Raw genomic sequence first — 230,686 nt, 5'->3', positions numbered from 1 at the left:
GCTTATCGCGCTAATGAACCGCTGTCGGCTTAATGCGAATATCGAGATAAAGCCCGGTGAACGTACGCCCGAAGCGACGGCCAGCCTGCTGAAGGGGCTTGATGCCGCGCTTGACCGGCTTGACGCCGAGCGGCAGTACCTGATCTCCAGCTTCGATCCTTCGCTGGTTGGGGCTTTTAAGCAGCAGCGACCGCAGGCCGACGTCGCCTGCCTGTTTGAGAACGAAGCGCTGAACGACGGCTGGCGTGAAACGATGGCGCGCGTTGGCGCAACGGCTATCCATCCGCAGAACGAAGGGCTGACGCGGTGTCAGGTCGAGGCGTTCAAAGCGGCGGGCTTTCTGGTTAACGTGTGGACGGTCAACGATGCCCAAAGGGCGCGGGAGCTGTTTGAATGGGGCGTCGACGGTATTTTTACCGACTATGCGCAGGAATTTGTGGATTAGCCCAGTTCGTATCTTAAGCTGCTTTTTCGAAAGTCTTTAATCGTAACACTGTTCTTGCAGAGCTGGCTTGCATCATGTGCATCTAGCTCACGTTGGGAAACGCAGTGAACCTCTTGATGAAACCCGTTGTTTTTAACAAACATGACCAGGTTGAGGTTGGGCTGATAGCGGTCATGCGCTTCGTCATAGCCGAATAAATATTCTTCCCGTCGACAGAGAAAGCAGACCGTCTTGCCCGGTGCTATTTTTATTGCAGCTTCCGGGCGGGGGAAGTCTGTCCATACTGTGCCGTCGGGCTTAACGTCGATGATGCGAAATCCGTGAGGCGCAGATACGCTGGCTGCATCAGGATGAATACAGGTTTTGATCCCGCTTTCTCGCCTAATCCATCCGTTTTGATAAAAGAATTCGCCTTCAACGCTAAGTACCGCATGGATGTTCTCGTCTATCCAACGTTGTACCACCGCCTGATGCTCGGAAGAGTGGGAAACAGAAGGGATGCCGTTAATAAATGAGAGTGTTCGCTCCGGCGCATGAGGATGGATGTCCCGATCACGAATATTCCAAACGCTTTCTGTCCATCCGGCTTGCCCGGAAAGGTGATAGCGCTTGGCCGTGGAGTCTCCGGTATAAAACGCGGCGTAGGCGGGTAACGCGGCGCGCTGCGTTCCTTTTCCTTTAAACAGGGTTTCTCGAACGAAAAATTCTAAAAACAGAATAGGGCGGGGAAGAGTCAGCTTATCCATATAAAATGCGGGCGGGATACGTTTCCCGCCCGATTCTTTATTAACGCTTCAGCGCGTCGCTCAGCTCGTCGCGAACGTTGGCCAGCAGCGCTTTAACCACGCGCGGGTTACCCGCAACAATGTTGCCGGACGTGTAGAAATTGTGGCCGCCGACGAAGTCGGTGATGATACCGCCGGATTCGCGAACGATAAGCTCGCCGGCCGCGAAGTCCCACGGCTTGAGGCCGATTTCAAAGAAGCCGTCCACGCGGGCTGCGGCGACGTAGGCCAGGTCCAGCGCGGCGGAGCCGGTGCGGCGGAAGTCGGCGCATTCGGTAAACAGTTTGCTCACCATGTTGATATAGGCCGGCGCGTGCTGCTTGAGCTTGAACGGGAAGCCGGTGGCTAAAACGGTGCCGGAAAGGTCGCGCGCGTTGGAACCGCGCAGGCGATAGCCGTTGAGCTGGGCGCCCTGACCGCGGGTCGAGGTAAACAGTTCGTTGCGCATCGGATCGTAAATGACGGCGACTTCCGTGCGGCCTTTGATGCGCACGGCGATGGAAACGCTGAAGTGGGGTAAACGCTTAAGAAAGTTGGTGGTGCCATCCAGTGGGTCGATAATCCATTGCACGTCCTTGTCTTCGCCGACAATCTCGCCGCGCTCTTCGCTGATGATGGTGTGTTGAGGATAGGCTTTGCGAATAACCTCAACGATCAGGTGTTCTGCATCGCGGTCGACGTTAGTAACGAAGTCGTTGTTGCCCTTCAGGCTGGCTTCGACGGCGTCGGGCGTTTCGTAAAACTTGGCTATCAGGTTACCGGCCTTACGCGCAGCGCGTACGGCGATATTCAGCATTGGATGCATGGGTATCTTCCACTAGATGTTAAAGAACGAATATAAAAAGCGGCGCGTAGTGTATCACCACATGTAGCCGCCCTGCAATCGGCGGCGCGTTTTTTGAGCGGCGTTTTCTTTTCGGCTTTTCTATCATTCATTCTCCATTCTCACTATCGCCGTCGTTCTTAACCTACGCCAACAGAATGAAATAATGCGTGGTAACGTCAGGATAAGATAATGGCGAACGCTTTCCCGAGCATCATGTGTGATACAACGGGGAAGGAAGATGGTATATTTCCGTCCCTCAATGACATTATTTCGCAGGGAGCAATTCATATGGCAAACCGATCTTATCTTTATAGTCTTAGCAATCGACCTACATCTTATGCGGATCGCCCGGAAACTATTTCAGGCCTTTCCGAGTGGGGATACTGCGTGCCCCTTTCCTTCCGTATCTTAATGTCAGGCGATCCTATCCTGTGTCCTTCATTAGTCTCCGATGGTTTTGATGAGGAACCTGAAGATAAAAAGACGAAGCTATATGCTATTAGCAGCGATTTTGAGACAGGCTTCCTGCGATTGAAAAAATTTTTTACCATCCTAAATGCGGCAGTGGGGGACAAAGCGCCCTATCTGTCCGAAGAAATCGACGACGCTCTTGCCTTTCTTGAGGCGCATCGTGATAGCCATCTTTTACTCGAAACTATTGAGTTGGACATGATGACTGCCGCTGATGAAAGCGCGCTTAAGCAAAGCGTTAACGACGAACTATCTCGCTGTTTTTTTACGGGCATAGCGGTTGATGCGCTTTCAGATAATATTGATGAAGCGGTAGAGCAGCTACGCCATGCGGGTGAAGTTTCTGCCGGTTTAGAGCTGGTTCCTCTCAGCATGCTCAATCTGAATGCCGATTACGATCGCAGTGACGATGGATGCCCTGCCGGCGTAGGATATTGGAGTGAGCATCTATTTTTTGGGCTCTGGAACCGCGCTGAATTTGAAGCGGCGCTTTAGGGCTATAACGTGAGCAACTTTTTATGTCAGATCTGATTTGTAATCAAGACGCCAGCACGCCCGACTCGCTGGCGAACATTCGCATCGTGCTGGTGGAAACCTCCCATACCGGCAACATGGGATCGGCCGCCCGGGCGATGAAAACCATGGGGTTGACCAATCTCTATCTGGTAAACCCGTTGGTGCTTCCAGACTCCCAGGCCATTGCGCTCGCCGCCGGCGCTAGCGAAATTATCGGCAACGCGACCATCGTCGATTCGCTGGACGACGCGCTGGAGGGCTGCCGCTTGGTCGTTGGCACCAGCGCGCGTTCGCGTACGCTGCCGTGGCCGATGCTGAGCGCGCGCGAATGCGGCGTGAAGATGATGCAGGAATCCGCCGCTTCCCCGGTTGCGCTAGTATTTGGCCGCGAGCGGGTGGGGTTGACAAACGAAGAGCTGCAAAAGTGCCACTATCACGTCTCTGTACCGACCAATCCGGACTACAGCTCGCTGAATCTGGCGATGGCGGTACAGATCATGACTTACGAAATCCGCATGGCGTGGCTGGCCGCGCAGGAAGGCGGATTGCCCGAGCCGGTGTACGACGTTGCCTACCCGCCGGCAGACGATCTCGAGCGTTTCTATCAGCATTTGGAAAAGGTGCTGCTGGACATCGGCTTTATCCGCGCCGCGCATCCGGGGCAGGTGATGAACAAGCTGCGCCGTTTTGTTAACCGCGCTCGCCCCGAAAGTCAGGAATTGAACATCCTGCGGGGGATTTTAAGCGCTATTGAAACGCCCGATGCGAGAAATAGGCATAAATAATGCTCGTTATACCCCTTTCGAACTTGTTACAATAGGTATGACAATATCGACCAATCCCCTGTTTCCGCGGGTTTTGGATGAAACATCAGCGTTCATGCAACGAAGCTAATAGTTGACTAAAATAGTCAAGTAAATAGTTGACTGAAATAGTTGGGAATGCCAAACTATCTGCATATTCACACACAGATGGGCAATACCAATGAGACTGACATCTAAAGGTCGTTATGCCGTTACCGCCATGTTGGACGTGGCGCTGCATTCACAAGATGGACCTGTCCCTCTGGCCGATATCTCCGAGCGTCAGGGGATTTCTTTGTCGTATCTTGAGCAATTGTTCTCCCGCTTGCGCAAGAACGGGCTGGTGACCAGCGTACGCGGTCCCGGCGGCGGCTACCTTTTAGGTAAAGACGCGGGAGACATTGCCGTAGGTTCAGTGATTAGCGCGGTCGACGAGTCCGTTGACGCCACTCGCTGCCTTGGCCGAGGCGGGTGTCAGAGCGGCACGCGCTGCTTGACCCATACGCTGTGGCACGACTTAAGCGAACGCATCAGCAGCTTCCTTAATGAGATCACGCTGTCTGAGCTGGTCAAGAATCAAGAAATACTGGAAGTCGCCGATCGTCAAAACGGCGATAGCCAAAGTTCGGTCGTTCCCTCTCGTCGCGATTACGATGAGTCAAAAAAAATTAATCTGCGCGCATGACGGGCGGAAATAGATACATTATTTAATTTAGAAGTAGTGTACGGAGCAAAGAATGAAATTACCTATCTATCTTGACTATTCAGCAACGACACCGGCTGACCCGCGCGTAGCTGAAAAGATGATGCAGTATCTGACCCTGGACGGGATCTTCGGCAACCCGGCTTCCCGTTCGCACCGTTTCGGCTGGCAGGCCGAAGAGGCGGTGGACATTGCCCGTAACCAGATAGCCGAACTGGTCGGCGCCGATCCGCGTGAAATCGTGTTTACATCAGGCGCGACAGAGTCGGACAACCTGGCGATTAAAGGCGCTGCAAATTTCTACCAGAAGAAAGGTAAGCACATCATTACTTGCAAAACCGAGCACAAAGCGGTTTTAGACACCTGTCGTCAGCTGGAGCGTGAAGGTTATGAAGTGACCTATCTGTCTCCGCAGCCTAACGGCATTATCGACCTGGGCGAGCTGGAAGCGGCGATGCGTAAAGACACCATCGTAGTTTCCATCATGCACGTCAACAACGAAATCGGCGTCGTGCAGGACATCGCCACCATCGGCGAAATGTGCCGCAGCCGTGGAATTATCTTCCACGTCGACGCGACCCAGAGCGTGGGCAAACTGCCTATCGATCTGTCCCAGCTGAAAGTCGACCTGATGTCGTTCACCGGTCACAAAATTTACGGCCCGAAGGGCATTGGCGCGCTGTACGTTCGCCGTAAGCCTCGTGTACGCATCGAAGCGCAAATGCACGGCGGCGGCCACGAGCGCGGCATGCGTTCCGGCACGCTGGCGGTTCATCAAATCGTCGGTATGGGTGAAGCCTACCGCATTGCCAAAGAAGAAATGGCGACCGAAATTCCTCGCATTCGCGCGCTGCGCGATCGCCTGTGGAACGGCCTGAAGGACATTGAAGAAGTGCACTTAAACGGCTGCCTGGAACAGGGCGTCGCCAGCATTCTAAACGTCAGCTTTAACTATGTTGAAGGCGAATCTCTGATGATGGCGCTGAAAGATTTAGCCGTCTCTTCCGGTTCCGCCTGTACTTCCGCCAGCCTTGAGCCCTCTTACGTACTCAGAGCGCTGGGGCTAAATGATGAACTGGCCCACAGTTCAATTCGCTTCTCTCTGGGGCGTTTTACCACCGAAGAAGAGATCGACTACACCATCGATCTGGTGAAAAAGTCCATCGGCCGCCTGCGCGAGCTTTCCCCCCTGTGGGACATGTTCAAGCAGGGCGTAGACCTGAACACCATCGAGTGGTCTCATCATTAATAAATGCGGGTTGCAGGCTGTGAGAACCGCAGCCTGCGCCAGAAGAGCAGGAGTAACAACATGGCTTACAGTGAAAAAGTAATCGAACACTATGAGAACCCGCGTAACGTGGGCTCGTTTGACAACGAAGACCCGACGGTCGGCAGCGGCATGGTCGGCGCGCCGGCGTGCGGCGACGTGATGAAATTGCAGATTAAAGTCAACGATAGCGGTATTATAGAAGACGCGCGTTTTAAAACCTACGGCTGCGGCTCGGCGATTGCCTCAAGCTCTCTGGTGACGGAGTGGGTCAAGGGCAAATCTCTGGAGCAGGCAGAAGCCATCAAGAATACGGACATCGCGGAAGAGCTGGCGCTGCCGCCGGTAAAAATCCACTGTTCTATTCTGGCGGAAGACGCCATCAAGGCCGCGATTGCGGACTATAAAAACAAGCGCGGTGAAAAATAATATCGGCTCGCGGCATGAAGCGCCGCGGGCATAAGCGAGAACGATTAGAGGTTTGGTTATGGCGATTACCATGAGCGACAGCGCGGCACTGCGCGTTCAGACTTTTTTAACCAACAGGGGCAAGGGAATAGGCCTGCGCCTGGGCGTAAAAACGTCGGGGTGCTCCGGCATGGCGTACGTGCTCGAATTTGTTGACGAACTGCACGATGAAGACCGCGTGTTCGAAGATAAGGGCGTGAAGGTAATCGTCGATGAAAAGAGCCTGGTCTATCTGGACGGCACCGAACTCGACTTCGTCAAAGAGGGTTTAAACGAAGGGTTCAAGTTTAACAACCCTAACGTCAACAGCGAGTGCGGCTGCGGCGAAAGCTTCAACGTTTAACCGCTCTGGCGGCGTCCTTTATGACGCACTGATTTGTTAACCTCCACTGGCCGCGCGTTTCTGACTGAATCAGAGCGCGCGGCCTGATAAAGAGCATTAGAACACGTCATGGATTATTTCACTCTGTTTAACCTTCCCGTCCGTTTTGACGTGGATACCCAGGCTCTTTCCTCCCGCTATCAAGAACTCCAACGTCAGTACCATCCCGACCGTTTCGCCTCGGCGCCTGAAAACGAGCGCCTGGCTTCCGTTTCACATGCGGCCACCGTCAACGACGCTTATCAAACGTTGAAAGATCCGCTGCGTCGTGCAGAATACCTCCTGTTGCTTAACGGGATAGACGTAAAAAACGAACAGCAAACCATGCACGATACCGCGTTTTTGATGGAGCAGTTGGAGCTTCGCGAAGAGCTGGACGAGATTGAGCGCAGCAAAGACGCAGAGCCTGCCCTGTCAGCCTTTCGCAAGCGGGTTGAAGAAATGAGCCGCGTTCGAAGCGAACGCTTAAAGCAAGAGCTGGACGCGCAGAGCTGGCCCGCAGCGGCGGATACCGTGCGTAAACTGCGTTTTTTAGACAGGCTTTCACAACAGGTCGAGCAGTTGGAAGAAAAACTGTTTGATATCTGACGGACACTGAACATGGCTTTATTACAGATTAGCGAACCGGGCATGACTGCCGCCCCGCATCAGCGCCGTTTGGCTGCGGGCATCGACTTGGGGACGACCAATTCTCTGGTGGCGACGGTTCGCAGCGGGCAGGCGGAAACGCTGCCTGATTCAGAAGGGCGCCATTTGCTGCCCTCCGTCGTTCACTACCGGCAGGACGGCATTGACGTCGGCTGGGACGCGCGCGCGCAGGCGGCGGAAGACCCAACCAATACGCTAAGCTCGGTCAAGCGCATGATTGGCCGCTCTTTGGACGATATCCAACGGCGCTACCCCAATCTTCCCTACCGGATGGCACCGACGGAAAACGGCCTGCCGATGATGCTGACCGCCGCCGGAGCGATAAACCCCATTCAGGTATCGGCAGACGTGCTGACTTCGTTGGCCGCTCGCGCTCAGCAAACGCTGGACGGGGAGCTGGACGGCGTAGTGATCACCGTTCCCGCCTACTTCGATGACGCGCAGCGTCAGGGCACCAAAGATGCGGCCCGCCTGGCCGGGCTGCACGTACTGCGGCTGCTCAACGAGCCCACGGCGGCGGCGATTGCCTACGGTCTGGACTCCGGACAGGAAGGCGTGATCGCCGTTTACGATCTGGGCGGCGGCACCTTTGATATTTCCATTCTTCGCCTGAGCCGCGGCGTGTTTGAAGTGCTGGCGACCGGCGGCGATTCCGCGCTGGGCGGCGACGACTTTGACCATCTGCTTGCCGACTGGATTTGTAAGCAGAGCGGCATCAGCCCGCAGGGGAACCACCGGCTTCAACGCCAGCTGCTTGACGCGGCGACGGCGGCGAAAATCGCGCTAAGCCAAAGCGACGCGGCGACAATCAGCGTCGGCGGTTGGCAAGGTTCGGTGAGCCGAGCCCAGTTTGATGAACTGATTACGCCGCTGGTGAAAAAGACGCTGCTTTCCTGCCGTCGCGCCTTGAAAGACGCGGGCGTTGACGCCTCCGAGGTGTTGGAAGCGGTGATGGTCGGCGGCTCGACCCGCGTGCCGCTGGTGCGCGCGATGGTGGGCGAATTTTTTGGACGCACTCCGTTAACCAGTATCGATCCCGACCGGGTTGTCGCCATCGGCGCGGCAATCCAGGCCGACGTTCTGGTGGGCAATAAGCCCGACAGCGAACTGCTGCTTTTGGACGTCATCCCTCTCTCGCTGGGAATAGAGACCATGGGCGGGCTGGTGGAAAAAATTATTCCTCGCAACACCACGATTCCGGTAGCCCGAGCGCAGGAGTTCACCACCTTTAAAGACGGACAGACCGCGATGATGGTGCACGTGCTGCAGGGCGAGCGCGAGATGGTGAGCGACTGCCGCTCGCTGGCGCGCTTTACCCTGCGCGGCATTCCGCCGATGCCCGCGGGCGGCGCGCACATCCGCGTAACTTATCAGGTTGATGCGGACGGGCTTTTGAGCGTAACCGCAATGGAGAAATCCACCAACGTTCAGTCGTCCATTCAGGTTAAGCCCTCCTATGGGCTAACCGACGACGAAATCGCCAACATGATTAAAGACGCGATGGCCAATGCCCAAGAGGACAACGGCGCGCGCAGGCTGGCGGAACAAAAAGTCGAGGCTGCCCGCGTGCTTGAGAGCCTCTACGCGGCGTTAAACAGCGACGGCGACCTGCTGTCGCCTGCTGAAAGAGAAGAGATCGACGCCGCCGCATCGGCCCTGTCGGCGGTGGCCGAAGCGGATTCCCCTGTCGCCATCGAAGACGCTATTAAAACGCTGGATCGTGTGACTCAAGATTTCGCCGCGCGCCGCATGGATTCATCCATCCGCCGCGCGCTGGCGGGCCATTCTGTAGATGAGGTTTAAGCAATGCCTAAAATCGTTTTTCTGCCCCATCAGGATCTTTGCCCGGAAGGTAAAGTGGTTGAAGCGAAAGAAGGGGAAACCATTCTGGAAGCGGCGCTGCGCAACGGCATCGAGGTTGAGCATGCCTGCGAGATGTCCTGCGCCTGTACCACCTGCCACTGCATCGTGCGCGAAGGCTTTGATTCCCTTGACGAGAGCAGCGAGCTGGAAGATGACATGCTGGATAAGGCGTGGGGGCTAGAGCCCGAAAGCCGCCTCAGCTGCCAGGCGAAGGTGACGGATGAAGATCTGGTGGTCGAAATTCCGCGCTATACCATTAACCACGCCCGCGAACACTAAAGCGTAAGGAAAAGAGCATGAGCCTAAGCTGGAAAGATTCACGCGAAATCGGCGAAGCGCTGTACGATCTCTACCCCGACGTCGATCCGAAAACCGTTCGCTTTACCGACCTGCACCGCTGGGTTTGCGAATTGGAAGAGTTTGAGGACGATCCGAACGCTTCGAATGAAAAAATTCTGGAAGCCATTTTGCTGGTCTGGCTGGACGAAGCCGACTAGCTGAAATTTAATGAGGCCGCATGACGCGGCCTTTTTATTGTTTTAAAACTTGTGTCTTAAAGAACGTATTAGAAAACGGAGAAAATAATGACAACAACCTCTATGCCTGTCCGCCTGTCCTATGAGCCTGCCGACGCCGTCTGGGGAGAGAAGGCGCTGCTGAGCGCGAACGCCGACGGCATGACGATTCACCTGACCGGGGAAGGGCGTCTGGGCGCCATCGCTCGCGCGGGCCGCAAGCTGGATGCGCAAGGTATTCGCCAAGTCGCATTGATCGGCGACGGCTGGGATCTGGAGCGCTGCTGGAGCTTCTGGCAGGGGTTTCGCTCGCCGAAGGGGGAGCGCAGCGTCGTTTGGCCGACGCTTTCGGCCGATGAGCGTGAAGAGCTTGAAAGACGTTTAAAAATCGTTGACTGGGTGCGCGACACCATCAATATGCCGGCTGAGGAGCTGGGGCCGGAGCGCCTGGCTCAGCGCGCCATTGACCTGTTCTGCGGCCTTGCCGGCGACGCTATTAGCTATCAGATTATCAAGGGCGAAGCGCTGCGCGAGCAGGGCTATATGGGCATTCACACCGTCGGGCGCGGCTCCAAGCGCGAGCCGGTGCTGCTGTCTCTGGACTATAACCCTTCCGGCAACTCGGACGAACCGGTGATGGCCTGCCTGGTGGGCAAAGGCATCACCTTTGACTCCGGCGGCTATAGCCTGAAGCAAAGCGCCTTTATGGATTCCATGAAGTCCGACATGGGCGGCGCGGCGACGGTTACCGGCGCTCTGGCGCTGGCGATAGCGCGCGGCCTGAATAGCCGAGTGAAGCTGTTCCTTTGCTGCGCCGACAACATGGTCAGCGGCAATGCCTTCAAGCTGGGGGACATCATTCGCTATCGTAACGGGAAAAGCGTTGAGGTGATGAACACCGATGCGGAAGGGCGGTTGGTTCTGGCCGATGGCCTGATTGACGCCGAGGCGCAAAGCCCGCAGATGATTATCGACTGCGCGACGCTGACCGGCGCGGCTAAAACGGCGTTGGGCAACGACTATCACGCGCTGTTTAGCTTCGACGATGCGCTGGTAGGCGAACTGCTGGCCTGTGCGGAGGAGGAAAACGAACCCTTCTGGCGCCTGCCGCTGGCGGAGTTCCACAGAAGCCAACTGCCGTCTAATTTTGCCGAGTTGAACAACGTGGCGGGCGCCGCCTACACCGCCGGCGCCAGCACTGCGGCGGCGTTCCTGTCCCACTTTGTGAAGAACTACCAGCGCGGCTGGATCCATATCGACTGCTCGGCTACTTACCGTAAGAGCGCTGTCGAGCAGTGGTCCGCCGGGGCGACGGGGCTGGGGGTAAGAACGCTGGCTCAAATGCTGTTGAGCAAAGAAAGCTAGCCAACGGTGCGGCGCTTCTGTACTCCGGAGCGCCGCGTTACGTTCTTGCCCTCGCTATTTAACTATGCGCCGCCTTCTCTCTTATCCCGATCTCTACGCCACGCTTCGTCGGCTGCTGATTGCGACGCTGGTTGGCGTATTGGCCGCTTTGGCCGTAGCGCTGTTTCGCCACGCCATGCTGGCGTTGGAATGGCTGTTTGTTGACGGCAGCGGCAGCCTGGTTTTCGCTGCCAGCACTCTGGCGCCCTGGCGCCGTCTGATTACGCCCGCCTTGGGCGGCCTTGCTGCGGGCGCGTTGCTGTGGGGCTGGCAGCGGTATACGCGTCAGCGTCCGCATGCGCCTACCGACTATATGGAAGCGCTGGAAACCGGAGACGGGCAGTTCGACTACGGCGCCAGCATCGTTAAATCATTGGCTTCGCTGCTGGTGGTGAGCAGCGGCAGCGCAATCGGGCGCGAAGGCGCAATGATCCTGCTAGCGGCGCTGGCTGCCTCCTGTTTTGCTAAGCGATTTGCGCCCAAACAGGAATGGAAGCTCTGGGTCGCTTGCGGCGCCGCTGCCGGTATGGCCAGCGCCTATCATGCGGCGCTGGCTGGCAGCCTGTTTATCGCCGAAATTCTTTTTGGCACGCTGATGCTGGCCTCTCTGGGGCCGGTTGTCGTCGCTGCCGTCGTCGCTCTATTGACCACCGTCCTGCTCGACGGCGGCGTCTCGACGACGCTTTATCACGTTCAGCCTTTACAGAGCCTCTCAGCGCTCGACTACGCGCTTATTCTTGCGGTTGCTCTATTTGCCGGCCTTTGCGGCCCCGCGTTTATTTGGCTGATGGCGCGCAGCCATGAGCTGTTCCTGCGGCTTAAGCTGCCGCCGCCGCTGCAGCTGGCGCTGGGTGGGCTTATCGTCGGCGGGCTGTCGCTGTTAACGCCCGCCGTTTGGGGAAATGGCTATAGCGTCGTGCAGTCGTTTTTATCGTCGCCTCCGCTTACGCTGACGCTTCTGGGCATTTTTGCGTGTAAGCTGCTGGCGGTGTTGGTTAGCAGCGGCTCTGGCGCTCCGGGCGGCGTTTTTACGCCGACGCTGTTTATCGGCCTGGCGGTGGGAATGCTGTTCTCCAGCCTGTGCGGTCTTTGGCTGCCTGGGGATGGAGAAACGGCTATTTTGCTGGGGCTGGCCGGTATGGCGACGCTGCTTGCCGCGACGACGCACGCGCCGATAATGTCTACGCTTATGATCTGTGAAATAACGGGAGAATATGCTCTTTTGCCCGCGCTGTTGATTGCCTGTGCGATAGCGTCGGCGCTTTCTCAAACGTTACGTAAAGATTCCATTTATCATCAACAGCCTTCCGCGCGCCGCTAAAATTCCGCCTGCAAATTATACTATGCTCTATGTCGTGCCCCCTTATCGCGTGATAAGATATCGAGTATTTGGCTGTCTAATCCAACATTTCAGAGAGAATCGCTTATGCGTCAGGGACGTTCTGATTTTTTGTTGCTTAAAGGATTGCTGCTGGCATCATGCCTCAGCCTCTCATCGACGCCGCTTTACGCCGCGCCGTCCGCACCGGTTGCCGCTTCGGCGGAAACAAAAACCCCCGAGCAGCAGCTCGCCGAGCGCTACGCAGGAAAGGCGTTTACTATCCTTGATGCGTCCGAAGTCCAGCTGGACGGAGCCAGCGCTATGGTCGTGACGTTCTCAATTCCCGTTGCCGCGAATCAAAAGTTTGCCTCGATGCTGCATTTGGTTGACGAAACCAGCGGCAAGGTCGACGGCGCATGGGAGCTGTCCGATAATCGGATGGAGCTTCGACTTCGTCACCTGGAGCCTGCGCGCAAGCTGATTCTTACCGTTGATAAAGGCATCGCGGGCGTGAACGGCGCTTCTCTCGGTTCCGAGTTTCAAAAGAAGCTGACGACGCGGGACATTGAGCCCTCCATCGGCTTCGCCAGCCGCGGATCGCTGTTGCCGAGCAAGGTGATTACCGGCCTGCCGGTAATTGCGCTTAACGTCAATGCGGTCGACGTCAACTTTTTCCGTATCAAGCCTGAAATGCTCTCCAGCTTTCTGGCCGACTGGGGCGGCACCGGGGCGAAAGGCTACTGGGAGTCTCAGGATTTTCTGAAGAAGGCGACGCTGGCCTATACCGGCCGCTTCGATCTTAACCCACAGCGCAATACGCGAGAGCAAATTCTGCTGCCGCTGGGCAGCATCAAGGCGCTGCAGCAGCCCGGCGTATATATCGCCATGATGCAGGAAGCGGGCACCTACAACTACAGTAACCCCGTGACGCTGTTTACCCTAAGCGACATCGGCATTTCTTTGCACCGCTACCATCAGCGCTATGACGTCTTTACTCAGGCGCTGGAAGGCGGGGAAGGCATTTCCGGCGTGAAGGTTGAGCTGCTGGACGAAAAGGGCAATTCGCTGACGCAGGCGAAAACCGACTCTGACGGCCACGCTCAGCTCGTTCGGGCGGAAAAGGCAAAAATAATGTTGGCGACCAAGGACGGCCAGACCAGCATGATCGACCTGTCCAAGGCGGCGCTGGATCTGTCTGAATTCGATATCGCCGGGCCGGAAGGCTTTGCGACCCAGTTCTTTGCGTTCGGACCTCGCGACTTGTATCGCCCGGGCGAGACGCTTCTGGTTAACGGCTTGCTGCGTGACGCCGACGGCGCCGCACTGCCGGACAGGCCGGTAAAAGTGGACGTGCTGAAGCCCGATAACCAGGTGACGCGCAGCTTTGTCTGGCAGCCGAAAAAGAACGGTTTTTATCAGTTCCAGTATGACATTCCGCAGGGCGCGCCGACCGGCGAGTGGTCTTTGCGCATCAATCTGGGCGACTCGCTGCCCCGTTTCTATAAGTTTAAGGTTGAAGACTTCATGCCCGAGCGCATGGCGCTGGACCTGAAGTCAGTGGAAAGCGAGCCCGTATCGCCCAAGCAGGAAATCACCTTCGATGCCACCGGCCGCTATCTGTACGGCGCGCCGGCCTCCGGCAATAGCCTGCAGGGGCAGCTTTATTTACGCCCGATGCGGGACGCAGTGGCGAAGCTTCCCGGCTATGAGTTCGGTTCCGCGCTGGATACCAACCTCAGCCGTTCGCTGGACGAGTTCAACCTGAAGCTGGACGAAGAGGGCATGACCAGCGTTACGGTGCCGAGCAGCTGGGGTGAGAGCAAGTCGCCGATGAAGGTGATGGTTCAGGCCAGCCTGATGGAGTCAGGCGGTCGTCCCGTCACGCGCCGCGCCGAGCAGGCAATCTGGCCTGCGGATAAAATGCCGGGCGTTCGTCCGCTGTTCAGTCGTAAAGAGATGTACGACTACAAGACCAATAGCTATAAGCCGCAGTACATGGTTGATGAAGACAGCCTGGCCGGCTTCGACATTGCTTACGCCGACGTCAAGGGCAACAAGCTGTCGGCTAACGGTTTAAACGTTCGCCTTATTCGCGAGCGCCGCGACTACTACTGGGAGTGGTCTGCCAGCGACGGCTGGAGCTCTCGCTACGATCAGAAAGATCTGGTCATCAATCAGGAAACGATTTCCATCGGCGCCGGGCAGACGATGAAGGTCAATTATCCGGTCGAGTGGGGTTCTTACCGCATAGAAGTTGAAGATCCGCACAGCGGCGTAGTGACCAGCCTGCGCTTCTGGGCCGGCTATAGCTGGCAGGACAACACCGACGGCAGCGGCGCACTGCGCCCCGATCAGGTGAAGCTGAAGATTGACAAACCGGCCTATCGCCCCGGCGAGAAGGTGAATCTGCACGTTGAGGCGCCGGCGGCGGGTAAAGGCTATCTGATGCTGGAATCCAGCGATGGCCCGCTGTGGTGGAAAGAGATTTCCGTTCCGGTCGGCGGCGCAAACTTTGAGGTGCCGATTAACGACGAGTGGACGCGTCACGATCTGTACCTCAGCGCGCTGGTGGTTCGCCCCGGTGACAAGGCCGTTCAGGCAACGCCTAAGCGCGCAGTCGGCCTGCTGCACCTGCCGCTGATGGATGAAGGCCGCAAGATTTCACTGGCATTGAACTCGCCGGAGAAAATGCGCCCGAACCAGACGCTGACGGTGAAAGTGAAGGCGTCAATGAAGGACGGCGAGCTGCCAAAATCCATCAACGTGCTTCTGTCCGCCGTGGACAGCGGCGTGCTTAACATCACTGACTTTAAAACGCCGGATCCTTACGACGCTTTCTTTGGCCGCAAGCGCTACAGCGTCGATCAGATGGACATCTACGGCCAGCTGATTGAAGGCAAGGGCAAAACCGCCAAGCTGAGCTTCGGCGGCGACGGCGAGGACGACAAGCTGTCGCGCGGCGGCAAGAAGCCGGTGACGGTGGTGAAAATCGTTGCCCAGCAGGCGGTGCCTATTACGTTGGACGATAAGGGCGAAGGCGAAATTCAACTGCCGATCCCTGACTTCAACGGCGAGCTGCGCCTGATGGCGCAGGCCTGGAGCGATGAAGAGTTCGGCAGCGCCGAAAGCAAGGTTATCGTGGCGGCGCCGCTGATCGCGGAGCTTTCCATGCCGCGCTTTATCGCCGGTGGCGATCGCAGCATTCTGGCTTTGGACTTAAACAACCTGAGCGGCGGTGAGCAAAAGCTTAGCGTCACGATAGAAACCAAAGGTCTGGTGAAGCTGACGTCCGGTTCGAAGCAGGACGTTAAGCTGGCGAAGGGCGAGCGCAGAACGCTGAGCATTCCGGTTGAAGGGCTTCACGGCTTCGGCCAGGGCGATATCACCGTTCGTATTAACGGCCTGGTGCTGCCGAACGAACCGTCGACCGCGTTTGAACGCCACTGGACGCTGGCCGTTCGCCCGGCAGTGCCTGCGAAAACCAACGGCTATGCGCTGACGCTGCGCCCTGGCGAAAGCTGGGCGCTGCCGCCGGACGCTCTGCAAGGGCTGGCCACGCCGACGATTGAAGGGCAAATGACGCTGACGGCGACGCCGCCTCTGAACGTTGCTCAACATATCCGCGAACTGTTTGCCTATCCGTACGGCTGTCTGGAACAGACTACCAGCGGCCTGTACCCGTCGCTGTACTCGAATCAGGCGCAGCTGGCCGCCATGGGCATCAAGAGCGACACCGATGAGGTTCGCCGCCGCAACGTGGACGTCGGCATCGAGCGACTGCTGGGCATGCAGAAAGACAATGGCGGTTTCTCCCTGTGGGAGCGCGAAGGCTATGAAGAATACTGGCTGACGGCCTACGTCACTGACTTCCTGACCCGCGCTCGCGAACAGGGGTACTCGGTGCGCGATGAGGCGCTGAATAAGGCCAACCAGCGCCTGCTGCGCTACCTGCAGGATCGCAACCAGATGGAAATTCGCTACGGCAGCAGCACCGATGCGACCAACTCGGCGAAGTTCGCCGTGCAGGCCTACGCAGGCTTGGTGCTGGCTCGCCAGCAGCAGGCACCGCTGGGGGCGCTGCGCCAGCTGTTTGACCGCCGAGCCGAAGCCAGATCCGGCCTGCCGCTGGTGCAGCTTGGCGTTGCGCTGCAGCTGATGGGCGACATGCCGAAGGCGCAGCAGGCGATTAGCCAGGGCATCGCCATGGGCGGTTCTCCTCGCGGCAGCGTCTGGTTAGGCGACTACGGCAGTACGGTGCGCGACAACGCGCTGATCCTGGCGCTTCTGCAAGAGTACGGCCTGCAGCCGGAGCAGCAGGACAGTCTGCTGATGACGCTGTCCGACGAGCTGGTGGCCCAGCGCTACCTGTCAACGCAGGAGCGTAACGCCGTCTATCTGGCGGGTCGCGACCTGCAAAAGCGCCAAAGCGCCGAGTGGGAAGTCGAAATGACCGGGGCGAAGAAAGAAGCCTTTGAAGAGGACAAGCCGATAAGCCGCCTCTTTGACGCGGGGCAGCTTGGTCAGGGCATTAATCTGAGCAACACCGGCAACGTGACGGTTTATCCGCGCGTCGACGTCGTGGGCTATCCGCTCAAGCAGCCTGCGCCGGTAAGCAACAAGCTTTATATCGAGCGTCGCTTCCTGAATCTGGACGGGTCAGAGGTTTCTCTGAATAACGTTCAAAGCGGTCAACTGATGGTGGTGCATCTGAACCTGTGGTCCGACAGCCAGATTAACGACGCGCTGGTGGTGGATCTGCTGCCGGCCGGTTTCGAGCTGGAAAACCAGAATCTGGGCGACAGCAGCGCCAGCCTGACCGATAGCGCGGGCGAACTGATGTCGCTTCAGAGCAGAATGCAGAGCGCGGAAATCCAGTATCAGGAGTATCGCGACGACCGCTACGTGGCCGCGGTGAAGGTGAACGGTTCAAGAAAATACCCGGTCACCCTGCTGTATCTGGTTCGCGCCGTAACGCCGGGCAGCTACAGCGTGCCTGCGCCTCAGGTGGAGTCGATGTACAAGCCTGAGTGGCATGCAATTGGCTCGACGCCGGGGCGGCTGGAAGTAAAGTAACCGTTAAGGTATGTGGAGAAAGGGCGAGCGATCGCCCTTTTAACGTCCGCTGATGGATAGTTTTAATCGGCTTCAGTGAATATTCCGGCCGAAAATACGATGTGCTTATATGACCATCGTGCTCGGCCGGAAGGTCGCTTGTATTAGCTTAGGAGAGCGTCGGGCATAGCCTTCCTAGGGGCGCTTCGTTGGCTTACGCCAAGTCGACCCCAACGGAAGACTCTCCCTCCGGTCGACTCTGCTGGTGTTCAACATCAGCCATTAGACGTCTTCAGCGAGTTAGAGTTACTAGAGTTTACGGACAGGTTACTTTTGATCCGCTTTTTTTCCCACATGAAAACCCTGCGCTTTTGGCGCAGGCTGTTTGTCGCATTTACCCTATTTATCGCATTCAGCGCTGCGGCGCTGTGGTGCGCGGACAGGCTTTGGCCGCTGCCGGACCCTAACGTTCAGGCGGCGCGGGTCGTTGTGGCGGACGACGGTAGTCCGCTGTGGCGCTTTGCTGACTCGGAGGGCGTGTGGCGCTATTCCGTCTCGTTAGACCAAGTGTCCCCTTACTATCTTGAGGCGCTTTTGACCTACGAGGACCGCTGGTTTTATTCTCATCCCGGCGTTAATCCGCTGTCGATTTTGCGGGCGCTGTGGCAGAACGTCACCAGCCATCGGGTCGTTTCCGGTGGCAGTACGCTGTCTATGCAGGTGGCGAGGCTGATAGAGCCGCATGATAAAACTCTGACCGGCAAGCTCAGGCAGGTGTTTCGCACGCTGCAGCTGGAGTGGCATTACAGCAAAGAGCAAATACTCACCATCTATATCAACCGCGCGCCCTACGGCGGTACGCTTCAGGGCATCGGCGCGGCCAGCTGGGCCTATCTGGATAAGCCGCCTTCAGAGCTGACCCGTTCGGAGGCGGCGCTGCTGGCGGTGCTGCCTCAGGCGCCGAGTCGGCTTCGCCCGGACCGCTATCCCCAGCGGGCTCAGGAGGCGCGGGACAAGGTGCTCGATCGCCTGCAGGAGTATGGCGTGTGGAGCGAGCAGCAGGTGCGTGAAATCAAGCAGGAAAGCGTCTGGCTCGCCGAGCGTCAGGTGCCGCAGCTCGCGCCGCTGTTGGCCCGACGCCTGCTGGAGGAAAGCAAAGACGACGTTATTCATTCCACCATCGACGCTTCGCTGCAGCGGCGGCTTGAAGACATGGCAATGGGCTGGAAAAGCCAGCTGCCCGCCAATACCTCGATGGGAATTCTGGTGGTGGAAAACGCCACTATGTCAGTGAAGGCTTACCTCGGTTCGGTCGACCTGAATGACGACAGCCGCTTCGGTCACGTCGATATGATTAGCGCCTGGCGTTCGCCGGGCTCGACGCTCAAGCCCTTTGCTTACGCGATGGCGTTGGACGAGGGGCTGATTCATGCGGAATCGCTGCTGCAGGACGTGCCTCGCCAGTTCGGCGACTATCGCCCAGGGAACTTTGATACCGGCTTTAGCGGCCCGGTCAGCGCGTCAGACGCGCTGACGCGCTCGCTGAACCTGCCCGCCGTACAGATTTTGGAGGCCTACGGGCCCAAGCGCTTTACCGGCAACCTGCGCAACGTCGGCGTTGAGCTGCGTTTCCCGATGAACAGCGACCCTAACCTTTCGCTGATACTGGGCGGGACGGGCATGCGGATGGATCAGTTAGTCAGCGCTTACAGTGCCTTTGTGCGCGAAGGTAAAGTGGCGGCGCTGCGCTATCGGCCTGAGGATCCGCTGGTTGAACGGCGCCTTATCTCTCCGGGGGCGGCCTGGATTGTTCGCCGCATTCTGGCCGGGGAAGCTCGCCCGGTGGCGGACAGCCAGCTGTCTGATTCGCCGGGGCTTGCCTGGAAAACCGGCACCAGCTATGGCTATCGTGACGCATGGACAGTGGGGATGAATGGCGGATACCTGATCGGCGTTTGGGTTGGTCGACCGGACGGGACGCCGGTAGCCGGGCAGTTCGGCTACGCGACGGCGGTGCCTGTCCTTCATCAAATTAATCATTTGTTGATTAACCGGGCCGGGCCAGCCGCCCAGCGCTGGCCGAAAGATCCCAAACCGGTGACCGTCAGCCGCGCAACGATTTGCTGGCCTCAGGGGCAGAGCCTGGCGGCGAACGATCCCAACTGTCGGCAGCGCAGACAGGCCTGGATTTTGGACGGCACCATTCCGCCGACGCTCTCATCGCCAGGGCAGGACACCGGCATCGGCGGCTGGCTAAACTTTTGGGTCAACGGGCAGGGCAAGCGGGTTGCCGCCGACTGTAGCGGCGCGATTAGTCGGCGCATTGCCCTGTGGCCAATCGCGCTGGAAAGCTGGCTGCCCCCGTCCGAGCGGCGCGCCAACCGGCTGCCGGAAAGGGACGACGCGTGCCCGCCGATAGGATACGACGCAAGCCCTCCTCTGCTGATTTTGGGCGTGAAGCAGGATGCGGTGCTTAAACGGCTGCCGGGTACGCCTTCGCTGGATCTACGGTTAGATACTCAGGGCGGTCGAGGCAAGCGCTGGTGGTTTATCAACGGCGAAGCGGTGATGGAAACCGAGGAGGACAAGCCGATGGTGCAAACCCTGTCCGATCCCGGTAAATATCAGGTCAGTGTGCTGGACGAAGGCGGGCAGGTGAGCAGCGTCGGGTTTGTGTTGGAATAGCCCTAAGCCAATACGGAGACATATATGAACGTTACGTTGAACATTAGGGATAAAGCGCCCGAACTGGACGAACATTTAGACCAGCAAGAGATGGAGTGCTCTGACTTTTGGTTTTATATGGAGAGCCTTCTCCAGTTTGTTAACGGCGACATCACTATCGATTTTGGCGATGGGAAAATAATTGAGCTCGACTTGGGATACGACTTTTTTGTGTGCCATGACGAGATAATTGATTCCGTTGCGTCTGTTTCCCGCGGCGATAAGGGATACCGCCATATATGGTTTTGCGAACAGGGTTCTGACTTCTATCTTTACTATGAAACGGCTGGCGATTGCGTCCGGATTGAGTTCAAAAAAGGCCCTGAAGCGGGCTACCCAAACCGTCGGGTTGATGAGTTTAGCGCGCTGGTTGACAGAACGTCCTACGTTGAGGGCTGGCGGGACGTATTCAACGCCCTCAGCGCTCTGTTTGACGAGCGGGTAGGCGCTGAGGGGAAAGGGCTCATTCAGTTTAGCTAGCAATTTCCTTTTACCTTTTCATCCCGCCGGAGTGATTTCTCATTTGGATTGAAGTCTCTTTCGTTATGTAATTTAATATATATCGAAAAATAGCTAACACAACAGAGAGAAATCCTATGCCTACCTTAAAACAGTGGACGCTCGGCGCGCTTTTGGGCGCGTTTAGCCTGACGGCGTTTTCCGCCGAGCTACATCTTTACGCCGGGGCCGGGCTGCGCCAGCCGGTTGAGGCCGTTGTGAAACGGTTTGAAGAGCGAACCGGCAACCGCGTGACTATCGAGTATGGCGGTTCGGGGCAGATCCTTACCCGTTTTAACCTGACCAAGTCTGGTGACCTGTTTTTGTCCGGCTCCGCTGACTATGTAGAAAAGCTGCAGCAACAGGGTGATGTTTCAGCTTCCGCGCCGCTGGTGCTGCATACGCCGGTGATGGTGGTTCGCAAGGCGGTGACGGGAGATGTAAAAACGCTGGCCGATTTGGCTAACAGCAGTTTGAAGATCGGCATGGGCGACCCGAAGGCCATCGCGCTGGGCAAAAGCGGCGACAAGCTGCTGGCGGCCAGCGGCCACGAGCAGGCGCTGAAGGCTAAGATTGTCGTTCAGGCAACGACGATTAAGCAACTGCTGGTCTATCTGATGAACGGGGACGTTGACGCTGCCGTTATCGGGCGCTCCGATGCGGTTAAGAATCAGGATACTCTCCTGATGCTGCCTTCTCCGGAAGGGACGCCTGAAGAAGTGGCGACGATAGCGGTGCTAAAAACCAGCAAGCATCCACAGGAAGCCAAAGCGCTGATGGACTTCTTCGCTTCAGAGCAGGGCATTAAGCAGTTTACCGACCTTGGCTACCTGCCCGTTAAGGCGAACTGACCCTTCGTGGCCAGGCTAACGCTGCTGCCGCTGGCGGCACTGCTGTTTTTTATCATTGGCTCGCTGTGTGCGCTGCTTTTCCAGCTCGATCTTGAAACGCTGCCTGCTCTGCTGGCCGACGTTGAAATTCGCTTTGCGCTGGGGCTGTCTTTACTGACGTCGCTGATTTCTCTGGCGCTTGCCGCGCTAATTAGCCTGCCAGCGGCGTGGGCGATGGTGCGCCTGCGCATTCCCGGCAAGGGAGCGCTAAACCTGCTGCTGGATTTACCCATGGTGACACCGCCGCTGGTGGTCGGTATCGGCCTGCTGCTGCTGTTGGGCCGAGAGGGGCCTGTAGGGCAGCTTGCGCCGATGATTTCTCAAAGCCTGTTTTCTCCTTTGGGTATCGTTATCGCCCAAACCTACGTCGCTAGCGCGATTATCGTACGCAGCGCCAGCGCGGCGCTGGCGTCGATTGAGACGGCCTACGTTCAAACCGCCTATAACCTTGGCCTCACGCCGCTAAAGACGCTTCTTCTTGTGGAAGTGCCATTAATTTGGCGCTCTTTACTCAGCGGCTGTGTGCTGGCGCTTTCCCGCGCGCTTGGCGAGTTCGGCGCGACGCTGATGCTGGCCGGGGCGACCCGGATGAAAACCGAAACGCTGCCGATTGCCGTCTATCTCAACATCGCCAGCGGCGAGTTTGCGCCTGCCATCGGCTGCGCGCTGGTGCTGATCTTTTTCGCCTTTCTTCTTTTGTTGCTGCTGCACCTTTTACAAAAAGCGCCTCGGAGGGAAAGCGATGTTAAGTGTTAACGAACTGTCCTGCGGCGTGCTTGACTCAGTGAGCTTTACGGCTGTGCGCGGGGAATGTACGGCTATCAGCGGTCCTTCCGGCAGCGGCAAAACGACGCTGCTTAACGCCATTGCAGGCCACGTGGACTACCGAGGGAGTATTCTCATTGGTGGGGGCTGCGTGAATAGCGTTCCCGCCTGGCGTCGCCCCTGTCGCCACTTAAACCAGCGCCTGTATCTGTTTCCCTTTTTGAGCGTCGAAAACAATCTGAAAATGGCGCAGTACGCAGCCGGGCAGCCTTGCCGAAAAGAGAAGCGTAAAGAGGTGCTCGACTGGCTAGAGATTGGTCAGCTAGGCGGGCGATATCCTTCTCAGCTGTCCGGCGGCGAACAGCAGCGCGCCGCGTTGGCCCGTGCGCTGGTGACCGAGCCGGGCCTTTTGCTTTTGGACGAGCCGTTCTCCAGCCTGGACTGGTCGCTGCGCACTCGCCTGTGGGCGTGCCTGCAGGACATTCAGCGGCGCTTGTCCACAACGATTTTACTGGTAAGCCATGAGCCCAGAGAGGTTGAAGCGTTGGCGTCGCGGCGGTTTGCTCTTAAAGAGGGGCGTTTGAGCGTTTAAGTGTATGGGACACACTCTAGCGTTGCCCCATTTTTTCATAGAGAATTTGCAAGGCTTCTTCCGCGTCCATCATCCGGTCGGCATCTCCGCTTTCTTTCGCCAGCGCCAGCCGCTGTTTCATCAGGCTTTCGGCTTGGGCATTTTGCCCCTGCTCAAAGGCAAGAACGCCTAGCTGGAACAGGCTGTCGTCAATATCCCATTCTTCGTTGTGTGCCTTTGCGATAGCGAGGCGGCGCTCAAGCAGCGCCTGAGCGCGATCGTATTGTTTTAACATATAAAAGTTTTGCGCAAGGTTGGTTATCACCGACAGAAGCCTTTCGCTGCCCTGACCGTACAGCGTTTCTCCCTGCGTCAGGATATCTTCATTCTGCGCGCGGGCGTCGTCATAGCGCCCGGCTTCATGAAGGCAGTAGGCCATTTCGCTACGCAGGCCCAGCCGCTGCCCTTCGTCATATTTGCCCGCTAAGGGGAGCCGTCTTTCATAAAGCTCAACGGCCGTTTGCCAATTTCCCTCATTTTTGGCGCTCTCTGTAAGCCAATGAATGAGGATCTCTTTGTCTTCATCGGATAGAAATGGCGTTTGGTCGTCAATTTTCAGGGCTTCGAGACCGACAGACAGCGCCTCTTCGTCCCTATTGGCTTTGCTTTGGACGAAACTGCGTAAGAAGAGGAGTTTTCCTAGCGCGGCGGTATCGTGGGTTTGAATCGTTGGTTCGATGATTTCCAGACGTCCAAGCGTTTTACTAATGCTGAACATTTGGTTGGGGTCCATAACCAGTTCGTATATCTCTTTAAGCTCAGCAAGCGCTGTGCCGTTTGTCTCTTGTGCGCCGGTCGATCCCATAAACAGGGTGAGCGGTAAAGCGAATAGCTTTATGAGCCATTTGGCGTTCATTATCCTTCCTTGGCTGCTTTAATGATGAATGAAATAGTTATCGTTATCGTTCGGTATTTTAAGCGCAGCGTAAACGCATCGTCTATAGGTTTGGACGGGAAAGTAAAGAGGCGTAAAAAATGACTTTTTGCCAAGTGAATCGCATTTGCTTCATGAACTTTAAAAAAATGTTAAAGCCCAGATAGGCAAGTTAATGCACCCACCGTATAATCACTGGCGAAAAGACGTTGTTAAATCACAGTTAAACCCGTCCAGAGGTGAAAATGTCTACGGAACGTACCCTTTCAATTATTAAACCTAATGCGGTAGCCAAAAACGTTATTGGCGCTATTTATTCTCGCTTCGAAAATGCGGGCTTTACTATCGTTGCGGCCAAGATGCTGCATCTGACCAAGGAGCAGGCGGCGGGGTTTTACGCCGAGCACGAGGGGAAGCCGTTTTTTGACGGGCTGTTGGCGTTTATGACTTCCGGCCCCGTTATGGTACAGGTTTTGGAATCAGAAAATGCCGTACAGCGCCATCGCGACCTGATGGGGGCGACTAACCCGGCAAACGCGCTGGCGGGCACGCTACGCGCTGACTATGCAGACGGCCTGACGGCGAACGCGGTTCACGGTTCTGATTCTGTCGCGTCGGCGCAGCGTGAAATTGCCTACTTTTTTAGCGATAGCGAAATTTGTCCAAGATAGGACTAATAACACACTGTTTTTAAAAAAGGAAAGGTGAGTATCAATAACTTACCGCGTTAATTTGGCCTGTCAGTATGCAAAACCGGCGATTTTTAGCGCTGGTTTTGTTTTTTTGTTCCGACAGCGGCAAACCTGAACCAATGTGCGTGGCAACACAATAACAAAGAGAGTACAATGCCACGGCATAACCCTCTGCCCATAGGCTTTGAGCAGGGGATAGTTTTAGTCTTTTTGGAATATCTAGATTTTCTAGCGCCATAATGTGTAATAACGAGGCCCCTGCTTTTTATGAATGACGCCGTTTCCGTATCTTCTGACGATCTCGCTGTTTCTGAGCGCCCCGCAGAAAAAATCAACCTGTTGGATTTGAACCGTAAGGCCATGAGGGAGTTCTTTATCTCCCTGGGCGAAAAGCCGTTTCGCGCCGATCAGGTGATGAAGTGGATTTACCATTTTGGCCACGACGACTTTGAGCAAATGACGGACGTCAATAAGGCGCTGCGTAATAAGCTTAATGAAGTGGCGGAAATCCGCGCTCCGGAGGTTGTTACCGAGCAGCGCTCGGCGGACGGCACCATCAAGTGGGCGCTGGCGGTAGGCGATCAGCAGGTTGAAACCGTTTATATTCCTGAAGACGATCGCGCGACGCTGTGCGTGTCGTCCCAGGTTGGCTGTGCGTTGGAGTGCAAGTTCTGTTCAACGGCCCAGCAGGGGTTCAACCGCAACTTACGGGTATCGGAAATTATCGGGCAGGTGTGGCGCGCGGCCAAGATTATCGGGCCGTCCCGTATTGCCGGGCAAAGGCCTATTACGAACGTTGTTATGATGGGCATGGGGGAACCGCTGCTGAATCTGACCAACGTCGTGCCGGCGATGGAAATCATGCTCGACGACTTCGGCTTTGGGCTTTCCAAGCGCAGGGTTACGCTGTCTACGTCAGGCGTAGTGCCGGCGTTGGAAAAGCTGGGCGATATGATAGACGTAGCGCTGGCGATTTCTCTGCATGCGCCGAATGATGAGATCCGCGATGAGATCGTGCCGATCAATCGTAAGTATAATATTGAGACGTTCCTGGCGGCCGTTCGGCGCTATCTGGAGAAGTCCAACGCCAATCAGGGGCGGGTGACGGTGGAATACGTCATGTTGGATCATATTAACGACGATATGACGCACGCCCACCAGTTGGCTGAATGCCTGAAGGATACGCCCTGCAAGATTAACCTGATTCCGTGGAACCCGTTTCCCGGCGCACCCTATGGCCGCAGCTCGAACAGTCGCGTCGATCGCTTCTCTAAAGTGCTGATGGAGTATGGGTTTACGGTTATCGTGCGCAAAACGCGCGGCGACGATATTGACGCCGCCTGCGGTCAACTGGCCGGCGAAGTGATTGACCGGACCAAGCGTACGATGAAAAAAAGAATGCATGGGGAACCAATAGGCATTAAAACTGTCTAAAAATTAATTTGCTACAAAGAGATACGCACTACTGTCTGGGGGAGACGGCGAGCGTCAGAATAGGAAACCAATTCGATGCGAAACAGGCTGTTACCTTTACTACTTGCCGCCGGGCTGTTAACCGGATGCGCAGCAGGCAGTAACGATGATGCGGGCTTTGACGTTAAGCAGGCCGCGCAGATTCGTTTAAATTTAGGCTTAACCTATCTGACGTTGGGAAACGTTCAGAAGGCGCGTTTTAATCTGGAGCGAGCGCTGGAGTATGCGCCAGAGGACTATCGCATCCAGCTGGGAATGGCGCAGTATCTGCAGGAAACGGGTGAAAATACGTTGGCGCAGGCGCGTTACCAGCAGGCTTTACGGCTAGCGCCGCAGAGCAATGAGGTTTTAAATAATTACGGTGCGTTTCTTTGCCGCATAGGGCAGTATGATTCAGCGCTGGGTTATTTTGATAAGGCTTTGCAGACACAAAATTTAGGAGAAATTGCCAATAGCCTTGAAGGTTCAGGCTATTGCCTGCTTGATGCCGGAAGAACCGATGAAGCGTTTGAACATCTGGGACGGGCGTTAAAGCAGGATCCGAGCAAGGGCGAGCGCGTATTGACCGAATCCGCCCGCGACTTTCAGCAGGGGAAGCATAAAGAGGCCGTTGCGTTACTGGGTTTTTACCACCAGGCGTTGCCCGCTACCGCTGAAAGTTTATGGATGCAAATACAATTTGCCGCGTCAGAAAACCGTATGGCCGACGTTCAGCGTTACGGGAAAACTTTGGCGCGAGAGTTTCCACAGTCACGACAATACCAATTATTCTTAGCCCATGAATACTGATGTATCACAAGAAGTTACACCGCTCGCCGAAGTCGGTCGCCGACTCCGCGAAGCCAGGGAAGCGTTGAACCTCAGCCAACAGGTGGTTGCCGACGAGCTGCGTTTGAAAGTGACTACCGTCCGCGAACTTGAGGAGGGGCTCAATCCGCTTGGCTTGGCTCCGACCTTTATTCGCGGATACGTCCGTTCCTATGCGAAGCTGCTTCAACTGCCGGAAGAGGAAATCCTTGCTCTGTTGCCTAAAGGCGTTCAGGGTAAGAGCGACAGCCTCGCATCGAACCGCGTAAAAGGCTTTTCGCTCAGCAAGCCGCGCAAGAAGCTCGACCGCTGGTTGACCCTCTTTACCTGGCTTATTATTTTTGTCGTACTCGGCCTGACGGGCGCATGGTGGTGGGAGAACCACAAGGCGCAGCAGCAGGACGACGCCATAGAGGTCAGCGGACAGAATCAGATTGCCCTGCCGGGCAGCGGTTCTTCATCGCCTTCAGTACCTTCAGAAGGCGCTTCGATCTCTCTTTCTCCTTCTGGCAATGCCGCCAACGCGCCGGCGGCGGCTCAGCAGGCGCCCGTTCAGTCTACTCCTGCATCTACGCCTACGCCTGCGGCTCCGACGCTCGAACAGGCCGTTGCCGCTCAGGTTGCGGAAGCTGAAGCGGCTAAGAATCAGACTCAGGGACAGCTGGCTCCCCAAACGCCGCAGGACGGTAACGATATTTATCTGACCTTCAGCGCCGACTGCTGGCTTGAGGTGATTGACGATCGCGGCAAGAATCTCTACAGCGGCCTACAGCGTAAAGACGGCAAGCTGTCTTTGACCGGCCAACCGCCCTATCAACTGAAGCTTGGCGCACCGGCCGGCGTGTCGATAACCTACAAAGGCAAACCGGTTGATATGAGTCAGTACAAGAACGCGAATCGCACGACGCGCATGACGCTACCGGCCAACTAAGGCTGCGTCGGGCAAGGTTTTTGGGAGAGTAGAGTAAGATGCACAGTGAAACGCCGATAGTTCGTCGCAAGTCCAAACGTATTTATGTCGGAAATGTCCCCATCGGCGACGGCGCGCCGATTGCCGTTCAGTCCATGACCAACACCCGCACTACCGACGTCGAGGCGACGGTGAAGCAAATCGAAGCGCTGCAGCGCGTTGGCGTTGATATCGTCCGCGTTTCCGTACCGACGATGGACGCGGCGGAAGCCTTCAAGTTCATCAAGCAGCGCGTGTCGGTGCCGCTGGTGGCCGACATCCACTTTGACTACCGTATTGCGCTTCAGGTCGCCGAATACGGCGTTGACTGCCTGCGCATCAATCCGGGCAACATTGGCCGCGAAGATCGCATCCGAGCGGTAGTGGACTGCGCCCGCGACAAGAATATTCCTATTCGCATCGGCATTAACGCCGGTTCGTTGGAAAAAGATATTCAGGAAAAGTACGGCGAGCCAACGCCGCAGGCGCTGGTTGAATCGGCGATGCGCCACGTGGAGATTCTAGACAGGCTTAACTTTGACGCGTTCAAAGTCAGCGTTAAGGCGTCGGACGTGTTTCTGGCCGTGCAGTCCTATCGCCTGCTGGCTGGGCAAATTGAACAGCCGCTGCATTTAGGCATTACCGAAGCCGGCGGTGCGCGAAGCGGTTCGGTGAAGTCCGCTATCGGGCTTGGCATGCTGCTGGCCGAAGGCATCGGCGATACGCTGCGCGTTTCGCTGGCGGCGGATCCGGTGGAAGAAGTGAAGGTTGGCTTTGACATCCTGAAAGCGCTTCGCATTCGCTCTCGCGGCATTAACTTTATCGCCTGCCCGACCTGCTCTCGTCAGGAGTTTGACGTTATCAGCACGGTTAACGCGCTGGAACAGCGTCTGGAAGATATCCTGACGCCGATGGACGTCTCGATTATCGGCTGCGTGGTCAACGGCCCGGGCGAAGCGCTGGTGTCGGACCTCGGCGTGACCGGCGGCCACGGCAAAAGCGGCTACTACGAAAACGGCGAACGTCAGAAAGAGCGCCTCGACAACAACGATATGATCGACCAGCTAGAGGCCAAAATTCGCGCCAAGGCGGCGATGCTGGATCTGTCAAAGCGCATTGACGTTAGCGAGAAGTAGTCTGGGCGAGTTGAAAGGGCGGTACTGATTTCATCATTACCGCCTGTTTGCATTGATGTCAAAGGCCGAAAGCCCCTATAATCAACCCCATTTGATGAAAACAGACAGAGAATTGACGTGGCAAAGAATATTCAAGCCATCCGCGGGATGAACGATTACCTACCGCAGGAAACGGCGCTGTGGCAGCCGATTGAGCGCGTATTGAAGCGGGTGTTGGCAAGCTACGGCTACGGAGAGATCCGCCTGCCTATCGTTGAGCAAACGCCGCTGTTTAAGCGCGCCATCGGCGAAGTGACCGACGTGGTTGAAAAAGAGATGTATACCTTTGACGACCGCAACGGCGACTCCTTAACGCTGCGCCCCGAAGGTACTGCGGGCTGCGTGCGCGCCGGTATCGAACACGGCCTGGTTTACAATCAGGAGCAGCGCCTGTGGTATATGGGGCCGATGTTTCGCCACGAGCGCCCGCAAAAGGGCCGCTATCGTCAGTTTCATCAGCTTGGCGCGGAAGTTTTCGGCCTGCAGGGGCCGGACGTCGACGCTGAGCTCATCATGCTTAACGCCCGCTGGTGGCGCGAGCTGGGGATTTCCGAACACGTCACGCTGGAGCTGAACTCTATTGGCTCCTTAGAGGCGCGCGCCCGCTATAAAGAGGCGCTGACCGCCTATTTGGAACAGTTTAAAGAAAGGCTGGATGAAGACTGCCAGCGCCGCATGTACACTAACCCCATGCGCGTGCTCGACAGTAAGAATCCTGACGTCCAGGCGCTGTTGAACGATGCGCCCGAGCTTATCGACTATCTGGACGAAGAATCGAAGGAGCACTTTACCGGCCTGTGCGCCTTGTTGGACAACGCGGGCATCAGCTATCGCATTAACCCTCGTCTGGTGCGCGGCTTGGACTACTACAATCGGACGGTGTTCGAGTGGGTAACGACCAGCCTGGGTTCTCAGGGGACGGTATGCGGCGGCGGTCGCTACGACGGTCTGGTGGAGCAACTGGGTGGGCATGCGGCTCCCGGCGTTGGCTTTGCCATGGGCATGGAACGGCTGGTGCTGCTGGTTCAGGCCGTTAATCCTGACTTCGCTGCCGATCGCGGCGTAGACGTTTATGTGATTTCCTCCGGCGAGGGGGCGCAGGCTGCGGCGATGATGCTGGCCGAACGCCTTCGCGACGAGCAGCCTGAACTTCGCGTTATGGTGAATCACGGCGGCGGAAACTTTAAGAAGCAGTTTGCCCGTGCCGATAAGTGGGGCGCGCAAGTTGCGCTGGTTCTGGGCGAAAATGAAATCGCTGCGGGCGAGGTCGTGGTTAAAGACCTACGCAGCGGCGAACAGCAAACGCTGGCGCAGGCGAACGCTGCGGCGCATTTGGCTAAATTGATCGGTTAATTCAAGAGGGACACCGTGCAAGTCTACAATAGCGAAGAAGAACAAGTTGAAGCGGTGAAAGGCTTTTTCCGCGAGAACGGTAAAGCTATCGCGGTTGGCGTCATACTGGGCGTAGGCGGCCTGTTCGGCTGGCGCTATTGGCAATCGCATCAGCACGAAACCAACACGACGGCGTCAATGTCTTTCGATCAGGTTGTGGCCCATGCAGACAACGCCGCGAATGCAAGCGCCTTTATTCAGGCTAATGACAACAGCTATGGCGTTTTCGCCGCGTTGTCCCAGGCCCAGCAGTGGGTGGATAAAGGGGATTTCGCCAAGGCTAAAGAACAGCTTTTGTGGGCGCAGAGCCATACCAAGGACGATAACCTGCTGCCCGCGATAGCGTTACGCCTGGCGCGCGTTCAGGTTCAGGAAAAGCAGTTTGACGATGCGTTAAAAACGCTGGATTCAGTACAAAAGGGCAGCTGGTTTGCTCAGGCTCAGGCAATTCGCGGTGACGTTTTGGTCAATAAAGGCGACGTTAAGGGCGCGCGCGAAGCTTACAGTCAGGCGATAGAGGCCAATCCTTCGCCGATGCTGAAAGAAATGCTGAACATTAAGCTTAACAATCTGGCCGCCTAAAGGGGATGTGAATGAAGTTACGTAAACTTTTTTGCGTAGGATTACTTTCTGCCACCATGCTGAGCGGCTGTTCGCTGTTTGGCGGTGATGACGATGCGGTAAAGGTGTCACCGCTGCCTAAAGTAGACAACCAGTTTTCTCCCAAGAAAATGTGGAGCACGTCGGTAGGTGACGGCGTTGGTGAATACTACTCACATCTGCGTCCGGTCTGGAAAGACGGCCGTATCTACGCTGCGGCGCGCAACGGCATCGTTAAGGCCGTGGACGCCGATAGCGGCAGCCAGGTGTGGAAAACCGACGTCACGGAGAAAAACGGGTTCTTCTCTTCATCGACCTCTCCGATGCTGTCCGGCGGCGTAGCTGCGGCTGAAGGCAAGGTCTTTGTCGGCAGCGAGAAGGCAATGGTGTATGCGCTGAACGCTGAAGACGGTACGCTTGCGTGGAAAACGACCGTTGCCGGCGAGGCGATTTCTCGTCCGGTCGTCAGCGATGGCCTGGTGCTTATTCACACCACTAACGGCATGTTGCAAGGGCTTAGCACGACCGACGGGTCCATCAAGTGGACCGCTAACCTCGGGATGCCGCTGCTCTCTCTGCGTGGGGAATCTTCTCCCGCTACGGCTCACGGCGCGGCGATCGTCGGCGGCGATAACGGCCGCGTGAGCGCGGTGATGATGAACAGCGGCATGCTGATTTGGCAACAGCCTATCGCACAGCCGAGCGGTTCTACCGAAATCGACAGGCTGATCGACGTCGACAGTACGCCGGTAATTATGGGCAACGTCATATTCGCCCAGAGCTATAACGGCAGCTTTGTCGCGCTGGATCTGCGCTCCGGTCAGATTATCTGGAAGCGCGACGTCGGTTCGGTTAATGACTTCTTTATCGAAGGCGATAAGGTTTATCTGGTCGACCAAAGCGACCGCGTGATGGCGCTTTCCTTGAACGGCGGCACCATCTTGTGGACGCAGAACGACCTGCTGCACCGCGGCCTGACCGCGCCGGTCGTCTTTAACGGCTATGTAGTCGTAGCCGACGCAGAGGGTTATATGCACTGGATGGACAGCGCGTCCGGCCAGTTCGTGGCTCAGAATAAGGTCGATGGCGACGGCTTCCTGTCTTCACCGATCGTTGCAGGAGACCGACTGGTTATCCAGGCGCGCGGCGGCGACGTTTATTCGTTCACGCGCTAATCGGCAGTAGTGATTATGTAAACGGCTCCTGACATCAGGGGCCGTTTCGTCTTGTAAAAGCGGACGCGCTGCGCGCCCGCTTAATGCTATAGAAAGAGGCTTTTATCATGGTTCCAGTTATCGCGCTGGTCGGGCGTCCCAACGTGGGCAAGTCCACGTTATTTAACCGTTTAACGCGTACTCGTGATGCCCTGGTGGCTGATTTCCCCGGTCTGACCCGCGACCGTAAATACGGTAAGGCGGAAATCAACGGGCGCGAATTTATCGTTATCGATACCGGCGGCATCGACGGCGCAGAGCACGGCGTGGAAACCCATATGGCCGATCAGTCTCTTCTTGCCATCGAAGAGGCGGATATCGTTCTGTTTATGGTCGACGCCCGCGCCGGGCTGATGCCTGCGGATTCGGCTATCGCTCAGCACCTGCGCGCTCGGGAAAAGGCGACGTTTTTGGTCGCCAACAAAACCGACGGTCTGGACGCTGACAGCGTTATTGGCGATTTCTACGCGCTGGGGTTGGGCGACGTGTATCCGATCGCGGCTTCCCACGGTCGGGGCGTGACGTCGCTGATTGAGACCGTGCTGGGGCCGGTGGATGAAGAAGAGGAACCCGCCGCCGATGAAGACGACTGGGAAGACTTCGATACCGAAGATTCAGAGGAATCAGGCGAGGATGAAGAGGAAGAGTTCGACAGCGCCTATCTGGAAAATCTTCCTATCAAGCTTGCCATTGTCGGTCGCCCCAACGTCGGTAAGTCCACGCTAACCAATCGCATTCTGGGCGAGGATCGGGTCGTGGTGTACGACATGCCGGGCACCACGCGCGACAGCATCTATATTCCCATGACGCGCGACGAGCGCGAGTACGTGCTGATTGACACCGCGGGCGTGCGTAAGCGCGCCAGAGTGACAGAAACCGTTGAGAAATTCTCGGTCATTAAAACCCTGCAGGCCATTGAGGACGCCAACGTCGTGCTGCTGGTGATTGACGCCCGCGAGGGTATCTCCGATCAGGATCTGTCTCTGCTGGGCTTTATTATCAACAGCGGGCGTTCGCTGGTCATTGCGGTCAATAAGTGGGACGGACTGTCTCAGGAAGTCCGCGAGAAGGTGAAGGAAACGCTGGACGAGCGCCTGGGCTTTGTCGACTTTGCCCGCGTGCACTTTATCTCCGCGCTACACGGCAGCGGCGTAGGAAACCTGTTCGAATCCGTACAGGAAGCCTATCGCTGCGCAACCCGTCGGGTGAGTACGTCGCTGCTGACCCGCATCATGCAGATGGCGCAGGACGATCACCAGCCGCCTTTGGTCGGCGGCCGCAGAGTAAAGCTGAAATATGCCCACGCCGGTGGCTACAACCCGCCTATCGTAGTGATCCACGGTAATCAGGTGAAAGACCTGCCGGATTCGTACAAGCGCTATCTGATGAACTATTTCCGCCGCTCGCTGGAGGTGATGGGTACGCCTATTCGCATTCAGTTCAAAGAGGGGGATAACCCGTTTGCCGGCCGCCGCAACAAGCTGACGCCGACCCAGCAGCGCAAGCGCCGTCGTCTAATCCAGCATATTAAGAGCCGGAGTAAGTAGCGGGCACGGTTCTGATTGAAGGGCTAAAAAAGCAAGGGCGCCAAATTTGGCGCCCTTGCTGTTTATTGGACCAAAGCTTAGTTCGCTTCGGGCTTTTGCTCCGGCATTATTGGCGCATTGGCGCCGTCGTCCTGCGGCAGCTCAAAGTCGGTATCGGTTTGGATGAGCGATGCCGGCGCGTCTTCCGGCTCGTCCTCTGGGACGATTTCTGACGCCAACATTTCGTCCTTACGCAGAGAGTCAACCAGCTCGGACACTTCGTCGTCGGCAACGCCCAGCACCTTAAGGGCTTCGGCGCCGATGTGCAGGCTGCTTTCCAGCGTTTCGATAACCACCCAGTTGGCGCCGGCTTCCAGCAGCTTATCTTTGAGGTCCATGTCGAGCACCCGTGCGAGGATTTTCAGCATCGGGTAGAGCGATCTTAGGGTCGAAACGGCCTTCAGCGCGCTGGCGCTGTGGTCGATGGAGACGATCACCATCTGCGCCTGTTCTACACCGATAACGTTAAGCAGTTTGGGATCGGTGATGTCGCCAAAGTAGGCGGGAATGCCCGCTTTTTGCGCTTTTCTAACGATTTCCGGATTTTTTTCAATCACAATGTGCGGAATGGCGGAATCCTGCAGCATTTGCGCCAGAACGTAGCCGGTGTCGCCGTAACCGGCGACGACTACCTTCGCGCTGTGCGCCGCGTCGTCCGGCTTCAGGGCGGAGTTTTCTACGTCCGCGATGACCATCTTTTTAGTCAGGCGGCAGCCGAGCGCGTACAGGCTGGGCGTAAAGGCCATGCTGACGGAGATAACGCCGATGCCGATGATGAAGGTGGAGTCGTCGATGACGCCGAACGCCTTGGCAACGCCAAACAGCACGAAGCCGAACTCACCGCCCTGGCACAGAAGGAACGCAACCTTGGTAGCCGCCTCTTTCGAGGTGCCGAACGCCAAAGACAAAACGAACAGCAAAATGATTTTCAGCAGCAGGATGACCGCGACGTGGCTGATAAAGAAGAACGGCGCCTGCGCCAGCGTTGCAAAATCGATGGACATCCCTACCGAAATAAAGAACAGGCTCATCAGCAGGCTTTTGGCCGATTCAACGCTGGCGTGAATTTGGAATCCGTACTTCGACGTTGAGAGCATCATTCCCATGATAAACGCGCCGAGCGCCATCGACAGGCCGAAGTGGTCCATGATGTAGGCTGCCAAAACCACGGCGAACATGACGAACAGGGAAAAGCTTTCGCGATAGCCTTTCTTGGCCATGCGGTTGAGGATCCACGGCACGCCGTAGCGGCCAAAGGCGATAACCACCAGCAGCGCGCCGATAACCGACAGGGTCTGCATCCACATCGGCGAGTCGTCCGGCAGGACGGCAATTTTGTCCGACAGTAGTGGCACCAGCGCCAGCAGCGGTACGATGGCTAAGTCCTGCATCAGCAGGATGGCGAAGCCGAGGCGGCCGTGCTCGCTGGAAAACTCGTTATGGTCCTGCAAGATTTGAATAACGAAGGCGGTGGAAGAGAGCGCCAGCGTCAGGCCGATAATCACGGCGGCGTTTACGCCATAGCCGAACAGATAGAAATAGCCGCCGATGGCCGCGCCGCTGAGAAGAATTTGCAGCGTACCCAGCCCAAACACCATGCGGCGCATTGACCACAGGCGCCTTGGCTGCATTTCCAGACCGATGATAAACAGCAGCAGCACGATGCCGAATTCCGAAACGTGCAGGATCTTATCCACGTGCTCTTTAAGAATGAGCTGACCCGGCGTATGGGGACCGATGACGATCCCGGTGAGCAGCAGGCCAAGGATAGCGCCAAGACCAACCTTCTTTGATAGCGTAACGGCAATTGCAGCAACGAACAGAATAATAACTAAAAGCAGCATCGGGTCATTCATCGGCAGACCTTCCTGTAACCGGAGCTATTACTGGTTAGACCAGAGGAGAGCAGAGACTTCATGGCGTGATATTCCTTATCGCGTAATGAGTGAGTATCAGGCTGTTGCCGTTTTCTGAATTGACCGGAAGCTTAGGCTGCGTTCTTAACGAGGAACACAGTCTGGTGATTGCACCGCAAATCGGGCGGGACATCGTCTAAGCGTGGCGCATAGCGACGGACAAACTCCGTATATTATACTCAAAGCGGCAGGTCTCGTGCAGACCTTAAATGATTTTTTTGGCAGAAATATCGATGAATAATGCGAAATAGGAATAAGTCCCTCATAAGAGGTAAATAATTGTTCCCTGCACCTGTTGTTATATTTCTATTTAAAAATAGAATGAGAGAAGGCTGTCTTATATTTTCTCATTAACGTTACGCTCAAGCTGCACAAAGGATAAAACATAAAATGATGTCGTGGGAAACGTGGCAGTTCGCTTTTAGCGTAACGGTGCCCAACCTGCTGATGCTGCTGATGGGGATAGGGCTGCGCCGCTTTCGCCTGATTAATGATGAGTTTTGTGATTCCGCCAGTCGCCTGGTGTTTAACCTGGCGCTGCCCTGTATGCTGTTTTTCAGCATCGCCACTAACCACAGCGGCCTTACTCATCACCTGCTTTTAATGAGCTTTGCCGGCGTAGGCACCTTTATCAGCTGGCTGCTGCTTGAGCTAGCGGCACCGTTTCTGGTTCGCGAGAAGAAGGAGCGCGGGGTTTTCGTTCAGGGTGGCTTTCGCGGCAACGCCGCTATTCTGGGCGTGGCGTACTGCGCCATGGCGTTCGGCGATGAAGGCGTTGCAATTGCCTCATTTTATATCGTCATGACCGTCATTCTTTACAACGTCCTTTCGGTGGTGACGCTGACCCGCAGCCTGTCCGACTGCGAAGGAAGCGGGCTTGCCGTTTTCAGCATGGTAAAAAATATTGTTAAGAATCCGCTTATCGTCGGCATTCTGACCGGACTGCCGTTTTCTCTGTTCGACGTTCCGCTGCCGGATGTGCTTATCCGAACCGGCAGTTACGTCTCTTCCATCGCGCTGCCGCTGGCGCTGCTGTGCACCGGCGCGAGCCTGGACTTTCGCTCGATGCTGAGGACCTCTAATACCGCGATACTGGCGAGCATTGCCCGAGTGCTGGTCGTGCCGACGCTGCTGGTGCTTGGCGCTATGCTGTGCGGCTTTAAGGGGATGACGCTGGGGATTATTTTCCTGCTGTCGGCAACCCCCACCGCAGCGGCCAGCTATGTGATGACGCGGGCCATGGGCGGCAACGCGACGCTTGCCGCTAACATCATCGGGCTAACGACGGTAGGATCGTTTTTCACCACTGCGCTGGGCCTGCTGCTGCTTCGCGGAAGCGGAATGATATAAAACGAGAAGGGCGCTTCTTTGTAAAGCGCCCGTCATTTAGCGTTTTTATCAAAACTGGTAGCGCAGGCCGCCGTTCACCGTCCAACCGCGATACCCCTCGCTCAGCTCTCGCTGGCCAGCGGCGTCCGCATACAGCGACAGAGCGTTATTGACGTTAAACGTGACGCCGCCGCCAAGCTCTACGGAACTGCCATAGTCCGCCGTACTGAAGCTGTCCCCGCCCAGTTTGATATGGCCGCCGTCCAAAAAGCCGTGCAGTACGTTGGCCTTAACGTAGGGCGTTACCGTTTGGCCGTTGTTTAACACATGCGAGTAGAGCAGGCGCGCGCCCAGCCGGCCGATGAGCTGGTCCTGATCCCCGAGCGAGACGGAGAAGTTGTCTTTCTTATCGTGCGTATTGTCAAAGTGGGCGCGGATATAGCTCAGCTGCGCCTGCGGCTCTAGCGACCAGCCGGCGGCGGGCGTGAACGGATATCCGGTTTCCAGCGAAACAAACCACGTTGAGCCGTCCAGATTGGCCGTTTTGCCGCGTGCATTGGTCTTCACGTCGCCGTCAAATATTCCAGTACCCAGCACGGAGTCCACATACCAGCCTTGCTGAGACTGATAGGTGCCGTACAGCGCCACCGAATAGGAGTCGGAGCGTCCTTCCGGGGAGCTTTCCGCGTCGGCGGTATAGCGCAGATGACCAAAGGAGACGGCAACGCCTGCGCGCAGCGTTCCTGCGTCATCCCGGCGGGCGAACAGGTTGCCGCCGAGCTGGACGGCGGCGTAGTCCAGATCGCCGTCGTACTTATAGCCTGCGGCACCGTCGTCCGAATGGTAGTCGTAGCTGCCGCCGTAGCCGCGTATCCAGACTTCGCCGGTTCCGGTATCGCGGTTATACAGGCGGTCATCGCGGATTTCCCCAAGTCGACGGTGTAGGCTGTTGATGTCCAGATATCCCGCATACAGCACGGCGTTTGGCGCGCTCAGGTAGGCCGCGCCCTGCGGCACAAGCATTCTTACCGCAGGCGGACTGTCGGGGTTATCCGGATCTTCCGGTTCGGTTGCCGGAGCGTAATAGGCCGACTGCAGGCGGAAGTCCCAGTGGTCGGTCGTGCCGTCGACTATCTTTTGCGTGGGGTCCGCTTGGCCATGTTCTGAATCCGGGCCGTAGGCGTACAGGCGATACTGATACGGCTTTCCGTCCATCGCGACGTAGCCGCCCGCCAGCTGGAAAGACGCCGCCGTTGCCTGGCCGTTGACCTGTATCAGCGAGATCCCCTCACAGGAGCTGCCGGTGCCGCCGCCTGCCGTGGTTGGCTGCGGGTTACTGTTAGCGCTTGGCGACACGTACACTTTTGTAGTGCCGACAGCGTCGCCGTTGATGATGAGCCGGTCAGTAAACTGATTGCCCACCGCGCCGCCGCCGTTCATCAGGGTATTGAACACCAACGTGGCGTTACTGGCGGTGTAGTTGTTTTGTACGGTCAGCGTTTTGAAGTCCGTATTGCCTGCCGGCGCGGCAAAGGCTAGCGTACTGTCCGATATCGCCAGCGAAGATATCGTAGAGGCCATGCTTATGCCGCCGTTAACCACGTCGCTGGCGGGAGTCAGCGTCCAGACAGAGCCATTTTGCAGCGTTAAGTCCGTGGTTGAGCCGTTGCGCAGCAGCGCGCCGCCGTTCAGCTTAGTATCGTCAGCCAATATAGTGAGCTTGGACGGCGTTAACTGCGTTGCATGCTGGTCCACGTCGAACAGTGTGCCGTTGCCTGACGTTACCGTCGTGTCGGTAAGAGACAGATAGTTGTCGCTGCCGCGTACTGAAATGGCGACGCCCTGCGCGCTGGTATAGCTGCCGCCTTTAATCGTGATAGTATTCACCTGGCCATCGTAGCCCGTCATGTGCAGCAGTCGCCCATTCGGACCTGTGGTTGTTACCTGCATGTCAGTCAGCTTCACTTCGCCTCCCTGCCAGGCGATTACGCCATACGCAGAGTCGCCAGCCGTATTTACCGAGCCGCCGGTCAGGTCGATTAACGTGTAGCTCGAACCGCTTGCCACCAGCGACACAATGCCGTGGGCCTGAGCGCCGGTGGTGTTAACGTTTACGTTATTGCCCGTTATGCGGCTGGTCGTGGCGGTGTTGCCGCTGTTACTGCTGGAAGCATACACAGCCCAGCTGTTATCGCCTTGAGTATTTATATTCATATCCGTCAGCGTCGTCGTAGAGTTTGACTCGGCGTTGATGCCGTATCCGTAATCACCCGTTGCCGTAATGGTGGAGTCTTTGACGTTGAGCACTGAACAGCTGGCGTTTTTATTGGCCAGGTTGCAGCCTGCGTGTATGCCGGAGCCGCTATTTTCGATGTTTACGCCGTCAAGTATAGCGTTGCCGTTCCACAGGTGCAGCGCCCACGTGCTTGCGCCGGTCATTAGTTCGCCTCCGGTCATGGTGAAAACGGTAGTGCCGTCGCCGATACCGTTTACCTGCACGCCGTAGGTTCCCGAGATGGACGAGACGTTAACGTTGCTTAGGTTCATCCACCCGGTTGTACCGGTGCCGCTGGTGCCGACCAGTATGGCGGTGCCGCTATGAGTGCGGGTAATCGAGCCTCCCGTTAGCGTCATTTTCCCACCGGCGCCGGCCCGTACGGGGGCGCCGCCGGTTATGGCGCCGTCGTTGATCGTCAAGTTAGTGCCGTTAATGGTGCTATTGAGCCCGATGGCATACACGGCGCCCCCCGTCGTGAGGTTTGTGCTAAACGATTGATAGGTCGCTCCATCCGGCGCGGTGGCGGTGGTACCGTTGGTGACCAATAGCTGATTGGCTAAGGCTTTGGATGGTAAAACCATCAAAGCGCTCAGCGCGGCGGTCATTGACAGTGCAAATCGTATATTTGTGCCTAATAGTGATAGTTTATATGCGTTGCGTTTCACGGAGGCCTCCCAAAGACTTCTGGTTTTAAAGTGTTTTTAATTATTTGAATTGAATTATTCCCTCTTGAAATTAAGTTTTAGCTCTATTTACATTATTTACAAATTTTAATTATTTATAATATTTTTAAATGTTTTCAAAAACGTTTCTTTAATATTTAAATCTTATTTCAAAAAGCAATTAATTTGTTTTAATTCAATTGAGTGAATTATTTTTAAGGAGTGTTTTAATGAAAGTAATTGTCTTAATAATTTTGTTGTTATGAGGGGCGATTTGTAAAATGGTGAGTTGAAAAATAAACAAATATGTTGGCGGTGGACGCCAGTTTCCGGCATGATTTATGCGAAATAAAATAACGTTAACTGCAGCGCCCCGCAGGAAGTGCTTTTTTGCTCATGTCCTGAGAGGCTTTGCGTTAAATAGCTAAAGGACGTTCAATGACTTCGCTTTGCCCACGTTGCCGCAAGGCCATGCTCTGGCGGGAAGGGGACCGCTTTTACTGTGAAAGCTGCCGCAGGGTTTATCAGCAAATAGCGCGCTGCCCGGAATGTGAACATCCGCTGGAAAAGCTCGCGGCCTGCGGCGCGGTGGACTACTTTTGCCAGCACGGCTACGGGCTGATATCGAAAAAGAGGATTGTGCTGAAGTATGAAGAAGTGGCCTAAGGGGCTAACTTACGTACGGCAGTGACCGTGCTGTCCACCCAGCCATCGCTCAGGCGAGTGGCGATAGCGTCGCCTGGGCTTATCGACTCGATGTTTCGCAACGCTGCGCCGTTTGCGCCCTGCGTAACGCTATAGCCTCTGGCGAGCGTCGCCAGCGGGCTTACGCCCTCAAGCTGCGTATAGCCGACGCTAAAGCGCTGGCGCGCGGCGTTGAGCCTGCGCTCCATCGTTTCTCTTAGCTGAAACTGGAACTGCTGAATTTGCCGCTGGCCTCGGTGTACTTGCTCCATCGGCTGGGCCTGCTGTAGCCTAAGGCGCAGGCGCTCGGCCCTTCTACCTTCGCGCAGCAGCTTTTGCTGTAGGCCTTCTTCCAGCCTGCGCTGGAGCTTTATCAGCGCCGTTTGCTGGCGCAACAGGCGAAGCTGCGGGTGCTGCTGTTGGAGGCGGCTTTCCCGCTGCGCCAGCGCCTGACGCCGACGGGCAAGGAAGTAGTCCATCGCCATTTCGAGCCTCTGCCGCTGGGACAGCAGCTGGCGCACCAGCTCGGTTTGATTGCGGCTGACCAGCTCGGCGGCGGCGGAGGGCGTCGGCGCGCGCAGGTCGGCGACAAAGTCGGCGATAGTGACGTCGGTTTCGTGTCCGACGGCGCTGACGATGGGAATTCGGCTCTGATAAATCGCTCTGGCGACCGCCTCTTCGTTAAAGCACCACAGATCTTCCAACGAGCCGCCGCCGCGCCCGACGATCAGCACGTCGCACTCGTTTCTTTGGTTGGCGATCTCAATGGCGCGAACGATTTGCATCGTCGCCTCTGCGCCCTGAACCATGGTCGGATAAATCACCACCGGCAAGGAAGGATCGCGCCGCTGAAGAATGTGCAGCACGTCGTGCAGCGCCGCGCCGGTGGCGGAGGTCACTATCCCGACGCGGGTCGCGGGGGCGGGCAGCGGGCGTTTGCGGGCCGGATCGAACAGCCCTTCTTCGGACAGCTTCCCTTTGAGCAGATCGAACCGCTGCTGTAAGAGGCCGTCACCGGCGGGCTGCATGCTTTCGGCAATTAGCTGATAGTCGCCGCGCGGCTCATAAAGCGTGATGGTCGCTCGCACCAGCACCTGCTGGCCGTTTTGCGGCGCAAAGGTGACTCGGCGGTTGGCGGTGCGAAACATCGCGCAGCGCACCTGCGATCGGTCGTCTTTCAGGGTGAAGTACCAGTGGCCGGAAGAGGGCTGGGAGAAGTTGGAGATTTCCGCCGACAGCCAGATTTGCCCCATTTCCATTTCCAAAAGCTGGCGAACCGTTTGGTTTAAACGGCTGACGGTAAAAATAGAGGGGGTAAGAGGTATCGACATGTGACGGAGATCAAACTCTAAAACAGAGACTTAATTTACTGATACTACATGGCTGAGCCAATGAATCAAGCCCTGCGTGAAAAAAAGTGTGGAGGGAAATCGGTTTCCTCTGTATACTTCACCGGCAATATTTTATCAGTTTCCCCTTCAACCTACCCGGTGAGATATTGCACATGCTACGTATCGCGAAAGATGCCCTGACGTTTGACGACGTCCTGTTAGTTCCCGCCCATTCTACCGTTCTGCCCAACACTGCCGAGCTTTCTACCCAGCTGACGAAAACCATTCGTCTGAATATTCCTATGCTTTCCGCCGCGATGGACACCGTGACCGAAGCGAACCTGGCGATTGCGCTGGCGCAGGAAGGCGGCATTGGCTTTATCCATAAAAACATGTCCATCGAGCGCCAGGCGGAAGAAGTTCGCCGCGTGAAGCGCCACGAAAGCGGTATCGTCACCGACCCTGTCACCGTCGCGCCGGAAACCACCGTGCGTCGGATTAAAGAGATGGCGGTCGAGCACGGCTTTGCCGGTTTCCCGGTGGTGATTAAGAACAACGAGCTGGTCGGCATTATTACCGGCCGCGACGTGCGTTTCGTCACCGATCTTGACCAGCCGGTCAGCGCGCTGATGACGCCGAAAGAGCGTCTGGTCACCGTGAGCGAGAAAGAAGCCAAAGACCGCGATCTGGTATTCCAGAAGATGCACGAAAAGCGCGTAGAAAAGGCGCTGGTGGTGGATAAGAAGTTCCAGCTGCGCGGCATGATCACCGTGAAAGACTACCTGAAGGCCGAACAGAAGCCGAACGCCTGTAAAGACGAGCACGGCCGCCTGCGCGTAGGCGCTGCGGTCGGCGCCGGCGCCGGTAACGAGGAGCGCGTTGCCGCGCTGGTGGAAGCGGGCGTAGACGTGCTGCTTATCGACTCGTCTCACGGTCACTCTGAAGGCGTGCTGCAGCGCATTCGCGAAACCCGCGCCGCCTATCCCAAGCTGCAAATCATCGGCGGCAACGTCGCGACGGCAGCTGGCGCTAAAGCGCTGGTGGAAGCGGGCGTGAACGCGGTGAAAGTGGGCATCGGCCCCGGCTCTATCTGTACCACCCGCATCGTCACCGGCGTGGGCGTACCGCAAATCACGGCTATTGCCGACGCGGTTGAAGCCGTAGGCTCCATGGGCATTCCGGTTATCGCTGACGGCGGCATCCGCTTCTCCGGCGACATCGCCAAGGCTATTGCTGCCGGCGCGTCCTGCGTGATGGTGGGCTCCATGCTTGCCGGTACGGAAGAATCTCCGGGCGAAATCGAGCTGTATCAGGGCCGTTCGTTCAAGTCCTACCGCGGCATGGGCTCACTTGGCGCGATGTCTAAAGGCTCTTCCGACCGCTACTTCCAGACCGACAACGCGGCGGACAAGCTGGTGCCGGAAGGCATTGAAGGTCGCGTGGCCTATAAGGGCTACCTGAAGGCCATCGTGCATCAGCAAATGGGCGGCCTGCGCTCCTGTATGGGCCTGACCGGCTGCGGCACGATCGACGAGCTGCGCACCAAGGCCGAGTTTGTCCGCATCACCGGCGCGGGCATTCAGGAGAGTCACGTTCATGATGTGACAATTACTAAGGAATCGCCTAACTACCGCATGGGGTGATTAGGTTCGGCGGCCTTAGCGCTAAGGCCGCCGCGTTTAAGCGAGGGGCGAGTTAGGTCGATACGCCTCTCGTAATCTTTCTGGTAAGTCGGCTATAATGCCGGGTCTGATTGTTGGCAAAGTCTTTAAATATACATCAGTGATCGTTCCGGCCGAGAACACGCCGTGCCTATATGATCATTGTGTTCGGCCGGAAGGGCGCTTGTTTTTAGTCTTGGAGCGCGTCGGGCATAGCCTTCCTAGGGGCGCTTCGTTGGCTTACGCCAAGTCGACCCCAACGGAAGACTCTCCCTCCGTTTGGCTCCGAAGGTCGTCCGGAACTTACTTCAGGCGTTTGTCATTATTCTGACTCGGTTGTAGCACTGAGTAATTTTCTTTTTCTTGCTCGTTTATCGGGCGTGATTCTCTCGTTTTTGGAAAGCGTACATGTCAAAAAACATTCATAGTCACCGCATTCTGATTTTGGACTTTGGTTCTCAATACACTCAGCTGATTGCCCGTCGCGTTCGTGAGATCGGCGTGTACTGCGAGCTGTGGGCCTGGGACGTCAGCGAAGCGCAGATCCGCGAATTCAATCCGACCGGGATTATCCTTTCCGGCAGCCCTGAAAGCACCACCGAAGCGGGCAGCCCGCGCGCGCCGGAGTACGTTTTTAACGCCGGTATCCCGGTGCTCGGCATTTGCTACGGCATGCAGACCATGGCGGTCCAGCTGGGCGGCGAGGTGCAGGGCTCCAACGAGCGTGAGTTCGGCTACGCCAAAGTCGACGTGATTAACGAAAGCGCCTTTACCCACGACGTGAAGGACTCTATCTCCGCCGAAGGTAAAGCGCAGCTTGACGTTTGGATGAGCCACGGCGACAAGGTGACGGCAATCCCTGCGGGCTTTACCGCCGTTGCGCGCACCGACACCTGTCCGTTCGCCATTATGGCTAACGAAGAGAAGCGCTTCTACGGCCTGCAGTTCCACCCTGAGGTGACCCACACCAATCAGGGGCTGCGCCTGCTCAAGCGTTTCGTGTTGGACATCTGCGGCTGTGAAGCGCTGTGGACGCCGGCCTCTATTATTGAAGACGCCGTTGAGCGCATTCGCCAGCAGGTGGGCGACGACGAGGTTATCCTTGGCCTGTCCGGCGGCGTTGACTCCTCCGTTACCGCGATGCTTTTACACCGCGCTATCGGCAGCAAGCTGACCTGCGTTTTCGTCGACAACGGCCTGCTGCGCCTGAACGAAGCCGAGCAGGTGATGGACATGTTCGGCGACCGCTTTGGCCTTAACATCGTGCACGTGCCCGCCGAGCAGCGCTTCCTGAGCGCACTGGCCGGCATTGCCGATCCGGAAGCCAAGCGTAAGACCATTGGCCGCGTGTTCGTCGAAGTGTTCGACGAAGAGGCCTCAAAGCAGGTCAACGTTAAGTGGCTGGCGCAGGGCACCATCTACCCTGACGTGATTGAATCCGCCGCGTCCGCGACCGGCAAGGCCCACGTGATCAAGTCTCACCACAACGTCGGCGGCCTGCCGGAAGAGATGAAGATGGGGCTGGTTGAGCCGCTCAAAGAGCTGTTCAAAGATGAAGTGCGCAAAATCGGTCTGGAGCTGGGCCTGCCGTACGACATGCTCTACCGCCACCCGTTCCCAGGCCCCGGCCTCGGCGTTCGCGTGCTGGGCGAAGTGAAGAAAGAGTACTGCGACCTGCTGCGTCGTGCCGACGCCATCTTTATCGAAGAGCTGCATAAGGCGGACCTGTACAACAAGGTCAGCCAGGCGTTCACCGTCTTCCTGCCGGTGCGCTCCGTCGGCGTAATGGGCGACGGCCGCAAGTACGACTGGGTCGTCTCCCTGCGAGCGGTGGAAACCATCGACTTTATGACCGCCCATTGGGCGCATCTGCCGTATGACTTCCTGGGGCGCGTGTCGAATCGCATCATCAATGAAGTGAATGGGATCTCTAGGGTGGTTTACGATATTTCTGGGAAGCCGCCGGCGACGATTGAGTGGGAATAGGAATCTGATATTCTCCGATAGTTAGAGAGCATTTAAAAAGCCAGCTATGTCATTTGATTAGCTGGCTTTTTTATTCACGACACTATGTATTCTTTCAATAGGAATAGTATTTATACCCGTTTGCGATTATTTTATGTTCGGCATAAAACAGAATTTATAGGGAGATAATTCTGCATGATGAATTTGGACGAATTTACTCAGCGGCGCAGGCTTTCTGAATTCACTCTGCGGAATGAGAATAACGTTGTCTTTACCCGACTGGGGATTTCCATCTCGTTGCTGTTAAAGCAAACGCATATCCACGCTAAAAAAGTCAGGATTATTGAGTGTTACCGGCGATTTATGGCTGAGTTTAGCGATCGCTTATGCTTTCATCGGCATGAATTTGATAATATGAAAAAATTTAATGCCGAGAATATCGCCAAAATTGAAAATATTATTTTAGAGTCTGGCCCAGAAACAAGATGTGGGTGGTATGTCAGTGATGCAAAAAATAAAGATGTCGCCCCTACCTGCGTTATGCGATATCTGGGTACTTCATGGGATAGTGAAGAAGAATGCGACAATACTGGTTATTTAACACTGATTCTACCCTGGGATTATATTAATACGGATATTGGCCTGAAGAAATTTCATGAGTGGGTCGTATTTCTTTGCGAAAAACTCGAACCACAGAGCGGTGACTGCGGTTATTGTTTAACGATACCTAGGGACTATCATCAGTATATGTCAATGGAATATCAGTTAGCGCTGCGATACCCTTCACTTTCAGTAATTTCGACTATCCATTTACAGGACATTGCGAACAACAATAACCTGAAAACCATTAACTGGATAACTATCCTGGACCATTCATTGGTTAAGCGGTTGGGGGGGGCGGAATGGCTTGAGAAGCTGCTGCACGTTGAGAGTTCCGCCTCTGTCAGCCGCTTCAGTCATGGCCTTATTATTCAGGCAACAGAATATCCTGACCTCATGCCCGTATCGGAAGGGCTGAATAAATCTTATCAGGCCGTCAATAAGCTGCTTCGCCCCATACGGGTACCGCCTGAAAAGATTGATTCACTGCATTTGTTTGGTGCCAATCAATTTACTAACGCGACAAGCATTGTCTGGTATGCGCGTTTTGATGAGTGATTTTGGTTAAGTTGTCGCCTTGTACGCGGTGGAAGTTAATAGTATTTATCCTGCAAGTTGATACAACAACTGGCGGAATCATTGTCGGCTTTATATGCACTGTTGTTCTTATCGCAGCCATTGTGGCACTTGTAGCAATAGTATCAGCTATTGGTACCTTAGGTAGCGCTGCTGCTGCGGTAGCCGCCTTTTTCGCTATGTTAAGTATGACCATGCTACCGGCTACCACCTGAGATATAAAGGATCGTATCGTATGTGTGCAGATGTGGTTGATATGAAGTTCCAGAAATTCTTACTGGGGCTGGAGAAGCGAGTTCCGGAATTTACGTTTGTTGATCATGATAAGAAGCCAGTTATTAAGCTGGGCATTGCAATAACGCTTTTCTTCAAAAAAAGCGCTACGCTGGAGAAAAAACGCAGGATTATTGAATGTTATCGTCGCTTTCGTGAAGAGTTCGGTGAGTTCTTGTGTTTTCAGCGCCATGAATTTACTAATATGAAGCGCTATACTCCAGAAAATATTCAAAAAGTTGAAGAAGCCATTCTCTCTGTAGCTGAAGGGCAACTTTCTGGATGGGATATTAGCGATGCCAAAGGGCAGACATACGCCCCTGACTATTTGATTAACTATCTTGATTCATCCTGGGATGACAGTAATGGCTATCTTTCAGTCACATTTCCCTGGCATTTTATGAAATCGGAGGAGGGAATTACCCGTATCCATGAGTGGCTGATTTACCTGTGCAAACAACTGGAACCGGATAGTGGAGAGTGTGGTTACTGTTTAGCGTTGCCAAGGAGTTATCATGAATATGAACCGATGGAGTATCGATTAGCGAAGCGGTACCACTCGCTCCAGGTAAATTCAACGGTGCATATGCAGTCGAAAAACTATAATGATGCTATTCGTAGCATCAACTGGTTTACTGTTCTGGGTACCCCTTTTATTAAGCGGCTGGGGGGGGAGGAATGGGTAACCAAAATCCTGAGTCGATGTAAAGATATTGAAATCGAGAGATATGCTAACGGACTAATTATCCGTTTGGGGCATTATCCCGATCTGTCTTTGCTAGCTGACGATGTACCAGAAGCATATACTTTCCTGAATCAGTTTATTCGTCCTATCAGAGTGAAACCCTCCAAGGCTGATTCTTTTCATCACTATGGTCAGGGACAGTTCAATAAACAAAGTACAATTGAATGGTATTCCCGTTACGACAAAAAGCCTCTGGCTGTGACGCCGTTACAGGCAGGGACTCCGGCGTTAGTTAGTGGATTCTGGACCACCCGTTCCAGACCAGATATGGAAATGTTTATGGCTCAGGGGACCGTAGCCCCGGATGAGCTGGGGCAAACATCAGGAACAACTTTGTGGGAATTGGTTCGTGAAGCTGAATCTGTGTCGGATAGTTAGTAAGAGTATTCTACATATAAGAGTCGTTGTTCAGGGGAAGAAAGTGGTCTTTAAAGGGAATTCAACAACGGCGGGTGGATTTATTCTTGCCGATTCAGCGAGAGCGTTCAGAATTCTGTGTCACGTTAAAAATTCTACAGCGTCATCATTTTATTCAGCCGCCCATCAAAATAAATGGCTAACTGCGACAATGTCAAATTCCAGCTCTGGATGGGCATTGTCCATTTTTCCTGTGCGTTGATCAGTCCCAGATAAAGCAGCTTCAACAGGCTGTTTTCATTCGGGAAAGCACCTTTGGTTTTCGTCAGTTTCCTGAACTGCCGATGTACCGATTCTATCGCATTCGTGGTGCAAATGACCTTGCGGATATTTGCCGGATAGCGGAAGTACGCTGACACGTTTTCCCACTTGCGCCGCCATGACTGGAGCACCACTGGATATTACTGGAATGACACAGAATTTCTAACACTCCCATTTCTGGAGAGGATTTGGCATCCCAAATTGAGAACACAGAGCTCGGCCCTCGTAGTAATTATTTTTATTAATTTATTGTCCAATCTTCCAACCTCAAACCCGGGACTCGCTCAAATTCTCGAGTATTATTTGTAACCAGAACGAGCCCTAGGGAGCGGGCATGGGCTGCAATCATGCCATCATAAGGGCCAATAGGCGTTCCTAGTTTTGCTAGTTCTGCACGTACCTGACCGGTATGTACTGCGGCATTGGCATTGTAAGTTAATACTTCCAGACGGGCAGCAAAGCCTTCGACCTCCTGCAAATTTTTCTTTGGGTTAGCCGATTTCTCCGCGCCGTAGATAAGTTCCATGAGAGTGATGGTGCTTATGCACATTCTTCCATAGTGAAGGTTAAACGCCTCCCACACGGCCTGAGGTTTATTTTTTATCGTGTAAATGCAGATATTGGTATCCAGCATATATTTGAGCATCAGAAATCTTCCCTAATTTGATCATCTGGCTGTTCCCGAGTGGACATAAAGTCAGACGTTGCGCTTTCTCCATCAAACCAACTATCCCAGCCTTCTCCTGCTGGAGTGATGATTCGAGTACGACCGATCGCCACAATATCTACGTGTTTCACGTCTTCTGGTAGTGCAACGGCTTTTGGTAAGCGCACCGCTTGGCTGCGGTTGCTCTTGAATATTGTCGTTTTCTCCATGATTCCTCCTATGTAATGGTTAATTCGGGGATGACGGATTGAATTACTATCAGCATATTACATGGCAGGGATATGTCAATGGGATATACGCCATTCTGAAATGTATGCTCCAGAAGTTTACTTGTGGAATTGTTACATCACAGCCTTTTTGAAACTCAAACTGTTTAGGATATAAAGCGATTATTGCGGTGATAATCGCATTTGGCATGTAGTACATCTGAAATAACCACAGGCTAGCCTGACGAAAAGTCGCAATTTCCCCAAATATCAAATCGAAGGTGAAGACAAGCGCCTTGGCTTTCTAGTATACCTCCATAACCCACTGACAAAAGATTAAAAACAAAGCCTCGCTTGTTGATGGTCTAAATATGGTCTATATTAAAACCAAGGTGCATTCCATGAGATCAGAAGTAATGAAAGTAGAAACCATCAGCTACATCAAAAGAAACGCGGCGACGCTTGACCTGTCCGAGCCCATCTTGGTGACGCAAAACGGCGTGCCTGCCTACGTGATAGAGTCCTACGACCAGCAGCAGGAGCGGGAAAACGCCATTGCACTGCTGAAGCTGCTTACCCTTTCAGAGAAAGATAAGTCCGAAGGGCGCGTGCTTTCAAAAGCGCAGCTGTTAGACGGCATTGCGGATTGAAGCCTGAGTTGCTTAATCGCTAAGGGACCTAGATGAAAAACGACGTTATCTTTGAGTACACGCTCACGGCAAAGCACTGCATTGACCATATAGTGAATCACCTCCGCCGCATTGACGTTGAACCTCGCCCGGTTATTGCGGATATTCTGACCCAGTTTGAACATACCGTTGGGCAATTTCCGCTTGGATGCCAGATTTGCCCTGAACTGCTGAAGATTGGCTGCGCGAAGTACCGTGAATATAACCACGCCGAAGGTTATCGGGTTTTGTATTCCGTTGACGAGGTATTAGTGACCGCGCATGCGATCCTGTCGCATCGGCAGGATATACAGCAGTTGCTGTTTAAGCGTCTGATAGCGGCGTGATCCCGCTCGGCAATAGTTCAGTTCCCCGCAGCTTTATAAAAAATTGCGGGGATCTTCGTCGGACAATCAGTTACCGCCCACTTCCTGCCTCTCCTGCGTAGAAAACGCCACCCGTCCCAATTCCCCCAGCGCCGGCACCAACAGCCCGATCGACGTTATCCCATGCCCCAGCTGACAAAGGCTCTCTGGCGTGAACTCGTGCACGTCGCTTTGGGCGAAGCTCAGCATCGTATCGCCGATAAACGTCAGGCAGTGGCAAAGGCCCGCTTGCGCTTCCTGACAGCAGTGGGCCAAGTGCAGGCGCTCTTCCGGCGTCATGGTGGAAACGTCGACCTTTTCCAGCGCGTTCGCCAGGTCAGAATAGAGGATCTCGGCGTTGGGCAGTGCGTCGAAATACTTGTTCGTGTTACTATTATCGATAGCCATATCATTACCTTGTTTAATGTTGTGGTTAGACGCCTCGACAGTGTTACCGCACTTCGGGGCGTTGTTTTTTGTTCGGTGTGATAGTAATGTGTCATTACACATAGCTACATTAACTCAAGTGTAATTTAGGTGTCAATACACATGAATGAAAGAAGAGGTAATCCTCCGTTTCAGTTTCGCCTCGACCCCGAGCTGAGAGCCGCAATGGAGAAAGCGCAGCGTGAGGACGGCGATGAGTCGCTGGCTGCGTGGATCAAACGAATCCTCCGTAAAGAGCTGCGCGAACGCGGCATCGATCCAAAAGGCTAATCCAACCCCAACGGCCAACACCGCCATGAAAACAAAAATCCTGGTCAGCGCCTGTCTGCTGGGCCATGAAGTCCGCTATAACGGCAGCGCTAAAGCGCAACTGTTGCCCACGCTTGAGCGCTGGCGGCAAGAGGGGCGGCTGGTGGTCCACTGCCCGGAGCTGGCGGCGGGGCTGCCGACGCCGCGCCTACCTGCGGAAATCGTCGCCAGTCAGGGTAGGGCGGTGATGCAGGGCAGGGGAAGGATTGTCGAAAGCAGCGGCCATGACGTCACCGCGCACTACCAGCTAGCAGCCTGGCTGGCGCTAAAGGCTGCGACGGAAGGCGGATGCCGCGTGGCGCTGTTGACCGACGGCAGTCCGACCTGCGGTAGCCGGTTTATCTACGACGGCTCGTTTAGCGGGCAGCGTAAGCCGGGCGAAGGCGTCGCCGCCGCGCTGCTGCGCGAGCACGGTATTGAGGTGTTTTCAGAAGAACAGCTTGCCGAGCTTATTGCTCGTGTGGAAAAGATGGACGCCGATTAAATCGAGGTACCTTACAGGGAAGAGTAACAAGATGAAGATAATAGCCGTTTCCGGGCTTTTGCTGCTGGCGTTTTTGCTTCCTAACGTCGGCTATAGCCATATCTATCGCGGTTTGGAAGACGATCGCACCAACGACGTCAAGCATGGGCTGTATGAAATCAACGAAGAAGCGAAAAAATTTCTCGTTGAAGAGGAAGCCAGAACGCATATCAAAAGAAAAAGCCTGGGGCCAAACTTAAAAGTGGTTGTTGCTCCGTGCGCCGTTCCCCTCAAGTCAGGGTGGGCGCCGAAAAGCATGGGGCTTTCTGTAAAATATACGGTTTTGGTAAGCTGCGAGCGAAGCGAAAAGGGCCAATATGGGGATGGTAAAGGCTGGCGCGTCGGCGTTCCCACGGCGCTTCTGGATGAGTAGTTAATTTTGTAATAGGCACAGGCCTAATCGGCCCGAGGTCAGCCCTGCCGCTATCGTCAGTGATGTTTCATTCGTTATTATTTATTGTTAACTTATGCTGCGAATCCACCCATTGCCACACTACGGAGCAAACCCATGCAAAAATGGCTAAACGCCGCGCTGCTAGCGCTACTGTTTTCGACTCCGTTAGCTCAGGCGAATGCCGCATCGTCTGAAGAGGCGCTGACGGGCGAATGCTTGAAATACGGCCTGGAGGCGGTTAAAGACAACCCAGGGTTTCAGACCCGGCTGAAGGGGCTGACGCCAGAGCGCGATAGCATTATCGTAGAGAGGTATGACGCGAAGGTGGGCAGCCAGCATATCGCCACGCAGCTGACCGCGACGCTGGAAGATAAGCTCGGGGAGCCGCTTAACATGCTGTGCCTGTTAGAGAACGACGCTCCGCTTTATGTTTATTTTTATGAGTGAGCACTGACAGGCGTCTTTGTTTGCGTTGCTAATTAAAAACCGGACTTTTTGATTGAGAAGTCCGGTTTTTTAGGAAAATGGCCCTGATATTATTTATCTACTGCCTTCGATAGAACATGAGGTTGAGCTGGAACCAATGCCGAACAGCCGCTCAATCTCTGCTTCTCCCATCCGGTCAAAATCATCAGGTACGCTGATATTTCCCACCATAAAGCCTAAACGCTTTTCCTTATGGGCTTTTGGCGAATTGACTGTAGGAATTTCTATCTGTGGTTTATCCGCTTTGCCTTCGTGAATGTTGGGTATTTTCATGACGTCCTCGTAATCTTTGAGGTGAAACGCCCCTCCACCAGAACAGCGGCAGCGGCCTCCATCACCCGTAACGATAAAACCCTTTCCCACTCTTCTTGCCAAGCGCGCCGCCGCGGACCATCTTGCGCAGTAGCACGTGCGGCCGATACTTCGGATCGCCGGTTTCTGAGTAGAGCACTTCCATAATGGCGAGGCAGACGTCTAGCCCTATAAGGTCGCCCAGCGCCAGCGGGCCCATGGGGTGGTTAGCGCCAAGCTTCATGGCGGTATCGATGTCTTCCGCGCTGGCGGTGCCGTCAGCGTAGATGCCGATGGCCTCGTTCACCATCGGGATCAGCACCCGGTTAACGATAAAACCGGGGGCGTCCTTGGAGATAACCGCCACTTTGCCGACTTTTGTCACCAGTTCCTGCATTTTGGCTACCGTTTCGTCGGTAGTGCCTAGACCAACGACGATTTCCACCAGCGCCATCACCGGCGCGGGGTTGAAAAAGTGCAGGCCGATGACCTGGCGGTCCAGCCCGGCGCTGAGTTCGGTAATGGACAGCGAAGATGTGTTGGAGGCGAAGATTGCGTCGGGCCGGCAGGTTTTCATCAGGCTATTAAAGAGCTGGCGCTTGATCTCGATCTTCTCGACTACCGCCTCGATGATGAGGTCGCAGTCGGCGACGGCGTCCGTCAGGCCCGGGGTAATATTGGCCGCGATCGCCTTGGCCTTTTCTGGCTCCATCTTGCCTTTTTCCACCAGTCTGCCGAGCGCGGCGATAATGCCGTTTTTCCCTTTCTCTGCGAACTCCTGCTTGATATCGCAGAGAACCACCGAAAAGCCTTCTGCGGCGGCAAACACCTGAGCAATGCCTGCGCCCATTGCGCCTGCGCCGATAACGCCTACTTTCATATTTGGATCCTTTCTATTTTTCAACCGGTTGGAGAGCTTTTTATATTTATTTAAGGATTATATCGCCAAGCGGCGGAGAAGACCGTGTCGCGGAGCGCAGATTTGGAACATGCGTTGTATTTTATCCGCCGCACTCGCCCTTTAGCCATTGGCTGAACGTCTTAAAACGAGGGCGCTCGCGGTTTTCCTTCGGGCAGATCAGGTCGTAGCCAAACGGCGACGCAACGGCCTCGTCGCTGAGGCTAACCAGCCTTCCTGCGGCCAGCAGCGGCTCGATCAGCGTCAGCCGCCCCATCACCACGCCCAGCCCGCTTTCCGCCATCTGTACCGCAATGGAATGGTTGTTGACGCCGTAGTATCGCGCTTCAAAGGGGAGGTCGCGGCCCGTTTCCTTGCACCACAGGCGCCATTCGGCAAACCGGTCCTGCACGTCGGTGGACTCCTGTGCGTGGATAAAGGTGGCGTCGGCGAGTTTCTCTACGGAGTGTAACCGGTGCTGCTGCCGATAGGCGGGGGAGCAAACCGGCAGCAGCTTTTCTCCCATCAACCTTTCCTGATAAAGGTCGGGGTAGCGCGCCGCGCCGTAGTAGAGGGCCAAATCGACGCGCTCTTCGTTGAAATCCATCGCCCCGGCGCGCACTTTGAATTGGAGATTCAGCCCCGGCCAGGCGGCCTGAAAGCGGGGCAGGCGAGGCGTCAGCCACAGGTGCGCCAGCGTCGGCGCAATGCCGATGTGCAGCGTGCCGCGCAGGTCCTGTTCGCGGATATCTTCAATTTCGTCGACGATGGCGCGCAGCGAGTGGCTCAGCGTGGCAAGCAGCCGCTTTCCCTCTTCCGTCAGCGCTAGTCTTCGAGTCATGCGGATAAACAGCCTAAAGCCAATCTGCATTTCCAGCCGGTGGATGCGGTGGCTGATGGCCCCCTGCGTCAGGTTTAGCTCCTTTGCCGCCAGAGTAAAGCTCAGGTGCCGCGCCGTCACCTCAAAGGTTTGCAAAAGCGCCAGGACGCTCTGTTGTTCCAGCATGTTTTTCCCCTTCGTTATGCATTAATCAGGTTAATGCATAAGCCGATTTTTTTCGTTTGTTCGCGCATTTCATCGCCTTTTTAATAGTTATATATCAATTCATGAGGGGTGAACCATGTCGAAGCTTAAAATTGTCGTCATCGGCGGCGGCTCCAGCTATACGCCGGAGCTGATTGAAGGATTGCTTAAGCGCCACGGCGAGCTGCCGGTAGGGGCGCTGTGGCTGGTGGACATCGAAGAAGGGCGCGAGAAGCTGGAGATTATCATGGGCCTGGCACGGCGGATGATCGCCAAAGCGGGGCTGTCGATTGACGTGGTAGCCACGCTTGACCGACGGGCGGCGCTAGAGGGGGCGGACTTCGTCTGCTCCCAGTTCCGCGCAGGCTGCCTGGAAGCGCGCATCAGCGACGAGCGCATCTCGTTGAAGTACGGCCTGATTGGCCAGGAAACCAACGGCCTCGGCGGCTTTGCCAACGCCTGTCGAACCATCCCGATCGCGCTGGAGATTGCCCACGAGATGGAGCAACTCTGCCCGGACGCATGGCTGCTTAACTTCACCAACCCGTCGGGCATGGTGACGGAGGCGATTTTACGCCACAGCGGTGTCAAAACCGTTGGCCTGTGCAACGTGCCGGTCATTATGCAAAAGGGCGTGGCGCAGCTGCTGGAATGTGAAAACGAGAGCGACTTCATTATGCAGGTCGCCGGGCTAAACCACTTTATCTTTGCCCGTCAGATCCTGCACAGGGGCAAAGACCGCCTTAACGACGTTATCGCCCACATCAGCGCCGGGCGCGATCCGCTGGTGCCAAGAAACATCCCGCCGTTCAGCTGGCCGAAGCACCTGCTGCAAGGGTTGGGCATGATCCCCTGCGCCTACCTGCGCTACTACTACATGAAGGGGGATATTCTTAAGCAGGAACAGGCGGAAGCGGGCGGCGAGGGTACGCGCGGCGAAGTGGTGAAACAGCTGGAAAAAGAACTGTTCGACCTCTATCGCGACCCAAGCCTTGCGGTTAAGCCGAAGGCGCTGGAAGGGCGCGGTGGGCAATACTACTCCGAAGCGGCCTGTGAGCTGATGAACGCTATCTACAACGACAAGCGCACCATCATGCACGTCAACACGCGTAATAACGGCGCTATCAACGGCCTGCCGGACGACTGCGCGGTGGAAGTCAGCTCGCTGATTACCCGTTCCGGCCCGCTGCCGCTGAACGTCGCGCCATTCCCGGAGGACACGCTGCGGCTTCTCCAACTGATGAAGTCGTTTGAGCAGCTGACTATCGAGGCGGCCATTACCGGCGACCGGCACACCGCGTGGCGCGCGCTGGTGCTCAATCCGCTGATTACCAGCGGCGAGGCGCTTGAGCAGGCGCTGGACGAGGTGATTGAACACAATCGGCCGCTGATGCCGGCGTTTCATCGGCGTCGGGGATAGGCTACGGTCGCGTAAAACCCTGAGCTGAACGCCTTCGCTCAGGGTCTTTGCGCTACGGCGGCGTCAATCCTGTCGGCAATTTCCCTAATTTGATAAACCGGTATCCCGTTTTTTGCCAGCTCCACCATGGCGTTGAGATAGGGCACCATCGTGGCGAACATGATCTTATAGCCTTCGCAGAAGTAGGAAATTGGGTTGTCCGTTCCCCTGTTGATCCGATGCTTTGGGCAGCCGCCGTGACAGATGGGCCTATAGCTGCACTGCTGGCATTCCAAAGAGAGCTTCTTTTTCTGGGCGGAGAGCGTCACGCTGCTCATGGTCTTGAGGCTGTCGCGGTGTATATTCCCGGTTTTATAGCCGTCGTAAACGAAGTGATCGCACTCATAAATATCGCCGTTGGACTCGATCACCATGTTGTCTTTGCACGACTCCTGAAAGATACAGCTGGTGTGGCCGTTGCCGAGAAAGCGGCTGACGAAGGTTTCAAACTGGCGGACGAACACGTCGCCGACGTCGTTTTTTACCCACTGCTTGAATATCGCCGACATAAAGCGACCGTACGCCGCCGCCGGAACGGAAAAGGCGATAACGTCGTGCTTTTCTTCCAGTGAGCCGAAGCAGACGTTGGGCTTGGCCGTTTCAAGCAGCTCGATAAACTGCATGTGGCGGCTGCCGATGCTTTTTAGAAACTCGTAGACTTCAAGCGGATGCTGGACGTTGTGCGCGTTGACCACCGTCAGCGTATTGAACTCAACGCCGTGCTGCTTAAGCCGTTCGATGGCCGCCATCACCTTATCAAACGTGCCTTTTCCCGCTCGCGTGCGGCGATAGCGGTCATGCATTTCCTGCGGGCCGTCGATGGAGATGCCGACCAGAAACTGATTATCCTTCAGGAAGCGGCACCACTCGTCGTTAAGCAGCAGCCCGTTGGTCTGAAGCGCGTTGTGGATAGTTTTACCCTTTTTGAAGCGTTCCTGATAGCTCAGCGCTCGACGAAAAAAGTCGATGCCCGCCATGGTCGGCTCGCCGCCCTGCCAGGTGAAGTAGACGTCGTTACCCGGCGAGGCCTCAATATAGCGGCTGATAAAAGCGCTCAGCGTTTCGTCGTTCATCCAGCCTTCGTGCTTAAAGACCGTCTCTTTTTCCAGATAGAAGCAGTAGTCGCACTTTATGTTGCACTGGTAGCTGGTAGGTTTAATCGTGAAGTGCATAGCGTTCCTCAAAAAGGCAGGAGGAGTATTCCCCCTGCCGAACAGTCAACTACTTGGCGGCGCCGAGCGATGCCTTAATATGGTCAAACTTCGCCTGATTGACTTTACTCAGAGGCCTTTGGCTCCCGTCAATGAAGTCTTTAACGACGCCTTTCATCTCTTTGACGACGTCAGGCTTTTGGTCCGCCAGATTGTTGGCCTGCTGAAGATCCGTCAGCTTATACAGCCCCAGCTTATTGCCCTCGTAAGTGTAGACCAGCGAGTACTCGTTGCTGCGAACGGTATAGGAGAACTCGCTCAGGTCTTCGGTGTTGGGGTTGTGAGGATATTCGTCGGACTGCTTGCGTACGTACTTGTGATAGTTGTCCCAGAACGGGATGTTCTCTTCATCGAACCAGTGCGAGTAGGAGGTGACCCACGTCAGGTACTGGTGCGGATTACCCGCTTTTTTCTCCTTGGTCAGATAGGGCAGCAGGGATACGCCGTCGAGGTTTTTAGGCGCGTCGATTTTGGCTGCGTCCAGCACCGTGGGGTAGAAGTCCATGGCGGACACCAGCTTGTCGTAGTTGCCTTTTACCAGCTTGCCTTTCCACCACATAAACATCGGCGTGTGGGTTCCGCCCGGATAGGTTTGGCTCTTGTAGCCCTTTTGCGCGCCGTTAAGCGGCAGCGGGCCGTCAATGACCGCACCGTTGTCGGAGGTGAACAGAATGATGGTATTGTCGTACTGCCCGTTCTTTTTCAACTGCTCGAGCAGCTTCTTCACGCCCTGATCGACGGAATAAATAGCCGCGTAGAAGTTATCTGCGGTAGGGCTGCCGGTGTTGAACTGCTTTTGATATTGCTCCGGCGCAGGATTATCGTTCGGCAGGTGCGGCGCGTTGTAGGCGAGGTAGAGCATAAAGGGCTCATCGAGCGACTTGGCGCGGTTGACGACGCCGATGGCCTCATCGGTCAGTTGGTCGCTTATGTAGCCTTTGGCCGCTACTCGCTCGCGGTTGTGGAACAGCGACGGAGAGTTGTAGTAAGCCGTGCCCGCCGCGTGGAATCCCATAAAGTAGTCAAAGCCGCGGTTTTGCGGCTGCCACTCTTCGGCGGAGTAGGTGGTGAAGTTATCGTGATAGTCGCGGGTCTGCTTGGACTCCGGCACCGGCACGTTGCTGATTTTCGACAGGTGCCACTTACCGATGGCCGCCGTATAGTAGCCGTGGTTTTGGAACAGCTCCGGCAGGAATTTTTCCGTCAGAGGAATGCCGTCCTGCGCATCAGTGTTGGAGTAAACGCCAAACCGCGCCGGGGAACGCCCTGTCATGATTGCCGCTCGGGATGGGCCCGACACGCCGTGAGCCACGTAGCCGTTGGTAAAGCGTACGCCTTCGTCCATCAGTGAGAGCAGAGTAGGCGTTGACTTCTTGGCCGCTTCGATAGCCTTATCGATACCGATCTTGTAAGTATCAACGACCTTGCGGTTTTCCATTGATTTTGTATCGAACGAGCCCTGATCGAAGGGCAGTTGGCCATATCCCAGATCGTCCATCGTCAGAATGATAACGTTGGGCTTCCCTTTGGTGGAATATTCTGTCGGCGTGAAGTCGGAGAAGGCAACGTTGGTTTTAGTCGCTTTCAGATTGACGTCATCGGCGGCGTTAACCGATGCATTCATCATTGTGCCGGCTAATACCATTGATACCGCCGCACTGGCGACGCTGCGTTTAAATGTCATTGTCATAAAGTCTCCTCGTTTTAAAGAGCCTTTTATTTTTTGTTGAAAAAAAAGATTTTTCTGTGAAGAGTCTCAAAAATAAGTTCCAAAAGAAAATATTTACATTGGCAATTGATTTAATTTTAAATGATGGATTTTTTGGCGTCATTGGCAGGAAATTTGAATAAGGATTGACGGTTATTATTGGTTTTGCAGGTGATATATCCCCTTATTTTCTCTTGAGAATTAAATGTGGCGCCCTGCTTAATGCGGGCGGGCTCTCTTCGTCAGCCGATGCGCAAACGCGGCGGAAAAGAAAAACGCCCGATAAGGCCGAGAATAATCGCTCTGTATGACTAACTGCATGAAAATAATGAGATACCGCTAGCAGAACCGTCGAACTCAAGGGCGTATAGTTTTGCCCACGCGTTTTTTCACAAGGCAGGAAAGAGTAAATGTTTAAAAAGGGTTTATTCGCACTGGCTCTGGCCTTCAGCGCTTCGGCCTTTGCCGCCGAGCACTGGATTGACGTGCGCATTCCAGAGCAGTATCAAAGAGAGCATATTCAGGGCGCGGTCAACATCCCGCTGCAGGAGCTGACGGAGAAAATCGCCGCTCAGGTGCCGGATAAGAGCGACACCGTCCATCTCTACTGTAACTCCGGCCGCCAGTCCGGCCTGGCGAAAGAGGCTCTGCTGGACATGGGCTACACCCAGGTGTTTAACGACGGCGGTATTAGCCGGATAGATAAGCCTAAGGTTAAGGGCGAGTGATCGGCCCGGTTAGTTTTCTGACCGCAGCTGCCAAATCTGTTTAAGAGACTCGGCGCTATCAACGCTGTCGCAGCTGGCCGGGAAGGGCTTTTTCTCCCGCGCCAGCGCCGTTATTTTATCTTCCTGGCAGAGCTCGGCCTGCCCCTTGGCATAGCCTTCCAGATAGGCGATGCGGTTGATCTCCGCTTCCCCGTACCATTCCGACAGCGATGCGTTGTCCTTTACTCCGTTGCCTTCTGCGGCCTCTTTATAGCCGACGTCAAACCAGGTGGAGGAGCGCTCAGTCGTTTCTGCCGCGTCGGCGGGGACGCTTTCGCTGGCAGCCGCTCCGCAGCCGGTCAGAAGCCCGACCAACAGCAGCATGGTGATATTTTTCACGTTGTTATTCATTTCCGTTATGCAATGCCCAGTTGTTCTTTCAGCGGTTTCAGATAGCGGCGGCTGACGGGGATGCGTTTGCCCGAGCGGGTTACCGCCTCCGCGCTGCCGTTATCCAACAGCTGGATTTCGCCGATGTGGTCCAGATTTAACAGGTACTGCCGGTGGCAGCGGGTAAACGGCGTTTTTTCTTCTAAAATTTTCAGCGTAAGCTGAGTATATCCGCTTTGCTCTGTACCGATGACGCGAACGCCGCTCAGCTCGCTGCTTAGGTATTCGACGTCGTCCAGCCTCAGGAGAAAAATGCGGTTGTGGCCGTAGCAGGGAATGTGCTTCAGCGCGTTGTCCGCAATCAGGTGGACGTTTCTATTGACGGACCTAGCCCCTCTCAGACGTTCGATGGTCTTGAGCAGGCGCTGGCCGTCGACCGGCTTTAGCAGGTAGTCAAAGGCGTGCTGCTCAAACGCCTTTACCGCGTATTCGTCATAGGCGGTGGTGAATACGATGTGCGGCATGGTGGCCGGATCGAGCATGGCTGTCATTTCGAGCCCGCTTATTCTGGGCATCTGTATATCGAGAAAAACCACGTCAGGCTGCAGGCGATGAATGGCCGCAATGGCTTCCAGCGCGTTGCTGCATTCGCCGACGACGGTCAGGTTTTCAACATCGGCAAGCAGTTCGGCCAGCTCTTCCCGAGCCGGCTGCTCGTCGTCAACAATCATTGCTCTAAGCATGTTCCCTCCACAGATTTCGGTCAGTTTATCATGTAGGTAAATCTCCTTAAATGGAAAGATATATTTACGGTTATTTTTGTTTCTATTGCTGTTATTACTGGATATAAAAATAACAGTAAAATTATCTTTACAAATTTGGATTCTAAAGTTTACACTCAGCTCAGCGTCGTTAAAAACGACCCTCGACTCTTCATCTTAAGGCGTTTTAACCCATCAGGGGATGGGCCTAAGGAACAACTATGATCATGCAGAAAGACCAGCTTAATAACGTAAACATCAGCGCAGAACAGGTTTTGATTACGCCCGAAGAGCTGAAGCAGAAATATCCCCTGAGTCGGGAGGATGAGGCCTCTATTTCGGCCGCCCGTCAGACTATCGCCGACATTCTCCACGGGCGCGACCGTCGCCTGCTGGTAGTCTGCGGCCCCTGCTCGATTCACGATCCCCAGGCCGCTATCGAGTACGCCCACCTCCTGAAAAAGCTAGCGGACGAAACCAAAGATCGCCTGTTTATCGTGATGCGCGTTTACTTTGAAAAGCCGAGAACTACCGTTGGCTGGAAGGGGCTGATTAACGACCCTCACATGGACGGATCGTTCGACGTTGAGCACGGTCTGCACGTGGCGCGTAAGCTGCTGCTTGAGCTGGTGGCGATGGGGCTGCCGCTGGCGACCGAAGCGTTGGACCCGAACAGCCCGCAGTACCTTGGCGACCTGTTCAGCTGGTCGGCCATCGGCGCGCGCACTACCGAATCGCAAACCCACCGCGAAATGGCATCGGGCCTGTCGATGCCGGTCGGATTTAAAAACGGCACCGACGGCAGTCTGGCGACGGCGATCAATGCCATGAAGGCCGCTGCTATGCCGCACCGCTTTGTCGGCATCAACCAGGAAGGGCAGGTTTGCCTGTTGCAAACCCAAGGTAACGCCAACGGCCACGTCATTTTGCGCGGCGGCAAAACGCCGAACTACGATCCTCAGAGCGTGAAGGATTGCGAAGAGCAAATGAAGAAAGCGGGGCTTAATCCGGCTCTGATGATCGACTGTAGCCACGGCAACTCCAATAAGGATTTTCGCCGTCAGTCCGAGGTCGTCTTCTCCCTGTTGGAACAAATTAAGGCAGGCAATCGTTCCATCATCGGCATGATGTTGGAAAGCAACATTCACGAAGGCAACCAGTCTTCCGAACAGCCAAGAGCCGACATGCGCTACGGCGTTTCCGTAACGGACGCCTGCATCAACTGGGAAACCACCGAACGCCTGCTGCAAAAGGTGCACGCCGAACTGGGCGAAGCGGTGCTTGTGTGTCAGTGATTTTTATCTGATGATTATCGTTTATCAGGCTGATGATAAATTATTCAATCGGCTTTGGAGTATGTTCCGTCCGAAAACACGGCCTGCTTATATCACCATCGTGCTCGGCCGGAAGGGTGCTTGTATTAGGCTTGGGTGTGCGGCGGGCATAGCCTTCCTAGGGGCCGTTATGAAGCCCTTCGGGTTTCACCCTAAAGGGCCAGCGCAAGCGCTGTTCAAACCGGCTTTGCCGGTTTGTCGTTGGCTTACGCCAAGTCGACCCCAACGGAAGACTCTCCCGCCGATTGATGCCGCAAATTATCCAGAATTTACGTTTAGGGTTTGTTAGCAGCCGAATGCCGCCGAAAGGCGGCATGTTTGTATACTCGAGAAAATAAAGGGTATAAGCATTAATTTGGGGAGAGAACAACAACATGGTGGCGGAACTGACGGCGCTGCGCGAGCGCATTGACGAAGTGGACAAAGGGCTGCTGAAGCTGCTGGCTCAAAGGCTTGCGCTGGTAGCCGAAGTAGGGGAAGTGAAAAGTCAGCACGGGCTGCCGATTTACGCGCCCGATCGGGAAAGCAGCATGCTGGCTTCTCGCCGCAAAGAGGCGGAAGCTATGGGCGTGCCGCCGGATTTGATTGAAGACGTTCTGCGCCGCGTGATGCGTGAGTCCTACACGAGCGAAAACGATAAAGGATTTAAAACCCTGAAGCCGGACATGGGACCGATTGTTATCGTCGGCGGTCGCGGCAAGATGGGGCAGCTGTTTGGTCGACTGTTTACGCTTTCAGGCTATCAGGTTCGCGTTCTGGAGCAGGAAGACTGGCCGAACGCTGACGAGATACTGAAAGACGCCGGTATGGCGATCGTCAGCGTGCCTATTCATCTGACCGAACAGGTCATTCGCCGGCTGCCTAAGCTTTCCGACGACTGCATTCTGGTGGATTTCGCCTCTATTAAGCAAAAGCCGATGGAAACCATGCTGGAGGTTCACGCCGGGCCGGTGCTGGGCCTGCACCCAATGTTCGGGCCGGACGTCAGCAGCCTGGCCAAGCAGGTGATCGCCTACTGCGATGGGCGAATGCCCGAAGCCTACCAGTGGCTGTTGGAACAGCTTCAGGTCTGGGGATCGCGGCTGCATGCCATTACGCCTGCGGAGCACGACCGCAACATGGCCTTTATTCAGGCGCTGCGCCACTTCGCTACCTTTACCTACGGCCTTAACCTGTCGCATGAGAACGCCGAGCTGGAGCAGCTTTTGGCGCTGTCGTCACCCATTTATCGCCTGGAGCTGGCGATGATCGGCCGCCTGTTTGCGCAGGATCCGCAGCTGTATGCGGACATCATTATGTCGTCTGAAGAGAATCTGGCGCTGATTAAGCGCTACTACGCCTGCTTCGGCGAGGCGGTAGAGATTCTGGAGAGAGGGGACAAGGCGGCGTTTATCGACAACTTCAATCAGGTGAAGGACTGGTTCGGCGATCACGCGAATCGCTTCCTGAGCGAAAGCCGAATCCTACTGCGTCAGGCGAACGACAGTCGGCAGTAAGGGAATTAGAAAAATGGAGAGTAGCCACGCCGTTCGGCGTGGCTTCAAATAGCTCAGGCTACGTCCGGCATGTTCCTGCCGTAGTAGATTTCCTGCATTTCTTTACGCACCAGATTAGTAATGTGCTGGCGCTCGCTCTGGCTTAAGTCTTCCGGCTTGGCGTTGAACAGGTAGTGGTCGAGATCGAACTCTTTGAGCATCATCTTGGTGTGGAAGATGTTCTCCTGATAGACGTTAACGTCCACCATATGAAACTGAGAGGTGATGCTCTCGGCCATAAAGTTCTGAATAGAGTTGATCGGATGGTCGATGTAGTGCTTCACGCCGTTGACGTCGCGGGTAAAGCCGCGCACGCGGTAGTCCAGCGTTACGATGTCGGACTCAAGTTGGTGAATAAGATAGTTGAGCGCCTTAAGCGGAGAAATTACGCCGCAGGTAGACACCTCAATATCCGCTCGGAACGTGCATATCCCGCCCTGAGGGTGGCTTTCCGGGTAGGTATGAACGCAGATATGGCTTTTATCCAGGTGAGCGACCACCGCTTCGGGCAGCGGGCCGGGATTTTCTGACTGGTCGACCAGGCTTGGGTCGATCGGTTCCTCGCTGATGAGGATCGTCACGCTGGCGCCCTGAGGATCGTAGTCCTGACGGGCGATGTTGAGGATGTTTGCACCGATGATAGAACAGGTTTCCGTCAGGATTTCGGTCAGACGGTTGGCGTTGTACTGTTCATCGATGTAGGCAATATATTGCTCTCTGTCATAGTCCGTTTGGGTATAACAGATGTCATAGATACAAAAACTCAGGCTTTTGGTTAAGTTATTGAAGCCGTGTAGTTTTATTTTGTGCAATTTGGTTCACCGCCTTAGTTTGTCGATGTAGGAAACGAATGATTATTTATCGTTCAGCGCGTCGTGTAAATATTGCGGTAGCGCAAAGCTGCCCGCGTGTATCGCCGGGTTGTAATAGCGGCAGTGCAGGCCGGAGGCCTTAAAGCGCGCTTCCAGCGTCGCCAAGTCGTGCTGGCGGAGCATCGGATTCTGGCTCGCCCAGGCGAAGGTCATGATGCCGCCGTAGTAGGTTGGGATCGCGGCCTGATAAAAGCTGACGTCGTCGAAGTAGTGCGACAGCTTGCGGTGGCTGTTGACCGCTTCGTCCTGCTGAAGGAAGCAGACGCCGTTTTGCGCAACGAAAATGCCGTTTTCATTCAGGCAGCGCGCGCAGCCCTGATAGAAGTCCGACGTAAACAGGCTTTCTCCGGGGCCGATGGGATCGGTGCAGTCGGAGATAATTACGTCGAACTTCAGGTCCGTTTGGCTAACGAAGTTAACGCCGTCTTCGATAACCAGATTAAAGCGCGGATCGTCATAGGCGCCGCTGCTATGGTTGGGCAGGTACTGGCGGCAGAATTCCACCACGCCCGCGTCAATCTCCACCATCGTCACGTGCTCGACGCTCTGATGGCGGCACACTTCGCGCAGCATTCCGCCGTCGCCGCCGCCGATGATAAGAACCCGCTTAGCCTTACCGTGGGCAAAGATCGGCACGTGAGCCATCATTTCATGATAGATAAACTCGTCGCGCTCGGTGGTTTGAACGACGCCGTCGAGCGCCATCACGCGCCCCAGCACGTCGTTTTCAAAAATGATTAAATCCTGATGTTCGGTCTTATTGTGATAAAGGGTTTTATCAATGGAAAAAAACTGACCAAAGCCGCTATGCAGCGTTTCAAACCAGATCTCTTTTTGAGACATGCGCCTTAATCCTCAATGCCGGACAAAAAATTTAGCGCGATATCATAGCGAATTTGGGGCGGGGATGCACGGTAAACGCCGTATTTATGCACACCAGGCTGCAAATATAGGCACAACGAAACGGCAGGGGGCTTCAGCGAGCGATAAGGCCGAAAGAGTCTTTGGCAAGGCTGCGGCACTTAATCTTTTCATCAATGGGAATTCGTTTTAAATCTCGGTAGCTGGCGCTGCCGAGCTCTTCCATATTGAGCTGGTTGTAGTTGCTCAAGTCCCAGTGGTTTTGTTGAGCAAAATAGATAAGCGCGCGCTTGATTTCAGGAATAGGCAAATCACCGTAGCCGCACTCTTGCTTAAGGTATAAGAATACGGCGGTCAGGTCGGCGAGGTCTTCGGCCTCGGGCTCCGTTAAAGCCTGGCTCTCGAAAGAGAGCCCCGACAGGGACAGCAGTAAAAGGGGTAATCGAAAGAAGGATTTGCGCGTCATATCACTGATATTCGTTACGGATTCCTAACGACGTTATCACACCGCATGACGATGACAAATCTTTTTATTCTTTCGGCCTGCGCGGGAATAAAACGGAAAAGGGTAACGACACCGCTCTCAGGCGCGATAGCGGTAGTCGGAAGGGGTCTTGTCATACATTTTTTTAAACGCTCGGGTAAAGCTTTGCTGAGAGTCGAACTGATACTTATAGGCGATGTCCGCAATGGTTTTGCGGCTTTGCTTAAGCTCGGACGCCGCATTTTGCAGGCGCTTTTTGCGAATGTAGGTCGCCAGCGAATCGCCGGTGGTGTTCTTAAACAGCCGCTGTAGATGCCACTGAGAGTAACCGGCCTTCGTGGCGACGCGCTTGACGTTAAGCGGCTCCTCTAAATGGTTCTCTATCCAACTGACCAAGTCATGAATAATGGTTGTTTGCAGCATTGCGTTATTTCCTTCAGCTATGGTTCCGAGCTCGGGTTCTTCAGGCTCGTCTTTTGCATTTCTTGACTAAATGCGTCTTATTCATTTCATATTCGTACTGTACGGTACAGTATTTTATTGAGGGAAAAGCGTCAAATAAAACAGCACTAAAGGTCAAAAATGGGGGAACCCGCAGGAGAGCTGGAATGTGTGGACATGTAATCAAATTAATTTATAAATGTTAAAAAATTTTAGCATTAAAAGTTAATACAGCGTCAGTTTTTGGATCTAGGATTCATGCATGGTTTGAATTAAATTGATTTAGATTTTTTTATTATATTTATTTAATTCAAATTATTAGGTTTTTATCCATTAATATGTTGGATAATTTTGAATATCATATTCAGAAATTTTGAATTAAATATCTGGATGAAAATTACGAGGCAATTTTATGAAAAAGTCAGCTGCACTTATCGCTTTGCTATTCTCACTTGGCGCCGGTTCCGCTATGGCGGCGACTCAGGTTAGCAGCCAACAGGCACAGCAGTTACAAAGCATGGGCTCTATTTCCGGTTCGGTTCAGGTCGTTGACATGGACCAAGCGGTGAGCGCCATTGCGAAAAAGGCGGAAAGCATGAATGCAGGGCACTATCGCGTTATCGCGGTGGATTCACGGGATAACTCGAATAACTGGCGTATTTCTGCTGAGCTCTACCGCTAACCGGTTGTAGTGGCTGCCGAAGCGGGTATGAATAGTTTGGGACCGGACGGAATTTTATTTGCCTTCTGTCCGGCGTATGATGACGGAACGTAGAATTTGAAAGGGCGTTCATCATGAAATTAGTATCGGCTTCGGTGATGTTTCTGACGCTTATTATCAGCAGCTATGCAAGCGCCATTACGGAGATCCCCCGCCGCGACGTGGCTGAAAAAATGGGGCTGCAGAGCATGGGGGTGATTAGCCTTACGGTAGACGTTTCAACCCAGGATCAGGCCGTTGAGGCGATTGCTAAAAAGGCTGAAAAAGAAGGGGCTGACTACTATCGCGTCATTGGCGCACGCGACTATGACACTTCCCCTTACTGGCGGGTTTCCGCCGAGATTTACCGCGCAGGCGGAACGGATACCGCGCCGGCTAAAAAGTAGCGCACCCTATTTTCCCTCGATTGAACCAAACGGCGGCCTCGTCCTGTAGGCTGCCGTTTTTCTATTTTGATAAGCAAACGTTAACGTATTTTACATATGCCACATCCATCAAAAAGATGCCTTCTGATAACAATAAATAATTCATTGTTTTTAATTTATAAATTTACCGTGGTGGCCAAAAGGCCAGTTGCGTGAATACGTATCAAAATGTAATAAAAAATACATATATCTCTTTGGGAGAGGTCGGAGGAGTTTGTCGTTGGCTTTTTTGTTTGCAGGTTTTTTTGCCCTGCGAGTTGAAACATTTTCAGGTAAGGGGCGCTCTTGAGAGCGCGGTTAGGGGAATATTCGGAACTCTATGATGAAAATAAAAAATGACGTCCAGGATGGAAAACGCGCCGCTTTGACCGATGAACCACAAAGAATGACTCGGGTGCGGGCCCGTACGATGGACAAGTTGATGACGACGGCAATGAACGTGCTCGAGAACGGCAAAATACCCTCCATTACAGAGCTGGCATGCGAAGCCGGCGTATCCCGGGCAACGGCCTACCGCTATTTCCCAACTCAGAGTGCGCTGATATCCGCTATCGTCAGCGACGTTTTAGCCCCGATGAAAGCCTGGAAGCCAAAAGAGAAGTCCGTGGCCGAGCGTCTGGAATCTCTGCTGGCTTTCGCCTATCCCCAGTTGGAAAGGCACGAAGGCGCCCTGAGAGCCGCGCTGCGCATCTCTCTTGAGCAGTGGGCTGCCCAACGCTCAGGGGAAGGCGAGGCCGACATGGGGCCGCCGCTGATAAGAGGAAACCGTAAGCAGCTGGTGGAGTTAGTCGCTCAGCCGATGAAAGAAAAGATGCCCAAGGCCGAATGGGACAGAATGAAGTATGCCTTTTCCCTGATTTATGGTTCAGAAGTTTTTCTTGTCCTCAAGGATATCTGGGGGCTGGAGAGCAACCAGGTTCTCGACGTCATACAGTGGATGGGCAAGGCTATCGTGCGCCAGTCCGAAGAAGAGGCCGGGCTGACTCAGCATTAACCAACGTTGATGCCCAGCGTCTCGGCGCCGTATGGCGGCAGCCTGAATCGCAGTGGGTATAGCCGGTCGATGTCCCCTTTTTATCGTCCGGCTTTTTTCTACCTTTAACCGCTTACCTTTCTCCTCGTGGGTTATGTATAACCGATGCTAAGATGTGTTACACTCCTTGGCCTTCCGTTTAATAACGCTCAATTCTAAAGGATCGTTCGATCGGGCTCCCCGATCGTTTTTCGCTATGAAACATATTGTTGAAACCATGATTTCCGAGCAGGAAGTGAAGGCGCGCATTGCTGAACTGGCTGCTGAGATTAACGCACGCTATAGCGATAGCGGTAAAGAGCTGGTGCTGGTTGGGCTGCTTCGCGGTTCGTTTATCTTCATGGCCGACCTGTGTCGAATGATAACGGTTCCCCACGAAGTCGATTTTATGACCGCTTCCAGCTACGGCAACAGCATGGACAGCAACCGCGACGTAAAAATTCTTAAAGATTTGGATGAAGACATTCGCGGTAAAGACGTGCTGATCGTCGAGGACATCATCGATACGGGCTATACCCTGACCAAAGTACGCGAAATTCTGCTGCTGCGAGAGCCTAACTCGCTGGCGCTCTGTACGCTGCTGGACAAGCCGTCTCGCCGTGAAGTACCGGTACCGATCGACTATATTGGCTTTTCTATCGCCGATGAGTTTGTAGTGGGATACGGTATTGACTATGCGCAGCGCTATCGCCATCTGCCCTACGTCGGTAAGGTCGTTCTGCTGGACGAATAAAGTTAAAAAAATAACCCGGGCGGCGTCTGCCGCTCGGGTTTTTACCTGAAGGCGGTTACTTGTCCGCCTTGTCCGTAACGAGCAGGTTGGAAATAGCCTTGCGGTACAGCAGCTCGAGTGATTCGCGGCTTGAGGCGCTGATTTCCAAGTCGCGCAGTTTTCCGTCCTGTACGTCATAAACCCAGCCGTGGATCAGCACCTTTTGCCCGCGCTTCCAGGCCGACTGCACGATGGTTGAGTGGCCCAGGTTATAAACCTGTTCCACCACGTTGATTTCGCTGAGCAGGTTGGCGCGCTTTTCCGGCGGGAATTCGCCGATAAGCGAGCTGTGCTTATACCAAATGTCGCGGATGTGCAGCAGCCAGTTGTTAATCAGCCCCAGCTCCGGGTTGTCAATGGCGGCAGTAACGCCGCCGCACTCGTAGTGCCCGCAGATGATGATGTGCTCAATTTCCAGCACCTCAACCGCATACTGCACGACGGAAAGACAGTTTAAATCGGTGTGAATAACCAGGTTAGCGACGTTGCGGTGAACGAACAGCTCGCCAGGCTCAAGCCCGGTCAGGCGTTCAGCCGGTACGCGGCTATCGGAACAACCAATCCATAGAAAACGCGGCTTTTGCGCCAGCGCCAGACGTTCAAAAAATCCGGGATCGTCCTTGCTGATAGTAGCTGACCAAACCTCGTTGTTGTGCATCAGTCGTTCAATGTCTTTCATAAGTGCTATCGCTCATTGTGTTTAACGGCGTTAATATACTCGTCATACTTCAAGTTGTTGGCGCAGAAGCTGACCGTTCGGCAGAGAAGGGCCAAGGCAGCTTCATCAGGAAGACGACCGAGCGTTATTTTATACCTGATTGAATTGTTTCAAAAGTGTTAATTGATTTGTTATGCAGAGCTAGAGCGATTAAGCTGGTCGTATGTGTGGGGAATAACCCACGAATCTGCTCCGTTCCTCATTTTTCAAAATAAGGTAATCCTGTTGGCTATGACGTACGCGCTAGAATTATCTAAGTTAACCAAAGTGTATGCCGGCGGCGTTAAGGCGCTTAAAGGCATCGATTTGACCGTCGAAGCCGGCGATTTTTACGCGCTGCTGGGGCCCAACGGCGCGGGGAAATCGACCACTATCGGCATCATCAGTTCCCTTGTCAATAAAACCTCCGGGCAGGTAAAGGTGTTTGGCTACGATACCGATACCTCTTTGGTAAACGCCAAGCGGCAGCTGGGGCTGGTGCCTCAAGAGTTTAACTTTAACCCTTTTGAAACCGTGCTGCAGATAGTTGTCACTCAGGCCGGATACTACGGCGTGCCGCGCCAGGAGGCGATGGAGCGCGCCAAGATGTATCTTAAGCGCCTGGAGCTTTGGGAAAAGCGCAACGAGCGCGCGATGCGCCTTTCCGGCGGCATGAAGCGCCGGTTGATGATTGCCCGCGCGCTGATGCATCAGCCCAAGCTGCTTATCCTCGATGAGCCGACTGCGGGCGTCGATATCGAGCTGCGCCGCTCGATGTGGCTATTTTTGAAAGAGCTTAATCAGCAGGGCATTACTATTATCTTGACCACGCACTACCTGGAAGAGGCGGAGATGCTGTGCCGCAACATTGGCATCATTCGTCAGGGAGAGCTGGTGGAAAACACCTCCATGCGCGAGCTGCTGTCCAAACTGCAGTCGGAAACCTTTATTCTCGACCTGGCGCCCAAGAGCCCGATCCCGCAGTTGGAAGGGTACGTCAGCCGCCTGGTGGATACCGCCACGCTTGAAGTCGACGTGGAGAGGGAGCAGGGGCTTAACGGCGTCTTCGCCCAGCTTAGCGCGCAGGGCGTGCCGGTCTTGAGTATGAGAAACAAGGCGAACCGTTTGGAAGAGCTGTTTGTTCATCTGGTTAACGACTATAAGGAAGGCGAGCAATGATTCGTTTGTACTGGATTGCGCTAAAAAGCATCTGGATTAAGGAAGTCACCCGCTTCGCCCGGATTTGGATCCAGACGTTGGTGCCTCCTGTCATTACCATGACGCTCTACTTCATTATTTTCGGCAACCTTATCGGTGGGCGCATCGGCGAAATGCAGGGCTTTGGCTATATGCAGTTTATCGTGCCGGGCCTTATCATGATGTCGGTTATTACCAACTCCTACTCTAACGTGGCGTCTTCGTTCTTTGGCGCTAAGTATCAGCACAGCATTGAAGAGCTACTGGTAGCGCCGGTGCCTACCCACATTATTATCCTTGGCTTTGTCGGCGGCGGCGTTGCGCGAGGGATCTGCGTCGGCATTCTGGTTACGCTGGTGTCGCTGTTCTTCGTACCGCTGGAAATCCACTCCTGGTGGGTGATTGCCGCGACGTTGCTTTTGACGTCGGTACTGTTTTCACTCGGTGGATTGGTTAACGCGGTGTTTGCCGAAACGTTCGACGATATCAGCATCGTGCCGACGTTCGTGCTGACGCCGTTAACCTACTTGGGCGGCGTCTTCTATTCACTGACCCTGCTGCCGCCGGTGTGGCAGATGGTGTCCAAAGTGAACCCGATAGTCTATATGATTAGCGGCTTTCGCTACGGCTTTCTCGGTATTACCGACGTATCGCTTGCGATGACGTTTGGCGTACTGCTGGCCTTTACCGCCGGGTTTTATCTGCTGAGCTGGTGGCTGATTTCCCGTGGAAGAGGGCTGCGTAGCTGACGTTTATTTGTTTGTATTGTTTCGGCGGGTTATCATCCGCCGACCGTTTTTCCTTTCTTTGATTTAAACAGGGACGTTTTAGTGATGAAAAAGATATCTTTTATTTTCGGCGCATTTTTAATGCTGCTGCTGACCGGTTGCGACATGAACAAGCCGGAAATCACCGCCGAGCAGTTTCAAACCGCGATGGAAGCGGAAGGCTTTACGATGGATAACTCCAAGGATTCAAACGGCAAAGACGACGTTATCAAGCGCTATCTGATTGCGGAAAAGGACGGCGTGGCCGTTAATTTCTTGACGTTTTCCAACGAGGCGCAGGCTACTCGTGCCTATAGTCTGATGCAAAAAAAGTATGAGGAAGAGAAGTCGGCGTCGAACCTGACCTCTTCAAATAAAGTCAGCATGGGAAATTACAATAAATACTCCCTGAGATATAACGATAACTATGCGCTGATGTCTCAGATTGGCAGTACGCTTATTTATGTCGGCACGCAGGCGGACAAACGGGAATGGATTGCTTCCGTCGTCGAAAAGCTGGGCTACTAGCGTTTTTTGTAACCCGTTCCGTCTTGGATGAAAAGGATGTCATCAATGACAAAGACCGTTTTAATCACCTTCCTGCTGCTGGGCGCAGGGCTTTTCGCCTCTTACGCGGCGCTCTCTGAGCAGCCGCTGGAAGTTCCGTTCGCGGCGCAGGACGCGGTGATATCGGCGCCCGTGAAGCCTAAAACCAACCTGGCGCTGGCCCGCAGCGCCGAAACTCAGATTGGCAAAACCCTCTACTACGACCCCGCCTATGTCTCTTTGCCTTATCCTAACGGCGACGTACCGGAAGACCGCGGCGTGTGTTCTGACGTCGTTATTCGCGCTTTGCGCCTTCAGGGCGCAGATTTACAGCAATTAGTTCATAAGGATATGAAGGCGAATTTTTCGTCCTATCCCGCGCGCTGGGGGCTAAAAAAGCCCGATACAAATATCGATCACCGACGCGTTCCGAATCTTGAAACTTATTTTAATCGGCATAGAATGGGCGAGCCGATTACGTTTAATCCAAAAGATTACCAGCCCGGAGACATTGTTTCCTGGCGTTTAACTAATGGATTACCCCACATCGGTATTGTGACCGACAGCTATACCTCTGACGGACGGCCTTTAGTGGTTCACAATATAGGTTCCGGAGCTCGGGTTGAGGATATTCTCTTTTTATGGACGATAAACGGACACTACCGCTATTTTTCTGAGTAAATAATGACGTTATTTATTGGAAGGACGGCGCGGTCTTATTTCAGGATGTCTCATCTTTGCCTCTATCGTCCGGTTATCTTTATGATTCTAATAAAATCAATACGATAATTTTATGAACTTCAAACATGTTCTCCGTTTGCCGATTGCGCTGTTTCTGTTCGTCGTCGGCTCCATGCTGGTCTGCGCGCAGGATACGCCTTTGCCTGATGCGAAATCCCCTCCGATTCAGGTCAAGCTGATCCGCGACAGCGAGGTTATGGCGCCGGTTGCTGGCGAAGTGATTAAGGTCGGCACGCTGCGCGAAAACGTGGAGCTTATGGCCTATCCGCTTAACGATGACTACTATGAATTTACCTTCGGCAACGGCAACGGGCTTATTGATAAAGACGATCTGAAGCCGGTGCAAAAATCGAAAAAGGCGATGGGGCTTGAACTGGCGGATCTGCAAAAGCTTAATCAGAACCTGATAACTACTCGTACGACCTCGCTCTACAACCATCCTACTGCGAAGAGCCGCGTCTTCGGCGAGCTGAACGAGAACCTGCGTTATCCTATTTTGGGGCGGCTTAAAGGCGATGACGGGGTCCTGTGGTATGAAATCAACGTCGGTGACGACGTAAAGTACGTGCGTGCCGACGACTGCGAGCTGGACAACGGCATTCCCGTCCTGACCTATCACCACGTGCTTCGGGACGAAGAGAACAAGCTTTTCCGCAATACGTCCACCACTACGTCGGATACCGCGCTCGACGCCCAGATGGGCTACCTGAAAAGCGCTGGCTATAAAACCCTGTCTATGGCTCAGCTTGAAGGCTATTTGAACAACAGCGTTAACCTCCCGGCGAAGGCGGTCGTACTGACGTTTGACGACGGCCTGAAGTCGGTTTATCGCTACGCCTACCCAATACTGAAAAAGTACGACCAGCATGCGGTTGCGTTTATCATTTCTTCTCGCGTTAAGCACAATCCTCAGGCGTGGGACGCCAGTTCGCTGCAGTTTATGAGCATCAGCGAACTGAAGCAGATTCAGGACGTGTTCGAGATCCAGTCGCACACCCACTTTTTGCACCGCTATTCTGACGACCGGCGCCCGGTTCTGCTAAGCCGCACCGAGCACAATATTCAGCTGGACTTCGAACGCTCTGCCCGCGCGCTGCGGCAGTTTAATCCTAAGGTGCTTTACGTTTCCTATCCGTTTGGCGGCTATAACGACAAGGCGATTGAAGCGGCCAGGCTGGCGGGGTATCGTCTGGCGGTTACGACGGTGAGAGGAAAAGTGAAGCCGGGCGATAACCCGTTTACGCTCAAGCGGCTTTATATCTTACGCACTGACTCTATCGACACCATGGCCGAGCGCATTGCCAACAACCGTTCAGACGTCAAGCCGATGGAGGTAAAGCAGTAAGCTCAATAGCCTAGGGCGAAAACCAGAGAGAGACTCCCTCATTGCTCAGCTGTGCCAGACGTTGGTGCAGCGGCGTTCCATCGGGGAAGATGAGGTCGGGAGCGATGTCGGCCAGCGGGTAAAGCATAAAGGCCCGATTGTGCATATCGTAGTGGGGGACCGTCAGGCGAGGCGTATTGATGATGCGCTCGCCAAACAGCAGGATGTCGAGATCCAGCGTGCGGGGGCCCCAGCGCTCTTCTTTTCTGACCCGTCCCTGCTGGAGCTCAATCTTTTGAGTGGCATCCAGCAGCGCTTCAGGCTCCAGCGTGGTTTCCAGCTCGACCACCGCATTAAGGTAGTCGGGCTGATCTTTAGGCCCCAGCGGCGCAGTGCGGAAATAGCGCGAACAGCTGACCAGCCGCGTTTGTTCAATGCGTTTGATAGCCTCCAGCGCCGCTTCAACCTGCTTTAGCGGCTGCTCCAGATTGCTTCCCAGCGCGATAAATACCCGAGTCACGCCTTAGTCCTGAGCTTTAGGCGTCCGCTTGCGCGGACGGCGAGGGCGGCGGGGCCTGTCGGGTTCGTCGCCCAGAGAGTTAAGCATGGTTTTTTGCCGCTGGGTGTCCGCTTCCTGAAACTCTTCCCACCAGTGGCCAAGCTTCTCCAGTTCGCCTCGCTCAATTTCGCCGCGCAGCAGCAGCAAATCGAACGCCGCCCGGAATTTGGGGTGCTCCATCAGCTTATAGGCCTTTTTACCCTGGCGGCGCGGCAGGCGGATTTGTAGCTGCCAAATGTCGCGAACCAGCGAAGTGATGCGCTTAGGGATAGCCAGCGTACGGCACTGTTCGTCCAGCGTATCGTTCATTGCCAGCGCAAAGGCGTCGTAGTAGGTCAAGCCGCTTTCCTGAGCCAGCTTGTGGGCAAGCTCGACCAGCGGATACCACAGCATGGCGGCAAACAGGAAGGCCGGATTAACGCGCTTTCCGCTTTGCAGGCGGCGGTCGGTGTTCTGCAATACTTTCGCCAGCAGCTTTTCCATATTGCTGTCGCCGCCGGGCGTGAAGTTACGGGCGATAACCGGGAACAGCGGGCCGAACAGCCGGTGCTCGCGCATCAGCAGATAGGTATCGTACCCTTGGCCGGACTGTAAAAGCTTGAGCGCCTCCTCAAACAGCCGTGCGGGAGGAATGTCGTTCAGCAGCTCCGCCAGTCGTGGAATGGGCTCGGCGGTCGTCGGGTCTATTTTCATACCTAGCTTGGCGGCAAAACGCACCGCCCGCAGCATTCTGACCGGATCTTCGCGATAGCGAACTTCCGGTTCGCCGATAAGCCTGATGATGCCCTGCTGGAGGTCGCTTAAGCCGCCGGTAAAGTCGCGCAGCGTGAAGTCGCTGGCGCTGTAGTAAAGGCTATTGATAGTAAAGTCGCGGCGATAGGCATCTTCAGTAATTGAACCGTACACGTTGTCGCGCAGCAGCATGCCGCTGTTGGCCTGCTGAGAGGCATTTTTATCGTCGCTGTCGTCGTGGGTGCCGCGGAAGGTGGCGACTTCGATGATTTCCGGCCCGAACATGATGTGGGCAAGGCGGAAACGGCGACCAATCAGGCGGCAGTTGCGAAACAGCTTGCGCACCTGCTCCGGCGTGGCGCTGGTGGTGATATCGAAATCTTTCGGCTTTTTGTTTAACAGCAGATCGCGGACGCCGCCGCCGACCAGATAGGCTTCATAACCGGCCTTATTCAGCCGATAGAGCACTTTCAGCGCGTTGTCGCTGATGTCTTGGCGGGAAATGTTGTGCTGCGCGCGAGGAACGATAAGAACGTCGTCTTGGGCATTGTCGTCTTGCAGTTCGCCTGATCCAGGCTCTCGAGTGAATACCTTGCGGCAAAAATCAGCTACGCGGGTAAAAATAGGACACCTCGGTTGTTGTCTTTCTGTAAACCAATGAGCCCGAAAGCGCGCTTGCGCCATAACGGCCAAGCGGTCGGGCTCTGAAAATTCGTTAATTCCGCCCTTAGGCGGACGACATCATCCACTGTGGATGAAAAAATCGGCGGCCTATGATAGCTCACGCGAAGGCGTTTGAGAACGAAAACCGTATTAGGGCCGCTTTCCTCAATTACTGGTAGCGCCTGTACTGTGCGAAGGGCAGGGGATCGACGACGGCGTCCAGTGGCCGATCGCCCACGCCAGAAGTTCGTCGGTCGATGCATCGGCCCAGCCGTCGGGCAGCGTTTGCCCAAGAAACGTGAGCGCCTTGCCAAGCGTCGGCACGGGATTTCCTTCCGGCAGCGCCGGCGCGTGATTCTGCTTGGACAGCTTGTCGCCCGCCTCGTTGAGCGCCAGCGGCAGGTGCAGGTAGTCCGGTTCCCGCCAGCCAAGCTGGCGATAGAGCGCAATCTGCCTGACGGTGGGAAGGATGAGATCGGCGCCGCGTACGATTTCCGTCACGCCCTGAAAGTGGTCGTCCACCACGACGGCAAGGTTATAGGCGAACAGGCCGTCTTTGCGGTGAATGATAAAGTCTTCTTTGGCAAATTCAGGCGGCACGTTGATATCGCCGCAGAGTTGGTCGTGAAAGCCTAAAACGGGCTTAGCTAATCTAAGTCTGAGGGCAGCTCCGCCTGCGGGAAGGTTCAGGTCTCTGCAGTGGCCGTCGTAAACGCCGTCAAGCAGCTGGATTCGAGCGCGGGTGCAGTTGCAGTAGTAGCAGAGATTTTGTTGATAGAGGGAGTCAAGCACCTGCCGATAGGCGTCGGCGCGCTGAGACTGATAGAGAACGTCGCCGTCCCAGTGAAGCCCGTAGCGCGCAAGCGCGTTCAGTATTCTGGACGCGGCGCCGGCAACCTCACGCGGAGGATCGATATCCTCAATGCGGACCAGCCAGCGTCCGCGGCGGGCCTTGGCCTGCAAGAAGCTGCCCAGCGCGGCGATGAGTGAACCAAAGTGCAGGTCTCCGGAAGGAGAGGGGGCAAAGCGCCCCACATAACGAGTCGTCATGAAAATGGAGTATGCGTTAAGAAAGGCGAACCTTTCTCTTTAACGGTATATCAGCGAAGCCGGATGGCGGCGTTAGCCCGCCATCTGCTTTTCACGGATCTCAGCCAGCGTTTTACAGTCGATGCACAGATCGGCCGTAGGACGGGCTTCAAGACGGCGAATGCCGATTTCAACGCCGCATGACTCACAGTAGCCGAACTCGCCTTCAGCGATTTTTTGTAGCGTTTTGTCGATTTTCTTGATCAACTTACGCTCGCGATCGCGGTTACGCAGCTCCAGGCTGAATTCTTCTTCCTGCGTCGCACGGTCAGCAGGATCGGGGAAGTTTGCCGCTTCGTCTTGCATATGGCTAACGGTGCGGTCAACTTCATCCCTGAGCTGCCCACGCCACGCTTCAAGAATCAGCTTGAAGTGTGTAAGCTGGGCTTCGTTCATATATTCCTCTCCCGGCTTCTCTTGATAAGGCTCTAAGCCCGCAATAGCCAGGATACTTAAGGACGAGGTCTTACGCTTTTGCCCTTCTTGCATTTTGCTTCTCCTACAAAATACGCGTTGTCGATTTGACTCTAAGAAAAAATCAGGCCGCTATAAATAACAGATGAGGATGAAGTTAGCAATTTTTCCTCCTCTGAGTATGACAATGCTGTGAGGGAAAGCACTTTCCGCTGTAAACACTGTCGTTTCTTTAAGCAAAACTGTTTCACGCGTTATTTTTTATTCTAAAAATCACTCTTTAAAAGGTAGCGGCGCCTGCAGGATCATCCCCTTTGGGGAGATATCTGCTTTATAACAGACGACTTCGACACCGCATTCCTGAACTCGTTCAAAAAGCTTAGCGTAAGTCGGATCTACGTGCCTTGCGACGTCGACGCACTCAATGCCTGAATGCAGTACGGCAAACAGCAAAACGGCTCGATGACCCCGCCCGGCTTCGGCCTGCAGCTCTCTTAGGTGCTTCTGGCCGCGCGCGGTGACGGCGTCGGGAAAGTAGCCGCATCCGTTTTCCAGCAGCGTGACTGACTTCACTTCAATATAGCAGTCAGGCCTGTTTTCGTGCCCCAGCAGAAAGTCGATGCGGCTGTTCTCTTCCCCGTAGCGCACCTCGCTGCGAAGGGTCTCGTAGCCCTTTAGCGGTGCGATGTTGCCCTGTTGCAATGCCTCTTTCACCAGCTCATTGGCCCGTAACGTATTGATACAAATAAAGTGCCCAGCTTGAGTTTGAGTGAGCTCCCACGAGTGCGCATATTTCCGCTTTGGATTCTCGGACGTAGAGTACCAAACCGTGTCGCCGGGCTCCGCGCAGCCGGTCATTGCGCCGGTGTTGGCGCAGTGCAGCGTCAGGGTTTCGCCCTGTGGCGTGACGACGTCGGCTAAAAATCGCTTATAGCGCTTGATAAGCAAAGCGGATTTCAGCGGGGAGGAAAACAGCATGGCAGTCGTTGTCCTTCATAAGTAAAACGCTATGGGGGGAGGATTATTCACTATGTCGGGCGATAGGTAAAACACTAAACGCGTCATTTCGTCGTTTATGTCGGCAGGAATTGAAATCCCCGCGAAGCCTTATCGCTTCGCGGGGGCGCTCACTTCAAGAAGTGACGAACGTCGTCGGCAAAAAGATGAGTATCCAGAATGCCGGCCATATGCCCCTTTTGGCTCTCTATTTCTACTAAAGTGACCTCTTTTTGCATATCGCTTAGCGTCTGCGCCATCTGGCGGTTATAGACCGTTGGCTGAAGCTGATCCTGTCGGCAGGAGACCAGCAGGACCTTAGCCTGAATTTTCTCCAGCGCGTTTTTCAGCGAACCGTGCCCTCGCGCCGCGTCGTGAAGCATCGTTGCCCGGCAGGTGTAATACCAGTGGCTGGCGTCAATAACGGCGCAACTTGCCGCGACGGCGTTGCCCAGCGTGGTCTCGAATCCTAGCGGATGATCTATCGACGCATAGGGTGAACCGTCCGCGCTGTCGCGCGGGTAGGCCTGCTCATATAATTCGGCGCTAAAGGCGCTAGCGTTCATCATCTGCACCGCCAGGCGTTTACCCTCTTCTGGCTCCCGATCGTCTTCGTAGTCGCCGTTCTGCCATTTGGGATCCAGCGCAATGGCGCGCATGGCGTGCTGGCATACGTTAAACGAGGTCTGAACTGGGTTTTGAGGATTGGTGATGACACCGATTGCCCGCTCCAGCATGGTCGGATAGAGGATAGCCCACTCAATGGCGGCAAAGCCGCCGGCGGATGCGCCCGCTACGGCGTACAGTTTTTCAATACCCAACTGAGTGGTTAAGAATTCGTGCTGAATGCGCACCATGTCCTTGAAGGTGAATTGGGGAAAGCGGCTTCCCCAGCGCTTTCCCGTCGCCGGGTTGACAGATCTTGGGCCGGTCGTTATCACCTTTGGGTTTTTCCACTGTACGTTGCAGAGGTTGTCGATGGCGATAACGAAAAACCGACGGGTGTCGATAGCTTTTCCCGGCCCGATCAGGCCGTCCCAGTATCCTGGCGCTGCGTCCTGCGGCGAGTATTTTCCCGCAGCGTGGCTGGAGGCGCTGAAGTAGTGGGCGATAAGAATAACGTTGGACTTTTCGTCGTTCAGCGTTCCGTAGGTTTCATAGCCCAGCGTTATCGGAATGGACTGGCCGCACTCCAGCGTGAAGCTTGCTAACTGAAAGCTTTTCTTTTCTACCTGATTGAGTTCCATTACTTAGCCTCCTGACGCCGTTTTCTGCCGGTTTCAGGCAGAAGAAAAGAGCCGATAAAGAAAGACAAACTCAGCGCGACCGACAGGTATAGTCCGGTCTTAAAGCCGTAGGCATCGATGACCAGCCCTACGCCGTAGTACGCTACCGTTTCAAAAATATAGGAAAAGGACCAGAAGAACCCCATCATCAGCGTGAGCCTGGACGGCGTCATTTCCGGCAGCTCCTGCGGAATGGTCAACAGTGCGGTCATCGGCAAAAACATCATAAAGCCTAGGCCCGCAGCGGCGGCTAACGCCACCGGCGCGGATGATGCTGTCACCATGAGCAGACCGAAAGCGCTCATTACCAGGCCGGACCAGCGAACGATCGGTAAACGCAGCGGGAATTTTCGTACGGCAAAAATACCGCAGGCCGCGCCGACGACGCCGGCGAAGGCCACCGTGGCGCTCAGGTTTTTCGGGTCGATGGCGCTTATCTTGGAAATCGGCAGGATAGTTAATACCACGATGTAAAGCAGCAGCAGGCCGGAGTAGGTAAAAGGCATAGCATAATTGAACGGGTCTTTGAGCCCGTCGGAAAAGCCGTACTCTTTTTTCGGCGTTGAGGCAGTCGCCGCGTTAGCGGGCTGGTTCAGCGGAAAGTCTTCACCGATAAACAGCCACAGCACTAAAAGCACCGCGCTGCATCCGGCAAAGAAAATCAGCGTTCCCTGCCAGCTGTTTTGCTGCCAGGCGACGACCGGCGCAACCACTATCATGGCTAAAATGCCGCCGATGTTGTACGCCGAGGCGTTGATGCCGTTCATCAAGGGGCGCTGCGACGCTTCAAAATAGCGCACCACAAAGGGGGCGAAGTAGACCACCAGCAGCGCGCCGCCGAACCCCATGACAAAACGCATCAAAACAAACATCCAGTACTGGGTGGCGAACGCCGCCAGCAGGGCGCCCAGCACGATCGCGCTCGACGCGAAGGCCACCGCCCACTTGGGGCGAAGCTTGACCAAAAACCAGGCCGCCATCAGGTTTCCTACGATTTTTGCCAACGTAATCGCATTGGAAATCAGCGTGGCCAATGCGAACGACGTCAGGCCGAAGAAGGCCATTATGCTTCCGGTCAGCGTCGAGCCGGCAATCCAGTTCACGGCAAAAAGGGCGTAGGAGAAGAAAAGTAAAAACTCAACGAGGTAAGCGCGAAGTCCCGGTTTGTTCATTTTTCATGTCCGTCTCAGAAGTTGAAGGAAGTAACAAAAAGGAAAGGGCTCTTGGCATTAATTCTATACTGCGGCGATTTTTATTCTATGAAAGGCGACGCGTGAAATTCGTCGTCAGAAGGCGTCGTTTTAGGTTCTTTAGCGGCGACAAGTTATCGGAGCGGATGTTTCTATATAAGATGCCGCCTGGGTTCTACGCAAATGACGTGTATAATTGCGGAACACTGCGGAGGCACACTTTTTGACTATGTATGGTTTTCAGCAAAACTCTTTTTCGTTATCCATAAACGACGTTCTTGAACCTCTGTTCGAGGAGATGCAGCGTTCGCAGGCCGTATTGTTACAGGCGCCTCCCGGCGCGGGGAAGTCGACCTGGCTGCCCCTAAAGCTTCTTGAGCAGGCGTGGCTTCCTGGGAAAATTATTATGCTGGAGCCGCGCAGGCTGGCAGCGCGCAGCGTTGCCCAAAGGCTGGCGGAGCAGCTCAATGAGCCGGTGGGAGAGCGGGTCGGCTATCGCATGCGTTCAGAAAGCCAGTGTGGGGCAAACACGCGCCTTGAGGTGGTTACCGAGGGCGTGCTCATTCGCATGCTCCAGCGAGACCCCATGATGGAAGGCGTTTCTCTCGTTATCCTCGACGAGTTCCACGAGCGCAGCCTGCAGGCGGATTTGGCCCTTAGCCTGCTGTTAGACGTTCAGGGCGGTTTGAACGATGAATTAAAGCTCCTTATCATGTCGGCCACGCTGGATAACCAAAAGCTTCAGCAAACGCTGCCGCAGGCGCCGGTGATTAGCGCCGAAGGGCGCAGCTTTCCCGTCGAGCGCCGCTACCTGCCTTTACCCTCTACCGGGTACTTTGAAGATAACGTCGCCCAAGCCGTTCGACAGATTTTGAACAAGCATCAGGGCTCGCTGCTGCTGTTTTTACCCGGTGTGGCGGAAATCCGACGCGTATACGATGCGCTGAACGGTACGCTTTCGCCCGATATCGACCTGTGTCCTTTATATGGCGCGCTTTCGCTGGCCGAGCAGCAAAAGGCGATAGCGCCGTCGCCCGACGGCAGGCGCAAGGCGGTGCTGGCAACGAACATTGCCGAAACCAGTCTGACGATCGACGGCATCAGCCTGGTGGTGGACAGCGGCCTGGAGCGTACCGCGCGCTTTGACGCCAAAAGCGGGCTGACTCGCCTGGTGACGATGCGCGTCTCCAAAGCCTCGATGACCCAGCGTGCCGGGCGCGCCGGGCGACTGATGCCCGGCCAGTGTTGGCACCTGTTTTCTCAGGAGCAGGCCGAACGGGCGGCGGAACAGGGCGAACCGGAGATTTTGCAGACCGACCTTTCTATGCTCTCGATGGAGCTTCTACAGTGGGGCTGCCGCGACGCCCAGCAACTCACCTGGCTCGATCGCCCGCCGGAGGCATCGCTGTCCGCTGCGCGCCGCCTGTTGACTCAGCTTGGCGCATTGGCGCCGGACGGCGGGCTGAGCTCGGCCGGTAGAAAAATGGCCCAGATGGGCTGCGAACCCCGGCTGGCGGCCATGCTGGCCTTTGCCCAGACGCAGGGAGAAGGCTCGCTGGCGACGGCGCTTCTGCTTACGGCAATGATGGAAGAACCCCCGAGAAGCGGAAGCCGCGACGTGGCGCACTGGTTGTCCAAGCCGCTTCCCCAGTGGCAAAAACGCGTTCGACAGCTTCGCTCCAGGCTGTCTGGCCCAGTGGGAAGGCCGGACGCCGACGAAGCGCCGGTGCTTTTGGCCGTAGGGTTTGCCGACCGCATTGCCCAGCAGCGCGGCTCCGACGGCCGCTATCTGCTGGCAAACGGGCTGGGCGCACAGCTGGAGCCGGACGATCCGCTAAGCCGCTCCCCCTGGCTGGTAGCGGCCTCTTTATTACAGGGCGCCAGTAGCCCCGACGCGAGAATTTTGCTTGGTGTCGCTGCCGATCCCGAGCGGCTTGCCCTGCGCCTTCCCCATTTGGTGAGCAGCCAGAGCGCCATTGAATGGGATGAAGAAAAGGGCACGCTGCGCGCCTGGAAGCGCCAACAGATAGGCCGCCTGGTGCTGAAAGCCGCGCCGCTGGCCAAGCCGTCAACGGAGGAGCTGCACGCAGCGCTGCTTAACTGGGTAAGAACGCAGGGCGTTGACGCGTTGGGCTGGGACGACGACGCTCGCCAGCTTCGTTTGCGCATTCTGCGCGCCCGCGAGTGGCTGCCGGATTCCCCTTGGCCGGACGTCAGCGATGAAGGGCTGCTGGCGTCGCTGGAGCGCTGGCTGCTGCCTGCGCTTGAGGGCGTGCGGGATATTAAAGGCTTAAAGCAGGTTTCTTTAGCGAAGGCGCTGGGCCAGCTGTTGGACTGGCGGCAAAAGCAGCGCCTCGACGACGCGCTGCCTGTCGCCTACCGCGTGCCGACCGACAGCCTGATCCCTATTCGCTATAGCGAGGAGGGGCCGCCCGCGCTGGCCGTGCGGCTACAAGAGATGTTTGGTGAAAGGCAAACGCCGACCATTGCCGATGGGCGCGTTTCTTTGGTGGTCGAACTGCTTTCCCCGGCCCATCGGCCGTTGCAAATTACGCAGGATCTGGCCGCCTTTTGGCAGGGCGCCTATCGTGAAGTGCAAAAAGAGATGAAGGGCCGCTACCCGAAGCACGTATGGCCGGACGACCCGGCGAACGCCGCGCCGACTCGCAGAACCAAGCGGTTTTATGAGGGGTGAACGAGCCAAAATGAGATGGCGAACCTTGCTGTGTTCTAGGGTACAATACGCCCCGGTTGCGAGGATGCAGTCGGGATATTTCAAAGGGAATAAACAAACGTTGCTTGGAGTTATTGATGGCGAAAGCAAAAAAATCCCGTAAGAAGCCGGGCTTGATAAGACGCCTTTTCGGGCTGTCCATCAAGCTGGGGATTGTAGCGATAGCGCTGCTGGCTTTTTACGGCGTCTATTTGGACTCTCAGATCCGCAGCCGTATCGACGGCAAGGTATGGGATCTGCCCGCGGCGGTTTATGGCCGGATGGTCAACCTTGAGCCGGGCATGTCCTATAGCCAAAAGGAGATGGTCGATCTGCTCAACGGCATGCAGTATCGCAACGTTACTAAAATTACCCGGCCCGGTGAATATTCCGTGCAGGGCAACACCATTGAACTCCTGCGCAGGCCGTTTGACTTCCCTGACGCGAAAGAGGGGCAAATCCGCGCCCGATTGGAGTTTAACAATCTGGGCCTGGCGCGCATTTTGAATTTGGATACCGGGCGCGAGTTCGGCTTTTTCCGCCTCGATCCTAAGCTGATTACCATGCTTCAGGCGCCGAACGGCGAACAGCGCCTGTTCGTTGCCGGTAAAAATTTCCCGTACCCGATGTCTGACATGCTGATTGCGACCGAAGACCGCAACTTTTATCAGCACGACGGCATCAGCATTTTGTCTATCGGCCGGGCGGTGCTGGCTAACCTTTCCGCCGGACGCACGGTGCAGGGCGGCAGTACTCTGACGCAGCAGCTGGTGAAGAACCTGTTTTTGACCAACGAACGCTCCCTGTCGCGCAAGCTGCGCGAAGCCTATATGGCCGTTATTCTCGACGCCCGCTATAGCAAAGAGCGCATTCTTGAGCTGTATATGAACGAAGTGTTCCTTGGCCAAAGCGGCGCGGATCAAATTCGCGGCTTCCCGCTGGCCAGCCTCTACTTCTTTGGCCGACCGGTTAACGAGCTGAGCGTCGATCAGCAGGCGATGCTGGTGGGGATGGTGAAGGGCGCTTCGCTGTACAATCCGTGGAAGAACCCGCAAATCGTGCTGGAGCGCCGCAACCTGGTGCTGAAGCTGGCGCAGCAGCAAAGCGTTATCGATCAGGAGCTGTATAACGTGCTGAGCGCTCGCCCGCTGGGCGTGCAGCCCAGAGGTGGGGTGATCACGCCGCAGCCTGCGTTTATGCAATTGGTGCATCAGGAAATGAACGAAAAGCTGGGCGATAAGGTGAACAACCTGTCCGGCGTGAAGATTTTCACCACGCTCGATCCGGTATCGCAAAACGCGGCGGAAAAGGCGGTTGAGGACGGTATCCCGGCCCTGCGCGCAGCGCGCGGCGTAAACGATCTGGAAGCGGCGATGGTCATCGTTGACCGCTTCAGCGGCGAAGTGCGCGCGGTGGTCGGCGGCTCTCAGCCGCAGTTCGCCGGCTTTAACCGCGCCGTTCAGGCGCGTCGCCCTATCGGCTCTTTGGCTAAGCCGCCGACCTATCTGACCGCCCTGAGCGAGCCGGATAAGTATCGGCTTAACACCTGGCTTGCCGACGAGGCGCTGGCTATTCCTCAGCCCGGCGGTAAAACCTGGCGGCCGCAAAACTACGATCGCCAGTTCCGCGGCCGCGTGCTGCTGGTGGACGCGCTGGCCAACTCGCTGAATATCCCAACGGTTAATTTGGGGCTGGAAGTCGGGCTGGACAAGGTCAGCGATATGCTGCAGCGTCTGGGCGTGCCGGAAAGCTCGATTCAGAAAGTGCCGGCCATGCTGCTCGGATCGACCAGCCTGACGCCAATGGAGGCCGCGCAGATGTATCAAACCATCGGCAGCGGCGGCCAGAGAGCCAAGCTGTCGGTACTGCGTTCCGCTATCGCTGAAGACGGCACGGTGCTGTATCAAAGCCTGCCGCAGGCGCAGAGGGTGGTTGAACCGCAGGCGGCCTATCTGACGCTGTATGGGATGCAGCAGGTCGTTGAGCGCGGAACCTCGCGTTCGCTGACGGGCAAGTTCGGCAAGTATCATCTGGCGGCTAAAACCGGTACCACCAACGATCTGCGCGACAGCTGGTTTGTCGGCATCGACGGCAAAGAGGTGGCGATCGCCTGGGTGGGGCGCGACAACAATGGTCCCGCCAAGCTGACCGGCGCCAACGGTTCGCTGACGCTCTATCGCCGCTATCTGGAAAACCAGACGCCGCTGGCGCTCAACCTGGTGATGCCGGAGCGCGTTTCTATGATGGGCATTGACGCTGACGGCAGCTTTGTTTGCAGCGGCGGTGCACGTACGCTGCCGGTGTGGACCGACTTCCCGGATGATCTGTGTCGACAGCAGCAGCCTGCGGCTCCAACCCAGCAGGAAGAGAGCAGCGTGCCGGGCTGGATCAGGGATATGTTCGGCAACTGATGCATGACCGTGCTTTAGGGTAAATAACGGAAGGCCGCTTTGAGAAAATGCGGCCTTTTCTCTAAAACGGATATGTTTGGCGTAGTTTAAAAGGAGACTAAGTACATGGAGTTAACGTTAGAGCGCATGCGACAGGCGTTTGCCGATCTGCCCGAAGGCTATGTGACCTACGAAGAATTTTTTTCCCACCGGCCCATTGTGGACTTTTACCAGCAGAGCATCCAACAGAAGCGGCAGGATGACGCCGTAAGGTTTCTGGCCAGCGAGTTTAGCCAGAAGTCCCTGCCGCAGGCGGCGCTGATGGCGTTTCTTTGCGGCAGCCTGGTTGAGAGCGGCGCCTCGCCGGAAACCGCCTTTCTTCCCTCTGCAAACCTGCTGCTAGCTATTCTTCAAGCGCTTGAGCCTTACTGTGCCGAAGCGCCGAGCGAGGTGGAAGAGGGGGAAGAAGACGAAGAGTATATCGCTGCCTCCACGCATTTTAGCGACGTGCAGGCGCTTCTTGCCAACCTGTCGAAAGAGCCCAAAGATCGGTTAGATAAGCTGCATCGCGCCGCTGATATTCTGGTGCTGCCTTTAATGGCGATGCTGATGCGCAGCACGGAAAACCATCGGCGCTTTCTGGAAAATAAGGCGCTGGTCGCCCTGATTCGAGACTGTGCCTATAACAATGCCCTTGAGTTTAGCGATCTGCACTATTTAGAGCTGTCGGCACAGTTGACCTACGAGGACATCGTCGTTGTGCTCCCGACCAGCCGAACCGGTCTTTTGGTGAGGATCCACGCCGCCAACAACACCTTTCACGCGCTGACGCTGCTCCAGCCGCTGATGGCGGAGCATGCCGCTGCCCTACGGTTAGGACGCGTGAATCCCGACGTTTTACAACCCGAATCGGTGGAGTATGCGCGCTATAGCTGGCTGTCAGCCGTCGCCTATCAGGGTGGCGAGCTAAAAAACAGCCTGGCGCTGGCGTGGGGCGAGCCCCCTTTATACTCGCACCCGAGGCGCGGCGGGAAAGTGGTGCTTTTTGCCGTTGAAGATGAAGAGAAGAACTACCTGAAAAGAAGCTGGAATAACTTCTGTAGCGTCATCCATGAGGAACAGCGGGCCAGCGCGACGTTTATACGCTATCTGACCGAGGAAGAGGTTTCTCTATATATGGCGGGTTAGGCCCGGTTTTCCCGTTTTCTCCTTCCATTTTCTTCCTTGTTTTATTTTGAAATAACCCGCTTTCATTTTGAAATGAAAGCGGGTTTCTTCATATTAAGAAACGTGACGCTAGTCACCGGCAAAAAAACGAATCCGAAAAAAGCGTTTATTAAAAATTTTTAATATCAATTGGATATGATTTTTCCGTTTGAGTTTATGCCGCTTGGCACGGCGAATGCAATAAGGAGGACGTAGCTAACAACAAACTCAAAAAGGAGAAAGTGAATGACCTTTAAAATTCTGCTTCCGCAGGAAATCATGCAGGAAGGAAGAGAATATCTTGAAAGCCGCGGCTATCAGCTGATTGACGGCTCCGGGATGGAAGAAGAGGACATTATCCGCGACATTCCCGACTGCGACGGCATCATCGTTCGTCTTTCCAAAATGTCCGATCGCGTGTTTGAAGCGGCGAAAAAGCTGAAGGTGGTTGCTCGCCACGGTGCCGGCTACGACACCGTCGACCTGGAATCCGCCAAGCGTCACGGCGTCACCGTACTCAATGCCCCGGTGGCAAACAGCATGTCGGTGGCTGAACTGGCCATTTTCTACATGCTGCACTGCTCTCGCAACTTCAAGCTGGTCCAGCAAAAGATGCTGGAAGACTACTACTTCGCCAAGCTGCGTACGCCAAAGGTTGAGCTGGACGGTAAAACGCTGGGCATCATCGGCGTCGGCAACATCGGCTCTCGCGTAGCGCTTAAGGCCCTTCACGGCTTTAACATGAAGGTCATCGCCTACGATCCGTACAAAACTCAGGATCAGGTTCCGGAAGGCGTAGAGCTGACCGACGACTTCGATCGCATCTTTAAAGAGAGCGACTTTGTCTCTCTGCACTGCCCGGCGACTAAAGAAACCTTCGACTTCATCGGCGAGAAGCAGCTTGCCATGATGAAGCCGACCGCTTATCTCATCAACACGGCGCGCGGAAAGATTGTCGATGAAGGCGCGCTGTATCGCGCTCTGAAAGACGGCGTTATCGCCGGCGCTGGCGTAGACGTCCTGAAAGAAGAGCCGTTTAATCCTGAACATCCGCTGTTTAGCCTGAACAATATCGTTATTGCCCCCCACATTGGCGCGGCGACCAAAGAGGCAACGGACAGGGCTTCCCTGCATTCCGCCATCGGCGTTGACGAAGTGCTGTCTGGCAAAAAGCCATCCTGGCCGGTCCCTGGATTCTGAGGAGAATAAAAATGACGATTGGAAATCGAATCTTCACCAAGCGCCCTGAGTTTGATCTCGCACTGATCGAGGGTTACAAAGCGCTTCCTGCCGCCAACGTAGCGGACAAAATGAACCGCATCGCCGTACTGGGCAACGGTATTCGGCGGATTTCATCGCCCAAGGCGCCGGTAATGGCGGGCTATGCGATTACCGTAAAGGCTCGCGCCGGGGATAACCTGATGCTGCACGCCGCGCTGGACATGGCGGGAGAAAATGACGTGATCGTGGTTTCAAACGAAGGCGATCGTTCGCGTGCGCTGATGGGCGAAATCATGGTGGCCTATGCGCACTACGATAAAAAGATCGCCGGCATCGTGCTGGACGGCCCGATACGGGATATCGACGCGCTGTCACAAATGGACTTCCCCCTTTTCGCCACCGGCTCCAACCCGGCCGGCCCTTTCAAAGAGGGACCGGGCGAGGTGAATACGCCGATTGCCGTCGGCGGCGTGGCCGTTTGTCCGGGCGATCTCATCATCGGTGACGCCGATGGCGTTATCGTTGTTCCTTTAAGCGACGCCGCTGGTCTGCTTGAGGCAGCGACGGAGTATGCGAAGTTTGACTCCTCCAAGGTTGAAGCGGCAAAAAGCGGAAAGGCGAACCGCGCTTGGGTAAATAAGTCGCTTATTGAAAAGGGCGTTGAAGTTATCGACGACGTGTATCGCTAAGTGCACGTTTTCTATAAATTCTCATAAATAATAATCAGCCATGCTAACCGCACGGCGGCGCATGGCTGTCAAAAAAGGGTAACAACGATGTTCTATTTAAAACTCTTACCTATTATTTTATTTCCGGTGCTTTTCTGGGTTATACCTAATCCCGAAGGCGTTTCGGCCCAGACGTGGCACATGGTCGGCATTTATTTGGCGATGCTGTGCGGGCTGGTTTTACGCCCATTTACCGATGCGGTCATTATGCTCATTATTCTTGGCATCGCTTCGGTCTTTATTTCTCCCAACCTGCTTTTCGCCGGATTCGGCAGCCCGATGGTATGGTTTATCATCAGCGCCTTTATCATCTGTAAGGCGTTCGTCATTACCGGACTGGGTAAACGAATCGCCTATTTGTTGCTGAGAAAATACGGAAAAAATACGCTGACGCTCGGCTATCTAATGATGGTAACCGACACCGTTTTGGCGCCGGCGACCGGTTCCAACATGTCTCGCTCCGGCGGCATCACCTATCCTATTTTCCGCAATATCGCCGAAGCGCTGGGCTCCACGCCTGAAGAGGGCAGCCGCAAAATCGGCGCCTACCTGACTATCCTGATGTACGTTGTGTCAATGGGCACCTCGTCGCTGTTTTTGACCGGCATGGCGACTAACTCGATCACCGTGTCGCTTGCTAACGAAATCATGGGGGTAAACCTCGAGTGGATGGTCTGGTTCAAGGCCGCCATCGTTCCCGCCGGCATTATCCTGTTGGCCGCGCCGCTGATTATGTACAAGCTTTATGCGCCCGAACTGAAAAAGATCGACAACGTGGCTGAAATCGCAAATCAGGGGCTATCCGCGCTTGGGCCGGTGAAGCGTGAAGAAAAGCTGCTGATGCTCTTCTTCGTGCTGGGCGTTTTGGGCTGGATGACAGGCTCGCTGACGGGCATTGCCTTTATTCCCGTCGGATTGGCGTTTTTAGGCTGCCTACTGCTGTTTAAAGTGCTGAGCTGGAACGACGTGGTTAGCGAAAAGAGCGCGTGGCAAACCTTCGTATGGTACGGCGCGTTTTACGGCGCGGCGGTAGCGCTTTCCAAGGGCGGTTTCTACGTCTACCTGGTGGAGCTGATTAAAAACTATCTCGATCTTTCCCAACTGAGTGAGCTTAGCGCGCTGGGCGTGCTGGTGTTTATCAGCCTGGCGGTGCGCTACTTCTTTGTTTCCAACAGCGCCTTTGTGGTGTCTTTCTATCCGGTGCTGTTCACGCTGGGAATGACGACGCAAGCACACCCTATGTACGTCGCGCTTTCGCTGGCCTTCTCTGCGGGCTATGGCGCGCTGCTTACCCACTACGGCAACGGCGCGGGGGTCTTCACCTTCTCAAGCGGATACGTGCCGCAAAAAACGTTCTGGCTGCTTGGCACCATCATGGTGCTCATCAACGTGTTGGTCTACTTCCTCATCGGCATACCGTACTGGAAGATGATTGGAATTTAACGTTTTAAGGATGCCTTATGAAACTGGATATTTTGATTAAAAACGGTTTGGTTGCCGACGTAGAGAGCGGAACCTTTTCTAACCGCAGCATCGGGGTACGGGCAAACAGGATAGTCAGTCTGGCTGACTGCGATGAAACCGATGTGGAAACGGTGATTGACGCAAACGGCGCGCTGGTGCTGCCGGGGCTGATTGACTTTCATGCGCACGTTTTTCACGGCGGCGCGCCGATTAGTGTCAATCCGGACGTAGTTTGCCTTCCTAACGGCGTCACCGGCATCGTTGACGCCGGAAGCAGCGGCTGGGCGAACTACCCCTCGTTTTTTAACTCGGTGATTACGCCTTCGACGGTGAAAATCAAGAGCTATCTAAACGTAGTGAACGTGGGGCTCTCCACGCTGGGCGGCGGCCCAACCGGGTATTTGGAAAATACTAACCCTGCCAACTACAACGTGGAAAGGATCAAAGCGACGTTTGAGCGCTATAGCGAAAACCTGCTGGGCCTTAAGCTGCGCTACAGTCAGGACATCGCTAAAAACCGGAACTACAGCGCCGATCCGTTTCTTGCCACGCGGGCGCTGGCTGATGCGCTGAACGTCTCTTTGTGCGTACACGTGACCGATTCGCTGATGAGCGCCGACGAGCTGGTCGGCCACTTCAGGGAAGGGGACGTTTATGCCCACTGCTTCCACGGCACCGGCCATACGATACTGGACGACTCGGGCAAGCTGTATGATTCGGTCAAAGCCGCCAAGGCGCGGGGCGTTATTTTCGACTGTTCCAACGGCGTGGCCCACTTTGACTTTAAGGTGGCCAGAGCGGCGATGGAAGACGGCTTTCTGCCCGACGTGATAAGCACGGACTTAACGACCAGAAACAGCCTGAGAACCAATAAGGTCTACAGCCTGCCGTTCATCATGTCGAAGTACTACAACATGGGAATGCCCCTGATTGACGTTATTCGGGCTGTGACCCAGACGCCGGCCCGATTGATGAAGATGGCCGGAGAAATCGGCACGCTGAAGCCGGGCGCCTTTGCGGATATTTCCATTATGAAGGTTCGTCATGAAAATATCGTTTTTGAAGATACGGTCGGAGAAACCATGAAAGGGGATAAGTATTTCGACAACTGCGCGACCGTGTGCAACGGCCAAATAGTTTATCGGAGATTTAGCTTCTAATTTCTTTATTGTGCCGCAGGTAAAACTGCGGCTTTTTTATGGCTTCCCCGATTCTTTATCCCCGCTCATCACACTTTTACACGCTGCCGACGCAGGCGGGATCGTGGGGATGATACTATCTGGTCGAGTTAAAGTTGATGGATAAACGTTGGACTGGCCATGGGTAAAAATGAAATTGTCATATTCTCGGTTTCTCTGAGGATCACGCAGCGCATTTCTACGCTGCTTGCCGAGAGAAAGCTTCAGATCCCGGTTTATGAGCTCAATTATTTTGACGTTCTTGATAAAGCGAATGAGTTAATAAAAAACGGCACCAAAATAATCATCAGCCGGGGCGGAACGGCCGATCTCCTGAGAAACAACGTCAGTATCCCCATCGTCGAGATATCGCATAATTTTTATGGCATCTACCGGACGCTTAAAGAGGCGAGGGAGAAGTCCCATAAGATCGCAGCCGTCGGCTTTCCGAGGTTTTGCGACATGCTTAAGCACTATCAGAGCCTGACGAACGAGGAGTTTAAAATATGTCAGGTGTATAACCACGCCGACATTGAAAACGTTATCAGGCAGCTGTCGGAAGAGAACTATCGGCTGGTTATCGGCGGGCTTACCGTAGCGGAGAAGGCGAAAAAGTACGGCCTCGGCGTCGTGATGGGGGATACGGATAATATCTCTATCGAGCAGGCGCTTAACGAGGCCTTCAGCTTTCTGAAATACATTCGGGAAGAAAACGAGAAGCTGCTGATTTCCAACGCGGCGCTGAACCAGACTCGCGAAGGCATTTTATGTATTGATGAGTCGGGAGAAATTAAGCGAATCAACGCCAAGGGCGTCGATATTTTTAAGTGTAATGCTGGCGAAAACATATTTAGAAAACCTCATTTTGAGCCAATTCATAACAGCATCATCAATGAGGTTGAGCTTAAGGATCACCCCGTTGAAATTCACGGTGAAACCGTATTTTTAAACCTCAGGCACGTTAAGAACAGGCAGAACTTCTACACCATTTTATCGGGCAACCGCTCGGACAGCGCTTTCATACTTAACGGTAAAGCGGGCGGAAAGCTGTCGCCGAAAAGCTTTTTGGTGAAGTACGGCTTTTCTGACATCGTTGGCTCGTCAAAGCCCTTGATGCACGCCGTCGACCTGGCGAAGACCTATGCGAAATTTGATTTCCCCGTGCACATCTATGGCGAAACGGGGACCGGCAAGGAGCTGTTCGCCCAGAGCATACACGGTGAAAGCGCGCGCAAAAATGAGCCGTTTATTGCGATAAACTGTGCGGCGCTGCCGGAAAGCATTCTGGAAAGCGAACTGTTTGGCTACGTTGACGGCGCCTTTACCAGCGCGCGTAAGGGGGGAAAGGTCGGCATTTTCGAGCTTGCCCGCAACGGCACGGTGTTTATCGATGAAATCAGCGAAGCGCCGCTGTCCGTCCAGATTAAGCTTCTGCGCGTACTGCAAGAAAAGTCGTTTACGCGATTGGGCGGTGAGTCGCTAATCAGCACTGACTTCAGGCTCATTACGGCCAGCAATAAGGACCTGTCGCCGCTGGTTGTGAGCGGGGCGTTCAGGGAGGACCTCTTTTACCGAATCAACATACTTAATCTCAATCTGCCGGGCCTCTGCGAAAGGCGTGACGACGTGATGGCGATTATCTACGCGCTGTTGGCGCAAAGCGGCCGAGAGCTCTCCTTTACCGACGCCGCGATTGTCTGCCTTAAAGAATACGCCTGGCCGGGCAACGTTCGCGAGCTTCAGGCGGTTGTCTATCGGCTGCTGGTTCTGGCGGAGCGAGACGTTGTCGACCGTGAGGATCTGTACCGCTATGGGAAGATGGCGCGTTCAGACGCCTCTGCATCAGCTTCTCTTGCGATTGATGCGGATGCCACCGACTTGCTCAGGAAGAACGAGCAGCACCTTATCAGGGAGGTTATGGCGTTAACGGCGGGGGACAGAGTAAAGGCATCAGCGATTTTAGGCATTAGTCCTTCTACGCTGTGGAGAAAGACAAAGGAGCTGGAGTAGCAAAAGTAGCGGCACCCGATTGGGCGCCGCTAAGGTTAATAGGAAAGGTGGAAATTAGAAGCTGTACTTCATCCCCAGAGTGGCGGAGGTGTCGCTGTAGCCGGCGTCGCCGAGCTGCTGGCCCACGTTCCCCCACACCGTGAAGCGCGGAGACATCATGCCTTCAACGCCGAGCTTAATCTCCCCGACGTTTTTAGCGCCTTTTTGCTCGTCGCGCGTTTCGTTCATTTTGACCGTCGCGTTGCGGGTGTTGTGCAGCCAGTTTGCTTCAATAAACGGCTGGAATTCTCTGCCCTTACCGTTATCCTGCTCGCTGTGGCCCATCATGGAAGCGCGAAGGCCCAGGCGCGTCATCACGTTGCCCGCCGAGTCGTCCTGTACTCGCGTTCCGTTGCTTTCGGTATGGTCATCCGCTTTAACGTCCATCCAGATAACCTGGGCTTTGGGCTGCAGCCAGTAGCTGGCGTTTTGGGTCTGCCCCAGCTTGAAGGTATATCCGCTTTCTACCGAAGCCGTGACGCCCTTGGAAGAATACTTCTCGGCAGACAGCCCTTCGCCCTCTACGCGGTTATCGAACCAGTTATAGAGTGCCCAGGTGTCGACGTACAGACCTGACTTGTCTTCTGCATTGGCATACCAAGTGCCGTACAGACCCGCGCTGTAGCCGGTGCTGTGGCCGCGAGAGGTGTGGTCGGTCACGTCAGAGTGGGTCTTGCTGCGATTGTTGGCATAGCCGCCCATAACGCCCAGGTGCCAGCGGTCAAGCCCGTTTCGGCTCCACTGAGCAACGTCGCCGCCGAGCTGTGCGACGTAGCGGTTGCTGGTGGTTTTTAGCTGCTCGCTGCCGTCTTTAAAGCCGTTGTGGCCGCCGACGTGGCGCATCCACAGGCTGGTGACTTTCTTTTCGCCGGTCAGGGCATCGGTATACTGAGTTTCGCCCAGACGGTCATGCAATCGGGTGATAAACAGGGTATTGGCCGCCGCGTTGTTGGCCAGATAGCTGCCTGCTTCCGGGCGATAAACGTGCTGGTCGTCATCGCTGGGAGTTGGCGTGGGAGTCGGTGTCGGATCCGGATCGGGCGTAGGCTCTGGCGCCGGTGAATAAGTGCTGGTCAGGTACCAGTTCTTATCGTTGGTGCTCGATCCCTTTTCGAGACGGTATTCGTAAGCGCCGGCGACAATACGCCCCTGCTGCGTAAAGGTAGCGTCGGAGTTACCCGCAATGCTGATTAACTCAATCCCTTCCAGCGTTTGAGTGCCGAGGCCGCCTGCGTTTTTAACGGCGACGAAGGCCGTACCGGAGGCGTTGCCCGTAACGTTCAGTTTGTCCGTCAGAGAGGCGTCTTCGTTTAGTTCGGTATTAAAGACGATCGTTCCTCCGTTACCGACAAAGTCGCTTACGCTAAGCGTTACTGGAGTAAAGCTTCCCGCTCCGGCGTATTCCCGCTGGAACGTCAGGGTACCGGCAAGGTTAAGCGAGGAGAGGGTCTGGTCGAATCCGTTAAGATCGAGCGTTCCTGCCGTTTGAACGTTAAAGACGGACGCGCTGCTGAACGCCGTGTTTGAACCCGCTTGAAGCGTACCGTCATAAACGGTGGTGCTTCCGGTATACTGATGAGTTCCCGTTAGTCTGGTTACGCTGTTTGCGCCGCGATGCTCCAGGCTGCCGTTCCCCCTGGTGTTAGAGGCGAACTCATAGTCACCGTCGGTGTGGTTAAAGTTGATAACGCCCTTTTGGCCGATAATGATATTTTCCGCGTTAAGCGTACCCGCCTGAACGGCAGACTGACCCGCAGCGGCGCCGATATTGAGTATGCCGGTGCTGATATTGTTGTAGCCAAATCCCATGCTCGCCGTACCCGCAGCGGCGTTGACGTTAACGACGCCGCCGTTGTTGATGGTCAGCGTACCTACTGAATCGGCGCCGGCCAGGTTGGATCCCACAAAAATGAGACGTCCGACGGTGAGCTCAGAATTCTGTCCGCTGACTACGACGTGCCCCTCTGAACCATTCTCAAAGGCGATCAGCATCTGGCCTGCCGTACCGACGGTAACCTTACCGGCGTTGGTGACGTTGAGCCTGCCTATGCCCTGCGCGCCGATGGTCATTGAGCGAAGCACTTCTACATGGCCACCGGTGCTGACGTTGACGATGCCCGTACTGTTTTGAAGATAGCCAGCTTCCAGGGTGTCTTCAGAATAGAGGTAACCGCCGTTCTCAACCGTGAGTTCCCCCTGGCCGCCGGAAGTGCCCAGACGGATACTCGGCATGAGGACGTTATTGTTTCTATCATTGGCGTCGACTAGCGTTAAAGACGATCCTGCGCCGCTGATGGTCAGCGAGCCCGTAGAACCTGATCCAGCGCCGATATAGCCGCTAAATCCGCTGACTGCGCGGCCTCCGCTGATGGTTAGCGAGCCGCTGTTGGTTGCTGAAGGTGCGGAAACATCGGCGCCAATGATAATGCGATAAAGGTGGTCCCAATCGCCCGTTGCGTTTGTCGTTGCGTCAAGAGTCACGTTTTCACTGTTGTTAATCGTGAGATCGTCTTGGGCCGCAGGAGAATAATCAGCCAAAGCAATAGAAGGGAGCGTTCCTAGAAGTATTGAAATAGAGAGTGCGATGGTAGAAATGCGAATTTTATCTTTATCCATGACAAAGCGTTCCTTGTATATGTTCACTCTTAAAATAAAAGAGGGGATAATAATTCCGGTTTTCTTATATGTCTGGCATGGCTGTAATACAGAGCGCTCAGCCGTTACCGGTTTAGCCTTCTGCTATGCCATACGTAGTCATTTATAGGGTTTTTTAGGCATTAACTTAAATTTAATAAGCTAATGCTCGTTCGATGATGCTACCAATATTTTGGCTTTGATCAACATTTTAGTTTGTCCAAATTTGTCATTTAGATTTTTAATCTAATTGTTTTGCTATTTATATCTTTTTTGTTTTTTCTATGCGTGACATATAGATTATGAGATCGAGATGCTTGGGGTATATAGAATTACTGCTTTCTTTAATATCGAATAAATATATCCATATTCGTTATTTTTTCGTAAATAAAACGGTTGTTGCTGTTTATTATTTCTTCTTTGTTAAATGTAGGTGTAATTTTTAATTATTTCTTGTTTATAAATATAGCCGGGAAATAGTATTGATTGGGAAGCGATCGAGGGGCGGCGTCTTGGATGTTCAAGGTCGTTTAAGTTTGCTGTCAGGAAGGTAGGTGGAGGGAAGGGGAATCGCTTAACCTCAGACCTCAAAAGAGGCCGAAGTTAAGCGACGTTGGGGCTTAAAGAGGCTATTCGAGGGAAACGGGGACGACGTTCTCGCTCGGGAAGCAGCCAAGCACTTTGACCGAGCGCGTAATTGGGCGCAGGTCTTCCAATGCGCCCTGCATTTCGATGGAGTTCAGGTTGGCCTGCATATCGATATAGAACATCTCCTCCCACGGATTGCCGTTGATGGGGCGAGATTCCAGCTTGGTCATCACGATATTGTGCTTACGCAGCACCAGCAGCGCCTCGACCAGCGCACCAGACTGCTGGCCGGTCGCCATGATTAGAGTGGTCTTGGCCGGTATTTGCGCGGCGACCTCAATGGGCTTACGGGCAACGACGATAAAGCGGGTGATGTTTTCTTTTTGGTTAGCCCGTATGTGTTCCAATACCTGAAGTTGGTACAGCGCGCCCCCTGGCTCGCTGCCGACGGCGACCGCGTGCGGCGACTTGAGGCTTGCGACTTTTTCCATGGCGGCAGAGGTGCTCTCGCAGTATTCGATTTTCCAATCGGGGAAGCCGCTCAGGTACTGGGTGCACTGCTGGAAAGGCTGCGGGTGACTGTAGAGGGTGGTGACTTGATCGAGCGTCGTCTCTACCGCGCTGAGCAGGCAGTGGTTAATCGGGTTGGTCAGTTCGCCGACGATAAACAGGCTGGTGGACTGCAGGAGATCGTAGACTTCATTAATCGATCCTGAGCTGGTGTTTTCGATAGGCAGCACGCCGTAGTCTGCCTGGCCGGTTTCAACCAGCTTAAAGATGTCGTCGAATCGGCTGCATCCGCATTCGACGAGGCCGTCAAAGTAGCGGGCGGCGTATTGGCGAGCGGCCAGATGCGAGTAGGAGCCCTTGGGGCCGAGAAAGGCAATTCTGGCGGTGCTGAGCTTGTCCTGATTGATAAACTGCTGCAGGAGCGCCTGCTGCGTCAGTACGGAGTCTTCAATGATCAGCTGAAATACGCGGGTAATGTAGTGCCCGTCCAGGCTGTGCTTTTTGCCTTCTTCAACCAGGCGGCCAAGCAGCGCGCGCTCGCGTTCCTTATCACGGATCGGTAGATGGGTGGCCTGTTTGGTGCGGGCTACGTCCAGCGCCAGGCTGCGGCGCTGCGCCAGCAGTTCCAGCAGTTGCAGGTCAAGCGCGGTAATGCGTTCTCTGAGTCCAAGCAGTGGGTTTTCGTTCATAACGTTGTGTCACCTGTTTTTATACCCGTCATACTTCAAGTTGCCTGTGCGTTGGCTGCGCTCGTTCACCCCAGTCACTTACTTATGTAAGCTCCTGGGGATTCACTCCCTTGCCGCCTTCATGCAACTCGAATTATTTAGGGTATATGTTCTGTAGTAATAAAAAGCGTCCAATAAAAAAGCCTCCCTTTTGGGAGGCTTCAGTGTTCGTCTTCGCTTTCTTTCTGCTCGCTTTGGAGCTACGGACGAAACGCCTCCCAGTCAGGGGTGGCTAAAAAAGAAAGCGAAGAAAAACGGCACGGATCTCATTGCGTTGGAAATATCCTGAATAAAAAGATGCCCTAACTTAACCGGCACCTTTCCGCTCTGTCAACCGATATTGTTCATCGGCGAAGTAAAAGGCCCAAATGCAGGGAAGGCGAAGGCGTTATGGCCTACCGGAATGAAAAACGCGCCCCGGAGGGCGCGTAAAATAAAAAAGAGAAATCAAATCAATCTTCTTGCAGCTGCTGCAGATTCGCTTCCTTTACGCTGCCGTCGGCGCGGCGGGCTTCCGCCTTGTGCTGCACTTTGTTGAGCTGGCGTTCAAGCTTTAACAGCAGCTCGTTGATAGCAGCATACATGTCTTCATGTTTGGCGCTGGCGACCAGTGGGCCGTTCGGCGTTGTTATCGTCGCATCGGCAACGAACACTTTAGGTTCTTTAGAAAGTACGATATGGGGATTAATTAACTGAACCTGCCATTTCTCCAGCTTTTTGAGACGGTCTTCGACGTGAGTGCGAATTGCCGGGGTAATATCCATTTGTTTGCTAGTAATATTTACTGTCATATAACTTACCTCTTTATCAGTCAACTGCCGTCAAATTCAATTTTAGAATACCGCTCCGGGCAAACAATTATGTGATCGAAATCAATTTTTCCTTTGCCCTGAAGTAAAGATGGCAGAAGTGTGATAACCGTAGTGGTTTGCGACTTTCTGCTTGAGTAATCAGTATAGCTCAAGCAATATTATCAGTTGTGTCGACCTTACAAATCTGTACAAAAGAACACCAATTCCCCTTTTTTTAATCAATTATTTTTTATCTTCCGCAATGTTCCACTTCATTTGAGCGCCTGCGGCTGCGCCTTTTTGGCACCTTGACCCAAACGAAAATTCGTCGAATAATGACCTTCTGACTCGGGGTGCTTCGCTTAACGCGCGGCTGAGATATCACCCGTATTACCTGATCTGGATTATGCCAGCGTAGGGAAGTCACCGTTTCCCAACGGACCTGTCTTCTTCTCGCCGGTTGGGAGCCTTATGACCTCATCTGACCCTGTTATTTTTTCCGGCGCGATTGCCGCCGATTCTCTTTCCCTGCTGCGTAAGAAAGCGCCGCTCATACACTGCCTGACCAATCAGGTAGTGCAGAACTTTACCGCCAACGTTTTGCTGGCGCTCGGCGCTTCCCCTGCGATGGTCGTTTCCCGGCAGGAGGTCGCTGAATTTGCCGCCATTGCCGACGCGCTATTGGTTAACGTAGGGACGCTGCATGACGAACAGAAAGACGCCATTACGCTGGCGGTCGCCTCGGCCAATCGAGCCGGCGTTCCCTGGGTGCTCGATCCGGTTGCCGTCGGGGGTCTGCGCTACCGCACGGCGTTTTGCCGGGAGCTGATAGCGCAAGGGCCTGCCGTTATTCGCGGCAACGCCTCTGAAATCATGGCTCTGACGGGAAGCGCCGCCCGTGGGAGGGGAGTCGACAGCGCTGATGCGTCCTTCGCCGCGCTGCCTTCGGCGAAAGCGCTGGCGCAGGAGACGGGAGCGGTGGTGGCCGTAACCGGCGACGTTGATTATATCACCGACGGGCATTTGACCTACTCTGTACCCTACGGCTCCCCGATGATGACCCGCGTGGTCGGCACCGGCTGCGCGCTGTCCGCCGCGGTGGCGGCGTTTATCGCCGCAAGCAAAGAGCGGCGACTGGAACGGGCGGCATCTGCCTGCATGGTGATGGCCGCCTGCGGCGGCATTGCGGCGGCTGAGGTCGATGGGCCGGGCAGCTTTACGCCGCGCTTTCTGGATTTGCTTTATCAGCTTAGGCCACAGCGGCTAGAGGAGATGACGGTATGAGAATTAACGCACTGACCATTGCCGGTACCGATCCGAGCGGCGGGGCGGGCATTCAGGCGGATTTGAAGGCCTTTTCAGCGCTGGAGGCCTATGGCGCCAGCGTAATGACGGCCCTGGTGGCGCAGAATACGCGGGGCGTGCAGTCCGTCTACCGCATTGAGCCGTCGTTTGTCTCCGCCCAGCTGAGCTCCGTGCTGGACGACGTCAGAATTGATACCGCCAAGATAGGCATGCTGGCGGAGTCTGACATTGTGCATACCGTCGCCGACGCGCTGGAACGCTACGATATCCCCTTTGTTGTGCTGGATACCGTGATGGTTGCCAAGAGCGGCGATCCGCTGCTGGCGCCGGAAGCGGTGGAGGCCATTCGTCGGCGCCTGCTGCCGATAGTGTCTCTGATTACGCCAAACTTGCCGGAGGCCGCCGCGCTGCTTGAATGCGCACAGGCCGCAAGCGAGCGTGAAATGCTGGAGCAGGGAGAAGCGCTGCTGGCCATGGGGTGTAAAGCAGTGCTGATGAAAGGCGGGCACCTGAGTGAATCCGAAAGCCCGGACTGGCTGATAACGCCGCAGGGAAGCCAACGTTTTACCGCGCCGAGGGTAGCGACTCGCCACACTCACGGCACTGGCTGTACGCTGTCGGCCGCGTTGGCGGCATTACGTCCTCGCTGTGACGACTGGCCGCAGGCGGTCGAAGCGGCGAAGGCCTATTTGCAGGGCGCGCTTGTGGCGGCGGATTCGCTGGAGGTTGGCGGCGGCATTGGGCCGGTTCATCACTTTTATCGCTGGTGGTGAACGTTGAATGAAGGTCGGGCGCTAAGGCGCCCGATGCTTTTTCTAACGAGATATGAAGGCCGTCAGGCCTGAGCCTCTTTTTCCACTGGCGCGCTTTGACGCAGCGCCTTATCGCAGTTGCTCATCGCCCATGCGGTATCCAGCATGCGGTTGGCGAATCCCCATTCGTTGTCGCACCACACCAGCATTTTCACCAGGTGCTGGCCGCTGACGCGGGTTTGGGTTCCGTCGACGATGGCGCTGTGCGGATCGTGGTTGAAATCGGTAGAAACCAGCGGCAGCTCGGTATAGTCAACGATGCCGTTAAGCGCATTGTTGGCGGCGTGCTCCAGCAGGCGGTTAACGTCGCCGACGTTGACCGGCACTTCCAACGTGACGCTCAGGTCGATGGCGGTGACGTTAACGGTAGGAACACGCACCGAAATCGCCTCGAAGCGATCGCAAAACTTGGGGAAAATGCGGGTGATGCCCGCCGCCAGCTTGGTATCCACCGGGATAATCGACTGCCCGGCAGCGCGGGTGCGGCGCAGATCCTTGTGGTAGGCGTCAATTACCGGCTGGTCGTTCATGGCGGCGTGGATAGTGGTCACCGTACCCGAACGGATTTCGAAAGCGTCGTCCAGCAGCTTGATGACGGGAATAATGCAGTTGGTCGTGCAGGAGGCGTTGGATACGATGCGGTGCTCCGCGCGAAGAATAGCGTGGTTGACGCCGTAGACAATCGTTGCGTCGAGGTCGTTGCCGCCGGGGTGTGAAAACAGCACCTTTTTGGCGCCGGCCGCAATGTGGGCTTCGCCGTCGGCCCGGCTGCCAAATACGCCGCTGCAGTCCAGCACGATGTCGACGTTAAGGGACTTCCACGGCAGATTGGCGATCTCTTTTTGATGAAACAGCTGGATGGCGTCATCGTCAATCCACAGCATCTTCCCTTCCTGGCGGACGTTCCGGGCGAAGCGACCGTGGGTTGAGTCATATTTCAGCAGGTGAGCCATTCCCTTAGGCTCGGCCAGTTCATTAATGGCGACGACGCTGATATCCCTATTCCGGCCGGATTCGTAAAGCGCACGCAAAACGCTGCGGCCAATGCGGCCAAAGCCGTTAATGGCGATTCGAAGGGTCATGTTATTCCTTATAGGTACTTGGGGCCGTTCAGCCCTGTTGTCATGCCGGATTGGCAGAATAACACAATGGAGTAAGGGAAAAAGCCTTCCGAAAGGCGTTTAATAGTAAAAGATCATGCGCAAATGTTGACGGCGATGTAGCGTTGGATGAACAGAATGTGCTTTTTTCAACGCGTTTTCGAACTTAATTTGCCGTCGCCTCCGATTATTGCTTCATAATCAGCGCCGCTTTAGATAGCGCTTTTTGTTCTTTACATGTAGTAAACGTCATGAATACAAACCTCTTTACCGCCCGCTGGAGCCGCTCCGGCAACCTGCTGTGCCACGGCGAGTGGCAAATTACCTATAACGGAATCCCCATCCTCCTCCCTGAACGCCTGCGTGACAAAGACATGGGCACCTACGGCATATATGACATCATGGATCCCGATAACGAGCTGTTTGCCGACGGCCTGAAGGAAGACGACTGGATCTTAGCTAATCTGGAGTGGCTGGCGGATTTTTTCACCGAGAACGACATTCCCATTGAAGAACCGCTTATTCGTCAATTTTATCAGGCAATTAACCGACAGGACTGGCGCTGCACCAGCTGTGCGGGATGCATGTAGCCGGTTAATCACGCATAAAAAACAGGGTTGAATCGAAACAAATGGATTCATATAGTTACACTTGTAAATTAATTGCGAGGGAGAAGCCGTATGAAGTGGATGCTATGTGCCGTCGTGCTGCCGCTGGTTGGATGTGGAACGTATCAAAGCGGATGCGACGTCAGGGAGCCTTTGCCTATTTACAAACGCGACGCCGATACGGGAGAGTACAGGCGCGATCGGCGAATGGAGCGGGTTCGGGAGCAGGGAATGCGAGACGGTTCGACGGACGGCGGCGCGATGGGGTGTCGATAGCGCTGGCTACCGCTCAAAAAGCGCGGTAGAGAGTTCGGCAACGTAAATTCCTTCCTGTGAATAGGCAGTTACGCAATGGCCGCGCATGTGATAGAACGCGGCGGTCAGATTTTTATCGGCGACAGCAGTAAGGGTTAGGTTATCCCGTTTCTTCATTGACTGGGCAGGCTTGATATCCATAAAGGAAGCAGCGCACGGCCTGGCGCACGTGGAGGTCGATCTCTTCTTCCGACGGCACGGGCACGCCGAACAGCGCGTCCTGCATCAGATTACACTTAATCAGGTTGATCAGGTGGTCGCAGGCCAGATGAGGGTCGGTTTGAATCAGCTCGCCGCGGTCCATGTAGCCTTTCAGAAACGTTTCCAGATAGCGTGAAACGCGGCCCGGGCCTTGGGTAATAAAGAATTCGCCCAGCTCTTTGTCGTGAAAAGACTCCGTCAGCAGCAGGCGATAGGTATTGACCATGCAGGGCTGAAGGATGGTGCTTAGAAAGTTGCAGCCAAGCTGCACCAGCTGCTGTTCCAGCGTTTTGTCATCATCGTGACGAAAGTTGAAAACGGCGGCGACGTGCTCAATGCTTAGGCCGATAACGGCGGTCAGCAGGCCGCGCTTGTCGCCAAAATAGCTGTAAATAGTCTGCTTGGAACCGCCGCAGCGCTCAATAATCTGATCCAGGTTGGTTTGGGTATATCCTTGCTCAAGAAAAAGATCGCTGGCGGCCTTAATAATTTTTTGCTGTTTTAGCTTTGTCGATGGGCGCATGTAAATACCTCGCGAATGTCGTGTCATTAGAACAGCATTCGTTCTGCTATGCAATTCCCCTTAGTTTATTGATTAATAAAAACTAAATTCGAAAAATAGCGCGTTATCGGCCGTTTTACGTACTTATTAGTACGAATTTTGCGCGGGGCGGCCTTTTAACTTTGCCAGGTACTGATGCTGGAAAATGCACATACGAATGGCGTCACGATACTCTCCGTTAATAAAAAACTCGTGCTTTAACGTGCCTTCGATTTCAAAGCCCAGCTTGGCGTAAATGTGGATGGCTTTTCCATTTTCCCTGTCGACTATCAGATACAGCTTATACAGGTTGAGCACCGAGAAGGCGTAGTCCATCGCCGAGCGGGCGGCCGCGCTGGCGTAGCCTTGGCCTTGAAATGCCGGATCGATAATTATCTGGAATTCCGCCCGGCGGTGAACGTGGGTGATTTCCACCAGCTCAACCAGCCCGACGCGCTGGCCTGCGGCTTCAATGATAAAGCGGCGCTCGCTCTGATCGTGAATGTGCTTGTCGTACAGGTCCGACAGCTCGACGAAGGCTTCATACGGCTCTTCGAACCAGTAGCGCATGATGCTGGCATTATTATCCAACTGGTGGACAAACCTTAAATCTTCGCGCTCAAGAGGGCGCAGGGTAACGAGGGGACTGTGGCCCGACATGGGAACTCCATAGGAATATAATCGCATTGTTAAAAACGAGCGCGCGGGGCGCCCGTTAACTAGCTTAGTCGGGTTTTTGGTGGGAGGGCAAGGGGCGTTTGTAGGAATGCGGCCAAGAAAATCGGCCGCCTTGTGCTATTTAAAGCTGATATCCCTGAGCCGACAGCGCCTCTCCATCCATCCAAACCTTGCCGTTGCGCATGGCGAGCCGCCCGTCGACAAACCAGCTTACCACCAGCGGATAGATGCGATGCTCCTGCGCCTGAACGCGCTTGGCGAGCGTCTCTTCCGTGTCGTTTTCAAGCACCGGAACGGCGGCCTGAAGAACGACGGGGCCGCCGTCGAGCTCTTCGGTGACGAAGTGGATGGTCGCGCCGTGCTCGGCGTCGCCGTTTTCCAGCGCTCTCTGGTGGGTGTGCAGGCCGGGATATTTCGGCAGCAGGGAAGGGTGGATGTTGAGTAGCCTGCCCGCATAGCGGTTGACGAATGCCGGGCTCAGGATGCGCATGTAGCCTGCCAGCACCACGAGGTCCGGGCGATAGGCGTCGACGGCGTCCGCCAGCGCGGCGTCGTAGGCGGCGCGGTCGGCAAACCCGCCGGGTTCGACCACTTCGGTAGCGATCCCGGCCTGGCGCGCGCGCGTCAGCCCATAGGCGTCGGCGACGTTGCTGAAGACCGCGCAAATGCGGCCGTTAATTTCGCTGCGGGCGCAGGCGTCAATCAGCGCCTGAAGGTTGGATCCGCTGCCGGAAATTAAAACGACGATCCGTTTCATCAGCGGATCACCACGCGCTCATCGCTGTTGGACGCCTGAATTTTGCCAATTTTCCAAGCGGTTTCTCCGGACGCGTTCAGGCGGGCAACGGCGTCGTCGGCAAGCTCCGGCGACAGCGCGATAATCATGCCTACGCCGCAGTTAAAGGTGCGGTACATTTCGCGGCGCTCGACGTTGCCCGCTTTCGCCAGCCAGTCAAAGACCGCAGGCCAGCGCCAGCTGGCTTCATCAATCACGGCCTGCGTTCCTGCGGGCAGAACGCGGGGAATGTTTTCCCAGAAGCCGCCGCCGGTAATGTGGGCGATGGCTTTAGCGTCGACGTGCTCAAGCAAAGACAGGATGGACTTGACGTAAATACGGGTGGGCGCCAGCAGGCTGTCGGCCAGCGGTTTGCCTTCAAGCGTCGCGACCTGAGGGTCGGTTTTGCTGACTTCAAGAATCTTGCGAACCAGCGAATAGCCGTTGGAGTGCGGGCCGCTGGAGGCCAGCGCAATCAGCGCGTCGCCTTCACAAACTCGGCTGCCGTCGATAATTTCGGACTTCTCGACGACGCCGACGCAAAAACCGGCGACGTCGTAGTCTTCACCGTGGTACATGCCGGGCATCTCCGCCGTTTCGCCGCCTACCAGCGCGCAACCGGACTGCTTACAGCCTTCGGCGATGCCGGTAATGACGCGGGCTGCGGTATCGACGTCTAACTTGCCGGTTGCAAAGTAGTCCAGGAAAAACAGCGGTTCAGCGCCTTGAACAATTAAGTCGTTGACGCACATGGCTACCAGGTCGATCCCGATCGTGTCATGGCGCTTAAGGTCCATCGCCAGGCGAAGCTTGGTGCCGACGCCGTCGGTGCCGGAAACCAGCACGGGTTCACGGTACTTCTTAGGCAGAGCGCACAGCGCGCCGAATCCACCGAGGCCGCCCATCACTTCTGGACGGCGGGTTTCTTTGACGACGCCTTTAATACGATCGACTAATGCATTGCCGGCATCGATGTCCACGCCGGCGTCTTTGTAACTTAAGGAAGTTTTCTCAGTCACTTCGGGATCCCCTGGAAGGTATCTGTAGGCTATACATTGGTAAATAATGTTTCGCAAAGCGGCGCTATTCTATCAGGGAAAGCAATCGTTTGCTCCTGTTATTTGGGCTAGCAAATCAGGCCAAGGCGCCGGGTCTGGCGGGCGCTTTTCCGTGTGGCCATTTAGTAATCAGTATTTCATTATTCGAGCAAGCTGTAACCGTTTATGATCTTAATCATGCATTTGACGATCTCTTGCCCGTCGTTATGAGGTATAATTTACCGATTTTTTTGAGAACGACGTGCGCCATCCGCAGCAGGGGAGAAAATAAAAATGAAGATCGTAGTAGTTAGCCATCCGTTAGTTAAGCACAAGCTGGGCCTGATGCGTGAAGAAGACATCAGTACCAAGCGCTTTCGTGAACTGGCGTCAGAAGTTGGCAGCCTGCTGACCTATGAGGCAACTGCAGATTTAGAAACCGAAAAAGTGACTATCAACGGCTGGAACGGTCCGGTTGAAATCGATCAGATTAAAGGCAAAAAGATAACCGTCGTTCCTATCCTGCGTGCGGGCCTGGGCATGATGGAGGGCGTTTTGGAGCACGTGCCTAGCGCGCGCATCAGCGTCGTCGGCGTATATCGCGATGAAGAAACGCTTAAGCCGGTGCCTTATTTCCAGAAGCTGGTTTCCAACATTGAAGAGCGCATGGCGCTGGTGGTTGACCCGATGCTGGCGACCGGCGGCTCTATGATTGCAACGATTGATCTGCTGAAGAAGGCGGGCTGTCACTCTATTAAGGTACTGGTGCTGGTTGCCGCGCCGGAAGGCGTTGCGGCGCTGGAAGCGGCGCATCCTGACGTAGAGCTGTATACCGCCTCTATCGATCAGGGCCTGAACGACAAAGGCTATATCATTCCGGGTCTTGGCGACGCCGGCGACAAGATCTTCGGTACCAAGTAATACGGGTAGCGGTTTTTTAAGCCGCAGCCTCCTTTCGACAGGGACGTGCTTACGGCGTCAACGTTAGGGTTGGCGCCTAATCAGGCTTGACAGATAAGGGGTTTCGAATGTCTCGATATCACAGTTTTTTAGCCGCAGCTCTGACGCTGGCGCTTGCCGCGCCGGTATGGAGTAAAGAAGCGCCGACCAGCAACGCCAACAGCAACGTTAACAGCCGTGAAGTGGCGAGCGCGCTGGGCGGCATCACCAATAAAACCTTTTCTTTGCAAGAAGCGCCGGTGTTGAAAGTGGCGTCGTTTAACATCGCTGCCGGTAAGGTGAGCAAGATGTCCGACATCGCCGTCGCCATCCGTGCGATGAACGTCGACATCGTTGCGCTTCAGGAAGTGGACAAGCTGACGGCGCGCAGCGGCAAGGTCGATCAGCTGGCCGAGCTGATGAAGCTGACCGGGATGTACGGCGCGTTTGGCCGTGCAATTGACTTTGACGGCGGTGAATACGGACTGGCCTATTTGTCAAAGTATCCTATTAAGGATACGGTGATTTACCCACTGCCTTCCGGCCAGCGCGAACAGCGGATCGCCTTTGTGGCGAAGGTTGAGGTGCCGCACTTCGCCGCGCCGATAACCGTGGTGAACGCCCATCTGGACACCAAAGAAGATCCCGCGATGCGTTTGGATCAGGTGCGCGAGCTTAACGATCGCACTATTGAGATCCGAGGCATCAAGCTTTTGTTCGGCGATATGAACGACGTTCCCGGAAGCGTAACCTGGCGTGAGCTTGGTCGTTACTGGAACGACATTCAGCCGGCGGATAAAGACGGCCGCAGCTGGCCTGCGGAAAACGCCGAGATAAAAGTCGACTATATTTTTACCGGCAACGCACAGCGTTGGCATCTGGACAACGTTACCATCCCGAATGCGAACGGTGAATGGGCCGGCGTTAACTGGCCTTCGGTAAGCGATCACCTGCCTATCGTGGCAGAGCTCAGGATGACTGAGCAATAAGGCACTGAGATATGGGCGATACGATCGCCCATATTTATGGCCGCAGTTTATGGACACGGCTTCAAAATGCGCATCGGAAGCGAACAAACGGCCGGTCGTCGATCGGTAAAAAGGAAGCAACAATAACGAATTACGGGCAAGGTACGCTCGCGACGCTTTGCGGGCGCTTATATCATCATTCAGATTAGAGGTTTACGTTATGCAACAGCCGACTATAGCCGGCACTCAGGCTCCGACCTGGCAAAACGTTCTGGTTGGCGCGCAGATGCTGTTTGTCGCATTTGGCGCCCTGGTTCTGGTTCCGCTGATAACCGGGCTGGACACCAACGTGGCGCTGTTTACCGCCGGCGTGGGCACGCTTCTGTTTCAACTTTGCACTAAGGGAAAGGTGCCGGTCTTTCTGGCGTCTTCTTTCGCGTTCATCGTGCCGATTAGCTACGGCGTTCAGACGTGGGGTATTCCTGCGACCATGGGCGGGCTGTTTGCCGCAGGCGTGATGTACATGATTTTTGGCGGGCTGATTAAGCTACGCGGCTCTCGAATTATTGAGATCCTGCTGCCGCCGGTGGTGACCGGCCCGATGATTGCGATTATCGGCCTTACGCTGGCGCCGGCTGCGGTCAACATGGCGTTGGGAAAAAGCGGTGACGGCGGGTCGGTTATTCTGGCCGACTACAGCGCAGCGCTGATGGTTTCCATGCTGTCGCTGCTGACGACGCTTCTGGTGGCCGTATGGGCGAAGGGTATTTTCCGCCTTATCCCTATTCTGTCTGGTATCGTCGTTGGCTACCTGGTCGCCTTGGCGATGGGGATCGTTAACTTCCAGCCGGTGTTGGACGCGCCGTGGTTCGCCGTGCCGAACTTCACCGCGCCGGAGTTCCACTGGCAGGCGATTCTGTTCATGCTGCCGGTGGTTATCGCGCCGACTATTGAACACGTGGGCGACATCATGGCGATAAGCTCGGTGACCGGCAAGGACTACGCGAAAGATCCCGGCCTGCACCGTACGCTGGGCGGCGATGGTCTTGCAACGTCGGTTGCAGCCTGCTTTGGCGGGCCGCCGTGTATTACCTATGCGGAAGTTATCGGTGCGGTAACGCTAACGCGCAACTTCAATCCGATGGTTATGACCTTCGCTGCCTGCTGGGCGGTGTGCATGTCCTTTATCGGCAAGATTGGCGCCTTCCTGAACACCATTCCTTCTGTGGTAATGGGCGGGATCATGGTGCTGCTGTTTGGATCGATCGCGGCGGTCGGGATCAACATCCTGATTAAAAACCGCGTCGACCTGTCGATAGCGCGCAACCTGTGCATCGTCTCTATCGTACTAGTGTTCGGCATTGGCGGCATGGTGTTTAACTTCGGGCAGTATTCTTTACAGGGAATTAGCCTGTGTGGCGTTATCGCCATCCTGCTGAACCTGATCCTGCCTAAGGCGCCGGCAAGCTCTGGTACAAGCGGCTCCGCGCACTAACGGCGAAAGCCGGCGGCGATCCCTTCGTCGCCGGTTCGTTTTCCGGATCCTGCTGTGATAAAATGAAAAGATCGTCGATCCGTTTTTACTGAGGCCTTTCTGAACTCGTCTATGCAGCTTTCTTTTCCGCTCTATCTCTCTGACGATGAGGTTTTCGCCAGCTTTTATCCTGGGGAAAACGGCGCTCTGCTGTCGGCTGTCCACGCGGCGCTAGAGCAGGAGCACAGCACCTATATCTATTTTTGGTGCTCAGAAGGGGGAGGGCGGACGCATCTGCTCAACGCCGCCTGCAGTGAGCTTTCCTTGAAGGGGCTGGCCGTCGGCTACGTGCCGTTGGACAAGCGCGCCTACTTCGTGCCGGAAGTGCTTGAAGGCATGGAACAGCTCTCTTTGGTGTGCATCGACAACATCGACTGCATCGCCGGAGACGAGGCCTGGGAAATGGCGATCTTTAATCTCTATAACCGCATTCTGGAAACGGGCGCCACCCGGCTGCTGATAAGCGGCGATCGCCCGCCGCGCCAGCTCAACTTAACGCTGCCGGACCTCGCCTCCCGCCTCGACTGGGGGCAAATCTACCGCCTTCACCCGCTGTCGGACGAAGATAAGCTGCAGGCGCTTATTCTGCGCGCCCGGCTGCGCGGCTTCGAGCTGCCGGAAGACGTCGGCCGCTTTCTGCTCAAACGCTTGGATCGAGATACGCGGACGCTGTTTAATACGCTGGACAGGCTCGACAGCGCCTCCATTAGCGCGCAGCGCAAGCTGACTATTCCGTTTGTGAAAGAGGCGCTGGCGCTGTAGGGCGCATTTTTTAACGCGATTGAGTAAAGGCGCAGGGATAAAGAGCGCAAAGTAATTGCATAGGGAAGATAATGCCATGTTCAGGCTCTGTACATTCTATATATTCATATTGTCGCTGTTTTCCGCACCGTCGACGGCCTGTTCGCTGGGACCGGACCCTGAGTATCATTATCAAAAACGTGGTAGTGGAACGATATACGTCGAAGTTTTTCGGGATCAAAAAGCGCTTATTTCTCGTTTACCCGACGTGAAATATGGCCAACTGCGTAGGATTGCCGATCTGTCGGCAAAAGAAGAATCACCTCTATCAGATCTAACGACTGATATCGCTGTCGGGACAGCGCTCGGCGACGTCGAACTTTACTCTTATCATACCGATGGTCGCTATGTCGTGTGGGCCGGAAAAGTATTGCGTAATCCTAAGGGCAAGCCGAAGGTTGATGCGACTAGCTTTCGCGCTTTTGGGCGTTTTGCCGCCGATAAAGACAGCCTCTATTTTGACGGCGTGCGTACCGATGACAACGTGGGCGAAAAACGCGTGGATATGGCGTCTCTGGAGCGGGCTGGCGGTAGTGAAGAGGAATATCGGCCTTTTCAACAGTTCAATACGGAATTGCTAAGAGACAGAAATAACCTCTATCTTAGCGGGCGCTGGTTAGGAAGCGCAGCAGGCTTCGCCGTCGTTGGAAAGAAAGAGTGGGATCAACGCGGTAAATTTGATCCGGCTCGCCGTTACCCCTGTGGATTTTCCGATTCTCGACGTTTTGACGCCATTGTTCGTACCGATAAATGGGTTATCGTCAACAGCACGCCCATAGACGCCGATCCCGAAACCTTCCAGATTGTACGCTGGATCCCCAATGCATTGCTTGTTTACAAAGATAAAAACGGCGTCGGACGCTATACCTTTGGCAAATCGGAGGAAGAAGCGCTTGTCAAAGAAAGCTGCTGGCAACCTTTCAACATGCTGGAAGACAGGGTGACGTGGCGCAAATCCACCTCAACTGAGCCGGAAGTATGCCAGACGGAAGAAATCCCTGGCCTTGATCCTGAGTGGTTCCACCCGGTTAGTAATGTTGTCGCGCAGTATAAGGATCGCCTGTACGTGATAAATAAAACTGACTCAGGCGAAGCGCGGCTTGACGTTATTAAACTGGACGATCCCAATCTGATTATCGATAAGCGATTTAATGCTGGGAAAAAGCACGGCTATTTGCTCATCGAGTGGCGTCGAAACGATGTTGAAACGGGATTTGACATGTTTGAGACTTCCGGGCCGCTGGTGCTTTTAAATAAAGACGACGGCAAGAAGCTTGAGTATGAAGATGGCTACGCGGGTCGATGGTATGCTCGCGACGATCGTTACGTCTATATATTTAACGGGTTTCGGCTCTATCGGTATGAAAGTGCAGATCCCGCGGCCGCGCGGCTGCTCGATATGGATTTTTACTATCCCTACTGTCGTACTAAAAAGCATGCCTACCTGGTGACGGTTGAGGGTATTTATGACAATCACGGCGTGCTGATGTCCGCAGAGGACCTATTGGACAGGATGGGGAGGGAAAACTACTGCAGCTAAGTCAGGACTATTAGCTATTGTGCTGTTTTTGTTTGGCTCTCTCCTATGGGCGAAGGCGCTTAATCAGATCTGGAGGCGATTCTATTCACGACGAACATCAAATTTTTATTAAAGTGCTCTTTCATTTTTTAAATGGCGTTGATTTAATTGGTTTTTTAAGTTTTTCATCACACGTTTAATCAAAAAATCCTTCCATCAAGGCGTATGCTCTCAGCGTCTTTTCGTATGAATTTCTATTGAGTGAGTCGCGCGACTATTTTTTATCAATACGGCAGTAAATAACGGCCTTTATTAAGCGTGCGGACTAAAAAGCGATAAATAAATTAGCCTCTGAAAAGAATTATTCCAGATTTGGAATAATTGACTTTTTAGTGGGTTAGCTTTCCTGTTGCCAATTGCTAGCTTTTTGGAAATTTGAAATATAAGTTACCTGGATATGGAAATATAACGCTATGAATTTCCCTAAAAAGCTTTCCGTCATCTCTACCGCGCTATCCTTGGCTATTCCCAACTGTGCCTGGTCATATATAGAGGATGAAACCGTCGAGGTGGGAACGGTGGTCAACGATGAAATAGTCAAAGGCGTGCAATTTGTTTATGGAACGACCAACAACATTCGGTTGGTCAAGGACGATACATCGATGGCCCTCAGCGGAGGGTATCAGGTGGTTGAGAATGGCGGTATTGTTAACAACACGATAGTTGACTGTGATTATTGCTCAATTCGGCTGTATGACGGCGCTACTAGCAATCATACCGTTATTAGCGGACTTGGATATAACGCAAATATGGAGATTCTTGTCACGGCGACCACCGCCGTCGCTAACGATACGGTGGTGAATGGCGGCTATTTTCGTGCGTTTGCGGGCGTCATTAATCGCACCATATTGAACGCGGGGGGATTCGCCGTAAGGGCCGAAGAGAGCTATGGGTCAACGCCAACGGCGAATGACTCAACGGTAAACGGCGGAATAATGTACGTTGAATCCAACGGGGCTAGCGCAAATAATACAACGTTAAACGGCGGTATGCTGGCCGTTGCCTACGGCGGCACGGACAATAACACGACCGTTAACGGTGGCGTTTATTTGTTGGGGGATGACTATGAGCCCGGCGCCTATTCCAATAACCTGATCGTTAACAGCGGCGGCCACGCCTATATCGTCTCCGGCGTTTTGACCGACTCAACCGTCGGCGGCACCATGAAGATAATGGAACAGGCTACTCTTCAGGGAAGGCTGAGCGTGACCGACAGCGGCGCGGTTACGGTTTACGGTGGCGCCAATACGTCTGACGCCAGCGTTGACCTGTCCGGTTCGCTTATTTTGGGTGATTCGGGCGGCAGCTATGCCTTTAACGCGTTGACCATGAGCGGTGGCAGCGTAGTATATGCCGCGCCGACGGACGGCTATTCGTCGTTAACGCTGGCTTCTCTGTCCGGCTCCGGATCGTTTTATATGAATACCGCCATTGCCGACAGGCTCACCGATTCTCTGACGGTTGCAGGTCAGGCCAACGGCGACTTTTCCGTTTATGTCGCTGACACCGGCGTGAGCCCGTCCAGCGCCTACAGCCTGACGCTGATTCAAACCGGCGGCGGCGACGCGCAGTTTTCGTTGGGGAATGACGGCGGCAGGGTTGATTTGGGTACCTATCAGTATCAGATGACCACGGACAACGGCGGCAACTGGTTTTTGACGCCGGCGACGGATGAGCCGGTTCCTCCGGCCCCGCCTGAGCCAACGCCGGCGCCCGCTCCGACCATCATTACGCCTAGTACGTCGGCGGTGTTGTCGATGGCGACCGTCGATCCGCTTATTTTCCAGTCTGAAATGGATACCGTGCGCAACAGGCTAAACGGCGTTCATTCCGCCAATCGAGAAAACGGCATGTGGGGCGCGTCTTTGGCGGACAGGCGGAATGTCAGCGATCGGGCGGGCGCCGACTATACGATGGACACCGCGTCGTTGACGATCGGCGCCGACCACCCGTTCGCCGTGCAGAACGCGACGTTGACCGGCGGGCTATTTTTTAACTACGCCCATTCTGACGTGGACTTCAATCGCGACGGCGACGGCGACGTTGATACCTATGGCGCGGGCGCCTATGCCAGCTATCTGCACCACAGCGGTTTTTATCTCAACGGGATCGCCCAGTTTAACCGCTTTAAGCACGACGTATCGCCGCGCATGAGTTCCGGGGAAAGGGCTTACGGCGATTACGACACCAACGGCTATGGGATGAATCTGGAGGCCGGTAAATATTTCTACTTCGGTGATGCGTTTATCGCGCCCTATACCGCTTTGACAGGGTTTATCGCCGACGGCAAATCCTATCGGCTGTCCAACGGTATGAAGGCTGACGTCTCGACACAGCGTTCGCTGCTCTCCGAGGCGGGCGCTCGTGCAGGCTATCGGTTTTCCGTCGGGAGCGTTCAACTGAAGCCGTACGTCAGCGCCGCCGCGGCGTCCGAGCTGGTGGACAATAACGACGTTCGGGTCAACGACGACGGGTTTACTAACGATTTGAGCGGCGTACGAGGCATTTATCAGGCGGGTGTCGGCGCCAGACTGTCCAGGTCGCTGTCGGCGCATGCCAGCGGCGCCTATGCAGATGGGAAAAACGTTGAAGCGCCTTGGGCGGTCAATATTGGCTTTTCTTATTCATTTTGAGTCGTGATGACACAAGAAGGTAGCGGCTAGTCGTGGTCTGTGGTTTAGCGATAGCCGCTGCGTTGTCAGGTTTACTGAGCCTGATACCGCTCAAACTCCGTATTTACGTTCCCCTGCGCATCGTAAGATACGCTAATCGCCATCTCATCCAGGTCAGAAACCATCGCGAAGGGCTTGCCATTCAGCGCCTCTTTCATCGCCTGATAAAACGGCTGATAAAAGTCCTGCGTCTGTCCCTGCGGATCGTACTTCAGGCTGACGTAAAAGATGGGATACTCTCCGGTATTGCACAGCTGTGCTGACGTGACGGTGATGGCGTAGTGCTCAAAAACCGCCAACGCCGGATGCTGCCATCCCTGTAGCTGCACGCTGCGGCATTCGTCGGCCAGTTCGGTAAACAGCCGCGTTTTATCCAGCGTCGGCGCGGCCTGCGCGCCGACGGCGATGAAAAACGACAGCGCGGCGAAAAACGTTTTTTTCATGATTCGTCCCTGATGGCTAGAAGAAAGCCTAAAGAATCTCTAAAACCTTCTCGGGCGGGCGTCCTAAGCGCGCCTTATCGCCAACGATAACGATCGGGCGTTCAATCAGTTTGGGGTTTTGGACCATCGCGTCGATAAGCACCTGTTCGGAGGCGTCTGCCAGATTCATCTCTTTATACAGATCCTCTTTGGTCCGGATCAGCTGGCGAGCGGAGCTAAAGCCGAGCTTGGTTAAAAGCCCTTTAAGCGTTTTGGCGTCCGGCGGGGTGTCCATATACAGGTTGATTTCAGGCGTAATGCCTTTTTCCTCCAGCAGCGCCAGCGTTGTGCGGCTGGTCCCACAGCGTGGGTTATGGTAAATGGTCACTTTGTTAGACATCGAATTCTCCTGTTCTTACTGCTTTGAATACTGTTTAAAGCGCTGCTGTAGCTGGCGCAGTTGGTCAATGCGGGCGTCGTAGCGCGCCTGCTTCAGGCTGCCGGTTGATACGCTGGCGCTGGCGGTGCTGAGCATCTCAATCGCCTGGTCTAAGCGGCCTACCAGCGCCATGCTTTCGGCGCGAGCCGCCAACTCTTCATCGCGCAGCCCTTGGCCTGCGCAGGCCTTGGCTAAAAGCTCCCAGCCGTTTGGATCGTCTGGGTGGGCATAGGTATAGCGATAGAGCAGGGTTGACGCTTTAGCCGACTGCCCTGCCTCAATGTAGGCGTTGCCCAGGTTAATCTGTAGTACCGGGTTATTGGGCTGACCCTTGATTGCCTGCTCCAGCCTGCTGACGGCGGCCGGCGCCCGGTTTTGATCGAGGTCGATATCGGTCGCCAGATCCAGGAACCAGGGATTATTGGGCTGGGCGCTAAGCAGGGACTGAATGGTTGTCCGCGCCGCGTCGTACTGCTGTGACTTGTAGTCCATGATGGCCTGCCCGTAGCGGCCGGCAAGTTGCTCGCGCGAGTTGCCTTTTTTATAGTCGTCCAGAACGTACTGGTTCAGGCCGCCCATGCTGCCATACATGCCCATAACGCGCACTTTAGCGAACAGGTAGTCCTGAGACGATGCGACGATCCTGCGCCCCATCTGGGCTGCGCGGCTTCGGGTGTCAGACATACGAGAGTCCGGCATCGGGTGAGTCAGCAGCATTTCCGGCGGCTTGCTGGCGTAGCGATATTTGTCCGCCAGCTTTTGCATAAAGTCCGGCATGCCCATCGGATCGAATCCGGCCCTTTGCAGCACACGAATGCCGATACGGTCCGCTTCCTGTTCGTTGGACTGCGTAAAGCTGATCATGCCCTGCTGCGTGCCGGCGATGGTGGTGCTGAGCGCCGCCATGCCCGCCTGTGGATTGGCCATCGTCAACAGGATGGAGCCCAGCGCGCCGACCCAGGTCAGCGGGGCGTTTCGCTGCTGTTCTTCCATTGCGCGGGCCAGGTGGCGCTGAGTCACGTGGGAAATTTCGTGCGCCATGACCGAAGCCAGCTGGCTTTCGTTGTCGGTTTCTTTAAATAGCGAAGAGTGAAGCACAACGTTGCCGCCAAAAAAGGCGAATGCGTTGATTTCGTCATTTTGAATTAAATAGAAGTGAAACGGCGTACGCACCGAATCGGCTTTGGATACCAGGCGCTGGCCCAAACCGTTGACGTAAGTGGTCAACAGCGGGTCGTAAATCAGCGGCGCGCCTGCCCGCAGCTGGCGAAGATAAAAGTCGCCCATCTGCAGCTCTTGGTTGATGCTGAGCGTCCCGCCTGCGGTAGTGCCGATATCGGGAAGGTCGTTCGGCGAATCCGCCATGCCGGAGGTAAGCGGGCCGCACAGCAGGGCGCTGCCCAGTAGGGTAACGAGTAGGGGTTTACGAAAGCTGATGGACATAGCGCTATTCATTCCTGAAGTTGTTCGTACCGTTCAACATTGTGCAATGCAGCCAAGCGTCACTTTACCACCGGCGGGCGCCTGAAGACACCGTCAAAATCCCGTTGTTTTTAGGCTTTAATTCTTGTCGGTGCGGCTGAAATTTATTGCTATTATAGCCTACTGTTTTATAAAACCGCCGTTCGTTAACAGATAGACAACGACAGCGGCGTTTTGTCCCACTGGATTTACGTTTCCGCATCTCTTGTTAAGCCGAAAGAGGGGGCGGTTATTTCGGCCAAACCTGCGGCGGCCCCGTCGGCGTTTGGTTCTAACGGAGGTTGTTTATGCTGGACATGTTGCTGCGCTGGTATCGCCGGCGCTTCTCCGACCCGCAGGCGGTGGCGCTGCTGATTATTCTGGTGGTCGGGTTCGGCATTATCTATTTTTTCAGCGATATTTTAGCGCCTCTGTTGATAGCGATAGTGATTGCCTATCTGCTTGAGTGGCCGACTACCAAGCTGCAAAACATGGGCGTTTCTCGAGGGCTGGCCGCAGGCGGCGTAATAGTGCTGTTTGGCGGAGTCATGTTTGCAACCGTGGTGTTTATCGTACCTGCCGCCTGGCAGCAGGGGGTTAACCTGCTGACGGACCTGCCTAAGATGCTTAATCGCTTGCACGACTTCGCCGCCACCCTGCCTGCGCGCTATCCCGCTTTGGTTGACGCCGGCATTATCGACCTGATAGCCGAAAACCTGCGCTCAAAGCTCAGCGGCGTAGCGGATTCGGTGGTGAAGTACTCGGTGGCCTCCCTGATGGGGGTACTGACGCTGGCCATTTATCTGATTCTGGTTCCGCTGATGGTTTTCTTTCTTATCAAGGATAAGAAGCAGATGATTTATGCCGTGCGCCGCATTCTGCCCAGAAACCGTGGGTTAGCCGGCAAGGTCTGGCTGGAGATGAACCAGCAGATAACCAACTACATTCGCGGCAAGGTGGTGGAAATCGTTATCGTGACCGTGGCGACCTATCTGGTGTTTTGGGCGATGGGGATGCGCTATTCGCTGCTGTTGGCGGTGCTGGTCGGCGTGGCGGTGCTGGTGCCCTATATCGGCGCGGTGCTGGCGACGATCCCTGTGCTGTTTGTCGCGCTGTTTCAATGGGGCGTTGGCCCCGATTTCTGGACGATGTTTATCGCCTATTTGGTGGTGCAGGGCTTAGACAGCAACCTGCTGGTGCCGCTCCTGTTCTCTGAGGCGGTTAACCTGCATCCGCTGGTGATTATTCTTTCGGTGATTATTTTTGGCGGCATGTGGGGCTTTTGGGGCGTTTTCTTTGCTATCCCCCTGGCTACGCTGGTGAAGGCGGTCATGCACGTCTGGCCGGACGACCTGATAGCCGAGAATCTGAATTAACGTAATGAGAAAAAGGCGGGGTTGAGCGCAACGCCCGGAAGGTTAGCGGCCGTTTCCCCTGATGAAACGGCCGCTCTTGAGTCAGTTAACCCTTGCCGTTCAGATAGTTCAGAACGACGTCATGGTGGTTGTTGGTTTTAAAATCGTCAAACACTTTCTCAATCTTGCCGTCGACGCCGACCAGAAAGCTGATGCGGTGAATACCGTCATAGGTTTTGCCCATGAAGCTCTTTTCACCCCAAATGCCGAACAGTTCGCAGACCTTATGCTCTTCGTCTGACAGCAGCGTAAAATTCAGCAGGTCGCGCTCAACGAAGCGGGACAGTTTTTCAGGCTTGTCGGTACTGATGCCAAGTACGTCAATGCCCAGTTTTTTAAACTCATCCATGTTATCCCTCAGTCCGCACGCCTGCACGGTGCAGCCGGGCGTCATCGCCTTGGGATAAAAGTAGATAAGTACTCTTTGCCCTTGAAAATCACTGAGACTGATATCTTCACCATCTTGATCCGGGAGTGTAAATTCAGGGGCGATATCACCGGCTTTTAATGGATTTATCACGAGTTTCCATCCTTTTGTTCATGCTGTGGGTTGATGACTATGTTAATACTGCCCTGTGCGTTAAGTTCTGCACATAGGCGATAAAAGCGTTGCTCAAGATCGTCATGGTTGCCGGTTAAGGCGCTATGTAGCGTCATTTCAATACCCAGCATCGGGGTATTGGTTTCTTTACAAATACTGGTCTTGGATATCAACTCCGCAATGTTGGTCTGCGCCGAATCGAACAGGTTGGTAAACCGTTCAATAATATGGGGAGAATCCTTTACCTCTACTTTTACCCACATTGTCATCGGCATGGGAGGGCGAAGATGCTGGGTTGTGCGTTTCATCACAATCAGCAGATCGAGCTCGACGCCTTTTTGTACAAGCGTTGACTCCAATAGGCTAATCGCGTTCCAACTGCCCGACAGCAGCATGATAAAGGTAAACTCTTCTCCCAGCAGTGCCAGACGACTATCCTCAATATTACATCCACAGCTGCTGACGTGCCGTGTAATGGTGTTCACAATACCGGGGCGGTCCGTGCCCAATGCGGTAATGACGAGATAGTGTTCAGATTGTTGTGGCACGTTAAAATTCCAACCTAAAATGGGTGGTACTATGGTAAACATAAAAAAATCACCCAGACAAGCCGTTAGAGTGATGTTGTGACTTGCTTTTCGCTATGAGTCAAAAGTACCATGTTTGTTATGTTTATAAAGGGGAATCGCTTATGTTTACGGGGAGTATGGTTGCGCTGGTAACACCGATGGATTCAACAGGATCTGTTGACCGTGCCAGTTTGAAAAAATTGGTTGATTATCATGTGGCTAGCGGTACTGCCGCCATCGTCTCCGTAGGCACGACCGGAGAGTCCGCCACGTTGAATCACAGCGAGCACGTCGACGTCGTCAAAATGACGCTGGAATTGGCGGACGGGCGTATCCCGGTAATTGCCGGTACTGGCGCTAATGCGACCGCCGAAGCCATTCTGCTGACGGAACATTTCAACGGCACCGGCGTCGTGGGATGCCTGTCCGTGACGCCTTACTACAACAAGCCGACTCAGGAAGGCCTGTTCCAGCACTTTAAAGCGATTGCCGAACATACCGATTTGCCGCAAATCCTCTATAATGTGCCGGGACGTACGGGCTGCGACATGCTGCCTGAAACCGTTGCTCGCCTGGCGGAAATCCCCAACATTGTGGCGCTGAAGGACGCAACCGGCAATTTGAGCCGCGTTTCACAGACTCAGGCGCTAGTGGGCAACGACTTTAAACTGCTTAGCGGCGATGACGCAACCTCCCTGGACTTTATGCACCTGGGCGGCCACGGCGTTATCTCTGTAACGGCCAACGTGGCGGCGCGCGAAATGGCGCTGCTGTGCAAATTGGCGGCAGAAGGGAACTTTGCCGAAGCGCGCGGTCTTAATCAGCGGCTGATGCCTTTACACGTGAAGCTATTTGTTGAAGCTAACCCGATCCCGGTCAAATGGGCCTGTTATCGCTTGGGCCTGATTGCTGAAAATACGCTGCGTCTACCCATGACGCCGCTGGCTCAGCAGGCGCGTCCGGTCGTCGAGCAGGCTTTGACGTCTGCCGGTTTGCTCTAAATTTTAGGAAGATTTAATGGTTCACTCATTACAGAAAGCCGCTGGCGTTTCTCTCGTTATGTTATTGGCTGCATGCTCTAACGATCAGTCATACAAACATCAGGTAAACGGCAACGAAGACTACTTGAAGGCGCCTGAACTGCGAGAGCTGCGTGCGCCGGCGGGAATGGTTCTGCCGATGCAGAACGGGCAATACGGCATTAACAACCGCGTATCTGACGCGGGTAGCGTAGGCTACGCGTTAGACATTCGCCCACCGTCACAGCCGCTGGCCTTGATGGCCGGCTCACGCGTTCAGTTCAGCGGCAACACCGCAACGCTGCTGCTGGAAGACAACGCGAAGAACCAAGGGCTGTGGAATCAGGTTATTTCCGTGCTGGAAAGCAAGGGCTACCGTATTACTGGCCACCAGGAGGCCAGCCAAACGTTGACCACCGACTGGGTCGAGTGGCCGCGCGGAGATGAAAAGGTTGCCTATCAGGCTCGCTACCAGATCGGCGTTCAGCAGCAGGCTTATCAGCACCAGCTTTCTGTCAAAGTGCTAGAACTCAAGGCTGACGGTAAAACCGTCTCCGACGCGGCTAACATGCAGCGCTATAGCATTAGCATGCTGAATACGATTAGCGAAGGGCTGGAGAAGCGTCAGAACGCAAGCAACGCGCAGAACGCCGCGGGCGTTGGTTCGATGGTCGTTCAGGCCGCGGCTGACGATACCGGGCTGCCGGTCGCGATTGTTCGCGCGCCGTATTCTGTCGTTTGGGAACGCCTGCCCGCCGCGTTGGAAAAAATGGGCATGACGATTACCGACAGTAACAGGCCACAGGGCACGATTGCGGTGACCTTCAAGTCTTCCAACAGCAACTGGGCCGCGCTGAGCGTTTCGAATCCTGACCTGAGTAACGGTGATTACAAAATTCAGGTAGGCGATTTGGATAACCGCACCAGCCTTCAGTTCAGCACCGATAAAGGCCGCGTGCTGAAAGAAGCCGACAACGCGGCGCTGGTGACGATACTACAGGCCGCGCTAAACCAGAGCGTAGCGGTCACTAAATAAACAAAAAAGGGGCGCACGCCCCTTTTTTATTTCCATTCCTAAAATCAAACGGAGAACACTGAAGATGCAAAAGGTCGCCGAGCTTTATCGAGGTAAGGCAAAAACCGTTTATACCACTGAGGATCCCTCCCTATTAGTGCTGGAGTTTCGTAACGATACTTCCGCAATGGACGGCGAGCGTATCGAGCAGTTCGATCGCAAGGGCATGATCAACAACAAGTTCAACTTCTTCATCATGAGCAAGCTGGAAGAAGCCGGCATTCCCACTCAGATGGTGCGTATGCTGTCGGATACGGAAGTGCTGGTGAAAAAGCTGTCGATGGTGCCCGTCGAGTGCGTTATCCGCAACCGCGCCGCCGGTTCTCTGGTTCGCCGCTTAGGCGTTGAAGAAGGCCTGATGCTTAATCCGCCTCTATTCGATCTGTTTTTAAAGAATGACGCCATGCACGACCCGATGATCAACGAGTCCTACTGCGCTACCTTTGGCTGGGTGAATGAAGCTAATCTGGCGCGCATGAAGGAGTTGACCTATAAGGCTAACCAGGTGCTGAGCAAGCTGTTTGACGACGCTGGCCTGATTTTGGTCGATTTTAAGCTTGAGTTTGGCCTGTTCAATGGCGAAGTGGTACTGGGAGATGAATTCTCGCCGGACGGCAGCCGCCTGTGGGATAAAGCCACGATGGATAAAATGGACAAAGACCGTTTTCGCCAACGCATGGGCGGGCTGATTGAAGCCTATGAAGAGGTTGCACGCCGTCTCGGTATTTCTTTGGACTAAATGCGCAAACGATTACGTATTCATTAACCCCCGTCAAAGCCGGCGTTTGCCGGCTTTTTAACGCTTGGATTTTGGCGTTGCCCCAAGGTCCGTCTCCATTTTGTCACACGCATTTTTGCCTTTGTCGTTTATACTATTAACACTATTTATAAGCGCAGGGCGTGCTTAAAAGGCGCTCCAAGCCAGTGTTAATGAGAGTAAAGCTATGCGGTGGCAAGGTCGTAGAGAAAGTGAAAACGTCGAGGATCGTCGGCAGCAGTCCGGAGGATTTTCACGGGGCATGGGTGGTGGAAACATTCGCCTGCCGAGCGGAAAGGGCGGGCTAATTTTGCTGGTGGTCGTGCTGGTCGCCGGCTATTACGGCGTCGACCTAACGCCTCTGCTGACGGGGGGAGAGGCGCCGACGACGGAGCAGGTTCAGCCCGTATCGGAAAAAGACAACGAACAGGCCAAGTTTACCTCTACCGTGTTGGCGTCAACGGAAGACTCTTGGCGAGCCATTTTTAAACAGCAGGGCGCACAGTATCAGGATCCTAAGCTGGTGCTGTATCGCGGCGCGACCCGGACCGGATGCGGTACGGGGCAGGCGGTGATGGGGCCGTTCTATTGCCCGGCGGATAAGACCGTCTATATCGACCTCTCTTTCTATCAGGATATGGAAAAGAAAATGCGTGCCGGAGGCGATTTTGCTCAGGCCTACGTGGTGGCGCATGAAGTGGGGCATCACGTACAAAACCTGATGGGAACGGCAGACAAAGTACGGGCCCTGCAGCAGTCGTCTAAAAGTCAGGCGGAGGTTAACCAGCTGTCCGTACGCCTTGAACTTCAGGCCGACTGCTACGCAGGCGTTTGGGGGAATACCCTGAAGAACCAGCAAATTTTAGAGGTCGGTGATTTGGAAGAGGCGTTGAACGCTGCGCAGGCCATCGGTGACGATCGCCTGCAGAAGCAGAGTTCCGGCAGGGTTATCCCCGACAGCTTTACGCACGGCACATCACAGCAGCGCTATACCTGGTTCAAGCGTGGTTTTGACAGCGGCGACTATCGCCAGTGCGATACTTTCAACGCCGCCAAACTATAATTTCTCACTATTTGCGCTATGATAGGGCGTCGATGCCATTTGGCATCCGACGCCCGTCAACGAGTTAAGGCCTTTTGACTACGAGTAACGCGCAAATGCCCCATATCGATCCCACGCTGATAGTCCTGCTGGTGCTGGCAGGTCTGGGAATATTAAGCCATAACAACACCGTTACTATCGCTATTCTTGTACTGCTGATCCTGCGTCTGACCCCGCTTTCGGCCGCTTTCCCCTGGGTGCAAAAGTACGGATTGACTATTGGAATCACCATTTTGACCATTGCGGTAATGACGCCGCTGGCAAACGGCAAGATGTCGCCGTCTATGCTGATGCAGGTTTTTGTTAACTGGAAGTCGCTGGTGGCGATTGTTATCGGCATTGTCGTTGCCTGGCTCGGTGGGCGCGGCGTGACGCTGATGACCAACCAGCCGAGCGTCGTCGCCGGGCTTTTGGTCGGTACGATTATTGGCGTAGCCTTCTTTCGCGGCATCCCGGTTGGGCCGCTCATCGCGGCAGGCGTGGTATCGCTGATTGTAGGTAAAGGCTAACGAATAGGCGCTGGATGCCGACGGCAATATAAATGATATGACTTCTCGCCAACAGCCCTTATAATCGCCCCTAACCTATTGTTATTGCGTGGCCTCTATCCAATGTACGTCGACCTTTCTTTTCATCTGAATCAGATGCAAGCCTGCGGTATGCGACGCCTGCTCGTTTTGAGCGGCGATGCGGCGTGGCTGCGCCTGCGCGTCGACGAACTGATCGAACGGCACGGCGGCGACTGGCTGTGGGTGTCTGAAGCAGAGCCCAAAGGGAAGGGGGTAAAGTACCAGAAGCCGTCAAGCGTCAATCGACTTCTGGGGACAGAGCTTCGCCATGCGATCATTGATGCGACGCGGGGCTTCCACGCCGAAGCGTTCGCCGCGGTTTCCGGCCTGCTGGCGGCAGGCAGCCTGCTGGTGGTACTGACTCCAGAATGGGAGCCGTGGGCTTCGCTTCCCGATGAGGACAGCCTTCGCTGGAGCGACGGCCCCGGACCCATCGCGACGCCCAACTTTGTTGAGCGCTTTCGCCGATGCGTCAATGAGGATGCTGACGTTATGCTGTGGCGACAGCCGGATCCGTTTAATCCGGCGTTGCTGACGGGAGATGCGCCTTGGCAGGCTCCCAACGGGCAGCCGACGCCCGCCCAGCAAAATTTGCTCTCCCAGCTGCTTTGCGCTGAAAAGGGAAACTACGTTCTGCTTGCCGACCGGGGACGCGGGAAGTCCGCCGTCGCGGGCATGCTGGCCGAACGCTGGCAAGGGAAGGGGGAATGCTGGTTGACCGCGCCTGCGAAGGCCTCGGTGGAAACGCTGCTTGCCTGGGGCAAAGCGCGCGTACGGTTTTTCTCTCCGGACGCGCTGTTGGCGCTCTGTGGGCAAACGCCGCCCGACGACGTTGACTGGCTTATCGTCGATGAGGCCGCGGCTATTCCTGCACCATTGCTTTATCGGCTGGCGTCGCTGTTCCCCCGCGTGCTGTTCACCACGACGGTACAGGGCTACGAGGGCAGCGGACGCGGGTTTTTATTGAAGTTTTGCGCCGGCTTAAGCGACCTGCATTTGCTGCATCTGGAGCACCCTATTCGCTGGGCGCAGGGCGATCCTCTAGAGCGTTTCACGCGGCGGCTTTTGCTGATGGACGTGGAAAATACGCTTAGCGATTCGTCCGGCGGAAGCTATCGGGTAGAAGACGTGAGCCGAAGCCAGCTGGTTGAAAATGAAGGGCTGCTTGAGCAGTATTATGGCCTGCTGACCAGTGCGCACTATCGCACCAGCCCGTTGGATCTCCGCCGCCTGCTTGACGCGCCGGATATGGCTTTCTCTGTTGCGAAAGACGAGCGCGGCGCGGTTATTGCTGCGCTGTGGTTAGTTGACGAAGGCGGGCTTTCGCCTGAACTCGCCAGAGACGTCTGGGCAGGCCGGCGACGGCCTAGGGGAAACCTGGTGGCGCAGTCTTTAGCGGCGCATGGCTCTGAATACCAGGCTGCGAGGCTTCGTTCCGCACGCGTTTCCCGCATTGCGGTGCTGCCGTCAAGAAGGCGCAGGGGCGTGGCGAAGGCGCTAATTGAAGCGCAGATTAAATGCGCCCGTGCCCGCGGCCTGGACTATCTTTCCGTCAGCTTCGGCTACATCGAACCGCTGTGGGCCTTTTGGCAGGCCTGCGGCTTTGAGCTTGTCCATATGGGCAGCCACCCGGAAGCGAGCAGCGGCTGCTGTGCCGCCATGGCGATCGTTCCCTTCACTCAGGAAGCCAACGCGCTGGCCCGGCGGGCCAAGCGCCAGTTTTTGCTCAATCAGTTAACCCAGTGTTCCGGGCTGCGGCATATCGGCGCCGTTGCGCCATCGCCGTTGGACGAAGAGGACTGGAGAGAGCTTGCGGGATTTGCCTTTGCCCATCGCTCCGTGCTGGGTGCGCAGGTGGCGCTGTATCGGCTGCTGCGCCACCGCGAAGCGGCCTGTCCGAGCCTGCGTCAACTGCTGGACGACAGGCTGGACGAACGGCAGATTATCGAGCGTTTTGCGCTTAGCGGGCGTAAATCGCTGATTCAGGGTTGGCGAGATGAGGTCGCTAGCGCGCTGGCCGCGATAGACGGCGAGCGCTGCAATTACTGGCAGTCATGGGCAACGGGCCTTACGACATTGGAACACTAGTCCTGGTTTCATCGCAATATGCGGGACGTGCCGCAATCTTTTACATTCCTTCCAACCTTTCCGAGTAAACCTTTAGGGTATCGTGCATGATGTCCTCGCTGTGGCGATGGTCTGCGGTTTTTCGTGTAAATGCGGCGCTTCTTCTCTTTTTGTATAGTAAACTGACTATCAGTTTATAAATAAATGAGGATGGACCAATGCAATCTGCGACCATAGGGCAAAAGGTCATAGACCAGAAGGTGATAGACCAGAAGGCGTTGACGAACCTGCTTGCGTCCGGCGCCGTGACGGCGGTCAGGATCGTTGGCGTTTCGGGCCGTTGGAACGTGGCCATTAAAGTCGGCGACGGCAGCGAGCTGTTTTTGGTTTCTCAGCGCAGTAAACAGGGGGAGGCGAGAGTCTTCCGCAATCTGGATACTGTCGTGGCGTTTCTTTTTGATATGGGGATTAGCACCATGAATATTAGCGTGATGGATAGCAGTATTAGTAAGTCGACGCGGCCCGACAGGTCGGCGGCAATGAAAAGGGTTCATGAGGCCGCGGCCTACGACCGGTGGTTTAGAGAACAGGTCGCCGCTGCGCAAAATAGCGCCCGCCCGGCGCTGACGCTGGAGCAGTCAAACGCCAGCCTGGCGGCGCGTAAGGCCGCCAAAATTAACAGCATGAAATGACAAGGATCGTTAAATTCAGAGCGGAAGCTGACGACGATCGCTTCGCCATTTGGGATTATTTAAGCGACCGTGCAGGGATTAAAAAGGCTGATGAAATGGATGCGCTTTTTGTCGCCGTCGCGCTAAGGGCGGCTGAAGCGCCTGATATGCATCGGCCTGGGCGGGTAGAAGGAACGCGTGAAGCCGTGGTAACGACGAGCTATCTGTTGATTTATGAGGCCAGTGACGTCGAGTTGCATGTCTTACGCGTGCTTCATACCGCGCGGCAATGGCCACGATAAGGCCGTTCGCTACTTCTGGTCCTTTTTATCTTTATTCCACTCGTCGTCTTCCTCTTTATCCCACTGCGCGTTGTTGTCGCGATGAGGCGGAAGGTTGGATTTCTTTTTCAAAGAGCCGTCATAGTTGATTCTGGAAAGCGCTTTGATGCTGTTGATAAGCATCCCGACCAGAACCAGTAAAATGACCCACCAGTAGTCCGCTAGCCAATGCATGACGGCGCTCCCTTACAAACGGTTATGTAGCGTTGAAACACCTCGTCAAGATGGGTCGATAGCCAATCGTAGCCCGCGATCTCCTGACCTTCCCAAGCCGATAGTAAAAGCTTAGGCGTTAACTGTGTCGATAGCTTCTCTGACAGCGGAAAATAGCTCAGGTGCCAGGGCTCAACGGCTACGCCGCCTGCGTCGTTAACGAAGGGGCGGTAAAAGCCGTACCGCGCCATATTGACGTCGAGCCAGCGGGTCAGGGCGTAGAAGTAGCCGCCGCGTTCGTATTCCCAAGGCTCCAGATGCAGCTTTTTCCCTTCGGACAACAGGTCGGGATCGTAAACGTCGAGATCGGTTCCCCAGTGGTGACGGCTTGCGCCCGGCAGCGCCGACCAGCGCAGTATCGCACGGCAGCGCTGCTCTACGCTGAGCGTTGAGATGTCCATGGGGCGACTGTCTGCGTCCAGCACCGGACGTAGGCCGTTAAACTTGTCGTTCCAGATTTTTTGCTGGCGGGCGAAGTCGCGAAAGGTGCTGGCCGGCTGCAGGTCAAAACCAGCCTCTTTCGCCGCCGCCTGCATGGATAAAAATGCGGAGGCGGCCTCCGGCTGGAGGCGGTGGTTGCCTGAGAGCGCCGTTAGGTGTCCGTCGCTTTGACCAGTGAGTTCTGTGGGCGCGATCATGCCAGCAGCTGCTCCATAATTTTTTGGTACATGCGGCTAAGCAGCTGAAGGTCGGCGGCGTTCACGCATTCGTTCACCTTATGGATAGTGGCGTTGACCGGGCCGAGTTCAACTACCTGAGTTCCCAGCTGGGCGATAAAACGCCCGTCCGACGTGCCGCCGTTAGTTAAAAGCTCAGGGCGAATGCCTGCGTAATGCTCTACCGCGGTAGAGACGGCGTCGACCAGCCTGCCTTTCGGCGTTAGGAACGGCTTGCCGGAGAGGTTCCAGTCGATGCGATAGCGCAGCTGATGACGGTCAAGCATGGCCTGAACTTTAGCCATAATTTGCTCATGGGTCAGCTCGGTGCTGTAGCGGAAGTTGAATTGAACGAACAGCTCGCCGGGGATCACGTTATTGCTGCCGGTGCCCGCTTTGATATTGGCTATCTGCATGCTGGTCGCAGGGAAGAACTCATTGCCGCGATCCCATTGTACGTTAACCAGCTCCTGAATAAACGCTGAAGCGCGGTGAACCGGGTTGTCGGCCAAATGAGGGTATGCGACGTGCCCCTGAGTGCCGAATACGGTCAGGTTGGCAGTAATCGATCCGCGCCGCCCGTTTTTAACCACGTCGCCAACGCGCTCAGTGCTGGACGGCTCGCCGACCAGACAGTATTCGATGCGCTCTTTACGCGCCGCCAGGGCTTCAACCACCTTCACCGTGCCGTTAACCGCGCTGGCCTCTTCGTCGGAGGTGATGAGAAACGCGAGCCTGCCGGAATGGTTGGGATTTGCTGAAACGAAGCGTTCGGCGGCAACCACCATTGCGGCCAGCGATCCTTTCATGTCGGCCGCGCCCCGTCCGTACAGAAAACCGTTTTCAATCGTCGGCGAGAAGGGGGGCTGTCGCCACTGGCTTTCGTCGCCGGCCGGAACGACGTCGGTATGGCCGGCGAACGCCAGCGTTGGCCCTTCGCTGTTGCCTTTACGCCAGGCCCAAAAGTTTTGCGTATCGCCGAAGTTCATCTCTTCAACGTGAAAGCCGATAGCTTCCAGACGCTTAATCATGATTTGCTGGCAGCCTTCGTCGTTAGGGCTAAGGGACGGGCGAGATATTAGCTGCTCTGCTAGGGTAATGACCGGACATGCCATAGCGCTACTCTCCCGAAGTAAACTGTTGATAGCCCGCGTCGGAAAAACCGAGCAGCATGGCGCCGCCCTTAACCAGCAGGGGGCGTTTGATGATGGCGGGCTGCTCAAGCATGAGCGCCTTGGCTCCGGACTCGTTTGAGGCCGCGGCCTTCTGTTCATCGCTAAGCTTGCGCCAAGTGGTTCCCCGCGTATTGAGCATGGCTTCCCAGCCTAACGCGTCAATAAAGCGCTGTAGCAGCGCGTCATCCAGCCCGTCGGCGCGGTAGTCGTGGAAGCTATATTCTACGCCGCGCTCTTCAAGCCAGCGGCGCGCTTTCTTAATCGTGTCACAGTTCTTGATGCCGTACATGCAGTAGGTCGTCAAACGGAGTTCTCCCTTTAATAAAGTCCGTTTCTTTTTCTTTAAGTTGATTAAACGGAAAGGCGATAGGCGGAATTAATAAATTTATCATTTATTGACGACAATGTATGAGAAATTACCGCGCTTTGAGATTGTTTTATTGTCGTTTGCGCGCTTTGGCAATAGAGAGGGGCGGCGGGAGAAATAAGAGCGCCCGCCTGAGGCGGCGGGCCTGATGCGAGAAGCGCTACTTACTGGCTTTTTCTTTCCAAATACATCACGGTCGCCGCAACGCGGGAGCGGACGTTAAGCTTGCGCAGCATGTTGCGGATGTGCACCTTTACCGTTTCTTCAGAAATGTGCAGATGGGTGGCGATTTGCTTGTTGGACATCCCGCGGGCGACCTCCTGCAGCACGTCAAGCTCCCTTTCCGTCAGCGATTCGAACGGATCGGTCTGGTCATTGCGCGAAGCGAGATAGTCCAGAATTACGTCGCTGTAGACGTTCTCTCCTAAAGAGGCCTGCTTGATTTTTTCTAAAAGCAGTTCGGGCTCGCTGTCTTTGAGCAGATAGCCGTCGGCGCCTGCGTCGATCAGGGCGTAGATGTCGTTGCGGTTGTCTGAAACCGTCAGCACGATGATGCGTGAATCGATACCCTCGTTGCGCAGCGCTTTCAGCGTGTCCAGCCCGGACAGCCCCTTCATATTGAGATCGAGAAGGATGAGGTCTGGCTGGAACTGGCTTGCATAGGTAATCGCTTCGTTTCCGTTGCTGGCTTCGGCGACGATGTTCAGAGAGGGTTCAAGTTCCAGCAGTTGGCGGACGCCGCGACGCATAAGCGGATGATCGTCCACAATTAAAATACTGTACTGTTCTTGCACGGTCGTTACTCCCTATCGTTTATGCTTAACGTATCAAGCTAATTATTGTTGTGGAAAACGCAGACACACGCAGGTTCCCCCTTCTTCTCGCCGACGAATATCTAGCGTTCCGCCCAGGCGCGAGGCCCGTTCGTTCATAATATTCAGCCCGTAGTGGCCTTCCGGTTCGCTAAGGCTTTTTATTCCTTTGCCGTCATCGACGATAGTAATCATATTTTGGCCGTCCGGCGTTGGCTCACAGTTTACTCGAATTTCGCTGGCGTTGGCGTGTTTTATAGCATTAAGCACCGCTTCCCTGACAATTTGCAGCGCGTGAACCTGCTGCTGGGCGTTCAGCGCCTGAGACGACAGTGCGCAGTAAATGTGAATGGGAACAGCGGTTTGCGACTGCAGCGGCGTGATTAGCTGATTAAGCGCTTCGTGCAGATCGGCTTCTTGAATCGTCAATCTGAAGGTTGCCAGCAGTTCGCGCAGTTGGCGATAGGCGCTGGCCAACGCCTGATCGAAGTCCTTGATAACCGCCATCGCCTTTTCGTTATCGGTAGGAACTTCCCGTTTAAGCAAGGTTAGCTGGATGCGTAGGAAAGAGAGCGACTGGGCCAGAGAGTCGTGCAGTTCGCGCGCGATGGTGGCGCGCTCTTCCATCAGGATAACCTGCAAATAGCGTTTTTGTGCGCGGTTAAAATAGATGCCTCGACTGATAACGTTGGCGACGTTTTCGATAAGCTGAGGGTGAACGGCCGTTTCCGAGCACTGCCAGCTGAGCTTGCCCAGCGTTTGTTCGTGTTGATGCAGCGTAAGCTGCTGCCAGCGAACGTCCGGATTCTCGGCGCCTTCAATCAGCACCCAGCGCCCCTCGCCGCTGTCTTGCACTTCCAGACGGATCGTCACCAGATTTTCGCTGTTGCGTACGATCTTCAGCACCTGCTCAAAGCACTGGCGATCGACTTGGCTCACGCTGAGCGCCTGCAGGCAGTCGTATAGCACGCCGAGAGAGCGGTTGGCCTGAGTGAGCTTTATCGTTTTCTCTTCAACCTTTTGCGCCAGAGACTGATAGAGCTTTGCCAGATCGGAGGACATTGACGTAAACGCCTCGGCCAGAACGCCCAGCTCATCGGGTTGGCCTACGTCGAGCGGCAGGTGATCGAAACGGCCGCTTTGAATATGGTGGCTGGCCACCACCATGCGGTTAAGCGGAGCCACGATCTTACGACGGCTGAAGTGGATGACGAAGAATACCAGCCCTATGGTTGCCAAAAAGCTAACAATGCTGATTGCGCCGGTGACCTGAAGCTTGAGCTCAGAGAAGCGCTGAATGGCAAATACAAACTCGTTGATTTCGCTGACGTACTCGGCAAGCTGGCTGATGTAAACGTCGCCGCTGCCGCGATAAAGATCGCTTTCCAGCCCTTTCCATCGGTTAAGAAGGTTTTGATACTTGTTTTGGATATGCTCTGGAAAATAGAACTGGTTCACTTCCTTTAGCGCCGGCGCGTTGATGGATACGTCGTACTGGCGGATGTGTGAATGCAGGTAGGGCGACTGGGTGGTTAAGTCATAGGCCAGACGATAGCTCTGCATCCGCAGCGAGCCGGAAATGTTAATCGCCTCAGCGTCGGTGCGGCTGGCGACCAGCGTCACCAGAGCTAGCCCCGTGGATAAAATGGAAAGCACCACAATGGCGATGAGCATGCGGGCGATGGTGCTGGTGACGGAGCGTTTTACTGAGACGGCCATAGTTCCTCTGGCTGCGGTATAACTTAATCGTCTTTCGACGATTAGCAATGTTTATCTATGTACTTTAGGCCACGGGAGAACCAACGTCTTCTCCTTACTTTTATTTAATTAACAAACAATTAACAAAAGCTGTTGGCAGCGACGTTTATTTTGCCGCGTTTGATAAAAAAATGCTGAAGCGAAATCGCGACTGTGTCAAAAAACTGATTAAAAGATCCGCGAACGCTTGATCTAGCTCAATCGAAACGGCTATTTACCCCTTAAGAGTGATTATCACATACCTCCCTAAAGTTTACTTTAACCTCGCCTATTTCTATTGGGCAAAAGCGCTAATAAAAGATAAGAAATTTCTCCTGATGGTTTGAGGTGAGCATGTCGACGTTATCCAGACGAAACCTGCTGCGGGGCCAGTGGCGCAATAGCTCCACCGCAATCAGGCCGCCCTGGTCGGTGGAAAATTCTCTGTTTGTCGACGGCTGTACCCGCTGCCAGGCCTGCGTAAGCGCCTGCGAAACGGGCGTCATTACTATCGCCGGTCGATTCGATTATCCCGAACTCGACTTTCAGCGAGCGGAGTGTACGTTTTGCCGACGCTGCGCGGAAGCCTGTCCCGAACCGATCTTTAAAAGGGCCGAAAGTCGACCGTGGCGGCGCGTTGCCGTCATTGACGAATCATGCCTGACGATGAAGGGCATTACCTGTCGAAGCTGTCAGGACGTTTGTGAGCCTTACGCTATTCAGTTTCGCCTTCGCCTGGGCGGCATCGCCCAGCCGCAGCTGGATATAGACGCCTGCACTGGATGCGGAGGGTGTGTGAAAAGCTGCCCGGTAGGGGCAATAACAACCCGTGAGAGTGATAAAGAAAATGACGGAACCGCATAGTGAGCACGGCAGTTGGCACGTTTGCAGTTTAATTTTTCAAGTTAGACCTGAAGCAATTGAAACAGTAAGTAAGACGTTGTGTGCACTACCGGGGACAGAGATCCCCGGGGTCAATAACGAAGAAGGGAAACTGATCGTAGTTATGCAGGCAGAAGACGCCGACGCGTTATATGCCCAAATTGAGTCAGCGCGAGATATAGCGGGCGTGCTGGCTGTGTCGCTGGTTTACCACCAGCAAGATGAGCAAGGTGAGGATACGCCATGAAACTCAGTCGTCGAGACTTCATGAAAGCTAATGCAGCCGCCGCCGCCGCGGTAGCCGCAGGAATGACGATTCCAACCGTCGCGGCTGCGGCCGGGGAAGATTCGTCAATTAAATGGGATAAAGCGCCGTGCCGTTTCTGCGGTACCGGATGCAGCGTTCTGGTCGGTACGCAAAACGGCCGGGTGGTCGCCTCTCAGGGCGACCCTGATGCGCCGGTTAACCGTGGCCTTAACTGTATCAAAGGCTACTTCCTGCCCAAGATCATGTACGGAAAGGACCGTTTGACTCAGCCGCTGCTGCGTATGAAAAACGGCGAGTACGACAAAAACGGCGAGTTTACCCCGGTCAGCTGGGATAAAGCTTTCACCGTAATGAGCGAAAAGTATAAGAAAGCCTTTAAAGACCAGGGGCCTAACGGCGGCGGCATGTTTGCTTCCGGGCAGTTCACCATCTGGGAAGGCTACGCGGCCGCCAAGCTGTTTAAAGCGGGCTTCCGTTCCAACAACATCGACCCGAACGCGCGCCACTGTATGGCCAGCGCCGTGGTTGGCTTCATGCGCACCTTCGGCATGGACGAGCCGATGGGCTGTTACGACGACATCGAGCACGCGGACGCTTTCGTTCTGTGGGGCTCCAACATGGCGGAGATGCACCCGATCCTGTGGTCTCGCATCACCGATCGCCGCCTGTCGAATCCGAACGTGAAAGTCGCCGTGATGTCCACGTTCGAAAACCGCAGCTTCGAGCTTGCCGATAACCCGATTATCTTCAAGCCTCAGACCGACCTGGTTATCCTTAACTATATTGCTAACTACATTATCGAAAACGGCGCGGTTAATCAGGACTTCCTGGATAAGCACGTCAACATTCGCCGCGGCGCGACGGACATCGGCTACGGCCTGCGTCCGACCCATCCGCTGGAAAAAGCGGCCAAGAATCCGAACAGCGACGCTTCCACGCCGATGACGTTCGACGAATACAAGGCGTTCGTCGCCGAGTATACGTTGGACAAAACGGCCGAAATGACCGGCGTACCGAAGGACTCTCTGCTGGCGCTGGCCAAGCTGTATGCCGATCCGAACGTGAAAGTGGTCTCCTACTGGACCATGGGCTTTAACCAGCACACGCGCGGCGTTTGGGCTAATAACCTGTGCTACAACATCCACCTGCTGACCGGCAAGATTTCCATTCCTGGCTGCGGCCCGTTCTCCCTGACCGGCCAGCCGTCCGCCTGTGGTACCGCTCGCGAAGTGGGCACCTTTGCTCACCGCCTGCCGGCCGACATGGTTGTGACCAACGAAGCGCACCGTAAGATTGCCGAAGAGAAGTGGAAGCTGCCGGAAGGCACCATCCTGGGTACGCTTGGCCTGCACGCTGTGGCGCAAGACCGCGCGCTGAAAGACGGCAAGCTGAACGCCTACTGGACCCTGTGTACCAACAACATGCAGGCCGGTCCGAACATCAACGAAGACCGCATGCCGGGCTGGCGCGATCCGCGCAACTTCGTGGTGGTTTCCGATCCGTATCCGACCATCAGCGCCCTGTCTGCCGACCTGATTCTGCCGACCGCCATGTGGGTGGAAAAAGAGGGCGCCTACGGCAACGCCGAGCGTCGCAGCCAGTTCTGGCGTCAGCAGATTAAGGCTCCGGGCGAAGCGAAGTCTGACCTGTGGCAAATCGTTGAATTCTCTAAGTACTTCAAGACCGACGAAGTGTGGCCGGCGGAGCTGCTGGAGAAGAACCCTGAATATCGCGGCAAGACGCTGTATGAAATCCTGTTCGCCAACGGTCAGGTTAACAAGTTTAGCCTTGACGAACTGGCGAAAGATCAGCTGAACGATGAATCTCACGACTTTGGCTACTATCTGCAAAAGGGCCTGTTCGAAGAGTACGCCGGCTTTGGCCGCGGCCACGCGCACGACCTTGCTGCGTTTGACGACTACCACAAGGCGCGCGGTTTACGCTGGCCGGTCGTTGACGGCAAAGAAACGCTGTGGCGCTATCGCGAAGGTTACGACCCGTACGTCAAGAAGGGCGAAGGCGTTCGCTTCTACGGCAAGCCGGACGGTAAGGCGGTTATCTTTGCGCTGCCTTATGAGCCGCCTGCCGAGAGCCCGGACGAAGAGTTCGACCTGTGGCTGTCCACCGGTCGCGTACTGGAACACTGGCATACCGGCTCTATGACGCGCCGCGTTCCTGAACTCCACCGTTCATTCCCTGAATCCGTGCTGTTTATCCACCCGAAAGACGCCCAGAAGCGCGGCATGCGCCGCGGCGACAAGGTGAAGGTGCAGTCTCGCCGCGGTGAGGTTGTTACCATCGTCGAGACGCGCGGCCGTAACCGCGTGCCTGAGGGATTGGTTTACATGGCGTTCTTTGACGCGGCGCAGTTGGTTAACGTGCTGACGCTGGACGCGACGGATCCTCTGTCAAAAGAGACTGACTACAAGAAGTGTGCAGTCAGGGTTGTTAAAGCTTAAGACGGAAGAGAGCGCATCGTAATGGCTAATGAACGGGATAAGGGACCGGCGCGGCGTCGCTTTTTACGCGACGTCGTACGCAGCACGGGCGGCCTTGCCGGGCTGGCTCTGTTGTTGAGTATCCCTCAAAGGCAGTCTCTGGCGAAGGAAGGGGTAGCGCTTAGGCCCCCCGGCGCGCTGTCGGAAGAGGCGTTTAACCGCGCCTGTATCCGCTGCGGCCAGTGCGTCCAGGACTGTCCTTATGACACGCTGAAGCTGGCGACGCTCCTGTCGCCGGTCTCCAGCGGGACGCCCTATTTTGTCGCGCGGCAGGTTCCCTGCGAAATGTGCGACGACATTCCGTGCGTTAAGGCCTGCCCGAGCGGCGCTCTCGATCCTCAGTTAACAGACATTGATAAGTCCCGTATGGGGCTGGCGGTCCTGCTCGATCACGAAAACTGCCTCAACTGGCAGGGGCTTCGCTGCGACGTTTGTCACCGGGTTTGCCCGTTGATCGGCAAAGCTATCACGCTGGAGCACGAGCACAACGCGCGTACCGAGAAGCACGCCAAGTTCATTCCGACGGTCCACAGCGAATACTGCACTGGGTGCGGTAAATGCGAAGAGGCCTGCGTACTGGACGAAGCGGCTATCAAGGTGCTGCCGCTGGGGCTTGCGCTGGGCAAACTGGGTCATCACTACCGGCTTGGATGGGTGGAGAAAGAGAAGGCGGGTCAGTCCCTGATCCCCGAAGCGCTGACTCTGCCGACCCGTAAACCGGAAGGAGGGCAATAATGGCAAACGCACCCATGCTTGCGGGCCGAGAGGCGCGCGTTAAGTTTGGCTGGTGGTATAGCCATCGCTTCCTGCTTCTGCGTCGGCTAAGCCAGCTTGTGATTCTGGCCCTGTTTTTGACCGGCCCGTGGTTTGGCGCGTGGATCCTGCGCGGCAACTACAGCGGAAGCATGCTGCTTGGCGCCGTGCCGTTCAGCGATCCGCTGATGGTGCTGCAAACGCTGGCGAGCGGCTATCTGCCCGATATGCCAACGCCGGGTGAAAGCTGGGCGCAGTGGTACGCCGTTATTGGCGGCGTCATTATTGCCTTGGCGTACGCGCTGTTCGCCAGTCGGCTGTTTTGCGGCTGGGTGTGCCCGCTGGCGCTGGTGACCGATTTGGCCGCCTGGCTTAGACGCAAGGCCGGCATTCGCAACAGCGCGACCATTCCTTCATCGCTGCGCTACGGCATTCTTCTGGCCATTCTGGTCGGTAGCGCCATTAGCGGCACGTTGATATGGGAGTGGGTCAACCCGGTTTCCGCCTTCGGGCGAGGGTTGATTAACGGGCTGGGGCAGGCGCCTACGGCTGGCCTGGTGAGCGGCCTGGCGTTTGGTTTTGGCGCAAGTATCTGGCTTATCGTGGTGGTTTTCCTGTTCGACCTGCTGGTGGTTGAGCACGGCTGGTGTGGTCACCTGTGTCCGGTTGGCGCGCTGTATGGCGCTATCGGCTGCAAGGGCGTGCTTCGCGTCAGCGCACAAAACCGTAAAGACTGCACCCGCTGTATGGACTGCATCCACGTCTGCCCTGAGCCTCAGGTGCTGCGCGGTCCGCTGTTCGGTAAACAGGAGGGGCCTTTAGTGTTGAGCAAAGAGTGCATTTCCTGTGGTCGCTGCATTGATGTCTGTTCAGAAAAAGTATTTCAAATAAAAACACGATTCCATCGTTCGGGAGAAGAGGAATGAAGAGTAACGTCTTGAAAAAGCGAGTTACCTTATGGACTATGCTAGGCGTATTGGTTTTCGGCGGCGTGGCGTTTGCCGCCAATAATGGCGTGGATTTAACTCAGTCACCGGAAGTGTCGGGTACGGCGGAAGGACAGATTACGACGCCGAAAGAGCAGCCTCGCATCGCTCTTGACTATGTAAACCAGCCGCCAATGATTCCGCACAGCGTAGACGGCTATCAGGTAACGACGAAAGTAAACACCTGTCTGAAGTGTCACGGCGTTCAGGGCTATCGCACCACGGGCGCGCCGCGCATCAGTCCGACGCACTTTATGGACAGCAACGGGCATATCAACAGCGACGTGGCGCCGCGTCGCTATTTCTGCCAGTCCTGTCACGTACCTCAGGCCGACGCAGCGCCGATTATCGGCAACACGTTCCAGCCTGCGCCTGGATACGGTAAATAAGCGGGGATTGCTATGAGTAAAGAGAAAAAGCCGGGCATCGTTCGCCGAGCGTGGCGCTGGTTTCGTACCCCCAGCCGCTTGGCGATCGGTACGCTGCTAGGGCTAGGCTTCATCGCCGGCGTCGTTTTTGTCAGCGGTTTCAACACCAGTATGGAAGTGATGAACAGCGAAGAGTTTTGTATCAGCTGTCACGAAATGCGCGATAACGTATACCAGGAGTATATGGATACCGTGCACTACACCAACCGTACCGGGGTTCGCGCCGTGTGTTCCGACTGCCACGTTCCGCACGAGTTTGTGCCGAAGATGGTGCGTAAGATCAAGGCCTCAAAAGAGCTGTACGGCAAGGTGATGGGCATTATCGACACGCCGCAGAAGTTCGATGAGCATCGGCTGCAGATGGCGAAAAACGAGTGGGAGCGCATGAAGGGCAACAACTCCCAGGAGTGCCGCAACTGCCACAACTTCGACTATATGGACTTTACCGGGCAGAAGACCGTTGCCGCCAAGATGCACAGCATGGCCATCAAGGAGAATAAAACCTGTATCGACTGCCATAAGGGGATAGCCCACAAGCTGCCTGATATGACGGGGATTGAGACTGGGTTTTAATAAGCAAGTAGAAGCTGACAAACTGTTCTAATCAGCTTCAGAGGATATTCCGGCCGAAAGTCCGGCCTGCTTATATTACCATCGTGCGCGGCCGGAAAAGCGCTTGTATTAGGCTTGGGTGCGCGGCGGGCATAGCCTTCCTAGGGGCGCTTCGTTGGCTTACGCCAAGTCGACCCCAACGGAAGACTCTCCCGCCGTTTGGCTCCTCAAATCGTTCAGAACTTATCTCTGGCATTTGGCATTTATCATTAATCTGAAACCGCAGACTTGTTCTGCGGTTTTTTATGGCGTGTGTTTTACCGGTCAAAAAGAAGCTTATCTCTCCTACCAACATAGCGGCTGGGCCAGATATTTTCCGGCGAGATTTCAAGCGCGTCAGCAATAAGCTTTTCGCCTTTCGGCCACGGGCGCAGTAGCGTATTAGCCAGCATTGTTCCCTTCTTTGTTTAGTCCGACGACGATGTTTGCTAGATAACAGTTCTGTATTTTTTTAGCTCCGTAACCTGGTTAGAATACCAATCATCCTGTTTTGGGATATATCTCGGAGTTATCGTCATGCCCTCAATCTATTCATCTGAATATCAGCTTGTTATAAAGAGCCTTCGTGAGGCGAGGATGCAAAAGGGCATCACTCAGGAAAGGTTGGCTCAGGCGTTGAAACGCCCACAGTCTTTCGTTGCCAAGGTTGAAAGCGGTGAGAGAAGGTTGGATGTTATTGAATTTGCTTATATTGCGCGATTATTAGGGATTGACCCCGCCTTACTTTTACAAAAGATAATGGCGAAGGTCGTTCCGCTTTAATAACAGAATAGCGTTACGCCAAAATCAGGTCTGGATGCTCTTTGGAGTGCCCGGAATCGGCGGTAAAGCCGATTGCCGAGTAGGTTTTCTGTTACTTGATTGACTGTAACCACTTACTCAACTCATTGGCAAACGCCTGACGGTCGCGCTGGCTGAGCGTGCTTGGGCCGCCGGTTTGGATGCCGCTGGCGCGCAGGGTGTCCATAAAGTCGCGCATCGTCAGGCGTTCGGCGATGGTGGCTTCGGTGTAACGTTCGCCTCTAGGGTTCAGCGCCGAGGCGCCTTTTCCCATCGCTTCGGCGGCGAGGGGGATGTCGGCGGTAATGACCAGATCGCCTTTCTCCACTCGTTTTACGATTTCGTTGTCCGCCACGTCAAAGCCTGCGGCAACGCGCAGGCTGCGAATATAGGCCGAGGGCGGCGTTTTTATGCTTTGGTTGGCAACCAGCGTGACGTGAACCTTTTCTCGGTCGGCGGCGCGAAACAGCACCTCTTTTATCACGTTAGGGCAGGCGTCGGCGTCGACCCAGATTTGCATGCTTTTTCCTTTTATGCCCAATCAGGGCTCGGGTTCATAGGGTGATTCGGGCATATGCTAGCAGGCGTCGCGCAGCTTAAAGCTATAGGCATTGCTTCCAGACCATATCGTAAAGGTCAGTGAAGATTCTGACGTTATTCTCGTGAACGTCAATAGCGGTGCGAAATCTTCCTTGCGCTTGGCGCTAAACTTATCATAATCGAGGGCAACAACTGAAAGCGCGGTGGAATCATGGAAATCCGTATTTACAGACAAGATGATTTTGAAGACGTTATCACACTTTGGGAGCGCTGCGACCTGCTTCGCCCGTGGAACGATCCTGAGACCGACATTGAGCGTAAACAGCATCATTCTCCGGAACTGTTTCTGGTTGCCGAGGTCGGAGGAGAGATGGTCGGTACGGTCATGGGCGGCTACGACGGCCATCGGGGCTCGGCTTATTACCTCGGCGTTCACCCGGACTACCGGGGCCGCGGCATTGCCAACGCGCTGCTAAGCCGGCTGGAAAAGAAGCTGATTGCTTTGGGCTGCCCCAAGCTGCATTTGATGGTGCGCGAGGAGAACGACGCGCTGGTCAGCATGTACGAAAAGCTGGGATACGAGGTTCAGGAGGCGGTTTGCGTCGGCAAACGTCTTATCGAAGACAGGGAATATTAGGGCGCTTCTGGTTAGCGTACCTTATTGAATAACATAGTAGGATTATTGATGAAGATTCGCTCAGTTTTACTTTTAGCCTGTTTTTCTCTGGCAGGGTGCTCTACGGTTAGCCAGATGTCCTGGTCCAGCCTCTCTCCGTTTAGCTGGTTTGGCAGCGATTTGACGCTCAGCGATAGCGGGTTAAACAATATTACCGCGTCGACCGCGCTTGACGAAGCCACGCTGGATAAAGCGCTGGACGGCGACTATCGCCTGCGCAAGGGGATGGGAATTGAGAACGGTCAGATGGTTTCCTATTACGAGGCGCTGAACGGAGAGAAGGTCGAGTTGGTTATTCACGGCGACGCCAACAATCGCGTATCGCGCATTGACGTGATGGATAAGGCGGTAAAAACGCCTAAGGGAACCGCGGTCGGTACGCCGTTTGCCGATCTCTACAGTAAAGCGTTCGGCGTCTGCCAGGTGGCGGAAGACGACAGCGGCAACGTGATTTGCCGCTCACAGGAAAGTAGCCACATCTCCTACGTGTTTAGCGGAGAGTGGATGGGTTCAAAGAGCATCATCCCCCCCGATGACAAGCTGAAGACCTGGACCATTGGCAAAATGGTGTGGCAATCGCAGTAATAGCCGAAACCATCGGCGGAAATTGCGTTAGCGCATAGTTCCTCGAGCGCGTTTGGTTATGATAAACCCTCGTTTCTATTTCACGCTGCGGTGACGTTATCCTTTCGTCGCCGCACGACTATTATGATAAGGAGTTAGACATGGCTCAGGTGCAGAGCGGTATTCTGCCGGAACACTGTCGTTTTGGTATTTTCATTGAAGCAAAAGCTGGCGACGACCTAGAAGCAATCCGCAGCGGGTGTAAAACCTTTATTTCTGCCTTGACGGAGCTACAGCAAAAGCACCCTGACGCGGCGCTGGGCGCGACGATTTCTTTCGGTTTCGACCTTTGGCAGCGCCTGTCTGGCAAGGGCGCTGCCGAGCTCAAGCCGTTCCGCCCGCTGGGCAACGGCCTGGCGCCGGCGACCCAGCGCGACATGCTGATTCATATTCTTTCCCAGCGCCACGACGTGAACTTTACGCTGGCCCAGGCGGCGCTGAAGGCCTTCGGTAAGGCGATTACCGTCGAAGAAGAGACCCACGGCTTCCGCTGGACGGAAGAACGCGATCTGAGCGGCTTTGTCGACGGTACGGAAAACCCGACCGGCGATGTTCGCCCCGGCGTTTGCGTGATTGCCGACGGTGAAGACGCAGGCGGAAGCTACGTGATGGCCCAGCGTTACGTGCACAATCTGGACGTGTGGAACAATATGCCGGTGAAGGCGCAGGAAAACGCCATGGGCCGCACCAAGGTCGATAACGAAGAGCTGCCGGGCGACAAGCGCCAGCCGACGTCGCACCTTGGCCGCGTCGACCTTAAAGAAGACGGCAAAGGGCTTAAAATCGTCCGCCAGAGCCTGCCGTACGGCACCGCCAGCGGCGAGCACGGCCTGTACTTCATCGCCTACTGTGCGCACCTGCACAACATCGAACAGCAGCTTCTGAGCATGTTTGGCGAGCTGGACGGCAAGACCGATCAACTGCTGCGCTTTAGCAAACCGGTGACCGGCAGCTACTATTTTGCGCCGTCGCTGGACAGGCTGTTGGCGCTGTAAGCGCGGGTGGTGAAGGTTAGGGAAGGGGCTTTGCGCCCCTTTTTTGATAAGGTTGTTTTATGCCGCTTCCGCTTGATTACTATTCTCAGGACTACGACGTTGTTTGCCCCAAGTGCGCCGCGAAGGCCGTGGCTAAAACGGCTCCCCTAGGTACAAAGGGGACGTATCGGGAATGTTTAGTGAAGTACGTCGCCACGCGCATACTGTGTCCGTCCTGTGGATTTAGCCGTGACGTGCCAACTCAGCAGGGACAGAACGATGAGGATTATACGTTCTGGTACGCCTGCGAATTTAAGGGGCATCGGCTGTGGGCGGTTAATCTGTTGCACGTCCGATTTTTAATTTCGGTTATTTCAGGCGAGCTATCAGAAAAAGCGCTTTCGCTTTATCATCAAAGCGTTATTGAATCCTGGCCTACGTGGCTAAAGTTAGCGAAGAATCGGGATGAGGTTTTGAGGATTTTGCGGCAGTGGGGGAGGAAAAGCGTTTAAACTATTTATCGCTCAACAAAACGGTTAGGCAGAGCAATAAGAATAACGGGATAGAACCTGCAAGGATGAAAACATGAGAAAACTCATTGGCGTACTGATTATCGCTGTGCTGCTATCAGGCTGCGATAACAAAGATAAACCGCACGAAGGATATTATCTGACGGATGATATCCAGATTGAATTTGATAACAGCGATGTTAAACCGCAGGATAATCGCGTTGTTCGCCCTGAACAACAACGCCAAATTGCCCAAGAAATAAAGAAGCAGAATAGCAAAAATTATTTCAACTTTACGCCTTCGACCGTAACGTACTACACCCCGTTTAGCAGCAGTGTGAAAAATATCCAGAACGGACGCGTTCAGCTTGATGATATTGACTATACGATTGCTCAGGGAGAAGGGCGCACTTTACGTCTGCTTTCGGATAAGGGGATAGACTGTAGTTATCATGCTTGCCAAATTACGATAACGCTGAAAAAGGTTCGCGAAGACTCGTCCGAACTGATAAAACGCCAAGAGCAGCAAAAGAAGAGCGAGAGCGCTTACCGGGCGCAAATGAGCCGAAATATCGACTATTTTAAACATCCCTCACTGGACGACTTCATCGGCGTCCCGCTTTCTCTCGGCAAGCCCTTCGCCATCAAAATTCCGATCGATATGTATAACCAGTTCGTCGACCGCACGCCGGCGGACTGCACCCGTAACTGTAACCTGAATGCGTTCCCGCTAGCCTCGCAGGACGACGGCGAAACGTCTATTTTCACCTACTACAGTAAGCAGGAAAAACATGGCGGCACGCTGTATATCTTCAACGGGAAACCGGGGGATGTGACGCTGGAGGAGCGGCTAAAAAAGCAAACGCCGATTCTTTTACAAACTGAAAACGGCGCGGTTTATTACAATACGCAAGGGGAACTGGAAGCCTTCTATTTTCAATATGATGAAGCCAGCAAGCGTTATTTTGTCGGCGTAGCGAATGCCGCGACGGCTGAGCAAATAGCCAGGGAGTTCACCGTGTTGCGCACGATGGACCCGCGCTATCGCGGGAAGAAAACCGTCTCAATGGCGGATTTACAGCTCTCTCAGCAGGCGTTGGAGGAGAAATATCAGGCAAAGGTCAGCGACTACTTTGATACGGCAAAAGTGCAGAAAGCGATTTGGGATGCAGTTGAACTAATGGTGCATAAGCCTGAACGGTTTTTTAACCCAAACGGCATGATTGCGGCACCCGTTTGGTTTCCATCGGAAAATAGTAATCAAGATATCTATGTACAACTCTACGCCCAGTCGATCGATTCGCTGATGAAGGATGAGGAGCAGATAGGGATAAACTCAAAATATACGCCTAAAGGAAAGCGGATGGGCAATTTTCTTGTCTATACCGATCGGCGTCTTGTTAGCTATTACTACCTCATTAAAGTAGACGATCGACTCACGCTTGTATTGGGTGTAGGTAGTGGTGATAAACGGGAAAAGCTGCTCTTAGCTCAGGTTTTCAAACAGCTCGATCTATCCACAATCCCGACGACGACCATACCCGCCGAGGAGAGAAAAAACCTGTTTAAATATGAATCACTGCACGATCGCTATGCCCGTAGCGACGACCGCTATTTCACCGTTGGCGAAGGACTTATTGATAACCACGGCAATCTGATCATTGCCCAACCGGAAAATGGTCGTTATCGCTTCTTTAGCGAACAGCCGCCTTTTATTTTCGCGCCACTGGAGGACAAAGAGCGAGAAGCAATGGGGTGGTCATTATTTAACGAACAGGGAAAATTGTTACTTCATTCCAAAGAACTACACGATGAGATTATTGATCAACATCTGGCAATGGCTGGCGATAAAGAGAAATACGGCATTTTCGACCTGGATGCACAAAAATGGCTGTTGCCGCCAACCTATAAGCGGATAGACTGGCAAAAAAGCGCGTTTGTCGTCGCTGATGCAGAAGAAAAACAATATCTTCTTGATAAAGAGGGTAATGTACTGACCTCGGCAGCAAAAATGATTTACATCACTGACGATAAAAATCATTTTGCCGTGATTGGCAATAACGGCGAACTCAGTTTGGTGAATGAACGGGGTCAGACGTTGTTCCAGCATCGGGGAAAGTCGCTGAAATATATTGCTCAAATTGACGCTTGGCTCATCGTCGTTCCCGACGAAACCGGAGAAGACGAGCTAATGGGGGTTATCAGCGAACAGGGTGAGATGATTATTCCTGCAAAATACTACGGTTATCGGGTGATAGGTGACAATCTGCAAATGCTGCAACCAGGAGGTAAACGCCCTATCTTCTACAATCTTGCTCAAGTGAAGGATTGGAAGAATCACCAGCCGCTACAGGAAGTTTCTGTGCGTTAGGGCTGAACTTCCGGACGTATATTGGCACTGTCAGCTTGGGGTCGAACAGTGCTGATATACGTCTGGTGGGCTAGGCGCTTATGGCCCGACCCAATCCGCAAACAAGTTAGATCTTCTTTCTGCGAGCCATCCCCAGAATCCCCCTCTTGCCGCCGCCCGCCGATCGCGCTATCTTTTACCCGCGCTTGCAAAATCAAGCGCCGGGCTTGACCTCCTGAATTTTCATACTGGCGACACAGAGCGCGTCCGCGCTTTTTTTTGTGTGTCGTGCGGCTTGCTGCATCTCAATGGTGGGCCGGGCGAGGGCGTCGCAAGACGCGCCGGTGTCCAGTATGGCCGGTAAGGTCAACCTCGTCCGGTTCCACCACCCATGGGATTGACCTCTCAGGTGGTGGCTTAAACACTACATACTGAAGGATGCCCTCATGGCTACCACCCCAAACCAAACTCCCCCATCACCCGAAGCACCCGCTAAAGCCCAGCGCCGCTACACCGTCGGCTATCTCCCCGGTCGGGGTGACGCCAGCACGCCTTCTCTACATTTGAGCGGAAAGTGGCTTAAGGAGGTCGGGTTTAACGTTGGCGCCGGCTTTACGGCAAAGATTGCCGGTGACTGCATTGTTCTCATCCCCGACACTAACGAAGTGCAGGAACTGCGCAAGCAGCTTAGGCAGATAGAAAAGGCGTTTAAGGGGATGAAAGAGAGCATGGCCGCGCTCTGAGACTAGATTTTTGCAGGCGGCAGGCTTTGCACCTATGCCGCCCGTTTCCTCTTCCTATCGCGTAATCCGCGCCACTCGCCCCATATGCCTTTTCGCTCTTATTCAGTGCCAAACGGTCTATGAAAACGGTATATACCCGCGAAATCAGGCCATACACTGTGACTTATGAAGCGTTGGTTCCAATGCTCAGAATATTGACAAGGCTCTTGAATAAAACTTACGGAGTCAAACGGCGGGAGAGGGTTACTCGCTTCGCTCGCCCTACGGGCCAACACGTTGTGTTGTTCAACGCCTAAACGCGTTGTCCGTTGGGGTCGACTTGGCGTAAGCCAACGAAGCGCCCGTAGGAGGGCTAGGCCCGCCGCGCTCCCAAGCTTAATCCAAGCGCCCTTCCGGCCGAGTTCGATGGTGATATAGGTAGGCTGTATTTTCGGCCGGAATATCCTCTGAAGCTCATTAGGACGGTTTGTCATCAGTCTGAAGTTTTGGTTCCCAACGCCATTTCTTAATCACGGTGAGAACGCATATGAAAAAAACGATTCTGAAAGGCTGGGCCCTGGCCGCGCTGCTGGCGACGGGAACGGCGTCCGCGACCGAGCTGTTAAACAGCTCCTATGACATTGCCCGCGAGCTGTTCGTTGATATCAATCCTCTGTTTGAGAAGGCGTGGAAGGAACAAACCGGCGAAACGCTGACCATCAAGCAGTCTCACGCGGGTTCCTCCAAGCAGGCGCTGGCGATTTTACAGGGGCTGAAGGCCGACGTGGTGACCTACAACCAGGTGACGGACGTCCAGATCCTGCACGACAAGGGGAACCTGATCCCGGCAGACTGGCAGGCGCGCTTGCCCAACAACAGCTCGCCTTACTACTCCACCATGGCGTTCCTGGTGCGCAAGGGCAACCCGAAGAACATCCATGACTGGAACGACCTGGTGCGCGACGACGTGAAGCTGGTGTTTCCCAACCCGAAAACTTCCGGCAACGGCCGCTACACCTACTTAGCCGCCTGGGGCGCGACCGCGCAGGCCAACAAGGGCGACGAGCAGAAAACCCGCGACTGGATGACCAAATTCTTAAGCAACGTGGCGGTGTTTGACGTCGGCGGCCGGGGTGCTACCACCTCGTTCGTCGAGCGCGGCCTGGGTGACGTGCTGATTAGCTTTGAGTCCGAAGTTAATAACATCCGCAAACAGTACGGCGAAGCCGACTATGACGTCGTCGTACCGCCGGTGGACATTCTGGCGGAGTTCCCCGTCGCCTGGATTGACAAAAACGTCGAGCGTAACGGTACCGAAAAGCAGGCGAAGGCCTACCTGAACTTCCTGTACGGCCCGCAGGCGCAGGCGGTATTTACCCGCTACTACTATCGCGTTTACGACCCGGCGGCAATGAAGGCGGCCAAGGCGCAGTTCCCTGACGTGAAGCTGTTCAAAGTCGAAGAGCAGTTCGGCAGTTGGAATAAGGTGATGAGCGAGCACTTCGCCACCGACGGCGTACTGGATCAACTGCTGAGCGCGGGGCATAAACGCTGATGATGCTGTCGACCTCCGTTAAGCGCGTGCTGCCGGGCTTCTCGCTAAGCCTGGGCAGCAGCCTGCTGTTTACCTGCATCATCCTGCTGCTGCCGATGACGGCGCTGGCGATGCAGCTTGCCGGCATGAGCTGGCAGGAATACTGGCAGGTGGTGACGCATCCGCAGGTGGTGGCGGCCTATAAGGTCACGCTGTTGGCGGCGGCGGTCGCCAGCGTGTTTAACGGGGCGTTCGGCATGCTGATGGCGTGGGTGCTGACCCGCTACCGCTTCCCCGGCCGCAGCCTGCTAGATGGCCTGATGGACCTGCCGTTCGCCCTTCCTACGGCGGTGGCGGGCTTAACGCTCGCCAGCCTGTTTTCCACCACCGGATGGTACGGCCAGTGGCTGACGCCGCTGGGCATCAAGGTCTCCTTTACCTGGTTGGGCATCGCGGTGGCGATGGCCTTTACCAGCATCCCTTTCGTAGTGCGAACCGTTCAGCCAGTACTGGAAGAATTAGGGCCGGAATACGAAGAGGCTGCGCAGACGCTGGGCGCAAGCCCCTGGCAGAGCTTTAGACGCGTGATCCTGCCCGAAGTGGGGCCTGCGCTGATGACCGGCGTCGTGCTGTCGTTTACTCGCAGCCTCGGCGAGTTTGGCGCGGTGATTTTCATTGCGGGCAACATCGCCTGGCAGACGGAAGTGACCTCGCTGATGATTTTTATCCGCCTGCAGGAGTTTAACTATGCGGCGGCCAGCGCTATCGCCTCAGTGATATTGGCGGCGTCTTTGGTGCTGCTGTTTGTCGCCAACGTACTGCAAAGCCGCTACGGCAAGCGAGTAGGAGGGCACTGATGGCCGATGTGATTTTACAGCAGGCGGCGGTTCGCAGTCGCTTTAACTGGGGCAAGTGGGTGCTGATTACGCTGGCCGTTGCGCTTTCACTGCTGCTTTTGGCAATCCCGCTGGCGGCGATTTTCGTCACCGCGTTTTCCGCCGGCCTGGCGGCGCTCTGGAACAACCTGCTGAATGCCGACATGCTGCACGCCGTTTGGCTGACGATGCTTATCGCGCTGATTACCGTGCCGGTCAACTTGGTTTTCGGCACCCTGATGGCATGGCTGGTGACCCGCTTTGAGTTTCGCGGCCGCCAGCTTTTGCTGACCCTGATTGATATTCCGTTCGCCGTATCGCCGGTGGTGGCAGGCCTGCTTTATCTGCTGTTTTACGGCGCTAACGGCGTAGTCGGCGGCTGGTTGGAAGATCACGGCGTTCAGCTGATGTTTTCATGGCAGGGGATGGCGCTGGTGACGATATTCGTTACCTGTCCGTTCGTGGTTCGCGAGCTGGTGCCGGTAATGATGAGCCAGGGCAGCCAGGAGGACGAGGCGGCGGTTCTGCTTGGCGCCTCCGGCTGGCAGATGTTCTGGCGCGTGACGCTGCCGAACATTCGCTGGGCGCTGCTGTACGGCGTGGTGTTGACCAACGCCCGCGCTATCGGTGAGTTTGGCGCGGTGTCGGTGGTTTCGGGCGCTATTCGCGGCGAGACCTATACGCTGCCGCTGCAGGTTGAACTGCTGCATCAGGACTACAACACCGCCGCGGCGTTTACCGCTGCGGCCTTACTGACGCTGATGGCGATAGCCACGCTGTTCTTAAAAAGCGCGTTGCAGTGGCGGATTGCTCGCCAGGCGCGGCGCGACGCTTTGGAGGTGGAAAATGAGCATTGAAGTCAGAGGCATTAACAAGACGTTCGACGGAACGCAGGTTTTGCACGATATCTCTTTGGATATCTCCTCGGGCGATATGGTGGCGCTGCTGGGGCCATCGGGGTCAGGAAAAACCACGCTGCTGCGCATTATCGCCGGGCTGGAGTTCCAGGGTTCGGGCGGGCTGCGCATCAACGGCAGAGAGGTTAGTCGCCTGCACGCGCGAGACCGCAAGGTCGGCTTCGTTTTTCAACACTATGCGCTGTTTCGCCACATGACGGTGTTCGACAATATCGCCTTTGGCCTCTCCGTGCTGCCCCGCCGCGAGCGTCCGTCGCCGCAGGCCATCAGGCAAAAGGTGGAAGGGCTGTTGGAAAAGGTGCAGCTGTCCCATCTGGCGGGTAGGTATCCGTCCCAGCTTTCCGGCGGTCAGCGTCAGCGAGTGGCTCTGGCGCGCGCGCTGGCGGTCGACCCGCAGATCCTGCTGCTGGACGAACCCTTCGGCGCGCTGGACGCGCAGGTGCGCAAAGAGCTACGCACCTGGCTACGTCGCCTGCATGAAGATTTGAAATTCACCAGCGTGTTTGTCACTCACGATCAGGAAGAGGCGATGGAAATCGCCGATCGCATTGTGGTCATGAGTCAGGGAAAAATTGAACAGGAAGGCACGCCGGAAGAGGTGATGAACGAGCCGCAGAGCCGCTTCGTGCTGGAATTTTTAGGCGAAGTAAACCGAATCGCGGGCGCGGTGAAGGGCAACCACCTGCGGGTAGGGCAGTACGTCTGGCCGGAAACGGTGTCTCCTTTGCATCAGGGGGACGTCGAAATTTACCTTCGTCCGTGGGACGTCGAGGTTAGCGCACAGCCTACGGCGGAGTGCGTTTTGCCAGTGACCGTTGTAGATTCGCAGCCAAAAGGGCACTACCGTCAGTTAACGGTTCAACCTTTAGGCTGGCAGGAAGCGCCGCTTAGCGTTACCTTTAATGAGGTCGGCGGACTACCGCCGCAAAAGGGCGCCCGCTATTTTATCGGCGCGCGGCGTTTTTATCTTTATGCGGGCGACAGGCCTTTGAACGCGTCGTTTCCGTTAGCCAAAACGGCGTAAATAGTCGCTTTAAGGGAGTAACCGTTTTCGTGTCTACGTTGGAAAACTATATAGGCAATACGCCGCTGGTGCGCCTTCAGCGCCTGACGGAAGGGCTTAACGCCGAGGTTTGGGTGAAGCTTGAAGGAAACAACCCTGCCGGCTCGGTAAAAGATCGTGCCGCGCTCTCGATGATCGAACGCGCCGAGCTGCGGGGAGAGATTCGCCCCGGCGATCTGCTGATTGAGGCGACCAGCGGTAATACCGGTATTGCGCTGGCGATGATTGCCGCGCTCAAAGGCTATCGGCTGCGCCTTATCATGCCGGACAACATGAGTCGCGAGCGGCAGGCCTCTATGCGGGCCTATGGCGCTGAGCTAGTGCTGGTCAGCCGCGAGCAGGGGATGGAAGGCGCGCGCGACCTGGCGACGCGCATGGCGCAAGAAGGCGAAGGTAAAATCCTCGATCAGTTCAACAACGACGACAATCCCTATGCGCATTTCTCCACCACCGGCCCGGAAATCTGGCGTCAGACGCAAGGGCGTGTGAGCCATTTTGTCTCCAGCATGGGAACAACGGGCACCATCACCGGCGTCAGCCGCTATCTGAAGTCGCAAAATGAAGGCGTGCGTGTGATTGGGCTTCAGCCCGCGGAAGGCAGCAGCATTCCCGGCATTCGCCGCTGGTCCCCGGGCTATCTGCCGGGAATTTTTCGCGCCGAGCTGGTGGATGAGGTCTTGGATATTTCGCAAACCGAGGCGGAGACTACCATGAAGCGCCTGGCGACTCGCGAAGGCATTTTTTGTGGCGTCAGCTCCGGCGGCGCGGTGGCTGGCGCACTGAGGATTGCGGCAGAGAACCCTGGCGCGCTTATCGTCACGGTGATTTGCGATCGCGGCGATCGCTATCTGTCGACCGGCGTGTTTGACAGCGTTTAGCAGGTAGAATCACAATCTCAACCCCTTCGAGACTTGTTAACCGGTCTTTTTGCTATTAGGATAAGACCGATTAACAGGTTTTTTGGGGGATATATGCCAAATTTAGTCTTAAGTGATATCAGCGCCAGCGTCAGTGAGTTAAAAAAGAACCCTATGGCGACGGTGAATGCAGGAGCAGGATATCCAGTGGCAATTTTAAATCGTAACCAGCCCGCGTTTTACTGCGTGCCCGCGGAGCTGTATGAAAGAATTTTAGACGCGTTAGACGACGGGGAACTGGCGAGATTGGTCAAAGAGCGCCAGAACCAGCCGCTGATTGAGGTGGATCTGGACTCATACCTATGAGTTTTACCGTCAAGTTCAGGCGCGATGCGTTAAAAGAGTGGCAGAAGCTGGATAAAGCCGTTCAGCAGCAGTTTGCTAAGAAGCTAAAGAAATGCTGCGAGGAGCCTCATATTCCTGCGGCGAAGCTAAACGGAATGCCGGACTGCTATAAAATCAAGCTTCGTGCTTCCGGCTTTCGCCTTGTCTATCAGGTAATTAATGACGAGCTGGTTATTGTCGTCGTTGCGGTGGGTAAGCGAGATCGTAGCGGCGTTTATAGTTTGGCCAGCGAGCGAATGAGGTAGATAGCGAAATCACCAGAACCCCGATTGCTCGGGGTTTTACGTCTTTGGTGGATAGAAATGAATTTATTCCCTTTCCAGCGCGTTGATAGGATCCATTCTCGCCGCCCGGCGGGCGGGGAAGAAGCCGAATACGACGCCTATCATCGTGGAGCAGACGAAGGCCGCAACGATCGAGGTGACGGAGTAAATCATCGAGAAGCTGCTCACCAGCTGGTGGAATATTACGCCGATGCCGAGCGCCAGCCCGACCCCAAGCGCGCCGCCTAAAAGGCAGACCAGCACGGCTTCAATCAGGAACTGCTGCATAATGTCGCTACCGCGCGCGCCGACCGCCATGCGTACGCCGATTTCTCTCGTTCGCTCAGTAACCGACACCAGCATAATGTTCATCACGCCGATGCCGCCGACGATAAGCGAAATCACCGCAATCATCGAGACCAGCAGCGTCATGGTAGCGGTGGTTTTCTCAATCGTCTGACGGATGCTGTCAGTATTGAAAATGAAAAAGTCCTGCGTGCCGTGGCGCTGGGTAAGCAGCTTGGTGACGCCCTGCTCGGCGACGTCCATATCGACGTTGTCTTTAATCCTCACCGTGATGCTACGGAGGTAGGACTGGCCCAGCATGCGCTTCATTACGGTGGTGTGGGGCAGCCATACGTTGAGGCTTTCGCTGCTGCCGAACCCGCTTTGCTGCTCTTCGGCGACGCCGATAATGCGGGCTGGGAGGCTGCCTAACAGAATAACCTGCCCGATAGGATTGCTGTTTTTGCCAAACAGCTTTTCGCGGGTATTGGCGTCGATAACCGCTTCCTGGGCCAAAGCGTCAACGCCGGCCTGACTAAAGGATTTCCCCAGCTCCATTTTATAGCCGCGCACGTCGAAAAACTGCGGCCCGACGCCGTTTACGGTGCCGGTGACCGCCTGGTTGTTCACCCTAAAGGTGGTTGATGACGAAACGCTGGGCGTGACGCTGTGTACGTAGCTTTGCTGGCTCAGGGCGTCCGCGTCGGTGTCTCTTAGCGTATGAATAGTGGAGGCTTTTCTATCGCCGAAGTCTTTACCGGGGAAGACCTCCAGCGTGCTGGTGCCCATGGCGCTGATGTCCGACAGTATTTTCTGCCGAGAGCCCTCTCCCAGCGCCACCACCGAAACGACGGAGGCGATGCCGATGATAATGCCGAGCATGGTGAGAAAGGTGCGCAGGCGCTGGGAAAACATCGCCAGCAGCGCCATCTTGAAGGCTTCGACGAAGCGGTCGCGCAGCGCGCCTAAGCCGTTGTTGGTTTTTATCCGGTGCTTGGCTTCTTTGTTTGACTTATTTGTGGAGCCTTCGGCTTCCGCTTTGTGGCTACGGTCGCTAATGACGACGCCGTCGCGAAGTTCTATGATCCGCTCCGCGTGCTCGGCGATTTGCATATCGTGAGTCACGATAATCACCGTATGGCCCTGTGCATGAAGGTCTTTCAGGATTTTCAGCACTTCCTGACCGCTGTGGGTGTCCAGCGCGCCGGTGGGCTCGTCGGCCAATATAATCTGGCCGCCGTTCATTAGCGCTCGAGCGATGCTGACCCGCTGCTGCTGCCCGCCGGAAAGCTGGCTGGGGCGGTAATTTATCCGCTCCTGCAACCCTAGTCGGGTAAGCAGCTCGGCGGCGCGGGCCTTGCGCTTTTGGCGCTCGGTGCCAGCGTAAATGGCTGGGATTTCTACGTTACCCGCAGCGGTCAAGGCGCTGAGCAGGTGATAGCGTTGGAAAATAAAGCCGAAATGCTCTCTGCGAAGCTCTGCCAATTCGTCAGGGAGCAGCCTATTGGTTTCTCGCCCATCAATGCGGTAAACGCCCGCGCTGGGTTTGTCCAGACAGCCCAGAATATTCATCAAGGTGGATTTACCCGAGCCGGAGGCGCCAACGATAGCTACCATTTCCCCGTGGCCTATCGTCAGGTTAATGCCGTGTAGAACGGTAACCGTCTGTTCGCCGGTAGGAAACGTCCGGGTAATATTTTCAAGCTGGAGCAGCGGCTGAGTCATCGAATTACATCCTCATTCGCATACGAGCCGGAGAGGCTCCGGGGGCGCCGCCTTCGCTGACGATAACGTTGTCTCCTTCTTCCAGGCCGGAGAGGATTTGGACGTTAACGTTGTTGTTGATGCCGATTTTCACCTTTTTATCGACCACATTTCCTGATGTATCCACCACGCGCACGGTGGCGTTACCGTCCTTATCGATATTGTCTACCGCCGTAGCGGGAACGAGCAGGGCGTCTTTCGCCTGTGCGAGCACGATGTAAACCTGTGCCGTCATGGATATGCGCAGCTTGCCGTCGGGGTTTTCAACGTCAAACAGGCCGTTGTAGTAGATGGCCGTGGTGGTCGACGTGGAGGAGCTTGAGGTGGTGGTCGTGTCGCTGTTGATGGAGTCCGGCGCGGGCTCAATCGCGCGAAGCTTGGCGGTGTAGTGCTTGCCCGGCTCGCCCAGAATGGTGAAGTAGACCGGCATGCCGATGTTGACCTTTGGCACATCGGCTTCAGAAATCTGGGCCTCGATGGTCATGGTGTCAAGCTGTGCGACCTTCAGGATGGTCGGTGCGCTTTGTACGGCGTTAACGGTTTGCCCTTCCTCTACCGGAATAGCCACCACCACGCCGTCAATCGGCGAGGTGATTTTGGTATAGCCCAGATTGAGCTTGGCGGTGTCTACTGCAATATTCGCCTGAACGATTTGGGCGTCGAGAGATTCAATTTCCGCTTTGGTGGCGTCCAACTGGGCCTTTGCGCTGTCGTAGTCCGCCTGCGCACCGACGCCGCGGGCCAGTATTTTACGCTGGCGGTCGAAGGCCAGCTGATTGTTTTTCAACGTCGCCAGCTTGGCCTGACGCTGGGCCTGAACGCTTTTTAGCCCGGCTTCTGCATTTTGGAGGTCGTTTTTCTGCGGCAGGTCGTCAATTTCTGCAAGCGCCTGTCCTTTTGTTACCTTATCGCCCAGCTCGACGTGCAGCGCTTTAATCTGCCCGGAAACCTGCGCGCCGACGTTAACCTGCTTGAGCGCTTTGATTGAGCCATCGGCCAGCACGGTTTGTTCTATATCGGCTTTGACCACCGGTGAGGTAATATAACCCGGCTTAACGTCCTCGGAGAAAAGGAAGTGTTTGATTAATCCGGCGATAATGACGATGCCTAGGATAATCAGAACAATGCGAAATTTTTTATTGGATAATTGCATAAAAAGGACTGCCTTAACGCCGTCAGTAAAATGTCACAATCGTCATAGGAACGGACGAAATAGTATAGTCTTCAATGTACAACGAGTTTATCCGCATTAGGGTAATGGCGGCATAAATAAAATGTAAGGTTTAAGTAAAAGTAGCTGCATCTTGGGCGGTAACGGGCAAAATGATAAGAGCTACGCTAACTAATTAAGAAAAATCAGGAGAGCGGCATGCAGATTCTGTTGGTTGATGATGACGTTGAGCTGGGCAGTATGCTCAAAGAATATCTGACGGCGGAAGGCTTCTCGGCGACGGTGGCCCTGACCGGTCAGGACGGCGTCGACGGCGCGTTATCGGGGCGCTACGGCGCGATGATTTTAGACATCATGCTGCCCGATATGAGCGGTATTGACGTATTGAACAAGGTGCGCAAGCAGAGCCGCATCCCGATCATTATGCTGACGGCCAAAGGCGATAATATCGACCGGGTCATTGGGTTGGAGATGGGGGCGGACGACTACGTGCCCAAGCCCTGCTACCCGCGCGAGCTGGTGGCACGCTTGCGCGCCGTTCTTCGCCGCTTTGAGGAGCATATTGAGCCGCCGAGCGGCGCCGTCGCTACGTTTAGAGAACTGTCGCTTGATTCATCACAGCGCATCAGCGCATGGAAGGGGACGCCTTTTGAGCTGACCGCCTCCGAGTTCAACCTGCTGCTGCTTTTGGTTCGAGAAAAGGACAGGGTTGTCTCGAAGGATGAACTCTCCGAACTGGGATTGGGGCGCCCGCGCGAGGCCTACGATCGCAGCGTTGACGTCCATATCAGCAACATCCGTCAAAAGCTGGGGCAGGTGGCCAATGATGCAATCTCCATTGAGACCGTTCGCAGCATCGGCTATCGCATTCGGTAATCGCTATGCGCAAAAGCCTGTTTTGGAAGATTCTGATCGGTTTCTGGATTACGTTTATCGTGATTACGCAGGCCGTTTGGCTGGTGTTTTACTATTATGCGGGTCAAAAGGAGCCGTTTGAGAACCGCATTGCCAACCGCATCGTGTCGCTGCAGTTTACGTCGGCGGTGTCAGTACTGGAGACGGAGGGGATTGACGGGCTTAACCGCATGACGGACGGTTGGCCTACGGTCGATCAGCGTCACATTGCCGTCATTCCGCTCAAGATGCCGCTGACGGACCGGCCTGGCGCCGTTTCGCTTATTCCACTGACGGATGACGTCCGGCTGGAGCACATTCGGGGCGGAGATGGAGAATACTACTTACTGAAGTATGACGTTGAGGCGCTGCGTAAAGAGTATCGCCCTGACCGAACGGGGCGCGTGCTGATTTTCAACATGCCGCCGTCGCTGCTGGTGTTAGGGGCAATCGGTGGCTTCCTGTTCAGCGCCGTGCTGGCCTGGAACCTTACCCGGCCAATGAGGCAGATGCGCTCAGGGTTCGATAGGGTTGCTCAGGGCGATCTCGACGTTCGGCTTTATCCGGTCATGAAAAACCGGCGCGATGAGCTGGGAGATATGGCGCGCGACTTTGACTCGATGGTCGAACGTCTTAAGCTTCTGGTCGGCGCCCGAGAGGCGCTGCTGCACGATGTTTCTCACGAGCTGCGAACGCCGCTTGCCAGGCTACAGCTGGCGATAGGGCTGGCGCGGCAGAATCCGCAAAACGTTGAGAACGAACTTAAGCGCATTGAGCTTGAGTCCGAGCGTCTGGATAAGATGATAGGCGAGCTTCTGACGCTTTCGCGTACCGACGCCACCGGCATTTCAGATGAAGAATATTTTGACCTCTATGGGCTATTAGAAGCCGTCGTTAGCGATGTAACCTATGAAGCGCAGGTGCCTGGCGTTGAGATTGCGCTTGACGCAAGCGAACAGGCGCGAGAAATGTCGACGGTTAAGGGTAACTCCGAGCTGATGCGCAGAGCGGTGGAAAATATTATCCGCAACGCGCTGCGCTTTTCTAAACAGGGCCAAAGAATTGAGGTCGGGCTGTTCTATACGGAAGGGGAGCTGCTGATCCAGGTGAATGACCAAGGCCCGGGCGTCGATGAAGATAAGTTATCGAGCATTTTTGACCCGTTCGTTCGCGTGAAGTCTGCTTCTTCAGGGAAAGGATACGGCCTTGGCTTGGCCATTGCCCGTAAGGTGGTCAATGCGCACGGCGGGACCATTGAGGCTAAAAATCGTCAGCCTCACGGCCTGTCGATTGGCATTCGGCTGCCTGCATGGCAGGGCTGATTTTCCCTACATAAAACAAAAGCGGCGCTCTTGGCGCCGCTTTTGTCGTGATTCTGTGCTTACTTCTTAACGCGGATAACCGGCGTTTCTCCCACAACAACGGTACCGCTGAGCTTGGTCAGCTCTTTGATTTCATCCATATTGGAAATAACGACCGGCGTCAGGGTTGATTTGGCCTTCTCTTCCAGCACGGCCAAATTGAACTCGATAATCGGATCGCCTTTCTTAACGTGCTGGCCTTCTTCTGCGATGCGCTTGAATCCTTCCCCTTTCAGCTCGACGGTGTCGATGCCGAAGTGAACGAACAGCTCAATGCCGCTGTCGGATTCGATAGAGAACGCGTGGTTAGTTTCAAAAATTTTACCGATGGTGCCGTCTACCGGAGCGACCATTTTGTCTCCGGTGGGCTTGATAGCGATACCGTCTCCGACGATTTTCTCCGCAAAGACAACGTCAGGCACGTCTTCAATGTTGACGATGTCACCGGATAGCGGAGCAACAATTTCAATGCTGCCGGCGTCTTTCTTATCATCAGAAACAAGCTGTTTCAGTTTATCGAACAGACCCATGATTTTCTCCTCAGCAATAATATTTTTAACGGCCTTGCACCCAGCCCATTCCGCTATTTTACATGTTATTTTGGGCCTGAGTAGTATTCATATCGCCTGTGGGGATATTTCCCGCGATCTTGTCATACTTCTCGGGCCCAAATTAGCCGCTTGGCAGCAGCGTTGTGGGTGGCCTTAGTTATAATAATAACTTAGCAGAGCGTTTTTTCTTCGATAAATTTATTCACCACTTCTAAAACGTCCTGAGCGGTTGGCTGGGCTAACGCATTTTCAGCCAGCGTCTTGACGTCGGAATAGTTGGCGTTGCGAATAATTTTCTTGATTCGCGGGATCGAGATGGCGCTCATACTAAATTCATCCAGACCCATTCCGAGCAGCAGAAGCGTTGCTCGTTCGTCACCGGCCAACTCTCCACACATGCCCGTCCACTTGCCCTCTTTATGAGACGCGTCGATCACCTGCTTGATCAGCGTCAAAACGGACGGAGAGAGTGGGTTATAGAGGTGAGAAATCAGCTCGTTGCCGCGATCGACGGCCAGAGTATACTGGGTAAGGTCGTTTGTACCAATGCTGAAGAAATCGACTTCTTTCGCCAGATGGTGGGCAATCGTTGCTGCAGCGGGCGTTTCAACCATGACGCCGACTTCAATCGTTTCATCGAAGGCGATTTTTTCATCCCGCAGCAGCTGCTTAAGCATTTCCAGCTCGGCTTTCAGCAGGCGAACTTCTTCAACGGAGATGATCATGGGGAACATAATGCGCAGCTTGCCGAACGCAGAAGCGCGGAGCACCGCGCGAAGCTGGGCGTGCAGAATCTCTTTGCGGTCAAAACAGATGCGAATTGCGCGCCAGCCCAAGAACGGGTTCTCTTCCTTCGGCAGATTCATGTACGGCAGGTCTTTGTCGCCGCCGATGTCCATGGTGCGAAGAATCACGGCCTGTTCGCCCATCGCTTCAACGACGGCCTTATAGGCTTGGAACTGCTCTTCTTCGGTCGGGAATGCGTCCCTGTCCATAAACAGGAACTCGGTGCGGTAGAGGCCGACGCCTTCTGCGCCGTTGCGCTCAGCGCCCGGCACGTCGCGTACGGTGCCGATGTTAGCGCACACTTCTACCTGATGGCCGTCCAGCGTGATGGCGGGCAGGTCTTTTAGCTTAGCCAGCTCGTTTTTATCGCTCAGATACTCGGCCTGCGCCTTTTTCAACTGCTCAACAGTTTCAATCGGTGGATTGACGTAGACGTGGTTGTTGACGCAGTCGAGGATCAGGTAGTCCCCGTTTTTTACCTGTTTTGTCACGTCATTGGTGCCGACGATGGCCGGAATTTCCAATGAGCGCGCCATAATGGAGGTATGCGAGGTGCGGCCGCCCAAATCGGTGATAAAGCCGAGCACTTTATCCAGATTAAGCTGGGCGGTTTCCGACGGCGTCAGGTCGGTCGCGACCAGAATGACTTCTTCCTGGATCGCGCCGAGGTCGACGATGGTCATACCGAGGATGTTTTTCAGTAAGCGCTTACCAATATCACGAATATCGGCGGCGCGTTCCTTCAGATATTCATCCTCAAGGCTTTCCAGCTCGATAGCCTGTGCTTCGAATACGGCATAGGCCGCCGCGTCGGCGCTTTCTTGCTTGGTTTTAATACGGCTTTCGATTTCCTGCTCGAGGTCTTCGTCCTCCAACAGCATGATGTGGCCTTCAAAAATAGCGGCCTTTTCTTCGCCAAACGTTTCGCTGGCCTTTGCCATAATGGCGTTAAGCTGCTCGCTGGCCTTGTCGCGACCAGCTTTAAAGCGGGAAATTTCCTTCTCGATATCATCGGCGGAAATTTTCTTGTTATTAACAACGATAGGATCGTCTTTTAATATCAGCGCTTTGCCAAAGGCGATGCCGGGAGATACTAGGATGCCTGAAATCATAAGCCTACCTTCAAATTAAAACGGGATTAAAACGCGTGGGTTGTCCTTACTCCAGTTCCGCCATCAGTTTCACCAGATGCTCAACGGCTTCTTTTTCGTCTTCACCTTCGGCAGAGATGGTGACTACGGTACCCTGAGTCAGGCCTAGCGTTTGCAGTTTGAACAGGCTTTTAGCGCTGGAGCTTTTGCCGTTGGAGGTTACGGTGATATCAGAAGTAAACGCCTTGGCTTCTTTTACAAACTGAGCCGCAGGGCGGGTGTGCAGGCCATTCGGAGCGGTAACGGTAACGTCTTGCTGGTACATAGTGTTCCTCAACTTGGTTAGTGAAGCGCTGGTGCTATAGCACTTAAGTTTAGCCTAATTTTCATTGGTTCCCGCCCCGACATTGTGAAAAATGACGTTGGCTCGCCAACGGGTTAACAGAGGGATGTCCTGCTTTACGACGCGCCCGTGCATCAGAGAGACACTTTTGGACGTCCTACGTCCAGAAATCGCACTTTCTATCTTCAACGTCGAAGGTAAAAAGATTTAATTCGCGCATCGAAAAAATTAGTAGCTTGATACTTTTCACCGACGAATAAATCAAATGTTAGTGTGAAAAATCGAGATCCAGCGCACATAAAATGCGCTTTTTTGTTCGTTTTTAACTTTTCCGCAGGCTGCTTTTGCCAAAGTTTGTTGTGGCCGACAAACGCGCGAAAAAGAAAACGCCCTAGCGATAAAGCCAAGGCGTAGTGGAGCTTTCAGTTTGGTGAGCGCTTGCTACTGTTGAAGCTCTTGCTCTGTGAACAGGCCTGCAAACAGCGGCGTGCTTAAATAGCGTTCACCGGAAGAGGGCAGAATGACCACGATGTTCTTATCCGCGAATTCGGGGAGCTTCGTCAGACGAATGGCGGCAGCAACGGCCGCGCCGGAAGAAATGCCGGCCAGAATGCCTTCTTCATCCATCAGACGGCGAGCGGTTTCAATGGCCTCTTCGTTGGTAATCTTCTCTACGCGATCGATAAGGCTCAGATCGAGGTTGCCGGGAATAAACCCTGCGCCGATGCCTTGAATCTTGTGCGGGCCGGGCTTCAGCGGCTCTCCCGCCAGCGCTTGGCTAATCACCGGCGAGTCGGTTGGTTCAACGGCGACGCTGATAACGCTCTTTCCTTTGGTTTTCTTGAGATAGCGGCTAACGCCGGTCAAAGTGCCGCCGGTGCCTACGCCGGCGATAAACACGTCTACGTCGCCACCGGTATCTTCCCAAATCTCCGGCCCGGTGGTTTTCTCATGGATTTCCGGGTTAGCAGGGTTGTTAAACTGCTGCAGGAGGATAGTGTGTTCAGGATCGGCTGCGACCAACTCTTCCGCTTTTTCGATCGCGCCCTTCATGCCCTTGGCGGCTTCGGTTAAAACCAGATTGGCGCCCAGTGCTTTTAACAGCTTACGGCGTTCCAAGCTCATTGATTCTGGCATAGTGAGCGTTAACTTATATCCACGGGCCGCGGCGACAAACGCCAGCGCTATGCCGGTATTACCGCTGGTAGGCTCGACGATTTGAACGCCTTTTTTCAAAATGCCACGCTTTTCTGCATCCCAAATCATATTGGCGCCTATGCGGCACTTGACGCTGAAGCTTGGATTTCGAGATTCAACCTTCGCCAGGATTTTCCCGTTGCCCAGGCGATTTAGACGCACCAGAGGGGTGTGACCAATAGTCTGTGAGTTGTCTTCATAGATCTTTGTCATGGGTTATCCTTTTAAATTTGATAGGTTTTTATCACAATACCTACAGCATAGCGATAAAATCAGGATAGGGAAGGAAGGAATCGGTATATCGATATGTGATTAGGGAATATATAAGCAATAAGATAAGAGGGACGGTTATAAGGTGAATTCATGCTTACCTAAGTATGAATGAAGGCTAATGCGTTGTCATCCTTAGGGTTTAAGCAGATGGCTGGCTCTTATAGTAAATAAGAAATATGGCTTATTATTACTTTTCATTTAATAAACAAATGATATGAGTTTGTTGATGCTTAGCCTATTTTTAATATAAAATCAACGGGTTATTTTTGTTTTTAGTCTGTTGTCAAAATGGAGCTTGCTTGCGATTGAGGGGTAAGCGCGTATAATTAGCTGACATTAATGCGGCGTAATCTCTTGTTAGTGTATGTATGAAAGATTGCGTTATCGCTTTGTCTATTGGCTCTCGGGGGATTCTACCAACGCAGGCTAGTAGCGGAGCTACGCCCTTTTTACTGCCTCTTTGGGAGCCTGACCCAAGGGCGGTAGCGTGTCTAAAAAATATTATGTTCGTTTAGTCGCTTTCTTTTTCCTTGATTAATTGGATAAGTTTAATGAGCAATAAAGAGCCTTCTCAGACAGTGGTTTCCCAGCCTATTAATTATTCTGAATACCAGTTGCGAAACCGAGATGAAATCGATCTGTTTGAGCTAATATCCCAACTGTGGAAGAAAAAATTGTGGATACTTGGCTGTATGTTCGCAACGACGCTGATAGCCGGTATTTATGCCTTTACTGCGAAGGAGCAGTGGACGGCAACCGCGGTTATTAATGCGCCGACGTTTAATACCATGGCTAATTATTATCAGGGATTTCGGTTGGTGGAAGGGGATGTAGATAAGCCGACTACATCGGAAGAAGTTTCTACTAAGTTATTCCAACAGTTCGTTAGTTTGGCTTCATCTTATAATGAAGTCAGCCAGTTTGTTCAAAATAGTGATTATTTTAAAACGTTATCTGAAGGAATGACCGCTCAGGAACAGTCCCGTTTGTTAGAAGAGATCGTTGATAATATTAAGTTTATCAAGGATAAGGAAAACCCATTTTATACGGTAAATTTTCCCGCTCGAACGGCAGAACAGTCTAAAAAACTATTGACCGACTATATGGTCATGGTGAATAAGAACGTCAGTAACGTTCAGTATTCTCAACTAGCGGCCCAAATCGAGGGTAAAAAGCAAAGCGTTGGAAACCAGATGTTGTCTCTGAAAAAGATTGCGGAAGAACAGCGCCAGGAAGAGATTGAAAACGTAAAGATGGCGTTAGCTATTGCAGAAAAGGCCAATATCCAAAAGCCGGAAACGGCGGGTTTGGCAAAGCTGGATAACTCGAATATGTTCCTGTTAGGGAAAGATGCGCTGATGGCGATGTCGGACTCTATCGCTAAGCAACCGCTAGTGCTGAGCGATAAATATTATGAGCTGCAGGGGCAGTATATGGCTTTGACCGGTTTTAAAGCCGGTGATGAGAATGCGCAGGCGTTTAGTTATTTGAAAAGCCCTGCTGAGCCAGTGACTAAAGATAAGCCGAAGAGGGCGTTGATTTTGGTGCTGGGGGCGCTGCTTGGGGGAATCTTGGGGGCAGGGATTGTGTTGGTAAAGAATGCGATCGCATATACTAAACAGAGTAAATTTGTATCTAATTAGTATCGTTATTTTATTTATAGAAGGAAAAATAACGTTATATATCCCTATTAAGGACTAAATTTTACATGACGTAATGTTTGTATACTTCTTCATTTAAAAAAATAACAAAATCCAATTTAAACATTTTCTCAAGAGAACGTAGTTAATGAATATCCTACTTTTTGGTAAAACAGGGCAGGTTGGCTGGGAACTTCAGCGAGCATTGGCGCCATTAGGTAATTTAATTGTGCTTGATGTTAATTCCAAGAAGTACTGTGGAGATTTCAGTAATCCTGAAGGCATTTCTGAGACTGTGCAGATTATCAAGCCGGATGTGATAGTTAATGCTGCGGCATATACTGCTGTTGATAAAGCAGAATCTGAACAAGAACTCGCACAACTTTTAAATGCTACAAGTTTGGATGCCATTGGAAAAGAAGCTACAAAACTTGGTGCATGGGTAATTCACTATTCCACAGATTATGTGTTTCCCGGATGTGGAGAAACGCCATGGCGGGAAACAGATCTTGCTGCTCCACTAAATGTATATGGACAAACAAAACTGGCGGGTGAAAAAGCGCTACAGAAATATTGTGAAAAACACTTAATTTTCCGTACAAGCTGGGTTTATGCAAATAAAGGGAATAACTTTGCCAAAACTATGTTGAAGTTGGCGAAAGAGCGTACTGAGATTTCCGTTATTAACGATCAGTTCGGCGCACCGACAGGTGCTGAATTATTGGCTGATTGTACTGCGCATGCGATTCGCGTTGCATTGATGAAACCAGAAGTAGCTGGTCTTTATCACTTAGTTGCCAGTGGTACGACAACTTGGTACGACTATGCAGCACTTGTCTTTGAAGAGGCTCGTCAAGCAGGAGTTGAACTGGCGCTGAAAAAGCTAAATGCTGTTCCAACAAGTGCATACCCAACACCTGCTCGTCGGCCAAATAATTCACGCCTGAATACAGAAAAATTCCAGAAAAATTTTGGATTGGTTCTTCCTCAATGGGAAATGGGGGTGAAACGTATGTTGAATGAGTTATTTACAGTTACACCTAGTTGATATAGATATTGATCTTTTTGTGATGACTTAAAACGTTAGCAATTCAAAGTTTCTTGTTGCTGTCATTAGTGAACAATACCTGTTTAAGAAGCTTAAAGGTTATAGGTAATGAATGTAATAAAAACAGATATTCCAGATGTCCTTATACTAGAACCACGAGTATTTGGTGATGAACGTGGTTTCTTTTTTGAAAGCTTTAATCAGCGAGCTTTTGAAGATATCGTTGGGCGTAATGTTACCTTTGTTCAAGATAATCACTCAAAATCAAGCAAAGGTGTTTTAAGAGGTTTGCACTTTCAAAAAGGCGAATATGCACAAGGTAAGCTAGTTCGTTGTACCGTTGGTGAAGTGTTTGACGTTGTAGTCGATATTCGTAAAGACACTCCTACTTTTGGTAAATGGGTTGGGGTGTATTTATCGGCAGAAAATAAGCGCCAGCTATGGATCCCTGAAGGCTTTGCACATGGCTTTCTTACCCTCAGTGAAACAGCTGAATTTCTTTATAAAGCAACCAACTACTACGCGCCAGCGAGTGAGGGAAGTATTCTGTGGAATGATAAAACAATTGGCATTGAATGGCCTATTACTCAGCCACCTGAATTATCAGCAAAAGATGCAGCCGCTCCCCAATTTCATCAGGCTTCATTATTTGAGTAGAAAATAATCGTGTCTCATATTATTAAGATATTCCCATCGAGCGTTGAGTTTTCTGGCAAGGAAGATGAGTCTATCCTTGATTCCGCTCTTAAAGCAGGCATTCATCTTGAGCATAGCTGTAAAAATGGTGATTGTGGGGTTTGTGAGTCTGAACTCTTAGCAGGCGAAGCTGTTGATTCAACTGGCAGAGTATTTGGTCAAGGTGAAAGAATTTTGACCTGTAATTGTAAACCTAGGACAGATTTACAATTACAGGCTCACTACTTTCCTGAATTGGCTGGGCAGCTAAAGAAACTTGTACCCTGTAAGGTTAGTAGTAGCTATCTCGTATCAGACGATGTTATGAAGCTAAAACTACGTATGCCACCAACTGCGAATATAGGATTCCTACCGGGGCAATATGTTGATCTTCAATATAAAGGTGTAACCCGTAGTTACTCCATTGCCAATAGTAATGAAAAGGAAGGTATTGAGTTACACATAAGAAATGTTCCTAATGGTCAAATGAGTTCGCTAATTTTTAGCGGTCTACAAGAAAATACCTTAATGAGAATTGAAGGTCCTTGTGGGACATTCTTTATCAGAGACAGTAATAGGCCAATTATTTTCTTGGCCGGTGGTACAGGATTTGCTCCCGTTAAGGCAATGGTAGAACATTTAGTGCAAAAGCAAACGACTCGTGAGATCTATATCTATTGGGGAATGCCGCGAGCTAAGGACTTTTACTCGACATTACCCAATGAATGGAGTGAACAATATAAAAATATTCACTATATTCCAGTTGTCTCTGATGATGATCAGACGTGGGATGGGCGAAAAGGATTTGTCCACCATACGATAATACAAGATTTTGATTCTCTTGAACCCTTTGATATATATGCATGCGGATCGCCTGTGATGATCGATGCTAGTAAAAGGGACTTTATAGCAAAAAATTTATCTATAGATAATTTCTATTCTGATGCTTTTACTGCATCCAGATAATATAAAGGGTTAAACATGAAAGCGGTGATTTTAGCTGGTGGGCTTGGCACCAGATTAAGTGAAGAGACAATTGTAAAACCAAAACCGATGGTTGAGATCGGTGGTAAGCCGATTCTCTGGCACATTATGAAAATGTATTCTTCCCATGGTATTAGAGATTTCATTATCTGCTGTGGCTATAAGGGATATGTTATTAAAGAGTATTTTGCCAACTACTTCTTACATATGTCCGATGTAACATTCCACATGGCCGAAAACCGTATGGAGGTCCACCATAAGCGAGTTGAACCTTGGAATGTAACGCTTGTTGATACTGGTGATGCTTCCATGACTGGTGGACGTTTAAAGCGCGTAGCTGAATATGTGAAGAATGATGAGGCGTTTTTGTTTACCTATGGTGATGGCGTTGCAGATCTTGATATTAAAGCGACTATTGATTTTCATAAGGCGCATGGCAAAAAAGCAACCCTGACCGCAACCTTTCCTCCAGGACGCTTTGGCGCATTGGATATTCGTGGTGGCCAGGTTCAAGCCTTTCAAGAAAAGCCGAAAGGCGATGGTGCCATGATCAACGGCGGCTTCTTTGTGCTCAATCCTTCTGTTATCGACCTCATAGAGAATGATGCTACAACCTGGGAGCAGGAACCTCTGATGACCTTGGCCAAACAGGGGGAACTCATGGCTTATGAGCATACCGGTTTCTGGCAGCCAATGGATACTCTACGCGATAAAACTTATCTTGAAGGGCTGTGGGAAAAGGGTAAAGCCCCCTGGAAAAGCTGGGAGTAATAGAATGATTGATAAAAACTTCTGGCAGGGGAAACGAGTGTTTATTACGGGACATACCGGCTTTAAAGGTAGTTGGTTGTCACTCTGGTTAGCGGAAATGGGAGCTACGCTAAAAGGCTACTCATTGGTTCCACCAACTGAGCCAAGTTTGTTTGAGATTGCCCGTATTAATGATCTGATGGAATCAGAAATTGGCGATATTCGTGATTTTGAAAAGCTACGTAATTCTATAGCGGCTTTTAAGCCAGAAATTGTTTTTCATATGGCGGCACAGCCGCTGGTTCGGCTTTCTTATAAAGAGCCCATTGAAACCTATTCAACAAACGTAATGGGTACGGTACACCTGCTTGAAGCAGTTAAGCAGGTGGGGGGCATAAAGAGCGTTGTAAACATTACTAGCGATAAATGTTATGAAAATCGTGAGTGGGTTTGGGGATATCGTGAAAACGAAGCGATGGGAGGCTACGATCCTTACTCAAATAGTAAAGGTTGCGCGGAACTGGTTGCCTCGGCTTTCCGTAATTCTTTTTTTAACCCAGCAGCCTATGACAAACATGGTGTAGGCCTCGCATCGGTAAGAGCGGGGAACGTGATCGGTGGTGGTGATTGGGCCGAGGATCGTTTGATTCCTGATATTCTACGATCTTTCGAAAATAATCAGCAAGTTATTATTCGTAATCCTCACGCAATTCGCCCGTGGCAGCACGTTCTTGAACCGCTTTCTGGCTATATTGTTGTTGCTCAGCGCTTATATACTGAGGGCGCGAAATATTCGGAAGCATGGAATTTCGGCCCTCGTGAAGAAGATGCGAAAACGGTCGAATTCATTGTTGATAAGATGGTATCACTGTGGGGAGAAGGCGCCTGCTGGTTACTGGACGGCGAAAATCATCCACATGAAGCACATTACCTCAAATTGGATTGCTCCAAAGCACATATGCAGTTAGGCTGGCGTCCACGCTGGGAGCTAACTGAAACACTTGGCCGTATTGTTAAATGGCACAAAGCATGGATAAACGGCGCAGATATGCTGGCTTGTTCAAAGCGCGAAATTCATGACTACATGACAACCACTATTAACTAAAGTAGATAAGTAACAGGAATCAGAGTAATGACAGCAAATAGCCTGCGTGAGCAAATTTCCCAACTCGTTGCCCAATATGCAGATGAGGCACTGAACCCTAAACCTTTTGTTGCAGGTACTAGTGTTGTACCTCCTTCAGGAAAGGTGATTGGTGCGAAAGAGTTACAGCTGATGGTGGAAGCCTCTTTAGACGGTTGGCTCACTACTGGCCGTTTTAATGATGCTTTTGAAAAGAAGCTGGGCGAGTTCATTGGTGTCCCTCATGTTTTGACCACAACTTCCGGCTCCTCTGCGAACTTACTTGCACTGACTGCGCTAACCTCACCTAAACTGGGCGATAGAGCGTTAAAGCCAGGTGATGAAGTTATTACCGTAGCTGCGGGCTTCCCGACTACCGTAAACCCAGCGATTCAAAACGGCTTGGTTCCTGTTTTTGTTGATGTTGATATTCCGACATACAATATTAATGCTTCACTTATTGAGGCCGCAATAAGTGATAAATCAAAAGCAATTATGATTGCGCATACATTGGGTAATACCTTTGATTTGAAAGAAGTTCGTCGCATCGCAGATAAATATAATCTGTGGCTGATTGAAGATTGCTGCGATGCGCTTGGTTCGACATATGACGGTAAAATGGTAGGAACTTTTGGCGATATAGGTACCGTTAGCTTCTATCCTGCGCATCATATCACTATGGGAGAGGGAGGGGCTGTATTTACCAAATCTGGCGAGTTGAAAAAAATAATCGAGTCTTTCCGTGATTGGGGACGCGATTGTTACTGTGCACCAGGATGTGATAACACCTGTGGTAAACGTTTCGGTCAGCAATTGGGCTCATTGCCGTTTGGCTATGACCATAAATATACGTATTCACATCTGGGTTATAACCTTAAGATTACGGATATGCAGGCGGCATGCGGATTGGCGCAGTTGGAGCGAATTGAAGAGTTCGTCGAGAAACGCAAGGAGAACTTTGCTTATCTGAAGCAGGGATTACAGTCTTGTGCTGAGTTTCTGGAATTGCCCGAAGCAACTGAAAAATCCGATCCCTCATGGTTTGGTTTCCCTATCACACTGAAAGAAACCAGCGGTGTTACTCGTGTTGATTTGGTTAAGTTTCTTGATGAAGCCAAAATCGGTACCCGCTTGCTGTTTGCTGGTAACTTAACGCGTCAACCGTATTTTGCTAACGTGAAATATCGTGTTGTAGGGGAGTTAACGAATACGGATCGTATTATGAATCAGACTTTCTGGATTGGTATTTATCCTGGGTTGACGAACGATCATCTAGACTATGTCGTGAGTAAGTTTGAAGAATTTTTTGGATTAAATTTCTGAGTTTATTAGAGTGGTAAGAACCAGAGTTTTTCTGGTTCTTTTGGTTTTGAGGTTACTATGAAAGCTTCTGATGCAATCGCTGAAGTACTGAGTGCGAATGATGTTGAATATGGTTTTGAATTAATTGGTGGGATGATTACCCATCTTGTCGATAGCATTAATGTATTAGGTAAAACTAAGCTTATATCTTTACATCATGAACAAGCAGCAGCATTTGCAGCAGGGGGCGTCGCAAGAGCGACGGGTAATCAGAAGTTGGGCTTGGCCTTAGGGACTAGTGGGCCTGGGGCTACAAATCTTATTACGGGGATAGCTGACTGTTGGTTGGATAGTTATCCATGTATATTCATTACTGGGCAAGTAAACACGAATGAGCTCAAGCAGGATAGAAAAATCCGGCAGCAAGGTTTTCAAGAACTTGACATTATAAGTATTGTTAAAAGCATTACTAAATTTTCACATCAAGTATTATATAAAGAAGAAATAATTCCTGTATTACAACAGGCAATAAATATTGCACGAAGCGGACGTCCAGGCCCTGTCTTGATCGATATCCCGATGGATTTACAGCGAGCCGAATTGCCTGATTCTGTGATGGACTATCTTGTTAAGGAAGAAGGGATATCTGATGATTTGAGTCAGGAAACGATAATCGGTGATAAATTTAATGCTGTATTTAATTTATTAGAAAAATCACATAGGCCTCTTTTTCTTATTGGAGGAGGGGCAATTAATGAACATAATTACAATGATTGGAAAAGGGCTATTTCAAAAGTTGGTATTCCACATATTAGTAGCCTGAAAGGTAGTGAAAGAACTTATGCAGATAGTGGTTATTATGGCATGGTGGGAAGCTATGGCACGCGAACCGCTAACTTTGCTATTCAACACTGTGATTTGCTTGTTGTTCTAGGAAGCCGAATGGATGTAAGGCAAACCGGTGCGGATACGAGTGATTTTGCAAGAAATGCGAAAATAGTGCAGATAGATCTTGAAGAAGGCCAGTTAGAAAATCGCGTAAGTGCTGATGTAAGTATTTTGTCTCGATGTAAAGATTTTTTCCAGGAGCACTTAGAACTAATTGAAATAGCTTCTTATCGCTTAAATATAAAGAGTTGGCGGGACGAGTTGGACTCACATTGGAATGAAAATTATACAGATGAGTACTCCGAGTGGTCTATTAGCCCATTTCAGATATGTAGGTTATTAAATATAAGTTTTAATAATAGACCCGTACATTATGTTACTGATGTTGGTAACAACCAGATGTGGGTCGCTCATTCATTATTACTTAATGAACAACAAGTAATCCACCATTCTGGTGGACTCGGTGCAATGGGATTTGCCATACCAACTGCAATTGGTGTAGCGTATGCTGCGAAGTGTCAGACAGTAATATTGGCTGGTGATGGTGGGGCTCAGTTAAATATCCAAGAGTTAGATATTATTGCTAGAGAGCGACTGCCGATACTAACGATTGTTTTCAATAATCAATCATTGGGTATGGTTAGAGCCTTTCAGGAAATGTATTTTGATGGGCGCAATGATTCAACGTACTGGAGTGGATATAGTTCATCATTTAGTAGTATTGGTAAAGCTTACAATATTGAATCTTTTGCAACAGCTAGATTAGAAGAACTGGATGAATATATTAATAAATTTATAAGAGAGCAAAAGCCAATGCTTATTGAGATATTAATGAGCGACGCTCGAGAATGTCGTCCTCGCTTGGCATTTGGTAATCCAATTGATAAGCAATATCCAATAAGGTAAGTTATGCGCTCAATTATTGATGATGATTTGAAGTATATAGAGAATTCTATTTCCTCATGGGAAAAGTTACGTGGGAAACGAATTCTTATAACCGGAGCTAATGGTTTTATACCAGCATATATGGTTGAAACGATCATATATCTAAATGAAAGTCTAAAGTTAAATGCAAAAGTATTTGCATTGGTAAGAAATAAAGAAAAGGCACTTTCTAGATTTTCACACTTGATAGGTAAAATTGGATTAGAATTCATAGTACAGGATGTATGTGATCCTATCAAATTAATAGAACCAATTAATTTTATTATTCATGCCGCTAGTCAAGCTAGTCCAAAATATTACGGCGTGGATCCCATAGGAACTTTAACTGCGAATACTATTGGTTCATATAACATTTTGACATTTGCTGAGAAACAGAAAGAGTTAAGATCTCTATTATATTTTAGTAGTGCGGAAGTTTATGGTGATACAAGTACTAGTGAGGAGTATATAAAAGAAAATGATTTTGGTTCACTGGATTGTATGACGCTACGGGCATGCTACGCAGAAAGTAAGCGTATGGGGGAAACAATGTGTAATTCATGGTGGCATCAGAAAAATATACCAACTAAAATAATTAGGATATTCCATACTTACGGGCCTGGAATGGATCTTGACGACGGACGTGTATTTGCTGATTTTGTAAAAGACATAGTGAATGATAAAAGCATCGAAATTAAAAGTGATGGAAAAGCTATTAGGTCATTTTGTTATCTTGCCGATACTGTTATTGCTGCATTTAAAGTATTATTAGATGCACCAAATGGTGAGGTATATAATGTTGGTAATGAAGATAATCAAGTTGATATGAATGAGCTTGCCCATATTTTATCTGGTATTGTTAATAAAGATAGTTCGATGATAAAACGAGATATAAATGAGGAGAATGGATATTTATCGAATAAAGTTAGTAAAATAATTCCCAACACAGAAAAGTTGAGGTCATTAGGTTGGGGCCCAGAGTTTAGTATCGAGGATGGATTTTCTAGGACTATAACTTATTATAAAAAATAGTGATTACTTTTTTTATAAGAAAATGAAATGTTTGATATAAAAACATTACTGATATTAGTATGACAATAGCTATGGTTTTATATTTTGAAAAAATTTGCCCATAAACTTGGTATTGATTTTGATATTGGAAGTACATTACTTTTAAGAATATGGTCTACGGTATCTGGTGGAATGTTAGTGCTACTGATACCAATATTTCTTTCTTCAGCAGAACAGGGATACTATTTTACATTTTCTAGCATTATAGCAATGCAGGTTTTTTTTGAGTTAGGGTTTAATTTTGTTATAACACAGATGATTAGTCATGAAATGGTCAATGTGTCGTTGGTTAATAACAAACTAGTAGGAAATGAGAATTCAATCAACAGGATTTATTCACTCATTCGGATGCTTATAAGATGGTATGGCGTAGTGTCTGTACTTTTTTTTATTGTGGTATTTTTTGTCGGTGCCTATTTCTTTTCTGTAAAAGGAAGTTTATTAAGAGATGATTGGATAGTTGCATGGACGCTTATTACGTTGTTTTCTGCAATTAATCTTTTTATAAGTCCTTTTTTTTCTGTTCTTGAAGGTATGGGACTGGTTGGTCGAGTGGCACAAGTTAGACTATTCCAATCTATCTTGGGATATTCACTATTGCTCTGTCTATTTCTTTTCCACTATAGGCTTAATGCTTTACCTGCTATAAGTGGTGTCGCAGCATTTACGGGGTTTAGTTTTTTGCTCTATCGCTATTATCCTATCTTATTTGAACCCATAAAAAGAATTGTGAAAGAGAAGAAGATATCTTGGCGGCGTGAAATTTTCCCTTTTCAATGGCGAATGGCATTAAGTTGGCTTAGTGGATATTTAATTTTTCAATTATTTAATCCACTAATTTTTGCAAACCAAGGGGCAATAGAAGCAGGGAAAGTGGGCTTAAGTTTAGCCATATTCTCAACAATATTATCCCTGTCTATAAGTTGGGTTAATGCAAAGGTTCCTACTTTAGCAAAATTTATTTCAGCGGAGAATAAGAGGGAAGTTAATAATTTATTTTCTAACTTATTAATTAAGTCTACGGTTGCTAATATATTTTGCTCAATTTCTTTTATTATTGTAGTTTGTATTTTAAAGTATTATAATTTCTTACTTGTTGAAAGGTTAGTTGATGTAGATATTCTTATTATGATGTCTATTATTACTGTGGTTAATCATGTTGTATATTGCTGTGCAACTTATATGAGAGCTCACAAAGAAGAGCCAATGTTATTCAATTCTATTATTACGGGGGGACTCGTTAGTTTTTCAATATACTTTTTATCTAAAGTTAGTGTATTTGTTACTATTCTCTCTTATCTTTTAATCTTATCTCTTATTTGCTTTCCTTGGACAATTTTGTTATTTAACAAATATTTTCGTAAGAATAAATTGATTTAAAAATAATATATATTGTTTGTAATTAATATTGTTATAAAAATTTTTAATTTAAATTTTGTCGTAATTTCTGTCATTGAATGTTTTTAAGTTTTCCATATCTAAATTTATAGTTATGTAAGACATCAACTACTGTTTAATGTAGTATTAGGATGATTGAAAGTGGAGAGCCATTGCCGTGAGTGAGATTTTGTTGTCAATTTGCATACCTACATATAATAGGTATTTTTACTTAAAAAGATTGCTTGAATCTTTATTGCCCCAACTGGCATACTTTAAAGATAAGGTTGAGGTAGTTATATCAGATAATGCATCTTTGGATAAAACTATCCATTTATGTGATGAATATGCTAAAAGATATCCGTTTTTTAGGTACAGCCAAAATTCTAAAAATGAAGGGCCCGACTATAATATTCATAATGCTTTTGATCATGCAAAGGGACGTTATGTTTGGATTGTAGGTGATGATGAAGTTGTTATTAACAATGCCATTGGAAATGTATTTTCTCTTTTAGAAATATATGAACCAAACTTTATTTTTCTAAACAGTGTTAGTGGCAGTGTTGATAAGCTAGTCAAGTTAGACTCTATTAATTATCTAGTGACAGATAATAATGAGAAGTTCTCAAGACTAATTGGTGTGTACTCTACTTTTATTTCAGCCTGTATTATAAATAAAAGTGTCTTAGTCGCTAGTGAGCTGTATGAGGGAAATGAATATAAGAAATTACTTGGAAGTTATCTCGTTCAATTATCGTGGGTTCTGCCATCTCTATTACATGGTGGTATATATATATTCGTTCAGACACCTTTAATTATTGCTCAACAAGATAATTCAGGTGGATATAAATATGTTACGGTTTTTTCCGCTAATTTCTTAGGTATAATAAAGTCTTATTATAAAGAAGGAAGCAGCCTGTATAATAGCTTCTTGTTATCTGCATTATTACATTTGTATCATTTTCAATATAATACTGAGATGAGTAATTATGTATCTGAAAATAGCACTTTTTTAATGAAGCGGGCTTTTTCTTCTTCATATTTATATAGGTATGTTATTTCCCCATTTGGTAAAATGAGGCTTTCCTATCTTTTAATAATGAATATAACGAGAATTCGGCGGTTTTTCCTTAAAATAACTCTCAAGAAAAGAAAAATTGATTCTATGATATCATAAGGTAAACGAAATTAATATGGCATAGAGCGTTATGAGTTGATGATAATATGTTCTCTATAGGTGTTAGAGGGAAATGGAATCTAAAGTTCAGATGGTTTGTTAGATAAGCAATTCATCGTGGAGGAATTACATTAAGTTGTTAACAAACGGTAGATCATAACCATTAATATTAGTATGCATGCTGATTATTAAAGATAAAATATAATTTATACTGATGCTATCAACTTAATATACGTGGACATATAAGAATGTAACTGTATCTAGAGTATAGCTATTAAATCTCCTAAAATAACCATGACGGTTTTAAAGGGCGTTATTCTATTTTATGTTTGCTTGATGCTCTGAAATAGCAATGAATAAAAATGATTGCAAGATAAAAAGAGTATATGCTTGATTTGTTCCTAAGGGGAAAGTATATAGCCTTAAATATATCGAGGATAATGTAAAAATTAAGGCTGTAGGGAAGGGGAAAGAATATAATTATGTAGGAGAAATATCTTCTTATGGGAATTGCTTAATGTAGAGTCCTGTAAAATTTTCCTAATATATTAACTTGAGTTGTAAATGTGAATCCAGAGATAGGATCTATGATGAATATAATAATTATTATTTTTGTTTTTTTTTCTTTTATTATTGATTCTGGCGGGCCTATTGGGATTCGATATATAGGATTATTCTTTGTTATTATAGGCGCTATTCTCCATTTATATTTTAATAGTAATTACAAGTCAGAACGTCATATGCTAGTTTCTTATTTCCTTTTTCTCTTTCTAGCTATGGCTGGTCTTGGTGTGTCATTAATTGGTGGGCAGAGTATAGCTGATATTATTATTTGGATAGCTCCGCTCTTATTTATTCCTTTCTTTTTTTGGTTCTTTTCTCTCTATAATAAAACTGAATTATTGAAGGGGGTTGTCTATTCTGGGTATGTATTTTCAATAACGATATTAGTAGTATTTATTCTTCTTCTAGTATATGGTCAAAGTGTAACTGATTATTTTAATTCTTTTCCTGGTTGGTTTTATGTGCGAGATGATGGCTATCCGCAAGTTTATTTTCAAAGCACACTTGTGATGGTTGCGATTTCATTATATTCATTCTTCTCTGGATACAGAAAATCGGCTTTCTTTTTTGTATTTTTATTAGGCCTATGTTTGTCTAGATTTGGTGTTTTTACTGTATTATTTTTCATGTTAATGGCTGCCTTTTTTAAGAAGGAAACTATTGCAAAATTTATTAGATATTTATTTCTTCCCCAAGCTGTTCTCGTGTTATTAGCCTTTGTTATGGTTTATCTTCCATATTCAAACTTAAGTATTATAGATGATCCTTATGATGGAATTAGTATCCGCTTGGGACATTTAGTTTCAGTTTTTAATAATCTTGATGGATTCAATATTTTATTTGGCATGGGGCCTGGTTCCCATTTTTACTCTATAGGATTCAATTCGTTTACAGACAATATAGAAATTAGCCAGCTAGAGATTATTAGAAAGTATGGGGTTTTAGGATATTTACTTCATAGTCTTGCATTCTTTTATATTTTAATCTTATTCTATAAGAGGGAACGATATCAAGAAATAATATCACTATATGGTTTTTATCTTGTATCATATTCTAACCCAGTACTTGTCTCTTTCACGTTCTCTGTTTTTCTAGGGCTTTTGATGGCCATTAGTTTAAATAAGAAGAAGTTAACACACCCTTTGAATATTAGGTTTTCATAATGACTAATGCTAGTGAGTGCATATATGGTATTCTGGTAACTTACAATCCTAATTTAAATGAATTAATAAAAGTCTTATCTTCAATTCAGCCTCAGGTTGATCATTTAATTATTTTTGATAATGGTTCAAAAAATTCATTTTCTATTGCTGATAGTATAAAATTTCAGACTCAGGTAATAACTTTTATTCAAAATGATACAAATATTGGGCTTGCTGATGCACAAAATATCGCTGTGAAGATGGCTATAAAAAGCAAGGCTTCTCATATACTACTATTTGATCAAGATAGTGTTATTGAGCCATTTTTTGTTAAAGCCTTATTAGATGCAGAATGTGAGCTTATTAATAAAGGTGAGTCTGTTGCTGCTGTTGGGCCAATATTCTATGATCCCATCTCTAATAAATTATATCCAGCTACCGTATATTGTGGCCCATTTATTCGGCGTATAGATCCTACGGATATAATAGATGCAACTTTCATAATTGCTTCCGGTTGTTTGATTCGGACTAGTGTATTAGAAGATATTGGCCTAATGAAAGGTGATTTATTTATAGATTATATTGATGTAGAATGGTCATTAAGAGCAAAAAATATGGGGTATCGTGTTTTTATATCACCAAAAGCTAAAATGGCTCATTCTATTGGAGACCGCCGAATATCTGTTTTCGGTCGACAAATTTCAGTACATAGTCCTATTAGACGGTACTATCTTCTAAGGAATAGCTTTTATATGGTTCGGTTACCCTATGTTCCATTTGGATATAAGTTACGAGAGAGTGTGTTTAATTTTCTAAGGCTTTTATTTGGTTATTTTAGCTCTGAGAATAGAAAAGATTATTTATATTATGCTTATCATGGAATTAAAGATGGTATACGTGGTAAGTTTGGTGCCTTCGAGCGTATTGAAAAATAGTTTTCATAGATAAAAACTATCCAATTAATTTCGTGAGATAAAATTCATAACTCACCTTGGTCCAGATCCTCTGTCAGAGAAAATGGTATTCAAATTATAGATAAAGATAGAGAGAAAGATATTATATATAGATTTGTTATGAATTTTGTTAGTCTACTAATATATTTTTATGATTGAGTTATTCCCGGTAAATATTCATGATAAAGATTGTACATATACAATTGTTACCTTTACTGAGCGGTGTTCAGCGAGTTTGTTTAGATGAATTGCAACGCTTGGATCCTTTTATTTATGAGAGATTCTTAATTTGTAAAGAAAGCGGCCCCTTATCTAAGGAGGCTGAAAAGATAGGTGTAAAGTGTATATTTGTTGATGAGCTATGTAGGGACATTAATATAAAAAATGATTTTCTAGCACTTTGTTCATTATTCAAGATAATAAAAAAATATAGATTCGATATTGTTCACACCCACTCTTCTAAGACTGGGGTTTTAGGGCGTATTGCTGCCTATATCGCTAGGACGCCTTATATTATACATACAGTACATGGTTTTTCATTCTCATCTGCAAATACTAGAATTCAAAAAGCAATTTATTTTATAATGGAGCGCTTAGGTATTATATGTGGAGATGATATTATTACTCTACATGATGATGATAAAATCATAGCTTTAAGGGATCTTAAGGTTAATTGTAAAAGAATACATGTAATACCCAATGGTGTTGATATTAATAAGTTCTATTCTTTTACTTATGAAAATAAATTAAAAATACGAGAAAAAGAAGGTTTCTCCCATCATGATATTATCATCGGTATGTTAGGTAGATTATGGGAACAGAAGAACCCGTTATTTTTATTAAGGGCTTTTAATATAATATCCAAGAAATTCCCTAATGTAAAACTTGTTTATATCGGTGATGGTGATTTAAAGAAAGATATACTTGAATGTATTTCATATGAAGGACTAACGGATAAAGTCAAAGTATTGGGATGGAGAGAGGATACAGAATTTCTTTTAAATATACTAGACATCTTTGTTCTTCCTTCAAAATGGGAAGGGATGCCATTAGCTATTCTTGAGGCTCAGAGTGTTGAATTACCCTGTTTAGTTTCAGATATTCCTGGAAATAGACATATAGTGAAGAATAATAAGACAGGCTTGTTATTTAATCTTAATAATATAGATGATTTAATTTTAAATTTGGATAAAGTTATTATTAATCAATCTGTTCGTAAGTTTTTAGGCGAAGAGGCTAGGGAAGATGTATGTAGAAACCATAATATCGATAAGCGTATCCAGATCATACATAATTTATATCAGAAACGCCTAAGGATGGAATAATATAAATTGGTTTTTTATTAAGTTAAGCTGCATATTAATGCATAAGTATGCAGCTATTAATTTGTTCCTATACAAACCTCCCCCTATACCTCTCCACCCACATCGCCGTTGCCCCACAAACGGCAACCGGCATAATGAACAAGTTCAGGATCGGCACCATAGTAAACAAACTAACAACCATGCCGAACTGTACGTTGCGCACCTTTTCCTGGCTCAACGTTAGCTTCATATCTGAAAAGCTTATCTTATGGTTATCGAACGGATAGTCGTTGTACTGAATGGACAGCATCCAGGCGCTAAACAGGAACCACAGCACGGGGAAGACCGTTTGGCCGACGCCGGGAATGAAATACAGAATCAAAAGCAGTAGGGCGCGGGGCAGGTAATAGACCAGCTTAAGCCATTCGCGCTTCATGATGCGCGGGACGTCTTTCACCAACCCAAAGATGCCGGTGTCCGGCAGCGGTTTGCCCGTAAGCTTTGCTTCCAGTTGCTCCGCTAGCAGCCCATTAAAGGGAGCTGCAATCCAGTTGGCGATTGTGCTGAAAAAGTAGCCGAAAATAAGCAGAATCGATATTACGGCCAGCGGCCAGAGCAGGTAGCTAAGCCACTGCAGCCAGTCGGGAACGTAGCTCATCATCGCCGGGATCCATTCTCCCAGCTTACCGTAAAGCCACCAGAAAGCGCCGCCTACCAGAAGGATATTCACCAGCAGCGGCAGAACGACAAAGCGTCGAATGCCAGGCATCCTGACCAACTTGAAGCCTTGAGCAATGTAGTGAAAACCGCTTTTTTCAGGTAAATTTTGTCGAATTGAGTCTTGTGTCATGCGTTAAAGTTCCCGTTATAAACGCAAATCAGGTTATCATATTCTATGATAAATACATTACGAACTTTGTGAAGCTTAAAAAGTAGACAAAAAAGTAGAAAAAATCGTATTTATCGTGAATAAAAATGAGCATAGACTTGCACTTGGATACGTAGGCAAATAGGATTATGTAGGTAGTATGTTTGCCGCGGTGGCACGTATAAAAAGCAGAGATAGCAACGATGCAGAATTTGCGTCTGATATTGATAGTCGTTGGCGCTATAGCGATTCTAGCGTTACTCGTACACGGTTTATGGACTAGCCGTAAAGAACGCTCATCTATTTTTCGTGATAAGCCCTTCAAGCGTGGGATTACACAGAAAAAAGAACAACCTTTTGACTCTCTGGACGAAGGCGTCGGTGAGGTGAGGGTGCGTTCTGTGTCTACGCCGTCGGCCGATCCATTGGTTTCATCTTCCTCTCCTCGTAAGTCAGAGGAGCCTATCATTTCGTCTATTGGCGAGCCGCAAGAGCCAGACCTCGTTGATTCAGCGACGGAAGATGCAAAGGAACCATCCCCGATTCAAATGTCGTTTGATGACGTCTTACTTGACGACAATGAGCCGGAAGAAGTTGAACAGCCCGCAGCAACGAATGCGTCCGACAGCGCTGAGCAAAGCGCCGTTTCGTCTCCTGAGCCGCTAAAAGAGCTGGTTATTGTTTTGCACGTGTCGGCGCTTAACGGCGGCACGGTGGCCGGAGAACCCCTGCTGCAGAGCATTCTGCACGCTGGTTTTAAGTTTGGCGCGATGAATATTTTCCACCGCCACGTCGACCCGGCCGGCAGCGGCCCCGTGTTGTTTAGCTTGGCCAACATGGTCAAGCCCGGTTCGTTTGACCCGGAACATATGGCGGATTTTTCGACCCCGGGCGTATCCATCTTTATGATGGTGCCTTCCTACGGAGATGCTCACCAGAACTTTAAGCTGATGCTGCAGTCCGCTCAGCGCATTGCGGACGATGTGGGCGGCGTCGTGCTGGACGAATCCCGCCACATGATGACGCCGCAGAAGCTGGAAACGTATAAAGCGCAAATTCGCGAAGTGCTGGAAAATACGGCCAAGCCGACAAAATAATACGGTTCGTTTTTATTCAATAAACCCCCGCCTGCCGGGGGTTTTTTATCATATGAGTGGTGAATTATGACGTCGCTAGAGCAGCGTTTAAATCAACTTAGAGACCAACTGCGTCATCATGAATATCTCTATCACGTTCTGGATGCGCCGGAAGTGCCGGATGCAGAATACGATCGCCTGATGCGCGAACTGCGCGAAATTGAGGCCGCTCATCCCGAACTGATTACCGACGATTCACCGACCCAGCGCGTCGGCGCCGCGCCGCTTTCCGCGTTCAATCAGGTGACGCACGAAGTGCCCATGCTGTCTCTGGATAACGTATTTGATGAGGCAAGCTACTTGGCGTTTGATAAGCGCCTGCACGATCGCTTAAAGAGCGATGATGAGATTACCTTCTGCTGTGAGCTGAAGTTGGACGGCCTGGCGGTAAGCCTCCTGTATGAAGACGGGCGCCTGGTGCAGGCCGCAACCCGAGGCGACGGTACGACGGGGGAAAACATCACCTCTAACGTTCGCACTATCCGCGCAATACCGCTGCGTCTTCAGGGCGCTGATATTCCTCGTCGTCTGGAAGTGCGCGGGGAAGTTTTCATGCCGCAGGCAGGCTTTGAGGCGCTTAACGATCACGCTCGCCGTAACCATGAGAAGGTGTTTGCCAATCCGCGCAACGCGGCGGCGGGCTCGCTGCGTCAGCTGGATCCCCGAATCACGGCCAAGAGGCCTCTGACCTTTTTCTGTTACGGAGTAGGGCTTATTGACGGTGGGGTTCTGCCTGAAAGCCATATGGCGCGTCTGCAAAAATTTAAAGAGTGGGGGCTGCCGGTCAGCGACCGCATTCGCCTGTGCAAGGGGAGCGAAGAAGTGCTGGCGTTTTATCGTCAGGTTCAGGAAGATCGTGCAACGCTAGGGTTTGATATTGATGGCGTCGTTATCAAGGTTGATTCTCTGGAGCTACAGGAGGCGCTGGGCTTCGTCGCCAGAGCGCCTCGGTGGGCTACCGCCTTTAAATTTCCCGCACAGGAGCAGATGACGGTTGTACGAGACGTTGAGTTTCAGGTTGGACGCACCGGAGCCATTACGCCCGTCGCTCGCCTTGAGCCCGTCAGCGTGGCCGGCGTGACGGTCAGCAATGCTACGCTGCATAATGCTGACGAAATTGCTCGCCTGGGCCTGTGTATTGGCGATACGGTCGTTATACGCCGGGCGGGAGACGTTATTCCCCAGGTTGTAGGAGTTATTGAGGCGGAACGCCCGTCAGACGCAAAGGCGATTGTTTTCCCGACGTCCTGCCCGGTTTGCGGTTCGGCGATCGAGCGCGTAGAAGGGGAGGCAGTAGCTCGCTGCACGGGCGGGTTGGTTTGCGCAGCCCAGCGTAAAGAGGCGCTAAAACACTTCGTATCCCGTCGGGCGATGGACGTTGAGGGGATGGGCGACAAGATTATCGAACAGTTGGTAGACAAAGAATATGTGAAGACGCCCGCCGATCTGTATCGCCTCAGTCTCGGCATTCTTACTCGCCTTGAGCGAATGGGGCCGAAATCTGCGCAAAACCTGCTGGAAGCGCTGGAAAAGTCGAAAAGCACTACGCTGGCGCGTTTCCTGTTCGGCCTGGGCATTCGCGAAGTCGGTGAGGCGACTGCGGCAAACCTGGCGTCCCACTTCGGTTCTTTACCGGCTATTGAACAGGCCGATATCGACGCGCTAAAAGAGGTTCAGGACGTTGGCGAGGTCGTGGCTAAGCATACCTATAACTTTTTTAGGGAAGAGCATAACCGAAGCATCTTGGCCGAATTAACGGGGCCAGAGATCGGCATTCACTGGCCCGCGCCGGTCGTGATTGTTGCCGAAGAGATAGACAGTCCGTTTGCCGGTAAAACCGTGGTGCTGACCGGTTCTCTAAGCCAAATGTCGCGAGACGACGCCAAAGCTCGCCTGATAGCGTTAGGAGCCAAGGTGAGCGGCAGCGTGTCGAAGAAAACCGATATGGTGATTGCCGGTGAAGCGGCCGGTTCCAAACTTGCCAAGGCGCGGGAGTTGGACATTCCGATTATTGACGAGGCCGAGATGCTTCGGCTGCTAGGCGTTTAAGGTTCGGCCATTCTGATGATAGAAAAAACGCACCTGATAAAAATCGCTAATACGCCCATGCCGTTTGGCAAATATAAAGGACGTATGCTGGTAGACGTGCCGGATGAATACCTGCTGTGGTTCGCCAAAAAGGGCTTCCCGAAAGGGGAGCTCGGCGAGCTGATGGAGCTTACGCTGGCGCTGAAGATTGAAGGGCTGGACAGCGTGATTCGGCCGTTGAAAGGTAAAGCCTGAAAAAGTAGTCACGCGTAATAGGGAAGGGCCGAGGGATTTTAAATCCCTTGTGCCTTTTTGATAGAAAAACAGAAATAAAAAAAGCGCCTTAAGCGCTCATTCAATTCGTTCTACTTCAAAATAATGGTGGGTCGTATAGGATTCGAACCTATGACCAATTGGTTAAAAGCCAACTGCTCTACCGACTGAGCTAACGACCCAATAACTGCCAGATAGTAGATGGTGGGTGATACCGGGTTCGAACCAGTGACCCCCTCCTTGTAAGGGAGGTGCTCTCCCAACTGAGCTAATCACCCCAAAAACTATCTATTTTGCTGAGAGCGCTGGTGGGTGATACCGGGTTCGAACCAGTGACCCCCTCCTTGTAAGGGAGGTGCTCTCCCAACTGAGCTAATCACCCTGAAACCGCCTACTCTCATAACTGCAACAACTACACAAGAAGATGGTGGGTGATACCGGGTTCGAACCAGTGACCCCCTCCTTGTAAGGGAGGTGCTCTCCCAACTGAGCTAATCACCCTTCTCGTGTGGAGTCGCATTATAGGGAACGAAGCAACTGAGTCAATGGTTTTTTCTACGAATCTGACCGTTCGTCGTAAAATTAGTCAGACCCGCAAGGTTTTTTACCAATGAGCGGCTTTGTTCTGCGCGGGAACGTTGAGGATTCAACGACTGGTGGTAGAATATCGGCTACTTTTTGTCGCGGCCCTTAATCTTTCTCTTTGCGATAAGCGACCGCCAATCATGTTTATACCATCTTGAACAAGGCCAACGTTGAATGTCCATGAAAATAAAAACGCGTTTTGCACCAAGCCCAACGGGAGATCTCCACGTCGGCGGCGCCCGTACAGCCCTTTATTCCTGGCTTTTTTCCCGTCATTTTGGCGGCGATTTCGTTTTGCGCATTGAAGATACCGATCTGGAACGCTCAACCCAGCAGGCGATTGACGCCATCATGGACGGTATGAACTGGCTTAACATCGATTGGGATGAAGGCCCTTATTTTCAAACCAAGCGCTTTGACCGTTATAATGCTGTGATTGACGAGATGCTCAAAGCGGGAACGGCCTATAAGTGCTACTGCTCTAAAGAGCGTCTGGAGCAGCTTCGCGAAGATCAAATCGCCCGCGGCGAGAAGGCCCGCTACGACGGCCACTGCCGCGACAGCCAGTGCCAGCACGGCGACGACGAGCCGCACGTTGTTCGCTTCCGCAACCCGCAGGAAGGCTCCGTCATTTTTGATGACAAGATCCGCGGCCCGATTGAAATCAGCAACCAGGAACTTGATGACCTGATCATTCGTCGCACCGACGGCGCGCCGACCTACAACTTCTGCGTGGTGATCGACGACTGGGACATGGAAATTACCCACGTCATTCGTGGAGAAGACCACATCAACAACACGCCGCGCCAGATCAACATCCTGAAAGCGCTGGGCGCGCCGGTGCCGGAATATGCCCACGTGTCCATGATTTTGGGCGACGACGGCCAGAAGCTGTCCAAGCGCAACGGCGCGGCAAGCGTGATGCAGTACCGCGACGCAGGCTACCTGCCAGAAGCGCTGCTGAACTATCTGGTGCGCTTGGGCTGGTCCCACGGCGATCAGGAAATCTTTAGCGTTGATGAAATGAAGCAGCTGTTTACGCTGGACGCGGTCAGCAAGTCCGCCAGCGCGTTTAACACTGAAAAGCTTCAGTGGCTGAACCACCACTATATTAACCATCTACCGCCTGAGCACGTTGCCGTTCACCTGGCGTGGCATATCAACCAGCTGGGCTATAACACCCAGAATGGCCCAGAGCTGGTGGAGATCGTTAAGCTGCTCGGCGAGCGCTGCAAAACGTTAAAAGAGATGGCGGAGTCCTGCCGCTACTTCTACGAAGAGTTTGACGAGTTTGATGCCGATGCGGCGAAGAAGCACCTGCGCCCGGTCGCCAAAGAGCCTCTGGAGCGCGTTCGCGCCAAGCTTGAGGCGATTACCGACTGGACGGTGGAAAACGTCCACCATGCGATTGAAGGCACCGCGACGGAGCTGGAGATCGGCATGGGCAAAATCGGCATGCCGCTGCGCGTAGCCGTCACCGGCTGCGGCCAGTCGCCGTCGGTTGACGCGACCGTTCAGGCTATCGGCAAGTCTCGCTCTTTAGCGCGTATTGATAGGGCGTTAGCCTTTATTGATGCAAGAGCGGCCCAGTAGTAAAGTATAAAGAGTACAAAAGCCGGGCAGCGCCCGGCTTTTTTGTCGATGACGTAAGCGATTTGCTCTCTTTTTCAACATTCGAACAATTTGTTTTAATTAGGCGTTGACAGACGTCCCCGATGTTTCATATTATGCGCCCGTCCCGTTAAGACAGCCGGCGGTTGAACTAACGAAGACAGTTTGGGGTTATAGCTCAGCTGGGAGAGCGCTTGCATGGCATGCAAGAGGTCGACGGTTCGATCCCGTCTAGCTCCACCAAATTCTAAGAGGCCGATGCGAAAGCATCGGCCTTTTGCTTTTCTATCTCCAATAAAAAAGGGCCACTATGGCCCTTATCTCTTTCCCTAAACTCACCTCAACATCGTCGACATCGCCGAAAAGCAGTTAAGGATGCGAATGGCGGACTGGACGGACTCCGCGTTAAAGCCCACCTCGTCGCTTGCCAGCCGTTCGACGATCGGTAGCTGGCCGAACAGGTCTGCCAGCGCTGGGGTTTGGGTTTGTAGGCGGCAGGTAATCGGCGGTTCGATTTTAAAAGGATGCCACTGGGCCGGATTTTCCACCAGCATGCGGGCGGCGTCGTAAATAGCCCGGCAGGACTCTTCCGGCGTGATGGACAGACCGCTGTTTTGGCCTTCTGCCTGCTTGGTTTCAACGAAGGTGACTTCAGGAAACAATGGCAGCGTTTCTTCAATAAAGACGTCGTCGCCAGCGATAAGCGCGACGGGAACGCCGAATTCGCCCGCCAGCGCGCCATACAGGCCCGCTTCGCCCAGCTCCATGTCGTTAAGCCAGATGCGGGAGAACGCAAAGCTATTTATCGTATGGGCCAGGATGCCGCGGGTTTTTGACTTGGAGTGATAGCCAATCATAAACATCGCATCGGGGGAGCGCTCAACGCCGGACGCCATGCTCAGGTAGCGCGGCTTGCCCTGAAGCAGCAGCGCGCGCGGATCCAGGCGATCGGCGATGATGTTGCGAAAGCTGCCGTGCGAGTCGTTGACGATAACCTCTTTGGCTCCGCCGTCCAGCGCGGCGCGCACGGCCGCGTTGGCCTCGTTGGTCATCCAGACGCGGGCGCGCTCATATTCGCCGTTGCCGGGGCGAACCTGTTCGGGATGAAATACCCCGGCGACGCCTTCAATATCGGTAGAGATAAGCACTTTCACGATTGAATTCTCCTTTATGATGCCAATAAACTCTGTAGATCTGGGGCTAAATCACGCAGTGATACCCGGCGGTTGCCGTCTCGCCCGTCGGTGGTGGTCGCATACCAGAGCGCGTTGACGATGGCCTGCTCGACGCTGTCGGCGGTAGCCTGGAACAGCGGATCCATCAGGGCGTCGTGTAGGAAGGCGACGGAAGGCATTGGGCGGTCGGTCTGTTGTGGAACGGTATAGGCGGTGGAAAAGGCCAGCGAGATGTCGCCGCTGCCGTTGCCGAAGAAGGCGCCGGTGCGCGACAGGCCAACGCCGGCGCGTAGGGATAACCGACCCAGCTGGCGGGAATCCAGCGGCGCGTCAGTGGCGACAATCATGATGATAGAGCCTTTTTCTTCCATCAGGGCCTGCTGTTCAAGGCGCTCTTTTAACAGGGTTCCCAAATGTTTGCCCGCCAGCGTGAAGGTTGGCAGGCGGCCGAAGTTGGCTAAAACCAGCGCGCCGACCGTGTAGGTTTGGCCAGAGGCCAGCGTGGCGATCCGGGAGGCGGAACCGATGCCGCCCTTAAGCTCGAAGCAGGACATCCCACGCCCCGCGCCGACGGTGCCCTGTGCAAACTGAGCGTTGGCTTCTTTTAAGGCCGTCTCGTAGTGGCTATCGTTCAGGATCATGGCCTGAATGTCGTTGAGATAGCCGTCGTTGCACTCAAACACTAGCGGATTTACCGTCGACCACGCCCGCCCGATTTCCGGATTTTGTGCAACGGCCTGGCGAATTTGCGCCTGCGCCATAGCGCCGACCGAAAACGTATTGGTTAACGCAATCGGCGTCTCCAGCACGCCAAGCTCGTCGACCTGCACCAGGCCGACGCTTTTACCAAAGCCGTTAAGAACCGTTGCCGCAGCGGGGACCTTATCGCAAAACAGGTTTCCCGAATGGGGCGTAATCACCGTTACTCCGGTTTGATGGGCGCCGTCGTTGACGGTGCTGTGCCCGACCTCCAGTCCCTGTACGTCAGTAATCAGGTTGAGTTTACCGGCGGGGAGCTGGCCAATGTAGGGAGGTAATACAGAGTGTGCAGAAGTCGCCATGAGGTAATGCCTTTTTTCTTATTCGGATAATAACGCGTTGTATCACAGAGCGTTCTGGCACTCTGCGATACAGCGCAGCTATTTTTACTTTCTACCTTACTACCTTCTATTTCTGGTCGATTTTAGGATCTAACGCATCGCGCAGCCCGTCTCCCAGCAGGTTAAACGCCAGTACGGTCAGGAAAATGGCGATGCTGGGGAAGATAGCGACGTGCGGCGCCATCACCATATCGGCGCGGGCTTCGTTGAGCATGGCTCCCCACTCCGGCGTCGGCGGCTGGGCGCCCATGCCTAAAAACGACAGGCTGGCGGCGGTGATGATAGAGGTACCGATCCGCATGGTGAAATAGACCACGATGGACGAAACGGTGCCGGGCAGAATGTGGCGCATAATGATGGTCCAGTCGGACGCGCCAAGGCTTCGGACGGCTTCGACGTAGGTCAGGTTCTTTATCACCAGCGTATTGCCGCGCACCAGGCGAGCAAAGGCGGGGATGCTGAATATCGCTACGGCGACGATGACGTTCGTCATGCCGCTACCCATAATCGCCACCACGCCAATCGCCAGCAGGATGCCGGGGAAAGCGAACAGCACGTCGGAGATGCGCATCGTGATGCGATCCCACCAGCCCTCATAGTAGCCCGCCATCAGTCCCATAAAGGTGCCGATCACTGCGCCGAGCGCAACGGAGAAGAAGCCCGCGGCCAGCGAGATTTTCGTGCCGGCGATGATGCGGCTAAGAATATCTCTGCCCAGCGAATCAACGCCGAACCAGTGCAGCGCTGACGGGCCTTCGTTGAGCCTTTCGTAGTCAAAGTAGTTTTCCGGATCGAAAGGCGTGAGCCAAGGGCTTAAAACGGCAATAATTACCAGCAACAGGACGAAAACGCCCGCCGCGACGGCGACGTGCTGTTTGCGAAACTTGCGCCAGAACTCGCTCCACGGCGTACGGACGTTTTTTGCGTCGGAGCCGGATACTGCGGTTGGTTCGACGGTCGTTGATGAACTCATATCGGCTCCTCCTATTTATATTTGATCGTGGGGTTAATGGCGGCGTAGAGCATATCGACTATCAGGTTGATCAGGATAAACTCCAGTGAAAACAGCAGGACCTCCGCCTGAATAACCGGATAGTCGCGGGCTTCTACCGAGTCAACCAGCAGTCGGCCCAGCCCCGGCCAGTTAAACACTTTTTCAACCACGATGGAGCCGCCGAGCAGAAAGCCAAACTGCAGGCCCATCATCGTCACCACCGGGATCATGGCGTTACGAAGCCCGTGCTTGATAACGACAACCCGCTCTTTCAGGCCTTTGGCCCGAGCGGTGCGAATAAAGTCTTCCTGTAATACCTCGACGAAGGAAGCGCGGGTAAAGCGCGCCATCACCGCCGCAACGGCAGCGCCCAGAGTGATGGAGGGAAGGATGTAGTGCTTCCAGCTGTCGGCGCCGACCGTAGGCAGCCAGCCTAAGTTGACGGAAAAAACCTGCATCAGCAGCATCCCCAGCGCGAACGAGGGGAAAGAGATGCCGGATACCGCGAGCGTCATGCCCAGGCGATCGGGCCATTTATTGCGCCAAACGGCGGAAATAATGCCGATGCTCATACCGAAGATCACGGCCCAGACCATGCTGGTTACCGTAAGCCAGAAGGTGGGCATAAAGCGCGAGGCGATCTCTTCGCTGACGGGGCGCTTAGTGCGAATGGACGTACCGAAATCGCCCTGCACCATATTGGTAAAAAAGCTGACGAACTGCTGGGGCAGCGGCTTGTCCAGTCCGAGGTCTTTACGCACCAGGTTGACGACGGTTTCGTCCGCCTCGGGGCCTGCGGCTAACCGGGCGGGGTCGCCGGGCAGCATGTGGACAAACAGGAACACCAATACCATCACGATAAGCAGCGTCGGTATCAGGCCCAGAAGCCGTTTTAAAAAGTAACTCGACATGTTATGAACTCAGAAAACAGCACTTTCTTATTAGAGCGCGCCCTCCCGATGAAGGGCGCGCGGCGACGCGGTTATTTACTGCTTAAGATCGACGTTGTCGAAGTTAAACGAACCGTCCAAAGTGATATACATACCGCTCAAGTCTTTGCTGTGAACGTACAGCAGCTGATCGGTGGTCAGGAAGATCCAAGGCGCGTCGGCCCAGATTTGATCCTGAATCTCTTTGTACAGCTTGGCCTTTTCGTCGCGGTTGGTGGTTTTCAGCGCTTCGACGAGTCCCTTATCGACCTTTTCATTGCTGTAATAAGCGGTGTTAAACATCTTCGGCGGCCATGAGGCCGTCGCCAGCAGTGGCGTCAGGGCGAAGTCCGATTCCATGGTGGAAGAGGACCAGCCTGCGTAGTACATGCGCACGCCGGCTTTGTCCGGCGTCGGTATACTCTCTACCTTAGCGACGCGCTGACCGGCTTCCATGGCTTCGATTTGTACTTTTACGCCAACCTGCCCAAGCTGCTGCTGAACAAACTGAATAACTTTCTGTGCGGTAGTGTTGTTGCCGTTAGCCCACAGGACAGTAGAGAAGCCGTCCGGGTAGCCCGCTTCTTTCAAAAGCTCTTTCGCTTTAGCAGGGTCATAAGGCCATGCGCCGTAGCTTACGGCAAAGTCTACGCCCTTAGGCACCACGCCTTCAGCCGGCGTGGCATAGCCGGAAAAGGCCACCTTGGCCAACGCCTGCTTGTTGATAGCGTAGTTGAGCGCCTGACGGACCTTCACGTTATCAAACGGCTTTTGCAGCACGTTAAAGCTAACGTAACGCTGAATGATTGACGGCGAGGACACCATCACTAGCTTGTCGTTCTTTTCCAGCAGCTTGGCCTGCTCGTAGGGGATGGTGTAGGCGAAGTGGGCTTCGCCCGTTTGCATCATCGCGGCGCGGGTGTTGTTCTCAACGACCGGGCGCCAGGTAATGCTGTCAACCTTCGGCAGGCCCTGCTTCCAGTAGCCGTCAAACTTCTTCACCTTCATATAGTCAGTGGCGTTCCACTCGTCAAACTGGAACGGGCCGGTGCCGACCGGATGGAAGGCAATCTCTTTGCCGTACTTTTTCAGCGCGGCTGGGGAGATCATCACGGCTGACGGGTGAGCCAGCGAGTTGATAAAGGCTGAGTAGGGGGCGTCCAGCGTGATTTTCACCGTATAAGGGTCGACGACTTCCGTCTTGGTGATGCGCTTAAACATATTGTAGCGCTTGAGGTGATTGTCCGGATTGGTCACGCGGTCGAAGGTGGCCTTAACCGCATCGGCGTTAAAGTCAGTGCCGTCGTGGAACTTTACGCCTTGGCGCAGCTTAAAGGTGTAGGTCAGGCCGTCGTCGCTGGCGGTGTAGCTTTCAGCCAGTACGTTGATGAGCTTGGCGTCTTTATCGAAGCCAAACAGACCCTGATAGAACGACTTGGAAATGGCCTGAGACAGCGTATCGTTTGCGTCGTACGGATCCAGCGTCGTGAAGTTGGAGTAAACCGCAACGACGACGTCCTTAGCGGCGAACGCGGGAGTTGCAGAGAGCCCGGCCAGAGCGATAAAGCTGGCCGCCAGTAGCGTTCTTTTCGGGAATGAGACTGTAGACATGAAGTAATCTCCGTATGATGTTGTGTTGTTTTATTAATACATTCCGGCAATCCGGTGACGTGCGACAAAATGATTTTCGCTGACCTGCACCAACGGCTGCACAACGGGCTCATCGCCCAGCGCGCGTATCGGGCTTGGGATTTCATCCGAGATAGGCTCTCGTTTTATGTGGCGCCTTGCCGGGTCAGCAATCGGCACGGCGGCCATCAGTTTTTTGGTATAAGGATGCTGAGGGTTTTCGAAAATTTCCCTTCTGGGGCCGATTTCGACGATTTGCCCCAGATACATGACCGCCACGCGGTGGCTGATGCGCTCTACTACGGCCATGTCATGAGAGATAAACAGGAACGCGATGCCGAACTCTTTTTGAAGATCCAGCATCAGGTTGATGACCTGCGCCTGAATAGAGACGTCCAGCGCGGATACCGATTCGTCGGCGATGATGACCTTAGGATTGAGCGCCAGCGCGCGGGCGATGCAGATTCGCTGACGCTGCCCGCCGGAGAATTCGTGCGGATAGCGCTTGGCGTGGTCGGGCAGCAGGCCCACCTTTTCCAGCAGCCAGGCGACGCGCTGCTCGGCCTCTTTGCCCGACGCAACGTTGTGGATAAGCAGCGGCTCCATAATGGAAAAGCCTACCGTGACGCGAGGGTCAAGCGAGGCGAACGGGTCTTGGAAAATAAACTGGATGTCTCTGCGCAGGGTCTGGAGATCTTTACCTTTAAGCTGATTGATCTTTTTGCCGCAGAACTCGATGCTGCCGCCCTGGCTTTCCACCAGCTGTAGCAGTGAACGACCGGTAGTGGATTTCCCACAGCCGGACTCGCCTACCAGAGCCAGCGTTTCCCCCGGGTGAATTTCAAAGCTGACCTTTTCAACGGCGTGCACCCGGCGCTTAACGCGGTTGAACAGGCCACCGCGTACATCAAAGCGAGTAATAAGGTCGTTGACCCGCAGGATGGGCTCTCCGGAGCGTTCAACAACGCGGGGCGCTTCTTCCGCATAAGATGCGTCATTTTTACCGCTTGCGTTTAGCAGCGGGAATTTAGACGGCAGATCGGTGCCGCTCATAGCGCCGAGCTTGGGTACCGCCGACAGCAGCGCCTTGGTGTAAGGATGCTGAGGAGATGCAAACAGCGTATCGGAATCGCCTTCCTCCACCTTTTCCCCTTTGTACATCACCAGCACGCGATCGGCGACTTCGGCGACGACGCCCATATCGTGAGTGATAAAAATCACCGCCATGTTCATCTCTTCCTGCAGTTCGCGAATTAGCTGCAGGATTTGAGACTGAATGGTGACGTCCAGCGCGGTAGTGGGTTCATCGGCGATAAGCAGGGCGGGTTTACAGGAAAGCGCCATGGCGATCATCACCCTTTGACGCATGCCGCCGGAAAGCTGATGCGGATAGCGGTCCAGTACGTTTTTCGCTTCCGGAATACGAACCCGCTCTAACATTTTCAGCGCCATGGCGCGAGCCGTTGCCCGGTCCTTCTTTTGGTGAAGGCGGATGGATTCGGCAATCTGTTCTCCTACCGGAAAAACAGGATTGAGCGACGTCATCGGCTCCTGAAAGATCATGGCGATGTCGGCGCCGCGGATGCTGCGCATCGTTGCGCCGCTGGCCTTGGTTAAATCGACCTGATGCCCGTTGCGGTTAAAGAGGATGCTGCCCTGCGTGATTTTCCCTCCGCCTTGCTCCACAAGCCGCATCAGGGCCAGCGAGGTTACGGATTTTCCCGAACCGGATTCGCCGACGATCGCCAGCGTTTCGCCCTTCTTTATGCTAAAGGAGAGGTTACGTACCGCCTCAACAGTATGCTCTGAGGTTTTAAACTGCACGCAAAGATTTTCGACAGTAATAGCCGAGCCATCCGCGGGCGGCCTGGGGGATTGTTGTTGTGTCACTGTGCGACCCTTAGGTTTGCTTTATTTTTATTGATATTACTGCCGCACTGAGGCGGCGCGGACGTCGCGGCTTATGGCGTCGCTATTATCGTCCTGGTTTTAGGCGCCGGCGGGCGAGAGGAAACTCTTAAGCGCTAGAGCGCTCTCGCGGTGCCGGCTGCCGGTTTGGTTTATTTAATTGTTTTAACTACGATAAATATCGACAGATGCGTCCTGCCCAACTCGGCCGACGCCTCTATACATGCCTTCGGTGTTAAACGGCAGGGCGACGTTGCCGAGGTAGTCCACCGCAATAAGACCACCGTTGCCGTTAATTTCCAGCAGTTTTTCCATAACGACCTTATGACACGCTTCATCCAGCGTGAGCCCTGCGTATTCAATCAGTGCGGATACGTCATAGGCCGCAACGGCGCGCATGAACATTTCACCGGTACCGGTAGAAGAAACGGCGACGGTACGGTTATTGGCGTAGCAGCCTGCGCCAATGATAGGGGAATCCCCAACGCGTCCGACCTGCTTGTTGGTCATACCGCCGGTGGACGTTGCGGCCGCCAGATTGCCGTTAACGTCAAGCGCAACGGCGCCGACGGTACCAAACTTTTTGTCGGGATCGATTGGATCGCCCTGAGGCGCATGAGCGGCCTGTGAGGCGCCGTCGTGATCCAACACGACGCCCTGATCCAACAGCGCGCGCTGAAGCTGTTCGTAGCGCGCTTGGGTGAAGTAGTAGTCCTGATCGACCATTTCAATATTTTGCGTTTTGGCAAATGCTTCTGCGCCTTCGCCGATAAACATCACGTGTCTGCTGTTTTCCATCACGGCGCGCGCGGCGAGAATAGGGTTACGTACGTGGGTTACGCCCGCAACGGCCCCTGCGTTTAGCGTGGCGCCGTCCATGATGGCTGCGTCAAGCTCGTGAGTGCCCGAGTGGGTAAATACGGCGCCTTTCCCCGCGTTGAACAGCGGGTTTTCTTCCAGCAGGCGAACCGCCTCGGTAACGGCATCCAGCGCGCTGCCGCCGTTTGCTAAAATGGACTGCCCTGCGGTGACGATGTAAGTCAGCGCATTGCGAAACTCGGCTTCTTTCTCTGCCGTCATGGCCGAACGAGTGATGGCGCCAGCGCCACCGTGAATAGCGATTACAGGTATACGACTCATTTCTTTGCTGGATCCGTTAGTTTGTCTTCATTTAAGAATATTTTATTAACCAACGCAGTCGCTTTTTATCATTTAGGACAGCGCCTGTTTATATATCCTTTTGTCGTTGGAAAATCGATTATTGAGAAACACCCACGTTTCCCCTATTTTTTGACTATATGTCTTTGGCTCTTGATCGTAAAGCGAAATGTGCCGCCAATAGGGGCGTGTATGAAGAAAGGTAAAATTCGAAAGCATGAATTACATGAATAAGTTATAAGAAAATTGAGATTGATAACTTATTTTTCCCATTATGCTATATGCGTTGTCTGTTTTTCTTGCGCCTACCTTCAATTTATATTTTATATTTCATTTAATACCTAGAAATATATATTGTATTTCTAGCATTTATATAGAATAAACTGTGCGTATTTTCGTCAAAAGGTGATTTTTTATTGCCCATATAGTTTTTCCCCACATTCGCGTTGTTCAGCACCATTTTTCGTTTTACCTTGCATAAATGTTAAATTTGTTACTTTATGTTTTTATTATTGTTGCATAAATGATGTGGCTTTTTTGGCGTACGTAGTATAATCACAACAGGTTCTGCCGGTATCTCCCGATGCGTGAGGAGTGGTTTAATCGTTGATTGCTCCTCTTTGAGCGATACGTATAACCTTCTTGATATTGGTAATGAGAATCATTATCATTTAAGCATAAAGATTAACGGGAGGAGGCGCAGAATGTCTGATTCAAGTGCCATAGTACGGTCGAGCAAGATAACGAGAAAGGCCAGGCTTTCTCTGATGGGGCCTGCCTTTATCGCCGCTATCGGCTATATCGATCCCGGTAACTTTGCGACCAACATTCAGGCCGGCTCCGCGTTTGGCTACCAGCTGCTTTGGGTTGTCGTATGGGCTAACATCATGGCGATGGTCGTTCAGCTGTTTTCCGCCAAGTTGGGTATTGCAACCAATAAAAATCTGGCGGAACACATCCGCGACAGGTTTCCTCGTCCGCTGGTCTGGTTTTACTGGGTTCAAGCTGAATTAATCGCTATCGCGACCGATCTGGCCGAGTTTATCGGCGCCGCTATCGGCTTCAAGCTGCTGCTGGGCGTCAGCCTGCTTCAAGGCGCACTAATTACCGGTGCCTGTACCTTTCTGATTCTCATGCTGCAAAGTCGGGGCGATAAGCCGCTTGAGCGCGTTATCGGCGCGTTTCTACTGTTTGTCGCCTGCGCCTACATTATTGAGTTGTTCTTTTCCGCTCCGGACATGAAGGCGCTGTCAAAGGGCATGCTGCTGCCGGGATTGGCAAACAACGACGCGGTGTTTTTGGCTGCGGGCGTTTTGGGCGCGACTATTATGCCCCACGTCATTTACCTGCACTCGGCCTTGACGCAAAACTCAAAGGGAACGCGCGAGGAACGCTATAGCGCGACCAAGTGGGACGTGGCTGTTGCGATGACCATCGCTGGCTTTGTTAATCTGTCTATGATGGCGATGGCTGCCGCGGTTTTTCACTTTAGCGGCCATACGGGGATCAGTGAATTGGATCAGGCCTACGTTACGCTAGAGCCTCTGCTTGGCAAATTCGCTGCCGTGACCTTTGCGCTAAGCCTGATTGTAGCGGGGCTTTCGTCTACCGTAGTTGGAACCATGGCCGGACAGGTCGTTATGCAGGGGTTTATTCACGTACGCATTCCCCTTTGGGTTCGACGTGTAGTCACCATGCTGCCTTCTCTTATTGTGATCATGAGCGGAATGGACGCTACCCGCATTTTGATAACCAGCCAGGTATTTTTGAGTTTTGGCATTGCGCTGGCGCTGATCCCGCTGCTGATGTTGACGGGCAACCGACAGCTGATGGGGGATATGGTCAACGGCCGCTGGATGCAGAACGTGGGCAAAGCGATCGTTACGCTGGTGGTGGGGCTGAACGTTTATCTACTGATGGGCTTTTTTAGGATAGTCTAACCGGAACAAGGCGTTCCGGTTAGTTCTTGGATTATTAGCAGCTTGGCTTCTCGCTACTCGTTATTTATCTGAACAACAACCTTGCCGAAGTTTTTCCCCTCAAGCATGTCGATAAACGCCGCTGGCGCGTTTTCCAAGCCTTTTACCTTCTGCTCCTGGTATTTGATTTTCCCTTCGGATACCCACTGCTTCATCTGCTGGATAAATTCGCCGTAGCGGTGGGGGTAGTCCAGTGTGATGATAAAACCCTGCATGCGGATGCGCTTTTTCAAAATGATGCTTTCCAGCAGGTTTAATCTGTCGGGGCCGGGGGGAAGGGCAGTGGCATTGTACTGTGAGATCATGCCGCAGACGGGAATGCGCGCCCGGGCGTTCAGCAGCGGAAGTACGGCGTCGAACACTTTACCGCCGACGTTTTCATAGTAAATATCAATGCCCTCAGGGCAGGCAAAGGCCAGGCGCTGCGCCAGATCGGGCTGGCGATGATCCAGGCAGGCGTCAAACCCTAGCGTTTCTACAACGTGACGGCATTTTTCTTCACCACCTGCGATGCCAATAACCCGACAGCCTTTGAGCTTAGCGATTTGCCCTACGGTTGCGCCAACCGGGCCGCTGGCGGCGGCAACCACCAGCGTTTCATTTTCCTTAGGCTGGCCGATATCCAACAGCCCCATATAGGCCGTAAAGCCGGGCATGCCGAGAATGCCTAATGCGTAGGAGGGCTGAGGAAAGGCGTCGTCCAGCTTGAGCAGGCCTTCTCCGTTGCTGAGAAAATAGTCCTGCCAGCCGGCAGCGGCGAGAACCCGCTCGCCCTCTTTAAACTCGGGATTATTAGAACGTTCAACGATGCTTACCGTACCGGCGCAGATAACGTCACCGACTTCCAGCGGGGGAACGTAGGACGGCGAATCGCTCATGCGCCCTCTGACGTAGGGGTCTATAGACAAACATTCGGTGCGCAGAAGCAGTTCTCCCGAACCAGGCAAAGGAATAGACTGCTGCTCTAATCGGAAGTTATCTGCAGTAGGAGCGCCGTAGGGGCGAGAAGCCAGAACGATTCGGCGATTGACGTTGGCATTTTGGGACATGTTAGAACCCTCTGTTTCAGATGAGAATTAAAAAACATGATAGTCGACAAGCTACTGCGGCGAGGGGGAAATAGACAGCTTTTTCTTGGGATGATGGTGAATGTGTGACAGTGCGGCGGTTTTGGCGAAGTGAAGAATTCCGGTCAATAGACCGACCGGAATTCAAAGGAAAATCAACCCATCATCAGTACTAACAAATAGGCGACAAACATGGCCAGATGGGCCGTTCCGTTAAGCACGTTGGTTCTGCCCGTCGCAAACGAGCTTTGGCACAGGATAAGCACGCCGGAAAGCAGCACTGCGTTGGACGTCGAGAGCCCGAAGACCAACTGCTGGTCGGTGATAAGCGCAATGCACACGACGGCCGGAACCGTAAGCGAAATGGTCGCCAGTACGGAGCCAAAGAAGAGGTTCATCGCGCGCTGCACCTGGTTTTGCATAACGGCTTTCATGGCGCCTAGCCCTTCCGGCGATAGGATCAGCAGCGCTATCAGGAAGCCGGTGAACTGCGGCGGCGCGTTCATCGCGGACAGCAGGTGCTCGAGAATCGGCGCGTTGATTTTCGTTACGGCGATGACGGCAATCAGGTGAACCACCAGCCAAACGGCGTGCCAGGCGCTGCTGTGCGCCGAGGGTTTGCCGTGGGGATCGTCAGGGTTGTCGCTTTCGTCTTCGTGCTCATAAATAAACAGGCTCTGGTGCGTTCTGGTCTGAATGACCAAAAAAACCAGATACATTCCGGCGGAAAGCAGAGCAACAATGAAGAGCTGGCCCGTTGAGAAAGTTCCGCTGTCAAACGTCGTCGGTAAAATCAGCACAATAATCGCCAGCGGTAAAAGCGCCGTCAGATACTGTTTGATGCCCGCCAGATTGACGTGCTGGGTGGCGAACTTTCGCCCTCCCAGCAGTAGCGATATGCCGACCAGGCCGCTCATGACGATCATCAGAACCGAATAGAGCGTGTCGCGCATCAGCGTAGGGCCAGTGTCGCCTGTTACCATTAGCGCGGAGATCAAACTGACTTCCAAGATCACTACCGCCAGGCTTAAGATCAGCGAGCCATAAGGCTCGCCTAGCCTGTGCGCCAGTACGTCGGCGTGGCGAACGACGCTAAACGCGCTGCCGAGTATTGCGACCAAAGCGAGAACGTTAACCAGCGTAATAGCTAGAAGGCTGGTGGTGTGCTGCATATAAAGTAGAACCGGTATCGCAATCATCGCCAGAATCAGCGAGTACTCTTTGTGGCGCGTTTTAACGACCAAGTGACCCTGTGTTTGATCCATAAATTCTCTCTAAAAGTTGAAAGGTTAATTTAATAATTAAAGCAGGCTTTACGCTGGCCTTACTGAATTTTAAGCACGGGACTTTGAGGCCAATAGGTTAAACAGTGAGACAAACGTGTTTTAGCTTATTGGCCTAACTAGCCTATCAATTATGGAACGCCACTTAGAACTGCCAGCGCGCCCAGGTAAACAGCACGTTACCGTTGTTATACGTGCCGGGGATATACGTATTTTGAATTGCGAACTTTTTATACTCAATGGAGAAGAGCGGCAGCGGCAGCGGGATTGGAATATAGTTATAGTCGTGACGCGCGGTCACTGCTGCGGTAAACCCAAGCCCTAAGCGCCAGTCGCGCTGTTGGCCTAAATACCAGTTTTTCTGATAGCCATATCCGACGATCGGCTCAATCTCATTGTGAGAGTCCTGGAATTCCATCGCGTAAATGGAATGCCAGTTTCCGTCGCTGTCAAAGCGCGATACTCCGTAACCAATACCCCAGGGCCTTTCGTTATAAGAGTCCGTTTTTTCTTTGTCATACATAGCCCGGTTGTGCCAGGTATTTAGGGGAATGTAGAGATCCCGGGTAGGAGAATTCCACGTTTCTTTCACGTTGCTCTTAATGGTATCCCAGACGCCCGGACCTTCAACGTCAGCCTCAGCAAAGGCGTTGAAAGAGCATGAGAATAGAACGGCTGCGGTAGTGGTAATTATAGTGGCTTTCATAGAGTTAGTGGCTTTGTGTTGTTGATATCCATATCGTTGAGCGCCCTTGAAGAGCGCTTTATTCGGTAATTCGGGCATAGCCCAGACCGAATGTCATGACAAACGGGGCCATTATAGATGATTTTTGGTCTTGAATTCATTAAGAGAGCGTCGTTTTCCCTATTCATGAGTGATAACATTTTGTAATTACGTTGATATTTTTATGTAAAGTTACGTAGTGTGCTTTTCTTGCCTCGCCTGCAGAAAGCGGTAAGCGACATCAACATCGTTTTACGCTAAAGTAGCCTTTATCGTTTACTCATAGAGTTACGCAATACGAGGTTTTCTATGTACGACCGCTATCAGGGACTTATCTTTGATATGGATGGAACGCTGCTGGATACGGAAGAAGGGCACAGAAAGGCCTGGGATGAAGTTCTGGCGAAGTACGGCATGAAGCTTGACCTGGAAGGCGCGATTGCGCTTAACGGCTCGCCCTCATGGAAAATCGCGGAGTTTGTTATTGATAGCTATCAGGTGGATATGGACCCTCACCGGCTGGCGCAGGAGAAGTTCGCTATCGTCGAGGAGATCGTGCTGGACATGGTCAAGCCTCTGCCGATTGTTGAAGTCGTCAAGCATTACCGAGGCCGACGTCCTATGGCCGTAGGCACCGGCAGCATGCACGGCTTTGCCGACAGGCTGCTCCAGCACGTCGGGCTGCGCGACTACTTCACCGCCATCGTCGGTGCTGACGACGTCGTTAATCATAAGCCCGCACCGGACACCTTTTTAGCCTGTGCGTCGCTGATGAAAGTGACAGCCGAGGGATGCATCGTATTTGAGGATGCGCCGTTAGGGCTTCAGGCGGCGAAAGCGGCGGGAATGGACGCCGTTGACGTGCGAACTTTGTGAGCGAAGCGTTATCTTTATTGACGCTGTTTGGCAGCAGCTTTCTTAGTGCAACGCTACTGCCGGGCAATTCAGAAATTGTTTTTGTTGCGCTGCTGTCGACGGTTGATACTCCTGCGGAGTTATTGCTTTTGACGGCAGCGGTTGGTAATACGCTGGGCGGCCTGACGAACGTTGTGATTGGCCGTTTGGTTCCGGTGCCTAAGCACCATCCTCGCCTGGCGCTGGCTACGGCGTGGTTGCAGCGTTACGGTTCGCCCGTGCTGTTGCTCAGTTGGTTGCCCTTTATGGGCGATTTGTTATGTCTGTTGGCAGGCTGGTTACGTTTACCCTGGTGGTCGGTAGCTTTTTTTATGTTGGCAGGGAAGTCATTACGCTACGTTGTAGTGATGATGATAACACTGAAAAGCGTCTCTTTTTTTAGCTGAAAAAGAATGAAAGTTATCAGAATAACGGTTTGTGCAGCAGGTGGTATGAACACCAATTACGGGAGGTCAATTTGATCCCGGACGTATCGAAAGCGCTGTCTTGGCTGGAAGCGCACCCTCATGTCTTAAACGGTATTAAACGCGGTATTGAACGGGAAACGCTGCGCGTTACCCCTCAGGGACATCTGGCAACGACGCCGCATCCCGCATCCTTAGGCTCAGCGCTGACCCACCGCTGGATAACCACCGATTTTGCCGAGGCGCTGTTGGAGTTCATTACTCCCGTTGATGACAGCGTTGACCACACGCTGGCCTTCCTGCGCGATATCCATCGCCACGTGAGCCGCGAACTGGGCAGCGAACTGATGTGGCCTTTGAGCATGCCTTGCTTCATTAACTCTGAGGACAACATCGAACTGGCGCAGTACGGTTCCTCCAACGTAGGGCGCTTTAAGACGCTCTATCGCGAAGGGCTGAAAAACCGCTATGGCGCGCTGATGCAGACCATTTCCGGCGTTCACTACAACTTTTCTTTACCCCTTGAGTTCTGGCAGGCGCGTGAAGGCATCACCGACGAGCAAAGCGGTAAGGACAAGATCTCCGAAGGCTATTTCCGCCTGATCCGCAATTACTACCGCTTCGGCTGGACGATCCCGTTCCTGTTCGGCGCGTCGCCAGCGCTTTGCTCCTCCTTTATTACCGGGCGCGAAACGCAGCTGCCTTTTGAGAAGCTGGAAAGCGGAGCCTGCTATTTGCCCTACGCCACGTCTTTACGTATGAGCGACTTGGGCTATACCAATACGACGCAGAGTAACCTCGGGATTACTTTCAACGATCTGGAAACTTACGTTCAGGGTCTGAAGAGGGCGATTTCTACGCCTGCGCCTCAGTTTGAAGCGCTGAACGACAAGAAAGACGGTCGCTATCAGCAGATTAACAGCAATATTCTGCAGATTGAAAACGAGTTTTATGCGCCGATTCGGCCCAAGCGCGTCACCAAAAAAGGCGAATCGCCCTCTGACGCTCTGCTGCGCGGCGGCGTAGAATATATCGAAGTCAGAGCGCTGGACATCAACCCGTTCTCGCCCGTCGGCATCGACGCGGACCAAGCCCGCTTTCTGGATCTGTTTCTTATCTGGTGTACGCTGGCCGACGCGCCGATGATGAGCAGCGAAGAGCTGCAGTGCACCCGCTATAATTGGAACAGGGTTATTCTTGAAGGGCGCAAACCGGGCCAGACGATCGGCATCGGCTGCGACAGCGCGCGTCAGCCGCTGGACGTCGTCGGTAAGGCCCTGTTCGCCGATCTGATGCGGGTTGCGGAAGTGTTGGACAGCGGCAACAGCAACACGCTGTATCAAAACGTGTGTAAAAAGCTGGTGTCCGCGTTTGACGATCCCGAGTTAACTTTCTCCGGCAGAATGTTACAGGCGGTGAAGGACGTTGGTATCGGTCGATTTGGGCTGGCGCTGGCCGAACAGTATCGCCAAAGCTTGCAGTCCGAGCCTTTGAGCGTGTTGACTGAGGACGTTCTTGAGTCTGAACGCATCGGCTCTCTGCGCCGTCAGGAAGAGATGGAACAGCAGGATACGGTGAGCTTTGATGACTATCTTGCCGAGCAAAACCGGCGCTAGGCCGTGGCCCCTGAGAATCGGAGCAGGCTGGAGGATTGAGAAATACCGACTTTTTACCGACAGCGTTTTTCAGGAGGGAGAGCAGGTTGTAAAACTGCTCTTTGCTTCTAAAGCGGCGGATGGAACGTGGGTATCGACCGAGTCGATAACGGTCTATTTTCAGCGTAATTTTCCTCAGGAAGAGGGGTATTTTCTGATTTGCTACGTGACGCCTTCGTTTTCTAAAAGCTACGTTTGTCGAGATATGGCGTCAGTTGAGGAAAATATTATGTCGCTGGCGTCTTACGATCAGCCGGATTTACAGCCGTTTTCATTTCCGGCGGGTTGGTACATTCGCAGCAATCGGTTTACGACGCTGAACCCTGAGGCGCTTGGCCCGAGTGACTGGGAAAAGCCGCTATTTCTTTTTGAGGATATTGCCCAGTTTGAGTTTTTGACGAACGGAGATAGATGGACGATTGACGTTGGTTACTATCCGGAGGATAGCCCGGAAGGCGCTTTTGGCTGCTATTTGATAAAGAACGTTGACTGGCAAGAGCCGGAGGATGAGTTTCGCAGCCGGTCTCAGCCAGAAGCGGCGAAAAAGATTCAGCTGTGGATCGACAGGATTAGCGGCGAGAAGTAGATAAAAGGAAGGCCACAATCTAGTGGCCTTATAAAACATCTCTAATTGAGGGATGATAACGAGTGTTCTTGTAACTATATGACTCGCGCTTTCCCGAAAGGTTCTTGGCTTGGTGAAAAAATATCGTTTTTTTTTAGAAGGTGACGAAAATGCCGTTGTTAGATAGCTTCACAGTAGATCATACCCGCATGTCCGCTCCTGCTGTTCGGGTGGCTAAAACCATGAAAACGCCTCACGGCGATACCATTACGGTATTTGATTTGCGTTTCTGTCATCCCAACAAAGAAATTCTGCCCGAGCGCGGCATCCACACGCTGGAGCACCTGTTTGCCGGATTTATGCGCGATCGCCTAAACGGCGACGGCGTGGAGATTATCGATATTTCCCCTATGGGTTGCCGCACCGGTTTTTATATGAGCCTTATCGGCACGCCGGACGAACAGCGGGTAGCAAAAGCCTGGGAGGCGGCGATGGCCGACGTGCTGGGCGTACAGGACCAGACAAAAATCCCGGAACTGAACGAATATCAGTGCGGCACCTACGCGATGCATTCACTAGATGAAGCTCACGATATCGCCAAGCGCGTCGTTGACGCCGGGGTTGGAGTAAATAAAAACGACGATCTGGCGCTACCGCCGGAAAAGTTGGCCAGCCTGTAGGTTGGTTATGTAGAAAAAATCCCGCGTCATGCGGGATTTTTTTAAGCGAAGTCGGGCGCTACCGCTTCTCTTTAGGCGCAGTACCGCTTTTGGGGCGAATAAGCACCCGCTTAATCATGTTATTACTGACCTCTACGATGTCCACGCTGTAGTTTTTAAACTCAATGTGTGTCCCCGGCTTAGGAATGTCTTCCAGATATTCCAGCAGCAGGCCGTTGACGGTTTTCGCCGTGGAGGTGGGCAAGCGCCAGCCTAAGGCCTTGTTCAAGTCCCTGATGCTGGTGCTGCCGTTAACATAAACGGAACCGTCGGGCTGGCGTACCACTTCATCTTCGAGCGTTGGCGACATGGAGGTGGTGAAATCGCCGACAATTTCCTCAAGAATATCCTCAACACTGACTAACCCCTGAATATCCCCGTATTCATCCACGATAACGCCAACTTTCTCCCGGTTGCGCTGAAACTTGACCAGCTGCACGTTGAGCGGCGTTCCTTCCGGAATAAAGTAAATTTTATCGGCGGCGCGCAGCAGCGTCTCTTTGTTGAATTCGCTCTTTTCCATCATCAGGCGATAGGCTTCCCGCACGCGGAGCATGCCGATAGCGTCGTCCAGCGTGTCGCGATAGAGCACGATGCGCCCGTGAGGGGAGTGGGTGAGCTGCTTGAGGATGTCTTTCCAATCATCATTAATATTAATGCCGACGATTTCCTGACGAGGAACCATAATGTCGTCGACGTTGACCGCTTCCAGATCCAGCACCGATAGCAGCATGCTCTGATAGCGATGGGATATGAGAGGATTCGAAGCGTTGACGATGGTGCGCAGCTCGTCTTTACTCACCGCGTCGGAGCTTTTGACGTCCGAGCGCAGGCCGAACAGCCGCATGATAAAACGCGTGATGCCGTTGAGCAGCCAAACCAGCGGCGCCATGCAGGTTTGCAGCGGCTTAAGCAGCAGGCTGCTGGGGAAGGCGACGCGCTCAGGATATAAAGCGGCGACGGTTTTGGGCAATACTTCGGCGAATACTAAAATAACAAACGTTAACAGCCCGGTGGCGATAGCGACGCCGACGTCGCCATAAAGTCGGATGCCGACGACCGTCGCCAGCGCCGAGGCGAGTATGTTGACCAGGTTATTGCCGATAAGCACCAGGCTGATTAAACGGTCGGGGCGCTGCAGAAGCTTTTCCACCCGCCGGGCGCGTTCGTTCCCTTTGCTGGCAAGATGGCGCAGCCGATAACGATTGAGCGTCATCATGCCGGTTTCCGACGCGGAGAAATAGGCTGAAATCAGCACCAAAACAATCAAAATGATAATAAGCGTACCGGTCGATACGGTGTCCACCGAACTGTGTCCTCAATGGTTGTATACTCGTTTAAGGTATAAGCGATAGGGCTATTAAAAGTATAAAGCGCCTTTGGCTTAGAGCCTATCCCATTAGGGCTATTTTGCTTGCCATTTTGAACCTGGGTAGTGCTCAGCATCCTCACGTACCAGGTGTACGCTCCGGTTCTTCCGCGCTGTCCGTGTTCAAACCGTCTGCGCCAATAACGTCTACTGAGATAGGCTCTTAGTGACCTAACATCACTTGAATAAAGCGGCTGCCGAAATAGCCCAGCGTCAGCAGCAGCGCGCCGGCCATGCTGAACCAGACCACCTTGCGCCCGCGCCAGCCTTTGCGAAAATGTCCCCAAAGCAGCACGAGATAGACGACCCAGGCCGCCGTTGAGAGCACGGTTTTATGCACGTTATCCCTGCCGAGCAGGTTTTCTAAAAAGACAACGCCAGTAAGCAGAGTCAGGGTCAGCAGGATGACGCCGACCTGCGTGATGTGAAACATCTTGCGCTCAATGGAGAGCAGCGGAGGCATGCCGGGAGTAAACGTCAGCTTTTTGTGCTTAAGCTGGTAGTCAATCCAGGCCAGCTGGGCGGCGTAAAGCGCCGCGATGATGAGCGTTGCGTATGAGAACAGCGCCAGAACGATGTGGATTAACAGCGTCGGGCTGCCCTCCAGATGCAAAATGAATTCCCAAGGCGTAAAGCTGGCCAACGCAAGGTTGATGATGGAAAAACAGTACACGATGGGAAGCAGCACCCAGCCGCGATCTTTAGAAGCAACGAAGGTCATGATGGCGCTGATAAGCAGGCTGGCGCCGGAGGCCATGTTCAGCAGGCTGACGTTTTGGCCGTAGTCAACGTCAAAGATGCGCTGCTGAAGCGCTATGCCGTGAAAGATAAGCGCAAATACCGCCGATGCCAGCGCCCAGCGGCGGTGGAGCCCTTTATTTTTCAGCAAGCCGGGGACGATCAACCCAAGGCTGGCCAGATAGGCAATCAGTGATAATATGGCGAAAACAGGCATAGTCGTTAAAGTTTGGTTTTATGTGACTGAGAAATGTGAAAACAGTATAGCGTTAGTGGCGTTACCCTCCAACCAATAACTGTTCTTCGGCTTCTTCATGGTATACTGGCCGAAATTTTCCCCGCGATCGCGGATTATCATTACGTTGGGCAGAAACGATGTTTGAAAATTTAACTGACAGATTATCGCGCACGCTTCGCAATATCAGCGGACGCGGGCGGCTGACTGAAGACAATATTAAAGACACGCTGCGCGAAGTGCGCATGGCGCTGCTGGAGGCCGACGTTGCCCTGCCGGTCGTGCGCGACTTTATTAATAGGGTTAAAGAGAGCGCGGTAGGCCAGGAAGTTAATAAGAGCCTGACGCCAGGGCAGGAGTTCGTCAAGATCGTTCGCAATGAGCTGGTCTCAGCCATGGGTGAAGAAAACAACGCCCTGAACCTTGCCGCTCAGCCTCCCGCCGTTATCCTGATGGCTGGCCTGCAGGGCGCCGGTAAGACTACCAGCGTAGCCAAGCTGGCGAAGTTTTTAAAAGAAAAGCAGAAAAAGAAAGTGCTGGTGGTGTCCGCCGACGTATATCGTCCTGCTGCTATCCGTCAGTTGGAAACGTTGGCTCAGGCGATCGACACCGACTTTTTTCCATCAGACGCCAAGGAAAAGCCGGTCGATATCGTTAACCGCGCGTTGTCCCACGCCAAGCTTAAGTTTTATGACGTTCTGATCGTCGATACCGCCGGTCGACTGCACGTTGATGAAGCCATGATGGACGAAATCAAGCAGGTGCACGCGTCGCTCAATCCGATCGAAACGCTGTTCGTGGTCGACGCAATGACCGGCCAGGACGCGGCCAACACGGCGAAGGCCTTCAACGAAGCGCTGCCTTTGACCGGCGTGGTGCTGACCAAAGTTGACGGCGATGCCCGCGGCGGCGCGGCGCTCTCTATTCGCCACATTACCGGCAAGCCCATCAAGTTCTTGGGCGTAGGCGAGAAGACCGAAGCGCTGGAGCCGTTCCACCCCGACCGCGTTGCGTCCCGCATCCTCGGCATGGGCGACATGCTTTCTCTTATTGAGGAGCTGGAAAGTAAAGTCGACCGCGTGAAGGCGGAGAAGCTGGCGAGTAAGCTTAAGAAAGGCGACGGCTTTGACCTGACGGACTTTCTGGAGCAGCTTAAGCAGATGCGCAACATGGGCGGCATGGCCAGCATGATGAGCAAGCTGCCGGGCATGGGGCAAATCCCGGATAACGTGAAGTCGCAGATGGACGACAAGGTGCTGGTTCGCATGGAGGCCATCATTAATTCGATGACCTTTAAAGAGCGTGAAGCGCCGGAGATCATCAAAGGCTCCCGCAAGCGTCGCATCGCCGCCGGTTCCGGCGTACAGGTGCAGGACGTTAACCGTCTGCTTAAACAGTTCGACGACATGCAGCGCATGATGAAAAAGATGAAAAAGGGCGGGATGGCCAAAATGATGCGCGGCATGAAGGGCATGCTGCCGCCGGGCATGATGCGTTAAGCGGCTCTAAAGCACCGAGAGAGGAATGCTATGACGTGTTTGATGAGGCTATCTCAGGGGATGGCGCAGTTTTCTCCGTCGGAGAAAAAGATTGCGGCCTTTGTCCTTGAATCGCCAAAGCGCCTCGTTACGCTTTCCTCTCAGGAGCTGGCCGCCGCCTTAAGCGTCAGCCAGTCCGGCATCGTTAAATTTGCGCAAAAGCTTGGCTTTAAGGGATATACCGCCTTTAAGCTGGCGATTAGCGAAGAGCTTGGGCGCAACCAGCAGGCGGAGAAATCGACGCTCCACCTGCACAACGAGATTACCGGTGACGACTCGCTGTTAGAGATAGCCAACAAGCTGCTGTTGGAAAAGCAGAGCGCGCTTAGGGAAACCATGAACGCGCTGGATGCGAAAATCTTCAATCAGGTGGTAGAGAGAATTGCAGCGGCGCACAAGGTGCACATTTCGGGCATCGGTGGTTCGGCGCTGATTGCCAAAGACCTGGCCTATAAGCTTTTAAAAATTGGCATTCCCGCTTTTTCTGAATTCGATAGCCACGTGCAGCTCACCATCGCTCAAACGCTGGAGCCGGGCGACGTTCAAATAGCGATCTCTTACTCCGGCGTGCGCCGCGAGGTCGTGCTGGCTGCCGAAGTGGCTAAATCCCGCGGGGCTACGGTTGTTGCCGTTACGTCGCTAAAGAATAACGCACTGGCGCCGCTGGCGGACTACGTGCTCTATTCCGTCGCGGACGAAGTACAGTGGCGCAGTTCTTCCATTTCCTCCCGCACGGCGCAAAACGCCGTTACCGACCTGTTGTTTATGGGGCTGGTCCAGCATGACAGAGAGCGAGCCAACGACCTGATCAGACAAAGCGGCGAGCTGGTGAAAAAAATACTGCTCTGACGCTTTTCCTTACCTTTTTTCCTCTTCCTTCCCTCATTAACTTCTGGCGATGTGAATAGCGTCATAAAAATTGACGCTGCCGATTTTCCGTTTGGAATATTTTATTATAATTAGCTATCTTTAATTGAATAAAAAATTCATTCAGGTAAGCGAATCCGCAGGAGACAAGCCGCATGATCGATTTAAGCCAAATGGTGACCGAGAGCCGCAATCCGGCCAGCGAACGCATTGACGAGCTCTCAACCCTGGAGATGCTGCGCGTCATTAACGATGAAGACAAGAAAGTGGCGTTCGCCGTGGAAAAAGAGCTGCCCCACATTGCCCGTGCGGTGGATGTGATTGCCGGAGCGTTCGGCAGCGGCGGGCGGCTGGTGTACTGCGGCGCGGGGACGTCCGGGCGATTGGGCATTCTGGACGCCAGCGAGTGCCCGCCAACCTACGGTACTCGGCCTGAGCAGGTGATTGGGCTTATCGCCGGCGGGCATAAGGCCATTCTAAAGGCGGTAGAAAATGCGGAAGATAGCCTGGAAATGGGCGTAGACGATCTGAAGGCCCTTAATTTCAGCGCCCGCGACGTGCTGGTGGGCATTGCCGCCAGCGGCCGTACGCCCTACGTGTTGGCCGCAATGGAGTATGCTAAATCTTTAGGAGCGACGGTCATAAGCCTTTGCTGCAATCCACAAAGCCCGATCGCCAAGGCTGCCGATATCGCCATTACGCCAGTCGTCGGCGGCGAAGTGGTGACCGGTTCCTCGCGCATGAAGGCAGGCACGGCCCAAAAGCTGGTGCTTAACATGCTTACCACCGGCGCAATGATTAAGACCGGCAAGGTGTACGGCAACCTGATGGTGGACGTTGAGGCGACCAACGCCAAGCTGATTGAGCGGCAAAAAAATATCGTTATGCAGGCGACGGACTGTAGCCGGGAAGACGCCGAGGCGGCGCTGGCCCAGTGTAACGGCCACTGCAAAACGGCGATAGTGATGGTTCTGACCGGCATGTCCGCAGAGAGGGCAAAGGCGGCGCTGGAAGAGAATCGCGGATTTATACGCTCAGCGATTAGCGCCGAGCGCAAATAGCCAGGAGACCGCAGCGATGGCGAAAATAACCCAAGAAATGATAGCGAAGATTGCCGAAGCTATCGGCGGGCCGAATAACGTAGTAAAGAGCGGCAACTGCATGACGCGCCTGAGGCTGACGCTCAAAGAAAATGACTTGGTGGATACGGCGAAGGTTAAGGCGATCCCCGGCGTGATGGGCGTGATTGAAACCGACGAACAGCTTCAGATAGTGCTTGGCCCCGGTAAGGCTCAGGCGGCGGCGGACATGATGGCCGAGTATTTAGTGCAGGCGCCGACTTCAGGCAAAAGCGCAGAGAAGGCATCCGACGCGTCGCTTAAAGAGATAGCGGCGTCCAAAAAGCGTGAGGTGAAGTCCAAGCAAAGCAGCGCAATCCACAATTTCCTGAGCAAGTTTGCCACGATTTTTACCCCGCTGATTCCCGGCTTTATCGCCGCCGGCCTGCTGCTTGGCGTTGCGACGCTGATTGAGCAGTCGGTGGTTCAAAGCGGTGGCGCGGTGACCGGCAATCTGCTGTATGCCATTACGTTTATGAAGGTGTTCAGCAAAGGGCTGTTTGCCTTTTTAAGCATCATGATTGGCTACAACGCCCAGCAGGCGTTCGGCGGCACCGGCGTGAACGGCGCGATTATCGCCGCGCTGTTTATCTTAGGCTACGATCCCAAGGCCGCGACGGGCATTTATTCCGGTATGGAAACCTTCTTCGGGCTGACGATTGTCGCCAAGGGCAACATCATCGGCGTGCTGATTGCGACTATTATCGGTGCTTACGTCGAACGGCAGGTGAGAAAAATCATCCCCGGCAATTTGGACATGATCCTGACGTCGGGCATTACGCTGCTGATTATGGGAACGATAACTTTCGTCGCTATCATGCCGTTTAGCGGCCTGTTGTTTAACGGCATGTCCTGGCTGTTTTTGCATTTGAACAGCAACCCGATCGGCTGCGCGGTGTTGGCTGGGCTGTTTTTAATTGCGGTGATGTTCGGCATCCACCAAGGGTTTATCCCGGTTTATTTTGCACTGATGGATGCGCAGGGGTTCAACTCGCTGTTTCCCATTCTGTCTATGGCCGGCGCGGGGCAGGTTGGCGCTTCGCTTGCGCTCTATTTCAAAGCGCACAAGGACTCGGTGCTGCGTACGCAGATCCGCGGGGCGATTATCCCCGGCATTTTGGGCGTAGGGGAACCGCTGATTTACGGCGTTACGCTGCCGAGAATCAAGCCGTTTATTACCGCCTGTATCGGCGGCGCGATAGGGGGCTTTTTCATCGGAACCGTTGCCTATTTAGGGTTGCCGATGGGGGCTTAACAGCGCATTCGGCCCGTCGGGCATTGTTGCTCTGCCACTGATGACGTCAAACCACGGTATCTTTGCCGGTATGGCGGTGTACGGCTGCGGGCTGCTGGTGTCCTATTTTGCCGGTTTTATCATTACGTGGTTCTTCGGTACTAAGGACGTTGATTTAGCGTAATGACGGCATTTCGTGAAAGACAAACGCGCCCCAAAAGGGGCGCGTTTTTGTCTTAAAGCCGAACGATCAGTTCAGCCAGCAGCGCTGAACGCTTAACCAGATCGTCGATGATAATGTGTTCGTATTCCGCGTGCGGACCTGCGCCCGTGGCACCCAGACCGTCAAGGGTAGGGATGCCCAGTGCGGCGGTAAAGTTGCCGTCGCTGCCGCCGCCGACGGAGGCTTCGCCGATTTCAAAGCCGAGGGCGCCCGCCGCCTCTTTTGCTTTTTCCATCAGTTTTCCGGTGGCTTCGCTGCGCTCCATCGGCGGGCGGATCATGCCTCCGCTGACGGTAATCTGGATGCCGTCCATGACGGGCGTTGAGCCGTAAATTGCCTTATGAATTCTGTCCGCTTCGTCCAGACGGGTGACGCGCACGTCGATGCTTAAGTTCGCCTCTTCGGCGACGACGTTGATCTTGCTGCCGCCGCAGGCGACGCCGACGTTAACAGTGGTGCCGTTTTCAGGCGCATTCAGCGAGTGGAGATACTGGATTTGATGCGACATTTCCTGAATGGCGCTGATGCCGTCTTCCGGGTTGTTGCCCGCGTGGGCGGCGCGGCCCTTGATGTGCACGTAAAAACGACCGGTACCTTTACGGCCGGTTTTCAGTGCGCCAGTATTGGCCGTCGCTGGCTCGGGAACCAGTACGGTTTGATAGTTGGGAGCAATCTGTTCAATCAGCGGGCGAGAGCTTGGGCTGCCCAGCTCCTCGTCTGCGTTGCAGAAGAAGCGAATTTGCCTTCCGGTCAGCAGGTTAAGCTCTTTTAATGCGCGAACCGCCCAAATGGCCTGAACCAGCCCGCCCTTCATGTCTAGAACGCCGGGGCCGTAAAGTTTACCGTCTTCTTTCCTGAGCGTCAGGCGGCCGATGTCCCATACTGTGTCAAAATGGCCGATGATAAGCGTCTTTTTCGCGCCGCTACCGATTTCAAACGTCAGGTGATTGCCGTATTCCGTTTGCGGGAAGACTTCCGCTTTTACGCCGAGATAGTCAGCGAACAGCGCCTGAACGCGCTCACCGCAGGCGTCCACGGCCCGCTTGTCGTGAGAAGGCGACTCAGCGCCGGCCAAACGTTCCAGATCGGCCAAGATGTCGTGTTGGTGCTGAGTCAGGTAAGTAAGAATGGTGGACATGGTTTTTACCTTCATTTTTTAGGATGAGGTCCCAAGCATATCCCTCTGAGGAGTGAAAAAAAAGCCGAAAACACCCCTTATGCACTGCAAACGATGTCGGTTTTGCATGGTGCCTGCGTTCTTTGCATTGTGACTTTGACGAACGATTGTTAGTTTGTTCTGAATAAATAATAAACAAAATGAGAACAGCCATGTACCAATACGATACGGTAGTAAAAGGCGTCTGGGTGAAAGATCCAATCAACGGCGTGGACTGCCAGGCAGACATCGCGATTTTCGATGGAAAAGTCGCCGCCGTCGAGCCAGATATCGCCATGAGTCAGGCCAGAACGCTGATTGACCTGAGCGGCTATACCGCCATTCCCGGCATTATCGACCCGCACACGCACGTCAGCGCCTTTTGGGGCAGCGATAACGGCCAGACGATGCTGGCGAAAGCGGGCGTTTGCACCACGCTTGACATGGCGGGGCCGATGGAGGATATCCTTCAGTCGATCCCACAGCACGGCGCCGGGTTAAACGTCGCGATCCTACAGTACGCCAGCCCGCCCTATACGTTTAACAGCGCTTCGCCCTCAGATTCCGAGATTCGGGCGCTGGTTGAAAAAAGCCTGCGAGATGGCGCCTATGGCGTAAAGCTTTTGGGCGGCCACTACCCGTTAACGCCGGACGCTTCCGCGAAGCTGATTGCCGAAATCGCTCGTCAGGGAGGATACGTCGCCTGGCATGCCGGAACGACGGAACACGGCTCCAACATTGAAGGCATGCGAGAAGCGATTGCCATGGCGGACGGGCATTTTCTCCATCTTGCCCATATCAACAGCTACTGCCGCGGCGCGATTAATCCTGAACTGGAAGAGGCTCAGGAAGCCATTTCGCTTCTGGTGAATAATCCCAATATTTATAGCGAGTCCTATATTTCGCCGCTTAACGGCACAAGCCTTGCCTGTAAAGACGGCGCTCCTATCAGCAAAGTAACCTGCAACAGCTTGAAGAAGCTGGGCTTTGAAGCCTCCGAGGAGGGAATGGAGCGGGCCTTCAGGGCCGGTAAGGTCGGCTGCGTGGTTAACGGCGGCAGCGAAAGCGTGCGGGTGACCGGCGAAGAAGGCATTCGCCTGTGGCGTGAGCACGGGACCGAACTGGGCGGCATGTTCCCTGTGAATCCGCCGATGCCCAGAATTATGCTGGCCGAAGCCAAGCGGCCTTCCGGCGATTTTGTGGTTGACTGTCTGTCGACGGACGGCGGCTGTCTGCCTCGTAACGTGCTGGTGGAAAAGGGGCTAGGGCTGGTATTTCTTGACGTTCTCAGCCTGGATGAGTTTATCATCAAAACCTCCTGGAACCCTTCCCGTATGCTGCGCTTGCCGCAGAAGGGAACTCTGGGCATCGGCATGGATGCCGACATCACCGTACTGGACGTAGAGCGCCGGCAGCCTGTCGCCACTATCGTTGGCGGCGAGGTTGTGATGTTTAAAGGGCTGGTTTGCGGGTGCGGTACGACGATTATCTGTACCGAGAAGGGGGAAGCCAGCCTGCGGGCCAGAGGCATTAAAACCTGCGTGGCTGACCCGTCGCAAAAGCCGCTGGCGATGAGCGCCACTCGCTGACCTTTAGAATCAGCGATGCTATGATTAAGAGCCTGGAGGACGGAGTTCTGAGGTTTACATTCATTATTTGAGGCGTTATTTGTGATTAAAGCGCGGATCGCGGGCGCTTTAAGTTGCTTTTTGCGCCAAAATGAGTAAAATTTTCGGGCTTTTTATATGACACCAGACCCCGTTCCTCGATGGGGTCTGTGTGTTTTATTAACTCAAAAGAGGATGTTATGGTAACAATTCGTTTAGCTCGTGGCGGCGCTAAAAAGCGTCCGTTTTATCAAGTTGTCGTGACCGACAGCCGCAATGCGCGCGACGGTCGCTTCATCGAACGCGTAGGCTTCTTCAACCCGGTAGCTACCGGTCAAGCAGAACGTCTGCGTTTAGACTTAGACCGCGTCAATCACTGGACCGGCCTGGGTGCAACGGTTTCTGACCGCGTTGCACAACTGATTAAAGAAGCTGGTAAAGCAGCTTAACTTGTTCGGGTGTCAATCATTATGAGCACGCTGTTAAATCCTGTAGTCCTTGGCAAACTGGGGTCTACGTACGGAATTCGTGGTTGGCTCAGAGTGTTTTCATCCACCGAGCAAACCGAAAGCATTTTCGACTACCGTCCGTGGTATATCAAACGGGCCGGTGAGTGGCGCGTCGTCGAGCTGGAAAGCTGGAAACGCCACAATCAGGATCTGATCGTCAAGCTCAAAGGCGTAGACGACAGAGACGTTGCACAGGCGTTGACCAATTGCGAAATTGCCGTCAACGGCGAGCAGCTGCCTGCGCTTGAAGAGGGCGATTACTACTGGAAAGACCTTATGGGCTGCAAGGTAGTCACCACTTCCGGATATGAACTGGGTAAAGTTACTGACATGATGGAAACCGGTTCTAACGACGTTTTAGTCGTGCGGGCGAATCTGAAGGATGCTTTTGGCGCAAAGGAGCGCTTAATCCCGTTCCTTGATGAACAAGTCATTAAGAAAGTCGATCTCGCTGCTCAATTGATTGAAGTCGATTGGGATCCCGGTTTTTAATTCCGTGCCTCGCGCTCTGCGCAGGGCGGTCGTCATAGATGGAACGTTAAGCATGTGGATTGGTGTTATTAGCCTGTTCCCCGAAATGTTCCGCGCGGTGACCGACTACGGGGTAACCGGCCGAGCAGTAAAGAATGGCCTGCTGAGTGTCAATATCTGGAGTCCTCGCGACTTCGCACACGATAGGCATCGCACCGTTGACGACCGGCCTTACGGCGGTGGTCCCGGCATGTTGATGATGGTTCAGCCCTTACGGGACGCCATACACACGGCAAAAGCGGCAGCGGGCGAAGGGGTGAAGGTGATTTATCTTTCACCGCAGGGGCGCAAACTTGACCAACGTGGAGTTTGCGAGCTGGCGACAAATGAGAAGATGATTCTGATTTGCGGCCGGTATGAGGGAATAGACGAGCGCGTGATTCAAACCGAAGTCGATGAGGAGTGGTCCATTGGTGATTACGTTCTCAGCGGCGGAGAGCTTCCCGCGATGACGTTGATTGATTCAGTTTCTCGGTTTATTCCGGGCGTTCTGGGGCATCAACAGTCGGCCGAAGAGGACTCGTTTGCTGACGGTCTTTTAGACTGCCCGCACTATACTCGACCTGAGGTGTTAGACGGCATGGAAGTTCCGCAAGTGCTGCTTTCGGGCAACCATGAACACATTCGCCGTTGGCGCCTAAAGCAATCGTTGGGCCGAACCTGGCTTAGAAGACCTGAGCTTCTAAAAAGCCTAGCTCTGACTGATGAGCAAGCAGCGCTGTTGACCATGTTCCAAAAGGAATATGAAGCACAGCAAGACTAACGGGTAACGTTGTGTTCCCGACGTTTCAGTTTACCTAGGGTAAGAGAGATATTATGAGCAACATTATTAAGCAACTTGAAGAAGAACAGATGAAGAAGGACGTACCTGCATTCCGTCCGGGTGATTCCGTGGAAGTAAAGGTATGGGTCGTTGAAGGCAGCAAGAAACGTCTGCAGGCATTCGAGGGCGTGGTTATCGCTATCCGTAACCGCGGTCTGCACTCTGCATTCACTGTTCGCAAGATTTCTAACGGCGAAGGCGTAGAACGCGTATTCCAAACCCACTCTCCAGTGGTTGACAGCATTACCGTTAAGCGTCGCGGTGCCGTTCGTCAGGCTAAACTGTACTACCTGCGTGAGCGTGCCGGTAAGTCAGCTCGTATCAAAGAGCGTCTTGCCAAAGCCAGCGCTTAAGCGACATCCAAAAGCGATATACAAAGGGCTTAGCAATGCTAAGCCCTTTTTCATGTGCCCGCGAAGCGGGGTTGTCTTTTTAACTTCGGCTATTTGAAGTAGCTATATAGAAGTGCTTCATTGACGTTCGATCCGCTATTATCAAATCGAATATAGTTAACGCCGTCCCAAAGGCATTTCTTTTCCAGGATGCTTTGAATGAACGCATCCCAGTTTTCCAGCTTCCAGGCGTCGCGGGCATTGTTGCGTGTGATAATCCGATTTTTTAGCACTTCGGGCTTCACAGTGACTTCAAGAACGTTGGCATCAACATCCTGACTCCAGCCGTATTCAGCAATGCTGTTTTTAACAAAATTGGGGTCGGAGAAATAGCCTAAAAAGGGCGCATCAAGGACCACAGAATTGCCTAATTTGAGATTTTCTCCCGCGAGATGCAGTAAGGTTTCATACTCTAGCGGCATAACTTCGTTCTTGTAAAAATCACATCCATCTCTGTCAGTAGGCGCATGTCCTTGCATGACAAGCAGCTTACCGGTAAAGCGATTCGACACGACGTCTTTATCCAGATAGCTGTAGTTTAGCTTTGACGCTAGCAGTTTGCCGATTGTCGACTTACCAGAGCCGGCCGCTCCAATTAAAAAAATAACTTTAGCCACGATGTTCCTCGATGTAAATTCGCATATGCGAACATAATTCGTATATGCGAACCCTTAATGTGAACTGCTATGTACTTTGTACAAATAGTCTATACGGTGTAATTCGTATAATAGTGGCTGTGGTATGCTAAATGAAGTTTTTGGCTCAAATATTTGAACACCTATCACAATTCGCATATGTGAACTAAATATGAAGACTAAGCCTGAAAAAATTAATAAATCCGCTGAGCGCGTTATCGATCTTTTACTTTTGCTTAGCGGTAGTGACAAGGCGTTAACGCTTAACAATATTTGCGAAATGATGCAAATACCCAAAAGCAGCGCCTTTGAATTGGTTCAAACTTTAATTTATAAGGGAATTGTAGAAGTTAAAGACCCGATAAATAAGACTTATGGCCTTAGCATCTTGGCTTTTGAAATCGGCAGCGCCGTTGTGAGCAATTTGAGCGTGGTTGATATTGCCAAGCCTTTTATACAAGAGCTGAATAGGAAAACCGGGAGCACCGTTTTTCTGGGGATGGAAGACAAAGGTAAAATCGTCTATTTGGATAAAGCGGAAAGCCACTCGGTCATGAGGCCTACGGCTAAGCTGGGATCTGCGCGTCACCTGCACACTACGGGGCTAGGGAAGGCGCTGCTTGCGGCTTTCCCCGACCGCAAGATTGCTCAACTGCTTGGCAGCGAGCCTTACCCTACAAAAACGCCGTTGTCCAAAACCAACCTAACGGACGTACTGAGCGACGCCAATCTGACTCGTCAAAATGGTTACTCGATTGACGATCGCGAAGATAATTTGGAAATGTACTGCATAGGTACGGCTATTTATAACCATACCAATCTGCCGATTGCTTCATGCAGCGTTGCTAGCCTGTATAGCGGAATGACTGAAGAAAAAGAGCAAATAATCGCAAAGCTTGTGACTCAAACCGCGATGCAGATATCCAGAAAATTGGGCTTTACGGGGCATAAACCGTATTTGTTGTAATTAGTGATAAGAAATGAACACTTCAGGAGACTCTGATGTATACCAAGTTTAACAATATGAAAAAAATTATCGATTCTGGCGCGGTGCTAATTGTCAGATTAGATAATGAAGAAGAAACAATTAAAATTGCCGAAGCGGCAATTGAAGGCGGTATTACAGTATTGGAAATACCGATGAGCGTTCCTAATGCGCTTGACGTTATTAAATACTTATCAAATAAATATAAATCACAGGGTATTCTGATTGGAGCAGGCACCGTTCTAGACGGTGAAACGGCCAATGCGGCAATTCGCGCTGGCGCAGAGCTGCTGGTTAGCCCGCAGTTAAATCCTGAAATGATAAAAATGGCTAATCGCTATCAGGTCGTGACAATGAGCGGCGCTTTTACTCCGGCGGAGATCCAAAATACGCTGGATGCCGGTGCGGATATTGTGAAGCTATTTCCCGCAGAGTTCCTAAGCCCTGCATATGTTAAATCCATTATGGCCCCTCTTTCGCACGCGCCTATTTCGCCCACGGGCGGCGTAACGCCGGAAAACGTATCCGAATGGTTTGCGGCCGGGGCTATTTGCGTTGGTCTGGCAAGCTATATCACTAAGGCGGCTCAAAAAGATAACGATTATAGTAAGGTCACTCAAGCGGCAAAGACCTTCCTGGCAGCAATAGCGAAGGCGAAAAGCGGTCTTTAATATTTCTAACTTTGAATAATTAATAAATATATTTCGATAACATCGAGATATATTCTTACCTGTAATTTAAAGGAATATAACATGACATTAATAAAGCAAAAGCCTCGCTTGAGGTGGGGTTTTGTCATTTTATTAGTTGTTGGCGCTATTGTTAATTATCTGGATAGATCCAACTTAAGTATTGCCAATACAACAATTTCCGAAGAATTTGGTTTATCCCAAACGCAGATGGGCTTTTTATTATCGGCCTTTCTTTGGCCGTATGCTCTTGCCAATTTACCCGCCGGTTGGCTGGTTGATAAATTTGGGCCGAAAAAGATGTTTGCCTGGGCGTCGGGCCTTTGGTCCATCGTCACCATTGCCTGCGGTTTCTTAAATAGCTATTCGATGTTTTATGCGATGCGCGTAGTTTTAGGCGTTGCGGAATCACCGTTCTTTACCTCCGGCTTAAAGGCTACGCAGACTTGGTTTTCAAAAGAAGAGCGCGGCGTTCCCGTTTCTATTATCAATACGGGCTCGCAAATCGCTAATGCGATAGCGCCTCCTCTGTTAACCATTTTGATGTTAACCATGACCTGGCGCGGCATGTTCGTCGTCGTAGGCGTTTTCGGCCTGTTGGTTATGCTCGTGTGGTTAAAAATTTATCGCGAACCGACGCCGGAAGAAGCGCTGCTTATTAAAGGCGAAGAAGAAGCGAAGGCTGAGCAGCTCGCCAAGTCGTCTTCAGTTAAGCAAGCGTCCTGGGGGGATTTGCTTAAGCAAAAAGTCACCTGGTTTATGATTTTGGGTAACTTCGGCATCATGTTCACGATTTGGGTCTATCTGACTTGGCTACCCAGCTATCTTGAGCGTGAACAGGGCTTTACATTAAAGCAAATGGGCTGGATTGCCTCTATTCCCTTCTTCTGTGGAATTATTGGCGTATTGCTTGGCGGCATTATTTCTGACTATGCCATCAGGAAGGGAATAAAGCCGATTAATGCGCGTAAAATTCCCATCGTTGGCGGCGCTGTTATTGCCGCCGCGTCCGTAGCGCCAATCGCCTTTATTGATAATACGGTGCTCAGCATTGTTCTGCTGTCCATCGGATATTTTGCATCTCAATTGCCGTCGGGCGTTATCTGGACTCTGGCTGCTGACGTTGCGCCAAGCAATCAGGTTGGCTCACTGGGGGCAATTCAAAATTTCGGCGGATTTTTAGGGGCGGCGATGGCGCCTATCGTGACCGGCGTTATTTTGGATAAGACAGGCAGCTTTGGAAACGTTTTCATCCTTGGCGCCTGTTTGCTGCTGGTTGGTGCGATTTCTTATGGCTTCTTCCTGAAAAAGCCGGATGAGAAATAGCGATAGCTAAGAGGCGTGCTATATATGGGTTATGGCGTTAACAGCCATAACCCATTTTTTTCGCTATTGATAATGCGGCCGTTAGGCCGAGAGAATTATACCCAGCCCTTGGCGCGGAACTCGTTAAGCAAGCTGACGAAGGTGGTCATTTCTTCCGGTGTGCCCAGCGTCAGGCGATTCCAACCGGTTGCCGGCGGGAATTCACGGCCGACGAAAACGTGATATTCCTTCATGCGCTGCTGATAGGTTTTTACGTCGCCGGGAACCCTGTGAAAGATAAAGTTTGCCTGTGAAGGAAGATACTCTAATCCCAGCTTATCCAACGCGTTGGTGACGATTTTGCGCGCGGTGTCAACTGACGTTCGGCTAATGGTCAAGAAGGTTTTATCTTCCAGTGAAGCCAATGCGGCAACGGCGCCGGCCGCGTTGGTGTTGTCGAGAGACATGAAGGCTTCAATTTGTGCAATTACGTCTGGATGGGCAACCGCATAGCCAATACGTAATCCTGCGAGCGCATAGATTTTTGAGAACGTACGGGTGACGATGACCTTTTTGTTCTCTTTTAGCACAAGTTCGATGCCGCTGCGAAAGCTTGGGTCCGTGACGAATTCAGCATAGGCTTCGTCGAGGATGAACAGCGTATTTTCCGATGCGCTTGCAATCCAGGGCTCCAGCTGCGCGGCTGGCGTAATGGTCGCCGTCGGGTTATTTGGGTTACACAGATAAACGATAGACACGCCGTCAAACGCCTCTGCCGCTTTCTTCAACCCGTCAACGTCAAATCCCAGCCTGTCGTTGAGCGGTATTTTGACCACGCTGACGCCGAGGGATGAGGCGTAAAGCTCTGCGTAGTTGAAGGTCGGATCGGGTACTATCAGTTGAACTTTTTTACCGGCTTTCTGCGCCTGATAGATCCCCATCTGAACGGCAGCCTGAATTGACTCTGACGATCCGTTTCCTAAGGACAGGTTGGAAACCTGGAGTTTGTGTAACTGAGCGATTTTTTCAATCAGCTTCTCTCTGGCCGCGTCGGGGTAGCGGAAGGCCTGGGGCAGCGCATCAATCACCGCCTGATGCGCCTTAGGCGACATGCCCAGCGAATTCTCGTTAAAGTTTAGCAGCAGCGGCTGTTCTTTCGTTGGTGTGGGCAACACGGGCGTTTGGTTAGCTGCCTGAGTTCCCTGACTCGCCCGCGCCGTGCCGGTTACTAACTGCCCCAGAGTGAGCCCGCCTAGCAGCAGACCGGAAGATTTAAGTAGCGTTCGCCTGTCCATATTATTTGCCCTATAGTGAATTATTATTCAAATAAATCGGTATCTGAGTAAGTTATCCGGTTTTCTGAATGATGTAAATAAGGGAAAACGACGCGCGTAAAGCAGGGGAAGAGTGTAACAGCAGAAACAGCAGAAATAGAAACGGCCGCGGTTGCTGCGGCCGTTTAGAGTAGAAAACCGGCGATTACGACTTGACTTCGTTGGTTTCTATAATTCTTTTGACTTTATCAGCCTGAGCGGCCAGATTCATCTGACGATAGGCGTTTTCCATCAGCGGTAGCGCGTCGCGAGTGGCTTGTGCATCGGGATAGTCGCGCATCATTTGCTCAACGCGGTTAACGACGGCGACATAGGCGCCGCGCTTAGTGTAATATTGCGCGACGGAAAGCTCGTAGTTGGCCAGACGGTTGTGCAAGTACACCAGACGCTTCTGCGCGTCATTGGCGTAGGCGCTCTGCGGGAAGCGGCGAACGAGCTGGGTGAAGTCGCTGAACGCGGCGCGAGCGTGCTGCGGGTCGCGGTCGGAGCGGTCAATCCCGAAGAAGTCCTGTACCATGTTGCCGTCGAACGCCATATCGGTAAGTCCGCGCATGTACATGACGTAGTCAATGTTCGGGTGCGTCGGGTTTAGGCGCGCAAAGCGATCGATGGTGGCCTGAGCGAGGGGCAGCTCATCGGCCTTGTAATAGGCGTAGATAAGATCAAGCTGCACCTGCTGAGAATAAGGGCCAAACGGATAGCGGCTGTCTAATGCTTCCAATTCGGTAATAGCGCCACGAAAGTTACCGCTTTGCAGCTTTTCCTGGGCGGTTGCATACATTTCCGCTGGCGGAGTATCGGGAACCTTGTCCGATGAGCAGCCAGCCAATGTCAGGCTTACTATGGCCGCAGCCATTAACTTTTTCATAGGCATCATGACGCTTTGATTATCCTCAGAGTGTAGTTTCAGAAGCTATCCTTTCAGCTTCTGAGAAGTAACAGATACAATAGCATATTATTTTAAACGGCATTACCGTTAAAACCCAACTGAAAACTTAAGAAGTCACTTTATGTCACAGCAAGTACAGCTTACTGCAACGGTTCAAGAATCACAGCTTGGTCAGAGATTAGATCAGGCATTAGCCGAATTGTTCCCCGATTATTCGCGTTCTCGTATAAAAGAATGGATTCTGGAAGAACGCGTGTCGGTCAACGGCCAAATTATCTCCAAGCCGAAAGAGAAAGTGCTTGGCGGCGAGTGTATCTTAGTCGATGCCCTGATAGAAGAGGAAACGCGTTGGGAGCCTCAGGACATCGCGTTAGACATCGTCTATGAGGACGATGATATTATCGTTATCAACAAGCCGCGCGATCTGGTTGTTCATCCGGGCGCAGGCAATCCTGACGGTACGGTGCTTAACGCGCTTTTGCACCATTACCCGGCCATTGCCGACGTGCCGAGAGCGGGCATTGTGCACCGTTTGGATAAAGATACGACCGGCCTGATGGTGGTGGCGAAGAACGTTCCTGCCCAAACTCGGCTGGTAGAGGCGCTTCAGGCGCGAGAGATTACCCGTGAATATGAGGCGGTGGCGATCGGTATTATGACCGGTGGCGGAACGGTAGACGCCGCGATCGCGCGTCATCCTACCAAGCGCACCCACATGTCGGTTTATCCGATGGGAAAACCGGCGGTGACGCACTATCGCATCATGGAACGTTTTCGCGCGCATACTCGCCTGCGCCTGCGTCTGGAAACGGGCAGAACGCACCAAATTCGCGTACATATGGCGCACATCACCCATCCGCTGGTGGGCGATCCGCTGTATGGCGGCCGTCCCCGTCCGCCAAAGGGCGCTTCCGAAGCCTTTATCCAGCAGTTGCGCGATTTCGACAGACAGGCGCTTCATGCGACTATGCTGCGTTTGCACCATCCCATCAGCGGCGAGCTGATGGAGTGGCACGCTCCGCTGCCGGACGATATGGTGGCATTGGTCGCCGCGCTGCGTGAAGACACTGAATTATTTAAAGATCAACTGGACTGGACATGATCCCACTAATTCTTCCCGAATGGCAGGCGCCGACGAACGTTAAGGCGCTGGCGACAACGCGTGCAGGCGGCGTTAGTCCGCCGCCCTATGAATCGCTAAACCTGGGCGACCACGTTGGCGACTCGCCGCGAAACGTGGAAGAGAATCGTCGACGCCTCAGCGCCCAGCTGGGGCCGCGGCTGGAAATAGGGTGGCTCTCTCAGGTACACGGTACCGACGTTCTGCCTATGGAGTCATACCGCGCCGTTGATAACTGCGCCGATGCGTCTTATAGCCGCTCGCCGGGGAAAGCGTGCGCAGTAATGACGGCGGACTGCCTTCCCGTACTGTTCTGTTCCGCCTACGGTAACGAAGTGGCCGCAGCTCACGCGGGATGGCGTGGGCTTCAAAGCGGCGTGCTTGAGCGCACGCTTGAGCATTTTGATGCGTTACCCGCCGACGTGATGGTTTGGCTGGGGCCAGCGATAGGGCCTGAGCGCTTTGAGGTTGGCGCAGAAGTGCGTGAGGCTTTCATGCGGGTTGACCCACAGGCTTCTCTGGCATTTCAGCCCAGCGGAGATAAATATCTGGCCGATATCTACCTTCTTGCCCGCCAGCGCCTGATCGCTGCCGGCGTGCAAAAAATTTACGGCGGTAACTACTGCACCGTAGGCCAGCCTGAACTCTTTTTTTCCTATCGACGCGAAAAGACCACCGGCAGAATGGTGAGCCTCATTTGGTTTGAGTAAACCGCACGTCGCTAGCTACGTTAGGCTGACTTCTGCCTAACGTATTGATACTAATAATTCTTCAATTCTGTGATTGACGTTGATAAATTTATATTGACTTTAGTCTTGAAAACCACTCTATCAGCCTCATCTATACGACATAGCAACATTGCTAACCCTATTTTTCTCTGGAGGTGTTATGCGTCTAGATCGTTTAACCAGCAAGTTTCAGCTCGCCTTGGCCGATGCGCAGTCATTGGCGCTGGGGCGGGACAATCAGTTTATTGAACCCATTCACTTAATGAGCGCGCTGCTGGCTCAGGAAGGGGGCAGCGTTCGCCCGCTGCTAACGGCGGCCGGCGTTGATGTTTCTCGTCTGCGAAATGACTTGAACGACGCGCTCAGCCGCACCGTTCAGGTTGAGGGCGCGGGCGGCGACGTTCAGCCGTCGAATGAGCTTATCCGCATGCTGAACCTGTGCGACAAGCTGGCGCAAAAGCGCAGCGATAAGTTCATTTCTTCGGAATTGTTTATTCTTGCCGCGCTGGAAGAGCGCGGGCAGCTTGCTGACCTGCTGAAAAAAGCGGGGGCGGTGGAAAATAGAATAAGTCAGGCGATTGACCAAATGAGAGGTGGTGAAAACGTGGATGATGCCAGTGCGGAAGACCAGCGCCAGGCGCTGAAAAAGTACACTATCGACATGACCGAGCGGGCTGAACAGGGCAAGCTTGACCCGGTTATCGGCCGTGATGAAGAGATCCGTCGGACTATTCAGGTGCTGCAGCGCCGCACCAAAAACAACCCGGTGCTTATCGGCGAACCTGGCGTGGGTAAAACCGCCATCGTTGAGGGCTTGGCCCAGCGGATTGTTAACGGCGAGGTGCCCGAAGGATTGAAGAATAAGCGCGTGCTGGCGCTGGACATGGGCGCGCTGATTGCCGGCGCGAAGTATCGCGGTGAGTTTGAAGAGCGTCTGAAAGGCGTTTTGAACGATCTCGCCAAGCAGGAGGGGAGCGTCATCCTGTTTATCGATGAGCTGCACACCATGGTCGGCGCGGGTAAGGGCGATGGCGCGATGGACGCCGGCAATATGCTGAAGCCTGCGTTGGCTCGCGGCGAGCTTCACTGCGTCGGAGCGACGACGCTGGATGAATACCGTCAATACATCGAGAAAGACGCGGCGTTGGAACGGCGTTTCCAGAAAGTCTACGTGGCGGAGCCGACGGTGGAAGACACCATCGCCATCCTACGAGGGCTGAAAGAGCGCTATGAGCTGCACCATCACGTACAGATAACCGACCCGGCAATCGTGGCGGCTGCGACCCTGTCTCATCGCTATATCTCTGACCGGCAGCTGCCCGATAAGGCTATCGATCTTATTGACGAAGCGGCATCCAGCATCCGTATGCAGATGGACTCCAAGCCTGAACCTCTGGACAGGCTTGACAGACGCATTATTCAGCTGAAGCTTGAGCAGCAGGCACTGATGAAAGAGTCCGATGATGCCAGTAAAAAACGTCTTGATATGCTAAACGAGGAGTTGGAACAGAAAGAGCGCGAATACTCCGAGCTGGAAGAGGAATGGAAAGCGGAGAAAGCCTCCGTATCCGGTACGCAGAGTATCAAGGCCGAGTTGGAGCAGGCCAAAACGACGTTGGATCAGGCGCGCCGCGCAGGCGATCTGGCCCGGATGTCTGAGCTGCAGTACGGCAAAATCCCCGAGCTGGAAAAGCAGCTGGCGATGGCGGAAAGCTCCGAAGGCAAGACCATGAGGCTGCTGCGCAATAAGGTTACCGATGCGGAAATCGCCGAAGTGCTGGCCAAGGCGACCGGCATTCCCGTCGACCGCATGCTGGAAGGCGAACGCGACAAACTGTTGCGTATGGAGCAGCAGCTGCATGCCCGCGTTATTGGCCAGAATGAGGCGGTAGAGGCGGTGTCTAATGCGATCCGCCGCAGCCGCGCAGGCCTGTCGGATCCGAATCGTCCGATCGGCTCATTCCTGTTCCTTGGTCCGACCGGGGTAGGTAAAACCGAGCTGGCGAAAGCGCTCGCCAACTTTATGTTCGACAGCGATGACGCGATGGTGCGCATCGATATGTCGGAGTTTATGGAGAAACACAGCGTTTCCCGCCTGGTTGGCGCGCCTCCGGGCTATGTCGGCTATGAAGAGGGCGGTTATTTGACGGAAGCCGTTCGTCGGCGCCCGTACTCTGTCATCCTGTTGGACGAAGTGGAAAAGGCGCATCCGGACGTGTTCAACATTCTGCTTCAGGTGCTGGACGATGGCCGCCTAACGGACGGGCAGGGGCGTACGGTGGACTTTCGCAACACGGTTGTCATCATGACCTCTAACCTCGGTTCCGACATGATCCAGGAGCGCTTTGGTAAATTGGATTACGGCGAGATGAAAGAGCTGGTGATGAGCGTCGTCGGCCACCACTTCAGGCCAGAGTTCATCAACCGTATTGATGAAACCGTCGTGTTCCACCCGCTGGGTGAATCGATGATTAAGTCAATTGCCCGTATTCAGCTTGAGCGCCTGTATAAGCGCCTGGAAGAGCGCGGCTACATGGTAAGCATCTCTGAGGCAGGTTTAGATCTGCTGGCGAAAGAGGGGTACGATCCTGTTTACGGCGCACGCCCGTTAAAACGCGCTATTCAGCAGGAAATCGAAAACCCGCTGGCGCAGCAAATTCTGTCTGGAACGCTGTTGCCGGGTGAGCCGATTACGCTGGACGTAGACGGCGAGCGCATTGTCGCGAAACAATAACTGCACATAGTAGGTACAAAGGGGCGAGCGGTTTATACACCGTCGCCCCTTTTCTATGTCGGGAGTAAGGGCTATCTTTTCAACATCTCCCAGCTTAGTCCGAAGCGGGAGAGGTATTTTCTCAGTCTGTCCGCATCGTTGGGGTTCTTCTTCTGGCTGCGGGATACGGCGAACAGCTTGCGCCCGGCGTCAGAAAGGCTGGCGCTTATTCGACACACCTCCAGCACCGCCTTCAACTGATGATAGTCAAAGAGATCGATGGGGGCGTTAACGTCAGGCAGTGCTGCGCTTTCTTCCCGTTGCGCTAGGCCCCAGCCGTAGCGCAGCCGCTCGATTTCCTGCGTGACGATCTCGTCCGTTATGCGTCCGGATTCAGCCAGCGTCGCCATCCGAGTGACGCTAGCGCTGAGCTCCCTGAAGTTCCCCGACCACGAGGCTTCGCTTGACGTGGCGAAAGAGAGATACCGACGGCGAGATTCGGCGTTGAAATAGGCGCGTTCTCCCTGTTCTTTTGCAAAGCGAGCCAGCTCGTAGTCGAGGTTTGGTTCGAGATCTTCTGGACGGTCAGCTAAGCCCGGCAGTTGATAGGTCCAAAGGTTTATTCGGGCGTAGAGGTCTTCGCGAAAGCGGCCTTTGCTGACCTGCTTACGCAGGTCCCGATGGGTTCCGGCAATTAGCTGAAAGTCGCTATGGACCTCTTTATCGCTGCCGAAGGGAAAGAAGGTTTTCTCTTCAATGGCCTTAAGCAGCATGGCCTGTTCATCGAGGCCCAGTTCGCCTATTTCGTCTAAAAACAGCATGCCGCCGTTGGCGGAACGCAGCAGCCCAGGGCGATCCGACTGTGCGCCGGTAAACGCGCCCTTTACGTGGCCGAAAAGCGTCGACATCGCGCTGTCGCCGCGCAGGGTGGCGCAGTTGACCTCAACAAAACGGCCGCTTAGACGATGCCTTTCCTGCTTAAGCTCATAAATTCGGCGGGCCAGAAATGATTTCCCCGCACCCGTGGGGCCAATCATTAAGATGGGTGCCGTTGAGCGGATCGCAACGCGCTCGATTTCGTCAATCAGACGGTTAAAGGTCGCGTTGCGTGTTGCAATTCCTGCTTTGAGATAGGAGACCGAGTTAGCGCTTAGCTGTTTAAATCGAGTCGAGATGCGGTCATAGCGGCTAAGGTCAAGGTCGATGATGGAATAACTGCCGGCCGGGTTTGCGTGTTCACCTTCTTCCTTCGTGCTTTTCCTCTCTGGCATGGTTTGAATAAGCTTGGCGGGGAAATAACGCGCTTCGGTTAGCAAAAACCAGCAGATCTGAACAACGTGCGTACCGGTGGTGATGTGAATCAGATACTCTTCATTTTCCGTATCGAAAGGGTAACGCTCGGCGAAATCGAGCAGGGCGGTATACACCTCTTCAATATCCCATGGGTTACGTAGCGCAATTTCATGCAGGCGTATTTCCATATGTGGCGAGGCCAAAAGAATGTCCTGCATGGTTCTTTCCGCCATGATCTTATCTCTGGGTTGGTAGATAAGCTCCAGCCTGTCGATCGGAAAATCTGGCTGCTGGCACATGCCGACCGTTGGCCGCCATTTGTTCCAGCGATTTTCACGCTTACCACGTTTGTCTAATACGGTTCCCAATACGCCAATGGCGACACGCTTCATGATTTATCTCAAAATATAAAAATTATCCAAAATAATAAAATAATTTTGACCGTATGGCGATACTGTCGTTTGTCAGGGCGTAAGATTTATATTAAAAACAAATAAAACATATAGTTATGATTTTTGAATCAGTTAAGGAAAATTGGCACGGTTCAGGCTATTACCAAAACTAAAACGGTCTGAATAAATAAGGAAGAAACAATGCTAATAGAAGAAAAAGGAATATTTGCTGAAAATGAGCATCCGGTGTTCGACGCCATGAGGCGAAGGATAGAACGAGAGCTGGATGCAATAGAGCGGGCCTTCGACGTAAAAATACTTTATGCATGTGAATCGGGCAGCCGGGGATGGGGATTCGCCTCAACCGACAGCGACTATGACGTTCGTTTTATCTATATACATAAAACCGAATGGTACTTAAAGGTTGAGCCCGGTCGCGATGTGATAGAACGCCCTTTAGATGATGAGCTTGACATAAGCGGTTGGGAACTGCGTAAAGCGCTGGGGCTGTTAAAGCGATCTAACCCGACGTTGCTTGAGTGGCTCAATTCGCCGATAGTTTATCGGGCTGATGAGGCGTTTATGACTGAGCTGCGTCAATTGGCTGTTGATTGCTTTTCAGGACTCAAGGGTCGCTATCACTACCTTTCGATGGCAAAAAAGAACTTTCGTGGCTATTTGAAGGGGGATACGGTCAGGCTTAAAAAGTACTTTTACGTTTTACGCCCGCTGCTGGCCGTGAAGTGGATCGATGAGCGGAAAAGCGTGCCTCCGATGCCTTTTTCACACCTGCTTACCGTACTTGATGATAAAACGCTGCTGGCGGAAATAGACCACCTGCTTGAGAGCAAGCGAAAACATCCAGAATCCAAATTTGGTAACAGGTTAGAGCTGATACACCGTTTTATAGAACAAGAGTTGGATTTTCGCGCTCTTGAAATGGTTAAAAGCGACATGCTGGCGCAGTCTGCAAGCGTAAGCTGTCTGGATCGGTTTCTAAGCGATACCGTTATGCGGCGCTCATGATAGTTGTCTTGGGCGTTCATTGCTGCTTTTGAACGCCCAACCGCATAAAAAAGGTGCGAAGGAAAGCCCAATAAATAGCGCAGAGATAGCGGTCACTAAAGCCGTGCCAAAAGGAATGTGTGGGTATATCCAAATGAGCCTGATGGCAGTAATCAGTAGCGCAACCAGCGAGACGGTTAACCAATAGCGCATTGAGATCGTTGAGTGCTTTTCGGCATGCTTTGGCGTCAGGTAAAAATAAGCGGCAATAGCGGTAAGGCCAATAAAGGTACTGGCGTGCTGCAGGATGCGATAAAGCGGAATTTCATGATTGAGCAGATTGAGGCTTATCGTTTGCCAGCCAAACAGCGTGATGAAGAACGCATCCTGGTGGGTGAATGCATCCCATATCACATGGGAAAGTGCGCCGATAAAAAGAGAAAGCAGCACGATGGCAAAATGGCTTTTGACGTACGCAGGCCAGCTTATCGCTAAACGAAGCGGCCAAAGGCGATGGCGAATAAACGCGGGCAGGTTTTGTATTAGCGGCTCTCTAATCACGCAGTGAAAGGTAAACGTCAGCAGTAGCGCCAGGGGGATATCGAGCAGAAAAATGCCGGCAGGGGTATGCCCATAAAGCCCTTTAACGCTCATGCGAACAAAGTATTCCAGATCGGGCGACACGCTTCCTGCTATCAGCGCAGTCATTGATAGGCGCTTACCTAAGCCGTAGCGCAGAGGAAGGACGAGGGCCGGGTGGGCAAAGGTAAAAGGCATGGGCGTCGGCTTCATTTGAATATGTAGCGATAAGGCTAGGCTTGGCCTGTGAAGCTAATATGAAGAAAATATCCGACGTAAGAGAAAGAAACTGTTTGGATATTAATCAGAATAATGGCGAAAACAAAAAATCTGCAATTATTTCTAATTTACCTCTTGCCAGCCGTTATTAATTCCCTATAATGCGCCTCCACTGACACGGCAGAAGCCGGTTAGCTCTCAGCCAGTCAAGCGGAAAGCAACGCGCAAATCGGTGATTTACCGCTTGACTCTGAAACGGGATGGCGTAATATACGCAGCCCGCGTCACGGGAAGTTTTTCCCCTGACGCACGCTCTTTAACAATTTATCAGACAATCTGTGTGGGCACTCACAGGACGCTATCCAACAGCGCTTCGGCGCAAACGATAGATAAAAGTCTTGAAGAGTGAACATCAGTTAATTCATTACGAACTAACAGTAAAGATTCTTTGAGCATCAAACTTTAATTGAAGAGTTTGATCATGGCTCAGATTGAACG

The 230,686-nt window shown here is 53.2% G+C and carries 214 protein-coding genes, 5 tRNA genes, 4 pseudogenes, 1 riboswitch and 1 other annotated feature (1 of these 225 cut by a window edge); of the genes and pseudogenes, 144 read left to right on the top strand and 79 right to left on the bottom strand.

The features are described 5' to 3' along the window. Positions 1–445: the 3' portion of a glycerophosphoryl diester phosphodiesterase gene (locus G544_RS0107975; protein ID WP_027274104.1), read on the top strand. Its footprint begins 281 nt before the window's first position; 445 of the gene's 726 nt are visible here — the last part of the coding sequence; its start codon lies off the left edge, out of view; the stop codon is at positions 443–445. On the opposite strand, the gene G544_RS22130 is transcribed toward G544_RS0107975, so the two are convergent. Together G544_RS22130 and suhB are read right to left on the bottom strand one after the other, a co-directional pair. Then, positions 442–1,191 (bottom strand): hypothetical protein, encoded by a 750-nt coding sequence (locus G544_RS22130; protein WP_147654610.1) that lies wholly within the window; start codon positions 1,189–1,191, stop codon positions 442–444. The two genes, G544_RS0107975 and G544_RS22130, sit on opposite strands and share 4 nt — an antisense overlap. A 40-nt stretch (positions 1,192–1,231) precedes the next feature. Beyond that, entirely contained in the window at positions 1,232–2,035 is an 804-nt protein-coding gene (gene suhB, locus G544_RS0107965; protein ID WP_027274102.1) for an inositol-1-monophosphatase, read from the bottom strand. A gap of 210 nt (positions 2,036–2,245) precedes the next feature. Here suhB and G544_RS0107955 point away from each other — a divergent pair, with 210 nt between their 5' ends. From G544_RS0107955 to G544_RS0107870, 18 genes are all read left to right on the top strand, one after another. Continuing rightward, positions 2,246–3,022 (top strand): DUF7822 domain-containing protein, encoded by a 777-nt coding sequence (locus G544_RS0107955; RefSeq protein WP_134388986.1) that lies wholly within the window; start codon positions 2,246–2,248, stop codon positions 3,020–3,022. A 23-nt stretch (positions 3,023–3,045) separates the two neighbouring features. Beyond that, positions 3,046–3,828: a tRNA (cytosine(32)/uridine(32)-2'-O)-methyltransferase TrmJ gene (gene trmJ / locus G544_RS0107950; protein ID WP_051155636.1), complete on the top strand. Its 783-nt coding sequence runs from the start codon at positions 3,046–3,048 to the stop codon at positions 3,826–3,828. A 199-nt stretch (positions 3,829–4,027) separates the two neighbouring features. Then, positions 4,028–4,531 carry a Fe-S cluster assembly transcriptional regulator IscR gene (gene iscR, locus G544_RS0107945; protein ID WP_027274099.1) on the top strand — a complete coding sequence of 168 codons (504 nt, stop codon included), beginning with the start codon at positions 4,028–4,030 and terminating at the stop codon, positions 4,529–4,531. A gap of 52 nt (positions 4,532–4,583) precedes the next feature. After that, positions 4,584–5,798, top strand: coding sequence for an IscS subfamily cysteine desulfurase (locus tag G544_RS0107940; RefSeq protein ID WP_027274098.1), 1,215 nt, complete (start codon positions 4,584–4,586; stop codon positions 5,796–5,798). A 60-nt stretch (positions 5,799–5,858) separates the two neighbouring features. Further along, positions 5,859–6,245: a Fe-S cluster assembly scaffold IscU gene (iscU, locus tag G544_RS0107935; protein WP_027274097.1), complete on the top strand. Its 387-nt coding sequence runs from the start codon at positions 5,859–5,861 to the stop codon at positions 6,243–6,245. 58 nt (positions 6,246–6,303) lie between these two features. Next, complete coding sequence (gene iscA / locus G544_RS0107930; RefSeq protein WP_027274096.1) at positions 6,304–6,627, top strand: iron-sulfur cluster assembly protein IscA; 324 nt, start codon at positions 6,304–6,306, stop codon at positions 6,625–6,627. A gap of 108 nt (positions 6,628–6,735) precedes the next feature. After that, entirely contained in the window at positions 6,736–7,254 is a 519-nt protein-coding gene (gene hscB / locus G544_RS0107925; protein WP_027274095.1) for a co-chaperone HscB, read from the top strand. Positions 7,255–7,266: 12 nt separating this feature from the next. Then, entirely contained in the window at positions 7,267–9,117 is a 1,851-nt protein-coding gene (gene hscA, locus G544_RS0107920) for a Fe-S protein assembly chaperone HscA (protein ID WP_027274094.1), read from the top strand. A gap of 3 nt (positions 9,118–9,120) precedes the next feature. Further along, entirely contained in the window at positions 9,121–9,456 is a 336-nt protein-coding gene (gene fdx / locus G544_RS0107915) for an ISC system 2Fe-2S type ferredoxin (RefSeq protein WP_027274093.1), read from the top strand. A gap of 17 nt (positions 9,457–9,473) precedes the next feature. Beyond that, positions 9,474–9,674 (top strand): Fe-S cluster assembly protein IscX, encoded by a 201-nt coding sequence (gene iscX / locus G544_RS0107910; RefSeq protein ID WP_027274092.1) that lies wholly within the window; start codon positions 9,474–9,476, stop codon positions 9,672–9,674. A gap of 87 nt (positions 9,675–9,761) precedes the next feature. After that, positions 9,762–11,057: an aminopeptidase PepB gene (gene pepB, locus G544_RS0107905; RefSeq protein WP_027274091.1), complete on the top strand. Its 1,296-nt coding sequence runs from the start codon at positions 9,762–9,764 to the stop codon at positions 11,055–11,057. Between the two features lie 64 nt (positions 11,058–11,121). Continuing rightward, positions 11,122–12,417, top strand: coding sequence for a voltage-gated ClC-type chloride channel ClcB (gene clcB / locus G544_RS0107900; protein WP_027274090.1), 1,296 nt, complete (start codon positions 11,122–11,124; stop codon positions 12,415–12,417). Between the two features lie 105 nt (positions 12,418–12,522). After that, a complete protein-coding gene (locus G544_RS0107895) occupies positions 12,523–17,490 on the top strand; it encodes an alpha-2-macroglobulin (protein ID WP_036023596.1) in 4,968 nt (1,655 codons plus the stop codon). Between the two features lie 333 nt (positions 17,491–17,823). Further along, complete coding sequence (gene pbpC, locus G544_RS0107890) at positions 17,824–20,154, top strand: peptidoglycan glycosyltransferase PbpC (protein WP_051155635.1); 2,331 nt, start codon at positions 17,824–17,826, stop codon at positions 20,152–20,154. 24 nt (positions 20,155–20,178) lie between these two features. After that, positions 20,179–20,673 (top strand): hypothetical protein, encoded by a 495-nt coding sequence (locus tag G544_RS20210; RefSeq protein ID WP_051155634.1) that lies wholly within the window; start codon positions 20,179–20,181, stop codon positions 20,671–20,673. Positions 20,674–20,789: 116 nt separating this feature from the next. Further along, on the top strand, positions 20,790–21,542 hold the full coding sequence (gene modA, locus G544_RS0107880; protein WP_027274087.1) for a molybdate ABC transporter substrate-binding protein: 753 nt from the start codon (positions 20,790–20,792) through the stop codon (positions 21,540–21,542). Between the two features lie 6 nt (positions 21,543–21,548). Beyond that, complete coding sequence (locus G544_RS0107875; RefSeq protein ID WP_027274086.1) at positions 21,549–22,337, top strand: ABC transporter permease; 789 nt, start codon at positions 21,549–21,551, stop codon at positions 22,335–22,337. Next, positions 22,324–22,938, top strand: coding sequence for an ABC transporter ATP-binding protein (locus tag G544_RS0107870; protein WP_027274085.1), 615 nt, complete (start codon positions 22,324–22,326; stop codon positions 22,936–22,938). Before G544_RS0107875 ends, G544_RS0107870 begins: the two co-directional genes overlap by 14 nt. Positions 22,939–22,954: 16 nt before the next feature. Here the strand turns inward: G544_RS0107870 and G544_RS21290 are convergent, their stop codons facing one another. Continuing rightward, entirely contained in the window at positions 22,955–23,833 is an 879-nt protein-coding gene (locus tag G544_RS21290; protein ID WP_027274084.1) for a tetratricopeptide repeat protein, read from the bottom strand. A gap of 263 nt (positions 23,834–24,096) precedes the next feature. On the opposite strand from G544_RS21290, the gene ndk reads away from it, so the two are divergent. From ndk to der, 9 genes are all read left to right on the top strand, one after another. Continuing rightward, a complete protein-coding gene (gene ndk / locus G544_RS0107860; RefSeq protein WP_027274083.1) occupies positions 24,097–24,522 on the top strand; it encodes a nucleoside-diphosphate kinase in 426 nt (141 codons plus the stop codon). A gap of 288 nt (positions 24,523–24,810) precedes the next feature. Next, the gene (rlmN, locus tag G544_RS0107855) at positions 24,811–25,977 is read left to right on the top strand and encodes a dual-specificity RNA methyltransferase RlmN (protein WP_027274082.1); all 1,167 of its coding nucleotides are present in this window, start codon (positions 24,811–24,813) and stop codon (positions 25,975–25,977) included. Between the two features lie 75 nt (positions 25,978–26,052). Next, complete coding sequence (pilW, locus tag G544_RS0107850) at positions 26,053–26,805, top strand: type IV pilus biogenesis/stability protein PilW (RefSeq protein WP_027274081.1); 753 nt, start codon at positions 26,053–26,055, stop codon at positions 26,803–26,805. Then, complete coding sequence (gene rodZ, locus G544_RS0107845) at positions 26,795–27,754, top strand: cytoskeleton protein RodZ (protein ID WP_027274080.1); 960 nt, start codon at positions 26,795–26,797, stop codon at positions 27,752–27,754. Before pilW ends, rodZ begins: the two co-directional genes overlap by 11 nt. A gap of 38 nt (positions 27,755–27,792) precedes the next feature. Beyond that, positions 27,793–28,908 (top strand): flavodoxin-dependent (E)-4-hydroxy-3-methylbut-2-enyl-diphosphate synthase, encoded by a 1,116-nt coding sequence (gene ispG, locus G544_RS0107840; protein ID WP_027274079.1) that lies wholly within the window; start codon positions 27,793–27,795, stop codon positions 28,906–28,908. Positions 28,909–29,025: 117 nt separating this feature from the next. After that, a complete protein-coding gene (gene hisS, locus G544_RS0107835; protein ID WP_027274078.1) occupies positions 29,026–30,300 on the top strand; it encodes a histidine--tRNA ligase in 1,275 nt (424 codons plus the stop codon). 15 nt (positions 30,301–30,315) lie between these two features. Next, positions 30,316–30,921 (top strand): YfgM family protein, encoded by a 606-nt coding sequence (locus G544_RS0107830; protein ID WP_027274077.1) that lies wholly within the window; start codon positions 30,316–30,318, stop codon positions 30,919–30,921. A gap of 11 nt (positions 30,922–30,932) precedes the next feature. Further along, positions 30,933–32,114, top strand: a complete 1,182-nt coding sequence (gene bamB / locus G544_RS0107825) for an outer membrane protein assembly factor BamB (RefSeq protein WP_027274076.1) — start codon at positions 30,933–30,935, stop codon at positions 32,112–32,114. 107 nt (positions 32,115–32,221) lie between these two features. Continuing rightward, complete coding sequence (der, locus tag G544_RS0107820) at positions 32,222–33,700, top strand: ribosome biogenesis GTPase Der (protein ID WP_027274075.1); 1,479 nt, start codon at positions 32,222–32,224, stop codon at positions 33,698–33,700. Positions 33,701–33,777: 77 nt separating this feature from the next. Here the strand turns inward: der and G544_RS20200 are convergent, their stop codons facing one another. Continuing rightward, the gene (locus G544_RS20200; protein WP_071783327.1) at positions 33,778–35,595 is read right to left on the bottom strand and encodes a cation:proton antiporter domain-containing protein; all 1,818 of its coding nucleotides are present in this window, start codon (positions 35,593–35,595) and stop codon (positions 33,778–33,780) included. A gap of 453 nt (positions 35,596–36,048) precedes the next feature. On the opposite strand from G544_RS20200, the gene G544_RS0107810 reads away from it, so the two are divergent. Then, a complete protein-coding gene (locus tag G544_RS0107810) occupies positions 36,049–37,005 on the top strand; it encodes an AEC family transporter (protein ID WP_027274074.1) in 957 nt (318 codons plus the stop codon). Between the two features lie 48 nt (positions 37,006–37,053). Here the strand turns inward: G544_RS0107810 and G544_RS0107805 are convergent, their stop codons facing one another. Then, positions 37,054–39,843: an autotransporter family protein gene (locus G544_RS0107805; RefSeq protein WP_161624113.1), complete on the bottom strand. Its 2,790-nt coding sequence runs from the start codon at positions 39,841–39,843 to the stop codon at positions 37,054–37,056. 519 nt (positions 39,844–40,362) lie between these two features. Here G544_RS0107805 and G544_RS0107800 point away from each other — a divergent pair. Beyond that, positions 40,363–40,590: a zinc ribbon domain-containing protein gene (locus G544_RS0107800; protein ID WP_027274072.1), complete on the top strand. Its 228-nt coding sequence runs from the start codon at positions 40,363–40,365 to the stop codon at positions 40,588–40,590. On the opposite strand, the gene xseA is transcribed toward G544_RS0107800, so the two are convergent. After that, on the bottom strand, positions 40,587–41,939 hold the full coding sequence (gene xseA, locus G544_RS0107795; protein WP_027274071.1) for an exodeoxyribonuclease VII large subunit: 1,353 nt from the start codon (positions 41,937–41,939) through the stop codon (positions 40,587–40,589). The two genes, G544_RS0107800 and xseA, sit on opposite strands and share 4 nt — an antisense overlap. Positions 41,940–42,112: 173 nt before the next feature. On the opposite strand from xseA, the gene guaB reads away from it, so the two are divergent. The 4 genes from guaB to G544_RS0107775 all read left to right on the top strand — a co-directional run bounded on the left by guaB (position 42,113) and on the right by G544_RS0107775 (position 48,137). After that, entirely contained in the window at positions 42,113–43,582 is a 1,470-nt protein-coding gene (gene guaB, locus G544_RS0107790) for an IMP dehydrogenase (protein WP_027274070.1), read from the top strand. Between the two features lie 426 nt (positions 43,583–44,008). Continuing rightward, positions 44,009–45,586 (top strand): glutamine-hydrolyzing GMP synthase, encoded by a 1,578-nt coding sequence (gene guaA / locus G544_RS0107785; RefSeq protein ID WP_027274069.1) that lies wholly within the window; start codon positions 44,009–44,011, stop codon positions 45,584–45,586. A 174-nt stretch (positions 45,587–45,760) separates the two neighbouring features. Then, positions 45,761–46,723 (top strand): type VI immunity family protein, encoded by a 963-nt coding sequence (locus G544_RS20195; protein ID WP_051155632.1) that lies wholly within the window; start codon positions 45,761–45,763, stop codon positions 46,721–46,723. Between the two features lie 274 nt (positions 46,724–46,997). Continuing rightward, entirely contained in the window at positions 46,998–48,137 is a 1,140-nt protein-coding gene (locus G544_RS0107775; protein WP_027274068.1) for a type VI immunity family protein, read from the top strand. 134 nt (positions 48,138–48,271) lie between these two features. Here G544_RS0107775 and G544_RS0107770 read toward each other — a convergent pair. The 3 genes and pseudogenes from G544_RS0107770 to vapB all read right to left on the bottom strand — a co-directional run. After that, positions 48,272–48,577 (bottom strand): annotated as a pseudogene (locus G544_RS0107770) (transposase); the annotation flags it as partial. A 101-nt stretch (positions 48,578–48,678) separates the two neighbouring features. Further along, entirely contained in the window at positions 48,679–49,083 is a 405-nt protein-coding gene (gene vapC, locus G544_RS0107765) for a type II toxin-antitoxin system tRNA(fMet)-specific endonuclease VapC (RefSeq protein ID WP_027274066.1), read from the bottom strand. Next, positions 49,083–49,313 (bottom strand): type II toxin-antitoxin system VapB family antitoxin, encoded by a 231-nt coding sequence (gene vapB / locus G544_RS0107760; protein ID WP_027274065.1) that lies wholly within the window; start codon positions 49,311–49,313, stop codon positions 49,083–49,085. Before vapB ends, vapC begins: the two co-directional genes overlap by 1 nt. Before the next feature lie 413 nt (positions 49,314–49,726). On the opposite strand from vapB, the gene G544_RS0107755 reads away from it, so the two are divergent. Further along, positions 49,727–49,960, top strand: a complete 234-nt coding sequence (locus G544_RS0107755) for a type II toxin-antitoxin system Phd/YefM family antitoxin (protein ID WP_027274064.1) — start codon at positions 49,727–49,729, stop codon at positions 49,958–49,960. A gap of 32 nt (positions 49,961–49,992) precedes the next feature. Further along, a complete protein-coding gene (locus G544_RS0107750) occupies positions 49,993–50,325 on the top strand; it encodes a type II toxin-antitoxin system RelE/ParE family toxin (RefSeq protein WP_027274063.1) in 333 nt (110 codons plus the stop codon). Between the two features lie 66 nt (positions 50,326–50,391). Here G544_RS0107750 and G544_RS0107745 read toward each other — a convergent pair whose 3' ends face one another. Beyond that, positions 50,392–50,751: a hypothetical protein gene (locus G544_RS0107745; RefSeq protein ID WP_027274062.1), complete on the bottom strand. Its 360-nt coding sequence runs from the start codon at positions 50,749–50,751 to the stop codon at positions 50,392–50,394. Positions 50,752–50,892: 141 nt separating this feature from the next. Between G544_RS0107745 and G544_RS22350 the strand changes: the two genes are divergently transcribed. The 4 genes from G544_RS22350 (at position 50,893) to G544_RS22485 (ending at position 52,463) form a co-directional block, all read left to right on the top strand. Further along, a complete protein-coding gene (locus tag G544_RS22350) occupies positions 50,893–51,060 on the top strand; it encodes a YlcI/YnfO family protein (RefSeq protein WP_036023592.1) in 168 nt (55 codons plus the stop codon). 25 nt (positions 51,061–51,085) lie between these two features. Next, the gene (locus tag G544_RS0107735) at positions 51,086–51,583 is read left to right on the top strand and encodes a 2-thiouracil desulfurase family protein (protein WP_027274061.1); all 498 of its coding nucleotides are present in this window, start codon (positions 51,086–51,088) and stop codon (positions 51,581–51,583) included. Positions 51,584–51,614: 31 nt separating this feature from the next. Continuing rightward, complete coding sequence (locus G544_RS21285; protein WP_051155631.1) at positions 51,615–51,995, top strand: hypothetical protein; 381 nt, start codon at positions 51,615–51,617, stop codon at positions 51,993–51,995. Between the two features lie 135 nt (positions 51,996–52,130). After that, complete coding sequence (locus G544_RS22485) at positions 52,131–52,463, top strand: hypothetical protein (RefSeq protein WP_027274060.1); 333 nt, start codon at positions 52,131–52,133, stop codon at positions 52,461–52,463. Between the two features lie 93 nt (positions 52,464–52,556). Here G544_RS22485 and G544_RS20180 read toward each other — a convergent pair whose 3' ends face one another. From G544_RS20180 to G544_RS0107710, 3 genes are all read right to left on the bottom strand, one after another. Continuing rightward, positions 52,557–52,775, bottom strand: a complete 219-nt coding sequence (locus G544_RS20180; protein ID WP_051155630.1) for a hypothetical protein — start codon at positions 52,773–52,775, stop codon at positions 52,557–52,559. Between the two features lie 61 nt (positions 52,776–52,836). After that, entirely contained in the window at positions 52,837–53,673 is an 837-nt protein-coding gene (locus tag G544_RS0107715; protein WP_027274059.1) for a 3-hydroxyacyl-CoA dehydrogenase family protein, read from the bottom strand. A gap of 121 nt (positions 53,674–53,794) precedes the next feature. Further along, on the bottom strand, positions 53,795–54,697 hold the full coding sequence (locus tag G544_RS0107710) for a LysR substrate-binding domain-containing protein (RefSeq protein ID WP_051155629.1): 903 nt from the start codon (positions 54,695–54,697) through the stop codon (positions 53,795–53,797). A gap of 115 nt (positions 54,698–54,812) precedes the next feature. Here G544_RS0107710 and G544_RS0107705 point away from each other — a divergent pair, with 115 nt between their 5' ends. After that, positions 54,813–56,135: a 6-phospho-beta-glucosidase gene (locus G544_RS0107705; RefSeq protein ID WP_027274057.1), complete on the top strand. Its 1,323-nt coding sequence runs from the start codon at positions 54,813–54,815 to the stop codon at positions 56,133–56,135. 38 nt (positions 56,136–56,173) lie between these two features. On the opposite strand, the gene G544_RS0107700 is transcribed toward G544_RS0107705, so the two are convergent. After that, positions 56,174–57,346 (bottom strand): anaerobic sulfatase maturase, encoded by a 1,173-nt coding sequence (locus tag G544_RS0107700; RefSeq protein ID WP_027274056.1) that lies wholly within the window; start codon positions 57,344–57,346, stop codon positions 56,174–56,176. 49 nt (positions 57,347–57,395) lie between these two features. Beyond that, entirely contained in the window at positions 57,396–59,075 is a 1,680-nt protein-coding gene (locus G544_RS0107695) for a sulfatase family protein (protein WP_027274055.1), read from the bottom strand. Positions 59,076–59,503: 428 nt separating this feature from the next. Here G544_RS0107695 and pspE point away from each other — a divergent pair, with 428 nt between their 5' ends. Beyond that, positions 59,504–59,821, top strand: a complete 318-nt coding sequence (pspE, locus tag G544_RS0107690) for a thiosulfate sulfurtransferase PspE (RefSeq protein ID WP_027274054.1) — start codon at positions 59,504–59,506, stop codon at positions 59,819–59,821. 9 nt (positions 59,822–59,830) lie between these two features. On the opposite strand, the gene G544_RS0107685 is transcribed toward pspE, so the two are convergent. Beyond that, entirely contained in the window at positions 59,831–60,199 is a 369-nt protein-coding gene (locus tag G544_RS0107685) for a DUF2799 domain-containing protein (protein ID WP_027274053.1), read from the bottom strand. Between the two features lie 17 nt (positions 60,200–60,216). After that, positions 60,217–60,933: a two-component system response regulator BtsR gene (gene btsR, locus G544_RS0107680; protein WP_027274052.1), complete on the bottom strand. Its 717-nt coding sequence runs from the start codon at positions 60,931–60,933 to the stop codon at positions 60,217–60,219. Positions 60,934–61,172: 239 nt separating this feature from the next. Here btsR and G544_RS0107675 point away from each other — a divergent pair, with 239 nt between their 5' ends. Together G544_RS0107675 and tyrA are read left to right on the top strand one after the other, a co-directional pair. Further along, the gene (locus G544_RS0107675; RefSeq protein ID WP_027274051.1) at positions 61,173–62,246 is read left to right on the top strand and encodes a 3-deoxy-7-phosphoheptulonate synthase; all 1,074 of its coding nucleotides are present in this window, start codon (positions 61,173–61,175) and stop codon (positions 62,244–62,246) included. A 413-nt stretch (positions 62,247–62,659) separates the two neighbouring features. Beyond that, positions 62,660–63,781, top strand: coding sequence for a bifunctional chorismate mutase/prephenate dehydrogenase (gene tyrA / locus G544_RS0107670; protein WP_027274050.1), 1,122 nt, complete (start codon positions 62,660–62,662; stop codon positions 63,779–63,781). 53 nt (positions 63,782–63,834) lie between these two features. Here the strand turns inward: tyrA and speD are convergent, their stop codons facing one another. The 4 genes from speD to G544_RS20175 all read right to left on the bottom strand — a co-directional run bounded on the left by speD (position 63,835) and on the right by G544_RS20175 (position 66,460). After that, positions 63,835–64,632: an adenosylmethionine decarboxylase gene (speD, locus tag G544_RS0107665; protein ID WP_027274049.1), complete on the bottom strand. Its 798-nt coding sequence runs from the start codon at positions 64,630–64,632 to the stop codon at positions 63,835–63,837. Between the two features lie 42 nt (positions 64,633–64,674). Then, the gene (gene speE / locus G544_RS0107660; RefSeq protein ID WP_027274048.1) at positions 64,675–65,535 is read right to left on the bottom strand and encodes a polyamine aminopropyltransferase; all 861 of its coding nucleotides are present in this window, start codon (positions 65,533–65,535) and stop codon (positions 64,675–64,677) included. Between the two features lie 133 nt (positions 65,536–65,668). Continuing rightward, positions 65,669–66,019: a YacC family pilotin-like protein gene (locus tag G544_RS0107655; protein WP_027274047.1), complete on the bottom strand. Its 351-nt coding sequence runs from the start codon at positions 66,017–66,019 to the stop codon at positions 65,669–65,671. 117 nt (positions 66,020–66,136) lie between these two features. Beyond that, positions 66,137–66,460, bottom strand: coding sequence for a helix-turn-helix domain-containing protein (locus G544_RS20175; protein WP_051155628.1), 324 nt, complete (start codon positions 66,458–66,460; stop codon positions 66,137–66,139). Positions 66,461–66,890: 430 nt separating this feature from the next. On the opposite strand from G544_RS20175, the gene G544_RS0107645 reads away from it, so the two are divergent. From G544_RS0107645 to hpt, 4 genes are all read left to right on the top strand, one after another. After that, on the top strand, positions 66,891–67,160 hold the full coding sequence (locus G544_RS0107645) for a YdgH/BhsA/McbA family protein (RefSeq protein WP_027274046.1): 270 nt from the start codon (positions 66,891–66,893) through the stop codon (positions 67,158–67,160). Positions 67,161–67,273: 113 nt separating this feature from the next. Beyond that, the gene (locus G544_RS20170) at positions 67,274–67,585 is read left to right on the top strand and encodes a YdgH/BhsA/McbA family protein (RefSeq protein WP_036023589.1); all 312 of its coding nucleotides are present in this window, start codon (positions 67,274–67,276) and stop codon (positions 67,583–67,585) included. A 361-nt stretch (positions 67,586–67,946) separates the two neighbouring features. After that, complete coding sequence (locus tag G544_RS0107635) at positions 67,947–68,618, top strand: TetR/AcrR family transcriptional regulator (protein WP_174788499.1); 672 nt, start codon at positions 67,947–67,949, stop codon at positions 68,616–68,618. 235 nt (positions 68,619–68,853) lie between these two features. Next, positions 68,854–69,390 (top strand): hypoxanthine phosphoribosyltransferase, encoded by a 537-nt coding sequence (hpt, locus tag G544_RS0107630; protein ID WP_027274044.1) that lies wholly within the window; start codon positions 68,854–68,856, stop codon positions 69,388–69,390. Between the two features lie 55 nt (positions 69,391–69,445). Here hpt and can read toward each other — a convergent pair whose 3' ends face one another. Beyond that, positions 69,446–70,108, bottom strand: coding sequence for a carbonate dehydratase (gene can, locus G544_RS0107625; RefSeq protein ID WP_027274043.1), 663 nt, complete (start codon positions 70,106–70,108; stop codon positions 69,446–69,448). 270 nt (positions 70,109–70,378) lie between these two features. Between can and G544_RS0107620 the strand changes: the two genes are divergently transcribed. From G544_RS0107620 to G544_RS0107600, 5 genes are all read left to right on the top strand, one after another. Then, positions 70,379–71,305 (top strand): ABC transporter ATP-binding protein, encoded by a 927-nt coding sequence (locus tag G544_RS0107620; protein ID WP_027274042.1) that lies wholly within the window; start codon positions 70,379–70,381, stop codon positions 71,303–71,305. Further along, positions 71,302–72,072 (top strand): ABC transporter permease, encoded by a 771-nt coding sequence (locus G544_RS0107615; protein ID WP_027274041.1) that lies wholly within the window; start codon positions 71,302–71,304, stop codon positions 72,070–72,072. The genes G544_RS0107620 and G544_RS0107615 overlap by 4 nt, the downstream gene beginning before the upstream one ends. 84 nt (positions 72,073–72,156) lie before the next feature. Beyond that, entirely contained in the window at positions 72,157–72,618 is a 462-nt protein-coding gene (locus G544_RS0107610) for a hypothetical protein (RefSeq protein WP_027274040.1), read from the top strand. Between the two features lie 45 nt (positions 72,619–72,663). Further along, a complete protein-coding gene (locus G544_RS0107605; protein ID WP_174788500.1) occupies positions 72,664–73,317 on the top strand; it encodes a DUF1287 domain-containing protein in 654 nt (217 codons plus the stop codon). Positions 73,318–73,429: 112 nt separating this feature from the next. Next, entirely contained in the window at positions 73,430–74,722 is a 1,293-nt protein-coding gene (locus tag G544_RS0107600; RefSeq protein ID WP_036023587.1) for a polysaccharide deacetylase family protein, read from the top strand. 10 nt (positions 74,723–74,732) lie between these two features. Here the strand turns inward: G544_RS0107600 and folK are convergent, their stop codons facing one another. The 7 genes from folK to G544_RS0107565 form a co-directional block, all read right to left on the bottom strand. Next, positions 74,733–75,221 carry a 2-amino-4-hydroxy-6-hydroxymethyldihydropteridine diphosphokinase gene (gene folK / locus G544_RS0107595; protein WP_027274037.1) on the bottom strand — a complete coding sequence of 163 codons (489 nt, stop codon included), beginning with the start codon at positions 75,219–75,221 and terminating at the stop codon, positions 74,733–74,735. Between the two features lie 3 nt (positions 75,222–75,224). Continuing rightward, positions 75,225–76,616 (bottom strand): polynucleotide adenylyltransferase PcnB, encoded by a 1,392-nt coding sequence (gene pcnB, locus G544_RS0107590; protein ID WP_027274036.1) that lies wholly within the window; start codon positions 76,614–76,616, stop codon positions 75,225–75,227. A 204-nt stretch (positions 76,617–76,820) separates the two neighbouring features. Further along, on the bottom strand, positions 76,821–77,705 hold the full coding sequence (gene gluQRS, locus G544_RS0107585; RefSeq protein ID WP_036023584.1) for a tRNA glutamyl-Q(34) synthetase GluQRS: 885 nt from the start codon (positions 77,703–77,705) through the stop codon (positions 76,821–76,823). 72 nt (positions 77,706–77,777) lie between these two features. Continuing rightward, entirely contained in the window at positions 77,778–78,233 is a 456-nt protein-coding gene (gene dksA, locus G544_RS0107580; RefSeq protein WP_027274034.1) for an RNA polymerase-binding protein DksA, read from the bottom strand. 198 nt (positions 78,234–78,431) lie between these two features. Continuing rightward, positions 78,432–79,136, bottom strand: a complete 705-nt coding sequence (gene sfsA, locus G544_RS0107575) for a DNA/RNA nuclease SfsA (protein WP_027274033.1) — start codon at positions 79,134–79,136, stop codon at positions 78,432–78,434. A 149-nt stretch (positions 79,137–79,285) separates the two neighbouring features. Further along, positions 79,286–80,401, bottom strand: coding sequence for an alpha/beta fold hydrolase (locus G544_RS0107570; RefSeq protein ID WP_027274032.1), 1,116 nt, complete (start codon positions 80,399–80,401; stop codon positions 79,286–79,288). Continuing rightward, a complete protein-coding gene (locus G544_RS0107565) occupies positions 80,401–81,612 on the bottom strand; it encodes an MFS transporter (RefSeq protein ID WP_027274031.1) in 1,212 nt (403 codons plus the stop codon). Before G544_RS0107565 ends, G544_RS0107570 begins: the two co-directional genes overlap by 1 nt. 247 nt (positions 81,613–81,859) lie before the next feature. Here G544_RS0107565 and hrpB point away from each other — a divergent pair, with 247 nt between their 5' ends. The 8 genes and pseudogenes from hrpB (at position 81,860) to G544_RS0107520 (ending at position 94,540) form a co-directional block, all read left to right on the top strand. After that, on the top strand, positions 81,860–84,325 hold the full coding sequence (hrpB, locus tag G544_RS0107560; RefSeq protein WP_027274030.1) for an ATP-dependent helicase HrpB: 2,466 nt from the start codon (positions 81,860–81,862) through the stop codon (positions 84,323–84,325). Between the two features lie 128 nt (positions 84,326–84,453). Next, a pseudogene (gene mrcB, locus G544_RS20165) lies at positions 84,454–86,754 on the top strand (bifunctional glycosyl transferase/transpeptidase); the annotation flags it as partial. A 105-nt stretch (positions 86,755–86,859) separates the two neighbouring features. Continuing rightward, on the top strand, positions 86,860–87,921 hold the full coding sequence (locus G544_RS20160) for a hypothetical protein (RefSeq protein WP_051155626.1): 1,062 nt from the start codon (positions 86,860–86,862) through the stop codon (positions 87,919–87,921). A 264-nt stretch (positions 87,922–88,185) separates the two neighbouring features. Then, positions 88,186–89,139, top strand: a complete 954-nt coding sequence (locus G544_RS0107540; protein WP_027274029.1) for a hydroxyacid dehydrogenase — start codon at positions 88,186–88,188, stop codon at positions 89,137–89,139. An 11-nt stretch (positions 89,140–89,150) separates the two neighbouring features. Beyond that, a complete protein-coding gene (locus G544_RS0107535) occupies positions 89,151–89,849 on the top strand; it encodes an RraA family protein (protein WP_027274028.1) in 699 nt (232 codons plus the stop codon). An 87-nt stretch (positions 89,850–89,936) separates the two neighbouring features. Beyond that, positions 89,937–91,331: a DASS family sodium-coupled anion symporter gene (locus G544_RS0107530; RefSeq protein WP_027274027.1), complete on the top strand. Its 1,395-nt coding sequence runs from the start codon at positions 89,937–89,939 to the stop codon at positions 91,329–91,331. A 17-nt stretch (positions 91,332–91,348) separates the two neighbouring features. Beyond that, on the top strand, positions 91,349–92,512 hold the full coding sequence (locus G544_RS0107525; RefSeq protein WP_027274026.1) for a metallo-dependent hydrolase: 1,164 nt from the start codon (positions 91,349–91,351) through the stop codon (positions 92,510–92,512). 159 nt (positions 92,513–92,671) lie between these two features. After that, positions 92,672–94,540 carry a sigma-54-dependent Fis family transcriptional regulator gene (locus G544_RS0107520; protein ID WP_027274025.1) on the top strand — a complete coding sequence of 623 codons (1,869 nt, stop codon included), beginning with the start codon at positions 92,672–92,674 and terminating at the stop codon, positions 94,538–94,540. A 54-nt stretch (positions 94,541–94,594) separates the two neighbouring features. Here G544_RS0107520 and G544_RS20155 read toward each other — a convergent pair whose 3' ends face one another. The 3 genes from G544_RS20155 to raiA form a co-directional block, all read right to left on the bottom strand. After that, on the bottom strand, positions 94,595–97,195 hold the full coding sequence (locus G544_RS20155) for an autotransporter outer membrane beta-barrel domain-containing protein (protein ID WP_051155625.1): 2,601 nt from the start codon (positions 97,193–97,195) through the stop codon (positions 94,595–94,597). A 647-nt stretch (positions 97,196–97,842) separates the two neighbouring features. Then, complete coding sequence (pheA, locus tag G544_RS0107510; protein ID WP_027274024.1) at positions 97,843–99,000, bottom strand: bifunctional chorismate mutase/prephenate dehydratase; 1,158 nt, start codon at positions 98,998–99,000, stop codon at positions 97,843–97,845. 172 nt (positions 99,001–99,172) lie between these two features. Further along, positions 99,173–99,310, bottom strand: a sequence feature (Phe leader region). 181 nt (positions 99,311–99,491) lie between these two features. Beyond that, positions 99,492–99,830 (bottom strand): ribosome-associated translation inhibitor RaiA, encoded by a 339-nt coding sequence (raiA, locus tag G544_RS0107505; protein ID WP_027274023.1) that lies wholly within the window; start codon positions 99,828–99,830, stop codon positions 99,492–99,494. A 339-nt stretch (positions 99,831–100,169) separates the two neighbouring features. Next, positions 100,170–100,268, top strand: a riboswitch (TPP riboswitch). A gap of 33 nt (positions 100,269–100,301) precedes the next feature. Between raiA and thiM the strand changes: the two genes are divergently transcribed. Continuing rightward, on the top strand, positions 100,302–101,114 hold the full coding sequence (gene thiM, locus G544_RS0107500; protein ID WP_027274022.1) for a hydroxyethylthiazole kinase: 813 nt from the start codon (positions 100,302–100,304) through the stop codon (positions 101,112–101,114). Beyond that, positions 101,111–101,908 (top strand): bifunctional hydroxymethylpyrimidine kinase/phosphomethylpyrimidine kinase, encoded by a 798-nt coding sequence (gene thiD / locus G544_RS0107495; protein ID WP_027274021.1) that lies wholly within the window; start codon positions 101,111–101,113, stop codon positions 101,906–101,908. Before thiM ends, thiD begins: the two co-directional genes overlap by 4 nt. A 62-nt stretch (positions 101,909–101,970) precedes the next feature. On the opposite strand, the gene epd is transcribed toward thiD, so the two are convergent. Then, positions 101,971–103,029: an erythrose-4-phosphate dehydrogenase gene (gene epd / locus G544_RS20150; protein WP_051155624.1), complete on the bottom strand. Its 1,059-nt coding sequence runs from the start codon at positions 103,027–103,029 to the stop codon at positions 101,971–101,973. Positions 103,030–103,298: 269 nt separating this feature from the next. On the opposite strand from epd, the gene G544_RS0107485 reads away from it, so the two are divergent. After that, positions 103,299–103,637 carry a hypothetical protein gene (locus G544_RS0107485; RefSeq protein ID WP_027274020.1) on the top strand — a complete coding sequence of 113 codons (339 nt, stop codon included), beginning with the start codon at positions 103,299–103,301 and terminating at the stop codon, positions 103,635–103,637. Between the two features lie 90 nt (positions 103,638–103,727). Next, positions 103,728–103,931 carry a hypothetical protein gene (locus G544_RS0107480; RefSeq protein ID WP_027274019.1) on the top strand — a complete coding sequence of 68 codons (204 nt, stop codon included), beginning with the start codon at positions 103,728–103,730 and terminating at the stop codon, positions 103,929–103,931. 139 nt (positions 103,932–104,070) lie between these two features. Here the strand turns inward: G544_RS0107480 and G544_RS0107475 are convergent, their stop codons facing one another. The 4 genes from G544_RS0107475 to purM form a co-directional block, all read right to left on the bottom strand. Continuing rightward, complete coding sequence (locus tag G544_RS0107475; protein WP_027274018.1) at positions 104,071–104,694, bottom strand: TetR/AcrR family transcriptional regulator; 624 nt, start codon at positions 104,692–104,694, stop codon at positions 104,071–104,073. Between the two features lie 126 nt (positions 104,695–104,820). Continuing rightward, entirely contained in the window at positions 104,821–105,372 is a 552-nt protein-coding gene (gene speG / locus G544_RS0107470; protein ID WP_027274017.1) for a spermidine N1-acetyltransferase, read from the bottom strand. A gap of 139 nt (positions 105,373–105,511) precedes the next feature. Next, a complete protein-coding gene (gene purN / locus G544_RS0107465; RefSeq protein WP_027274016.1) occupies positions 105,512–106,147 on the bottom strand; it encodes a phosphoribosylglycinamide formyltransferase in 636 nt (211 codons plus the stop codon). Then, positions 106,147–107,184 (bottom strand): phosphoribosylformylglycinamidine cyclo-ligase, encoded by a 1,038-nt coding sequence (gene purM / locus G544_RS0107460; protein WP_027274015.1) that lies wholly within the window; start codon positions 107,182–107,184, stop codon positions 106,147–106,149. The genes purN and purM overlap by 1 nt, the downstream gene beginning before the upstream one ends. Positions 107,185–107,496: 312 nt before the next feature. Between purM and upp the strand changes: the two genes are divergently transcribed. The 6 genes from upp to G544_RS0107430 all read left to right on the top strand — a co-directional run bounded on the left by upp (position 107,497) and on the right by G544_RS0107430 (position 115,656). Continuing rightward, the gene (gene upp / locus G544_RS0107455) at positions 107,497–108,123 is read left to right on the top strand and encodes a uracil phosphoribosyltransferase (RefSeq protein WP_027274014.1); all 627 of its coding nucleotides are present in this window, start codon (positions 107,497–107,499) and stop codon (positions 108,121–108,123) included. Between the two features lie 107 nt (positions 108,124–108,230). Beyond that, entirely contained in the window at positions 108,231–109,130 is a 900-nt protein-coding gene (locus G544_RS0107450) for an endonuclease/exonuclease/phosphatase family protein (RefSeq protein WP_027274013.1), read from the top strand. 199 nt (positions 109,131–109,329) lie between these two features. Beyond that, positions 109,330–110,604 carry a uracil-xanthine permease family protein gene (locus G544_RS0107445; protein ID WP_051155623.1) on the top strand — a complete coding sequence of 425 codons (1,275 nt, stop codon included), beginning with the start codon at positions 109,330–109,332 and terminating at the stop codon, positions 110,602–110,604. Between the two features lie 111 nt (positions 110,605–110,715). Then, entirely contained in the window at positions 110,716–111,405 is a 690-nt protein-coding gene (gene hda / locus G544_RS0107440; protein WP_036023581.1) for a DnaA inactivator Hda, read from the top strand. A 247-nt stretch (positions 111,406–111,652) separates the two neighbouring features. Further along, positions 111,653–112,984, top strand: coding sequence for a DKNYY family protein (locus G544_RS20145; protein WP_134388992.1), 1,332 nt, complete (start codon positions 111,653–111,655; stop codon positions 112,982–112,984). Between the two features lie 452 nt (positions 112,985–113,436). Continuing rightward, positions 113,437–115,656: an autotransporter outer membrane beta-barrel domain-containing protein gene (locus tag G544_RS0107430; protein WP_027274010.1), complete on the top strand. Its 2,220-nt coding sequence runs from the start codon at positions 113,437–113,439 to the stop codon at positions 115,654–115,656. 71 nt (positions 115,657–115,727) lie between these two features. On the opposite strand, the gene G544_RS0107425 is transcribed toward G544_RS0107430, so the two are convergent. From G544_RS0107425 to bepA, 3 genes are read right to left on the bottom strand one after another with little or no spacing between them, the layout of a single operon-like run. Then, positions 115,728–116,138 carry a hypothetical protein gene (locus G544_RS0107425; protein ID WP_051155621.1) on the bottom strand — a complete coding sequence of 137 codons (411 nt, stop codon included), beginning with the start codon at positions 116,136–116,138 and terminating at the stop codon, positions 115,728–115,730. Between the two features lie 28 nt (positions 116,139–116,166). Continuing rightward, the gene (gene arsC / locus G544_RS0107420; RefSeq protein ID WP_027274008.1) at positions 116,167–116,517 is read right to left on the bottom strand and encodes an arsenate reductase (glutaredoxin); all 351 of its coding nucleotides are present in this window, start codon (positions 116,515–116,517) and stop codon (positions 116,167–116,169) included. 15 nt (positions 116,518–116,532) lie between these two features. After that, complete coding sequence (gene bepA / locus G544_RS0107415; protein WP_027274007.1) at positions 116,533–117,999, bottom strand: beta-barrel assembly-enhancing protease; 1,467 nt, start codon at positions 117,997–117,999, stop codon at positions 116,533–116,535. Positions 118,000–118,325: 326 nt separating this feature from the next. Here bepA and G544_RS0107410 point away from each other — a divergent pair, with 326 nt between their 5' ends. Further along, complete coding sequence (locus G544_RS0107410; RefSeq protein WP_027274006.1) at positions 118,326–119,393, top strand: AI-2E family transporter; 1,068 nt, start codon at positions 118,326–118,328, stop codon at positions 119,391–119,393. Positions 119,394–119,478: 85 nt separating this feature from the next. Here G544_RS0107410 and bcp read toward each other — a convergent pair whose 3' ends face one another. Together bcp and G544_RS0107400 are read right to left on the bottom strand one after the other, a co-directional pair. Continuing rightward, positions 119,479–119,949 carry a thioredoxin-dependent thiol peroxidase gene (gene bcp, locus G544_RS0107405; protein ID WP_027274005.1) on the bottom strand — a complete coding sequence of 157 codons (471 nt, stop codon included), beginning with the start codon at positions 119,947–119,949 and terminating at the stop codon, positions 119,479–119,481. Beyond that, complete coding sequence (locus tag G544_RS0107400; protein WP_027274004.1) at positions 119,949–120,521, bottom strand: glycine cleavage system transcriptional repressor; 573 nt, start codon at positions 120,519–120,521, stop codon at positions 119,949–119,951. Before G544_RS0107400 ends, bcp begins: the two co-directional genes overlap by 1 nt. Before the next feature lie 143 nt (positions 120,522–120,664). Here G544_RS0107400 and dapA point away from each other — a divergent pair, with 143 nt between their 5' ends. The 8 genes from dapA to G544_RS0107360 all read left to right on the top strand — a co-directional run bounded on the left by dapA (position 120,665) and on the right by G544_RS0107360 (position 128,104). Next, positions 120,665–121,543, top strand: a complete 879-nt coding sequence (gene dapA, locus G544_RS0107395) for a 4-hydroxy-tetrahydrodipicolinate synthase (protein WP_027274003.1) — start codon at positions 120,665–120,667, stop codon at positions 121,541–121,543. 16 nt (positions 121,544–121,559) lie between these two features. Beyond that, entirely contained in the window at positions 121,560–122,597 is a 1,038-nt protein-coding gene (gene bamC / locus G544_RS0107390; RefSeq protein ID WP_027274002.1) for an outer membrane protein assembly factor BamC, read from the top strand. Positions 122,598–122,661: 64 nt separating this feature from the next. Beyond that, positions 122,662–123,375 (top strand): phosphoribosylaminoimidazolesuccinocarboxamide synthase, encoded by a 714-nt coding sequence (gene purC, locus G544_RS0107385; RefSeq protein WP_027274001.1) that lies wholly within the window; start codon positions 122,662–122,664, stop codon positions 123,373–123,375. Positions 123,376–123,580: 205 nt separating this feature from the next. Beyond that, entirely contained in the window at positions 123,581–124,456 is an 876-nt protein-coding gene (ypfJ, locus tag G544_RS0107380; RefSeq protein ID WP_027274000.1) for a KPN_02809 family neutral zinc metallopeptidase, read from the top strand. A gap of 95 nt (positions 124,457–124,551) precedes the next feature. Next, positions 124,552–125,004, top strand: coding sequence for a DUF441 domain-containing protein (locus G544_RS0107375; RefSeq protein ID WP_027273999.1), 453 nt, complete (start codon positions 124,552–124,554; stop codon positions 125,002–125,004). Positions 125,005–125,106: 102 nt separating this feature from the next. Next, positions 125,107–127,152, top strand: coding sequence for a tRNA(Met) cytidine acetyltransferase TmcA (locus G544_RS0107370; protein WP_245614560.1), 2,046 nt, complete (start codon positions 125,107–125,109; stop codon positions 127,150–127,152). Positions 127,153–127,349: 197 nt separating this feature from the next. Then, positions 127,350–127,823, top strand: a complete 474-nt coding sequence (locus G544_RS0107365; protein ID WP_051155620.1) for a hypothetical protein — start codon at positions 127,350–127,352, stop codon at positions 127,821–127,823. Further along, positions 127,820–128,104, top strand: coding sequence for a type II toxin-antitoxin system RelE/ParE family toxin (locus G544_RS0107360; protein ID WP_027273996.1), 285 nt, complete (start codon positions 127,820–127,822; stop codon positions 128,102–128,104). Before G544_RS0107365 ends, G544_RS0107360 begins: the two co-directional genes overlap by 4 nt. 9 nt (positions 128,105–128,113) lie before the next feature. Here G544_RS0107360 and G544_RS0107355 read toward each other — a convergent pair whose 3' ends face one another. The 6 genes from G544_RS0107355 to narQ all read right to left on the bottom strand — a co-directional run bounded on the left by G544_RS0107355 (position 128,114) and on the right by narQ (position 133,085). Continuing rightward, positions 128,114–128,317, bottom strand: coding sequence for a YpfN family protein (locus tag G544_RS0107355; protein ID WP_027273995.1), 204 nt, complete (start codon positions 128,315–128,317; stop codon positions 128,114–128,116). Continuing rightward, on the bottom strand, positions 128,305–128,994 hold the full coding sequence (locus G544_RS0107350; RefSeq protein WP_027273994.1) for a M15 family metallopeptidase: 690 nt from the start codon (positions 128,992–128,994) through the stop codon (positions 128,305–128,307). The genes G544_RS0107355 and G544_RS0107350 overlap by 13 nt, the downstream gene beginning before the upstream one ends. Beyond that, a complete protein-coding gene (dapE, locus tag G544_RS0107345) occupies positions 128,991–130,127 on the bottom strand; it encodes a succinyl-diaminopimelate desuccinylase (protein ID WP_027273993.1) in 1,137 nt (378 codons plus the stop codon). Before dapE ends, G544_RS0107350 begins: the two co-directional genes overlap by 4 nt. 4 nt (positions 130,128–130,131) lie before the next feature. Continuing rightward, positions 130,132–130,476 (bottom strand): ArsC family reductase, encoded by a 345-nt coding sequence (locus G544_RS0107340; protein WP_036023579.1) that lies wholly within the window; start codon positions 130,474–130,476, stop codon positions 130,132–130,134. Between the two features lie 242 nt (positions 130,477–130,718). Then, positions 130,719–131,348, bottom strand: a complete 630-nt coding sequence (gene narL, locus G544_RS0107335; protein WP_027273991.1) for a two-component system response regulator NarL — start codon at positions 131,346–131,348, stop codon at positions 130,719–130,721. Positions 131,349–131,390: 42 nt separating this feature from the next. After that, positions 131,391–133,085, bottom strand: a complete 1,695-nt coding sequence (narQ, locus tag G544_RS0107330) for a nitrate/nitrite two-component system sensor histidine kinase NarQ (RefSeq protein ID WP_027273990.1) — start codon at positions 133,083–133,085, stop codon at positions 131,391–131,393. A 372-nt stretch (positions 133,086–133,457) separates the two neighbouring features. Between narQ and napF the strand changes: the two genes are divergently transcribed. From napF to napC, 7 genes are read left to right on the top strand one after another with little or no spacing between them, the layout of a single operon-like run. Continuing rightward, the gene (gene napF / locus G544_RS21645; RefSeq protein WP_071783321.1) at positions 133,458–133,967 is read left to right on the top strand and encodes a ferredoxin-type protein NapF; all 510 of its coding nucleotides are present in this window, start codon (positions 133,458–133,460) and stop codon (positions 133,965–133,967) included. Further along, positions 133,951–134,232, top strand: a complete 282-nt coding sequence (napD, locus tag G544_RS0107320; protein WP_027273988.1) for a chaperone NapD — start codon at positions 133,951–133,953, stop codon at positions 134,230–134,232. The genes napF and napD overlap by 17 nt, the downstream gene beginning before the upstream one ends. Beyond that, complete coding sequence (gene napA / locus G544_RS0107315; protein ID WP_027273987.1) at positions 134,229–136,712, top strand: nitrate reductase catalytic subunit NapA; 2,484 nt, start codon at positions 134,229–134,231, stop codon at positions 136,710–136,712. Before napD ends, napA begins: the two co-directional genes overlap by 4 nt. 21 nt (positions 136,713–136,733) lie before the next feature. Continuing rightward, positions 136,734–137,486: a ferredoxin-type protein NapG gene (napG, locus tag G544_RS0107310; RefSeq protein WP_027273986.1), complete on the top strand. Its 753-nt coding sequence runs from the start codon at positions 136,734–136,736 to the stop codon at positions 137,484–137,486. Continuing rightward, positions 137,486–138,430, top strand: coding sequence for a quinol dehydrogenase ferredoxin subunit NapH (locus G544_RS0107305; protein WP_027273985.1), 945 nt, complete (start codon positions 137,486–137,488; stop codon positions 138,428–138,430). Before napG ends, G544_RS0107305 begins: the two co-directional genes overlap by 1 nt. Beyond that, entirely contained in the window at positions 138,427–138,879 is a 453-nt protein-coding gene (gene napB, locus G544_RS0107300) for a nitrate reductase cytochrome c-type subunit (protein ID WP_027273984.1), read from the top strand. The genes G544_RS0107305 and napB overlap by 4 nt, the downstream gene beginning before the upstream one ends. Positions 138,880–138,891: 12 nt before the next feature. Next, positions 138,892–139,491 (top strand): cytochrome c-type protein NapC, encoded by a 600-nt coding sequence (napC, locus tag G544_RS0107295; protein WP_027273983.1) that lies wholly within the window; start codon positions 138,892–138,894, stop codon positions 139,489–139,491. Positions 139,492–139,787: 296 nt separating this feature from the next. Here the strand turns inward: napC and G544_RS22115 are convergent. Continuing rightward, a pseudogene (locus G544_RS22115) lies at positions 139,788–139,919 on the bottom strand (helix-turn-helix domain-containing protein); the annotation flags it as partial. Between the two features lie 127 nt (positions 139,920–140,046). Between G544_RS22115 and G544_RS0107285 the strand changes: the two are divergent. After that, positions 140,047–140,292: a helix-turn-helix domain-containing protein gene (locus G544_RS0107285; protein ID WP_027273982.1), complete on the top strand. Its 246-nt coding sequence runs from the start codon at positions 140,047–140,049 to the stop codon at positions 140,290–140,292. 91 nt (positions 140,293–140,383) lie between these two features. On the opposite strand, the gene G544_RS0107280 is transcribed toward G544_RS0107285, so the two are convergent. Continuing rightward, positions 140,384–140,830, bottom strand: coding sequence for a YaiI/YqxD family protein (locus G544_RS0107280; RefSeq protein WP_027273981.1), 447 nt, complete (start codon positions 140,828–140,830; stop codon positions 140,384–140,386). Between the two features lie 231 nt (positions 140,831–141,061). On the opposite strand from G544_RS0107280, the gene G544_RS0107275 reads away from it, so the two are divergent. The 13 genes from G544_RS0107275 (at position 141,062) to G544_RS0107215 (ending at position 152,601) form a co-directional block, all read left to right on the top strand. After that, complete coding sequence (locus tag G544_RS0107275; RefSeq protein WP_027273980.1) at positions 141,062–141,487, top strand: GNAT family acetyltransferase; 426 nt, start codon at positions 141,062–141,064, stop codon at positions 141,485–141,487. A gap of 48 nt (positions 141,488–141,535) precedes the next feature. Continuing rightward, positions 141,536–142,111: an RpoE-regulated lipoprotein gene (locus G544_RS0107270; protein WP_027273979.1), complete on the top strand. Its 576-nt coding sequence runs from the start codon at positions 141,536–141,538 to the stop codon at positions 142,109–142,111. 140 nt (positions 142,112–142,251) lie between these two features. Continuing rightward, entirely contained in the window at positions 142,252–143,145 is an 894-nt protein-coding gene (locus G544_RS0107265) for a Dyp-type peroxidase (protein ID WP_027273978.1), read from the top strand. A gap of 59 nt (positions 143,146–143,204) precedes the next feature. Further along, positions 143,205–143,636 (top strand): hypothetical protein, encoded by a 432-nt coding sequence (locus G544_RS0107260; protein WP_027273977.1) that lies wholly within the window; start codon positions 143,205–143,207, stop codon positions 143,634–143,636. Positions 143,637–143,709: 73 nt separating this feature from the next. Continuing rightward, positions 143,710–146,004: a hypothetical protein gene (locus G544_RS0107255; RefSeq protein ID WP_027273976.1), complete on the top strand. Its 2,295-nt coding sequence runs from the start codon at positions 143,710–143,712 to the stop codon at positions 146,002–146,004. Between the two features lie 425 nt (positions 146,005–146,429). Continuing rightward, the gene (locus G544_RS0107250; RefSeq protein ID WP_027273975.1) at positions 146,430–146,726 is read left to right on the top strand and encodes a SymE family type I addiction module toxin; all 297 of its coding nucleotides are present in this window, start codon (positions 146,430–146,432) and stop codon (positions 146,724–146,726) included. A 526-nt stretch (positions 146,727–147,252) separates the two neighbouring features. Continuing rightward, complete coding sequence (cysP, locus tag G544_RS0107245) at positions 147,253–148,260, top strand: thiosulfate ABC transporter substrate-binding protein CysP (RefSeq protein ID WP_027273974.1); 1,008 nt, start codon at positions 147,253–147,255, stop codon at positions 148,258–148,260. A 2-nt stretch (positions 148,261–148,262) separates the two neighbouring features. Beyond that, positions 148,263–149,096 carry a sulfate/thiosulfate ABC transporter permease CysT gene (gene cysT, locus G544_RS0107240; protein ID WP_027273973.1) on the top strand — a complete coding sequence of 278 codons (834 nt, stop codon included), beginning with the start codon at positions 148,263–148,265 and terminating at the stop codon, positions 149,094–149,096. Next, on the top strand, positions 149,096–149,971 hold the full coding sequence (gene cysW / locus G544_RS0107235) for a sulfate/thiosulfate ABC transporter permease CysW (protein WP_036023572.1): 876 nt from the start codon (positions 149,096–149,098) through the stop codon (positions 149,969–149,971). The genes cysT and cysW overlap by 1 nt, the downstream gene beginning before the upstream one ends. Beyond that, positions 149,961–151,055, top strand: coding sequence for a sulfate/thiosulfate ABC transporter ATP-binding protein CysA (gene cysA / locus G544_RS0107230; protein ID WP_027273971.1), 1,095 nt, complete (start codon positions 149,961–149,963; stop codon positions 151,053–151,055). Before cysW ends, cysA begins: the two co-directional genes overlap by 11 nt. A gap of 29 nt (positions 151,056–151,084) precedes the next feature. Next, on the top strand, positions 151,085–151,972 hold the full coding sequence (cysM, locus tag G544_RS0107225; protein ID WP_027273970.1) for a cysteine synthase CysM: 888 nt from the start codon (positions 151,085–151,087) through the stop codon (positions 151,970–151,972). A gap of 93 nt (positions 151,973–152,065) precedes the next feature. After that, on the top strand, positions 152,066–152,317 hold the full coding sequence (locus tag G544_RS0107220) for a type II toxin-antitoxin system Phd/YefM family antitoxin (protein WP_027273969.1): 252 nt from the start codon (positions 152,066–152,068) through the stop codon (positions 152,315–152,317). Next, a complete protein-coding gene (locus G544_RS0107215) occupies positions 152,314–152,601 on the top strand; it encodes a type II toxin-antitoxin system RelE family toxin (RefSeq protein WP_027273968.1) in 288 nt (95 codons plus the stop codon). Before G544_RS0107220 ends, G544_RS0107215 begins: the two co-directional genes overlap by 4 nt. Positions 152,602–152,664: 63 nt before the next feature. Here G544_RS0107215 and G544_RS0107210 read toward each other — a convergent pair whose 3' ends face one another. Beyond that, positions 152,665–154,629, bottom strand: a complete 1,965-nt coding sequence (locus G544_RS0107210; protein WP_027273967.1) for a MacB family efflux pump subunit — start codon at positions 154,627–154,629, stop codon at positions 152,665–152,667. A 4-nt stretch (positions 154,630–154,633) separates the two neighbouring features. After that, positions 154,634–155,821, bottom strand: a complete 1,188-nt coding sequence (locus tag G544_RS0107205) for an efflux RND transporter periplasmic adaptor subunit (protein ID WP_036023570.1) — start codon at positions 155,819–155,821, stop codon at positions 154,634–154,636. A 216-nt stretch (positions 155,822–156,037) separates the two neighbouring features. Between G544_RS0107205 and G544_RS0107200 the strand changes: the two genes are divergently transcribed. Both G544_RS0107200 and G544_RS0107195 read left to right on the top strand, forming a co-directional pair. Next, entirely contained in the window at positions 156,038–156,715 is a 678-nt protein-coding gene (locus tag G544_RS0107200; RefSeq protein WP_027273965.1) for a response regulator transcription factor, read from the top strand. A gap of 5 nt (positions 156,716–156,720) precedes the next feature. Beyond that, on the top strand, positions 156,721–158,055 hold the full coding sequence (locus G544_RS0107195) for an ATP-binding protein (protein WP_027273964.1): 1,335 nt from the start codon (positions 156,721–156,723) through the stop codon (positions 158,053–158,055). Between the two features lie 59 nt (positions 158,056–158,114). Here G544_RS0107195 and crr read toward each other — a convergent pair whose 3' ends face one another. The 4 genes from crr to cysK form a co-directional block, all read right to left on the bottom strand. Then, positions 158,115–158,624: a PTS glucose transporter subunit IIA gene (crr, locus tag G544_RS0107190; RefSeq protein ID WP_027273963.1), complete on the bottom strand. Its 510-nt coding sequence runs from the start codon at positions 158,622–158,624 to the stop codon at positions 158,115–158,117. A gap of 191 nt (positions 158,625–158,815) precedes the next feature. Continuing rightward, complete coding sequence (gene ptsI / locus G544_RS0107185) at positions 158,816–160,543, bottom strand: phosphoenolpyruvate-protein phosphotransferase PtsI (protein WP_027273962.1); 1,728 nt, start codon at positions 160,541–160,543, stop codon at positions 158,816–158,818. A 46-nt stretch (positions 160,544–160,589) separates the two neighbouring features. Continuing rightward, positions 160,590–160,847: a phosphocarrier protein Hpr gene (gene ptsH / locus G544_RS0107180; RefSeq protein ID WP_027273961.1), complete on the bottom strand. Its 258-nt coding sequence runs from the start codon at positions 160,845–160,847 to the stop codon at positions 160,590–160,592. 459 nt (positions 160,848–161,306) lie between these two features. Then, positions 161,307–162,275 (bottom strand): cysteine synthase A, encoded by a 969-nt coding sequence (gene cysK, locus G544_RS0107175; RefSeq protein WP_027273960.1) that lies wholly within the window; start codon positions 162,273–162,275, stop codon positions 161,307–161,309. Positions 162,276–162,886: 611 nt separating this feature from the next. Between cysK and G544_RS0107170 the strand changes: the two genes are divergently transcribed. From G544_RS0107170 to G544_RS0107105, 14 genes are all read left to right on the top strand, one after another. Beyond that, positions 162,887–163,978, top strand: coding sequence for an LPS O-antigen chain length determinant protein WzzB (locus tag G544_RS0107170; protein WP_027273959.1), 1,092 nt, complete (start codon positions 162,887–162,889; stop codon positions 163,976–163,978). Positions 163,979–164,123: 145 nt separating this feature from the next. Beyond that, entirely contained in the window at positions 164,124–165,023 is a 900-nt protein-coding gene (gene rfbD, locus G544_RS0107165) for a dTDP-4-dehydrorhamnose reductase (RefSeq protein ID WP_027273958.1), read from the top strand. Positions 165,024–165,131: 108 nt separating this feature from the next. Further along, complete coding sequence (gene rfbC, locus G544_RS21640) at positions 165,132–165,680, top strand: dTDP-4-dehydrorhamnose 3,5-epimerase (RefSeq protein ID WP_027273957.1); 549 nt, start codon at positions 165,132–165,134, stop codon at positions 165,678–165,680. A 9-nt stretch (positions 165,681–165,689) separates the two neighbouring features. Further along, entirely contained in the window at positions 165,690–166,664 is a 975-nt protein-coding gene (locus tag G544_RS0107155; protein WP_027273956.1) for a CDP-6-deoxy-delta-3,4-glucoseen reductase, read from the top strand. A 15-nt stretch (positions 166,665–166,679) separates the two neighbouring features. Continuing rightward, on the top strand, positions 166,680–167,453 hold the full coding sequence (gene rfbF, locus G544_RS0107150; protein WP_027273955.1) for a glucose-1-phosphate cytidylyltransferase: 774 nt from the start codon (positions 166,680–166,682) through the stop codon (positions 167,451–167,453). Positions 167,454–167,457: 4 nt separating this feature from the next. Continuing rightward, entirely contained in the window at positions 167,458–168,537 is a 1,080-nt protein-coding gene (gene rfbG / locus G544_RS0107145) for a CDP-glucose 4,6-dehydratase (RefSeq protein WP_027273954.1), read from the top strand. Positions 168,538–168,564: 27 nt separating this feature from the next. Beyond that, positions 168,565–169,878 carry a lipopolysaccharide biosynthesis protein RfbH gene (gene rfbH / locus G544_RS0107140; protein WP_027273953.1) on the top strand — a complete coding sequence of 438 codons (1,314 nt, stop codon included), beginning with the start codon at positions 168,565–168,567 and terminating at the stop codon, positions 169,876–169,878. 57 nt (positions 169,879–169,935) lie between these two features. After that, positions 169,936–171,651 (top strand): thiamine pyrophosphate-binding protein, encoded by a 1,716-nt coding sequence (locus G544_RS0107135; protein ID WP_027273952.1) that lies wholly within the window; start codon positions 169,936–169,938, stop codon positions 171,649–171,651. A 3-nt stretch (positions 171,652–171,654) separates the two neighbouring features. Continuing rightward, positions 171,655–172,701, top strand: coding sequence for an NAD-dependent epimerase/dehydratase family protein (locus G544_RS0107130; protein WP_027273951.1), 1,047 nt, complete (start codon positions 171,655–171,657; stop codon positions 172,699–172,701). A gap of 84 nt (positions 172,702–172,785) precedes the next feature. Beyond that, positions 172,786–174,120 carry a hypothetical protein gene (locus G544_RS0107125; RefSeq protein ID WP_134388996.1) on the top strand — a complete coding sequence of 445 codons (1,335 nt, stop codon included), beginning with the start codon at positions 172,786–172,788 and terminating at the stop codon, positions 174,118–174,120. A gap of 175 nt (positions 174,121–174,295) precedes the next feature. Then, positions 174,296–175,294 (top strand): glycosyltransferase family 2 protein, encoded by a 999-nt coding sequence (locus G544_RS21635; RefSeq protein WP_071783318.1) that lies wholly within the window; start codon positions 174,296–174,298, stop codon positions 175,292–175,294. Positions 175,295–175,884: 590 nt separating this feature from the next. After that, on the top strand, positions 175,885–177,021 hold the full coding sequence (locus G544_RS0107115) for a hypothetical protein (RefSeq protein WP_027273949.1): 1,137 nt from the start codon (positions 175,885–175,887) through the stop codon (positions 177,019–177,021). After that, complete coding sequence (locus G544_RS0107110) at positions 177,021–177,935, top strand: glycosyltransferase family 2 protein (protein ID WP_027273948.1); 915 nt, start codon at positions 177,021–177,023, stop codon at positions 177,933–177,935. Before G544_RS0107115 ends, G544_RS0107110 begins: the two co-directional genes overlap by 1 nt. Before the next feature lie 197 nt (positions 177,936–178,132). Continuing rightward, on the top strand, positions 178,133–179,278 hold the full coding sequence (locus G544_RS0107105; RefSeq protein WP_027273947.1) for a glycosyltransferase family 4 protein: 1,146 nt from the start codon (positions 178,133–178,135) through the stop codon (positions 179,276–179,278). Between the two features lie 67 nt (positions 179,279–179,345). Here G544_RS0107105 and cysZ read toward each other — a convergent pair whose 3' ends face one another. After that, complete coding sequence (gene cysZ / locus G544_RS0107100) at positions 179,346–180,107, bottom strand: sulfate transporter CysZ (protein ID WP_036023568.1); 762 nt, start codon at positions 180,105–180,107, stop codon at positions 179,346–179,348. Positions 180,108–180,328: 221 nt separating this feature from the next. Here cysZ and zipA point away from each other — a divergent pair, with 221 nt between their 5' ends. The 3 genes from zipA to G544_RS0107085 all read left to right on the top strand — a co-directional run bounded on the left by zipA (position 180,329) and on the right by G544_RS0107085 (position 183,544). Further along, on the top strand, positions 180,329–181,222 hold the full coding sequence (gene zipA / locus G544_RS0107095) for a cell division protein ZipA (protein ID WP_027273945.1): 894 nt from the start codon (positions 180,329–180,331) through the stop codon (positions 181,220–181,222). Positions 181,223–181,288: 66 nt separating this feature from the next. Next, a complete protein-coding gene (gene ligA, locus G544_RS0107090; RefSeq protein WP_027273944.1) occupies positions 181,289–183,310 on the top strand; it encodes an NAD-dependent DNA ligase LigA in 2,022 nt (673 codons plus the stop codon). 18 nt (positions 183,311–183,328) lie between these two features. Further along, positions 183,329–183,544, top strand: a complete 216-nt coding sequence (locus G544_RS0107085) for a DUF3820 family protein (protein ID WP_211218899.1) — start codon at positions 183,329–183,331, stop codon at positions 183,542–183,544. Between the two features lie 124 nt (positions 183,545–183,668). Here the strand turns inward: G544_RS0107085 and G544_RS0107080 are convergent. The 4 genes from G544_RS0107080 to G544_RS0107065 all read right to left on the bottom strand — a co-directional run bounded on the left by G544_RS0107080 (position 183,669) and on the right by G544_RS0107065 (position 184,063). Then, a tRNA-Lys gene (locus tag G544_RS0107080) sits at positions 183,669–183,744 on the bottom strand. Between the two features lie 20 nt (positions 183,745–183,764). Continuing rightward, a tRNA-Val gene (locus G544_RS0107075) sits at positions 183,765–183,840 on the bottom strand. 28 nt (positions 183,841–183,868) lie between these two features. Continuing rightward, a tRNA-Val gene (locus G544_RS0107070) sits at positions 183,869–183,944 on the bottom strand. 43 nt (positions 183,945–183,987) lie between these two features. After that, positions 183,988–184,063: transfer RNA gene (locus G544_RS0107065), tRNA-Val, on the bottom strand. A 264-nt stretch (positions 184,064–184,327) separates the two neighbouring features. Between G544_RS0107065 and gltX the strand changes: the two genes are divergently transcribed. Next, positions 184,328–185,740 carry a glutamate--tRNA ligase gene (gene gltX / locus G544_RS0107060; RefSeq protein WP_027273942.1) on the top strand — a complete coding sequence of 471 codons (1,413 nt, stop codon included), beginning with the start codon at positions 184,328–184,330 and terminating at the stop codon, positions 185,738–185,740. Positions 185,741–185,925: 185 nt separating this feature from the next. Next, positions 185,926–186,001, top strand: a tRNA-Ala gene (locus G544_RS0107055). 92 nt (positions 186,002–186,093) lie between these two features. Here G544_RS0107055 and G544_RS0107050 read toward each other — a convergent pair. The 7 genes from G544_RS0107050 to G544_RS0107020 form a co-directional block, all read right to left on the bottom strand. Beyond that, entirely contained in the window at positions 186,094–186,912 is an 819-nt protein-coding gene (locus G544_RS0107050) for a M55 family metallopeptidase (protein WP_027273941.1), read from the bottom strand. A 14-nt stretch (positions 186,913–186,926) separates the two neighbouring features. Continuing rightward, positions 186,927–187,994 (bottom strand): DmpA family aminopeptidase, encoded by a 1,068-nt coding sequence (locus tag G544_RS0107045; protein ID WP_027273940.1) that lies wholly within the window; start codon positions 187,992–187,994, stop codon positions 186,927–186,929. A 106-nt stretch (positions 187,995–188,100) separates the two neighbouring features. Next, positions 188,101–189,006 (bottom strand): glutathione ABC transporter permease GsiD, encoded by a 906-nt coding sequence (gsiD, locus tag G544_RS0107040; RefSeq protein ID WP_027273939.1) that lies wholly within the window; start codon positions 189,004–189,006, stop codon positions 188,101–188,103. Between the two features lie 11 nt (positions 189,007–189,017). Next, positions 189,018–189,938: a glutathione ABC transporter permease GsiC gene (gene gsiC, locus G544_RS0107035; protein WP_027273938.1), complete on the bottom strand. Its 921-nt coding sequence runs from the start codon at positions 189,936–189,938 to the stop codon at positions 189,018–189,020. Positions 189,939–190,013: 75 nt separating this feature from the next. Next, positions 190,014–191,567, bottom strand: coding sequence for a glutathione ABC transporter substrate-binding protein GsiB (gsiB, locus tag G544_RS0107030; RefSeq protein WP_027273937.1), 1,554 nt, complete (start codon positions 191,565–191,567; stop codon positions 190,014–190,016). Between the two features lie 33 nt (positions 191,568–191,600). Next, complete coding sequence (locus G544_RS0107025) at positions 191,601–193,475, bottom strand: dipeptide ABC transporter ATP-binding protein (RefSeq protein WP_027273936.1); 1,875 nt, start codon at positions 193,473–193,475, stop codon at positions 191,601–191,603. A gap of 183 nt (positions 193,476–193,658) precedes the next feature. Next, positions 193,659–194,633 carry an isoaspartyl peptidase/L-asparaginase family protein gene (locus G544_RS0107020; RefSeq protein WP_027273935.1) on the bottom strand — a complete coding sequence of 325 codons (975 nt, stop codon included), beginning with the start codon at positions 194,631–194,633 and terminating at the stop codon, positions 193,659–193,661. 722 nt (positions 194,634–195,355) lie between these two features. Between G544_RS0107020 and G544_RS0107015 the strand changes: the two genes are divergently transcribed. Then, on the top strand, positions 195,356–196,591 hold the full coding sequence (locus G544_RS0107015) for an Nramp family divalent metal transporter (protein ID WP_036023567.1): 1,236 nt from the start codon (positions 195,356–195,358) through the stop codon (positions 196,589–196,591). A 53-nt stretch (positions 196,592–196,644) separates the two neighbouring features. On the opposite strand, the gene G544_RS0107010 is transcribed toward G544_RS0107015, so the two are convergent. The 3 genes from G544_RS0107010 to pagP all read right to left on the bottom strand — a co-directional run bounded on the left by G544_RS0107010 (position 196,645) and on the right by pagP (position 199,686). After that, the gene (locus tag G544_RS0107010; RefSeq protein ID WP_027273933.1) at positions 196,645–197,679 is read right to left on the bottom strand and encodes an NADP-dependent oxidoreductase; all 1,035 of its coding nucleotides are present in this window, start codon (positions 197,677–197,679) and stop codon (positions 196,645–196,647) included. Between the two features lie 173 nt (positions 197,680–197,852). Further along, the gene (gene chaA / locus G544_RS0107005) at positions 197,853–198,962 is read right to left on the bottom strand and encodes a sodium-potassium/proton antiporter ChaA (RefSeq protein ID WP_027273932.1); all 1,110 of its coding nucleotides are present in this window, start codon (positions 198,960–198,962) and stop codon (positions 197,853–197,855) included. A 163-nt stretch (positions 198,963–199,125) separates the two neighbouring features. Then, positions 199,126–199,686: a lipid IV(A) palmitoyltransferase PagP gene (pagP, locus tag G544_RS0107000; protein ID WP_051155618.1), complete on the bottom strand. Its 561-nt coding sequence runs from the start codon at positions 199,684–199,686 to the stop codon at positions 199,126–199,128. A gap of 327 nt (positions 199,687–200,013) precedes the next feature. Between pagP and yqaB the strand changes: the two genes are divergently transcribed. The 5 genes from yqaB (at position 200,014) to luxS (ending at position 203,923) form a co-directional block, all read left to right on the top strand. After that, a complete protein-coding gene (yqaB, locus tag G544_RS0106995) occupies positions 200,014–200,580 on the top strand; it encodes a fructose-1-phosphate/6-phosphogluconate phosphatase (protein ID WP_027273930.1) in 567 nt (188 codons plus the stop codon). Then, the gene (locus G544_RS0106990; protein WP_027273929.1) at positions 200,577–201,005 is read left to right on the top strand and encodes a YqaA family protein; all 429 of its coding nucleotides are present in this window, start codon (positions 200,577–200,579) and stop codon (positions 201,003–201,005) included. Before yqaB ends, G544_RS0106990 begins: the two co-directional genes overlap by 4 nt. Before the next feature lie 71 nt (positions 201,006–201,076). Beyond that, the gene (gene gshA / locus G544_RS0106985) at positions 201,077–202,639 is read left to right on the top strand and encodes a glutamate--cysteine ligase (protein WP_027273928.1); all 1,563 of its coding nucleotides are present in this window, start codon (positions 201,077–201,079) and stop codon (positions 202,637–202,639) included. Then, positions 202,608–203,264 carry a hypothetical protein gene (locus tag G544_RS0106980; protein WP_027273927.1) on the top strand — a complete coding sequence of 219 codons (657 nt, stop codon included), beginning with the start codon at positions 202,608–202,610 and terminating at the stop codon, positions 203,262–203,264. The genes gshA and G544_RS0106980 overlap by 32 nt, the downstream gene beginning before the upstream one ends. Before the next feature lie 149 nt (positions 203,265–203,413). Continuing rightward, on the top strand, positions 203,414–203,923 hold the full coding sequence (luxS, locus tag G544_RS0106975) for an S-ribosylhomocysteine lyase (protein WP_027273926.1): 510 nt from the start codon (positions 203,414–203,416) through the stop codon (positions 203,921–203,923). Positions 203,924–203,981: 58 nt separating this feature from the next. Here luxS and G544_RS0106970 read toward each other — a convergent pair whose 3' ends face one another. Further along, complete coding sequence (locus G544_RS0106970; RefSeq protein WP_027273925.1) at positions 203,982–205,268, bottom strand: CNNM domain-containing protein; 1,287 nt, start codon at positions 205,266–205,268, stop codon at positions 203,982–203,984. A gap of 226 nt (positions 205,269–205,494) precedes the next feature. Further along, positions 205,495–206,286 (bottom strand): cytochrome C assembly family protein, encoded by a 792-nt coding sequence (locus G544_RS0106965; RefSeq protein WP_027273924.1) that lies wholly within the window; start codon positions 206,284–206,286, stop codon positions 205,495–205,497. Between the two features lie 158 nt (positions 206,287–206,444). Here G544_RS0106965 and ffh point away from each other — a divergent pair, with 158 nt between their 5' ends. The 4 genes and pseudogenes from ffh to murP all read left to right on the top strand — a co-directional run bounded on the left by ffh (position 206,445) and on the right by murP (position 211,245). Further along, positions 206,445–207,803: a signal recognition particle protein gene (ffh, locus tag G544_RS0106960; protein WP_027273923.1), complete on the top strand. Its 1,359-nt coding sequence runs from the start codon at positions 206,445–206,447 to the stop codon at positions 207,801–207,803. Positions 207,804–207,833: 30 nt separating this feature from the next. Further along, positions 207,834–208,691 (top strand): SIS domain-containing protein, encoded by an 858-nt coding sequence (locus tag G544_RS0106955; RefSeq protein ID WP_027273922.1) that lies wholly within the window; start codon positions 207,834–207,836, stop codon positions 208,689–208,691. A 173-nt stretch (positions 208,692–208,864) separates the two neighbouring features. Next, positions 208,865–209,770 (top strand): N-acetylmuramic acid 6-phosphate etherase, encoded by a 906-nt coding sequence (gene murQ, locus G544_RS0106950; RefSeq protein WP_027273921.1) that lies wholly within the window; start codon positions 208,865–208,867, stop codon positions 209,768–209,770. A gap of 16 nt (positions 209,771–209,786) precedes the next feature. Beyond that, positions 209,787–211,245: pseudogene (murP, locus tag G544_RS20140) on the top strand (PTS N-acetylmuramic acid transporter subunit IIBC). Positions 211,246–211,297: 52 nt separating this feature from the next. On the opposite strand, the gene G544_RS0106940 reads toward murP, so the two are convergent. Then, on the bottom strand, positions 211,298–212,422 hold the full coding sequence (locus G544_RS0106940; RefSeq protein ID WP_027273920.1) for a M20 family metallopeptidase: 1,125 nt from the start codon (positions 212,420–212,422) through the stop codon (positions 211,298–211,300). 191 nt (positions 212,423–212,613) lie between these two features. Between G544_RS0106940 and G544_RS0106935 the strand changes: the two genes are divergently transcribed. From G544_RS0106935 to rplS, 5 genes are all read left to right on the top strand, one after another. Then, positions 212,614–214,029: an amidohydrolase family protein gene (locus G544_RS0106935; protein WP_036023564.1), complete on the top strand. Its 1,416-nt coding sequence runs from the start codon at positions 212,614–212,616 to the stop codon at positions 214,027–214,029. Between the two features lie 218 nt (positions 214,030–214,247). Then, positions 214,248–214,496: a 30S ribosomal protein S16 gene (rpsP, locus tag G544_RS0106930; protein ID WP_027273918.1), complete on the top strand. Its 249-nt coding sequence runs from the start codon at positions 214,248–214,250 to the stop codon at positions 214,494–214,496. 21 nt (positions 214,497–214,517) lie between these two features. Further along, positions 214,518–215,048, top strand: a complete 531-nt coding sequence (gene rimM, locus G544_RS0106925) for a ribosome maturation factor RimM (RefSeq protein WP_036023561.1) — start codon at positions 214,518–214,520, stop codon at positions 215,046–215,048. A gap of 52 nt (positions 215,049–215,100) precedes the next feature. Beyond that, the gene (trmD, locus tag G544_RS0106920; RefSeq protein WP_027273916.1) at positions 215,101–215,850 is read left to right on the top strand and encodes a tRNA (guanosine(37)-N1)-methyltransferase TrmD; all 750 of its coding nucleotides are present in this window, start codon (positions 215,101–215,103) and stop codon (positions 215,848–215,850) included. Between the two features lie 53 nt (positions 215,851–215,903). Beyond that, positions 215,904–216,263, top strand: a complete 360-nt coding sequence (rplS, locus tag G544_RS0106915; protein WP_027273915.1) for a 50S ribosomal protein L19 — start codon at positions 215,904–215,906, stop codon at positions 216,261–216,263. A gap of 89 nt (positions 216,264–216,352) precedes the next feature. Here the strand turns inward: rplS and G544_RS0106910 are convergent, their stop codons facing one another. Next, entirely contained in the window at positions 216,353–216,919 is a 567-nt protein-coding gene (locus tag G544_RS0106910; protein WP_211218896.1) for a P-loop nucleotide/nucleoside kinase family protein, read from the bottom strand. A gap of 190 nt (positions 216,920–217,109) precedes the next feature. Here G544_RS0106910 and G544_RS0106905 point away from each other — a divergent pair, with 190 nt between their 5' ends. The 3 genes from G544_RS0106905 to G544_RS0106895 all read left to right on the top strand — a co-directional run bounded on the left by G544_RS0106905 (position 217,110) and on the right by G544_RS0106895 (position 219,937). Then, positions 217,110–217,904: an IclR family transcriptional regulator gene (locus G544_RS0106905; protein WP_036023559.1), complete on the top strand. Its 795-nt coding sequence runs from the start codon at positions 217,110–217,112 to the stop codon at positions 217,902–217,904. A gap of 35 nt (positions 217,905–217,939) precedes the next feature. After that, on the top strand, positions 217,940–218,593 hold the full coding sequence (locus tag G544_RS0106900) for a bifunctional 4-hydroxy-2-oxoglutarate aldolase/2-dehydro-3-deoxy-phosphogluconate aldolase (protein ID WP_027273912.1): 654 nt from the start codon (positions 217,940–217,942) through the stop codon (positions 218,591–218,593). A gap of 81 nt (positions 218,594–218,674) precedes the next feature. Then, a complete protein-coding gene (locus G544_RS0106895; protein WP_051155617.1) occupies positions 218,675–219,937 on the top strand; it encodes an MFS transporter in 1,263 nt (420 codons plus the stop codon). A 95-nt stretch (positions 219,938–220,032) separates the two neighbouring features. Here G544_RS0106895 and G544_RS0106890 read toward each other — a convergent pair whose 3' ends face one another. Together G544_RS0106890 and bamD are read right to left on the bottom strand one after the other, a co-directional pair. Further along, positions 220,033–221,211 (bottom strand): pyridoxal phosphate-dependent aminotransferase, encoded by a 1,179-nt coding sequence (locus G544_RS0106890; protein ID WP_027273910.1) that lies wholly within the window; start codon positions 221,209–221,211, stop codon positions 220,033–220,035. Between the two features lie 184 nt (positions 221,212–221,395). Next, positions 221,396–222,127, bottom strand: coding sequence for an outer membrane protein assembly factor BamD (bamD, locus tag G544_RS0106885; RefSeq protein ID WP_027273909.1), 732 nt, complete (start codon positions 222,125–222,127; stop codon positions 221,396–221,398). Between the two features lie 133 nt (positions 222,128–222,260). On the opposite strand from bamD, the gene rluD reads away from it, so the two are divergent. From rluD to clpB, 3 genes are all read left to right on the top strand, one after another. Beyond that, entirely contained in the window at positions 222,261–223,241 is a 981-nt protein-coding gene (rluD, locus tag G544_RS0106880) for a 23S rRNA pseudouridine(1911/1915/1917) synthase RluD (protein WP_027273908.1), read from the top strand. Then, positions 223,238–223,969: a purine nucleoside phosphorylase YfiH gene (gene yfiH / locus G544_RS0106875; RefSeq protein ID WP_027273907.1), complete on the top strand. Its 732-nt coding sequence runs from the start codon at positions 223,238–223,240 to the stop codon at positions 223,967–223,969. The genes rluD and yfiH overlap by 4 nt, the downstream gene beginning before the upstream one ends. Before the next feature lie 178 nt (positions 223,970–224,147). Beyond that, positions 224,148–226,721 carry an ATP-dependent chaperone ClpB gene (gene clpB / locus G544_RS0106870; RefSeq protein ID WP_027273906.1) on the top strand — a complete coding sequence of 858 codons (2,574 nt, stop codon included), beginning with the start codon at positions 224,148–224,150 and terminating at the stop codon, positions 226,719–226,721. Between the two features lie 71 nt (positions 226,722–226,792). On the opposite strand, the gene rtcR is transcribed toward clpB, so the two are convergent. Continuing rightward, positions 226,793–228,385, bottom strand: coding sequence for an RNA repair transcriptional activator RtcR (gene rtcR, locus G544_RS0106865; protein ID WP_027273905.1), 1,593 nt, complete (start codon positions 228,383–228,385; stop codon positions 226,793–226,795). Between the two features lie 258 nt (positions 228,386–228,643). Here rtcR and G544_RS0106860 point away from each other — a divergent pair, with 258 nt between their 5' ends. Continuing rightward, the gene (locus G544_RS0106860; protein ID WP_081650764.1) at positions 228,644–229,411 is read left to right on the top strand and encodes a nucleotidyltransferase domain-containing protein; all 768 of its coding nucleotides are present in this window, start codon (positions 228,644–228,646) and stop codon (positions 229,409–229,411) included. On the opposite strand, the gene G544_RS20135 is transcribed toward G544_RS0106860, so the two are convergent. Continuing rightward, positions 229,406–230,167 (bottom strand): DUF4184 family protein, encoded by a 762-nt coding sequence (locus G544_RS20135; RefSeq protein ID WP_051155615.1) that lies wholly within the window; start codon positions 230,165–230,167, stop codon positions 229,406–229,408. The genes G544_RS0106860 and G544_RS20135 overlap by 6 nt on opposite strands. Between the last annotated feature and the right edge of the window lie 519 nt (positions 230,168–230,686).

Source organism: Leminorella grimontii ATCC 33999 = DSM 5078, assembly GCF_000439085.1.
GTDB classification, from domain to species: Bacteria; Pseudomonadota; Gammaproteobacteria; order Enterobacterales; family Enterobacteriaceae; genus Leminorella; species Leminorella grimontii.
This window is presented reverse-complemented; position numbering and strand designations above follow the sequence as displayed.

Coding starts and splice junctions, on each gene's coding strand:
- G544_RS22130 (WP_147654610.1), bottom strand. CDS start 1,191: ATGGATAAGCTGACTCTTCCCCGCCCTATTCTGTTTTTAGAATTTTTC.
- suhB (WP_027274102.1), bottom strand. CDS start 2,035: ATGCATCCAATGCTGAATATCGCCGTACGCGCTGCGCGTAAGGCCGGT.
- G544_RS0107955 (WP_134388986.1), top strand. CDS start 2,246: ATGGCGAACGCTTTCCCGAGCATCATGTGTGATACAACGGGGAAGGAA.
- trmJ (WP_051155636.1), top strand. CDS start 3,046: ATGTCAGATCTGATTTGTAATCAAGACGCCAGCACGCCCGACTCGCTG.
- iscR (WP_027274099.1), top strand. CDS start 4,028: ATGAGACTGACATCTAAAGGTCGTTATGCCGTTACCGCCATGTTGGAC.
- G544_RS0107940 (WP_027274098.1), top strand. CDS start 4,584: ATGAAATTACCTATCTATCTTGACTATTCAGCAACGACACCGGCTGAC.
- iscU (WP_027274097.1), top strand. CDS start 5,859: ATGGCTTACAGTGAAAAAGTAATCGAACACTATGAGAACCCGCGTAAC.
- iscA (WP_027274096.1), top strand. CDS start 6,304: ATGGCGATTACCATGAGCGACAGCGCGGCACTGCGCGTTCAGACTTTT.
- hscB (WP_027274095.1), top strand. CDS start 6,736: ATGGATTATTTCACTCTGTTTAACCTTCCCGTCCGTTTTGACGTGGAT.
- hscA (WP_027274094.1), top strand. CDS start 7,267: ATGGCTTTATTACAGATTAGCGAACCGGGCATGACTGCCGCCCCGCAT.
- fdx (WP_027274093.1), top strand. CDS start 9,121: ATGCCTAAAATCGTTTTTCTGCCCCATCAGGATCTTTGCCCGGAAGGT.
- iscX (WP_027274092.1), top strand. CDS start 9,474: ATGAGCCTAAGCTGGAAAGATTCACGCGAAATCGGCGAAGCGCTGTAC.
- pepB (WP_027274091.1), top strand. CDS start 9,762: ATGACAACAACCTCTATGCCTGTCCGCCTGTCCTATGAGCCTGCCGAC.
- clcB (WP_027274090.1), top strand. CDS start 11,122: ATGCGCCGCCTTCTCTCTTATCCCGATCTCTACGCCACGCTTCGTCGG.
- G544_RS0107895 (WP_036023596.1), top strand. CDS start 12,523: ATGCGTCAGGGACGTTCTGATTTTTTGTTGCTTAAAGGATTGCTGCTG.
- pbpC (WP_051155635.1), top strand. CDS start 17,824: ATGAAAACCCTGCGCTTTTGGCGCAGGCTGTTTGTCGCATTTACCCTA.
- G544_RS20210 (WP_051155634.1), top strand. CDS start 20,179: ATGAACGTTACGTTGAACATTAGGGATAAAGCGCCCGAACTGGACGAA.
- modA (WP_027274087.1), top strand. CDS start 20,790: ATGCCTACCTTAAAACAGTGGACGCTCGGCGCGCTTTTGGGCGCGTTT.
- G544_RS0107870 (WP_027274085.1), top strand. CDS start 22,324: ATGTTAAGTGTTAACGAACTGTCCTGCGGCGTGCTTGACTCAGTGAGC.
- G544_RS21290 (WP_027274084.1), bottom strand. CDS start 23,833: ATGAACGCCAAATGGCTCATAAAGCTATTCGCTTTACCGCTCACCCTG.
- ndk (WP_027274083.1), top strand. CDS start 24,097: ATGTCTACGGAACGTACCCTTTCAATTATTAAACCTAATGCGGTAGCC.
- rlmN (WP_027274082.1), top strand. CDS start 24,811: ATGAATGACGCCGTTTCCGTATCTTCTGACGATCTCGCTGTTTCTGAG.
- pilW (WP_027274081.1), top strand. CDS start 26,053: ATGCGAAACAGGCTGTTACCTTTACTACTTGCCGCCGGGCTGTTAACC.
- rodZ (WP_027274080.1), top strand. CDS start 26,795: ATGAATACTGATGTATCACAAGAAGTTACACCGCTCGCCGAAGTCGGT.
- ispG (WP_027274079.1), top strand. CDS start 27,793: ATGCACAGTGAAACGCCGATAGTTCGTCGCAAGTCCAAACGTATTTAT.
- bamB (WP_027274076.1), top strand. CDS start 30,933: ATGAAGTTACGTAAACTTTTTTGCGTAGGATTACTTTCTGCCACCATG.
- der (WP_027274075.1), top strand. CDS start 32,222: ATGGTTCCAGTTATCGCGCTGGTCGGGCGTCCCAACGTGGGCAAGTCC.
- G544_RS20200 (WP_071783327.1), bottom strand. CDS start 35,595: ATGAATGACCCGATGCTGCTTTTAGTTATTATTCTGTTCGTTGCTGCA.
- G544_RS0107810 (WP_027274074.1), top strand. CDS start 36,049: ATGTCGTGGGAAACGTGGCAGTTCGCTTTTAGCGTAACGGTGCCCAAC.
- G544_RS0107805 (WP_161624113.1), bottom strand. CDS start 39,843: ATGGTTTTACCATCCAAAGCCTTAGCCAATCAGCTATTGGTCACCAAC.
- G544_RS0107800 (WP_027274072.1), top strand. CDS start 40,363: ATGACTTCGCTTTGCCCACGTTGCCGCAAGGCCATGCTCTGGCGGGAA.
- xseA (WP_027274071.1), bottom strand. CDS start 41,939: ATGTCGATACCTCTTACCCCCTCTATTTTTACCGTCAGCCGTTTAAAC.
- guaB (WP_027274070.1), top strand. CDS start 42,113: ATGCTACGTATCGCGAAAGATGCCCTGACGTTTGACGACGTCCTGTTA.
- guaA (WP_027274069.1), top strand. CDS start 44,009: ATGTCAAAAAACATTCATAGTCACCGCATTCTGATTTTGGACTTTGGT.
- G544_RS20195 (WP_051155632.1), top strand. CDS start 45,761: ATGATGAATTTGGACGAATTTACTCAGCGGCGCAGGCTTTCTGAATTC.
- G544_RS0107775 (WP_027274068.1), top strand. CDS start 46,998: ATGAAGTTCCAGAAATTCTTACTGGGGCTGGAGAAGCGAGTTCCGGAA.
- vapC (WP_027274066.1), bottom strand. CDS start 49,083: ATGCTCAAATATATGCTGGATACCAATATCTGCATTTACACGATAAAA.
- vapB (WP_027274065.1), bottom strand. CDS start 49,313: ATGGAGAAAACGACAATATTCAAGAGCAACCGCAGCCAAGCGGTGCGC.
- G544_RS0107755 (WP_027274064.1), top strand. CDS start 49,727: ATGAAAGTAGAAACCATCAGCTACATCAAAAGAAACGCGGCGACGCTT.
- G544_RS0107750 (WP_027274063.1), top strand. CDS start 49,993: ATGAAAAACGACGTTATCTTTGAGTACACGCTCACGGCAAAGCACTGC.
- G544_RS0107745 (WP_027274062.1), bottom strand. CDS start 50,751: ATGGCTATCGATAATAGTAACACGAACAAGTATTTCGACGCACTGCCC.
- G544_RS22350 (WP_036023592.1), top strand. CDS start 50,893: ATGAATGAAAGAAGAGGTAATCCTCCGTTTCAGTTTCGCCTCGACCCC.
- G544_RS0107735 (WP_027274061.1), top strand. CDS start 51,086: ATGAAAACAAAAATCCTGGTCAGCGCCTGTCTGCTGGGCCATGAAGTC.
- G544_RS21285 (WP_051155631.1), top strand. CDS start 51,615: ATGAAGATAATAGCCGTTTCCGGGCTTTTGCTGCTGGCGTTTTTGCTT.
- G544_RS22485 (WP_027274060.1), top strand. CDS start 52,131: ATGCAAAAATGGCTAAACGCCGCGCTGCTAGCGCTACTGTTTTCGACT.
- G544_RS20180 (WP_051155630.1), bottom strand. CDS start 52,775: ATGAAAATACCCAACATTCACGAAGGCAAAGCGGATAAACCACAGATA.
- G544_RS0107715 (WP_027274059.1), bottom strand. CDS start 53,673: ATGAAAGTAGGCGTTATCGGCGCAGGCGCAATGGGCGCAGGCATTGCT.
- G544_RS0107710 (WP_051155629.1), bottom strand. CDS start 54,697: ATGCTGGAACAACAGAGCGTCCTGGCGCTTTTGCAAACCTTTGAGGTG.
- G544_RS0107705 (WP_027274057.1), top strand. CDS start 54,813: ATGTCGAAGCTTAAAATTGTCGTCATCGGCGGCGGCTCCAGCTATACG.
- G544_RS0107700 (WP_027274056.1), bottom strand. CDS start 57,346: ATGCACTTCACGATTAAACCTACCAGCTACCAGTGCAACATAAAGTGC.
- G544_RS0107695 (WP_027274055.1), bottom strand. CDS start 59,075: ATGACAATGACATTTAAACGCAGCGTCGCCAGTGCGGCGGTATCAATG.
- pspE (WP_027274054.1), top strand. CDS start 59,504: ATGTTTAAAAAGGGTTTATTCGCACTGGCTCTGGCCTTCAGCGCTTCG.
- btsR (WP_027274052.1), bottom strand. CDS start 60,933: ATGCTTAGAGCAATGATTGTTGACGACGAGCAGCCGGCTCGGGAAGAG.
- G544_RS0107675 (WP_027274051.1), top strand. CDS start 61,173: ATGATCATGCAGAAAGACCAGCTTAATAACGTAAACATCAGCGCAGAA.
- tyrA (WP_027274050.1), top strand. CDS start 62,660: ATGGTGGCGGAACTGACGGCGCTGCGCGAGCGCATTGACGAAGTGGAC.
- speE (WP_027274048.1), bottom strand. CDS start 65,535: ATGTCTCAAAAAGAGATCTGGTTTGAAACGCTGCATAGCGGCTTTGGT.
- G544_RS0107655 (WP_027274047.1), bottom strand. CDS start 66,019: ATGACGCGCAAATCCTTCTTTCGATTACCCCTTTTACTGCTGTCCCTG.
- G544_RS20175 (WP_051155628.1), bottom strand. CDS start 66,460: ATGCTGCAAACAACCATTATTCATGACTTGGTCAGTTGGATAGAGAAC.
- G544_RS0107645 (WP_027274046.1), top strand. CDS start 66,891: ATGAAAAAGTCAGCTGCACTTATCGCTTTGCTATTCTCACTTGGCGCC.
- G544_RS20170 (WP_036023589.1), top strand. CDS start 67,274: ATGAAATTAGTATCGGCTTCGGTGATGTTTCTGACGCTTATTATCAGC.
- G544_RS0107635 (WP_174788499.1), top strand. CDS start 67,947: ATGAAAATAAAAAATGACGTCCAGGATGGAAAACGCGCCGCTTTGACC.
- hpt (WP_027274044.1), top strand. CDS start 68,854: ATGAAACATATTGTTGAAACCATGATTTCCGAGCAGGAAGTGAAGGCG.
- can (WP_027274043.1), bottom strand. CDS start 70,108: ATGAAAGACATTGAACGACTGATGCACAACAACGAGGTTTGGTCAGCT.
- G544_RS0107620 (WP_027274042.1), top strand. CDS start 70,379: ATGACGTACGCGCTAGAATTATCTAAGTTAACCAAAGTGTATGCCGGC.
- G544_RS0107615 (WP_027274041.1), top strand. CDS start 71,302: ATGATTCGTTTGTACTGGATTGCGCTAAAAAGCATCTGGATTAAGGAA.
- G544_RS0107610 (WP_027274040.1), top strand. CDS start 72,157: ATGAAAAAGATATCTTTTATTTTCGGCGCATTTTTAATGCTGCTGCTG.
- G544_RS0107605 (WP_174788500.1), top strand. CDS start 72,664: ATGACAAAGACCGTTTTAATCACCTTCCTGCTGCTGGGCGCAGGGCTT.
- G544_RS0107600 (WP_036023587.1), top strand. CDS start 73,430: ATGAACTTCAAACATGTTCTCCGTTTGCCGATTGCGCTGTTTCTGTTC.
- gluQRS (WP_036023584.1), bottom strand. CDS start 77,705: ATGACGACTCGTTATGTGGGGCGCTTTGCCCCCTCTCCTTCCGGAGAC.
- dksA (WP_027274034.1), bottom strand. CDS start 78,233: ATGCAAGAAGGGCAAAAGCGTAAGACCTCGTCCTTAAGTATCCTGGCT.
- sfsA (WP_027274033.1), bottom strand. CDS start 79,136: ATGCTGTTTTCCTCCCCGCTGAAATCCGCTTTGCTTATCAAGCGCTAT.
- G544_RS0107570 (WP_027274032.1), bottom strand. CDS start 80,401: ATGGAACTCAATCAGGTAGAAAAGAAAAGCTTTCAGTTAGCAAGCTTC.
- G544_RS0107565 (WP_027274031.1), bottom strand. CDS start 81,612: ATGAACAAACCGGGACTTCGCGCTTACCTCGTTGAGTTTTTACTTTTC.
- hrpB (WP_027274030.1), top strand. CDS start 81,860: ATGTATGGTTTTCAGCAAAACTCTTTTTCGTTATCCATAAACGACGTT.
- G544_RS20160 (WP_051155626.1), top strand. CDS start 86,860: ATGGAGTTAACGTTAGAGCGCATGCGACAGGCGTTTGCCGATCTGCCC.
- G544_RS0107540 (WP_027274029.1), top strand. CDS start 88,186: ATGACCTTTAAAATTCTGCTTCCGCAGGAAATCATGCAGGAAGGAAGA.
- G544_RS0107535 (WP_027274028.1), top strand. CDS start 89,151: ATGACGATTGGAAATCGAATCTTCACCAAGCGCCCTGAGTTTGATCTC.
- G544_RS0107530 (WP_027274027.1), top strand. CDS start 89,937: ATGTTCTATTTAAAACTCTTACCTATTATTTTATTTCCGGTGCTTTTC.
- G544_RS0107525 (WP_027274026.1), top strand. CDS start 91,349: ATGAAACTGGATATTTTGATTAAAAACGGTTTGGTTGCCGACGTAGAG.
- G544_RS0107520 (WP_027274025.1), top strand. CDS start 92,672: ATGGGTAAAAATGAAATTGTCATATTCTCGGTTTCTCTGAGGATCACG.
- G544_RS20155 (WP_051155625.1), bottom strand. CDS start 97,195: ATGGATAAAGATAAAATTCGCATTTCTACCATCGCACTCTCTATTTCA.
- pheA (WP_027274024.1), bottom strand. CDS start 99,000: ATGAACGAAAACCCACTGCTTGGACTCAGAGAACGCATTACCGCGCTT.
- raiA (WP_027274023.1), bottom strand. CDS start 99,830: ATGACAGTAAATATTACTAGCAAACAAATGGATATTACCCCGGCAATT.
- thiM (WP_027274022.1), top strand. CDS start 100,302: ATGACCTCATCTGACCCTGTTATTTTTTCCGGCGCGATTGCCGCCGAT.
- thiD (WP_027274021.1), top strand. CDS start 101,111: ATGAGAATTAACGCACTGACCATTGCCGGTACCGATCCGAGCGGCGGG.
- epd (WP_051155624.1), bottom strand. CDS start 103,029: ATGACCCTTCGAATCGCCATTAACGGCTTTGGCCGCATTGGCCGCAGC.
- G544_RS0107485 (WP_027274020.1), top strand. CDS start 103,299: ATGAATACAAACCTCTTTACCGCCCGCTGGAGCCGCTCCGGCAACCTG.
- G544_RS0107480 (WP_027274019.1), top strand. CDS start 103,728: ATGAAGTGGATGCTATGTGCCGTCGTGCTGCCGCTGGTTGGATGTGGA.
- G544_RS0107475 (WP_027274018.1), bottom strand. CDS start 104,694: ATGCGCCCATCGACAAAGCTAAAACAGCAAAAAATTATTAAGGCCGCC.
- speG (WP_027274017.1), bottom strand. CDS start 105,372: ATGTCGGGCCACAGTCCCCTCGTTACCCTGCGCCCTCTTGAGCGCGAA.
- purN (WP_027274016.1), bottom strand. CDS start 106,147: ATGAAACGGATCGTCGTTTTAATTTCCGGCAGCGGATCCAACCTTCAG.
- upp (WP_027274014.1), top strand. CDS start 107,497: ATGAAGATCGTAGTAGTTAGCCATCCGTTAGTTAAGCACAAGCTGGGC.
- G544_RS0107450 (WP_027274013.1), top strand. CDS start 108,231: ATGTCTCGATATCACAGTTTTTTAGCCGCAGCTCTGACGCTGGCGCTT.
- G544_RS0107445 (WP_051155623.1), top strand. CDS start 109,330: ATGCAACAGCCGACTATAGCCGGCACTCAGGCTCCGACCTGGCAAAAC.
- hda (WP_036023581.1), top strand. CDS start 110,716: ATGCAGCTTTCTTTTCCGCTCTATCTCTCTGACGATGAGGTTTTCGCC.
- G544_RS0107430 (WP_027274010.1), top strand. CDS start 113,437: ATGAATTTCCCTAAAAAGCTTTCCGTCATCTCTACCGCGCTATCCTTG.
- G544_RS0107425 (WP_051155621.1), bottom strand. CDS start 116,138: ATGAAAAAAACGTTTTTCGCCGCGCTGTCGTTTTTCATCGCCGTCGGC.
- arsC (WP_027274008.1), bottom strand. CDS start 116,517: ATGTCTAACAAAGTGACCATTTACCATAACCCACGCTGTGGGACCAGC.
- bepA (WP_027274007.1), bottom strand. CDS start 117,999: ATGTCCATCAGCTTTCGTAAACCCCTACTCGTTACCCTACTGGGCAGC.
- G544_RS0107410 (WP_027274006.1), top strand. CDS start 118,326: ATGCTGGACATGTTGCTGCGCTGGTATCGCCGGCGCTTCTCCGACCCG.
- dapA (WP_027274003.1), top strand. CDS start 120,665: ATGTTTACGGGGAGTATGGTTGCGCTGGTAACACCGATGGATTCAACA.
- bamC (WP_027274002.1), top strand. CDS start 121,560: ATGGTTCACTCATTACAGAAAGCCGCTGGCGTTTCTCTCGTTATGTTA.
- purC (WP_027274001.1), top strand. CDS start 122,662: ATGCAAAAGGTCGCCGAGCTTTATCGAGGTAAGGCAAAAACCGTTTAT.
- ypfJ (WP_027274000.1), top strand. CDS start 123,581: ATGCGGTGGCAAGGTCGTAGAGAAAGTGAAAACGTCGAGGATCGTCGG.
- G544_RS0107375 (WP_027273999.1), top strand. CDS start 124,552: ATGCCCCATATCGATCCCACGCTGATAGTCCTGCTGGTGCTGGCAGGT.
- G544_RS0107370 (WP_245614560.1), top strand. CDS start 125,107: ATGTACGTCGACCTTTCTTTTCATCTGAATCAGATGCAAGCCTGCGGT.
- G544_RS0107365 (WP_051155620.1), top strand. CDS start 127,350: ATGCAATCTGCGACCATAGGGCAAAAGGTCATAGACCAGAAGGTGATA.
- G544_RS0107360 (WP_027273996.1), top strand. CDS start 127,820: ATGACAAGGATCGTTAAATTCAGAGCGGAAGCTGACGACGATCGCTTC.
- G544_RS0107355 (WP_027273995.1), bottom strand. CDS start 128,317: ATGCATTGGCTAGCGGACTACTGGTGGGTCATTTTACTGGTTCTGGTC.
- G544_RS0107350 (WP_027273994.1), bottom strand. CDS start 128,994: ATGATCGCGCCCACAGAACTCACTGGTCAAAGCGACGGACACCTAACG.
- dapE (WP_027273993.1), bottom strand. CDS start 130,127: ATGGCATGTCCGGTCATTACCCTAGCAGAGCAGCTAATATCTCGCCCG.
- G544_RS0107340 (WP_036023579.1), bottom strand. CDS start 130,476: ATGTACGGCATCAAGAACTGTGACACGATTAAGAAAGCGCGCCGCTGG.
- narQ (WP_027273990.1), bottom strand. CDS start 133,085: ATGGCCGTCTCAGTAAAACGCTCCGTCACCAGCACCATCGCCCGCATG.
- napF (WP_071783321.1), top strand. CDS start 133,458: ATGTCGACGTTATCCAGACGAAACCTGCTGCGGGGCCAGTGGCGCAAT.
- napD (WP_027273988.1), top strand. CDS start 133,951: ATGACGGAACCGCATAGTGAGCACGGCAGTTGGCACGTTTGCAGTTTA.
- napA (WP_027273987.1), top strand. CDS start 134,229: ATGAAACTCAGTCGTCGAGACTTCATGAAAGCTAATGCAGCCGCCGCC.
- napG (WP_027273986.1), top strand. CDS start 136,734: ATGGCTAATGAACGGGATAAGGGACCGGCGCGGCGTCGCTTTTTACGC.
- G544_RS0107305 (WP_027273985.1), top strand. CDS start 137,486: ATGGCAAACGCACCCATGCTTGCGGGCCGAGAGGCGCGCGTTAAGTTT.
- napB (WP_027273984.1), top strand. CDS start 138,427: ATGAAGAGTAACGTCTTGAAAAAGCGAGTTACCTTATGGACTATGCTA.
- napC (WP_027273983.1), top strand. CDS start 138,892: ATGAGTAAAGAGAAAAAGCCGGGCATCGTTCGCCGAGCGTGGCGCTGG.
- G544_RS0107285 (WP_027273982.1), top strand. CDS start 140,047: ATGCCCTCAATCTATTCATCTGAATATCAGCTTGTTATAAAGAGCCTT.
- G544_RS0107280 (WP_027273981.1), bottom strand. CDS start 140,830: ATGCAAATCTGGGTCGACGCCGACGCCTGCCCTAACGTGATAAAAGAG.
- G544_RS0107275 (WP_027273980.1), top strand. CDS start 141,062: ATGGAAATCCGTATTTACAGACAAGATGATTTTGAAGACGTTATCACA.
- G544_RS0107270 (WP_027273979.1), top strand. CDS start 141,536: ATGAAGATTCGCTCAGTTTTACTTTTAGCCTGTTTTTCTCTGGCAGGG.
- G544_RS0107265 (WP_027273978.1), top strand. CDS start 142,252: ATGGCTCAGGTGCAGAGCGGTATTCTGCCGGAACACTGTCGTTTTGGT.
- G544_RS0107260 (WP_027273977.1), top strand. CDS start 143,205: ATGCCGCTTCCGCTTGATTACTATTCTCAGGACTACGACGTTGTTTGC.
- G544_RS0107255 (WP_027273976.1), top strand. CDS start 143,710: ATGAGAAAACTCATTGGCGTACTGATTATCGCTGTGCTGCTATCAGGC.
- G544_RS0107250 (WP_027273975.1), top strand. CDS start 146,430: ATGGCTACCACCCCAAACCAAACTCCCCCATCACCCGAAGCACCCGCT.
- cysP (WP_027273974.1), top strand. CDS start 147,253: ATGAAAAAAACGATTCTGAAAGGCTGGGCCCTGGCCGCGCTGCTGGCG.
- cysT (WP_027273973.1), top strand. CDS start 148,263: ATGCTGTCGACCTCCGTTAAGCGCGTGCTGCCGGGCTTCTCGCTAAGC.
- cysW (WP_036023572.1), top strand. CDS start 149,096: ATGGCCGATGTGATTTTACAGCAGGCGGCGGTTCGCAGTCGCTTTAAC.
- cysA (WP_027273971.1), top strand. CDS start 149,961: ATGAGCATTGAAGTCAGAGGCATTAACAAGACGTTCGACGGAACGCAG.
- G544_RS0107220 (WP_027273969.1), top strand. CDS start 152,066: ATGCCAAATTTAGTCTTAAGTGATATCAGCGCCAGCGTCAGTGAGTTA.
- G544_RS0107215 (WP_027273968.1), top strand. CDS start 152,314: ATGAGTTTTACCGTCAAGTTCAGGCGCGATGCGTTAAAAGAGTGGCAG.
- G544_RS0107210 (WP_027273967.1), bottom strand. CDS start 154,629: ATGACTCAGCCGCTGCTCCAGCTTGAAAATATTACCCGGACGTTTCCT.
- G544_RS0107205 (WP_036023570.1), bottom strand. CDS start 155,821: ATGCAATTATCCAATAAAAAATTTCGCATTGTTCTGATTATCCTAGGC.
- G544_RS0107200 (WP_027273965.1), top strand. CDS start 156,038: ATGCAGATTCTGTTGGTTGATGATGACGTTGAGCTGGGCAGTATGCTC.
- G544_RS0107195 (WP_027273964.1), top strand. CDS start 156,721: ATGCGCAAAAGCCTGTTTTGGAAGATTCTGATCGGTTTCTGGATTACG.
- crr (WP_027273963.1), bottom strand. CDS start 158,624: ATGGGTCTGTTCGATAAACTGAAACAGCTTGTTTCTGATGATAAGAAA.
- ptsI (WP_027273962.1), bottom strand. CDS start 160,543: ATGATTTCAGGCATCCTAGTATCTCCCGGCATCGCCTTTGGCAAAGCG.
- ptsH (WP_027273961.1), bottom strand. CDS start 160,847: ATGTACCAGCAAGACGTTACCGTTACCGCTCCGAATGGCCTGCACACC.
- cysK (WP_027273960.1), bottom strand. CDS start 162,275: ATGACAAAGATCTATGAAGACAACTCACAGACTATTGGTCACACCCCT.
- G544_RS0107170 (WP_027273959.1), top strand. CDS start 162,887: ATGAGCAATAAAGAGCCTTCTCAGACAGTGGTTTCCCAGCCTATTAAT.
- rfbD (WP_027273958.1), top strand. CDS start 164,124: ATGAATATCCTACTTTTTGGTAAAACAGGGCAGGTTGGCTGGGAACTT.
- rfbC (WP_027273957.1), top strand. CDS start 165,132: ATGAATGTAATAAAAACAGATATTCCAGATGTCCTTATACTAGAACCA.
- rfbF (WP_027273955.1), top strand. CDS start 166,680: ATGAAAGCGGTGATTTTAGCTGGTGGGCTTGGCACCAGATTAAGTGAA.
- rfbG (WP_027273954.1), top strand. CDS start 167,458: ATGATTGATAAAAACTTCTGGCAGGGGAAACGAGTGTTTATTACGGGA.
- rfbH (WP_027273953.1), top strand. CDS start 168,565: ATGACAGCAAATAGCCTGCGTGAGCAAATTTCCCAACTCGTTGCCCAA.
- G544_RS0107135 (WP_027273952.1), top strand. CDS start 169,936: ATGAAAGCTTCTGATGCAATCGCTGAAGTACTGAGTGCGAATGATGTT.
- G544_RS0107130 (WP_027273951.1), top strand. CDS start 171,655: ATGCGCTCAATTATTGATGATGATTTGAAGTATATAGAGAATTCTATT.
- G544_RS0107115 (WP_027273949.1), top strand. CDS start 175,885: ATGAATATAATAATTATTATTTTTGTTTTTTTTTCTTTTATTATTGAT.
- G544_RS0107110 (WP_027273948.1), top strand. CDS start 177,021: ATGACTAATGCTAGTGAGTGCATATATGGTATTCTGGTAACTTACAAT.
- G544_RS0107105 (WP_027273947.1), top strand. CDS start 178,133: ATGATAAAGATTGTACATATACAATTGTTACCTTTACTGAGCGGTGTT.
- cysZ (WP_036023568.1), bottom strand. CDS start 180,107: ATGACACAAGACTCAATTCGACAAAATTTACCTGAAAAAAGCGGTTTT.
- zipA (WP_027273945.1), top strand. CDS start 180,329: ATGCAGAATTTGCGTCTGATATTGATAGTCGTTGGCGCTATAGCGATT.
- ligA (WP_027273944.1), top strand. CDS start 181,289: ATGACGTCGCTAGAGCAGCGTTTAAATCAACTTAGAGACCAACTGCGT.
- gltX (WP_027273942.1), top strand. CDS start 184,328: ATGAAAATAAAAACGCGTTTTGCACCAAGCCCAACGGGAGATCTCCAC.
- G544_RS0107045 (WP_027273940.1), bottom strand. CDS start 187,994: ATGGCGACTTCTGCACACTCTGTATTACCTCCCTACATTGGCCAGCTC.
- gsiD (WP_027273939.1), bottom strand. CDS start 189,006: ATGAGTTCATCAACGACCGTCGAACCAACCGCAGTATCCGGCTCCGAC.
- gsiC (WP_027273938.1), bottom strand. CDS start 189,938: ATGTCGAGTTACTTTTTAAAACGGCTTCTGGGCCTGATACCGACGCTG.
- gsiB (WP_027273937.1), bottom strand. CDS start 191,567: ATGTCTACAGTCTCATTCCCGAAAAGAACGCTACTGGCGGCCAGCTTT.
- G544_RS0107020 (WP_027273935.1), bottom strand. CDS start 194,633: ATGAGTCGTATACCTGTAATCGCTATTCACGGTGGCGCTGGCGCCATC.
- G544_RS0107015 (WP_036023567.1), top strand. CDS start 195,356: ATGTCTGATTCAAGTGCCATAGTACGGTCGAGCAAGATAACGAGAAAG.
- G544_RS0107010 (WP_027273933.1), bottom strand. CDS start 197,679: ATGTCCCAAAATGCCAACGTCAATCGCCGAATCGTTCTGGCTTCTCGC.
- chaA (WP_027273932.1), bottom strand. CDS start 198,962: ATGGATCAAACACAGGGTCACTTGGTCGTTAAAACGCGCCACAAAGAG.
- pagP (WP_051155618.1), bottom strand. CDS start 199,686: ATGAAAGCCACTATAATTACCACTACCGCAGCCGTTCTATTCTCATGC.
- yqaB (WP_027273930.1), top strand. CDS start 200,014: ATGTACGACCGCTATCAGGGACTTATCTTTGATATGGATGGAACGCTG.
- G544_RS0106980 (WP_027273927.1), top strand. CDS start 202,608: ATGACTATCTTGCCGAGCAAAACCGGCGCTAGGCCGTGGCCCCTGAGA.
- luxS (WP_027273926.1), top strand. CDS start 203,414: ATGCCGTTGTTAGATAGCTTCACAGTAGATCATACCCGCATGTCCGCT.
- G544_RS0106965 (WP_027273924.1), bottom strand. CDS start 206,286: ATGCCTGTTTTCGCCATATTATCACTGATTGCCTATCTGGCCAGCCTT.
- ffh (WP_027273923.1), top strand. CDS start 206,445: ATGTTTGAAAATTTAACTGACAGATTATCGCGCACGCTTCGCAATATC.
- G544_RS0106955 (WP_027273922.1), top strand. CDS start 207,834: ATGACGTGTTTGATGAGGCTATCTCAGGGGATGGCGCAGTTTTCTCCG.
- murQ (WP_027273921.1), top strand. CDS start 208,865: ATGATCGATTTAAGCCAAATGGTGACCGAGAGCCGCAATCCGGCCAGC.
- G544_RS0106940 (WP_027273920.1), bottom strand. CDS start 212,422: ATGTCCACCATTCTTACTTACCTGACTCAGCACCAACACGACATCTTG.
- G544_RS0106935 (WP_036023564.1), top strand. CDS start 212,614: ATGTACCAATACGATACGGTAGTAAAAGGCGTCTGGGTGAAAGATCCA.
- rpsP (WP_027273918.1), top strand. CDS start 214,248: ATGGTAACAATTCGTTTAGCTCGTGGCGGCGCTAAAAAGCGTCCGTTT.
- rimM (WP_036023561.1), top strand. CDS start 214,518: ATGAGCACGCTGTTAAATCCTGTAGTCCTTGGCAAACTGGGGTCTACG.
- trmD (WP_027273916.1), top strand. CDS start 215,101: ATGTGGATTGGTGTTATTAGCCTGTTCCCCGAAATGTTCCGCGCGGTG.
- rplS (WP_027273915.1), top strand. CDS start 215,904: ATGAGCAACATTATTAAGCAACTTGAAGAAGAACAGATGAAGAAGGAC.
- G544_RS0106905 (WP_036023559.1), top strand. CDS start 217,110: ATGAAGACTAAGCCTGAAAAAATTAATAAATCCGCTGAGCGCGTTATC.
- G544_RS0106900 (WP_027273912.1), top strand. CDS start 217,940: ATGTATACCAAGTTTAACAATATGAAAAAAATTATCGATTCTGGCGCG.
- G544_RS0106895 (WP_051155617.1), top strand. CDS start 218,675: ATGACATTAATAAAGCAAAAGCCTCGCTTGAGGTGGGGTTTTGTCATT.
- G544_RS0106890 (WP_027273910.1), bottom strand. CDS start 221,211: ATGGACAGGCGAACGCTACTTAAATCTTCCGGTCTGCTGCTAGGCGGG.
- bamD (WP_027273909.1), bottom strand. CDS start 222,127: ATGATGCCTATGAAAAAGTTAATGGCTGCGGCCATAGTAAGCCTGACA.
- rluD (WP_027273908.1), top strand. CDS start 222,261: ATGTCACAGCAAGTACAGCTTACTGCAACGGTTCAAGAATCACAGCTT.
- yfiH (WP_027273907.1), top strand. CDS start 223,238: ATGATCCCACTAATTCTTCCCGAATGGCAGGCGCCGACGAACGTTAAG.
- clpB (WP_027273906.1), top strand. CDS start 224,148: ATGCGTCTAGATCGTTTAACCAGCAAGTTTCAGCTCGCCTTGGCCGAT.
- rtcR (WP_027273905.1), bottom strand. CDS start 228,385: ATGAAGCGTGTCGCCATTGGCGTATTGGGAACCGTATTAGACAAACGT.
- G544_RS0106860 (WP_081650764.1), top strand. CDS start 228,644: ATGAGGCGAAGGATAGAACGAGAGCTGGATGCAATAGAGCGGGCCTTC.
- G544_RS20135 (WP_051155615.1), bottom strand. CDS start 230,167: ATGCCTTTTACCTTTGCCCACCCGGCCCTCGTCCTTCCTCTGCGCTAC.